Here is a 230,686-nt window from a genome sequence, read left to right on the forward strand (position 1 = left end):
AAAAAATTCATTATTCAACATCCTAAAGCTCAACAGCATATTTGCAATATCAACTTCATCCAAACTAGACAGCTCATCCCTACTTAAACTCTTAAATTTATATAAAAATTTAATTAAACTTACACCATCAATAACATGCGCCTCTTTCATTTTGACAATCTCATAATCAGATTTTATCGCCTTAAGTTCATTAACAATACTTTGTCCAAGCACCACATTTGACTCACCAATAGATTCCAATATTTGAACATTACTATCAACTGATACAAAAAATTTTCCTTCATGCTTGATTTCTTTTAAAAAGGAATAAAAATTGGCATAATCTTCAATCTCAAAACCCTCACTCTCGAGTTTCTCTTTAAGCTCAGCATCAAGTCTATCAACATTGATAAAAAGAACATTTTTATGCCCTTTACTCCTAGTGATAAACAAAAAAGCATAAAATAAAGCCGATGCTTCTATATCTAAGCCTCTCAAATTTAAAATCCAAGCTACCTCATCCAAAGAACTTACAATGTAAAAATCAATTGCCTTTTCCTCTAACTTTACATTAAGATTGCTAATCTTATCAGCTCTTTTATTGTTTTTCTGAGCTTCACTCAATTCAAATATTTGATTAGCTTCTAATCTAGGTCTATCTTGCCAAATTTCAGAGATTAAATCTTCATTTAAAATCTCAATATCCGTATTCCTACAAATTTTTACCAAGTCATTATAAAACTTTATACTAACATCTTCAGCATAAACTCCAAGTCTTAACCCCTTAAGACTTGCGTTTATGTAGCCAAAAATATCCGGATAATCCTTGACCCCAAGCTTCATTAACTTAAATCCAGTTCCCTCAAGTTCACTTTCTGCCTGCAAAAAATATCTACCGTCCGTAAAAAGCAGTGCCTCTGCTCCTGTCACAATTACTATTCCAGCACTTCCTGTAAATCCTGTCATAAACTTACGAGCATCAAACCTAGCATGAAAATATTCACTCATATGTGGATCATAACTTGCTATCAAATATGCATCAATCTCACTTTTAATCATCAGATTTCTCAAAGATAATATTTTGCTATTAACCTCCATACAAGTAAACTCCTTTAAACCAATAAAAACTAATTCTCATTTATTATAACAAATAATTCAATTTTAAAAAATTTCTTTATTTGCTATACTTTAAATCAAGAGTAAAATCAAAGGACAAAGTATGAGGAATATAAAGGCTATTGCTTCCGATCTTGATGGGACACTTTTGCTTTCAAAGAGCCAAATAGGAGCTTTTAGTGAACTTGTAATAAAAAAACTAACTAAGGAAAATAAAAAATTTATTATTGCAACGGGAAGAAGTAAAAATGAAATTATACCTCTTATAAAAAATTTAAACTCCCATGTTTCATTCTTTATAACATTAAATGGAGCAAGGGTCTACAATCATCGATGGAACTTGATACGCAGTTATGATCTATCTCCCGACATTGTCAACGAGATATTAAACCTTAGAGAAATCAAATATAAAAACATGCCTCATTTTTTACAGAAATCTGATGCTGATGATGACAGGCTTTATGTTGACAACATAACTAAAAATGCTATTAGCTATGTACTAAAAGAACGCGAATTATCAAAAACACATAAATACATAGAACATGAACTAAAAGACCCAAGTACAACATTCCATGAAGTCAATAACTTTAAAGAACTTAAAAATTTTGATAACATAGCAAAGATTATGCTGTATGATGAAGAAGCACGACTAATAAAATACGAAGCAATGATTCTAGAAAAATACAACAAGGAAATAAATGTTTACTTATCAACACCAAATTCACTTGAAATTGTTAACAACAGAGTTTCAAAGGGTAGTGCATTAAAGGATGTTCTTGAAAGGATTAAAATTGATTTAAGCGAAGTAATTGCATTCGGTGACGGATTTAATGACGTTGATATGCTAGAAAATGTAAAAAAGGGATTACTAATGGGAAACGCAAATTACAGATTAAAGGAAATGTTATCTCATTTAGAAGTAATTGGCACAAACGATACCGAAGCTGTTGCGCACTATATTAATGACAATATTCTAGAAGAGCCTGTATAGGAGATATTATGGAAAAAGATTTAATAAAATATGCAGAACTTATTATTTTGAAAGGAATTAATTTACAAAAAAGTCAATGCGTATTAATTACGGGCTCAATTGCAAATTATGAATTTTTAAGGATTCTTACAAAAAAAGCTTATGAGCATGGTGCTAAGTATGTAGAATTAAATATTGAAGACGCTGACATTTTAAAAGCTAGATTAGAATCATCAAAAGGAAATTCCTTGGAATTTATCCCAAACTTTCAGCATAAATTTTTTGAAGAAATGGTAAATGACAAATGGGCAAAGATACGCGTTGATGACACGGAAAATTTAGATATATTAAAAAATCTCGACAGTAAAAAATTATCAACATACTTTAAAACAATCAGGAAAGCATCAAAAAATGTTACAAGTGCAACAATGAATAACGAATTACCTTGGTGTATAATTTGTGCACCAGGGCCAAAATGGGCTGCTAAGGTTTTAAATAAACCTGAGGGTCAAGAAACATTAGAAGAATTTTTTGAAATTCAAAAGAAAATAATGCTACTTGATTCAAAAAATCCAATAGAAGCGTGGGAGCTCCATGGGAAAAAACTTCATCAAAGATGTGATATTTTAAATAAACTCAAACTAGAAAAGTTAGTTTTTAAAAATCAGAAAACAAATTTAGAAGTATATCTATTAGAAACTTCCATTTGGACAGGCGGGAGTGAAAAGGTAAAGGGAACAAACATTGAGTTTAATGCAAATATGCCTACAGAAGAAGTTTTTACAACCCCAGACTATAAAAAAACAAACGGTATCGTGTATGTTACTCGTCCAGTAATGGTACTTGGCAACTTAATAACTGGAATATGGATGAAATTCAGCGAAGGTAAAGTAATCGATTTTGGATGCGATGATGCACACTCAAAAACAATACTTAAGAGACATCTAGAAACGGACGCACAAGCAAAATATATAGGTGAGGTTGCATTAGTAGACTGCACCTCTCCAATATATCAAAGTGCTCTTATATTCTATAGCATACTATATGATGAGAATGCAAGTTGCCACATTGCACTAGGAGGTGCTTATTCATCTTGTTTAAGCAATGAAGAACAAATAAAAACTGAGATGGAAAAATTGGATTATGGATGTAACGTTTCTTTAATTCATACAGATTTTATGATTGGCAGTAACGACATAAACGTTATTGGAATCGACAAGACAAGAGTGGAGCATCCACTAATACAAAATGGAAAATTCGTAATATAGGGCGGGAGTAATTAAATAATGGTAAAAGAGTTATTTGCAAACGACCTTTTCTTATCTTGTTTCGTTTCAGGAATTGTTGCACAAATTATCAAATATGCTATTCAAGCAATGAAAACAAGAAAAATTAAATTAAATCCAACATATCTTCTAAAAAGCATCTTCTTTGAAACAGGCGGGATGCCAAGTAGTCACTCTTCAACAGTCACAGCTCTTGCAGCATCAATATTCATAACAGAGGGAATAAATACTAATTTTATTATTGCCCTTGCTTTCGCTTTAATCACAATAAGAGATTCATTTGGAGTTAGGTACATGGCAGGCGTTCAGGCAGAATATCTAAATGATTTATCCGAACAATTGAAAATGACAATTGAAATTGAACCTTTAAAAATAAAAGTAGTTAAGGGTCACAACAAAAAGGAAGTATTCACAGGAATACTTATTGGACTAATTTCTGCATGGGCAATATGCAATCGAATAATATAAATAACAGATTATAAAGGTAAAAATGAACCTACTAAAGTTTTTGCATATATTGCTAATACTATTTTTCACCTCCTGTAACATGGCAAAGTTTGGGGATTACAAACCGATATACTTCAAAAGCGAAGAAGATTTAAAGCATGCAAGTATTTATATAAATTCACTAGGATATAAAACAATATCCGAATATACAACGAAAATAAGTATATTAGACTTTCCAGATTTCAAAGAAATAACAATATATGAGGCAATGAAACTCAATGATTATGATCTCAGGAAAGACTTGTTTTTAAAAAAACTCCCTAATCTCTTCAATCTAGAGAACAAAAAAATACTCTACGTCGACTCACAATTTACTAATAATGATCTTATAAAACTAAAAAAAGATAAAAATATTGAAGCAGACATGCATTCCCTTCACTACAAAACTAAAATTAATTATTTTTCAATCATAATATTTATATCAATCATGATGCTTTTATTAATGTTAAACATGAAATATGTACCCTTTATGTTGACCTTTTTCACAGCCTCATGCACCATATTGATATTTAGCAATGCCATGCCATATTTTTATCCCTTAACAATACTTGCTTACCTACTATTCGCATTAATTGATAATTTTAACAAGAATTACAATAAGATATATTTGAAAGAAATCAGCTTTTTAACATTAATGAAGAAAATAAAATTTCCAATTTTCTTATTTTTATTTATAGTCTTGTACTTTATCGTGATAAGCAATTTTCTAATTACTAATCTTGAACCAATTTTTATCATTTTTGTATCCATATCAACTCTTTGTATTTTCTTAATATTTACTTGGATAAAAACTGAAAGCAACTTCAAAGATACATTTTTATTTTTAATTGAAATAAAAGAACAAAAAAGAGAGGTCAGAAATCTAAGATTAAAGATTATCATACATCTAATGCTATTTATAGCCTCATTAATGCCATTCTTTTACTCGCAACACATACTCAATTCTTATAAAAATTCTAATTATCTTTATAGTAAAAATTTGAACTATTTTGATTATCTAAACCCTGAAAATATTTACTTAACAGCGGGATACACTGAAGAGATTCCTAACATTGTAGGATATATGGCTCATATTCTTTACCAAAATGAACTTAAATATAAAATAACATCTAAATATGGTGAAGTGAAAAAAAATATAGAAGAAGATTACTTCAAAATAGAAAATAACAAAATAATCATCAATCCAAAAACTGTATACAAAGTAGATAAAGAATTTATATCTAGTAACCTTAATCAAGAATTCTCAAGACTATTCCTATACAATGGAAACCCAATCTTAATATATAAAGAGGTACATGCCAATATTACAACAATTCAAGACAATATTTCAACTTTATTCGCCCTTTCTTTGCCATTCTTCTTGTTGCTATTCCTATTTAAAGCAATAAGATTTACAATTCTTTTAAATATGAGTGAAAAAAGCTATAGAAAATATACTAAAGGGAATATTTAATGCCTAACTCAGAATCACAAGAAATAAAAATAGAAATAAAGAATCGATATAAAGTAAATATAGATGAAATTCAAATCCCTGAATACGTTCTAATTCCACTAGAAACGGAAAACTCGAAGTCTACAATATATGTCGTTGAAAATCAAAGAATCGAGGAAGGCCAAATACTATCAAAAAATACAAGCATAGAACTATACACATATTCCCCAATATCTGGAATAATAGAGAAAATATATATCGCTAACCTTCCAAATGGAACTCAATTAAAATCAGCATTAATAAGATTTCAAGGAAGAATTAAAAATGAAAAGGAACCGCCCGCTGAGGATGAGTCAAGAGAGAAAACACTAGAAAAATTAATTCGCCTAGGAATTCCTTGGTTTAATGAAAATTCACTATTTCAATATGTAAGTAAATGTAAAAAAATAGACAAGATGATTTTACTAATAAACGGAAAAGATCCCTTTACAAACATTTCAGAAACATTAATAAAAGAAAAATTAGATGAAATTACTTATGGACTTGAGATAATCAATAAAATTTTTAAATTCAAAGAAATACTAGTAGTTTTAAGCAATTATAACTTAAAAAAAGAACTTGAAAATTTAAATATTTTTAAAGATGAAAGATTCATAACTAAACTCATTCCTAATACTACACATCCATATGCAAATCATGAAATGATAATGCACTTTTTATACAATGAAGATAGCATGCTTGAGGACATAAACCCCAATAAAAACATACTTCTAACTAATGTCGAAGACCTTTACAATGTTCATAAGGTAATTAAAACAAGCATCCCATACAAAGAAAAGTTTATCGCTGTAAATGGCAATCAAAAAATGCAAAACAAAATAATAAAAGTCAAAATTGGAACATCGATCCGCCAAATCATAGATGAAGAGATCGATATAGCAAAATACGATATATTTCTAAATAACCCAGTAAATAAAATAAAAATAAATAACCTAAATATACCCATCACAAGAGATATATATAGCATTACGATTTTACGAAAAGAATCACTATGGAACAAGATAAAGCTCCTAAAAATCCCAAGTTTTTCACCACTATATATTGAAGAGATTATTTTTTCAAAAATTAAGGGTAAAATGCAACATAAGAATACAAAATTAAAATTCCTAGAATATAGTGAAACTGAAATTGAGGAAGAGATAAATAAGGTCCAAAAAGAAATAAAGGAAAAACTATTAAATATTACCCCAAAAAATGAGCCAATATACACTGAAAATAATCTAAAAGATATCTATCTAACTATTATATTAGCACTAACTCCTAGTTTAATATTTTCTTTCACAAACAGTACAAAATTTTTAATTGATGCCTTAATATTAACGCTAGTAAGCTTAGCGTTATATGCTATAATGATGCTAAAGACCAAGCATAAATGTCTATCCTTCTTAATATATTCTGCATTAGTTATTAATATAGTGCTACCTTTAAATCTCCCTATCATATTAAAAATAATTGCACTACTTTTTACATTCTTAGTACTTTTTTATTTCTCAAAGCTTTCCAAATTCCTTGTAAACCCTATATTAATTTCTTTTATGTTTTTATTGCTCAATTTTCCATTAAGCTTTAAACAAATATATCCAGAAGAACTTTTAAGACAAGAAGAGATAATTCCCACTTGGGCTAAAGTAACTAAAAGAAATCCAAATATTACAAGTTTAGAAAGCTTAACAGAATTTAAAAGGCATGAAAACAAACATATTGACATGATTGAAAAATTTATAAACGAAAAAATACTGTCTAATTTTAATATCATCATACCAAGATTCCACATTGAAAGCTTGTTGGGTCTACAAAACGAAAAATATTTGTCACCTATTCTGATTTATATTGGATTTTCATTTATTCTAGGAAAATTCATTATCAATACATTAATACCATTATCTTTTTATATAAGCCTGATGCTCATTAGCTATATGCTAAAAGTCATGAATATTTACAGTTATATAAGTTTTGATATGGTAAGTCTACTAATATCTCCAATTCCAATGCTCTTAGTATTAACAATGGGTACAGAATTGCAAATATCACCTCCCTTTAAATTTGAACAAATACTTTATGGCCTCATGTTATCTCTAGTTTATCTTATAACACTAGGTTATATTCCATTTGAAACATTGTCAGCTATCATAGCCATTTTTATATCACAGGTAAGTTCAACATTAATAAAAAGATATAGCTTAACATTTCAAATTAAAAAAATATTACACCATTTGAATATGAATAAATTAAAAGCAATAGAACATAAAAATGAAACTGGAGAAGAAATTATAAAATTATGACAAATAGCTTACTAATGTATGTATTAGTAAACAATCTGATACTCATACATTTTATCGGACTTGAAGACATAAAAATAAAAGATATTAAAGCATTAGCAAAAAAGTATTTAATAATCATAATAACTTCTCTATTAATTTATTCAAGTCTTTTTTATTTGTATAAAGCATTCTCTGAGAATAATTTATTATTTATAATACCAATCGTATATATAATAGTAATTTACATGCTAATAATGGTACTTAAATCCTTAAACAATATTTTAACTATCTATAATAAACAATCGAAATATTCAAACGATTTCCTGCTCTCCAATAGTAGTTTAGTTGCAATAACATTCTTTGCTCTCGATCAAAGCCATAGCTTTTTAGAAGGAATTGGAATACTCATTCTATCTTTATTAGCAGTATTAATATCTCTTATATTAATACTGCTAATAAAGAGAAATTTTGAAAAAGGATTAACATCTAAAATATTAGATAATGAATCAATGTATTTTTTTATAATGTTTATTTTATCTCTAATTCCAAATATAATTATCTTAATAAATAATAACGAGAGTTTATCATGAAAGAAAAAATAAATGAGCTTCTGGAACAAATTCAAAATGTTTGGAGGAGACTTTGACAGCGACAAGATCAAGGCACAACTTAAAGAATACGAAACACAAATAAATGATGGGAATTTTTGGGGCGATAATAAAAAAGCACAAGAAATTCTTAAAGAACAAAATGTTTTAAAAGCTAAAGTAGAACCTTGGGAAGACTTAATATACAAGCTTGAGGATTTAAGAGAACTCTCTGAGATCACAGAGAGTGAAGAAGATATGATATTAATAGAAAATGAAATTCATACACTCAGAGAAAAATACAAAAATCTCCTCACATTATCTTATTTTAAGGAAGAAATTGACATAAATAACGCATTCTTAACAATACACTCAGGTGCAGGTGGCACAGAAGCCTGTGATTGGGTTAGCATGCTATATAGAATGTACTTAAGATATGCTGAGAGGCGTGGATACAAAACAGAACTCATAGACTTACTTGAAGCCGAAGGAGGAATTAAATCTGTTACAGTCGAAATAAAAGGCGAATACTCCTATGGCCTTTTAAAAAGCGAAGTCGGAATACATCGCCTTGTAAGAATTTCTCCCTTTGACGCCGCAAAAAAAAGACACACATCTTTTGCATCCATTTTTGTTGATCCTGTAATTGACGAAAGAATTGACATAATAATTAAACCAGAAGACATCAGAGTTGACACATATAGGGCCTCTGGTGCAGGTGGCCAACATGTCAACAAAACATCGTCAGCCGTCAGAATCACCCACCTTGAAACAGGCATAGTAACTCAATCCCAAAGTGACAGAAGCCAACATAAAAATAAAGAGTTGGCAATGAAAGTATTAAAATCAAGGCTGTATGAACACTATAAAGCATTAGAGCAAAAGCGCTGTCAATCTAAGCAAGAAGAAAAAAAAGATATATCTTGGGGAAATCAGATAAGATCCTACGTATTTCAACCTTACAATTTAGTAAAAGATCATAGAACAAAATTTGAAAATCCCAATATTATCTCTGTTATGGATGGAAATATTGATAACTTTATAGAAGAATATCTAAAATGGAAAAGTTTAAGTTAGGTTCAATAATACTATTTTCAATAGTATCAATAAATCCATTATATCCTCAAAGTCACATTGAGTACGGTTTTTCTTATATTATTAACACAAAAGAAGCAAACGCAAATCTTAAAGAAGGAATTGAAAAAACACTAGACAAGATTTATGAGACAATAAGTGAACATATCATAAATAAAGATGACAAAGATTTCATCAAAAATATTTACATACATCAAGATATAATAAACAAAGAAAAAGAAATTAGCAATCTAAAAGAAGACACAGATAAAAAAAGACTTCAAAACACAATAAGCTCAAGAGAAGAAAATAACATAGAAATAAAAATTGATGACCTTAAAGGCGACATTGAAAATATTAAACTTAAACAAAAAGAACTTGAAGTGTATTTTACAAATTTAAAAAAGATAAAAGCTAAATTCAAAAAAATTAAAGAGAAAATAAATCTATCCAATGTAAACACAGAATTTTTAATAAGCGAAGGACTATTTTTTATCAACTATATTAATTTTAAAAGAGTAGAAAAATATTACCTAATTGAAATTAGCAATATCACTCCTCAAGGCATCAAGGTTAAACGAGAGGTTTTTAAACTATCATCATCCGCTGATGATATTGCATATAAAATAGCAGAGCTTAGTCTTAAGGAAATATTAGGGAGAGAATTTATCAAAATTGGAATAAATGTCTTAAATAATCTAGATGCCAAAATATATATAAACGAAAAATTTGTATCAAAAGGAATATATAATGATGATACCTTTGATATTTCCGAATTGACAAACAACGAAATTGAAATTAATATCGTAAGTAGAACTTTTAAACCTTACTCAGTAAAGCAAACTATAAAAAATGGAGACACCATTATTTTAAATGTTAGCTTACAAAAAGAATCCGCTAAAACAATACCAATTACAAGTAATGTAACATCCAAAGTATTCAGAAAAGGAATATTCATAGGTGAAACTCCAATCGATATTGAAGAACCTGAGAACATAGAATCTATTCTCTTACAAGCTGAAGGATACAAAAACATGTTCAAAATGATAAAAAATGAAGACACAGCAATTCATGTAGAAATGTTGCAAAAGAATAAAAGCCAACTTACTATCGTAAGGGATATATTCTATATAAACCTTGGAGTTTTCACATTAAGCCTAATAGGCACTATCTTTGCAGGCACTCTGTACAATGAATCATCAGAACTTTACAATATAGCTTCACAAAATCTTATTATCCAGAAAATAACGCCTCAAGATCTATACAATACAAAATCAGAACAAATGATTACAACATTCCTACTTGGCGCAGGGGTAACTCTTTCTGTTGGCAGTTTTATTCCATTAATAATTCATTTGGTACAATATATTCAAGAGGCAAGCAAAGGTGAATAAATGACTGTAAAATTATTTAATAAATATCAAGAAACAGGAGAATGAAACTTTTGGGCATTTTTGAAAAGATAAAAAATCTATTTAAGAACAAAGAACAGTTAGCAATATTTGAAAATCTAGAAGATATCCTCTTAGAGGCAGATATTAAAAATGACATCGTAATTGAGATAATAGAAAATATAAAAAAATTTAAAGTTAAAGGAGAAGAAGATACGCTTTTTAGGCTCAAAGAACTTTTGAAAAATTACATAAACCAACAAACCCTTAACTTAGAGAATCAAAAATTAAACATCTTATTAATCATTGGAGTAAACGGTGTTGGCAAGACTTCAAGTATTATAAAACTTGCAAATAAGCTTAAAAATCAAGGTCAAAATGTGTTAATAGCAGCTGCAGACACATTTAGGGCAGCGGCAATTGAACAAATTAAAATACAGAGCGAAAAAATTGGGATTAAAGTTATCTCTCAGAAACAAGGAAGCGATGCATCCGCAGTAATATTTGACAGCATTACAAGCGCAAAAGTTAAAGGTTATGATACCTTAATCATTGATACAGCAGGAAGACTTCAAAATAAAGAAAACCTAATCAAGGAACTCCAAAAGATGGATAATGTAATCAAAAAGCAAATAGTAGATATAAATGTCAACTACAAAAAAATACTAGTAATAGATTCTATCTCTGGGAAGAATATCAACAATCAAACAGAAATATTTAACCAAGCAATAGAGATTGATGGCATCATAGCCACAAAGTTTGACTCATCATCTAGAGCTGGTGGAATAATAAATATTTCAAAGCTATTTAAAAAGCCAATATACTTTTTTACATTTGGAGAAAAAGTAGAACATATCAAAGAATTTAATATCGATGACTACTTTAATAAATTACTATGACAAATAAGATATTAATATCACTTTTTATATTTATAACACCTATGGCATATGGACAAAACTATTTCATTTCTGATGTATTTTTCAACAAATATCAAGAAATATATGAAATCCCAAAAACAGGATTTTACATTGAATATGAAAAATTTTACGAGGTCGAAAAATTTAGTCTTTTTAAAGATTTGCAATTAATAAAATACAAAACAATAGAAACAATAGAAGATACAAAAAAAATAGCATATTATAATGAAAAAGATATCAAAACAAAAGAAGAAATTTATGACAACCTACATAATAAAATACAAGAGATAAAATACAGTACTAAGGGAATAATCCTTGAATCTGTAAATTACTTTTACACAAATAACGATTTAACTTACAAGGAAATACAAATTTTAGATAAAAAGCCAAAAAAGCTATACTACACGAAAGACACCGATGGAAAGCTTTTAAAAATAACGGGTTCAGACTTTCAAGTTTGGAATTATGGAGTCAATGGTGAACTTAAGTCAACATACTTTGACATAAAAAAATCTAAAACAAAGGTCATCACATACGATGAAAACAAGAGGCACCTAGAAAGTATTACACTAGCTAAAAATAAGATACAAGCTAAAGAAAAAAATGAATATTTAGATGATAAGGAAATAATAAATACCCTTGAAGAGGGCAATATAAAAACCATATCAAAATATCAAGGAACTAACTTAATTCGAAAAGAAATATATGAAAATAACGAACTAATAAAGACAAGTGATTTTGAATATAATGCATCTGGAATCGTTACAGTTGAAAATGTAACTACAAAAGAAAAGAAAAAAGAATTCAACACTAAAACAGAGTATGAATATAACTCTGACAATAAATTAATGCTAAAAAGATTCTATGAAAATGATTTAATCACATTAAAAACTGAGTATTTTAGCGATAGTGAATATGAACAAGAAATATATTATGATGGACAACCTATCTTTAAAGTAAGGTATAAAAATGACGAAATTATTGAAGAGATCAATAAAGATATCGCTAGAGACGACAATGAGATTAAATAAATTTTTATTAAAAAGATTAATTCTAGATGAGAAAAATAGCTCATCACTTTCAATAGTCATAATCTTAAGCATAGTACTTGGCCAAGTAATTATTATTATTACAATATCAATCATGAATGGCTTTCAAAATGACTTTTTTACAAGTATATCTACGCTAGAAAGTGGGAATTTAAAAATAGAAAGCACATTAAATAATCAAGAAGTTACTGCTTTAAGAAACATAAACGAGATAATTCAAATAAACAAAATATATGAAACGCAAGGAATTGGAATTGAAAGCTACTACTATCCAAGCATTCTAAACATCATTGCTCTTGACACAAAAGACATCATCGAAGATGTAAATTTCATTTCTCTCACGGGTCTTTCCAAATCTGACCTTGATCTTAATGATGATGAAATCATCATCGGTGATGTACTCTCATACAATTTAGGTCTATTTGAAGGAGATACCATAGGATTAATAGTAAGTGATGAAATACAAGAATTGCAAACATTGCAAAATGAAATAAAACACTTCAAAATAAGATCCATTTTTAAGGGTAACTATTCCAAAATAAATGAATCTACAGTATTCATGAACATTAACTACTTTTACAAAAAAAACATCATAAAAGATTCAGATATCAGTTATCAAATAAAAACACGAAACTTATATCCAAGCCAAGCATTAAAAACCGAAATAAAAAATATTAATCCAAACATTGAGTTTAAGACTTGGAACGAATATAATAGGGAACTCTACAAAGCACTAAAAATAGAGAGGAGTACAATGTTAATCATTTTAACAACTATATTTCTTGTTATTGCTGTTAATACATATTACCTACAAAAAAGAATACTAATAAACAAAAGCAAATCAATCTCAATAATCTTATTTCTAGGTCTTAAATCTCAAAAGATCAGACAAGTCTTCTTAATCCACTCAGCAATAATTTGTATCCTAGGAGGTATTATTGGATTAGTTGCAGGTATTCTAATATCCTTAAACATTAACGAAATCTTAAATTTAATTGATATTATAATGAATAGCGTAATAAATACTATTAATTACATATGCAAGCTAGAGCTACAAAATGTCAAAATAAAAATAGTAAAAACCATACTTACTCCTAAAATATTCTTAAGCGACTTACTATTTACACTATTTTTTGCTTGCTTTTTTACAATGTGGTCAAGCCTAAGGGTAACAAACAAGATTAAACATATTGATAAAATAAATGGAAAAATATAAATGAAAAATAATATACTCATTATCAAAGGAATTCACAAAACATACTCTAAAAATAAAACAAAAATAAAAGTAATAGAAAATCTGAATTTACATGTAAAAAGCGGCGACTTTATTTCAATTCAAGGAAAAAGTGGATGTGGCAAATCAACACTTTTTAACATCATATCAGGGATTGATAAAATGGACTCAGGTGAGATAATATCATGTGGAATATCTTTAAGAGATTCAAATGAGAAAACACTAAGTTTTTATAAAAATAAAAAAATAGGTCTTGTTTTTCAAAACCATAATTTAATTGATGAGTTTAGTGTATTTGAAAATATTATCTTACCTAAAATCATTGAAGGACAAGACAACTTAGAGACAATAAAGCAAAAAGCTCTAAATTTAATGAAAATATTAGAAATAGATATAAGAGCAGAACATTACCCTTCAGAGCTATCAGGTGGCGAAGCACAACGAGTAGCAATTGCAAGAGCTTTAATCAATGACCCAAATATAATTTTATGTGACGAGCCTACTGGCAATCTGGATACTACTACTGCAAAGACGGTAGAATCTCTACTAATAAATACAGCAAAAAAATTTGGAAAAACACTAATCTTAGTTAGTCATAATCCAGAATTCTCCAATAAAGCAGACATAAAATATGAACTTAAAGACAAGGCACTAAAGAGAATATAATGCATCCAAATATTAAGGAACTTGCTAAGATAGCATATATAATCTTTATAAATTCAAAAAATAAAAAGGCTCTAATTGGTTCTGGGATATCCTTAAGCTTAGTAATGATTCCTTTAATTATTGTTTACTACATGTCAAGCAACATTATGAATTCTACAATAGAGAAATATATTGAAAATGAAGGATTCTCTGTGCAAATTGAATATAATGAACCTCTAAAAGACTCCTATCTTAGATCAAAACTAGAACAATTTAAGACAGAATACAAACATGATGAACTAAGATATTTTTTCGAAAGAAGAACCTACGGAATAATTGGGAATAGCAAAAAACAAGGCGCATTAATAAGAGCGATAGAAAGCAAATTTATTGATGAGAACACGCATATAAAATTAATAGAGGGCAAGAAAAGTTTATCAAAAGACGAAATATTAATATCAAAACAAATCCAAAATAAACTTAATTTAAACATAAATGAATCTATCTATATAGTAGTACCTAATAGTAAGTATAAAAAAATACTACCCAGAGCAAAACAATTTAATATATCTGGAATCATTGAAACAGGTTTAAGGGAAGTTGATAAAAACTTAGTTCTCATCTCACTGCAAGATTCGAATATAATGTCGGAAGCGTTCTCTAAAAGCATAATTGGCCTTTCGATCACACTCAATACTAAAGAAAAAACTGACCTTTTAAAGAGAGAGATTGAAAAAGATTTTCAAGAATACAAAATAAAAACATTCTACGAGCTTTATTTGAATAAATATATGAACTTAGATACTAGCAAAAAACTTTTAATATTTATTATGGCATTTATTGTAATATTTGCAAGTATTAATATATCTTCATCCCTTTGTATGTTAATACTTGAAAATAAAAAGAAAATTGCAATACTGAAATCAATTGGAATGAACAATTTAAGCCTCAAAATAATATTTATATTAATAGCCTTTATTCTAAGCTCAGTATCTTGCATAATAGGAATACTAATTGGAAACTACATAATCATAAACATCTCACACTTAATTAATATAATAGATATTATTGTTAATACAATTTCTAAAACATTTGGCGCTGACAATACAGAACTTTTAAATTCTGATTATTATATCTCTGAACTTAATATTAAAATAAGCATGAAATTTAGCTTAATTATTCTAGTATCCTACACATTAATAAGTATCGCAACAACACTTATTCCTCTAAATATTACCTCGAAGCTTAAAGAAAAAGATATACTAAGATAGATGTTCAGCTTTCAATTATCCACAATATCATCTTGTAACCACATTTACAATCTTAATAGAAGATAATTCTTCCCTAATATTTGGATAAATCTCTTTTGGAAAAATAGTCTTTAATGAAAAACTTTGCCTAGAGTAAGGTTTAAGAAAAGAATTTGCCTCAGAAATTAACTTCCGTCTCAAAGACCTAATAACATTACCCTCCCCAGACATATAAGCAACCTCAACTTCCAAACTTTTAATATCATCCTTTAAGTTATTGTAAACTTCTATTAAAGAATTTGCCTCATAGATTCCAAAAAATTCATTAAAATAACTTCCAAGGTATTTAAAATTTAAAATTGAAGAACTTGTATCCAAATTAACACTAAAAGTATTATCAACTTCATTAAAAAATTCAATCAAACGTATATCAAGAACTATCTTCTTAGGATGTCCCTTAATCTCTTTAGAAAGATTGTATATAAAATCAATTGGGACATAAACTCCTTTACTCCATTTATTGGGAAAATCACTTGCCTTTTCAAAAACTTTATTAAACATAGGCTTACCTAAATCATCATAAACAGTCACACCATAAGAAACCCGCTTAATAGCTTCCTTATCTGAAATAACTCCTGCTTTTAATTGATAAGCATGTGCATCCTCAAAAACTAATACCTTAGCATCTTCAACTTCAACATGATACAAGGCAGAAGCAGAAATATCAAGATTAGCAGATTCAACTATCAAATCAGATGCCCTTGTAATTGATGGCAAACCCTGAACTATCGCCTCCTGAATAACTTTTTCTCCCCCACTAAGTTCTTCATAACCACCAAGAAAGGGCTGCACCGTTACATATGTAGCAAATGAAATAATACCTATTAATATAAGACTTAAAAATAATATTAATGATCTATGTTTTAATTTTCGACTCTCATAATAATCTCTTAAATTAATACCACTCATTATTCCAAATTCTCTAGCCTGCAAACTTAAATGCATTAATTTTTTATATATCTCTCTATCACTTGTTCTCTTTGCAAGCTTTTCATAAAGATTTAAAAATGAACCAAACATAGATTTATTATGAAGAACATATAAATACGAACCCTCAAGTTCTCTTAAGGAAGCTCTAATTTCTCCCAGTCTCTCTAATTTCTGTGCTCTATCATAAGACTTAGAAAAACGTATCTCAATATTTTCAATATCATTTTCAGAAACATCCGATCGTGCAATAATATTCTTTATATTTCTTTCTTTTAAAATCCTATTTTTATAGTTACTCAGCTTAGATAAATAAATCTTAACTCGTTCCTCAGAAGTTCTACTCATTATCCTCTAACTCATCAACTTTCTTCAAGAGCCAATAAGCAATATTTTTAGCAGTATCCTTTGTAATAGAAATCCCAACAAAAGAATTAATTAACATTATTTTTTCTTTAGAACCTTTAAGTTCTCCTGAAATCTCTTCCAGAACGCCTTCTTTAGTCTTAGTATAAACGATTTCTTCAGGAATCTCTGTGGTTTCAAAAACAAGATCACAGAAAATCTCTCCAGTATTAGTTACACTTCCATAAATATTATTAACAGGAACCAATTTATAATCTTCAGCTTTCTCAAATCTATAAATTATTTCTTTCATATAGACGAATTATAGCATAAACGTATCTTTAAAATATAAAAGCTGGAAGCCATGAAATTCCATAAAATATAGGATAAAATACAATATATATAAATACTAATGTTTAACACAAAAATAAAATGAAAAATAATGCTATAATCCTTAAAGAATTATCATACAAAAAGACAAGAATTTCACACAAAAATATAGGAAACGTAACAAAATGGATCTAAGTCTCATAAAAGATATAAATGAAAAAGCAAAAATTTTAAGAAAAGATTTCCCCATTTTAAATAAAATTATAAATAATAAAAAAATCATTTATTTTGACAATGCTTCAACTTCTCACAAACCCCAAAGTGTGATTTTCTCTGAAGTTGAATTTTACGAAAACTATAATGCAAATGTTCATAGAAGCGGTCATGAATTCGCAATGAAATCCAGCTTAAAAGTTGAGGAGACAAGAAAAATTGTAAAAAAATTTATTAACGCAGATTCTAGTAAAAATATAATATTTAATTCTGGAACAACAGATGGGATAAACACAATAGCAAACTCATTGCTATTTTCAAAAATTTTAAAAGAAAATGATGAAATAATCACAACAACACTTGAACACAATAGTAATGTACTCCCTTGGGTCAATGTTGCCAAATTTTTAAATCTTAAAATTAAACTTGCCAAATTTAACGAAATGGGTATTATTCAACCCTCACAAATAAAAAACTTAATTACGGATAGAACAAAAATTATTGCTATATGTGGGATAAATAATATATTAGGTACTGTGCAAGATTTAGAAGCAATTGGAAAAATTGCTAGAGAACACAAAATTATATTTTTCATAGACGCAGCTCAAATGGCACCGCATACAGATATAGATGTAAATAAAATAGGCTGCGATTTTTTAGTATTTTCAGGCCATAAAATGCTTGCTCCAACAGGAATTGGCATCCTATATATCTCTAATAAAATCATAGACAAACTTAACAGCTCCAAACTAGGCGGAAATACCGTAGAAGATATTTTCATAGAAAATGGAGAGATTAATTTCAAGACTCTTGAATCCCCAAATAAATTTGAATCGGGAACACCCAACATTGCAGGAATCATTGGCCTTGGCAACGCAATAAAATATATTAATAATGTCTCAATGGAATTTATTAAAGAACATGACAAAAATCTGATTGAATATTGTGTTGCAAGATTAAAAGAAATTGATGAAGTTGAATTCCTTCTAAATCAAGATATTAAACGAAAAGCAATAATATCCTTTACAGTAAAAGGTATCCATTCACACGATGTTGAGACATACCTTGATACAATGGGCATTGCAACTAGAGCTGGACAAGCTTGTGCTTACCTTGCATTCTCATCAGATAATATTAAAAAAACCCATCTCTTAAGAATAAGTTTTTATTTATACAATACAAGAGAGGAGATTGATACTTTTCTTTACTGCCTGAAAAAGACAATAAAAGACTTTTATTAATTCTTTTAAAACCCTTACTCGTCAAATATTAAAATGCAGAGTATACATCTCTACTCCTTAAATCAAGTTTATACAAACCGCAAATAAATTTTATATTGATTTAATCAAGTAAACTCCTTAAAATTGAAATATGTTCTCAGAGGAAATAAAAAAAGAACTAATAAGAATTAGCAAAATAAATAAATACAAGTTTAAAACAGATAAAAATCAAAATTTAGTATATAAATCTAAGTGTGGCGACCAAATAGTTTTTCAGATAAAGCTAATAAATGAAAAAATTAGATTAAGATACAATGCATCTGGATGCATAATTTTTTTTGCAAGTGCTTATAGCCTAACTAAAATATGTGATAATAAATCTAAAAAAGAAACGTTGGACATCCTCACAAAAGTAATTAATAAAGATTTTGAATGCTTAGAAGAAATTGACATAAGTCTTAAAAATTTTGAAAACTTCATTCATACAAATAGACAAGATTGTTTCATGTTACCATATAAAGCCCTCAATGAAAGCTTAAAAATAATTAAATAACTTTTAATTTAAGGAGAATTACGTGAAAATATACTCTCACTCATCAATAGGATACGAAGGTGAACTAATTGAAATTGAAATAGATATTAGAAAAGGAATACCAAGAATTGATATTGTTGGCCTTGCTGGAAGCGAAATCAAAGAGTCAAGGGAAAGAGTAAAAGCAGCTATTAAAAATTCAGAATTTACTTTTCCAAAAGACAGGATATTAATAAATCTTGCACCAGCTGGAATCAAAAAAATTGGAACCGCAATTGATCTTTCAATTGCTATAGGCATTATAGCCACAAAAGACCATAAAAATAATAATTTAGACATTTTAATACTAGGTGAATTACAATTAGACGGAAAAATAAGAGCAATTAAAGGAGTATTGGCTGCTATCTCACTTGCAAAAGAGAGGGGGATTAAATGTATAATAATACCTTTTGACAATCTAGAAGAAGCTCTTCTAATAAATAATTTAAACATTTGGGGTGTTGCGACCTTAAAAGAAGCTCTGGGGATAGTAGAACATCTCAATAATAATATATTTCCATCAAAAACCATAATTTCCCTGCCGACAGAAGATGCTGAAAAAAAATTTGAATATGATTTTAAAAACATAAAAGGACAACACAGAATCAAAAGAGCAATTGAAATTGCAGTTGCTGGAGGACACAATATTATGCTATTTGGTCCACCTGGTTCTGGAAAAACTCTTAGCCTCAAATGTATACAGTCAATTTTACCACCACTTACAAATAAAGAACTCATTGAAACAAATAGAATTTGGTCAGTAGCAGGTAAATTAATAGATACAAAAATAATAAGACAGCGACCATTCCGGCAACCTCATCATACCGCAAGTAAAGAGGGTATAATTGGTGGTGGATCTAATGCACTACCTGGCGAAGTATCACTTGCTCACAATGGGATTTTATTCTTAGATGAAGCGTTAGAGTTCCAAAAAGCAATTTTACAGTCATTACGCGAACCTATTGAAGATAAGACTATCTCAATCGTAAGAGCAAGTTCAAGATCATTCAAATATCCTGCAAATTTTCAGTTGATAATGGCTACAAACCCTTGCCCCTGTGGCAATCTTGGCAAAAAAGATACAGAATGTTTTTGCTCGCAACAAGAGGTTTCAAACTACTGGAAAAAACTTGGAGCCGCAATGCTTGATAGAATTGATATTAGAGTTCCAACCAAACCAGTAAATAATGAAAAACTATTTCAAGAAGAGAGTGAAAGTTCAAGTGAGATAAGAAAGAGAATACTAAAGGCACGGAACATCCAGCGCAAAAGATATGAAAATATTGAAAGCACTCACAAAAATTCCGATCTTAAGCCAGAACATATTGCAATATTCTGCGCATTAGATAAAATACTACAAGACGAACTAATTTATATATTAAATAAACTTAATATATCATCAAGAGCAACTCACTCAGTGTTAAAATTAGCAAGAACTATTTCTGATCTAAAAGAAGATCATGATATTTCAAGGGAATCATTACTAGAAGCCATTGAACACAGAAAAAATGGTGAAAGATTGATTGAAGAATAAAAAAAGCCCCATATTGGGGCAGAATTAAAGTTCTATTTTATCAATATAACTCTTAAGTTGATTAGCAGAAGCTTTAAATTTTTCCATCTCCCTATCACTTATTTTAAAATCAAGAACCTCTTTTACACCTTCTTTGCAAACTATAGAAGGTGCTCCAATGTAAATATCCTTAATCTCACCACTATATTGACCATTAATATATGAGGATATCGGTAAAATACGGTTTTGATCGCTAATTATTGCATTTACAATATTTTTAATGCCAAGCCCAATAGCATAATAAGTTGCACCCTTAAGTTTAATCACCTCATAAGCAGCATAAACAACACTCTTGTGTATCTCGTCAAGTTCCTCCTCTCGGATCTTCCCCTCAGCAATATATTCTGTTAAAGGCTTCATAGCTATTTTGGTTTCATCCCAAGTAACAAAAGAACTATCTCCATGTTCACCCATAACATAAGAGTGTACATTTTGAGTATTAACATCAAAACGCCCAGCCAAAAAGTATCTAAGTCTTGAAGTATCAAGTGTTGTCCCTGTTCCAATAACTCTATGAGTTGAAAAACCCGAATATTTCATAGTAACATAAGTCATAATGTCAACAGGATTACTTGCAATTACAAAAATACCACTAAAACCACTTGAAACAACATCTGTTACAATTTCTTTAAAGATTTTAGTATTCTTACCAACTAAGTCAAGCCTTGTTTCACCTGGCTTCTGATTAAGACCTGCAGTAATTACAACAATATCAGCATCAGCACAATCTTGATAAGTTCCAAAGTTTATTTTAATATTCTTTTCTAAAAACATTTGTCCATGATTTAAATCCATGACCTCACCCCTAGCCTTATCTTGAGCTACGTCAATAATTACAAGGTCATGAACAAGTGAGTTATCTATTGTTAAAGCATAAGCAAAGCTTGAGCCAACACCCCCAGCTCCAATAAGAACTACCTTATTACATTTAAGCATAAATTATCTCCATCTAAAATTGTTTAATATCAATAAAGCAATTTTATAACATTTTAAAACACTTTTCCAATATTTTTAATAAGAATTAAATATCTAATAACTCCCCTACAAATAAGTTAAAAGTAACTCAACACTAAAGTTACAAAAATCCAAATCAATCCAATTAATAAGTTAAATAATAAAACAACTGAGCAAATTTATTAAAAATCTTCCACCCTCACAAAACATTATCATAACTCAACTGTATAAGAGTTTTAACTTCTTCAAATTGTGATATATCTGCAAAAATAATTTCAATATTCCCATTCCCAAGCCTTCCAATATTACTTACATCACGAACAAAACCTTCTTTTAAATCTACCTTTTCTAAAGGAAGCTTAATAGTAATTATTATCACACCCTTTCTAGGTCTAAATTCAATATCCACAAAAACCTTGCCACCAGACACCTTAAATCCTGTGTAATATTTAGCTTCATACTTTTCTACACTACCCAAAGTAAGAATGAAATCTTCTAACACTTTATTTAAATTTTTCAATTCAACACTCGCTCGATCCAACATCTTTAAATTCTCTGTTAATAAAGAATTGTCGTCATCTCTCTTAAAAATTATATTCTGCATTATTTCTGTTTTAACTTCACTCTTATTTTTTTTATCCTTAACAACTGATTTGCCATTACCACCAATAGCAGGATAAGTTGTTATTTTTAATGTCATTAAATTATCTTCATAAAGATCATACTCTACAAGAAGAATTTCTGAAGAATCTCTTTTAGCCTGCAATTTAGCTTCTTCTGTAAAACTTTTGGCCACGCAAATAATCTTAGTGGAATTAAAATCTATATTATCCTTATTATTGTACTTTTCAGAATTTTTACCAAATTTATTCATAACTGCAATCAAAAAATCACTTTTTCTATCTTTTAATATCTCATCATACCTAGCAGCCTGCAAAACATGCATGGGGCTAGAGTCTTTCTTATACTCCAATATTACAGGAACAATAAAAGGACCATCAATAATTCCAATTGTATCTATTCTTTTATTTTCTATCTTAAATTCAGTATCTATAAATTTCACATTAAAAAAAGTTTCTAAATTACTCTCAAATATTTTTTGTATGTCTCTTTCAAGTCCTACATCTGTAGTTTCCAATTTCACTATTTTATTTGAAGAAAAAATTTTAAAAATTTCCATTATATATCCAATCCCTTAATATTTATAATATACAAAAATGTAAACACAACCCACAACTAAACATCGTTATAGCTTAATCTTACAAGCCTCTTAAGTTATTTACACTGAGAATTCTCTGCAAACGAAATCTCAATATTATCTGAAGGATAGTGGTACCCTATTTTCGAAATATCTCTAATTACGTAAGCTTAAAGCCAAAATAAATTCTTCCAATTTTTATATCTAATTTTAATTTCAAGATTTAGTTTTTCCAATCTTTCTAATTGTAAGTCAATTTATTAATGAATTATACACTTACTCAATCATCATCTGACTTAAGTACAGAAAGAAATGCACTCTGAGGAATCTCAACATTCCCAATCATCTTCATTCGCTTCTTCCCTTCCTTTTGCTTTTCTAAAAGCTTCCTCTTCCGAGTAATATCCCCGCCATAACACTTAGCAGTAACATCTTTTCTAACCGGTGAGATTGTCTCACGAGCAATAACGTTTGAACCAATTGCTCCTTGAATCGCTATTTTAAACTGCTGTCTTGCAATCTCGTCCTTTAATTTCTTACAAATACCTGTAGCCTTTGATCTCGCACTATCTCTGAAGACCAACTGAGACAGTGCGTCAACTCTGTCTCCATTAACTAAAATATCTAATTTAACTAAATCTGTTTCTTCATAACCTAATACTTCATAGTCAAAAGAAGCGTATCCACGACTTACAGATTTAATCTTATCGTAAAAATCAAAAAGTATTTCAGCAAGGGGCATCTTATAAATAATCTCAACACGCTTTGTATCAAGATAAACCAAATTTGCTTGTATGCCTCTTTTAAGTACGCAAACACTCATAATATTTCCCAAAAACTCAGTGGGAACAATAATATTAGCTCTAATATAAGGTTCAAGAGCAAATTCAATATTCTCATTTCCAGGAAATTGTTCGGGACTCTCAATGAAATAAGATTCCCCCTTTTTAGGAACAATCCTATAACGAACTGAAGGAGAAGTTAATATTACATTAAGCCCAAATTCACGCTCAATTCTTTCCTGAATTACTTCCAAATGCAAAAGTCCTAGAAACCCACATTTAAATCCATGTCCAAGGGCAGCTGAGGCGTCTTTTTCAAAAGTCAGTGATGCATCATTAAGTTTAAGTCTATCCATTGCCTTTAAAAGATCATCATACTGATTAGCATCAACCGGATAAACAGAAGAAAATACTACAGGTTTAACCTCCTTAAATCCCTCAAGAGGAACAATTGCTGCATTATCAAAAAGAGTTACAGTATCTCCAATCTTAATATCTGATATATCCTTAATTCCCGCAATAAAATAACCAACATCTCCAGCTTCTAGGATATCTCTTTTTTCAAGTAGTATTCTAAAAATCCCAATTTCTTCAACTAAATACTCCCTATCTGCATGCATCAATTTAATCTTATCGCCATTTTTGATTTGCCCTTCAAAAATCCTAAAATGCACAATCACACCACGATAAGAATCATAATGTGAATCAAAAATTAAAGCCCTTAATGGATTACTAGAACACCCCTTAGGAGACGGAACATACTTACAAATAGCCTCGAGAAGTTCATCAATTCCTATTCCATTTTTAGCAGATATCGGAACAGCAATATCTGAATTCAACCCCAAATCATGTTCTATTTGCTCTTTTACAAACTCAATATTAGCACTTGGTAAATCTATTTTATTAATGACAGGAATAATTTCAAGATTATGTTCAAATGCCATATAAAAGTTAGAAACAGTTTGAGCTTCTATTCCTTGACTTGCATCAATAAGTAAAAGTGCCCCCTCGCAAGATGAAATTGCTCTTGAGACTTCATAAGAGAAATCAACATGACCAGGTGTATCTACAAAATTAAGTTCATAGACATTACCATCATTACTCTTATAATCAATAGTAACTGCCTGGCTCTTAATTGTAATTCCCCTCTCCCTTTCAATATCCATACTATCAAGAATTTGACTTTTAAATTCACGATCTGAAATTATTTTAGCCTTTTGTATAAATCTGTCTGCCAAGGTTGATTTACCATGATCAATATGAGCAATAATGCAAAAATTTTTTTTATAAGAACTAATCCCTACCTCCCCAATCCAAATATAATATCTAAAAATATTATACTAATATATACTTTTATTAAGCAAAAGATTTTTGATTTGATTCTTTGATTTTGAAACATAAGGTGAAAATTTAGGCGCAAGATCAATAATTAACTTCCAAGTATCTACAGCTCTCAACCTATTTTGATGATTAGCATACATATAAGTAGCATAAGCAATATTATATACTACTTCCCAAAAATCTGTAGACTCAAAACTAGTTTTAATATCAGTATATTCATTTATTTTTTGAGTAAAAGACCTTAGATTTTTAAATTTATAAAGAGGTTCGTAATAACTAATATATTCATGCATTCTAGTTAAAATACCAACTGTAGCTATAAGCCCATGAGTAATAGCAAGTTCATAAGCACCAAGCTTTAAATATACCTTTGATAACAGTTGATGCGTATCAACCACATTATAGTTATTAAACCTGTAAAGATTAAAAGTAAAATCAATACCAGAAGTCCCTCTTACATTCTTTAAATAAGAATCTAGATAAAATGCAGTATCAAATTTACTATCCAAATTGCCCTCATGCTTCCGTATAACATAATGGTAATTATAATAATCATTATTATTCGAGAATCTATTCAAAATTTCATTCAAATAATCAATCATGTCAATATAATTACTTCCAAGCTCAGAAATTTTTGCCAAAGAAAATAGTATATTCTTCTCAAAAGATTGATCCAATAAATAATCCTTATCTTCTAAAGCCTTCTGAAGATTCAATTTTTCAAGATCAATATTTCCAGCTATACTATAAGCTACAGATAAATAATAATTAGCCTCAGGATATATTCCTTTCCTAAGTAAGGCTTCCTGCAAATAATTAATAGCACTAGTAAGATTAGATTTGATAAATCCTTCTTTAGAATAAATAAGTTGCCGCCCTTTTTCAAGCAAAATCCAATATGGCATATCTTTACCTACTGAGGAATTTAAATTTAATATAAAACTGAAAATCACAAAAGGCAAAAAAAGTTTTCTCATACTTATAAATATATTAAATTTCCTCATAAATTGCGAGAAAATTTAATATTTGACCACCTAAAGCCTAAACAAATTTAAATATCATCAAGAAAACCATTACAAAAAGAGCGACAGATTCTATTAGACCCAAAACCAAAAGATTTGTTGCAAATCCCTTCCCAGTCTCAGCAAAAGCATCGCAAGCTCCTGCAGCAGCTCTGCCTTGAGCAAATGCAGAAATAGAAATTGCAAGTCCACCACCAACCCCTGCACCAAGTAATAACCAAGGATTTGTCTGTGTCATTATCCCTGCTAAAGTATTCATCAATATATATCCATATATTATTTGTGTCAAAGGTGCTGAGACGAAAACAATCAATAAAAACGGAGCTGGCTTACCCTGCATATAACACCTCTTCCATGCCCCAATAGCAGCACTTCCCGCAGCTCCCATACCCAAAGCCGAACCTACTGCAGATATTGCCAAAGCTGAGTTCACTCCTATTAAACCTATATCCATAAATATCTCCTTATCTATTTATTTTTTATTTTTCTAAAGGGTCTATAAGAATATCCACTCCATTCCTGGCCCAAATGGTTTGAAAATTCAAGCATATTAAGTCTTACTCCATGAACAACAACAGACAATAAAGATAAAGTGATATTTAGAATATGTCCAAACAGTATTACAATGATGCCACTTATTATAAGACCAATATTAGATGATTTTAATAAAGATGCTGACATGCTATTAAAACTATCAGAAATTGCAAGACCTGCAAGTCCAACAGCAAAAAGCCTAATATAAGATATTATGTCTGCAAATCCTGCCACAGTAGTCAAAAATTGTTCTATTATTCCCCCAAAGCTCTTTAATATGCACATAAAAAAATTTGAACCATCTTGTTTCTCAAAAACAAATACAAGTATAATACCAATATATATCATATTTAAAATAATGCTATACATAGGGAATCTCACCTCACTAAGTATCAAATTGAGAACGAGATAATAAAGCCCAACAATTGTAATAAGCCAACCAAGTTGAGCAATTGCATGTATATGTGGTCTTTCCCTTACTTGCCTAATAAAATTCCATATATGAGCCACTGATATTTGCATAAGACCTATAGTAAAACATATAAACATAATATTTTGCATACTATTCTTCCCTGCCAAATATTCAAGTTTCAAAGACTTTAAAATAGGAAATAGACTAAAAATAAAAGGACTACTACCAAACCAAGTACCAGTCATCGAACCATATATTATTGCCGATGTACTCAGATAAAACATTAAGGCATGAATGGATGTTAAAGACTTCTTTCTTACAAGATTGCCTATACTCATAATAATTCCTACAACCAAAAATATAACCCCATAAGCCGCATCACCAACTATCATTCCAAAAAATACAAAGAAAAATAACATAAAAATAAAGCTAATATCTCTTTCTTTATACCCAGGTATTGTATCTAAGACATCAAAAATAGGTTTAGCAAGCTTAGCAAATCCCCTTCTTTCTACATAAGTTGGAACAACATCATCATCATCAGGATCTACAAATTGTACCGCAAATCTACCCTCAGTAGCTGCATTTTTCAAATCATTTTGCTTATCTCTCGGAATAAATCCCGTAATATACGCAAAGCCATCACCATCATCATTCATATCAGCCATAACTTGCTCAAATTCAACAATTTGATTATACTCATTTATTTCATCTCTTAAAATATCTTTATATTTACTTAAAAGTGATAACTGAGTTAATTTTTGCTCCAAAATTTCATCAACAACTCTTAACTTATGTTCAATAAAATCAAGATCAAATTCAAATTCATATTCCTCAGCTACCTCTATTTGCTGCTTAGAATCATTAATAGCTATAAAATAAGCTGTACCTTTAAAATCATTAATAAGGGCAACCTTAACCTCAGAAGATGCCAATAGCTTTTTATATTCACCAATTTGAGACTTAAAAAATTGTACATAAATATTACTTTCTTTTAACTTATTAACTAAATCAAGGGAAAAACACCCCCAAAAGATTATACCGCCTTTTTTATGTAACAATGATTGCTTCACGTCTCTTAAATCTTTAATCTCATCACCCAAACTAACTATACTCTTTGCAATATCCAGAAAATTTTCACTTGAAGATTTTAAAGTTTTTACCTCACAATCATCTCCAAGTAAGGATAAAGCCTGAGTTAAAATCCCTCTCACCTCAACAACCTTCTCTAAAGATTCTGAAACTCTATTGTGAAAATCAATATGAACAACTCCCAATTCTCTTAAAATTTCAAGTGCCTCTATCTTATATTTCAATAAAGTCAAAAACAAAACTTTCTTCATCTTTATAATCATAAAACTCCCATCCCTATTTGCCTTTAATCAAGCTAGCTTTAGCTATTTTGCCCCTTACAACAGCTGCTGTTTGCTGATCTCCAAGATATACATTAATCTTCTTTATGTTAGTTTTAGTGGTAGGTATCATAACTTTCTCAAATAAATTTACTCTCTGAGAAGTAGTAACAAGTTCCGCCTCCAACAACCTAACCTGCTCACTTAAAACCTCAAGTTCTGCATTTATCTTAATTATATTCTTAATAGTTTCTATTCCCCTATCTACCCAATATGGAGTTAATAAAAGATCATGTTTAATATCCTCATATTCGACAGAATCAAAAATAGGAATAGTAATACCCGCAATATTTGTAAAACCCCTTACTACTCTTTTAATTTGAATCCAATCCTTAAAGGAAAATTCTTCACCAAATAAAGAAATCCAAGAATTAATATTTGCCTTTATATTGTCTTGTTCAAGTTTTCGCTCTTTTTTTAAAGCCTCAACCTTCCTAATCTCCAAATGAAGTTGTTGCTTCTTAAGTTGCAATGTAGGCAAATACCTACTAAACATCTTAAGGCTATCTTTTTGTTTTTTAAGTTCATTCTTAGTTAACTTAATCTTAGCCATTCTTTAAGCCTCTTTTTTAGGCCAATATTTTTCTACAAGCTCAGTTTTAATTCCTGTTTCCTTAGGCTCAAAACAACTAGCGAGAATCGCCCAACCCAAATCCAAAGCCTCCTCTAAAGGTATATTAACAGACAAATCCATCAATTTGCCCTCAAACATACTACTGTACTTAAGAAGCTTTTCATCCCATTCTGTCATATTAAACCCCATAGCTTTCTTTTCTACAGATTCTTTTGAAGATGCATAAAGTCTAATCATTGAATCCATAATTGTCCTGTGATCATCTCTAGTCCTCCCATTAACCATCTGCTTAAGTCTTGAGAGAGAACCAAAAGGCTCAATTCTTCCACCCTTCAAATAGTATTGCCCCTCAGTGATATAACCCGTATTATCAGGTACAGGATGAGTAACATCATCACCAGGCATGGTAGTAACTGCAAGTACAGTGATTGATCCTGCTCCCTCAAAATCAATAGCTTTCTCGTATCTCGATGCAAGCTGAGAATATAAATCACCAGGATAACCTCTATTAGATGGAACTTGCTCCATCGTAATCGCAATTTCTTTCATAGCATCGGCAAAATTAGTCATATCAGTCAAAAGTACCAAAACTTTCTTCCCCTGAAGAGCAAATTTCTCGGCAACAGCAAGAGAAATATCAGGAACCGTTAAAGACTCAACAACAGAATCATTAGCTGTATGAACAAAAAAAATCGTCCTACTTAAAGCCCCACCCTTCTCAAGAGAGTCTTTAAAAGTCAGATAATCATCATTCTTAAGTCCCATTCCTCCAAGAATGATCAAATCAACTTCTGCCTGAAGAGCTATCCTCACAAGAAGATCATTGTAAGGTTCGCCAGATACAGAAAATATTGGCAATTTCTGTGATTCAACAAGAGTATTAAACACATCTATCATTGGTAATCCTGTTCGTATCATATTCCTCGGAATAATACGTTTTGCAGGATTAGCCGATGGACCACCAATTTCAATTAAATTATCTTCAAGGCGAGGCCCTCCATCCCTTGGATTCCCAGCTCCATCAAAAATTCTACCAAGCAAATTTTCAGAAAATGTAATCTGCATTGGATGACCTAAAAACTTAATTTGATCTGCAGTTGAAATGCCTCTTGTTCCGTTATACACCTGAAGAGAGACTTTGTCTCTATCCAACTTAATAACCTCTGCTAAAGAACTTGTATCCTTCGCTTTTACAATAGCAAGCTCTCCATATTTAACATCACTTGCCGTCACAGTTATTACATTCCCAACAATAGACTCTATCCTGCTATATACTCTCTTCATCTATGCACCCCTCTAAAACCCAACTTCTTAGAATTTATTAAATCACTTAAACTCAATTCTAGTTTATTAAACTTTTCTTCCTTAAAAGGAGTAAGATTCATATCTAAAATATTTTGCCGCAATCCATTAACAAAATCTCTTGTTTCCAATTTGTTGTCAAATTTAAAATCCAACTGTAAAATATTGTAAATTATATCAAACATATAATTTTGACGTTCAGGACTCACAGCTGCATCAACATTATCAAATGAATTTTGTTGCAAATAACATGAATCCAAAAGTTCAGCCTTCAAATAAACTAAAAAGTCATCATTACTGATTCCTTCTTCGCCAACAACCTTCATCATCTGATTTACCTCATTACCCTTAGCCAAAAATGATCTTGCATATTCTGTCTTTTCCGATTCAACAACACCTCTATATTTACTCCAAGACTCAAGAGGACTAACCGCGGGAAATTTTCTAGCATCTGACCTCTCTCTTGTAAGACCATGAAACGCACCCACAACCTTTAAAGTCGCCTGAGTTACCGGTTCTTCAAAATTACCCCCAGCAGGGCTTACAGAACCACCCACAGTTACAGATCCAACATTGCCGTCACCCAAAACAACAATACCTGCCCTCTCATAAAATGACGCAATCACAGATTCAAGATACGCAGGAAACGCCTCCTCACCCGGAATCTCCTCAAGGCGACCTGACATCTCTCTCATAGCCTGAGCCCATCTTGAAGTTGAATCTGCCAATAAAAGTACATCTAGGCCCATTTGTCTATAGTATTCACCAATAGTAATAGCTGTATAAACTGAAGCTTCACGAGCAGCAACTGGCATAGAAGATGTATTACAAATAATACATGTTCTCTCCATTAATGACCTACCAGTCCTAGGATCTGTAAGTTCAGGAAATTCCTTAAGAGTTTCTACTACCTCACCTGCCCTCTCACCACAAGCAGCAATAATTACAATATCAACATCGGCATTACGACTCGTAACTTGCTGAAGAACCGTTTTCCCAGCACCAAAAGGCCCAGGAATACAAAATGTTCCACCCTTCGCAACTGGAAAAAATGTATCTATTATCCTTGTTTGAGTTACCATAGGATCACTAGGAATAAGTCTCTCCTTATAATTGGTAATCGGAATTTTAACAGGCCAATGAAATGACATAGTAATAATGTGTCTATCTCCAGCATCATCTTCGATCACGGCGATTTTATCATCTATGGTATAATTGCCATCGCTAACAATCTCTGCAATCTTGTAAGAGTCTCTCCTATAAAATGGAACCATTATTTGATGATTGACAGTGCCCTCCACAACAAATCCAAGATAACCTCCCGCAATAACAATATCGCCAACTTTTGCAGTTGCTTTAAAATTCCATTTTTTTTTCTTATCAAGAGCTCGTAAGTACAAACCCCTCTCCAAAAAAAAACCACACCTCGCAGCAAGCTCCGGCAATGGATTTTGCAAACCATCATACACCTGAGTCAAAAGTCCAGGACCAAGTTCAACCGTTAAAAGCTTGTCTGTAAATTCAATAGCATCCCCAACAGCAATTCCCCTAGTCATTTCAAATACTTGAGCATCAACCTCCCCCTCTCTAACACGAATTATTTCAGCCTTTAAATTTTTCCCAGCAGTCTTAATAAAAACAACTTCATTCATGGAAACCGTACCAACCACCTCAATAGTAACCAAATTCCCAATTACCCCTATTACTTTTCCTTTTGATTCCATTAAAATTCCTCTTTTAAAATTTCTTATTCATTTCCATACTTAATTCTTGGCAAATACCATCAAAATTCCTCTCGCCTAATGTTTCTATAAACAGATTTCTTCTGGACACTAACAACAATTTCAAAAAATAAGTTACTAATTTTTCAAAGTCAAACTCATGTCCTACTTCAAGGTCTGTTAAAAACTGCCATTTTAACATATCAATTCCTAATTCCACCTCAAAAGGATTTTCCTTAAGGCAAATGGTTTTCAAAATACCCAAATAATAACTAGAAAAATATGAAGATTCCAAATATATATCTCTCGGAAAGCCTAACTTTTCAGCTCTAATATATGCTAGCGTACACTTTATCGTTTCTTCAAATTCAAGAAGATTTTTAATTATCACTGAATTTCCTCCAATAACTCTAGACTCTGACAAATCCTTCAAGAAAACAAAATCCTCTCTGCTTAAAGCAATTTCAACATTATCAAAAAATTTTGATATGTTCCATTCTCTTCCAATTTTCAAATCAAGATAAGGCAATGACGATATTACGTAGTAATATGGACTCAACATACACTATCTCTTTAAACCACCTTTACAACTTCTTTAAATCTTGGATTTAAATATTCAAAAAGGATATCAGCAATAGTCTCTGACGTAAAATCATAATACAAATTACTATCTCTCTGCTGAATTTTAAATCCCCTACTTATTCCTCTAAAAGGTTTGATCTCAACCTCACTACCAAGTCTATCTCCTATCCTTACTCTCAGAATAGATAATAAATCAGAAAAGTCAGATTCATTAAGCAATATATCTATTTTATCACTCTTACTCCAAGCATCTACAACCCTCATAATAAGCTCTGCCAAAAAATTATTATCATAAACTTTAGAAACAGAATCATTTAAAGCAGTTTCAAAAAGAAATTTAATATTCTTCTCAGTACCAATAATCAAATCCCTAACCGCTTGGCGAGACGCCTCAAGAGCATGTCTCTTATAATCACTAGCTTCCTTTTCAGCCTTTATTTTCAACTCCCTAGCATCACTTTCAGCCTTAAAAGCAATAGCCTCGGCCTCTCTCTTCGCATTAAGAATAATCTCACTAGCCAATCTTTCAGCTTCCTCAAGTCCGTCTTTCTTAATTTTACTTATCAAATCTTTAACTTCAAACCGCATGAGAACTCCTTAGACATACATAAAAATAATTCAAAATAATCAATAAACAAAATTTTAAACAAATTATACCAATAAATTTTTAACATTAAAATACTAATACTCAAAGTCAAGATATCTAAGATTACTTTAAATATCTTAAGTATAAACTAAAATTAAGTTATTAAAAATCTTGAAATAACTCTAACTTTATTAACTTCTACCTCTTTAAACTCAAAAAAATAATAAAGCCAAAAAATTAATTATTAAAAAAATCTCCGATAATTTTGTAAACATTGATATCATGCACTATAAAGACTTTTTTTGCTGGAAATTTTTCATCTAACTTTTCACCAAAAACTTTAATACCCCTTTCTACAACTCTTCTGCTAAATTCTATATCAACTACATCAAGAGTTATTATCTCAATAATGATTAAATATCCCCTACCAAATCTAGAACCATATCCAGGTGTAAAAGAAGTAGTAACACGAAAAAGCCCATCCAAAAGACCATTAGCTGCCCTACCTCTAGAAGGCCGGTTCGGATGAATCTCATAAGCACTACCAAATTCGTCCTCAAGAGCACTATCAACATCAAGACAAATACCAAACAATACATTCTCAAGTTCTTCAAACTTTGATATGTCCATTTAAATTTCTACTATTGTTTTTCCAGCTCCCCCACTACTTGGATGAGCAAAATAATACTTCTTAACAAATTTTAAACTTGTAAGAAATTCATGAACCCCAGTCATCAGAAGACCTTCCCCTTTGCCATGAATTATCTCAAATTTACTAACATTCCTCAATAACATATTATCTATTTTCTTACCTAAAAAGTCTATCGCCTCAGTCACTTTCATTCCCCTAATATCAACAGTGAGACTTAGTGAATCATCTTGACCGTCAAAAGAAAAACTAAAGTTTCTCTTTTGATCTCTCCTAGACTCCTTAATATTTAACACTTTCTCTAAATTAGAAGAAAAAACCGTAATATTAAAAGCACCTGTATTTACGACAAATCCCTTCTTAGTAATGCCCACTATTTCGCCTAACACATTTGAATTAGATACCCTAACTCTATCACCCACTTTAAGTTTAACCCTAGTGGCAATTTCTTGACTCAGCAATTCAATTTTAGTGGTCTTATCAACTATCTTCTCTGTAATGTTGGATATAAACTCTCTATTTTTATCTGTATAAACGTTTCCCTCTTTTATCTCTCTAACCAAATTTTCTAAAGTTTTCCTTGAGCCTGCCAAAAATTCCTTTTGCTCATTTATAAGTTTTTCTTCTATTTGTTTCTCTTTAAGGACAAGATTCTCCCGAATACTATCAATTTCAATCTCTTTAAGTTCAATAAGCTTACACTTATCTTTTAATTTCTTTTCAAGTAAATATATTTCTCTTTCCTTCTCTGAAAGTCTCTCCAATATTTCATTAATTTCAGTTTTATTAGATGCATAAATCTCTTGTGCTCTAAATATTATAGCCGGATCAACAGAAGACTTCTCTGCAACACTAAAAGCAAAACTATCGCCTGGAAGAGAAAATATTAAATTATAATTAGGCTCCATTTTCTCTAAATCCATCTGCATCGACGCATTAACAACGCACTCATGAGTGTATGCAAAATATTTCAATGCATTGTAATGAGTTGAAATGATTACACAAGCATTAACATCAATTAAATGCTCAAGAATAGCTATAGCTAGTGATTGTCCTTGTTCAATATCAGTACCCGAACAAAATTCGTCAAATATTAAAAGACTATCTTTTGTTGAATGCTCTAGAATATAAGAAATATTACTCATATGACTTGAAAAAGTTGAAAGTGAATTTGTAATTGATTGCTCATCGCCGATATCAATGAAAATATTATCAAAAATCTTAAAAGTACTAGACTCATTAGCTGGAATGGGAATCCCAAATTGAAACATCGTACTCAAGAGAGCAACAGTCTTCAAAGTTGCCGTCTTCCCCCCAGCATTAGGACCTGTAATAATTACAACTCGGTTTTCCAAAGCACAAAAACTTATCTCTTTAGCACAATGTATCAGAGGATGACGAGCATTTAAAATATTGAGTTTACTATCAATATTTGGAAATATCCCTTGAGTTTTTATTCCATAAATTGCCCTAGCTTTCAGAGAATCATAATATAAAAATTTATTATAAATACCTTTTAAGAGAATAATATGTTCACGAATCTTATCGGAAAGCTCTTGGAGAATTTTTAACACTATGCGCGTCTTTTCAAAACTCAGAAAGCTTAACCTATTGTTTTCAGTAACTATTTCATTTGGTTCAATATAAAATGTTTCACCCGATGATGAAATAGATATAATATTGCCCTTAATTTTATTTTTAAAGCTAGCTCTAAGTGCAATAGTGTATTTATCTGATTTATAATAAACAAGAGTAGATGTTAAATATTCTGAATTTAAACCTATCATCCCTTTGATCTGCTTTTCAATTTTCTTATCTAAACTTTTAATTTCAAAATCAATCTCATCATATTCCTTGACAACACCCCGTTTTATCTGAAATTCATCAATATCAATGTATTGACATAAAACCTCCAATAGATTCTTAAGACTTGGATCCAAGAATAATAAATCTTTTAAATCTGTAACGCCTCTAATTTTAAATTCATTTCTATCTAAAAAAGAATTTATCCTTGAAATTTCTTCTAGAAATAGAATAATATTTTTAAGTTCTTCAATAGAAACTCTTGAATTCTCTTTAAGAAGTAAAACAATAGAATCATTGATACTCTCTAGATAAGAATTTGGATATGTATCATAAACCTCAATAAGATTTCTAAGTAATTTAACAAAAAAACATATCCTATTAATTTCTTCCTCTGTTTTTAATATCCTTTGCGTCTTAAGAAGATTAATAGTATCTGGAATACTTACATAAGAAGTAATTGAGGATAATATTTGATAAAAATCAATTTTTTTTAAATATTTATCTTGCATAAATTTTATATCTCTTAAGCTCATCTAAAATTTTTATATAACTTTTATATCTAACTTCTAAAACTTTAAATCCAATTTGGCTCATTATAAAACAACCTGGCTCATTTACATGTAAACAAGAATTAAATCTACATAAACCATTTAAACTCTGAAACTCTCTAAAGCAATATTTAAGCTCTAAGTAGTCTAAGGTTTCAATCCCAAATTCTTTTATTCCAGGAGTATCGATAATTATTCCACCCTCTGAATGAAAAGCCACAGCATAAACCGTAGTATGTCTGCCTCGTGCATATTTATAAGATATTTCATTTATAGCCTGCGCTGCATTTAAATCAACCAAATTTATAAGTGAAGATTTTCCAACCCCAGATTGTCCAATAAAAGCAGTTCTTGAGTTTCTAATAATTGATTTTATTTCCTCAATTCCCTGAAGGGTGATAGCAGAAGTTTCAACAACCCTGTAGCCTAAATTCTCATAAACTTTACTAAAAGTTTCAACCCTAGCGCTTACGCCCTCATCAACCTTATTTATCACAATAATTGGAGTAATTCCTTGATCCTCAGCAACTACTAATATCCTATCAATAAATGAATTTTTTATCTCGGGAAGACTAGCAGAACTAACGATTAAAACATTATCAATATTTGAAACAATTGCTTGTCTAAGATCAGCTTTTTTATTATAGCGCCAAAGAATATTCTTGCGTTCCAATCTTTCCTTAATATATACCTTGAACTCATCATATATATCACCTAAAACAAAATCACCAGATACCAAAGGATTGTACTCCTTATCTTGAGTAGTTAAAACCTTACCCTTAATAATCCCCTCATAAATTAAATTAGTATTAACTTCGACAATAGCATAAATATTATTAATACCCCAGAGCACTTCAAATTTAAGGTCATTCAATCAATTATTCCTTTGAAATGAAGGCCATATTTTCTACAAAAATCTTTATAAAAGCATAAATTTTCACCTTTTGTTAAATAAAAGCAACGTGTAAATTCACTATCGCTACTACTTAAAGGCTTTAATGTCTTAGCAAACTCATTTGCTACAAGTGCACGATTTTCATAAACAGGAATCCCTAAAAAACTTTCAATCGTATCTTTAATATGCAAATAATGCGTACACCCTAAAAAAACCACATCTCGTTTACTAGCCTCAACCTCTAATTTTAAGTAACTCAAATATCTAAATGCATCTTCCCTAAATCTATCCCCGTATTCTACAAAATTTACAAGCTCTTTTGTGGACTTCAAGATTAAATTGTTATGATACTTTATTTCTTTTTGAACAAATTCACTATTAATAGTAGCATCTGTTGCAATTAAAATAACCTTTTTACGTGCAAGCTCTGCCACTAAACTAACTGAAGGTAAAGTATATATTGTAGGAAAACCAAAACTTAACTTACCATATATGCTAACGGAAGCTGTATTGCAAGCAAAAACTATGGAAGAAATATTATAAATCTCTTCCAATTTTAGAACCAGTTCTAAAATCTCTCCTACAAGAAACTCTGAACTCTTCTCACCATAAGGAAAATTTTTATTATCCGCAATATAGACATAGTTTCTATTAGGCACCTTTTTACTTATACACTCAAAATAAGAAAGCCCACCAACACCTGAATCAAGAATAACTACCACATCCTTTAAATTGCTCATAAAATTTGCTTAAATTTAAGTATAAATATTAATTTATTTTCTTTCAATAATAGTGAAACTACTATTACCGCATATGCTAAAACTACTCTATGTTAAGCTATAATTATTATAAATTATGGTTACAGAGGGAAATATGTATAAAACGATCAAAGAAATTCTCCAAAACCCTACGCTAGGGAGTGAAATAACAGTAAAGGGATGGATTAGAACAAAACGTAGTAATGGTAAAATTTCGTTTGTAGAAATTAATGACGGTTCAAATATAAAAGGAATTCAAGCAGTAATTAATGAGGAGGATCCTAACTTTCAAGAAATCGAACTTAAAAAGTTTACAACAGGCGCCAGCATATCTTTAACGGGAATCTTAATTTTAAGCCCCGCTAAAGGACAAACTCATGAAATCAAAACAACAAGTTTCAACATAATTGGAGAAGTGAATCAGGAAACATATCCTTTACAAAAGAAAAGGCACACCTTTGAATTCTTAAGAGAAATTCCTCATTTAAGAATACGTACCAACACATTTGGAGCTGTTTTCAGAGTGAGAAATCAAATTTCTTACAAAATTCATGAATATTTCCAAAAAAATGGTTTTATATATATTAATACCCCAATCATTACATCAAACGATGGGGAGGGAGCCGGTGAAATATTTCGTGTCTCCACTCTAGATCTGGACAGTATTTCAAGGGAAAAAAAAGTTAACTTTAAAGACGATTTTTTTGGTAAGGAAGCATTTCTTGCTGTTACCGGTCAACTACATGGTGAAGCCTATGCAATGGCTTTATCAAAAATATATACATTTGGACCAACATTTAGAGCAGAAAATTCTAACACCACACGCCATGCCTCAGAGTTTTGGATGGTTGAACCTGAAGTTGCATTCTTCACACTTGAAGATAATATCAAATTAGCGGAAAATTTCCTTAAATATATTCTAAGCAATGTCTTAAATGATTGTAGTCAAGACATGGAATTTTTTGAAAATTTCATTGAAAAGGGTGTAATCAAAAAAATTGAAGATGTAATAAACTCAAAATTTGAAGTTATTACCTATACTCAAGCTATTAAAATACTTGAAAATACGGACAAGTCATTTGAAATAAATCCTTGCTGGGGAATGGACTTACAAACAGAGCATGAAAGATACTTAACAGAAGAAGTTTTTCAAAAACCTACGATAGTTATTGACTATCCAAAGGAATTTAAAGCATTTTATATGAAAATGAATGAAGATAATAAAACTGTTAAAGGAATGGACATCCTAGTACCTCGCATCGGTGAAATCATTGGGGGTAGTGAAAGAGAAGACAATCTAGACAAATTGAATAAAAGAATAAAAGAGCTAAATTTAGATGTGAAAACTCTAAATTGGTACTTAGATTTAAGGAGATTTGGATCAACACCTCATGCTGGGTTTGGGCTTGGGCTTGAAAGATTAATACAGTATGTTACAGGGATGGCTAATATTAGGGATGTAATACCATTCCCAAGAACTCCTAGCAATCTTTACTTTTAAAGAGTCAGGAGAAAAAACTTGAAAATAAAAATTTTATGTACAATATTATTAATAATATCAACCGTAATGTTGTTCTCAGATGAATATACAAACAACACCTTCAAACTATCTTCAAATGTAGAAGAAGAGATCATAGGTACAAAATTAAAACATAAATATAAGAAAGATGCAACTAGTATTAACCAATCAAATGAAATAAGATATCCAGAAACACAAAAAGCTTACCATTATGACATTACAGATACAAAAGACAGTATCCTCGCAGCTAGAAAACACTCAACCTGCAAAAAGAAAATTATAGGAACGCCTACAAATAATCCCATAGAAATAAGGGAATCCGGCAAAGTACAATATCCTTATGACAAAGTCAACACGCAAACATCAAAGTCAGATAACAGTATATGGTATAACATCAAAGTCTATCCAAATCACAAAAAGGATAAATTTAAAAAAATAAAAACAATTAATGAAGTGAATGTACAAATAGAAAAAGATTTTGCCCTAATTGGCCCAGTTTTAGAAGACAATTTAGGAACAATAACAAAAATATTAGCAATAAAAGGATATAATTCATTAGAATATATAAAAATCAAACAAAATTAAAGTTTTTTTGATAAAAATTTCAAAATATCTCTCAATTCATCATCTATATTTTCAAAACTCAATTTATATTCATCTTCTGATACGCCTGTTAACTCATGATTATTGTAATGAATCCACATATTTGAATCTTGTCCTGAATGTTTATTAACATAATAATCGGGCTTATATTGCGTACAGCCTCGCTCCTTATAGTCATGAACAGCAATCTTAACATTTTGACTATCGATTCCGCTTTTTAAAACCTCTTCTTTCAAATAAATAATTGTACGCCCAGTATCAAAAACATCATCTATAAACAACACATTATCCCCCGCTCTTAAATATTTAGGATCATAAGTCCATCCATCTATCATTATCTTCTTTTGAAGATTAGAAATATCATAAGATCTTGCAACAACAGCAGCATAAAGAAGCGGTTTTTCTATCTTAACAAACTTAAAGAACTCACTAATAATATTACCAAGATAAGCTCCCCCCCTTAAACAAACATAAATGATATCAGGAATAAATCCTTCTTTATAAATCTTGTAAGCAAGCTTGAATCCATTTACCCTTATTACCTCATAAGAAATGAATTTTTTCATAAGTATAATACCCCCAAGTATATAAAACTAGCATTTACTAAAAATCATTTTTAGTCAATTACTATTGAAAGAGCATTATGCCTTTCAATACTCTAATTCTTAAATAAATATCTCTAATAAAGCCAACTGCTTCTAATATTATTATCAAAAGCATCTAAGCCCATCCATCTAAATTAATCTGATGAAACTTCAAATCAAAAATCAAGCTTAAAACTTTACAAATATATTCAATAGCATTATAGCACTTTTTCTAAATCCCTCAATATAAACATTTAAAAACTAAAAAAATACAACTCATTTAATCTCTTTCGCTAAATTGTATCAAACAATCTTTTAAAATAATTTAACTATACCCTAAATTGAGAAACTTAAAAAAGTTATAAATAACTTAACCAAAACACCAGATAGGCTTAAAGATGAGCTCTTTAAGCCTACTATATTAAAATAAAGTTTATTGTTAAAAAGACACTTTAAAAGTTTTACCACCCCTTAAAATGCCGTAAGTATTCTTTCCAAATTCAATAGCATCATAAAAATCTCTTAAATTTGTAACACTCTTTGAATTAACAGTAGTAATTATATCCCCTGTTGCAATCTTGGCATTCTTCCCTAAACTTTTTTCAACGCTATCAACAACAACCCCATTAATCCAATTTTTCAAAGAAAGGTAGGCCCTAACCTCATTGGTTAATGGATAAACAATAAACCCTGGCATCAATTTCCCGCCTGATACAATTTCCTTATCATCGGGTCTAACAGCAAGTTCAACTTCAATGTTCTTCTTCTCTTTTCCTCTTAAAATCTCAATCTCAATCTTCTCGCCCGCATAGAAATCATTAATATAACGAGTAACATCATGGACAATATTCATTGAAACCCCATTTACCTTACTAACTATATCACCTGCTTTAATTCCTGTCTTTAAAGCAGGTGATCCTGCATAGACATTTGCAATCAATGCTGATGAGACAGAATCATCCTCATATCCTAAGCTTTTAAGAACTTCAAGATCCTTATCTTTCGTAGGATAGAAAGATATTCCAAGCCAAGCTGATTCAATCTTTTTACCACTAATAAAAGCCTCTACAATACTCTTAGCGTTATTAATAGGAATAGCAAATCCAAGTCCAACATTACCCCCAGAAGGCGAAGATATCCAAGTATTTATCCCAATAACTTCCCCTCTAATATTTACAAGCGGACCCCCAGAATTACCACGATTAATAGCTGCATCTGTCTGGATAAATAAATTTCTTGCCTGCAAATTAGGATTTGCTGAACGATGAAGACCACTTATAATACCCGCTGTTACTGTAAAGCTAAAATGGTGAGGATTTCCAACAGCTATAACCCAATCCCCTATCTCAAGGATGTCACTATCTCCAAGTTCAGCTATTTTAATGTTCACATCATTAGCCTCAAAGCTAATGAGTGCAATATCTTTTTTATCATCCTTACCTACCAACTTTGCTTTATAAGTTTTATTACCATAAGTCCCAATTTCAAATTCAATAGCCTTATCTACAACATGACTATTTGTAAGAGCATAAAATAAATTTGACTTCTTAGAATCTTTCCCAATAACTATTCCAGAACCAACCCATTTAGCTTTTCTCTCAGTATTCAATCCTGGAATATCAAAAAAGAAAAAATGCAAAGGATCTCTCTCCTTAACTACTCCAGTAGCATAAACCTCCACAGTTGACGGTAAAATTTTCTTAGATGCCTTTCTAAAAGAATTTTGAAGAGATTGTAAATCATCACCTTTCTCTTGTGCAAAAACAATAGTATTCTTATCAGGCCTTAAATAGTGTATTCCAATAAAAAATCCAATAACCAAAGCTAACAAGCTAACAAAAAATACAGAAAAAAAACTTTTCTTCACCTTAAACACCTCCATAATATTCAACCAAACCTTTTAAATAAATACTTATCTAATATCTATTAAATCTCACTTAAAATTAAAGGAAGACCATCAACGACAGCAACAGTATGCTCAAAATGAGCAGAACAACTCAAATCAGATGAAAAAACAGTCCAACCATCACTCTTAATAGAAACTTTATGTCCCTTTAAGTTGACCATCGGTTCAATTGCTAAAACCATGCCTTCCTGAATCCGTATATTATTTAAAAAAGGAGCATAATAATTGGGAACATTTGGCTCCTCATGCAAAGCAAAACCAACGCCATGCCCTGTATAATCTCTAACTATCCCAAAGCCAAATGGTTTGATATAATTTTCTATAGCTCTTGAGATATCTAAAACTCGATTGCCAACCTTCATAGCAGAAATTCCCCTATAAAGAGATGCCTCTGTCACTTCTAATAATTTATTAATCTCAGGACTTACATTACCCACTCTAAAAGTCTTAGCCATATCACTATAAAACCCATCTAAAACAACCCCGCAATCTATACTAATAACATCACCATCTCTCAGCCTCCTTGCACTAGGAACCCCATGAATAACCTCCTCATTTACAGAAGCACAAATAGTACCCTTAAATCCATTATAGCCTTTAAAAGCAGCCTTGGCTCCATTTTTAACAATAAAATCGCTAGCAATAAGATCAAGCTCTTTAGTGCTAATCCCAGGGGCAACACTCTTTTCAACTTCTGTAAGTGTTTGAGCCAAAAGACTCGCAGATGCCTTAATTTTATTAATATCCTCTCTAGACTTTAACTGTAAATTAGCCAAAAATTCACTTCCTTTCTTTGAGTATGTCTATCATATTCATATAAAGCTTACCCTCATTGGTTTCGTAAAAAGAATTAGAAATCAAAATATCTTCCCGACCCTTTTCAAATTCACCTAAATAAAGATAATTAACCCCTCTTTTTAAATAAATTTTTGCTACATTTTCACACTCTTCTAAAGTAATTTGACTCTTATCAGAGAGATTAAAAGGCAAAAAAGAAACTGCTGAATTAAAATATTCTTCAGATTTTTTATAATCTTTTTGATAAAATTTTAAAACCCCAAGATTATAATAAACACCATACAAATACTTACTTGTTTGATTTTCAAAAATTACCTTTTCGGAAACAGTTAATTCCCTCTTAAGAAAATAATAATAAAATTTATAAAAATAATACCAATCATATCCCTTATCAACAGGATTGTAAATCTTGAAAAACAAATCTAAATCTCTTAGATCGGAATAAAGAAGTAAATTCCAACTCAAAAGCTGAGCAATATCAATGCTGTAATTTGACCTATAGAACAAGCGCCATAAAAAGGACTTCTTAGCTTCATACTCAAAATTAGAATAATTTAACACAAAGTAAAGCTTAAAAAATAAAGGATCGTCTTTATACTTTTTCGTAATCTCATTTGCATTAAAATAATCATTATCTTCGAAATAAGTATTAGCTAAATAATAACTCATCATTTTATTATCTTTAAATTTTTCATTAGCCTTATTTAAATAAGCAATAGCTCGCTTAAGATCTCGTTCCTTCTTAGCAATAAATGCCAGACCAAGATAAATTATCATACTGTAATCAGGAAAATTAGCATAAATTTTTAAATATTCCCTCTTAGCATTATGAATGTCGCCCTTTTTCAGATAGGCATCTGCTAACAAAAGCATTAAGCTTGGTTCATTATTATCATTAATAAGATTAAGGTTGGCAATGACAAAATCCAAATTATCAAGTCCATAAGAGATATAAGCAAGCTCCCTAGCAAAATTTTTATCTTCTTTTATTTTCAAAAGTATTCTCTTAGCGGAATCTAAATCCTTTTTTTCTATATATAAAAGCATTGCATTAACTAGAAATGCATTATTTTTAATACTCAAACCTATAGTCTCAAAGGTAAGAGCATCTCTTTCTCCATCTATCTTGATTAAAAAATCTTTAACACTACCCTTCAAGCCTTCATTTAAAGCTAAATTTTTAATAAAAGCCTCATGGTAGAGATGTTTATATTCCTCATGCCCTAAAAGATATTGCTTTGCAATATCATAAGCCTCTAAGACCGAACCTACTTTCAGCTTTGAATATACCTCAAGTGCTCTAAGTTTTAAATTTCCTGGCAAACTCTTAATTCCCAATTCCAAAATGTCTCTCATTAATAAATAATCTTTAAACTTATCAGAATAAAGTTTTGCCCTCTTAACAAGAGTAAGCCATTTAAATTCAGTATCAGCATAAGATGACGAAAATCTTATCACATTCTCAGCACTCTCCAAGTTATTTTCTAAAAGATAGTTATCAACTTCCACAATAAGTTCATTAAAATCTCTACCTCCCTTTAATATATATAAAAAATATGGATTTGTGTTAAAATAGAAAACACCTGATAGAAGTATTATTATAAATAATAAACCAAATACCAATAACTTCTTATTTATTTTCAAATGAACTCTCCATATCTTTTAACAAGGCATCAAGTATCCCATTAACAAACTTATAAGAATTCTTGCTGCCATATTTCTTGGCAATTAAAATAGCCTCGTCTATTATAGATCTCTTGGGAACTTCCAAATTTTGAAACTTAAGTGAGTACACACTCATCCTTAATATGGCAAGATCAACTTTATCCATACGATCTAGTTGCCAATTAAAAGAAATATTACTAATCAATTTATCAATAAATTCTAAATTTTCATAAGTACCATTAACTAGCATAGAATAAAATAATTTTAAGTCTTCCTCGAAATCAACCTTATGATCCTCAAGGCTCAAAATATCGTAAATATTATCCTTTGCTTTTTGATTAACATCAATGCTATAAATTTTTTGAAAAGCTAATACTCTAGCTTTATGTTCCAAGCTCATAGTTAATTAATAAATGTTCTCCCTTTATTTTAGACTAGAATCCAAAATTTGTACACTAGCAGACTTGTTGAGTTTCTCATAAATTTCTTGTTGCACCTTAGCAACAATTTTTTGCTGTTGGACATTAACTATATTATTCTTTATAGCATCCTTTACTGTCATATCAACATTAGGAGATACCTTGTCATTTAAACCCAAAAATTTCTGAGAATACATTTCAGTAATCTTGATTATATGGAAACCTTCTTTTGACGATATTGGTTGTGAAATATCTCCCTTATCAAGCATGAAGACTTCCTTAATAAAATCTGCCCCAAGAACATTCTGCGCATTCTGATCACCCCTTGCCAAAAAGCCAAGATCACCATTCTTAGCCTTAGACGCCTCGTCATCTGAGTATTTTCTTACAGCCTCTTCAAAGGTAATCTTTTTAGATTTTATCTGATTTGCAATATCTTTTGCCCTTGCAAGAACATCTGATCTCTTTTTATCCTTAGAAGAAAAGAAAACATGACTAACCCTTGCTATATCAGGGTTAACAAACTTAGTCTTATTAGCTTCGTAATACTCAACTACTTCCTTTTCGTCTGGTGCTTTTATTTCTGAAAATTTGGGCTGAGCAGTTTTTAAAATCAATTTTTGGGAAGACAGAGATCTCTTCATTGAAGCTAAAAGTTCATTCCAATTCGTACCCTGACTTTCTATCATTTGTTTAATTTGATCATCTGAGAGACTCACAAGTCCAAATTGAGTTCTAATAGTTTGCATAACCTCTTCGTCTCCAACTTTAATCCCCTGCTTTAACGCCTCTTGACCAAAAAGAATATCGGCTATTAAGACCTGCAAAACTTGTTTTCTCTCAGCATCACTTAAATCTCGACCTTGCGTCTTCTTTAGTGTATCTACCTTAGAATCAAATTCTGTCTTAGTAATAATTGCGTTACTGTGCAAATTAATAATTACAACAGGAGTATTCTGAGCAAAAGAGTTTATTCCTATAACACAAAACAACAGAAAACATAAAAATTTACCCATAAAAACCGCCCTTACATCAATAATCAAATTTAAATCATTTCATAAAATTTTAACAAAACATTAAATTTAAATCTAGTTTCAAAATAGAAATATAGCTTATCTATATAAAAAGCCAGCTATACCTTGCCCACCCCCGACACAAAGAGACACAATCCCATTACGTTTATCATGTACGCTCATAAGCCTTGCAAGGGTCAATAAAATTCTTGCTCCACTAACTGAAAAAGGATGCCCCAATGCAATAGCACCCCCATTAACATTAATAATGCTATCCTTAATATTATACTTTTTATATAAAGCTTTCAATACACTTAAAACCTGCGCTGAAAAAGCTTCATTTGTTTCAATGAAATCAATTTCACTTGGCTTTAAGTTAAATTTCTTTATAATCTCTTCAATAGCAATATAAGCTCCAAATCCCATATGAAGAGGATTAAGACCTACACTTTTAAAGCCACCAACATAAGCTAAAGGTTTGACCCCCATTTTTTTAACAAAATCTTCGCTTGCCAATATTAAAAAACAAGCCCCGTCATCCAGACTAGAAGAATTCCCCGCAGTAATAGTGCCCCCCTCTTTAAATACCGGCCTCAGGGATTTAAGCTTTTCCAAACTTAAGCTATCTCTTATTTCCTCATCACTAGATATAACACTTTTAAGCTTTGTCTTCTTATCAAAAACAGACAGGGGGTATATTTCATCATCAAAATATCCACTATCTCTTGCTAATTTAGCCTTCATATGCGAATCATATGCAAATTGATCTTGCATCTCTCGTGTAATATCGTATATCTCCGCCAAATTCTCTGCTGTAAGCCCCATAACAGTTCCACTTGGAGTATCAACTAATGCATCTCTATATATTGAATCTTCTATTTTAAAGTCTCCAAATTTCAAACCATCAAATCGAACATCCCTTGGTAAAAAATAAGGTGAATTACTTAAATCCTCTACACCCCCAGCTAAAATAATTTCACTATTGCCAAGGCTAATAGAGCTGGCAGCAATTTCTAATGATTTAAGTCCTGATCCACAAACTTTGTTTACAGTGAACGCAGGTATCATCTCACCTAAACTGGCGCTCAAAGCAATTTGTCTAGCAATATTTTGCCCAAGTCCTGCTGAAATAACATTTCCAATAATAACCTCGTCTATCCTATCAATATTATTTCTTCCAAGCAAAGCCTTAACAATATCTGAGGACACATCCACAATGCTCATTCCTCTCAATGAACCTCCAAACTTAGTAATAGGAGACCTAAGTCCATCAATAATCGCTACTTTCCTCATACAGAACACCCCAAATAAACAAAAATAATTTTTCAATTATATAATAACAGAAGTAAGCATTACTTAGAAGTAATTCTTGAAATAATTCTTATTTAAAAGTAAAATGGTATAATTAGGTGATTAATGAAATTTAATATAACACTAATCCTTATAATGCTTGCTACAAACTCTTATTCTTATAATTATGCAATCAAATATAAAAATGATGGAGTCGACAAATACCACTTTGAATCACTAAATGATGGTTTTGGATTTGCATTCAGTGATTTCTTTGACGATCTTAGAAGTGGTTCTTTAATATTTACCCATGAATCAAAATATAACTTCATAATAAATGCAGAAGCCCACATGTTAACTTTTAGAGGCTATCAGGGGACTGCCGAAAATTTAATAAAAAGAGTCGATCTTCTTGAAATTGGTTTTATGTATTATTTCCCATTCTTAATAAAATCAAATACAACATATTTTGGAGACATTGATATTGGACTTGGCATTAAAAACCTAATTTATGGAAACTGGGGTGGAACTCTAATGCAAAAAGTGGTACATCTTACTCTAAGGCAATTTCGACCAATTCCTGAAAATTATGAAAAATATAATTATATAGGGTTTTTAAGTTCAGCAATAAATTATTCATATATGAGATTCCTAAATTTTGAAAATTACCTAGACCTTTCTTACTTTGCGGATTATTTTTTCAAAACAAGCATTGGATTGGATTTTAGAAATGAAGCCATAGGTATTGAAACTAAACTCTTCTATCAAATTCAAAACAAAATAAATAATATAAAAACGTATGCTAAGGTACAAGAAGCGGAGAGTGGGTTTGGAATACAGTACAGAATTTATTCTAAAAATTTTTTTACCACTAATAATCTTAATATACACAATTTCTTAGATAGAGAAAATTTCTTAAGCGTAGGAGGTTTTGGTATAAGTCTCACTCAAGAATATGATAATATTACGGAAAATGACTTATACACACTAAACCAAAATTTTGCTATTGGATACGAATTCATGGTTCCATTTCAACTTAGAAATTTAATATACTACAAAGTAATGCCTGCGTTCAAATGTTACTTTGCTATCGCAACAAATTATGATATTAATGAAACTGAGATAAATAGTCTTACAAATAAATTCTCATCGGGCATCACATACGAATTATTTACGAAAGGTTTATTTACGCTATACATAGGCTCTGGAATATATTTATCTTACAATAAAGACAATAAAGATATTAAAGCTATCTACAGACCAATTAAAATAAAAGATACGCTTCAATTGGGATTTGAAATTGAACCTGGAATGCTAATAGAAGCATTTAAATACAATAAAGCAATTTACAACTTCAAAATATTTACAAAAATGAATTACTCTCCGATGGTCTATAACATAGACGCTAAAGCTCTAGAGAAACATACATACACCTTTAATTATTTTGGAATTGGAGTAGAAGTAACCACCTAAATATTAAAATATAAAACACAACAAAAGATCTCAAGAATAGCAATTCAATGGATATAAGATAAATTCTTAAAACCTAAGACAATTTACTTAAAACCCACAATCTAATTCCTAGTACTCGCTCTCATATTCTTTATTGACAAATCTAACAACATGCGGAAGAAATAATATATCCGCTTTCCCTGTTGGCCCATTTCTATGTTTTGCAATAATAACCTTAGTCTCTATTGCTCCGCCCTCTACCTTAGACTCACTCTTTAAATCTTTTTCTCTATGCAGCAAAATAACAATATCTGCATCCTGTTCCAATGCGCCAGATTCTCTCAAGCTAGCAAGACTGGGCTCTCGCCCCTCAGTATCCCTTGTAAGCTGAGACAATGCAATAATGGGAATTTTAAGCTCTCTTGCAAGCTCTTTAAGTGATTTACTAATTGAGGCTACCTGTTCATGCCTTGGAAGATTCTTAGTTTCAAAGGAAATAAGACTAATATAATCCACAAATAATATATCTATACCAGAGAACCTTTTAAGTCTTCTAGCTTGCGTTGCAAGTGTCAACAAACTAATATTAGCAGTATCCTCAATGTAAAGTTCAGCGTTACTAATGTCATTGACAGCGTCATTTAATGCTTTAATCTCATGTCCAGACAAAATACTATTTTGAACCTTAAAACTATCAATATTAGCCTGAGATGCTATGATCCTTTTAATTAAAGCATCTGCTGTCATTTCAAGAGAAAAAAATCCTACCTTCCTTCTCTTATCACTCCGCAATGCAATGCTAGATGCAATATTTAATGCAAATGCTGTCTTACCAATACTAGGACGAGCACCGACAATAATAAAATCACTATCTCTAAAGCCTCCAATAAGAGTGTCAACCTTTCTGAAACCACTTGAAATTCCCAAATTAGCTTCTCGTCTTTTCATGCTTCTCTCATATATCTCAGCATGTACTCTCTCAGCAACAACTTTTGCATGATAAAGATTTTTACTAGAATAATCTAACTCAATGGAAAGAACCTGTCTTTGAGCCTCTTCCACAAATTGTTCAACTTTTTTCGTAGAATCATTTGCTAAATCATTAAGTTCTCTAGAAATCTTAGAAACATCCCTTCGAATACGATGCTCCTTAACAATTCTTGCATAAACATTTATAGTCTTATCTGTTGGGAGATATCCTGATAAAAAATTTAGATAATCTTGCAATCCTGTTAAAGCTTTGAAATTACTCAAAAGTTGAGATTTAGGAGTCAAGGTAGATACTTCTTCAAAGACAGTTATGGGATCAATATTTTCCCTCTTTTCATAAAGAGAAATCATAGCTCTAAAAATCATCTGATGAGTCTTGTTATAAAAATCATCTGACTTTAGATATAGAGCAGCTTCTTCCAACTTTTCTGAATTATAAAATATACTTGAAATAACTGCTTTTTCTGCTCCATCATTAAAAAGAAGCGTGGAGGCAGTGCTTACTGAAGTAAAAGCCACAAGCTATACCTCTTATTAAACTTCCTTTTCAACTTTCTTAGACTTCTTAAGAGAATCTTTTTTCTCTTCCTTTTTTATCTCAACCTTAATAATAGAGTTAATTCCCTCATAAAGCTTAATAATTACATCATAAACTCCAAAAGTTTTCAAAGTACCATGATGTATATCTATTTTCCTTCTTTCAATTTTAAATCCAAGCTTTAGAAGCTCCTCAGAAACATTTAAGCTGTTAATACTATGGAACAACTTCCCACTATCACTAGATTGCATTACAAACTCCAGCTTAACAAGATCAAGTCTCTCTTTAAGTTCAAGCGCTATCTTTTTTTTTGTTTCTTGTCTCTTAAGTATGGATCTCCTCTTTTGATTAAAAATATCAATATTATGCTTATTTGAAAAAACAGCATAGCCTTTTGGTAATAAGTAATTCCTTGCAAAACCATCCTTTACATTAACAGTATCACCTTCCTTACCAAGATTAATAAAATCTTCTTTTAAAATTACTTTCATCATTTCTCCTTAGCTACTTTTTTACAAAAGGAAGCAGAGCCATATATCTAGCTTTCTTAATCTCTACAGCAAGACGCCTCTGATGTTTAGCAGAAGTACCTGTAATCCTCCTAGGCAATATTTTCCCTTGTTCCGTAATAAACTTTCTAAGGAAATCGAATTCTTTAAAATCTGGAACTCTGTCCATATCACAAAACTTGCATGACTTTTTCTTAAAAAATCTAAAATTAGGGTTTTTCTTAAAACCATCCTGATGACCATCAGCTCTTGAATCTCTCTGATGGGAATCTCTATCCTTATACATAAACTAATACTCCTAAAAAGGTATATCCTCATTAAAACTGTCATCAAAGCCAATATCCTTAAATGAATCTGGCTTTTTGTAACTTTCAAAGCTACCATTATTGGCGCCCTGAGTAGCAGATGCTGCACCAAACATTTGAAGCTCATCTACCAATACACTAATCTTACTCCTCTTATCTCCAGTGTTCCTATCTTGCCAACTCTCATACTTTAAAGAACCGCTCACCGCAACCTGTTTTCCCTTCTTAAGAAAAGTACTAAGACTCTCAGCTCTTTTTGAAAAAACAACACAATCAAAAAATTGAGCATGATCAACCCATTCATCATTTCTCTTCATTCTTCTATTATTAGCTAAACCAAATTTAAGAATAGCTATACCAGACTCAGTATAAGTAAGCTCAGAGTCTCTAGTAAGTCTGCCAGACAAAACTAATGAATTAATATCGGCCATCTAAATCTCCTCAATTATCTTTATTAATATCATTGTTAGCATTAGAGGTATTAGGTCCTAATACCTCTTTTTCACGAGCATCTCTATTATCTCTAAATTCTCTAAAATTTCTTTTCTTAACTTTCTTGGTATTAACCTTTTTGCTAACCTTAACTAAGATCATATATCTTAACAAATTTTTAATAAGCTTCAATTGAGACTCAAGTTCTCTTAAATTATCTCCATCCATCTTAAATTCTATTATCTCATATCTACCGCGCTCTTGCTTCTTAATAGGATATTCCAAAGCTCTCTCTCCAAGAGAATTCTCAACGATATCACTAGCATTAAAAGCCAAGAGGTGTTTTTTCACCTCTTCTAAAGTTGCCTTATACTCAAGCTCTTCACTCCTAAACAAAAAGCAAGACTCATACTTCTTTACCATTCTAACTCCTTCTGGTCTCAATCGTGCCATAAATCCTTAAAACTTCATGGCAAAGGTCACCTAGATAGTATATAAGAGTGATCAATTTTTTTCAATATTGAGTAAAATCTTTTCAAAGAGATTCCTCCAGGACAATTAAAAACTTCTATCTTACTGTCCTTAGAAATTACTCTACGATAGGGTATCATTAAAGGATATACCTTAAGTGTCATGCAATAACCCATATACCTAGAATAACGCGCATTAAATCCAGCATTAACTGCAAGTTCAGCATAAGTCAATCCATAATAATCACCTTCAAAAGGACTCTTAAAAACTTTCAACCAATTACAGTGTATCTTATTTTTTGGGATACATTTTTTCTTTAAAATCTATAATCTCAGTTCCTCATTTCAAATCCTTCAAAAATAGCTTTAAAATAAATAATAAAAACAACTTACCTAATACAAATCCATCACTTTGAATACCCTCACAATACAAACAACTTCTATTCATCAGCCTCATCTTTAGTAAGCTTATAAAGTTTTCCTGTCTTACCTTGCTTTTCAAGTTTATCATCTTCTCTCATTTCAATATAGGCTTTAATGCCTTGTTTCACGTTATCAGATACAACAACGACGCTAGCTCCGAAAAGTCTTTTAGGAGAATACGCTTCAATCGCTTGTTTTATATAATAAACATGGGTTCCATAAGCAATTCTAATTGTATTATCAATTGCAACAACGTTTAAAGCCCCTGTTTCTTTAAGCAAATCCTGTGATACAAGCTCAGGGCTAAAAACTACAAATTTTAGATCCGTCAATATAACATCAAACCTCTGGATATTATCAAGACCTCCAAGACCTTGAACTATCAAATGTGCTATCCCCATCCCCTCAACTTTTCCTTCACTACCCTCAAAAAATGGTTCATCAACACCAAAAATCTGAAAATCAAAATAATTATAAAGCCATTTAAAAGTAAAATAATACAAACCAAAAAATGCAAATCCTAAAGGTAATATATAAATCCAATTCGTTTTAGCATGTCCTTGCAATATCCCAAACATAAAAAAATCAAAAAATCCAGTAGAAAAAGTATTCCCAATTGAAATGCCAAGTATATTAGCAATCAATAATGCAAATCCTGTATAAATAGCATTAACAAAATAAAGCAAAGGTGCCGTGAAAATAAAAAGAAATTCTAAAGGCTCTGTGATCCCTGTCATAAAAGCTGTAAGCGCTCCTGAAAATAGAAGAGATGCAACTTTACTTTTATTATCATGAATAATTCCTCTATAAACTCCAAATGCTGCTCCAGGAAGCCCAAACATAATAGAAAGATAAAAACCACTATTAAACCTAGAAATACCTGCATAAAATTTAGTAAGTTGTGGATCAGACAACTGAGCATAGAATATATTCTGAATACCACGAACAGCCTGACCATTAATAACTTCTGTTCCTCCCAATGAAGTAAAATTAAAGGGAAATGAAAGAATAGAATGAAGCCCTAAAGGAATGAGTAATCTGTTTAACACTCCATAAAGAAAACTACCAAAATAGTCAAACTTAGAAATAAAAAACCCAAAAGAAGCAATGATTTCATCAAGATTTGGCCAAATTGAGCAAAATATTATCCCCAATAAAATACAAAAAGGCAAAGCTACTACGGGAACAAACCTAAACCCAGAAAAAAAGCTAAAAGGTAACGGTAACTTAATATCATAAAATCTATTATGTAAGCATCCAACTAAAAGACCTACTGCCAAAGCACCTACAATACCCGTATTCAAAGTTTGAATCCCAAGAACATTTATTTGACCCATAGAAGACATTAAACTGGGGTCAACAAGTTCTGAAAACATCTCAAGAAAATAATTCTCAGTAACATTAAAAGTCAAATATCCAATAAGCCCTGAAAGCGCAGCAGATCCCTTGTGAACTCTCGCAATTCCAACAGTAATCCCTATGGCAAAAAGTAATGGAATATTTAAGGTAATAATATTACCTGTAGTCTTCATAAGCCCTAAAATAGCCTTAAAGACATTATTATCAATATAAGCCGAATTAGAAGGATTTAACATTGCAGACCCAATTCCAAGCATTAAACAAGAAATTGGTAAAATAGAAAGTGGCAAACTTATCGCATTGGAAACTTTCTGCAACTTTGCAAATCTAAGAATTTTAAAAAAATTTATCATGCTATTCCTCTCCATTCAAAAATTTAAAACATTATCATTATATAGCTTTTTTTAAAAAAAGTTGGGTCTCAGAAAAAATATGAAGTAATATAAATTTATATCTATTAAACAAAATTATTGCTATATTCACTTAAATTATGTTTTTTTGAATTAATATATTTAAAATAGGAGCAAGTTCATGCCTGAAAAAGAAAACAAATATAAATCTTATAACTATGAAATACCCAAAAATGAATTGTTTAGTTCAATGTCTCATCTATTTGGCATTATTTTATCAATAATAGGCACTACTATCCTTGTCACTCTATCAATTATCTCAGATAATTATTTTTACGCAATGTTATTTCTTATTTATGGATGCTCAATGATATTACTATACACAATGAGCACTCTTTATCATATTTTTTTAAAAGGAACCAAAATAAAAAAAATTTTTAGAAAACTTGATCACATATCAATATTCATATTGATATCAGGAACCTATACTCCACCTTGTCTAATCCTTATACCAAGTCCTAATGGAAAAATAATTCTTTCAATAGTTTGGGGACTCGCTATTTTAGGAATTATCTTTAAATCAATATATGTCAACAGTCCTGGATGGTTTAATGGGTGCTTATTCATACTTATGGGATGGGTTATTATGTTTGGAATCAAATTTATTTACAACGCACTCCCCTTAAGAGGTTTTTTATACTTAGTCCTTGGAGGTATCCTTTACACAACAGGTGGAATAGTGTACGCAGCAAGCAAAAACTTAAGTCCAAAAGCAAACATGAGAATGCATGATATTTTTCATATTCTAATAATACTTGCCTCCTTTTCTCACTTTTGGTTTATGTTGAAATATGTACTCCCTACTAATTAATGTAAACATCAACTTTCTATTGCACAATTTGAAAATCAATCACCCCAAAATATTATTAAGATCGTTAAAAAGTCCTAAAATAAAAAGACCCAATACCAAAACAATGCCAAAGCTGTAAAAATAATAAATAAATTTTGGCTTAAATCTCCTACCACGCAAAATCTCAATCAGACTAATAAGAATTTGCCCTCCATCAAATACAGGAATTACAACAAAAAATAAATTCATACCAGCAACCAGTAAATTAAAAATAGCAACAGTATTAAGCCAATATGAAACTCCTAGTGAAGAAGATCCAGAAAGAATATTAACAAGTCCAACAGGCCCTACAATATTCTTAGAGTTATTTGTAAAATTAGTTAATAATGCAAAAATGGAATATAAGATATCACCTAGAACATCTAAGACTTTATTAAAAGAATTTTTAATAGCAATCCCTAAATTATCTGCTTTAATCACTCTTTCTAAACGAGGCAAGAAATAAACCCCTAAAGATTTATTCGCATCTTGAAATAACAACTTTGAAGTTAAAATTTCTCCATTCCTCTCAAATTTAATATCCACTACATCGACATCAAGATTTATAATTAAGCTGTTTAATTCTTTGCTATTATTTAAATCCACATCATTAATCCCTATTATTTTATCATTAGTTTTAAGCCCTGCGACTTCAGCTGGGGAATTTGACTCGACCTTAGAAATAACAAGATCTATCCAAGGCCTAATTTCTCCCAAAAGCTTTTCTAAACTTGTATGCTCTTTGAAGCTAACATTCTCACTACCTCTTGAAATTGTGAAAGTTATATCAACTTCTTTGACTGGAACAGCTTGCTTTAAATCGGAAAAATACCTGATATCACTAGTATTAACACGTGAAATAATATCCCCATCTCTAAAATTGCTTACACTATTCTTATTTGTAACATTTATTTTGCTAGGATAATCAAAAATAATAATGCCTACCATCTCTATTATTATAAAAAACATAAATCCCAAAATTAAATTAAAAAGAGGTCCTGCAAAGTATATCAATATTTTCTTAAAATTAGAAATACCAAAAAGAGAATCTTTATCTGCTTCAATCTGCCTACCCAATCTAAGTTCATTTCCTAAGTGTTCAGCTCCTTTAAGCTTGCAATAGCCTCCCAAAAATATAGGAGAAAATCTATACTCCGTGCCCTTTACTTTGAATTTAAAAATGCTGGGACCTATTCCAACAGAAAAAACTTCAACCTTAACCCTAAAAAGCTTTGCAAATAAAAAATGGCCTAGTTCATGAATAAATATTATAAGGCTAAAACCCAAAAGACTAAACAAAACAGACATAAATTCCTCCCAAAAATGCCTACGATAAGTATAAATAAAATATAGGACCTGTTAAAAGGAATGAATCAATCGAATCAAGAGCGCCGCCTCTTCCAGGGATAATATTGCCAGAGTCCTTAACTCCTGCACTACGCTTAAGTCCAGACTCAAATAAATCGCCAATAATAGTAAAAAATCCTATTAGTACACCAAAAATCACAGCTTCACCGTAGGTCAAATTTATTAGCCCTAAAAATACTACAATTACTGCAACAAGAACAGAAAACAATATTCCACTTAAAAATCCCATTATAGTCTTATTGGGGCTGATAATTGTGGGCCTATAACTATTTTTTCCAAAAAAATATCCACAAAGATAAGCAAAAGTATCATTACCACTAACCATAGCAAAAAGTATCAATAAAAGAATAGGAGCCTTTGGTAAAGTAGTAATAGCAACAATAAATGAAATTAAAATACCCGGATATATAAGTATAAAAATTATTGAAGTGGCCTGCAATAAAAAATTAACAATTTCATGTTCTTTAATGAAAACCAAATTGACAATCCAGTTACTAAAAACTAAAGCTATAACTAAATAAAATATCACATTTATACCCAAATCAAAAATATTGAAATGCACATACGTCAAGATTGGAGGAAATATTCCTACAAGAAAAGCTAAAACACTTGAAATAGCAGAGGATTTAACCTTAAGCAAATCATTAACTTCCTTAGCAGAAATTCCACTAAAAATAAAAAGTAAAATATTAATGAACAAATAACTTTTAAATTCCAAAAATATTAAAAACAGAATTAAAGGAACAAAAAACATAAATGTACCAAGTCGCGCAATAAATGTCAACTTTTTAGACCTAAAACCAAACAAATTTTCATCTCCCAAAATTTCTCTTCCTATTTCTAAAACATTCTAAATCTTCACCATAATTAGAAATAAAATACTCTGGCCACAAAATATTTGAAAAAACAAATTCACAATAAGCAATTCTCCATAAAAGAAAATTGCTTATTCGCATATCTCCACCAGTACGTATTAAAAGGTCGGGATCACAAAGCTCCGGATTGTCTAAAAATTTAGAAAACTTAATTTCATCTAAGGCCTCGAGATTTAAATCACTCCTCAGAATTCTATGGACAGCTCTAACTATTTCATTTCGACCACCATAATTAATTGCTAAATTCAAAATAATCCCGTCAAAATCTTTAGTAAAATCAATAGCGTCAATGATTGCTTTCCTTACCCCCCTATCCAAAGCCTCAATGTCCCCAGAAACTATTATTTTTATATTATTTGTACTGTAAAACTCAAATTCAGTGCTTAAATAATTGACAATTAAAAGCATTAAATCTTCTATCTCGTGCTTTGTCCTACTCCAATTTTCTGTAGAGAAAACATAAAATGACAAATACTTTATACCCAATTTTAAAGAATGCTTGATAATCTCCTTAGCTCTCTTTAAACCCTCTTTATGCCCTTCAAGAGAAGATAGACCTCTTTCCAAAGCCCATCTTCTATTTCCATCCATAATGATTCCAACATGCATTGGAAGAGATTCGCTATTCATAAACCTAAACTTCCATTATCTCTTTTGTTTTTAAATCTAAAATTCCATCTATTCTCTTAATATAAGAATTAGTAACCTTTTGAACATCCTCCAAAATCCGTCGTAAATCATCCTCCGTAATCTCAGAATCTTTCTCTCGCTTTTTTGCCCAAGTATTTAACTCCTGCCTCACATGCCTAGCTGCAACTCTATATTCCTCAGCTATCTTTTTTGCCTGCTTGACAATTTCTTTACGCCTCTCAACAGTAAGCGCAGGTACCTTAATCCTAAGCACTGCTCCATCACTTGAAGGGTTCATAGAAAGGTCAGAATTAAGTATAGCCTGTTCTATCTTAGCCAACAAACTTTTATCCCAAGGTTGAATAACAACCATCCTCGCCTCAGGAATACCAATATTAGCAACCCTACTTAAAGGAATTTTTTCTCCATAATAATCAACTAACACTTTATCAAAAATAGCACTACTGATTCTACCCGTTCTTAAAGATTTATATTCACTCTCAAGAGACAAAAGAACTTTATCCATCTTATCGTCCAATAAAGCCTTATATTCCTCCATTCAAGCCTCCTAAAAAATCAAAAAGGCAACAATGAATTATCACCCAACACCTAAATATTTAAAATCAACTATCTCGATCTTGCTTGAAATCGATTTTGAAATCTCCTCAATCTTTTCTCCAACAGTAAGCTTATCATCCTTGACAAAGCCCTGCTCTAAGAGAGAAATTTCTCCCAAATGCTTTTTAAGTTTCCCAGACACTATCCCCTTAATTATATCGGCAGGTTTCCCACTAGCTTCCATCTGTCTAATAAACACTTCTTCCTGATCTTTAACATAATTAGGACAAATACTATCAACATCTAAATAAAGCGGAGCAAAAGCTGCTACATGTAAAGCTAAATCCATTGCAAGACTATTCAAGTTCTCATTTTCTATTTTTGAAACATCATCTACCCTTAATTTAACAAAAACGCCTATTTTAGATTGCTCACCATGAAGATAATTTTTAACAAGCTCATTAGATGTAATACTCGTAAGGAAAATCTTCTTTACTTGAATATTTTCCTTGATCGTAGCTGCTAAATTCTTAATTTCATGTTCTTGCTCACTATCTAGAGAATCCTTACCACTCTCAACTAATTGCTGTATTAAAGAATTTCCAAGATTCACAAAATCATTATTCATGGCAACAAAATCTGTTTCACATGACATAAGCAAAAGACCCACTCTCTCTTTGCTTATATAAGAGAATACTCTTCCCTCCTTAGCATCCCTATCACTCCTTTTATCCGCTGATGCAATTCCCATCTCTCTAAGTTTCCTCTTAGCCAATTCAAAATCACCGCCAACAGTATCCAATGCTTTCTTACAATCACTAAATCCAGCCCCAGTTGCATCTCTGAGCTTTTTTACCTCTTGAGGACTAATACTCATATTATTCTCCTTTATCTTCCTCTAATTCTCTTGTATTATTCTTAACTCCAATTTCATCCATTAAGTCTTCTTCATTCAAATTTTCAACTATTTGAATCCCAACTTCCTTATCGCTCTCCAAGATAGCATCAGATATTATCTTGGTAAATAAAGCAACAGAACGAATTGCATCATCATTCCCAGGAATTGGACAATCAATTACATCTGGATTGCAATTTGTATCAACAACTGAAATAATAGGGATACCAAGTTTTCTAGCTTCATTGATAACTATTTGCTCTCTCTTAGGATCAATAATAAAAATTGCACCCGGCAGATCCTCCATATCCTTAATCCCAGTTAAATTCTTAGCTAATTTTAACTTTTCTCGATTAAGTTGAGAAACTTCCTTCTTACTAATCATATCAAAAGTCCCATCAACTTCCATTTTTTCTAATTTTTTTAGCTTTTGAACCGATTTCTTAATCGTATTAAAATTTGAAAGCATCCCGCCAAGCCATCTATTATTCACATAAGGCATATCACTTCTTTTAGCCTCCTGTTCGATGATCTCGCTTGCTTGCTTTTTAGTCCCAACAAACAAAACCTTTTTCCCACTCTTTATCACGCTTTGAACAAGTTCATAAGAATCCTTAATGCCTTGCAAAGTCTTTTGTAAATCCAAAATATGTATCTCATTTCTTTCTGAAAAGATAAATCTTTTCATCCTTGGATCAAGCCTTTTCACTTGATGCCCAAAATGAACTCCAGCTTCTAAAAGGCTCTTCATTGTAATAACTGCCAAAATGACCTCCTAAGTCCTTCTCTTTTACTCACTACTTACATAGCGGAAATTACTTTTTCTCTAATAAGAATATCATAAAATAACCCAATTGGTAAGCCTACTATATTTGAATAGCTGCCATTAATATATTCAATTAAAATCTCCGCAACGCCATTCTTAAGACTTATGCCACCAGATTTATCTCTCCAATGTCCAAGAGCAATATAATGATGAACAATATCTGGATTTAACTCCCTAAATTTAATAAGTGAAATCTCACAAGCTTTCACTTCTCTCTCTTTTATTGGAATAAATATACAAAAACTAGTTTCTACCTCAACAAGCTTATTACTATACCACCCTATTATTCTATTAAAAGCTTCTTTTTCGTCTCTTATTTTACCAACATAAACCAAGTCATCCCTTAACAGAGTATCAACAGTAATTAAGCATTTATCCTTGCCGTATTTTTCAATAGCACTAGCAAGCTTAAGATTAGCTATTTTTTCTGTAGCACTATCCTCGACTAATTTCATTATTGAATCCTCATCAATTTCAACACTAAGGGACAAAAAATTAATTTTCAAAGACTCTAAAAACTTGGCTCTAGAAGGAGAACTTGATACAAGCACAATCTCAAAATTTTCCTTATAAATCATTCTTACTTCTCTCGGAAAATCTTAATAAAAAGATCAAGACCACTGATCCAATAATAGGAAACAAATAAAATAAAAAATCTATGTATCTATTATAATAATCGAAGTAAAAAATAGGTATAAAAAATAAAAATAAAACACTCCCCAAGAAACTTACCAAATAAACCAGTAAAAATCCAAACTTCAATATACCAAAAACGACAACAAAAAAACTTATCACAAAGGAAATAACAATATTAGTTAAAATTAAATGGAAAAAAAATGTTAACATGATTTGCCTTCAACTAACTCTCCAAGCTAAAACTATCTACACTACCTATATCAAGAACAACACTATAAAGATCATCTTCAATAGCATTACCCACTGCCATAACAAAAATTACTAAATTATACTTAGGAGAAATATCTTTAGTAAAAAAATCTTTGTTAATATGCTTAAGATCAAGTGGCCGTTTCTCAATATCTGAAACTTTGGATTTTTTAAGAGCTTCATAAAATTCAATATATGAGTCATCTACAACATAAGATCTATATACAGTCTGAGCATCTACAAGGAGAGGTGCTGAAGAATCACTACCTTTCCTTATACTAAGCAAAACAGATCCAGGATTGCTCTTTCTTAAATTTTCAAAATTAAATTCAAAATATAAGGGAAACCTACCCTTAACCCAACTTGGATCTAATTTTAAAGTCGGCCTTCCTGAAAAACGATCATGATCTAAATTTATCTTGTAAAACCCTCTCTTGTTAAACTCAGTAACATTATTAAAAACCCCCTTTAAAGCATCAAAATCCTTTTGAACACTCTTTGTAAAACTATTAGAATGATAATTTGAACCTTCCGGATAAAATTTATAATATATATCAAACCCCCTCACCTTAAAAGCATTAGGTTTATTAAAATACCCAAAAGGTATTAGAAAAGCAAGAGTATCTCTAGAAGCTCTACTATCAACTTTAACAGGAGAATCAACGATTGCGATATTCTCAATTCCACAACCAAAAATTAATAAAAAAATGATCAAAAATATATTACTATAAACCTTTTTCATGCTGTAACAAAAATAAACAAAATCATTTAAGATACCAAAGTTTATTCTTGGCAAAATTAACATATAAGTTATTCTCATAAGAAAAATTAGAAACTTGCTCATATATCTCAATAGCCAAGCTTTTATCTCTATCCTCAATTAACAATGCCTTACTAAGCAATGCTCTTATTTTAATAAAGTCTAATTTGGTTTGATTGATAACATTATCATAAACCAGTAAAGCATCTTCCATTTGTCCCATCTTTTCATAAATCACAGCTTTATTAACGTAGGCAAGTTCCCTTTCAATCCGTCCTGACCTAATAACAATATTTAAATCATCAAGAGCTTCCTTATATAAACCTTTACTTTGAAAATAAGTAGATCTTGCTAGATAAAATCTTGCAAGATATTCATAAGACACATCAGCAATCTTATTTATAGATTCCTCTATTTTAATCGCTATTTTTCTTTTCTCTTCAAGATTCTTTTCTCTCAAATACATATTTAAATCGCTTTCAAGACCTTCTACTATTCCCCCCCCCGCCTTAACATAATCCACATCCATAGAATTATAAAAAATAACTATAATTCCAACGAAAACAATAATTGCGAGGATCCCCATAAAAAATTTATTCTTAAACATCAATATCCCTCTTTAGCAGACTCGCAAAGGGTTTATAAGACTCTTCATCATTTTCCCTAAATAAATAGGAAGAAACTTCCTCTCTTGATTCTTGACTCTTATATTCCCTATAAGAGAGTAAAACCAACTTATTCTTGAAATCAATACTCGTTATTATAACTTTAAGCTTATCTCCAACATTCAAATTTTCAAAAGTATCCAAACTGGACTCTTTAGTATCTCCAAGTTGAATTTTACTAATAAATCCCATTATTTTATTATAAACTCTTACCTGAACTCCCTTTGATTTCTTCTCAATAACTTCAACTTCAAGAGAATCACCTTTTTTATAACTCTTAGAAAAATCATCCCAAGGATTCTCCTCTAACTGTTTAATCCCCAATCTAATGTTCTGCCTCTTTGCATCAAATTCAATAACTTTTCCACTAATCGAGCTACCCAAGTTAAAGTAATCCTCGGAATCGATATCCTCAACCCAAGAAATATCAAATTTACTAATGTATGCATCTACTCCCTCTTCAATATTAACAAAAGCACCTGTCTTTGTAATATTCTTAACAACACCCTGAACAACCTTTCCAACAGAAAATCTCTCAGACAAAGTATCCCAAGGATTCCCATTAACTTGCTTAATCCCCAAAGATATTTTTTGACTTTCCCTGTCTATCTCTAAAATCTTAACTTCTATAATTTGTCCGATCTTAACTACTTCCTGAGCACTCTTTATTACTTTAACCCAAGAAAAATTACTTATATGAAGAAATCCTGATATCTCACTATCAAGTTCAACTACAGCGCCAAAGGGCAATATCTTAATAACTTTTCCCTTAACAATACTTCCAACCTCATACTTAGATTCAACAAAATCCCATGGATTTGCCTTTAAAGCCTTAAGAGATAACTCCATCTTTCCTGTAGTAGTATTTAGTCTGATGATTTGCAATCTCAACTTATCACCAACATTGATAAAGTTTTCAATATTTTCAACACGATTAAATGCAATATTCCTCTTATGTAATACTCCTAAAACAAAATCCCTAACCTTTATAATAGCACCATAATCTGTAAGTCTCTCGACAACTCCATCAACTATATCTCCCTCATTATAAGCACCAACAAGCTCTCTTCGCCTCAAAATCTCTCGATCTTTTTCTAAAGTTCGTCTATCAAAAATAAGTTTAAGTCCATCTGTTTTATTTGCCTCAATAACATAAAATTCAACAATTGAACCCCTTTTTAATTTTTCGTCTCTAGACTTAGAACTCAAATAAGATGGCATAAATCCAGTAATATTACCATTAATTTGAATCTTATATCCACTTGGAAGTTCAAACAAAACCTTACCCTTAAGTACTTTCCTACTCGCAATATACTCATCAACTTTGTCTTGAAAATTTAGAGAATCAAGCTTTTCAACACTAAGAATCAACCCCAATTCTCCCCCAATTCTTGCAACTATTGCATCAAGCCTATCTCCAACACTTGGAATGGTTTCAAATTCATCAATTTTAATAAAACCTTCAGATTTATAACCAATATCTACAAGTACATAATCCTTCATAATATTTACAACAATACCAGAAACATTACTCCCAAGTTCTACTTTCTCAAGAACCTTTAGATAATTTTCTTGTAAATCTTCCTGATTTTCCATTCACACCTCTCTATAACATTTTTTTCAAATTAAAAGTCTCTATGATAATACGGCATACATCTTCCAAGCATTTATAGCTTGTATCAATATAAAAAACATCTGCAGCTAATTTCAATTTACCATACTCTCTATTCTTATCAATTTCATCCCGCCTTCCTAGTGCTTGCTCTAACTCCTCCAAAATTATATCTCCATCTCTTTGCTTATATCGCCTTAAAGCACGCACTTTAACAGAAGCATCAAGATATACTTTAAATTCAGCTTCTGGAAAAACTACAGTAGTAATATCCCTACCCTCTATTATATAATTATCATTCCCTAATTTAACTATTTCTTTTAACTTTTTATTCACAATATGCCTAATGCCACCATAAGAAGAATAAAGAGAAACTTGGAGATCTATTTTTTCATTTAAAATATGAGTTACAATATTTTCACCATTAAGCAAAAAATGAACACCGTTAAATTTTATATCATTTTGAGAAATAAGTTCCAAAACTTTGCTCTCGCTAAGCAAATCATATTCATTTAGAGTAAACTTTTGAGCAATTAAAGTTATTACCCTATAAAGATACCCAGAACTAATAAACTTAAAATTCAATCTCATTCCCAGCTCTTCAGCAATAGTACTTTTTCCTGAAGCTGAAGGGCCATCAATTGCAATTATCATTTAGCACCTCTTAAAAGCTTCAACTTTAATTTATTAACCCTAGATAAAGGAACAACTCCAATATGCCCTTCTTTTAAATTATCCAATTTGATATTACCTATTCTAATTCTGTGAACCTTATTTAAAAAAATATTTCTACTTAAAAAGACTTTTCGAATCTCTCTGTTCTTACCCTCCGTTAAAACCAACCTAACAGAATTATTGCTAAGAATAGTATAAGATTTCAACTTAAAAATTTCTTTATCTATTTTGATTCCCCGTTTAAAATTAATAAGCAAATTTTCATCAATATCCCGCTTCGCCTCAACAATATATTCTTTTTCAACCTCACCCCTAGGATGAACAATACTATTTGCAAATTGCCCATCATTAGTAAAAAGCAACAAACCTGAACTTTTAAAATCAAGTCTACCAATTGAGAATAGACGTTCGCTAAATAAAGGTTGCACTAAAGATATTGCTAATTTTCTTCCACTTGGATCAAAATTAGCACACAAATAATTTTTAGGTTTATTAAGAGCTATATAAACCTTGTTTTTAAGCCCAGACTCTTTAAAAACAAATATATGTCTCTTATACTTGACACTATCCCCTAAAATTACCCTATCTCCGAGCTTTGCAACCTTACCGTTTATTTTTACAAGATTTTTTCTTATCAGCTCCTCACAAAATCTCCTAGAACCTATACCTTTGCCTGCCAAAAAAACATGAACTCTAAGCCCTCTGCTGTTCATATTTGTCAATATCCTTTCCTTTCTTTAAAATTAGTTTCCCATTTATATAAACCAAATCTACAATATTCGACATTTTATATTCAAGAGCAATCAAAAAGTAGCAAAATCTTTTAAAAAAATAATATTTGTCATCAGAATCCAATAAAATCTCAAAAATAAAACTATTCTCTTTCTTTAAAATTGAAATAATCTTTATTTTTTTATCTAAAATTCTAGAATCATATATACTCGGGATAATCTTCACCCTAAATTTATCATCAAGAATATCGTCACAATTTTTATCCTTCTTTACTACTCCAATTCTACTCTTAAATTCTTTCACTTTAAACCTACAATTCAAAGCATTATCTACACACTCTGAAAAGACGTTAATTCCTTCAAAAAAAGATTTCTTAGACCCAGATATTATCCCACCTTTTAAATTCCGCTTCACTTTAGACGATTTATACTTTTCACTGAAAGTTATTAATTTCCGAATTATCTCCTTTTCAGCCAGTCTTTTATTCTTTAATTTTACTGGATAAAGAATTTGAGTCTTTAAATAAAGCAAACTACTTATTAAAGAATAAAACTTAATTAATTCTTTAATATCTATTTCAATACCATCAGAGAATACCAAAAAATCTTCTATTATCTTGTTCAAATCAAAAGTCTTTAAAATCTCCCTTTCATTTCTTATATAATCAAAGAAATTTTCTATTCCCCCTTTAAAATCATTACAAGTAATCAAATAACTATCCAAACTTGTTATTTTATTCTTTATTTTGCTTAACATTAAGTTTGCCAACTTCAAGAGAATCCGTACTTAAACCTTCAAAAATTATCCCTCTAAGCTTACTTTCAAGATCATCAGTAAGATTCTGCTCTTTAATGAGATAATTAATAACACCCTCTCTACCCTGTCCCAATTTATCATCTCCCATAGAATACCAAGAACCTGTTTTCTGTATCAAATTATACTTAACTGAAGCATCCAATATACTAGCCTCACGAGAAATACCTTTCCCAAAATAAATCACAAGCTCTACTTTACGAAAAGGAGGGGCTACTTTATTCTTTACAACCTTAACTCTGACCTTATTACCAATAATATCATCAGCAGAACTTCCCGTTACCTGATCAATTTTCCTAACCTCAAGACGAAGAGAAGAATAAAATTTTAAAGCATTCCCTCCAGTAGTAGTCTCTGGACTGCCAAATATAACGCCTATTTTCATTCTTATCTGATTGATAAACATAATACAAGTATTAGACTTTGAGAGTATCCCTGTGATCTTCCTTAAAGCCTTACTCATTAATCTTGCCTGTAATCCAATCTGAAAATCTCCCATTTCTCCATCAATTTCCGCCTGTGGTGTTAAAGCTGCAACAGAATCGACAACAATCAAATCAACTCCACCACTTCTAATTAAATATTCAGCAATCTCAAGTGCTTGCTCACCTGTATCGGGCTGACTAAGCCAAAGTTCAGCAATATTTACACCCAAAGCCTTTGCATAAGCAGGATCAAGAGCATGTTCAGCATCAATAAAAGCTGCTATACCACCACATTTTTGAACCTCAGCAATCGCTTGAAGAGTTAAAGTAGTCTTACCAGAAGATTCAGGGCCAAAGATCTCTACTATTCTCCCCTTCGGATATCCCCCAACACCAAGTGCCTCATCAAGCAAAATAGAACCACTTGATATGCTTTCTATACCCTTACCCACAGGAAATTCGCCCATCTTAATAAGACTCCCCTTTCCAAAATCTTTCTCTATTTGAATCCTAGCAAGCTCAATGGCCTTCTCTTTATTTAATTTATCATCTACAGAAACCTCTATTTTACCTTTTAATTTCGACATCTTTCCTCTTCTAACTATTTTTGGTAGGGTTCTATTTTTTTAACACAATATCGGAAACGAGTATTGTTTATTACAAAATCAAGATGATCACCTTCTTTTGAGTCTAGCAAATTTTCTCCAAAAGGCGATTTATAAGAGATAACACCCTCATCAGGATTAGACTCCCAAGGTCCAAATATCAAATAAGACTCTTCCTTATCGGTATCTTCATTTAAAATAGTAACTTTTGTTCCAAACCCAACAACAGAACTTTGAAGCTCCTTAGTATCAATAACCTTTGCAACATCTATCTCTGACATAAGAGAATTTAATCTCTTTGTTAAAAACTGTTGCCTTTCCTTTGCAGAGTGATATTCTGCATTCTCCTTTAAATCACCAAGCTCACGAGCCTTACCAATTTCTTTAGAATTCTCTGGTATTTCCACATCCTTTAGGTGCTGTAGTTCCTTCTGCTTCCTATTAAAAGAACTCAAAATAGTCAAAAATCCTACTTCAACTTTGTCTCCTGATACTTGCATTTTCTCATCTTCAAATTCAATATTACTAAAGACAGTTCTTATTACAGTCTTAATGTCTAAAAGATCCTTAGGTGGAAAATCTTTTATATAAAAACAAGTCATATACACTCTCTTAGCAAGCTCCTCATCCATAACCTCACCTAAAACCATGCTAAGATATTGATCCTTAACTAAAAGATTGATTACCATCTTATAAATTCTCTTATTAGCAACAGAATTATTTTTATTGTTAATCTTAACAACACTCTCTGTTAAAATCTTGATTAAATTTACCAGCAACTCTGAATCGGAATAATTCAAACTAAGAGAATAAGAATTATGATGCTTTAAAATCCAAATATACGCATCTTTATAAATTTTGTAATTTTTTATAACATAGTTAAAAAGCTGTTCAGTTTCTTTGACATCTTCCTTGTAAAGAGAATCTATCAATTTCTTATTAACAGAATACGGAAAAAGTTGCTTATAATAGGAAACCCAATCAATCAGTTCTTCCTTAACTAAAGATATTAACTCTTTCTTAATTTCTGCATTCAAAATTGAATTAAAAAGATCTACTATACTCTTAGAATATTCCCTTAATAAAACCTCTAAGTTAATATCTTTTTCAATATTAACCTTCAAAGCAAGTTCACTTTCAGAATTCTTTAAAGATTTAAGTATCACATAAGAACTTATAACATGATGATCAACTTTCGTAAAATTATTAACATAAATTAAAAAATAATTAAGCATTTCCTCCTCAACATGCAATTCCTTAGCAACACCACTAACATTGCAATAGTTCATAAAAATTTCATATCTTTTGTAAAAATCCTTCTCTACTTTAAATTTATCATAAACCTTTTCATTAAAGTTAGAAGCCCTTTCATTATATATATAACAGTCAGCCTTTCCAGATGCCATTACAAAATGGGGATTATCTTTCAAAATTTGCTTAGCCTTTATGCTCCATGCATTCCACACGCTCTGAGTCATTAAACTTGGAACAAGTTCTTTTTTTATGCCCTTAAGATCAATTGATTTATAACTTTTAATAATCACTCTTAAGGCCCATTCAATATCTTTTTTAAGGTTCTCTATAAGCTCTTCCTTTGGCTTAATTGCCTTCAAAACTCGAATATCTTCTCTCTCAAGAGGCGCTAGAGCAGATATAGCCATATCAAAACTAATAAAATGTCCCCGCTTAGAAATAAAATCAACCAAAATGCCTTGATCGCTTACATCCTTAACTATTCCAACAGACCAAGTTTGATGATATACAAAATTTCCCTTAGCAAAAAATAAATATTTTTCAAAATCAGAATAAGCATCAACAAAATTTTTATCCAAATTTTCAATATCAGATTTCTCAAGATATTCCTCAATATTTTTAATGCCTTTATACTTCTCTCTTAAAAAGATAACTAAATTTTCCCTTGCTTTCTGATTTTTATTATCCAGCTTTAAAATGCCCTTTAAAATTTCTATTGTCCCATCAGTATTTTCACTTACAGAATAATGCTCATATAAATCCTCATAAAGAACTATGGCCTTTTTAAATCCAAGCTCCTTTTCAACCTTTTGAAGTATAAGAAGAAAAGAATCGAAATCATCAGATACATACCTGATCAGCTTAGACCACACCTCTCTAATACCCGACATCTGTTTTTTATCAATAAAACGGTAAATAGCTTTTCTAAAAAAATATATTGATTTTTGTAAATCAATATTCTCATAATGAGTTGCAAGCTGTCTCACAACTGTAGTATCGTCAACATCAGCCTCAACAATACGAACCCAAATATCTGGCAGTTTATCACTCTCGTTATTTTGAGTATATATCTTTGCGAGAGTATAAAGTGCATGCTTATTTTCAGAAGTTCTCAACATCTTGTGACATATATGTTCAACAAGTGACCACTTCAAATTTTGAGAAAACAAGTCAACAACCGTCAGCAAGCTCATATCATTAAGTGGTCTTCTACTATATATAAGCATACCTGAAATATAAAGACCAGCAATACTTTTCTTGATATCCTTTAAATGCTTACCACAAATATCTAAAGCCTCTTCTGTTAAATTTTCAGAAATTATGTTATCTATTAATTCATCCAATTCCCTTACCTTAGCAAGAGAATAGTTATTAACAACTATCCGTGTCCACTTATCTTCTTGCAAAATATTATCTAATTTTTCTATAGTAATATTAGACATTAAACTCTCCTAATACCAGTTTTATTCAAACCAACTTAATTCACATACTGCTGATATATTCCTATATCCACTTCTTTAATATAAGATAAAATTTCATCAATCCGCACCCGATCTTCCTTTATCCTCACATAATGATCAATAAGCCAAAAATACTTATTAATAAGCCTTGGCAATAATATACTCTCATTTATTGACCTATAAGACTTCTCTTTAAGCTCATTCCGTAGACTATAAACAGACTGCTTCAAATGCCCCAGCTCAATAGGTCTTAATTCTCGCTTTATGTTAAAAACACCATTTAGTGCCCCATAAACAGGTATCCATTCCTTAATAAGAGTATCGGAAATATTTCTATCGCCTCTAATAGCCTCTATTAACTTAAGTATCATCTCAGACTCCAGAGCCTCTACATCTATCCTCTGAGGATTAATAAAAAAAGCCTCTCTAAATAAGACTTTAGCTTCCTTAATCTCATCAATAAGAGCATAAGAATCAGCAAGTTCAGCTATTACATCTGAATTTTCTTTAACATCTCCTAATACCTGTAAAAAAACGCCTATAGCCCTCTCATAATCACCCATTCCCTTGTAAGACTTAGCAATCTTTATTAAAATGTCTAAATTTTCTGGCTGTAATTTATATATATTTTTATATATGCCTAAGCATAACTGAAATACAAAATATTTAATTGCATTACGACCCTGAATAAAATCGAAACTCATTTTTTTTAAATATCTTCTCGCAAAATTATTCCATTCTCTTACCAGAAATTCCGCTTTCTCATAGTCTTGGCCTATCCTATCAAGGCTTTCAACCTGACCATTCCAATATACAGAACTTTTCAAAGCCGTCAAAATCTCAACATTGTCAAAATCCAAGGAATGCGCCTCTTCTGACTTCATCAAAGCTGCCCTAAAGTCACCTTTTCTAAAGTTTGAATAAATATCCTTAATTAATTCTGAGATTTTTTCTGATGACACATTCCACCACTTTAAAAGTCTAATATATAAATATATATAAATTCCCAATGAGTTTATATAATTATAACATTAATAAATTTTTAGTCAAACGGGTCTTTTAAAGCAAAAAACAATATTCTATTTATTATTTTTTTAAGATAAAATCTATATATATCACATTAAAAATAAGATTATGAGGGTAACTTCAACTTTATGGAATATAATAAAATTATTAACAAATCTATCCGATATTACAACTCTCATAAATATTCAGAGGTAGTAAAACTATTAGAAAAAGAAATTTTCTTCTATAAGAATTACTACTTTTATCATTATATTTTAGGAATGGCTTATCTTAGAATGGGAAATTTAGGAAATGCCCAGACATATTTAAGGAAGGCTTATACTTTAAACCCAACAGATCCAGACGTAAAGCAATCAATTGCAATATTATTAGTAACTCAAGGCAAAGAAGATAAGGCTATACAAATATGGCTTAAAATGATAGAAGAAAATCAAGAGATAAAACGCTCAGAGCTATCTTTAGAAACTATTCGTAGAACTCCAATTCAGGGAGCACTATTTTCTAATAAAAATAAACTATATGACAAACTATTCCCAGAAATCAAAGCAAAAATAGGAAAAAGTCTATTCGACTCAATAAAAATATTAGTAGGATTTATGTCCCTAATATTAGCAATATTCTTAATTGTAAACTCCGAAGAATTAATTACATTACCTTTAAGCTCTAGCCCAAAAGCCAAAAAAGCCAAAAACAACATTGCTGCATATATTGATGACATCAAAATCAATGACAAAGAAAAGATTGAAAACGATGAAGGGCAATTTGTGTTTATACTAACTGAAACTGAAATCAAAAATTCATTTCAACAAATAAAAACTCACTTAAAGGCAGGTAAAGACAATTTTGCAACAATCGAAATAAATAAGATATTAAACTCAAATGCATCAGAATCAATTAAACTCAAAGCCAAGAACCTTGCAAGTTTTATCTCAAAACCAGATTTTATTACATTTAACGATTACTTGGATTTAAAAGAAATTCAAAAAACTCCTCTAATTTACTCAAATGTATATGTCAAATGGGAAGGCATTGTAAACAATATTGAGAAAAAAAATAACATAATTTATTTTGATTTTTATGTAGGATATAATAAAAGCGCCCTTGAAGGTATAATCACAACAAAAACAACTTTTGATATTGATATTGACTTTAAAGATTCTGTTGAAATACTTGGACAAATAGATTATACCAAAAATAATCTTGTGCTAAACGCAATCACAATCCGCAAAATAGAAAAGAGTTGATTTTTTGCTGACTATAAATATGCCTCTCAAGTCAAGTTTCAATACTTTTAGATTAAAAAGGTGTACATAAAAATTTATCATTCCCCTTAATAACTTTTATAGCCTCATTAAAAGATACTAGTAACTCTTCCTTTCTAGTTAAATCTCTAACCTTTATCTTATTTTTTCTATATTCCTCTTGACCAACAAAAACCAAGAACCTTATTTCCTTATTAAAAGCATATTCTATTTGATCCTTGATATTTTTGCCATCCTTATTTTTAGGATATACTTCACAAGCAATATTATTCAGCTTGGAATAATCATGTCTTCTAAACTTATCCGCAAGTTTATAATAATAATCTTGCAAACTACTGTCTATATTAACAATTAATACTCTAGAACTGGCCTTAACAACAAATAACTTGATATAGCTAAATTTTTCAAGCTCAATTACATCTCCAATCCTATTAATACCAAAAGAACCTCCAACTCCTGAAACCTTTCGCAAGGAACTCGAAAATGATGAAAGCAAATTATCATATCTTCCACCACTGCAAACGCTTCCCATATTAATACCCAACATTTCAGCTTCAAATACAATTCCAGTGTAATAATCAAGTCCTCGAACTATTTTAAGATTAAAATTAAAAGCATCTTGAATCCCTAATAAACTCAGATGCGCAAAAACATCTTCAATTCTCTTAATAGCATTATTTTGGCCCAGAATGCCTTTTAAAGCTTCTAACTTATCCCAAAAAGTGCCCTTTAAGCCTATAAACTCTAATATTAAATTGACATGCTCTTCGTTTAGCTCTACAAGTAAAGCCTCTCTTGCACTGTCAATTCCTATCTTGTCCAATTTATCTATATTTCTTAAAATAAAGACAGCCTTATCATTTAATTCCAACTTATCAATATAAGAATTCAATATCCCAATATGAGAGAACTGGATAACAAACCTTCTATTAATTCCTTCTATGAAATTTAAAAAAATCTCTTCAAGTCCAAAATAAACAACAGATAAAATTTCAGCATCACTCCGATAATTATCCTCACCAACTATATCAAAATCAAATTGCATAAATTCTCTATATCTGCCCTTCTGAGTTTTCTCACCTCTGAATACCTTTCCTATTTGAGACCGCTTGAAAGGAAATTTAAGCTTCGTTCTATTAGTGGCTACAAATCTTGCAAAAGGAACCGTCAAATCAAAACGCATAGAAACATCTCTCTCACCGTTATCTTTAAATCGATAAGTTTGCTTTTCTGCCTCATCACCACCCTTCCTTAAAAGAAACTCAGAATACTCAAGTACAGGGGTATCTATTAAATCAAAATTATACGAATTAAGAACACTATATATTTGTCTTATAATATGCGTACGAATTAACGCTTCCTTTGGCAAATAATCCTTAAACCCTCTTAAAGTCCTAACATTCACTATAGTTGAACCTCTTTCAAATTTAATTTTTCATAATATAATATTATAAATATGAGAAAAATTAATCAAACATTAATATTAAAATTTCTAACATTTAAAGGCTATTATGCAAGGAGCAACTAAAAATACTTAATGGCTAAACATTCTATTAGTAAATTAAGATTAAATATAGTCCTTATAATTTTTTTATTAATAGTACTGTTTACCATTAATAAATATTTTATGCTAATGTCTTCAAAAGATATATCATATTTCTCTCATAGCATAAATAACATCTCAAGAAGAGGCAATATTTATGATAGAAATGGCAAAGTGGTAGCTTTCTCTTCAAAATCATATTCAGTTGGAACAGATCCCACAAAGATAAGTAATATTGTAAACACATCAGAAACCCTTGGTGCAATACTTAAGATTGAGTCTCAAATACTTAAACAAAGATTGTCTTCAAAAAAAGGATTTATATATATTAAAAGAAAAGTAACAAGGGAAGAATCTGAGCTAATTAAAAGAATTCAATTAGAAGGAAGATTAAAAGACATTGCACTTTATCCAGACTATACAAGAATCTATCCATTCAGGGAACTGACCAGCAATATTACAGGATTCGTTGGAATTGACAACATTGGGCTTACGGGTATCGAGCTATCCCTAAATAGCACACTAAATGAAGATTTGACAAAGCAGCAATCTATCAACGAAAAATTAAGCACACATAACATATACTTAACAATAGACATAGACCTTCAAAGAAGTATAAATCAGATAGCCAAAAAATACTTCAACGAAAATAATCCCGAAAGCATGATTGCTATGGTAATGGATGCTAAGAATGGAGAAATTTTATCGATGCTTCAATTCCCACAATACGATGCCAATTACTATTCGGAATATCCTAAGGACACATGGAATAATTTTGCCACATCCCTCACCTATGAACCTGGAAGTATTAATAAAATTTTTACAGTTGCTATCATATTAGACAGTGGTCAGCTAAAATTAAATGAAAAATTTTTAGATAACGGCATATATCAAAAAAAGTTCAAGTCAGGAGAGATAGTCACAATTAAAACCTTAAATCCTCCTTATGGATATATCGATTCTAGTGGAATTTTAATTCACTCATCAAATGTAGGAATAGCTCACATTACAGAAAAAGTAAGTAATGAATATTTCTATAACAAACTTCTAGATTTTGGATTTGGGAAAAAAGTTGGATTTCCATTTCCTGGCGAGACAAAAGGCTTGCTAAATCATTATTCAAAATGGTCGGGACGAAGCAAAGCCACAATCGGATTTGGGCAAGAACTAGGCGTATCAGCTATCCAAATATTACAAGCTGCCAGCATACTAAGTAATAATGGAACTATGCTAAAACCCAAAATCATAAAAAAAATAAGTAATGAAACGGAAAATACAATTCAAGAATTTCAAAAAGAAGAAATTAGAAAAGTGATATCTAGTCATACAGCACAAGAAGTTTTAAAAATGATGAAAGAAGTTGTAAATAAAGGCGGAATACCAAGACTTAAGACAAAAAACTTAAACATTTCAGCAAAAAGTGGAACTTCACAAGTCATTGACAAAGCTACGGGAAAATATTCAGAAGAAGATTATACATCATCAATATTGGTAATATATCCTACAGAGCAGCCACAATACATTATATATATTGTGTACAGATATCCTAAAAAGATAATATATGGGACAAGAATTGCTGCACCAATGGCAAAAGAAATAATAGAGTTAATTGAATATCACAACAATAAAAACGAATTTAATAAAATTAAAATTCCCTCAAAAATTAGCATACCAAAACCCACAATAAAATATGAAAAAACCGAATACCTTCCAAACCTTATAGGAATCTCAAAAAGAGATTTAATGAGAATTTTAAAAACTTATACAAATATCAAAATAACCATAAAAGGAAACGGTTTCGTATACAAACAATCCAAATCCCCTAACACGAAATTAGAAGATATAAATGAGCTTGAAATAAATCTCAAATAACTTATTAAGAAAATAAGTTTTTTATTTCATTCCTATAAAAATTTAAAATATAGTTACGCTTAACATCCATCTTAATAGACATCTCCTTGCCCACTTCAAATGGCTTTTCTAAAAGAGTAAACTTCAATATCTGCTCAAAAGGCTTAAATCCATTGGTTTTATTAATAAGTTTTTTTATCTCATCATTAATGGCCTTAAGAACAATATTGTTTGCAATAATCTGATGTCTATTACTAGAATCAAGAATTTTTTGGCCTATACTTTCCAAATATTTATTTATTTCTTCAAAATTAGGAAGAATCAATGCTCCTAAAAACTTTTGATCTTGCCCAACAACAACAGCCTTTTCAATCAATAAAGACTCTTCAAGCTTAATTTCAATTGGAGCAGGCTCAATATTCTCCCCATTATTTAAAACAATAGTATCCTTTTCTCGGCCAATAATCTGAACAACATCATCCCTTGATAACTTAACAATATCGCCCGTATCCAAAAATCCATCAGAACCAATAACTTGTCTTGTGGTCTTCTCATCCTGGTAATATCCAATCATAACTTGAGGTCCTTTAATAAATAGAATTCCCTTTCCTGGTTTTTTAAGTTTGTTACCACTTTCATCTCTAATCTCAGCAATAGTTTCAGGCAATATTTTACCACAAGTTCCAAGTACCGTCCTTCCATACTCATTAGAAGCAACTCCAGGTGATGCTTCCGTTAGTCCATAAGCATTAGCAAGTTCAATTCCAATTGAGTTGAAAAAACGTACAACAGACAAAGACACACTGCCACCACCAGTAATCCCAACAACAAAATTATTACCCAAAACTTTTTTTATCTTATTAAAGATAACTAAATCACCCAAAATTTTAAAAGGGTATAAAATAACCAACCCTAAAATTCCTAAGATTTTTTTTACAGGAATCAACAAATTAACTCCATTGTCAGGATAGAAACCCAAAGTTATCCTATAACAGATATCATGCAGGCATGCTGCTTGAACAAAAAAGTTAAATAATACCCTTTCTAAGAATGGTTTCTTAGAAACTTCTTTAAAGATATTTTGCTTTATTGCAATCCAAAGTCTAGGAACAGCTGCAATATAATGAGGACTTACATTCTTAATATCATCAAGCATGCTTCTTGGAACAATGCTTGAAAACAAACAAGTTAGCCCCTTAAGGAAAATATTATAAGAAAATGCCCTCTGGAATGAATGCCAAATTGGTAAAATACACATAAATATTTGTCCCTCACTAGTATTAATCATCCGACTAAAACTAGATACCTGATAAAGAAAATTAGCGTGAGAAAGCATTACACCCTTAGGATTTCCCGTAGTGCCAGAAGTATATATGATTGTTGCCATATCATCGGGGTTAATGTTACCCAAAGCCTCAATAATATCCTCATCTCGCCTCGACTTCTCACCAATTAAAATGCACTCCTTATAGGTATAAATCTTAAAATCACCAAATCTCTCCCTATCCCCTGCCACCAAATCATCAATAACAATAATTGTAGGTTTTACCTTAAAATTAACCCTAGTAACCAAATCAAGAAGATTTAAATTCTCGACCACCAAGACATTAGGCAAAATAGAATTAATAATTACCTCAGCCTCAAAAAGAGTAACATCAGCCCCCTTAGGAACATCCACAGCACCTAAAGACAAGATTGCAAAATCTATGACACTCCATTCCATTCTATTCTCAGAACAAATAAATACTTTATCTTGGTATCCTAAATTCAGCTCTTTTAAGAATGATGCAAATTTAAAAACTAATGTTTTTAAATCTCTATAAGTAACACTAAGATACTTCCTATCACTCTTATATATTTGAGCGACTATATCACCGCGTTTATCAGCGATTGCGAAAAATGTTTTTACTATTGACATACAATCCTACTTAATACTTATAGTATTGACAACTTCATTATACCATACTTAACTTTTAGTTGCTTAAACTGTACTACAATCATTCTTATCAATAATTTTAGATAATTTAAAATATCAAAACATTAAAAATTAATATAAATCCGATTCTATCTCTCTGATAAACCTATACATTTGCCAAGAAATAAAATTGAAAATGTATTAACCACCTATAACAAAAAATTTAATTCCCTCTGTAGGGTATTCTTTCTCTAAAGTTTCTGCAGCTCTTTTTAGCCTCTCTACAATAATCAATTTATCAGTATAAACTATAATAATGAAATTTTCTTCAGGCCAAATTCCATTACCCTGCTTCTCTCCCTTGCTCCCTTTCCCATGAACATTATATATCTTAGAATAATATATTGGCTCGCCTAAATCCTTTTCTATTTTATTCATATATTCATGAAGATCAAGCTCTAAAGATATGTTAGAAATTATTTCTGCTCTATACATATAAACTCCTAATTAATCTTCATTCTCTTCAATAAAGAAATTATCATGATCATTATCATCTTTAACATTATTTTTATCGCTGTAAGTGTTATCTGCATTTTTTTGCGACAATTCCTTATTCTCGTAGTCCAAAATATTCTTATCAGTAGAATTTAATGATTTAAAAAGAATAAATTTTTTCCTAGAGGGCTTAGAAAAAACCTCAAAAATCATAGGAATAAAAAGCAAAGTAAGAAATGTGCTAGCAGTCATTCCACCAATAAACGTAAAAGCAATTGGCTTTACAAGCTCGCTACCACTAGAATCTGAGAATGCAAGAGGCACAAGACCTATTATTGACGTTAAGGCAGACATTAAAACTGGTCTAAATCTAGACCGACCACCCTCAACCACCGCCTCCCTAAGACCAACACCTCTCTTAAGCAATAAATTACTATAATCTACTAAAACAATGCCCGTATTAACAACAACCCCAACAAGCATAAGCATACCAACAGCCGTAAAAACAGAAATATTCTCTCTAGTTATCAAATAAATCAGTGCAACACCTATTGAAGTTAATGGAATTGTAAAAAGAATAATAAACGGCTTTAAAAGAGACTCAAATTGTGACGCCATTATTCCGAACACAAGCAAGATGGCCATAAAGATTATCAATGCAAATTGTCGCATATTCTTAGTAAATTCGCTGTACTCACCCTCAAAACTAACCGACACGCCATCCCTCTGGGGAACCTTATTAGTTACAAAATCCATTACCCTTGCTGTTATTAACCCTAGATTTTCACCTGGAGGAATGCCTGCTGTAAGATTAACCACCAAAGATTGATTTTCCCTTAAAATAGAGCTAACTCCTTTTGTTTTTCTAAGCTTAGCTATTGAAGAAAGAGGGATTTTAATACCAGATGCATTCGTAATAAATATTTTATCCAAATCTTTCAAATTAGCAACATCATCCCTACTCAGTCTAAGCACAATATCATAATTTAATCCATCTTCAATGTACTTTCCTGCCACAACTCCGTCAATATTAGCCTTAAGCTCTTTTGCAAGAGCGTTCATGTTAATTCCATAAGAGTAAGCCTTATCTCTATCTATATCTATATCAATTTGAAGCTCTTCTTCTCTTATATCAAGTCTAGGATTTACAAGCTCAGGAAATTCCTTCTTTAAAAGACTAACTAATAAACTTCCATATTCTCTTGCCGCCTCGAAGTTAGAAGCAATAACTTTAATACCAATAGGAGGACCACCAAGAGAACCTCCTCCTGAGGATGACCTAGAATTAAAGTTGGGATAAAGATCTTCAATCCGTTTAACAAATCTATAGTTAATACTTAATGGCTCTTCAAAAAGCTCTTTATTGCTCTCTTCCTTTAAAGGAAATGTAACCGTAAAAGACACTCTACTTGACTCTACGCTAGAAATGATACTCTTATAAAGCTTAAGTTCACTTTTGAGAATTTCAAGAAACTTATTCGCGTAAAAATTCGCATTTTCCAAGCTCATTTTATACGGAAGATCAACACCAAAAATAACTGAAGTATAATTAGAACTGGGCAAAAAAGATACATTTAACAAAGGAAATGAAGCTAAGCTTGCAATAAAACTAAAGAACACAATAAGCGAAAAAGTTATCTTGCGATTTAAAACATAATTTAACAACTTAACATAGAATACTTCTCCAATAGAATATGCGCCAGCAAAAAAATTATCAATTCGTTTAACAAATTCATTTTTGATAGGTTTTTGGAAAGTAGTATAAAGTCCAACATAATAGCTTGCAAGGACAGGAACTAAAAAAATTGCAACAAATAGAGAAGCTGTCAGAGATATAACAATAGTAAAAGCGAAATCTCTAACAAAATCGCCAATAATACCCAATTCAGACCTAAAAACAAGAACAGGTGCAAATACACAAATTGATGTTAAAGTTGAAGCAACAATTGGAAGCATCATTTCTTGCGTCCCAAGAATTGCAGCTGACATAAGCTTAGCACCCTTCTGCCTATATTTATATATATTATCTATTACAGCAATAGAACAATCGACAAGCATACCAACTCCCAAAGCAAGACCGGAAAGACTCATCATATTCAGCGAAACATCTGCAAAATACATTAAACAAAAGGTAAGAACAACAGCTAACGGTATTGAAATACCAACAATAATCGTAGCTCTAAAACTTCTTAAAAAGATAAGAATAATCAATAGCGCAAGAACTGCCCCATAATAAGCTGAATTTGTCACGGAAGAAATAGATTTTTTAATATATTCAGCAGTATCAAAACCAAGCTCTAAATATATATCTCTAGGTAGCGCACGCTTAATATCTTCAATCTCTACATTTAATGTGTCTGAAACAGCAATAGAATTCGCATCACTTTGCTTTTGTACGCCAATCAAAACAGAAGACTTACCATTATAATACTCATAACGCTCTAAATCTTTAAAAGTACTCTTAATATTTGCAATATCTTTAAGTCTTACCTGAACAAGAACATTATCATTTAAAGAATAATCGCCTGGCTTTCTATAAGCAACAACCACATTTTCCACATCCTTAATTGAAGTAAATTTTCCAGACACTTGTGCTAGATACTCTATCCCATTCTCTAATACATTACCAATTGACAACTCAAAATTCTGAGAAGAAATTACCGGCATTATTTCTGACAAAGTCAATCCATATGACTCCAACCTATTCTGAGAAATTTCAACCAAAACATACTTATCGCTACCACCAGATACTGATACAAGCCCAACTCCATTAAGCCTTTCTAGTTTGGGCTTAATGATGCTATCCGCATGCCTTCTAAGTTCTGAAACAGATCTATCTGAATAAATGACAAATGTTAATATCGGTATACTACTTGAATTAAATCTTGAAATTTTAGGTGACTCGACCTCTTTGGGTAAAAGATTCTTTGCAAACTCAAGCACATCTCTTATCTCATTTAAAGCCAAGTCTAAATTAGTTCCATGACGAAATTCAAGCGTAATAACGCTTGACCCTTTGGAAGAATTACTTCTTATCTTCTTTATGTTTTTCACCGAAGTAAAGCTACCCTCAAGTACGCTAGACACCCTTTCCTCAACTTCTTTTGGGGAAGCTCCCGGATAGCTCGTATAAACAGTTATTACTTTTTCTTCAATTGCAGGCAACAAATCTATCTTTAATCTCGAAAAAGTATAAACACTGATCATAGCCAATAACAAAAATAGTATTAGCATTGTTATTGGCTTATCAACAACCCTTTTTACCAACATACTTCTTCTCCAGGAAATTAAACATTGTCTTCAGCGACAATTCCATCTCGCGTGTCTACTAAATTTATATAAGCCCCGTCAGATAGAGCAGGCAGACCCTCAATTACAATTAAATCACCTTCATTAATCCCATCCCGAACAGATATAATATTATCCACCTCGAAATCTATCAAAAGAGGCACCATCTCAACTGTTTCTGTACTTTCATTCACCCTAAATGCAAAACTCTTACCATCTCGCTCAACAACAGCATTACTTGGAATTTTAACTACATTTTTTAAATGATTAGTAACAAGTTTAATCTTTACAAACATACCAACAATCATTTTTTTTGAATTATTACCCACAGGCTCAAGGTATATTTCGGCAGTACGACTCTTAAAATCTAACACAGGAGATACTTCTGAAACCTTTGCTCTAAATTTTTCATCGGGATAAGATTCGATCTCAATAATTGCATCATTACCAGCCTTGACATCTAAGATGTATTTTTCAGAAACATAAGTCCTAATCTGAGTCGTATCCATTTTACCTATCAAAGCAATACTTGCTTGAGGTCCAACTGTTTCCCCAACTTTATGGCCAACAGTTAAAATATTTCCAGAAATTGGTGCTCTTACTGGACTCTTTAAATAAAGGGCTCCTATCCTTGTTGGATCAAGTGTAGCAATTACTTGTCCTTTTGTTACATAAGTTCCAAGCTTCACGTTAAGAGATGTTATTTTTCCTGTAACATCGGGATATACATTTGCTTTAACTTTAGTATCTACATCACCATTTAAAGCAATATAATTACTTAAAATCCCTCTTCGAACTTTCATAACAATAACTGGAAATCTGTAGGGTTCGTCAACAGAATCATTTCCGTGCATATCTCCTTGAGCCTCGCTTCCAGTATTCTTACTACATGAAAAAGCAAACAGCAGACTTAAAAATAATACACAATACTTAACACCAAACCTCATATTAAGAATTAAATTCATATAACATCCTATCAATCTAACGCACTTATTAAATCTTTATATTCAAGTATTGCATTAGAATAATTTAGTTTATCTCTTATAAACTGTAAATCACTCTGTTTATAAGTAAATTCAATATCATTAAATTTTAAAAGATCTATTGCACCTGCATTAAAGGAATCAAAAGCTAGCTGATAATTTTTCCTAGCTAATTCCAAATTCATCTTAGAGGCATCCAAAATAGACTTATATTTCCTTACATCTTTACGTTTATGAATAATATTAGACTTAAATTCACGAATTTTATTTGCAACTTGATTTTTCACTATCTCTAATTGATAATCTTTATCCCATATATTTGTAAAGCTTTTTGAGAATGGTAAAATTTCAGTTAAATTATATTTTAATCCCAAAGAAGCAGAAAAACCATTCTTTAATAAGCCACTTGAATTACTACTAAAAGAAATAGATGGAGCATAAGATAGCGAGAACGAAAAACTTGGCAAAAAAGTATCTAGCCAAATAGCATCAAGAGACTTTTGAACAATCTTATAAGAATTATTTAATGTTTTAACATCTAGTTGTTCATTAATATCTATGACCTCATTAAATAATGAAAAGTCTAGTATCTCATCTGATAATTCCCCTATAGTCTCAAAATCTTGCAAGGCATCCAACCCTACCAATAATTTAAATCCTTCTTTTAACTTTTCAAAATTAATTACCTGCTCATCTAAAGCAGGCTGAGCTTTGGCATACTTAAGCTTAGCATCAAGATAGTCTATTTCTGACAAAAGTCCATTATCATAAGAAATCCGAGCTTGCTCAAATTTAAGTTTGCTATTTTTAAGCTGAATCTCAAAAACTTTTAAGGTACTCTTTAAGGCTATTAACTGATTATACATCTTAAGGACGCCTAATCTAATATTTTTAACAGCCTTTTCTCTGTCTATCTTAGCATTCTCATAATCAAGAACGGTAAGTTGAATTTTTTTTAAAACAGACGGAGATATAGTAAAGCCAGCAGAAACACCAAATCCCAGTCCCCAATAATCCCTCTCTTCTGCATTGGGTATAGAAGAGCTCGACCTTGAAAGATTTGCACTAGCGCCTAAATTTGGAACAAATACATTCCAAGAATTATCTTTATATAACTTTTTTATCTTTTCTTTATATTCGGCATTTTTAGAATCCAAATTATTTTCTAAAGCCATACGAACAGCATCTTCAGGAGATATTTTCATAGTTTCTGCATAAGAAGACACCAAAACAAAAATTAATGCTAACCTTTTAATATTGGCCTCCTCCAACAAATACAAAAAACTAAAACCAAATGTTGGCATGCATACTACAGTATCATATAGTAATACTATTATAATATAATTTCAAATATGAGTATACTAAAAAAATTCTTTCGAGCACCCAACTTGATAGCTATCTTATTAGTCAAAATATACCAAAAAACTTTTTCCAAAATCGTTGGGCTTAATTGTATATATAAACCTAGTTGTTCAAATTATGCATTAGAATGCCTAAAAAAGTATGACATTGTAACGGCTTTAATTATAATTATATTAAGATTAGTCAGATGCAATGCGTTATTTAAAGGGGGCTTCGATCCACTATCAAATGAAAAGCCAATATTAAACTCATTTAAGGAATTCAGCAAAAGGCTAATCAAATAAATCTTTATATTTGTCTGGAACCCAACTCTTAACAATCTCTCTGTGTCTATCAACAAATTCAACAGCATTTCTATATTCTTGTCCAGGCTCCTTATAATTTTTTTCTATTAAAGGTAATACTAAGCTGTCATTCCAATAAAAATTATCAAACAAATAATACGCATCAGGATCATCCTCTTTAAGTCCAAGTCTTACAAAGGAATGAATGCTCTCAGTTCCTCCCATTGCTAAATAAGGATCCTCTAAAAATTTAATATCATATTTGGCAAATGCCCAATGGGGATTCCATAAAGGGACTAAAATCCATTCATTCCTCTTAATAGCAGCCTCTAAACTTGCAAGCATTACACTCTCACTTGAAGGGACGAGCTCATATTCTTTATCTAATTCATAAAGCTTAAGAGTCTTTTCTACAGAAAGTTGAGTACCAGACCCAGGATCTATTCCAACCATTTTATTTTGAAACTCACCTCCTCTACCCTTAAGTTCACCAATACTAGAAATTGTAACATACTTTGGAACTACAAATCCTTGTAATGTCCCTTCATAATTAGCACCAAGATCAATGAATTTATCTTTAAGCTTTTCATAATAAAATTTATCGGCCGTCGGTATCCATGCCGATACCATACCATCCACCTGACCTGCTGCCAAATACTGATACATTATAGATGTTTTAACGGGAAATATCTCTACTTTATACCCTATTCTTTCAAAAACAACCCTAATAACATTAGTAGCAGCTGTCTCACCTATCCAATTAACGTAAGCAACCTTTATTGATTTTGAACTTGTAGAGTCATCATTTTTACCACAAGAGAAAAGAATGAAAATAAAAGTCATAAAAATAGCTATAAATAAATTCTTCATTAATCAATACCCCCAGCATTAATAAAAATTAATAATATTATTTATTGTATATTTCCAAAAATCTCTTAAATTTATTTTCTTTTTTTACTCCATAATGGTCAGTATTTAAATAGCTAAATTTAATAAAAATAGCCTGCATTATCCTATCTAAAATAATGGCTATTACCACAACAGCTAGCCCAGATATTAAACCTTCACCAAAATTCAATCTTTCAACAGAATATATCACAGTCCTACCAAGACCCGATGAACCAACCATTGCCGCAATAACTATCATAGATATTGCCATCATTATTGATTGATTAATCCCCTCTATTATGCTTTGAAGAGACAATGGTAGCTGAATTTGAAAAAGAATACGAATATTACTACTGCCAAAAGACTTTGCAGCCTCAATTACTTCTCCTGGAACTTGAACAATTCCCAATCTTGTATATCTAATAACTGGAGGCATTGCAAAAATAATTGTAGCAAAAATAGCTGAAGATGTGCCCATACCAAAAAAAGGTATGGCTGGTATTAAATAAATAAACGGAGGCATTGCTTGCATCAAATCAAGTACAGGTTTTAAAAATATATAAAATCTGGGATAATACCCACCTAAAATACCTACCGGAAGCCCAAGAATTACCGAAAAGAGTACAGACACAAAAATAATTGACACCGTATCCATTGAAGCTTCCCAAAGATTAAAATACAAAACAAAGCAAAATCCCAACATAATCAATAATGCTAATCTTTTCTTTAAAAACAAGAAACTTAAAACGCAAATGATAATAATAAAAAGAACAGGAGGAATAAAAAGAAATAAATCTTTTAGATTTTCATAAAATAAAATCACAATTTTTGTAAACCCTATGCCATTAGAATCTGAAAAATTGTCAACTAAAAAATTAAAAAATCTGTCTATATTAGAAACTATAATATCTCTATTCATATCGTACCTATTTTGACAGTAAGTCAGCAAGCTCATCCACATCGATATATCCAATAATGCTGTCCTGATCCCCTCTTACTATCAAATAATCCAACTTATTTAAATATTTAACAATACTCTTAATCTCATCATCTAGCCTTAAATTTAAAGAAGCAAGGTTACTATACTTCCTATTAAGATCTACATTGTACAAACTAAAGGCATCACCTTCTCTTTCAATAATAACATTATATCTATCAGAATCACCATTAAGACCAAAATTCATTTTAATAATATCTTTAATTTTTAAAATGTTTAGCACAGGAAGATTTTTAATAAAATTAGCTATAAAATCCGTGCTCGGATTTGCCAATATCTGCAATGGCTTGCCCACTTGAATAATTTCCCCATCTCTCATAAAAGCAATTCTATTGCCCAACTTAAAAGCCTCAATTAAATCATGAGTAATAAATACGACTGTCTTTTTTAATTTGGCTACCAATCTTAAAAGTTCATCCTGCATCTCCCCCCTAATCAAAGGATCAAGAGCTGAGAAAGCCTCATCCATCAAGAGTATATCGGGATTAACAACCAAAGCTCGTGCTATGCCTACTCTTTGTTTCATGCCACCTGAAAGCTCATTTATATACTTATACTTAGAATCTTCAAGACCCACAAGCTTTAAAACATCAATAGCTCTCTGTATCCTAATCTTTTTAGGAATATGCTTAACTTCAAGTCCATAAGTTACATTTCTTAAAACATTCATATGTGGAAAAAGTCCAAAATTTTGAAATACCATGGCAAATTTATCTTTTCTTAAAGCAGAGAGATCTTTTTGATTAATATCATTCATTTCAATATTATTCACCAAAATAGATCCAGCATCTATCCTGTATATACCATTCAAACACCTAACAAAAGTAGACTTACCACATCCTGACATACCCATAATAACTAAAATTTCATTTTCATAAACATCAAGAGTAATATTTGCATTTGCAATAAAAATAGAAGATTCCTTATAAATCTCAGATCTATTCTTACCATCTTCATAATTTTTTATTGCTTTAATTATTTGTTTTTTATTATTATTATAAGAAAATGTTTTATAAAGGTTCCTAATTTTAACGCTAGCCTTATCCAAAGCAACCTCCTAATGCAAACATTTTAAGTTTTATACACACTAATATTCATTATACTAAAATATTGGAATTTTCCTTGCTATAAAAAAATAAGGGTCTTCTAAAAGACCCTTATTTCCAAGATCAAATTTACCTAAGTAATGATAATACATACTGTGGCACTTGATTTGCTTGCGCAATCATTGCCATCGCAGATTGTGTCAAAATACTATTAGTTGTAGATGAAACCATTTCATCTGTCATTGCAGCATCTTTAATTTGAGCATAGGATGCTTTTAGGTTTTCAATAGAGTACTCTGTACTACTCTTAATAGACTCGAGCCTATTTTGGAAAGCTCCAAGGTTTGCTCTCTGATCACTTACCATTCTAATAGCATTCTCGATTTTCGCAAGTGACATATTAGCATCAACAGTAGTTGTAACATTAACTGGAGAATTAACCCCTCCCTGAGCTGGTGCTGCCGCAGCCGCTGGCGTTCCTTCCTGCTGAGCTCCCGCCTGTGCTGGTGCTGCCTGAGCCACCTGGTTACCCTCACCCGCAAAAAGATTAGCAACATTAGCAGCATAAATATTAACAGCAATCGCCTCATCCTGATTTGCACCCACATGTACTCTCAATGTCCATGAAGCTTGCGCACCAGTTAGTGATGATGGTGTATTAATTTTTGCAGGTTGCATTCCAAGTTCTTCAGCTGTACTTACATTTTGAGCAGAAGACTTGTTTGACAACATGTGCATTTGGTTGTATTGAGACTGATCAGCAATTCTGTTAATTTCATCTGTAAGTTGCTCAATTTCAATCTGAATAGAACCTCTGTCTGCATCTGAATAAGTACCATTACCAGATTGAACTGCAAGCTCTTTCATTCTTACCAAAACACCCTCTAATTCATTTAAATTTCCTTCAGTAGTTTGAACGAAATTTATAGCTTTCGAAGTATTTCTAGATCCCTGAGCTAATCCTCTAATCTGAGCATTAATCTTTCCAGCTACACCCATACCAGCAGCATCATCAGATGCACGATTAATTCTATACCCACTAGAAAGTTTCTCCTGAGTTTTGCTAAGATTAGCAGCATTAATGCTATTGTTTCTTGAAGCATTAATAGCTGATGTATTGTGATTTATGATCATAATTACATTCCTCCATGATTAATTCAATTTATGGTAAATCCCTTTACCTTTTAAAAAGGATATCACAAAAATAAGAAAAAAATAAATACAATGCTAATTTAAATTAAATTTGTTAAAATTGGTTATCCAAGTTACCTATTTCGTCTCTGCAAGTCAAAAGATTTAAGGACTTCCTCTTGTTCCTTCATCCGCTTTACAGTGAAATCTAAGGTATTAAGCTCGCCTTCAACCTTCTTCTCCCGATCTTCATATTTCTTTTTATAATCTTCAACCACATTTCTCTGATTGGGAATCTTAAGATCATAACTCCTTATTTTATTATAAATAAACCCTCCGGAACTCACCAAAGGAGATAAATAATCACCAAGTGCCTTAGCAAGTCCATCATCATACACTCGATCATCATTAAAATCAATTGCAAAAAGTTCCTTTACTGAATTAATATTACTCTGTATTATTTCATTAAATTTCTTCTCATCAAGCTTTAAATAACGAGAAAGCCCACCAGATGAAGATACGGAATTAGTAAACACCCCTATTTGACTAATTATTGACAAATTAGGATCATTGGTCATATAGGCGTTAAATATGATTGATTCTAACCTTGATTTAAGAGTCTTTAACGAAAATTCAGCTTTAAGGATCCCTAAATTCTTGTAAGCTTCTTCCCTTTGCTCATCACTTAAATACTCTAACTCCTCTAACACATCTGATTTCTGCCCCTTAGAATTATCTTCATTTGAACTTACAATATTAATCTCAGCAAGAACTTCATTATAAGCTACAAGGAAATCCAATAGAAGTTTTTTGATTCCATCATAATCAGGTTCAACTTGAGCAATGATAGTATTCTCTGATGTCTTCTTTAAATTTAGTGTAACATTGGGAATTAAATCATTAATAGTATTTGAATCACGCTCAACATCAACTTCATCAAATTTCAATTTTGCATTCTCTGCAAAGCTTTTTGCATTTATTGGCAAATAACCATCTCTATTCTTTGGATCAAAAATCTCAATATTACGAACAGTAATTACCCTGTTATTACCTTTATTTTCAATATTGATCTCTTTTAAATCCAAAAGTGCACCAATTTCAACCTCAACCTTCTCAAAATCACTTGCAACATTTACAGGAGGCAACTCTACAGAACCTGTATTGCTGTGAATCTTTACCATATTTATTTGAATATACTTCTTTTCCTGCAAAGGAGGCTTATGATCAGGGCCAAGATTAATTATGCTATCTTCACCCTCAACCTTAGCATCCTCAAAAGTAGCCTTACCAGGATTAAAAATAATTTTATTTAAAACACCTTCATTATCAGTATCATGATACTTAATATCAAATTTAAGTTTACTTCTACCACTAATTTCAATATTTTCTGGAATACTTATTGAAATCTCTGAGAGAGGCTCTAATATAACACTATTCTTAACAAGAGATATCTTATTGCTACCATTTTGTTGACTATTAATAATCTCTGCAAGATTAGGACTAAAATTTGTTGTAAGCTCACTTAAAATGCCTATTTGTTTAGCAAGATTTAAAGCCTCATCCTTCATAATAAGTTGATTAGTTTCCCCTTCCTTTAAAGCCTGCAAAATCAATCGGCTATTCCCAGAATTATCACTTTTGACAACCTTCGCAGATAAAAATCCCTTGCCTCTACTATTAATATCTTTTACAAGAGACTCAATATCTCCATTATTTTTAAACTTAATCTCTTTATTGCCAACTAAAAATGTATAGTTCCCCATAGGAATCTTGAGTTCCTTTTGCTGAAAATTCGCAGATAAAAAACCATCTGAACCTGCTAATTGATTAACATCAATTCTATAAGTTTCATTCTTAGAACCATAACGAGCAGACATAGATAGCACATCATCATCGCTAGATTTACCCGACATGTGATTGAAAGGACTATTAAGAGACGTAATTTGTCGTGCCAGTGAATTTAAAGTAGAAATTTTCCTGTTAAGCATTTGCCAAGCACTCTTTTCTTGCTCTAAATCCTCAAGTCTTTGCAAAGATGAATCTATTTTGGCTTTATCGCCTTTAAGCATCGATTCACGAATTTCTTTATTATTATATTTATTATCCAGCCCTGGAACAAAAAATCCAGAAGACATTAAAACTCCCTCTTAAGTAAAAAGTTTAACACAGAAAATATGCAAATATTACAAACAAATTCACAGCATATTCAAAATCGCAAATAAGTATCTTTTCAAAGAATAATTTAAAAAATAAGGATATTTAAAAACACCTCTATTTATAGTAAAATCTAAAATTATAAAAAAAGTATCTTCAATTTTATAGGAGAGGATAGGTATGAAAAATTTTTGTTTATTTAATGCAAAATCTGTTCTTACAGGGCATGATAAAATAGAAAATTCAGCTGTCCTTATCAAGAATGGCAAAATTTTTGATATTGTAACAGCCGATAGACTTGAAAAGATTGACCTAAAAGGCTACACAATGATTGATGTTAAGGGCAACTACATAACACCTGGTCTTTACGATAATCACATACATGGATTTTACGGCTATGGAACTGATCAATGTTCAACAGATTCAATACTTAAAATGTCACAGCATCTAGCAGAGTACGGAGTAGTAGGATTCCTACCGACACTTTATCCACGCCCAGTTGATGAAATGATCGCAACAATCAAAGCATGCTCAGACGCAATAGGCAAAGAAAAGGGTGCAAAAATATTAGGACTCCACCTTGAGGGTCCCTTCTTCTCTCCCAAGAAAAGAGGTGTTCATCCTATCTCTTACCTCCAAAAACCAAGTATCAAAATCATGAAGGAATTCATGGATGCCGCTGGCACTTTTACAGATACCTTTGGACGAAAAAGAACTAATATCGTAACAATGACAGTCGCACCTGAGCTTAAGGGAATGAGAGAACTTGCAATGTTTTGCATGGAAAATATTATAACGCTTCAAGCAGGACATACCAACGCAACATATGAAAATATGCTTGAGGGATTTCAAGTGGGAATACTTCACACAACTCATTTTTTCAATGCCATGTCAAAACTTGATCACAGAAATCCAGGTGCAACAGGGGCAGGCTTAATGCATGGAGATGTTTCTTGTGAAATTATTGCTGATGGATACCATATTCATCCAAAACTCTTTTTAATGCTTAGAAAACTTAAAGACATAAGTAAACTAATTCTTGTAACCGACGGTTTAACACCAACACTACAGACATCTGGAAAATTAATCGCCAATGGAGACGAAGTTTATCTTAAAGATGATGGGTTATTTCATACTGTGGCGGACGATACAATAGCAGGCTCATCTCTTACAATGATACAAGGCGTTAAAAACTTAGTAGAATTCGGATATAGCTTAAGTGATGCTATTCAAACAAGTTCATATAATCCAGTAAAAATAATTAATCGTGGGAAAAAGGGATTAATATGCCATGATTATGATGCAAACATAAACGTCCTTGACAAAGATTTAAATTTAAAATTAACTATGATAGAGTCAAAAATAATATTTAATAAACTTTGATTGTTGAGTTATCAATAATAAGGAGATCTAGATGAGACTAATCATTAGGCCTGAATATAAGGATATTTCAAAATGGATTGCCAATTATGTAGCGATGAGAATAAAAGAATTCTCACCAACAAGAAAAAAGCCCTTCATTTTAGGTTTGCCAACGGGAAGCTCGCCACTTGGTATGTATAAAAACTTAATTGAAATGAATAAACTTGGGAAAATTTCATTCGAAAATGTAGTCACATTTAATATGGACGAATATATAGGCTTAGACAAAAATCATCCCGAGAGTTATCATTCATTTATGTGGAATAACTTTTTCTCACATGTAGATATAAGAAATGAAAATGTGCATATCTTAAATGGCAATGCTTCTAATCTTGCAAAAGAATGTGAAGAATATGAGAATAAAATTAAATCTTATGGTGGCATTATGCTCTTTGTGGGAGGAATTGGGCCTGATGGCCATATTGCTTTCAATGAGCCCGGTTCATCTCTTCAATCAAGAACAAGAATTAAGACTTTAACTCAAGATACAATTATTGCAAATTCAAGGTTCTTTGAAAATGATATTAACAAAGTTCCCAAAAGTGCCTTAACCGTGGGAGTAGGAACCATTATGGACTCAAAAGAAGTAATGATCATAGTAAATGGATACAATAAAGCAAGGGCATTAAAACATGCTATTGAGAGCGGTGTCAACCACATGTGGACAATCAGTGCACTCCAATTGCATACAAGCGCAATTATCGTCTCAGATGAAGCTGCGACATATGAACTTAAAGTCGGCACAGTAAAGTATTTCAATGACATTGAAAAAGATAACTTTAATAATGATATATAGAATGCATTTATGTATTAAGGTTTAGTGCCTAAAACAAACTAGGCGTAAAGCAAAAAATATCGCAAGCCTAGTTTAAGAATCTCTTAAAGACAATATTATTCTATTATTTCATTATATACTCTTGAAACCTCTTCCCAATTGAGAACCTTAAAGAACGCATCAAGATAATCAACTCTTCTATTCTGGTATTTAAGATAATAAGCATGCTCCCAAACATCAATGCCTAAAATAGGCTTATAATCTCCCATTAAAGGGCTATCTTGATTTGGTGTTGATATTACTTGCAATTCTTTATTTGCATGAAGAACTAGCCAAGTCCAACCACTTCCAAAAATCTTCATGGCTGAATCTTTTAAAGCCATCTTAAGATTATCAAGATTCCCAAAGATAGCTTTAACCTCTTCTTCAAAATTTTTCAAAATATTATCTTTGTTCCCAGGCTTCAAGATTCTAAAATACAAAATATGATTAGAATACCCACCAGCATTGTTTCTTATTACCCCTTGGAATTCTTCAGGAAACCGATGAATATTTTTTAAAATGTTTTCAATATCTTTAAAGTAATTTATATTTGTCTTCTCAAGAGCAGAATTTAGATTCACCATATATGCATTATGATGCTTGGTATGGTGAATCTCCATAGTCCTAATATCAATATAAGGCTCTAAGGCATCATAAGTATAACCAAGTTCTGGCAACTTAAACATAAAACCTCCTTTAGTTTCTTCCATGACAATTTTTATATTTCTTCCCACTTCCACAATAACAAGGCTCATTTCTTCCAATCTTTGGAGTACTTCTAACTATTTGACCCCCCGATGAAGCATCTTCCTTCCCAGAAACGATACTTGAAAACTTTTTGTGAGTAGCGCTAATATTTTTAGACTTCTTATTTTTATAACCATTAGGATCAACATCAACTTTTATCTGTAAAGCTCGCCTCAAAGTGTCAACCTTAATATCTTTAACAAGCTCACTAAAAATTGCGAAACCTTCTTCTTTGTATTCAGTAATTGGATTTTTATTAGCATAAGATCTAAGATAAACTGACTCTCTTAAAGAATCAAGATTTGAAAGATGCTCTTGAAATTTAGAATCAATATTTCTTAAATATTCGTATCTTAAAAATTCATTCAAAAGTTCTGATCCAATCAGATCTTCCTTTGCAAATAAATTAGACTTTGCAATCTCCATTAACTTATCTTTGAAACCCAAAATACTCATGCCCTCAACAGAACCAATACTTTCCATCATAGAAGCAAAAATTAAATTTATTTCATTTATCACAGAACTCGTAACTACTTCACCTTTAACACTATCAAATAAAAAATCAAGATACTCCCTTAAAGACAAAAGAAGACGTTCCTTAATGTTATCATCCTCAAGAATTGAGTTTCTCTGAGCATAAATAAACTCTCTATGCTTTGTTATAACGTCATCATACTCTAAAAGATGCTTTCTAATTTCAAAATTTCTATCCTCCACACGCTTTTGAGCATTCACTAAAGATCTTGTCAATAAGGAATGTGCAATAGGTTCGCCTGAGTTCATCCCAAGCTTCCCCATTAACGCTCTTAAATTATCACCTGCAAAAAGACGCATTAAATCATCCTCAAGAGATACATAAAATCTTGATCTCCCCGGATCTCCCTGCCTTCCTCCTCGCCCTCTAAGCTGGTTATCTATCCTCCTTGACTCATGTCTCTCACTACCAATAACATAAAGTCCACCAAGGTCTTTAACTTCCTCATAATCTTTAAGATATTGTTCCCTTTCATCTTGCATAGCTCTTTGAAGCTCTTCAATACTTGCGCCTGTACCTACCTTTTTACGCGCTCGATGCTCAAGATTACCCCCAAGCTTAATGTCAGTACCCCGACCAGCCATGTTAGTTGCAATTGTAACAGCATGTTTCGCTCCTGCTTCAGCAATAATCAAAGCTTCACGAAAATGATTTTTTGCATTAAGAACTTCATGCTTAATGCCTTTCCTGCCAAACATATACGATAATATTTCAGATTTCTCAATAGAAACAGTCCCAACAAGAACAGGCTGCCCCCTCTTATAAGCCTCGTAAACCTCATCAGTAATTGCGTTAAACTTAAATTCCTCAGTGTAATAAATAACATCATCCTCATCTATTCTTGCTACCAATCTATTAGTAGGTACAACCACAACATCAAGGTTATATATTCTATGAAATTCCTTTGCCTCTGTGTCAGCCGTACCCGTCATGCCGGAAATCTTTTTAAACATTCGAAATAAATTCTGAAATGTAATTGTTGCCATAGTTTTATTTTCACTTGCAACCCTAACGCCTTCCTTAGCCTCAATAGCTTGATGCAATCCATCAGAGTACCTGCGTCCCGTCAAAATACGACCTGTAAACTCGTCAACAATCTCAACACCAGAACCCCCAACAATATATTCCCTGTCCTTTAAAAAAAGCAAATGAGCTTTCAATGCTTGGGTCATATAATGAACATAATTAAAATTAGAATCAACATACATAGACCCCGAAATGATACCTTTTGAAATTAAAATTTTCTCAAGATTATTTAAACCATTTGCCGTAAAAGATATTCTCTTACCCTTCTCATCAATCGTATAATCTCCATCAAGATCATCAATCTCTAAAGGATAATCCCCCGTTTTTGGATCTTTAGAGCATTCCTTTAGTAAAGAAACAAGAGAATTAACTTCCAGGTAAGCCTTAGTATCTCCCTCAGTAGAGCCCGAAATAATTAAAGGAGTCCTGGCTTCATCAATTAAAATAGAATCAATTTCATCAATAATACAATAATTAAAACTTCTCAAAGATTTTTGAGATGCATCAAAGCGCATATTATCTCTTAAATAATCAAATCCAAGCTCATTATTTGTAACATAAGTAATATCCTTACTGTATTCCAGCTTTCTCCTATCAGAATCCATGTTAGATAACACAACGCCAACACTCACTCCTAAAAGTTCAAAAACTGGCTTCATCCAATTTGAATCACGCTCTGCAAGATAATCATTAACAGTAACAATAATAACACCCTCACCTGTTAAGCTATTAAGATATGCAGCCTGCACAGAAGATAGAGTTTTACCTTCTCCAGTCTTCATCTCTATTATTTTTCCCTGATGAAGTACAAGCCCCGCAATAAGCTGTACATCATAAGGCCTCTCCTTAAGACGTCTTCTAGCAGCTTCTCTAGATAGTGCAAAAGCTCTCTCTAAAATATTTTCTAAAACCTTACCTTCCTTAAGTTCATTTTTAAACTTTTCTGTCTCCCTAACAAAATCTTCATCTGCTAAAGAGAGTGCCCAAGACTCAAGCTTATTAATATTTCTTAAAGCAGGAAGATAATTTTTCAAATCTCTCTTACTTTTCGAACCAATAGTTGTTTCAAATATTGCTCTTAACATATTAGATATCAATTCTCCTAAAATAATTGACTTTCAAGCATTTAAAATAATAACATCTAAAACATGAGAAAGTTTTATAAAATTTATATATTAAGTTTCTTTTTCGTAATTATATCATGTAATACTAAAACTTTAAACGAGCTAGGCGAGGAGCAGTTCAAAATACCATTTGGTACTTTACCTGGAGAAATAGCGCCACTTGAAAATAAATTCACCAACTCAAGCTTTGATATTAAAACGTACAACGGACTTGTATATATTGTAGAGACAAAAGCAAACAAACTCATGATTTTTAATTCCTATGGAAAATTAATTCAAACTTATCAAAATAGCATATTCAAGAGCAATCCTGATCTTAAGATTAAAAAAGTAGATTTTGAAAGCATTCAAGCAATCTACCCATCAAAAGACTTTATTGTGGTGTCAGACAAAATTGATAATAAAAAATCTAAATTTGATGAGAAGGAAAATATCGCATACTTTACAAGAATATTTATTTTAAATAAAGATTTATCTGTAGAGGTATTAGGACAGGATGGGCAAAATGGAACACCATTCCCTCAAATTTACGATATAAATATTGATGATGGAAATAACATAGCAATAATAACCATATATAATGAAGGATATATAATATACTCTTATGACAACAACCTATCGCCACTTTACAAGATTTATGTTACTAAACACATACTACAAATACCTGAGGAAGAGAGTAAAAAATATAATATATCAATAGATAAAGTATTCTTCGAAGTAAACAAAAAAATTATTTATGTGAAAACAACTCACTATGAAAACATTGGAGCTAATGAAGGCATTAACGACCTTGGAGTGAGAATTAAAAATCAATATCTCTACACAATGACCTTAAACAAAAATAAAGAATTTGAAATAAAAAATAAAATTACTCTACCCCAAAATTTATTAGATGACCAACAAGAAAGCTTTGTTAATATCATTGGAATTCAAAAAGACAACATAATAGCATCTACCAACATGAAAAATCTATCTAATACTTTAATATGGAAGCTGGACAATCAAGGAAATATAAAAGAACAACTGATCTTAATTGAACCACCAAACCTCACATTTCTTGCTGAAAGCTTATCTAAGGATGGAATCCTTAGTATACTTTATGGAGAAAAAAGTGGCGTCAGTGTCTATTGGTGGAATTTAAACACTTTGCTCAAGTTATAAACCATAACTTAAATGTGAATAGATCTATGAAAAGCAGAGATTGCAAAAGCAAAATACAAAACAAATATAAACAAAAGTTAAAAAAACACTTAACCATCGGGATAATTTTTGTCATAATGCTAATTGTTTTAAAAATTATCTTAATTCCTACATTAAAAAACACAGAAAAAAATTACAAACCTATTATTGCTATAGAACATAAAACAAAAGATGCAAATCTATATCTCAAAATCAATATTAAAAGCAACAATAAAAAGGAATTAGGAAAAGCTAGCTTAGAGGTATATTTAGATAATAAGCTTATTGAAAATAATATGATCTACATAGACAAGATTGACTATACGTTATATACTAATGTTGCATATAAAAATGAAAGTTTACTAACTATAATGCTAATAAATCATAAAGGTGAGAAAACATACTTTAGTAAAAAGTTAATTTTTGGAGGGTGAAAGATGTTGCAAGTATATTTTATATCCGTTTTACTTAATATATTAGGAGGCATAGTACTAGCATTTCCAATTTTAAGAGAAAGATTTAATTTCTTAAATGTCTTTGAAGAATTTGTAAATCTAATTAATGATAACAAAGATGTAAGAGGATTTTTCGGAACCGTATTTTTAGCAACCAGCATCTTGGAAATAATCACACCTTACAGTTTACCAATAATTGGGAATTTACTGCCTGCTATCAGCTTATTTTTTATCGGGTTTATCCTTTTCTCAAGTCAAAAAATTTCAACAAACCTTGAAAGCAACAAAGAATATGGAAGATTTAAATCTGTCCTTGAACGCAATAAAAAATTAATAGGAATCATTGCAATAATTATTGGGATCATTCATTTTTTTGCAGCAAAAATACCTTTGCTCTAAATTAAAGAATAAATACATCACATATGTAATCTCAATCTTTAAAATTCTAAAAATAAGCTAAAAAATGATAATATTATTTGAGTTAATCAAAAAGGAGAATGTCAATGTTGATCAATCTATACTATAATCTGTATCAAATATATTCAAAAACCCCTTGCCAGATTAATGCAGCCATTAAAGGAGATTAAATAATTATGCTAAAAAAAATAAATTTACAATTTTTCATATTTATTTTATTAATTTTTTTAATAACAGGATGTGCCTTTTTTAGAAAGCCTCAGGAAGTTGAACGAGATGGAAATATCGGAATAACATCAGGTAATAAAATTAAACTAAGATTCATTAGCGGCACTACTTATAAAGATAACCTACCTCACATAGGCAGCGCAAATATGACCTGGAAAAAGACAAAGGCAATGCCTATACTTGACGAAATGGGGCAAGCAATTCCTGAGCTTAAAGGAATGCTCGGCTATGCTTATGTAGTCTCTCCCATTAAAATGAATGGAGAATTAAGTGATAAGGTGTCATTTTTAATTCTTTTTGAGACAACAAAAAAAGGTGATTCAGAATATATAGTTGAAGATCTCAAATTAATAACAGCGGGCAAGGACTTAGATCTTAAAGACCCTAATTATTTACTTGCTGAATCATCAGCAGAAGAAGGATACAAAACATCTTACCCTTTTGGATTACTAATGAGTGATGAAGTTAGGCAAGCGTTTGACCTAACATACATAGATGAACAATGGCACTATATGTTATCTACACTATCTCTAAGACACAAGAAGACTCAAAGACTGAAAAATTACACAATATCTCTTAACTCTAAATTTGTTAATGATCTCTTAAAAGAAGTACTCAGATTATATCCAGATATTGAAGAATTATCTTTTGACTTATTTAGCAACTTAAAATAATGCACTTCATAGTGCATTATTTTACTATTCTTCACGCCTGCTAAGGCTAACGATAAAAGATAAGGAAACTAAATCTTTACTAGACTAAAGAAACAGAAAATACTTTACTTAATATCAATGCTTAATAAATAAGACTATATATTTATTAAATTCCCTCAAACATGTTATAATCGATAATTGTTTATCTTTGAAGATAAACAATTTTACTTATAAGGGTATACACACTTTAATGTTAAAAAATTCAATTTTACTCATTATCTTTTTAGGACTCATCCAATTTCTGTTTCCTAAAGACAAAATAAATGTATTTAGCAATCAAAAGTATATCGTAAGAGAAGATATAAAAGTGTCTGTAAAAAAACTGCAACAAAGCATTTTTTTTACAACAGCTGAAATTGCTATTAGTATACCTTATATGGAATTAACAAATCCTGATGGACAAAAAATAAAAGAACTTGAGGGAATAACCTATTCATTTGTCAATGCCTTTGTAACAATTGGGTCAGCAGCTATTATCTCATTTGATTTATCGGATAAAGTTTCAAAAAAATATGAAATAACTCAACTAGAATTTCTAAGTCCAGATAACGGACATTTTATATACTACTTAAATAGTATAGCAACTGGCAAACAAAATTCACAAAAAAAAGGTTGCAAAGATGCTTACTCTTTTGGAGTGCTGAGGACACCTACGCTTGCAAACACTGTTGCTGGGTACTATAAGGACTTAAATTGGTATTATATCATTGCAAGAATAACAATAAAAAATAAAAAGGATAATTTAGATAAAAAATATACAATCAGGATTAATCCTAAGATATACAATGATTTTCAAAAGGAATTAAGAATAGTTTACGAAGGTCAAAATTTTAAATATTTTCCAATACCAATACCGCAAAAAAGCTAGCATATGAATGAAACATTTCAGAATATAAAAGTCTTATTTCCTATTCACGATAATATATAATATAAAAAATGATTAAACACAAAGAAATCATAATAAACTTTAAAAATCTAGAGCATAATATAATTTCAATTAAGAATCTCATTCAAAATAGAGAATTAGTAGCCACACTAAAAGCTGATGCTTACGGACACGGACTAACTAAAACATTTAAATTTTTAAAAGAAAAAGGAATAAATTATTTTGGCCTTTTTTGGATAGATGACGCTTTAAAGCTTAAAAAAATTGATCAAAATGCAGAAATATTACTCTATATTAACACAAATAAAAGTGCAATAAAACATCTGATCAAGTTTAACATTACGCCCTTTGTCGCTGACTATGACTACTTATTACTAATAGAGAAAGAATGTGAGAACCAAAATAAGAAAACTAAAGTTCACTTAAAAGTTGATGTTGGAATGAACAGGTATGGTATTAAAATAAAAAATGCTCTAAGTCTAGCAATTCGAATTCAAAATTCAAAATTAGTAACATTAGAAGGGATTTGCACGCATTTACCTACAACAACAGATAAAAAAATTACCAAAGAGCAAACTGAAGAATTCCTATATTTAATAAATGAACTTAAGCAAAGAAATATAAATCCAAAATTTATCCACGTATCTAACTCAGAGCACACAGAACACTATGCAATAAGTGAACAATGCAACATGGTAAGACCCGGACTTATCTTATATGGATACCACTCAAATCCAAATGGATCACAAAACAATTTACACCTCAAGCCTGTATTAAGTTTCTATTCAAAAATTATATTTCTTAAAAATATAAAAAAAGGAGAAAAAATATCATACTCTGGACTCTTTATGGCAAAAGAAGACATACAAGTCGGTCTCGTACCTGTTGGATACTTTGACGGGATTCCACAAAATACATCCAACAATTTTTATTACCTAATAAGAAACAGAAAATGTGAACTCAGAGGAAAAGTATGCATGAACATAACAATCATAGAAATACCTAAAGACCTAAAGATAACCATAGGAGAAAAAGTAGAAATAATCTCTGAAAGATTAAGTCTAGATATACTTAGTAAGGAATCTGGGAGAAGCAACTACGAACTGCTCTGCTCCATTGGCAAGCATGCGAACAAAAAATATTTATATTAGATTACCTAAAGAATCAAACTTCTGAAAATCAACCAAATTCCCCTTGCTATCATAAATCCATTTATAAATTGAAATACCTCCAATATCGTCCCGTATCCTTAAATCCGGCCCGTGATTTGTTTTCTTAGAAATTTTTCCAAATTTATTGTACTCATATTTATACATGCTAACACCATAAATATCATCTTTCAATTGCCCTAAGTTTCCGAAGTTTTTTTGGGTAATAAGCCTATTTTGCTTATCATACTCATAAGCATACTCAAAAACAGCACTCATATCTGCAACCAAAATCCCACTCTTGGAATAATTTCTCTTCAAAGTAATGTTCCCATTAACATCATAAGCAAATCTATACCTAAAAACACCATAAATATCACCTATAGGATTATCAAAATCTCCATAATGTTCTTGAGATTCAAGAAGACCTTCCTCATTATAAGAATACTTATAAATCATCACTCCCTTTGAATCACTTATTAAATTAAAATTTTTATCAAAAAAAAGGTTTTCAACCAAATAAAATCTATCATCATACTTATAACTATAAACTGCAATACCCTTAAAATCGTCCATTATCTCATATTTTTCCTCATAAATAGCGGGAATATCACTATTATAATTTTTGTTTATTCTGTTACTGTAATTCATTATTCTTTTTTCATTGTTTTGTATATAAAAAATGGTCTTCTTCATAGCATAACCATTTTGGCTAACAGTTAAATTATTATTAGCATCATAATTATATTCTTTATGAAAATAGTCTTTTTCCTTTAAATTATACTCATACCTATACATTGCTACATTGTTCTCATCAGGAGTCAGGTTGTTTTGAAGATCATAATTGAAAATTTCAATAATCTTGCCACCAAAATCATAACGATATGTCTTTATTGCAACAGAAAAAGGATTTGAATACAAATAAGATACCTGGTCTAAATACTCTTCCTTTACAATATTATGTTTACTATCATAAGTTAGTCTAAACCCATATATTCCATTTTTAGCCTTCATATTATAGTTATTATCATCATAATACAAAACCGTTTTTATCCGTTCAGAATCGTCATAAGTAACTTTGGTATAATAAACATCATTGAAATCCTTAATTTGAAAACCAACCTCACTAAATCTATAAACATCAAAGGTATTATCATCTCTGTAGACAAAATGATAATAAGAAACTCCATACTTATCTCTTATAATCTCATTAGACTTATTATAATTAAAAATATTCTTTAATCTGCCACTTGGAAGGTATTCTATTTGTTCAACATAAACATCTTTTGCATTCTTAGTAGCAAAACCTCCACTTAAAAATAATCGCCTTTCTACATTCTTAGAATGCTCTACCTTTACCTGACTTGTAGCAAAAAAAGAGGGCATTAAAATACTAAGTTTGCCAACATAATCAACAACTACAAGCTTATTATCATTATTATAAGTGAACCTATACCCCCATTCTTCTTCAGCCTCTTCCTTATCTATCTCATATTTTCCTATTATTCTATAATTAATATCATAATCAGCGAATCTATAATAAACTTCCTTTGAGAAAAGAGTATAAGCCACAAAAAACATTACAAAAAACATAATCATTCCTTGATTATTTAACCTTATTTTGATAGATTTATTATACAATAAATTAATATAACGAGGACTTTAAGATGGCAAAAATTTCTAAAAATGCTCAAAGAGGTGGTTCTAAGGAATTATTAAGTAGATGGGGCGGAAAAATTATAATGAAATCTAAATTCGAAAATGGTAAAATAAAACATTACGCTGAGTGTCAAGCTTCAAAAACTATAGCAAGAAGACCTAAAGATTTATTTTAAAAAATTATTTTTTATTAAGTCTATTCTCAAATTTCGACCAAGCTTCATCTTGTTCGCTTTTAGTGTAGCTTTTACTTAGACCTTCTTGAGAGGTTCCTTTGTCTTTACCTTTTCTGAGATAAGAATTTCTAACTTTTTCCTTCATTTCTTCTCTTTGTTGTCGTCTTTTATTTAACTGTCTTTGCATTCTCTCATTTGGATCAAAAAGCCCAATACTACTTCTAGTCCTAACCTTAGAATCTAATCTAGACAAAGCTTCTTTATAACTATGATGCTTGCCTGTCAAAAATAAAATAACCCTTTTTAGTAAACCTATATCCCTATAGGCAGAATTTAAAATCTTAGACAAGTCAATTTGATACACCCTATAAAGAGGTAAAAACTCATTACTATTCTTAAAGTATTTTGCAGCTTCAGTTTTTATAATATCTTTAAGGTGAGTCTGAATATTTTGAGTTTTAGAGACTCTTCTATAATGAGAGACAATAAAATCAAGAAATACAACCTTATTTTTAAAACAATAATCATTTATATCATATTTAGAAATAAATTCACTCAAAGTTTTTTCAAGTCCTTCTTCTGTAAGAACAGTAGAAGGATTCTTACCGTTCTTAAGTATCCTAAATAACTCATTCCTTAATGCATCCTTAACATCAACCAAAATTTGATCAAATTCTTTTAAAAACATAGCATAAGCACATGGCTTATATAAATGAATACCATTCCTAATAGGAAATACCTTAGGTAAAACATCCCTAGTTTTAGATTCAAAAAAATATTCATTAGCAACTTTTAAAAAGTTTTCAGGGTTAGATAATTCCTCCGAATGCTCTTTAAGAATATTTTTAAATTCTTCTATATTAATAAATCCCGCTTTAAACTCCATTGTTTTTTCAATTGACTTTAAAGCCTCATCAATCTTAATGCTTTCTAGAGTCCTATGCTCTTCTAAGTTTTTCTCATTGAAAATATAAATATTTAATATTTCTAAAAAAGTAAAGTAATTTTTAGTAATATTAACACCCTTCTTATTTAAAATCTCATCCTTATTCTCTAAGATTCCTAAAAGAAGATTATAAACAACTCCAATGCCACTTATACTCTCGTCTAAAAGTTTATCATAATCACTAAGTTTCAAATTCTTAGCTCTAATAAAAATATCTTTAACTACCCCGTTAGAAGCAATGCTGAATAAAATTCGCTTAATAAATTCAATAAAATATAAGGCTTTGCCTGATGGAATTATTAAAGAATTTAATATAAATATTTTCTTAGATGTTTCATTCTCTTGAAAATACTTAAGATTAATGTCTGAATCAGAAAGCGTGATAAAATCCTTTCCAAAAGCCAATAAATTCGTATCTATATTCTTAACCGTAAGCAAAGTACTAAAAAGTTCTATTCCTACATAATGCTTTAAAAACAAATCCTCAATAGCATAATAATAAAAATCATAACTACTTTCATCTGTTATTACCATCTTATAAGGTGTAAATTCCCCATCTAATGTTAGATTATTAACAAGAATTCCTCTCTTAACTTCATAAAGCTTGCGAAATAGAAAATCAAGCTCTCCCTTAAGACCACGAACTCTACCAGAATAGTCCTCAATAAAATCAGCATAATCTATAACAACTTGCTTATGCTCTAAAATAATCCTTAAAATCATCTTCTGAATATCTGAGGAAATCCCTATCTGGGAAATTAAAATATCCACTTCCTTATCATTTAGATAGAAAATTTCAGGTAACTTTTTCATTTTATATTTTTAATCTCCTAACATGAACTATCAATAGCAACATATACTAACCATATTGCCAACCCTAAAAAGTTAAACAATGGTAAATAAAAATGAATTATATAACATATACAAAAATAAAAAAAAGATAGAAGGACCCCTGCTAAAAACTCCTCTAAATTTAACTATTAGCAACAATATTAAAGACACAGCAACCATTATACTAAAGTCAACAAAATAAATATCACTCATGAGAACTGGTCTTACAAAGCTACTGCTAGCTAAAATAAATCCAATATTAAATATATTGCTACCAATAATATTTCCAATAGCAATTTCTGCTTCTTTTTTAATCACGGAAAATGCAGACACAACAATTTCCGGTATGCTAGTCCCAAAAGCAACCAGCACAATTCCAATGACTTTCTCACTGACATTAAAAATATTGTGTGCAATGTAGACCGAACTATCTACTAATAATTTCGAACCTAGATATAGGAAATACATACTCAGCATTAACGTAAAAGCATTTAAAGATAAAAATCTCCAACCATAAGCATAACTTACACCCTCTAAGTCTTTCGCAACAGTATTATATTTCTTTTCTTCTCTGTAGAATAAAAATAGGTAAGATAAAAAGACAATGAAAATTATTAATGAACTCATTCTATAATAAGGCATCTTAAAAAAAGCTACAGAGTTGAAATCAAAAGAAAGCAACAATAAAAGGAACATCAACAAAAATAAAATTATAAACGAAAACTTAAGTCTCTTAAAATCAGTTTCAATCTTCAAAAACATACCTGTTAAAGGAAGGGCTAGCAGCATATTAATAATATTACTTCCAATGACATTAGAAACAATAATTTCATTTTTACCCTTAAAAGATGATATTAAACTTGTAAAAAGCTCTGGAGCACTTGTAGAGAATGATACTATAGTAACGCCAATTAAAAGATTAGGAACCCTAAAATAAGTAGCAATACTTACAGAACTTTTTAAAAGGTATTCCCCACCAAGATATAATAAAAATATGCCAAATCCTACGTACAAAAAATGAATATATTCCAAAAAAATCTCCTTCCCAAAATAACATTAATTATAATCTAAAAATTCGCTTAAATCGTGCTTAACCATATAATAACTATTGGATGCATTCCAAAGACTAAAACCACTTCCTAATGACTCTTTTATCCCTCTTAATTGATGAGACAAATATCCCGAATAAACCTCCATACTCACACCCCGTTCCTTACCAAGCAAAAAGGCTTGGACATATGGTCTAATTACAGCCTTATTGGAAGAGAACACAAAAGCTCTATTGCTCCCCTCCTTATAAATTTTATAAGCCCTAGTCGTATAATACAAATCATTCTTTAAAAAATCATCAGTATAATGAGAAGGATAAAACATGGGAGAGATAACATCAACATAGTCTGAAATCATATCTATATTTTGACCAATACTATTTGTAATAAACCACCCATTATTTCCGTAAATATCAATAGAAATAGGAATGGAAATATTTTCCCTAGCCATAATCAAAAAAGATTCAAGAGCATCAATTGATCGCATTCTATATTTACTAAATCTCGAAGTTATAAAGGATACGGGTCCATCTGTTGGAAATCTAATGTAATCAAACTGAATCTCATCAACTCCAAGAGACTGAATTTCCCTCGCAATAGATAAATTGTAATCCCATGTGTCTTGCAAGAAAAGATCCACCCAATGCTCCCTTCGCACATACTTAAAGGAATCATCATCACCAACCCTTAACATGTTTGCCCAAGGTTGATTAGTCTGCTTATTCCAAAGAGCATACTCAAAATTATTATAATAATATAGCTTTGAATCTTTAAATACAACAACTCGGGCAATAACATATATTCCAAGCTCTCTTGCCTTATTTAAAATATAAGGAATATCTATAACATTCTTTACAGCCTTTATCTTATTAGGAAAAGCGAGTTTGCTTGCATAAGTTAGAATACCACTGTCATCTTTAAAATCAATAATAACAGCATTCATACCTAATCTCTTTATAAACTCAAATCTCTCATCAATAGCTACCCTGCTTCTAAGAGTGTAAGCTGTTAAATAAATAGAACCTTTATTAGAGGCAAGATCCATTCTTCTTGATTTCTCAAAAGAATCCCCTTCATAAACAGAAAATTGACTATCAAAAATCCACTTGCCATCAATATAGGAATAAAAATGGTTATCATAAGTTCTAACCAAAAGTTCTTCCATTCCCGAACTAGATAGGTCAATAATGCGGACTATCTGCTTTTTAAAAGGAAAGTCTAGTTTTTTAACAACTCCTAAAGCAGCATTAATTAAAGTAATATCTCCATAAATTCCATGAGAACAATACAACTCACGATCATTGCTTCTGGAAAACTCTATTGCACTAATAATATCATAATAACCAGCACCCAAATATGTGTTAGAGATTAAAGAATTTAAGCTTTTAAAATCCAGCTTATCATTTATACTTAAATAGATTCCACTATTAGAAGTTCCAATAGCAATATACTTGTGCTCTCCTTGAGATAATGCACTTGAGGTTATATAGGCTTTTTTATTAAAGTTATCATTGCTAAGTAATTTTATGAAATTTTTAAAATAATTATTCGAAACATAAACAGCATCGCTAGTTGTTAAGAGTGAATTCGGTGAATAAAAATCCTCATAAACTGACGTTATCCTCCTAGGTATAGGTTCCGCAAACGGATATACCCACCTAGTCTCTAATCCCTCGGGTTCAACCTTAAATATTGAATTATTATGTTTCCTATACAAAGCACCTTTATGTACAAAAAATAAATCCCCATTCTTAAAATACCCAGCCCTGTCTAATGAATGCAAATAAATACACATAAAAAAATAAGAAAATAGAAAATAAATTGAACAAAAAAATATCCTATATATATCAAACTTCATACAAATAACATCCAACCTTTTGTTAAAACAAATATTATTTTAACAAATTATTCAAGTTGGCGTTAATTTCTTCCATAAAGTTTTGTAATATGACTGATCTGCTTGCTTAAATCAGCACTCAAATCACTACCAAGTAATCTAAAAGTCCAATTGTGAAAAATTGTATTAGGCGTATTCATCCTAAACTCAGATCCCAAATCAAGATAATCCTGCATTGGGATTATTACACTGTCCGCAACACTAGCCATTGCGCCCCTTATCATATCCCAAATAACAGAATCTTCATCTGTATTGAAATAATCAAAAATATACTTCTTATGATCATCATCAATAGAATTAATAAATCCTCGGGTAGTATTATTATCATGAGTCCCCGTATAAACAATGCAATTTTTTACATAATTATGAGGAAGATACGGATTATCCGAATTAAAATCAAATGCAAACTGCATAACTTTCATTCCTGGAAAATCAAAAAAATCTCTCAACTTAAATGTATCTCCAAGATCTCCTCCAAGGTCTTCCACCCAAATTTTCAAATTATTGATTTCACTTAAAAGATGCTTCAAAAATTCTTTCCCAGGACACCTTACCCATTTTCCCCTAATAGCCGTAGTCTCTCCTGCATCAACCTCCCAAGTCGATACAAATCCTTTAAAATGGTCAATCCTAATAATATCTACATATCCTTTCAAAAAATTAATACGATTAACCCACCATTTATAGCGATCTTTACTTAAAACTTTCCAATTGTAGGCTGAATTCCCCCAAAGCTGCCCTTCTTTTGAAAAACAATCAGGAGGCACACCCGTTACCTTATCTTTACTTGCATCAAACCTTAATTTAAAATACTTCTGATGAGCCCAAACATCGGCAGAATCATAAGACACAAAAATAGGAATATCACCTACTATCCTAATTCCAGCTCTATTAGCATAACGCTTCAAAGACTCAAACTGTGAAAAAAAGAAGTACTGCAAAACCTGTTGAATCTTTATATCAACCTCAAGTATCTCCCTAAGCGCAGTCAAAGCATTAATATCTCTTTTAAGAATTTCTCTGTTAAATAAAACGTTAAATGGTTCTGATGAAGTTTTAAGTTTAGAAAAATGTTCTTTAAAAACAATAAAGCTTGAAAAATCCAGAAGCCAATATGCAGCAGCTTTTCTAAACTTCTCAAATTTCTTCATCTCATCATCAGTTGCTCTATGCAAAAAATTCAAAGCAGCTTCTCTTAAAGTAACCTCCTTGACTTTTAACCTACTATAATCAACATGCCTATCTGATAAGTTTTCAAGCGTGCTTAAATCTATGTCAATGAATCTATGAAGAGCATCTAAATCAATATAATTAATATTACCGGCAAATGCAGAACAACTTGAATAAGGAGATCCTGCAAAATCAGTAGGAGAATAAGGCAATATCTGCCAATAAGTTTGCGATGAAGCAGCTAGAAAATCTACAAATTTATACGCCTCCTTTCCTAAATCTCCAATACCATATTTAGATGGCAAAGAACTAATATTTAATAAAATTCCACTTTTTCTCCTCATTTTTATACCTCAAAATAATTAATGTTTTTATTAAAATATTAAAACAATTACTTATATATTATTCATTATAACTAAAATGAAACAACAATAAAGCATTATTCAAAAGATTTAATGAAACGTTTTCAAAAAAATATCATCTCAATTGTGATATAATTAATTAGATGAAGAGTAAGATTGTTATCTTATTAATTTTAGTAAGAACTCTAATATTTTCATCTGAAGTATTCGAATTTAAATATACTAAAGGATCTAAGTTTAGAATAGAAACCACAGATAATCAAAAAATTTACCTAAATGGGGTATTTAATTCAAATATTAAAACTAATATTCAAGTTTCAAGCGAAGTTAAAGATGTAAAAGCAAACTTTGCAGATATCAAATCTTACTATCGGATATTAAAAAGAGATGATGAAAGTGATGTCTATTTACTTAAAGAAGAATTTGAGGGAAACTTCAGTATAAGCAAACAAGGTGAATATAGAATTAATAGAACTCAGAAAAGACCCTCCGTTAGAGGTGTTCCAAGATTCCCAACAAAACCCATAGCAATCAATGAAACTTGGACATATCCAGCAGAAGAATATATTCAAGCATCCACAGTCTCAAGCGAAATAAAAGACTTTATTGTAAGGTTTGATGTAAAGTATATATATAAGGGTAAAGAAAAAGTAGGTGACAAAGATTATGATATAATCCACTCAAATTATGAATCTAAATATAAAGTCAAAAACATATCTTTTTATCAAAAGGTTAAACAAATAATCTACTTTGATTCAAATGCAGGGAATACATACAAATACAAAGATAAGTATGAATTTGAAATGAAAAGCAATGAAAGTAACATTAAAATGATCGGTGATTCATTTGGAGAAATAGTCTCTATTGAATTGCCAAATGATAACTCAGTAGAGACTGAACTAAAAGAATATATTAGCAAAAAGCATATAGACTCTATTGATATAGCAAAGAATGAAAAAGGTGTTAATTTAAGTTTAGACATTGAATTCCACCCCGATTCGTTTCAAATAATGAAAAAAGAGTACAGTAAACTAAACCACATAGCTGATTTATTAGAAAAGTTTAAAGATAACAATATTCTAATAGAAGGGCACACGGCAAAATTTGGAACAGAACAAGAAATGCAAGAACTGTCTGAGAAAAGAGCTCATTCAATTGGAAACTATTTATTGAAAATGAAAGTAAAAAACAAAGATCAGATATTTTTCAAAGGATGGGGTGCTAAAAAGCCTAAGTATGCCATCTCATCTCCTTTAGCATCAAAAAATCGCAGAGTAGAAATCACAATTCTAAACAATTAAATTCCAAGCTATCTTCTACTCTTTTTCTCTTTTCTAGTTTGACAACTTATGCACAAAAATGCATAAGGTATAGCTTCAAGCCTTTCTTTCGCAATGTCTTTATCACAAGCCAAACACTTGCCATAAGTACTTTTCGAAATGCGATAAAGTGCCTGATTTATTAAGTGAAGCTTTTTTTGCTCTACAAAACTTAAAGCCTCGAGATTATTTCCATCCATATTATCAAATGCAATGTCAACTACATCTTTTAAGTGCATATCGTTACTAATGATCTCTCTCTTGCTAGCCTCAACAGATTTTATAGAATTCAATATCTCTTTTTTTGCTTCTAAAAGTAAATTTTTCATCTTATCAACAAAATCATGCCCAAAGTTATTTTTTTGCACAATATTACCTCCCTACAATAAATTACATTTTTTAAAAAACTTCGTGTAATTATATAAACAATCCCATATAATGTAAACCAGTGCATTATTTTTTAATAAAAATTAATTGCAATGATATCCCTAATTGTGTACAATTTATTTTGTTACATAAATAAATAACAAGGAGACATTTTGAATATTAAAGAAGAAGCAATTGAAACTGAAGGTATTGTCAAAGAATCTCTCCCTAATACAATGTTTAGGGTAGAGCTTAAAAATGGACATTTGGTTTTAGCCCATCTATCTGGAAAGATGAGAAAACACTTCATAAAAATAGTTCCTGGCGATAAAGTAAAGGTCGAACTATCACCTTATGATCTTACAAAAGGCAGAATAGTATACAGAGAAAAATAGCTTAATCAATCTAATAATTACTTTAATATTGAACCTATTCTATATTAAGTCATCTTTAACAGATACAATAAAGTTCTTATGAACCCACCCTTGTAGTCCATGACTTGTTTTAATAAGTATAAAGTCATCTTTTTTATCAATTACATAAACACTCACATTTCCCTTCAAAAATCTCCAGCTCCTTGAAAAGTTGTCAGGAACCTTGTAAAGAGAAACCAAATCACCCTTAATGATCCCAATTTCAGACTGCTGCTCAACATAAAAGTAATATGTTTGAAACAAAGTAAAACAAGCTACAGAACAAATTAAGAATAAAATTATTCTCTTTAAATTCTTAGCATAAAATTTACAAGACAGAGCTATTACTACAATATTTATTAAAATTAAGCTAATAATAAAAAAAACATTAGAAAACGCAAAACTATTATTTCGAATATTCTCATTAATTCCATTCTTAGCCTCAATAAAATTGATCACCCTGTAAAAAGTTTCATTATTTGGCGACGTGAAAAAGGCTTTATAAGCCGAATAGATCGCATCAAAATCTCTCTCCATTTTATTTAAAATTAAAGCTCTATTTAACCAAAGTCCTGAGTAACTTGGATTTTTTTTAATAATATTATCCACTTTGCTCAAAGCAACATTGTAATCTTTTGATTCATAACTCTCAATTAAATCATTTATATTTTCTCGTGAAAAAGATCCATCATTGATAGCATTAACGCTAACCCCAAGGGTTAACGTTAAAATAACCAACCCAAAACCTGAAGCAATAAAAAATTTTCTATATTTAATAAATATAGCTAAAGAAAACAAAAACCCTGGTATTAACATTAAGTAATACACAGGTACAAAAATTAAAAAGGTTTTATTTTTGTGATTTAAAATATCATAGTATGATAGCAAGCTAAAATCTGAAAATAAGTCTTCGGTAAAATTATCACTACTCTTAAATTCTCCATCATATTCATATTTCAGCCGTTCACCATCAAGTTTATAAACTTCTCCAACCTCAGGATCCAAATAAGTGAAATCACCAATATTTAAAAATAAATTACCTTTATTATCCGGCTTAATAGTATAAATCTCAGATATACTACCCTTATATCCATTTTGTGAGGGCTCAAAATTATAATTTTTTTTCTTATAAATAATCTTAGAATTATAAGTCTCAATTCCTGGAAAACGTACATGCGGAAGATTCCCTTGCCCTGTAATCTTTATTAAAATGGTAAAAGTATCCTGACTAATCAAAGTTGAATTAGGAAATTCATAATCAATCTTAAAAGTACCAACAGCTAAGGATTTAACCTTATCAGGTATAGGTTTAACTTTAAAAAAAATCTCAGGACTCATACGAGTCATATTTTCATCTATGTTAAAAGCAGTACTGGGGATAACTATATCCCTTGAACCTCTAAGAGGAGTTAATATAAAATTATAAAGAGGAATATCCAAAATTTCTTTACTATTAAAAGTTCTATACTTAATATTTTCAAATATGGGAGTTTTATCAATCATTGCATCTTTAATAGCATTAAAAGATCCGGCAATGGTATTTAAATTGCTATTCGCAAGCCAACTTAAACGTAAAACAAGCCCAACACTCTGATACTCATAAACCTCTTCTCTATCAAAATCCCAATACAACCCAACTGGCAAACCAAAGGACTGCATCTCATCCTCCCTTAAAACGCTCACCTCAAACTCTGAACTTAAATAAGCTTCATTACGATAAATCACCTTTAACGGTGGAATTTTAACAAATCCCAATTTGTCAAAACAATATTCAATCTTTACTTCTGTAAAAAATTTATTTCCATCAGATATCCTAGATATTGATGTAAGCTTAGCGTTATCATCTATATCTTTACTTAGCTCCAATGTCAATAATTTCTCATCAATATCTTGAGGCAGATATAACCTAATAACATGAACAACCTTATCTCCCTTAAGTACCTTAGTTGATATTAAATAATCATTGCCAGATAAAGAAAAAAGTTCAAAATTTATAAAAAAGAAACCTAAAAATATTACCAATCTTCTCTTGGAGACACAATTCTTTCCTCCGCTCTCGTTACCCATAAAACCCTCTCGAGATTCTCAATATATCTTAAAAAATTTTCATTATTCTCAATAAAATCTTTACTTCTATCGATATTTAAAGCATCTAAATTATTCGGAATGGTTCTTTTCTTAATTATTGCAAGTTCAAGATTATATTTAGCATTGTAGCTTGCAGGATTAATTCTTAAAGCTTCTTTAAATGCCATTTCAGCTTTTCGATAAAGTCCTTGATTGTAGTATATTATCCCCTCATTATAATTTACACTAAAATTTAGAAAAACATCCTTACCTCTTTTTGCATATGAAAACATCCTCAGAGAACTTTCATACTCCCCCAAGGAATAATATACAACTCCAAGATTATAATAACCCCATGCAGAAGCATTATTATCATCTACAAGATTGTAATAAATAGATATGGCGCTCTGATAGTTTCCTCTAATATACTCATAATTTCCAATGGCCATAAGAGTCATATATTTAGCATCAGAACATGAAATAAAAGAAAAAATAAAACTTATTAACAAACAAACTAAAAAGTTTCGTCCCATTTAGCGACCTTAACAAACACATACAGTACTACAAATAACAAAGAGATAACTAAAAAAATCTTATACCTCAGAATACCAACAAGCATGATATCATTTGAACTCATTTTCATTATATCATTTCTTATCTCATTGAGAAGATAATTTGCACCCTTTGAATATAAATTATAATAAGAACCCCCAAGTGAGGTTGAAAGAAGATGCAAATTATCCTCATTAAGCACAGACTTCACTACATTACCATCTTTATCTTTAACACTTAAATTATTATCAATCAAAGGAGATGGATTATTACCTCCAATTCCAACTACAAAGCTCTTAATATTTAAAGCATCCACCAACTTAAGAAACCTATAATAATTATTTTCGCCCCATTCATCTCCATCTGTTAAAATTATTAAAAAATTATAATAAGAATCATCTTTTATTCCCTCTATGGCATTAAATACCCCTTCACCTAAGAAACTGCCGGGAAAACTTATTAAACTAGGTTCAATATAATTTAACACTTTATGCAAACTAGCTTTGTCCTTAGAAAATGGCAATACTAGTACTGCCTTGCCTTTAAAAATAGTAAGCGAATGCTCCGCACTTTCAAAACTATTCAAAATCAAGCTAATAACATTCTTAGCACTCTCAAGTCTGTTAATCGATTTTCCGTCATCAAAGCTTAACATGCTACGAGAAATATCAAGAACAAAAGATATCCTTAAATTTGACCTCTCGTCCTCAGTAGCTTTTTGTCCCCAAGAAATATTTAAAATAGCAACAATCAAAAAACCTAAACTTAAGACAAAAAAGAATATCATAAGAATTTTTTTTATATAATAATTCTTAATATAAGCATTATTAGTATACATAAAACTTAAGGTCTTGAAAAATGGAAGAATTTTTTTAAAGTTATAAATATACACAACAAGAACTAAAAATAAAACTATAAATAAATAAAAAGCATAATAATTTCCGATATTCATAATACCTCTTTTAGAAAGATCTTAGAGAACATAAAATAAAGTACCAACAAACAAAATATCACAAATAGAAATTCATTATAAATATCATTATTATCAACAGAGATTTTAATTTTTCTCTCCACATTTTCTTTTTTTGAAAAATCCTGAATTGCAAACTTAAATGAAAAATCATCTCCTACAGAATAAAAAAGCCCTCCTGTCTTATTTGAAATCTCAAAAAGCATACGGGAATCATAGACCTCTCTTAAAACACCCTGATAAAATTCGCCAGATCTCAATTTAAATCCAACATTAAGCTCTTCACTACTACCAATCCCAATAGAGTAGATTTTAACATTTAACCCTTGAGCAAGATTTATTACCTGATCCTTATAAACTTCATCCGAATTCACTACTCCATCTGTTAAGACAATCACTGATTTTTTAGAAGCTTCAGAATATCTTAAATGAGAAAGGGCAACAGAAATTCCAAGTCCTAAAGCAGATCCATTTCCAAGATCCATAATGTAAATATCATCTAATTTTTTAGAAAAAAAATCTCTATCAACTGTAAGCGGTACTATTAACGAAGCTTCTTTTGCAAAGACTACTAAGCCAATATTATCATTTTCTCTCTGATAAGCGAAATATTTAATCAATTCTTTTGCAAATTCGAGTCTATTCTTTGAGGAAAACTCAATAGCACCCATACTAGGCGATATATCTAGCGCAATGACAATATCAGCACCAGCACTAAGATAAGTCATTTTCTTTTTCGAAATAGAAGGCCCTGCTAAGGTCAAGATCATACCTATTATTGCTAAATAAAAAAAAGTATAAGTTAAAAAATATAATAAATTCAGACCACAATCTCTTAATTTTAGAGATCCGAAATTTCCATAAAGAGATATTGGAAATTTAACTGTTCCACCTCTACCTTTAAAAAAATGATTAAAGTAAATTATTATTGGGACAATAATAATTAAAATTAAATATAAGGGCTCATTAAATGTTAACATTATTACCTCTATTAAATTCTTCAAAATTAAAAACTGCTCTCTTGAGATCTTCTAAAACAATCGATAAGTCTCCACCCGATAAATTGACTCCACTAAATTTATTAAAATCAGAGAGCCTAAACATATTAACAAAAGTCGAACGAACTTCATAAGGCACATTAAGATTTTGCAAAATTTCAGAAATCTCCGTAGTAGTAATTGCATTAAAATCAAAGCCTGTTTTTTTAGATAAATAAACCCTTAAAGACGAATTTAACATATTATAAAAAACAATCAGTTCTTCATCATTTTTAATATAATTAGATAAAATAAGAAACTGTTTTTGAAAAATTTTATAAGGTTTTCTCAAATTATGTCTCATTATCAAAAATCCTAAGCAATGCTTCAGCATCTTCAGGAATTTAATAAAAAAGTACGGAACTAATACGAGAGCGAAAATAAAAACAATAAGATAAGTGCTTGTCCCTGGAAGAAAAATAACCCCTTCTATATTCTGAAGCTTAAGTGAATCATCTGCTGAAATGAGCTTATTAGTATTTATCTTTATATCATCAAGAATTACTTTAAAAGATTTCCCATTCCTAATAATATCTCCAACATAAATGGATGGAAGAGTATTACTTCCAACATAAAATGAAACAAAATATATGATTACTTCCTGTCGCTCAAAACTATAAACAAGTGAATTCACCTCAACAAATTCAGTCTTAATTTCCTTAAACTCGACAGGAATAAATTTCTCATTCTCACTAAGAATTAACGAAAGTTTAAGCTCAACAGTATCTCCTACGTAATAACGAGTTGGAATAAATATTTCATTCTCTAGCTCATATGAAAATAATCTCAAAGACAAAAAAAATACAAAAAAAATTATTATATTCTTCAAGCTTTGTTCTCCTTTTTTAAAAGACTCTTTAGCTTTCTGAAAACATCATCTTGTGTACTAATCTCTATAAAATTAATACTTCTCTTTACGCACTCTTTTCTCCATTTTATTTTATCTAATGTCCAATAATTTTTATAATTATCCAATATCGTTTTACTAAATCCTGAAGCCAAAAAATTTTCACCTGTTTCAATGTCTTCATAAGTTAAAACCCCATATTGAGGAAGATTTTCATCAAAAAAATCTGTAAGCCTTACTGCAATAATATTATGACGTTTACTGAGAACAGTTAAAGACTTAAAATAATCACTAGCTTTAAAATCTGAAATAATGATAATTAAAGACCTTTTCTTATAATATTCAGCTGTATTTTTAAATATATAAGTTAAATTACTACCCCTCTTAAGCTTTCTATTTATTGTTTCATTTAAAATTAATCCTAAGTGTGCATGCCCTTTTCTAGAAGGAATAAACTTATCCGTTTCTCTTGAAAAAAAAGTGATACCTATCTTGTCATTATTGAAAAATGCCATATGCGCAAAAATAGAAACTAACAAATCCTGAATCTCTTTTTTATTAGTCACACTTCCCAAACTCATCGAAAGTGAATTATCAACGAGAAGATGAAGATTCATCCCCTTATCTTCCTTGAAAACCTTTGAAAATATGCTATCCGTCTTAGAACTAACATTCCAATCAATAAATCTAGCATCATCAGATTCCTCATAGGGTCTAAACTCATGGAATTCAAGCCCAAGACCCTTGAAAATCGAACGATATCCGCCAAAATTAAGCTCTAAGAGCATCTTTCTTGAAAAAAACTTTAAAGCTTTTATTTTAGTCTTAATACTAGTATTTGATTCACGATCATATTGCATATTAAAATTAAACCTCTAAGGAAGCGCCACAGCTGAAAGAAGTATTTTGATAATATCATCAGTATTCATCTCTTCAACTTCTGCCTCATAAGATGGAATAATTCTATGCCTTAGTACATTATAAGCTACAGCCTTAACATCTTCCGGAAGAACAAATAAGCGTCCCTCATAAAGAGCATTAACACGCGCACATTTAAGCAAACTAAGTGATGCCCTAGGCGATGCTCCAAATTCAATATATTTAGTAAATGGATATGTTTTTTTATCATTTTCACGAGAAGCTGCTATTAAAGTAACAATATAAAGCATTATCTTATCATCCACCTTCACCTTACCAACTATCCGCTTAAGATCTGATAAAGAATAAGAATTCATTACCTTTGCAACCTTAATATTCTCAAGACCGCCGTCAACTGAGAATATTTTCAAAAGTTTTATTTCATCTTGAATAGCAGGATAATTTACATTAACCTTCAACAAAAATCTATCAAGTTGAGCTTCTGGCAAATTATAAGTTCCTTCTTGTTCAATTGGATTTTGTGTCGCAAGAACAAAGAATGGCTCGGGGAGTTTATGTGTCTCATCGCCAAGTGTTACTTGGCGCTCACCCATTGCCTCAAGAAGTGCTGATTGAACCTTGGCAGGCGCTCTATTAATCTCGTCTGCTAAAATAATATTTGAAAATACCGGTCCCTTTCTGACCTTAAAAGTACCCGTTGTATTCTTATATACCATATTGCCTGTAAGATCTGAAGGTAAAAGATCTGGAGTAAATTGAACTCTCTTAAACCCAAGATCAAGGACATCTGAGACTGTCTGAATTGTCAATGTTTTAGCAAGCCCTGGAACACCTTCAAGCAAAACATGCCCTTCAGTTAAAATTCCCATTAAAATAGCATCAATCATTTCTCTTTGTCCAAGTATCCTACTTGCAACTTCTCTTCTAAATTTATTGATCAAACTTAATGCATTCTCCACTTCTGAATCTATCTGAAAGCTATTTTTCATATCACTCCTATAACAACTAAAAATTTATCATCAAAAAATAAAACATAAATGATAAAAGTAAAAATAAAATTACTATAATGATAAAAGTAAAAATAAAATTACTATCCGTAAAGAAGAAGAAAATTTCTCTCCTTACCACCACTCACTGCCGATGGTTTTATTTCTATTTTGCTAAACAAGATTTCAGTATGCTTAATTTCAAGCTTAACCTTACTAAGCCTTCCCTTATAGGCCATAATCAAGCCCCCGTTCTTTAAAATCAATCTTAAAATATTTGCATATTCTCTTATATCTCTGAAAGCCCTCATTGTAATGAATTCATACTTATTTTTCTCGTTGTTAACATCGTGCTCTAAAATTTCCACATTGTCTAATCTAAGTTCCAACTTCATCATCCTCAAAAAAGTAGCCTTTTTATTACTACGCTCAAGAAGAAAATATTTTCTAGAACTATCAAAAAGCGCTAAAACAATCCCTGGAAATCCTGCCCCACTGCCAACATCAAGTACCTGATGAGGGTTACTATCCATAATAATAGGAAGCCCAGACACAGAATCGAGCGCATGCAAAAGTATTGCATTAAAATTTTTATCATTATTTGATACTAAATTAAACCTAGTACCAAATAACAAAATTCGCTCTATATAAAACTTTAACTTATCGATGCTTTCTGAAGTAAAAGACATTCCTAAATTCTTTAAAGCAAGTTCAGAATAATTCATCATAAAGCCAAATCAAGTATTACCTTATTTTTAGGACTTGAAAAATATATCAGTAAAACTTGAATATCCGTATTTCTCACACCAGAAATTCTGCTTGCCTGAGCAAGATTCGCCGGCTGGATTTTAACAAACTTTTCCCTAGCCTCTCTTGATAGACCATCAATTTCATAATCAAAATTAAGAGGTAATTTAATAAGTTCAAGATTATTCATTTTCCTAATCAAATCTCTCTGCCTATTAATATATCCCTCATACTTAATATCCAATTCAACTTGCTCAAGAATTACCCTTGAAGCACTAAATTTAGAGTCTATATTAACAAGATCACCCAAATTAATATAGGGATCTTTCAAAATATGATAAAAATCCTTATTAATATGCTTCTTTAACTGTAAGGTGCTAGCTTCATTTTCCTTAAGATGTCTCTGTTTCAAAAGCTCCTTAACCTCTTCTATTTTCTGTTCCTTAAAAATATATTTAGAATATTTCTCCTCACAAACAAGTCCAACTTCATATCCCAATTTAATTAACCTCTTATCGCTAGTATCGTGTCGTAAATTAAGCCTATGTTCAGCTCTTGAAGTAAACATTCGGTAGGGCTCCTTAGTCCCCTTAGTAACAAGATCATCAATGAGTACCCCAATATAAGAACTCGTTCTTGTAAGAATCATTGGATCTTTGTTCTGAATCTTAAGTGCCGCATTAATTCCAGCCATCAACCCTTGAGCAGCAGCTTCCTCATATCCTGAAGAACCATTGGTTTGTCCTGCAATAAAGAGCCCACCAACCCGCTTAGTTTCAAGGCTTGCGTAAAGCTCAATAGGATTAATATAATCATATTCAACGGCATACCCAGGTCTTGTAATAATTGCATTCTCAAGCCCATCAATACTATGGATAAGCTGCCTCTGAACATCCTCGGGTAAAGACGAGCTTAACCCATTAAGGTACATTTCCTCAGTACTTAATCCTTCAGGCTCAATAAATATTTGATGCCTATCTTTATCTCTAAACTTAACTATCTTATCCTCAATTGAAGGACAATATCTTGGGCCACTCCCAACAATCTCACCAGAATAAAGAGGCGATAAATGCAGATTATCACTGATAATCTCATGAGTTTTCTTATTAGTATAAGTAACGTAACATGAGAGTTGAGATTTATCTATCCCATTATTTGAAAAAGAGAAAGGTATAATGTCGGAATCTCCGAATTGAACTTCTGTCTTAGAAAAGTTTATACTCTTTTTGTGAATTCTTGCAGGAGTACCTGTCTTAAGCCTACCCATTTCAAATCCAAGTTCAAGCAAAACATTCTCAAGTCCATAAGAAGCCGGCTCAGAAATTCTACCCATACAAGCTCTATACTCCCCAATAAATATTTTGCCTCTAAGGAAAGTCCCAGTTGTCAGAACTACAACACGAGAGGTAAATTTATTACCTCTCTCCGTAATAACTCCTTCAATTTTATTTCTCATAGAATTAAGCAAAAAGTCACTAACAGTATCTTGAAAAAGATCAAGGTTATTTTGTCTCTCCAATGTTTCTTTTGCCTTAAGCTGATATGCCAATTTATCAGCCTGAGCCCTAGGCGCCTGCACCGCAGGCCCTCGGCTCTTATTTAAAATTCTAAATTGGATCATACTAAAATCAATAATGCGCCCCATTTCTCCACCCAAAGCATCAATTTCGCGCACCATATTTCCCTTAGCAAGTCCGCCAATCGCTGGATTACAAGAAAGTTTCCCAATCGTATCTAAATTTTGAGTAATCAAGAGTGTTTTAAAATTTAATCTTGAGAGAGCAAGAGACGCTTCAATACCAGCATGTCCTCCTCCAATCACAATAGCATCGAAATCCATTTCTATTTCCCTAAACAAAAATTCTTAAACATATTATTAAGTACATCCTCGCTAGTAACCTCACCCGTTATTTCACCTAAAAGATTAATAATTTCATAAACATCAAATGCCAACATATCATAGCTTACATCTTGCTCTATTTTATCTAATAACTCAATAACTAAACTATAAGCTTTTTTTAAAAGTTCTGCCTGGCGACCCGATGAGATGATAACGTCATAAGAATTAATATCAATGTAACTAAAGCATGCCAATGACCTCATTTTATCATAAAGAGAATCTATTCCAACTAAATTCTTAGTACTAATCCTTACTAAATTTGATGAATTGATGACACCTGAACTTAAAAATTCCACTGTCTGGATATCTTGTTTTAAATCCACCTTATTTAGAACAAAAAGAACTTTTGCAGCACCAGCATAAGAATTAATAAAGTTTAAATCATCCTTTGTCAATTTTGAACTTAAGTCAATAACGTAAAGAACCAAAGCTGCTTCCTCAATTAAAGAATTACTTCTAACTATGCCCAACTTTTCAACAAAATCACTAGTCTCTCTAAGTCCTGCGGTATCAAACGCATTAAATAACACTCCATCAAACTCAAAGCTTGCTTGAATATAATCTCTCGTAGTACCAGCATAAGATGACACTATTGATCTATCTTCTTTGAGTAGTAAATTAAAAAGAGAAGATTTACCAACATTAACAGAACCGGCTAACACTAATGTAATTCCATGATCCATCTTTTTTGAAGTCTCATAAGAATCAATAAGTCTCTTAAGTTCGTCTTTACTTTTTGCAACAATCCCAAAAGGAACAACAACCTCATATTCATCAGTTTCATAATCAAGATGTACACTAAGTGCTGAGAGAAAATTTAAAATATCTTTTTTTATTAAATCTATTTTAGAAAACAAAGATCCTGAAAGTTTATTAACAGCAAGGGTATGAGCTTTATTCGTTTTAGCAAAAATAAGCTCGTTAATCGCCTCTGCCTTAGTAAGGTCAAGCTTTCCAGCTAGAAAAGAGCGAAGAGTAAATTCACCAGGATCAGCCATTCTAAAACCTACTTTTAAAAATAAATCAATAATTCTCCTAATACCAATAGGAGATCCATGAGCCATAACCTCTATTGAATCTTGACCTGTAAAACTCCTTGGCGCTCTATAAAGACAAACAACAACTTCATCTAATTTCCCACACGCATCTTTATCTACTATGTATCCATAATGGATTGTATTACCCAAAGCCTCAATAAGTCGCTCAGGGTTTGAAAATATCCTAGAAAATTTCTTAATCGAAGAGATACCACTACTACGAATTACACATAAAGCACTACTAAAAAAAGGCGTAGCAAGTGCAACTATGTCATCATCTCTTTGAACAAACTTGCTCATAAACTAAAAGAAATTATACCATAGCATAAATAGCAAAAAAAGTAAAACCTTAAGGATACACTCCTAGACGAATTTGTCATATTGCCTTAAAAGATTATATTTATTCTATCCTTCTGCAGATTTATACTTAAGTATAAATCTGCAATAATATATTTAAAGTTACCTATATCCTTTATCCTTAAATTTGTAAATATTGCAAATTTAACTTATAATTTCTTCTACAGGGATGAAAATCAAACTAGAAACTGAGTTGAAAAATACTCTACAAAAAGAAGTTATTTTAATAGAAGATATATATGATTTGTACTTAAATCTAAAAAAATATCTTGATGAGAAGAACGAAACGATGCTTAAAGCTACAGTCAATAAAACAAACAGTTACCTTTGCAAATTTAAAGATGTAGAGCAAAGAAGGGGTGAGCTTTGGCTAGAATTTATAGGTAATAAGAAATTTGAATCAACTTACATGGCGATAGAACAATTATGTGAAGTTTACAAAAAAGAGATATATAATTATTTTCATCGCTTAAGAATAGGGATGTTAAACATTAAAAGCTTAAATCATTTAATATCAAGCTATGTAGAAACATCACTTGATGTTCTAGATCTAATATTTAAAGATGTTCAGGAAAGTGTAGAAAATGTTACTTATAAAAATCCCTATGGGCCAAAAAACGGAAACTTAAATGAAGCATCCGTTTTAATAAATAAAAAACTTTAACGATTAAGGAGCTTGAAATGGATTCAACATTTTCAGGAATAGAAATTGGAAAGAGAAGTTTATTTGCACACAAAGACGCTATGAACACAACTGGGCATAATTTAACTAACGTGACAAAACCTGGATATTCAAGACAGAGAGTCGTAATGAAAACTGAAATGCCAATTTATGCTCCTCAATCAAATAGAGCAAGCAAGGCCGGCCAACTAGGTCAAGGCATAATGGTACAATCTATTGAACGAATAAGAGATGAACTACTCGATATAAGAATCGCGGAAGAATCGCATCGACTTGGCTATTGGACTTCAAAAGACAAATTTATTTCTATACTTGAGAACATTTATAATGAACCAGAAGAACAGTCCGTCAGAAAAAGGTTAAATGATTTTTGGGAAAGTTGGCAAGATTTATCAAGACAGCCTCAAGGACTGGCTGAAAGAAATATTGTATTGGAGCGTGGTAAATCTTTTGCAGAAGTGGTTAAAAATAGGTTCCATTCTCTTGAAAGAGTATACATAATGGCAAACGATGAGGTAAAAATTACCACTGAGGAACTCAATAACTACCTTAGAAATATTGGGGAACTTAATAAACAAATTGCAAAATCAATTGCCATGAAAGATCAACCAAATGATTTAATGGATGCAAGGGACTTAATAGTTGACAAACTAAGCAATTTGATTAGCATTTCCATAGAAAATAGACAAGATCCTAATGAATTTTTAATTCACGCAGAAGGAAAACACCTTATTCAAGGAAAAATTGCACATGAATTCATATTGGAAGCCACTAATGGACCTACAAGAACTAAATGGAATGTTTTATGGAGCAATGGGGAGCTGGCTAATATTAATACGGGAAAACTAGGTGCTCTTATTAACGCAAGGGACAACGAAATTAAAAACGAAATTAATGAACTGGATAACATAGCAATTAATATCACGGAGCTTATCAATGAAGTTCATGTGTCAGGCCACGGTCTCGATAAAAAAAAAGGAAGGATTTTCTTTGATCAAGAATACAAATTAACCGATGAGCGTGGGCGGTATGATAGTAATGGCGATGGTCAGTTTGATTCTGTTCATATATTTAAAATCAATAGCACAAATGAAGTTTTTCCAGAAGAAAAGCTAGGATTCGCAGGAATCTTAAGATTTGAAGCAATGAATAAAAATGAACTCATAGAAATACCCTATAATGCAACAAATACTGTTCAAGACGTAATAAACACAATAAACAGCTCTAATGCACAAGTCACTGCAAGAATTAACACGGAAGGGAAATTTGAACTTAAGGCAGTAAAAGAACAAGATAAAGAGAGTGCTATATTTAGGATTAAACACATTGAAGATTCTGGGCTATTTTTAACAACTTATACTGGAATTTTAAATACATCAGGTGCTGAAGGTGCTTATAACTATCAAGATATTAATACGACAGACCAACTAACAAATACATCTAGCTATTCAATCGCTCCTCTAAAAAATCCAGCAGCATGGCTTAAAGTAGCTGAGGACATTACGAAAGACCCATCAAAGATTGTAGCAGGACTTAGAAACCCTACAAATGACGCCCCTATTGGTGACAATGAAGCAGCGCTACGCATTGCATCTTTCATAAACTCACCGATTATGATTGGGAAGAACTCGACACTAAACGATTATTTTGCAAACACAGCCTCTAATATTGCAATAAAAGGACAAGTCGCAGAAGTTACAAAAAATAGTCAAACACAAATACTTAAAGGCTTAACTGATTTAAGATTATCAATTTCTGGTGTCAATAAAGATGAAGAGTTGGCAAACATGATAGAATTTCAACAAGCATTTATCGCCGCAAGCAAATTTATCACCGTTTCTGCAGAATTAATAGACACAGTAATCAATAAAATGGGAGTATAACATGATAAACAGAGTAAGTCATTCTTTAACATATGACAATTTAAAAATATCTTCAACAGAGCAGGAAGTAAAAATAACAAAACTCTTGGAAAATCTATATAAAGGTGGAAAAAGAATTTCAAACCTGCGAGATGACCCAACAGGCGTTACTCATGCAATACGACTAGATAGCGATATATTCAAGCTTAACGCCTATATTAAAAACATCGGTAGTGCCAAAGGGAAATTAAGATATACGGAAGGATATTTACAATCTCTTACAAATATTTTAACCCGCGCAAAAGAACTAGCTATCCAAGGCGCAAGCGGTACTTATGGAGCTGATGATAAAAAATTGATAGCAAAAGAAATAAATGCAATACTTGAAGATGTTATTGCAATAGCAAATGTAAGGGGTTCAGATGGATACAGCATATTCGCAGGAACTAAAATTGATGCTGAAGCTTTCAAAGTAACTAGAGAAAACAGAATCAATAGTATGACTCAAGACAGAGAAGAACCTCAAATAATAAGAATAGACTACAATGGAAACCAAGCAGAAAAAGAAACTGAAATATATAATGGAATTTATGTTCCAACTAACTTTCCTGGAAACGAAATATTTTTTTCACAAAACCACTATATAATCTCATCTCAGAATATTAATGGATTCATTGTAAAAGAAAACGCAAAAATTTACATTGATAATATTGAGATATCCTTAGTAGCAGGAGATACAGCTGCTGACATTATCGCTAAGATCAATGAATCATCTGCTCCTGTTGAAGCCAGTATTGATCGTCTTTTAAATTCAATATCTATAAAGACAACCACACCTCATCAAGTATGGATAACAGAAGAAAATTCAACCGTACTACAAGATCTTGGCATTATTACTAAAAATAATGACACCAAAGCCCCTCCTTACAATATCGCAATTAACACTGACGTTAGAAGTCGCTCAATTTTTGATACCTTAATTGAGCTAAGAGATAACCTAGAAGAAAACCGAGAAGAACTTGTTGGAACCAGAAACTTGGCAGAAATTGATGAAAGCCTCAATAAAATCCTTACAGCAGTGGCTGATCTTGGTGCTAAGGAGAATAGACTTGATTTAAGTTATGAAAGAATCAGCAAGGAAGTAATGGACATGAAAGACGATATGGTTAAATATACTGATCTTGATGTCACAAAAGCAATAACAGATCTTAACATGACAAGTCTAGCTTATCAGGTGTCTTTGGGAGTTTCTGCAAGGATAATGCAAACAACTTTATTAGATTTTCTAAAATAAAATGAAAAATGAAATTAGTATAAAATTTACTTTTCCTGAAGGAATACTAGGGTTTGAAGAGATTAAAGAATTTATAATTAAAGACTCTGAACACAGACCTTTTTCTATCATGCAATCAATAAACGAAGAGATAAGCTTTTTAGTAACATCTCCCTTTAACTTTCTAGCAGAATATTTACCCAACATACAAGAAAAAGATTGGTTAGATATTAAAACCGAAAACGAAGATGAAAAGGTTATATTGTGTATAATAAACATGCATGTGCAAAACTATAAAGATATAACAGCAAATTTAAAAGCTCCAATTATATTAAACAAAAAAAAACTAATTGGGAAACAAGCCATATCCACAAATGAAGAACATTATCTTAGATATAGAGTCTTTAAGGAATAAATATGCTAGTGCTATCAAGAAAAGTAAACGAAAGCATAAAAATAGATTCCAATATTGAAATTTCAATATTGGAAATAAAAAAAGACAGTGTTAAAATAGCTATAAAAGCTCCTGAAAACATTAAAATTCTTAGATCTGAGATCTATGACATAATTAGAGAAGAAAACAAAAACTCAATTCTACAAGACAAGAGCAATATAAAAAATAATATACATAAAATTAAAAATTTATTTGATTATTTCATTAAATAGGAATTAATCTCTGCATCACTCATTCTTAAATACAAAGGTCCAGATAAAATACTATCTCCCTGTTTACTTTCTAAATACTTAAGCTTACCAAGCTCTGTTAAAACTTTACCAAAAGAACCTATATCACTGACAATCTCAAACTTATTTTTAAGTTTTTCATAAATAAGTTCAATACCATTTCCAACAATAACCAACTTTGAATCAAGCTTATCCAAATACTCAAATAACTCTGACTCAGAAAAGCAAAAAACACTGCCACATAGTTTAGACTCTCTATAATATCCAAGGAAATATTTACCTGCTGTGAAGCTTAACGTAAGTATATCTGAACTTGCACAAACTAATCTTGCAAAAACATCAAAAGTAGGTATGCTTACAAAAGGAATAGAAAGTCCTAAAGAAAGTCCTTTAATAAAACTTAAACTAATTCTAAGTCCAGTAAAAGATCCAGGCCCAGAAGAATTAATCAGTAAATCAACTTGATTAAGATTAATACCATTCTCTAATACAAAGTCACTAAAGATTTTTGGAATGCTAAGGTTATAATTAATTTTATCTTTGTCTGTAACCAGAGAAAGCGCTTTACCATTAACTTCAAAATAAATCAACAAAGTCTTATATGAGTATTCAACTGCAAAAGTATTCATCGTTAACTTCTAAAATCCTACTAGTATCTTTTATTTTAAATTTTAGAAATACCAATCTATCCTTTGGCAAAACATCCAGAATAATATCTGGCCACTCAATGGCTATTATAGAAGACATATCTAAGAGTAACTCCATTCCACCAATCATTTCAAACTCATCTAAAATATTTAAACGATATAAATCAATATGATAAAATTTAAAATCTACAAACTCATAAACATTAATGATATTATAAGTTGGACTTGTAAAATAAGAAATCCCAAGACTTAAAGCCAAGCCTTTTAAGAAAGTCGTCTTTCCAGATCCCAGCTCACCACAAAGAACAAATATCTTACTAATAGGTAAGGGATTAAAAAAAGATTTAGAAAAATCTATCATTTTATCTTCTGTTTCAAAAGACAGTGTCAAGGAAGCTCACCGTTTATATCAAGCTCAATTATATGTCTCTTTATTGCAACCATTAAACTAAGAACAGGATAATCTAGAGAATCCAAGAAATCAATAGTGATATGTTTCTCATCTAAAGGAGTTACCTCTATTGTAAATTTCAGCCTCTTAATCTCGCTGGAGCCTTTATATTCATAAATAGCATCAGCAAAATATACATTCCTATAAAATATATGACTATCTTGCTTTTTAATATTATTAAGAGCAATAAATTTCATAATAATATTCCTTTAAATAAATCCCAAGAAGCCAACATAGAAATATTTTCATTCAGCGCTATTTTAAAAGATGGGATTTGCATCCTTAACTTTTGATTAGCCTTAAGCAATCATCCGTTAAAAAAATATTTAAATCCCCAAATTTAGTGAGATGTCGCAAAAAATAACTCTAATCTCTATAATTAAACTTCCCAGGAATTTTTTTAATTCTTTAGCTCATAAACAATTTTCTTAAAAGTTTCAATATCTTCAATTGCCAAATTAGATAAAATTTTTCTATTAATCTTAATATTAGCCTTTTTTAAACCCTCAATAAACCTTGAATAATTAATTCCCATACCCGTTAAAGAGGCAGAAATTCTTGTAATCCATAAACCTCTAAAATCTCTCTTTCGAGCCTTTCTATCTCTTGTAGCATACATCATGCCTTTGCGAAGAGTATCTTTAGCCTTCTTATAGTTGCTTTTTTTAGTACCCCAAAACCCTTTAGTTTTCTTTAAAATTCTCTTTCGCCTCGCAACATGAACTGCCCCATTCTTAACTCTAGCCATATAATCTCCTCAGTCAAAAAATCAAATACTTAAGCATAAGGCAATAAGGTTCTAATTCTCTTAACCTCAGAGCTTGAAAGCACACCTGATTTACCCAAGTCTCTTTTTCTCTTCGAAGACTTTTTTGTCAAGATATGTCTTAAATTCTGCTTCTTATACTTGACCTTACCTTTCGAAGTAAAAGAATATCTCTTATTTGCACTTTTGCATGTCTTCATCTTATTTGACATTCACATCTCCTCATCATTCACTTCCTAGACTTAGGTGCAACAACCAAAAACATTGTCTTACCTTCCATCTTAGCTGGAGATTCTAAAGTATAATTAGTATCCCCTACTCTTTCAAGAATACTCTCTAAAATTCCATATCCCAAATGCGTGTGCGCAAGTTCACGCCCCCTAAATCTAATCGTAACTTTCACCTTATTGCCTTCCTGGAGAAATCCTAAAATATTTCTAGACTTAAAATCAAGATCATGCACATCTATTTTTGGCTGCATCCTAACTTCTTTAAGTTTAATTATTTTTTGATTTCTCTTCTGCTCCTTCTGGCGTTTTTCCTGATGAAACTTATATTTCCCATAATCAATTATCTTGCAAACCGGAGGCAACACATTGGGAGAAACCTCAACCAAATCAAGCTCAACATCCCTAGCACGTCTAATAGCATCTTCAATCGGCAAAACAGATTGAGTCCCATCGTCAAAAACAACCCTAACCTCACGAGCCTTAATCCTATGATTAATTTTCAATTCCTTATCACTTGATCTTGATCTATCCCGATCTCTATTGGAATTCCTATTTATCATCTAAAAATATATACTCCTCAAACAATATTGCTTAATAATTAATTTTAATATACCTTTATTAAAAAGTAAATTAAAATACATATCTCTTTAAGTACAGCATCAAAAAGAATATTTCAAAACTTGGCATCAATCAAAACCCAATTGATTAATGCGCAATTAAAAAGTAAAATTTATTTATTATGAGTATATTTTTACTAATAAGTCTACCTTTAGTTTTAAAAATCTACATACTAACAAAACATCCTACGCTGAGAACAATTAACCAAAATTATATCTACTCAACAATAATATTATTTGCTATAACTATTTTTTCCTCACTATATCTAGCAGAAGAATTTATCTTATATAAAATCCTGGAAATAAACTATACAACAAAATTAAGTCTAGCAACTTCGATATTCATCAAAGACCAAGTATATTACTATATTTTTCCATTATTAATCTTTACATTCTTTTTTACATTCAATCCAAATTCAATTCTTAAAAAAAATCCGATATTTTTAATATATTTCGCATTCGGAGTATTATTTGCTAAAAATTTAGAACTAATTATTGCAAATAGCAAAGTCTTTGGTACCTACGAGTATATCAAAATACCACTTTTGCACATAACAGAATTGGTATGTACAGCAATCATATGTGAAAGAGGAATAAGCCTTTCTATAAAACAAAACATAAATGGGTATAAGATCATTTTTATTCCTATTTTGTTCTTAGAAATAATAATTACGCTTTTAAAAGTGCTAATTTTAATCAACATGCAAATCTATGCTGTAATCGTACTAATTATAATTCTGGGAACTATAATTTTAAGCAAGAGAACTATTGGAACTGCCAAATAATGCTCAAGACAAAAAAACCTTTTATTATCTTGAGCACCTTAATTTTATTGTTCAGTTGTCAAGAAAATAAAATTATAAATCAAAATTTTGACTACATAATAATTTTCTCAGATTCAACGGAATATTTTTTCGAAATGAAAGCTACCCCATTTATAGAAGATAAAATACTATTTATCAACGAAAAAGATATTGGAATGATTAAAGATCATCTAAATAATGCAAAAAAGATACTTTTAACATACAAATCAACTAATAAAATATTCAATGAAAAAAAAATAAGAGAAAAACTTTTTAATCTCTCTGACGTAAAATTCTCATTGAAAAAAGCTATTGATTTTATATTAATCGACCCTTCAGTACACTTAACAACCTCACTCATAATGGCAGATAGCTCATTGAATAAAGAAGACTTGGAACATTTGCAAAAACATGCAAATGAGATACATACAAGCATCACCATGATAGATAGTGAAAACATCCAGTACTTAAAAAATTTTATTACACCCAAAATAACAAGAGTCATTCTATTTTCAATGAAAAATAATCATACTTATTTAAAAAGATTCTCAGTCTCACCGTTTTTTAAAAAAATAGACTTCATATTGATTGGAAACATTAGAAAAGATTTAAAAGAAATTAATGCGAAATACGTAATAGGCATTAATGAATTAGACTTAATAGAAATAATAAAAAAAATTAATAAAAATTTTCACTATGAATTCAACATCTATAAAAGATAATACAAATCTGATACTCTAATACTATAAACAAAATTCAGTCTCATATTAAAAGGATTTTATATGATAAAAGGTTTAATAATACTTCTAACGCTTATTAATATTTTCGTATTTGCACAAAATGAAAATGACCAAAAAATTGACAATCAAGAGCAAAAAGAACATATTCTTTCCAACATGGAAGATCCATTTGATTTTCATCTAAGATTTTTTACTGAAAGAATTAATCCTTTATTTGTTAGATTTAACAATAACAACCCTGCAACTCAACACAATAAATTTGTATTAGCACTTAAATATATCACATCTAGAAGTGACAGTGAAATCAATCTAGAACCATCTAATCCTATGGTAATACCAGGCATTATTAAAAATATATCTTTATGGGTAGACGGAAGAGAAACTAATACAGAAATTTGCGCAATACTAAAAGATTCATCAAGAACTTTTCACTCCATTCCCTTTAGAACAGAAGATGGAAGCTCTAAGCTTAATTTTCTTGGATGGAAAAAACTTACAGTAACAATACCAAGAAGTTTTGTACAAAAAACACATAAATTTAAAAAGGAGACTAGAGACTCAGAATTAGTGAAAATAAAAATAATACCCGAGCATAGAATAAATCATGAACCACAATACGTATACTTATCTAAACTTACGGCAATGATTGGTGAACAAGAGGTATCATTCACTTATGATGATAATTGGTAAATTGAGTTTTTAAATAAATCTTTAAAGTTGTGATATAGTGTATCTGAAATACTTTCTGCATCACAACTTTTAATTTTTGCAATCTCAATACATATATACCCTAAAAAAAGAGGCGCATTTATTTTACCCCTTAAAGGAACTGGTGCCAAAAATGGACTGTCTGTCTCAATTAAAATATCCTCAATACTGAGTTTCTTTAAAACTTCTCTTAAAGGTTCTGCATTTTTAAAGGTTAAATTACCAGCAAAAGATACCTTAAATCCATAATCAATAAATTTCTTAGCATATTCATACGTACCAGAATAGCAATGAAGTATTCCTCTGCTCACAAAATTGGAAGATTTAATAATATCGTAAACATCCCCATAGGCCTCTCTTATATGCAAAATAACAGGTTTGTTATATCTGCTAGCCAAATCCAACTGAATATTTAAAGTTTCAATCTGTTCCTTTTTATTGTCTGCCTTAAAATAATCAAGTCCAATCTCACCAACAGCAACAACATCTTCATTTGCCAAGATCGTCTCAAGCAATTCAAAATCATCCTTAAAAGCCTCATTTAAGGGATGAATCCCAGCTGTGAGTGAAATATTAGAATAAGCATCTAAAAGTTGCTTCCTCTCATAAAAATCACTAGGATGCAACCCAACATCAAGAAAATAAGAAAATCCATTTCTCAAACATTCATTAATAACATAATGAACATCCACAGAATTCTTCTTAAGCTCATTAAAATGTACATGAGTATCTATTAACTTTTGTAAAAAAATAGATCTTTCAAAATCAAGCTTCATAAGTCCATTTTCTTTTTAAGTTCATTAATATAGTCAATAACAGTAACATTTTTCATCCCAAGTTGTAAGAATCTTGATAAGATATCCACAGCATCTTCAATTTGCCCCAAAGCCTCGTAACACTCAGCCGCATTTACATATAATATAGAGTTTTTAGGATTTGTTTTTATCAAACTTTTAATAGCCATTATTGCATCTTCATACTGTCCCTGTTCTTTTTGAAGTAACGCAAGCCCAAGTATAGCGAACATATCAAAATCAACATCAAGAGCTTTTTTATAATAAATTTGTGAATTCTCATAATCTTTCAAGTATCGATATGCATCACCTACTCTTGTTAGAACCAAGTTATTCGTTGGATCCGTTTCAATTATTGCAAGCCAATATCTCAAGGCTTCATGATAATCTTTATTGCCTCTATAACAATCAGCAAGCCCAAAAATAGCATAAAAATTATTTGGTGAGATCTCTAAGGCTTTCCTAAAAAAATAAATGCCCTTACTAAATTCCTTTAATTTCCTATAACAATTCCCAATGGAAGTTAAAACACGAACATCAATCTTAGCCTGATTTATTTCATACATTTTAAGCCAATACTTCAAAGCTTCTTTATACTCTTTAAAATCATAATATAAATGCCCAATACCAACAAGTGCATAATCATTCTCCGGCGCAAGTTCTATTACTCTTAAATATGCTTGCCTTGATTTTTGAAAATTCCTTAACTTCCTATAAGAAGCAGCAACCCTTGTCAAAACCGTAATATTTCCAGGATCATACTTTAAATACTCTTCCCATATATCCGTAGCCTTTTTATAATCATCTAAACTACGATAACAATCTCCTAACCCAAAGAGCGCATAATTATTAGTTGAATGCCTAGAAAGGCATCTTTGATAATAAACTATAGCTTTATCAAAATTTCGTCTTTTCCTTTCAATGTCACCAAGTCCAACAAGAGCATAATTATTATCATTATCCTTTTCTAAAATATCATTAAATAATGATTCAGCTTCAGAGAGTCTTTCCTCCTTTATTAACTGATATCCCCTTTTGGATTTCTCAGTAACATCAAGAAGTTCATTGTCAGAAATTTGTGAGATATCCCCAAAATCACTTAAAAATTTCTTCTCTAACATAAATACCCCTTTTTAAACTGGTTTATTAAAGACGTAATTTATTTACTTCATATACGCTATTTAAAAAGCATATAAACCACATTCAGACTTAATAATAACAAGATATTAATAAATCTTTAATATCCAATCTTAATAATACATATTATATAAAAAACTAAAAAAAATATACTTAATTTCGCACTCTCAAGCTTATTTATTTAAATTACATATAAAGCTTATCTATATAAAATTTATGGCCAATGATAACAAAAAATTTAAAATTAGGATAAAATATTATTACCTTACTAGGAGAAAAATCAGAATGTTTTTAAACAAACTAAGTCCAATTGAAAACAAAATTAAAATACTCGAAGAGAAACTGCAGGACACAAATTTAATTAAAAATCAAAAAGAATATTCAAAAGTAGTAAAAGAATATAATTATTTAGAAAAAATTAAAGAAAAAAAAGACGAATATGAAAACATACTAAATCAAATCGATGAGAATAAAAAAATCTTTTCTGAGGAAGAAAACTTAGAAATGAAAGAACTAATAAAACAAGAATTAACTAATTTAAATTCTAAAAAAGATGAGATTGAACATAAAATTAAGGTATCGCTTTTACCCCAAGATGAGAATGATAGCAAAAATATTATTATTGAAATTAGAGCCGGAACCGGAGGCGAAGAGGCTGCACTTTTTGCCAATAATCTTTATGAAATGTACACAAAGTATGCTGAGAAGAAAAAATGGAAAACAGAGCTTATCAACTTTAATGAAACGGAACTTGGAGGGTTTAAAGAAGTTAGCCTTGAGGTAAGAGGAAAAGATGTATTTAAAAAACTAAAATATGAAAGTGGAGTCCATAGAGTTCAAAGAGTTCCAATAACAGAATCTAATGGAAGGCTCCAAACCTCAGCCGCAACCGTTGCTGTACTTCCCGAAGTTGAAGATACTGATATTGCAATCAATGAAAAAGACTTAAGAATAGATGTTTACAGATCCTCTGGTGCGGGAGGACAGCATGTTAATACAACAGATTCTGCTGTTAGAATTACGCATTTGCCTACAGGAATTGTGGTACAATGCCAAAATGAAAGAAGTCAGCACAAAAATAAAGATCAAGCAATGAAAATCTTAAGAGCTAGGCTTTACGAATTTGAAGACATTAAAAAACAAGAACAACGCTCAAGTGACAGAAAGCAACAAGTAGGTTCAGGTGATAGATCTGAAAGAATTAGAACATATAATTTTCCACAAAATAGAGTAACTGACCATAGGGCAAATATTAGTCTTTACAAACTAGAAGAAATTATGCAGGGTGATCTTGATCCTCTACTTGACACACTAGCCTTAGAATTTCAAGAGAGAGCATTAAAAAATAATCCAATATAATCGCCTCCAATGACAATAGCCGAAACAATAAGGGACTCAAAGCAATACAACTTAAGCACTCTTGAGATCTTATTACTTCTTGAAAAAATCTTAAAGACTCGGAAAGAACTAATTCTTGCAAATACAGATAAAAATTTAACAAAAAAAGCAGAATATGAATTCTTGAATCAAATCAATCATATAAAATCAGGCATCCCCTTACATTATATACTTGAATTAAAAGAATTTATGGGGATTAAATTTTACATAAACAAACATGTACTAATTCCTAGAGCAGATACAGAATGTTTAGTAGAAGAAGCTTTAATTCAAATCAAAAAGAATAACTTAAATAAAATACTAGATTTATGCTGCGGAAGCGGCTGTATCGGTTTATCAATTGCACATTACCTACAGAAAAAAGTAATACTATCAGATATCTCTACTAAAGCTTTAAAAGTAGCATTAAAAAACACAAAAAGACTAAAATTAGAAAATTGTATAGAAATACTACATTCAGATCTGTTAAAATATATCAATAAAGAGTTTGATCTAATAATTACCAATCCTCCTTACTTAACTAAAAATGAACTGAAAAAGAAGGAAAAACTAGAAAGAGAACCTAGAATAGCTCTTTTAGGGTTCGGGAAAGATGGGCTTGAAATTCCAAAGAAAATAATAAAACAGGCAAAACACAAGCTCACCCAGAATGGACTCTTAATAATAGAATTAGCCCCTTGGCAAACAAAACTTCTAAAAAAGTTCGCAATCCAGGAAGGTTTTTCATATTTGAGAACTCTATATGATATTGAAAAAAGAGAGAGAGCATTAATGCTGAGGACAAATAATGATACAAGCCTATGAGATTGCATACCTAATCAAAATAAATGATCTTGAGAAGGTAAAAGCCATTTTCAGCAACATCATCAACAATACTTATAAAGATGAAATTCAAAAAAAATTAATATTTAAAGCTCTGGAAATCTCAGAACAACTACATTACGGTCAATATAGAGAAAGTGGCGAACCATATGTAATCCATCCAATATTGGTTGCATTACTCTTAGCAAAATTCCAACTAGATTTTAAGACAACAATAGCTGGCTTACTGCACGATGTACTTGAGGACACAAGCGTTGAAAAGACAGAAATAATTAAAGAATTTGATGAGGAGGTTTTAAGCCTAATTGATGGTGTAACAAAAATTCATGATCTACATAATAAAACAAGAACAATCAAAGAAGCAAATACTATTTCAAAAATGTTTTTTGCAATGACTCACGATATTAGAATAATACTCATCAAGCTTACTGACAAATTACACAACATGTCAACCCTTACCCACTTGCCTAAAAACAGGAGAGAGAGAATCGCAAAAGATTGTCTTGCCACTTATGTCCCAATTGCGGAGCGACTTGGTATTTCGTCCCTTAAAACATACCTTGAAGACTTATCATTTAAATATCTTTATCCAAAAGAATATAAAGAAATAAAAATTTTTCTAGCTGAGACAAAAATAGAAAGAGAAAAAAAATTATATAAGGGAAAATTGATAATAGAGAAGGAGCTTAAACAAATTGGGATTGACGCTAAGATCAGCGTAAGATCAAAACATTTCTACTCAATCTTTAGAAAAATGAAAACAAGAACTAATAAGCTCTCACAAATCTTTGATACCTTGGGGATAAGAATAATTTGCAAACAACAAAAAGAATGCTATGAAATACTAGAAATTGTACACAAGGTTTGGAAGCCAATACCTGGAAGACTAAAAGACTACATAGCAATCCCTAAAGAAAACAAATATCAATCTATACATACTACTGTAAGAATACCTGAAGATAACCAATTAATCGAGATACAAATTAGAACAGAAGAAATGGACAAAATTGCCAGATATGGTGTTGCTGCTCACTGGATCTATAAAGAACAAGTTGAATTAAGAGCTGATGATCTCTCATTTATTAATCGAATAAAAAAATGGCAACAAGAATCATTCAATAAAAATCAATATTCAATGAATGACATACACAAAGAACTCTTGAATACATTCATATATGTCTATACCCCAGAGGGTGAAATAATAGAGCTCCCATTTGGCTCAAATGCAATTGACTTCGCATATACAATACATACAGATATTGGCGATCAAGCACTTTATGCACAAATTAATGGAAAGATTAGTGCACTCACAAAACCTTTAAAAAACGAACAAATTGTTGAAATATTTACCTCAACAGAGGCAAAACCTGATGTAATTTGGCTACACAGCGTTAGGACAAAAAAAGCACGCTCAAGAATTCGATCTTGGCTTAATAAAAACGACGATACCATATTTGTAGATAATAATATAATTGCATATCTTATTGGAGAGCATAAAGAGCAAAAAAGAATCTTCCGCCTTTTTAAATCTTTAACAAAATCTCAAATAAAAAGAATCACAATAGCCTCTGACTGCAATCCATCAACAGGGGAAGCCATTGTTGGCATAATACAAAAAGATGAAATAGTAGTTCATAAAGATAATTGCCAAGATACACTTTACTACAGGAAAAGCCATTTTATTGAGGTAGAATGGGAAGCAACACCAACAAGGAAAATATATCATATTGTAATATTCTTAAAAAATCTAAAAAGTCTTTTTTATTACCTAGACAATCTTTTTACATACTTTGATGCAAGACTTATTAGTGAGAAAATAGAAGACTGCGGAAATGGACATGGAATAATCAATATAATTATCTCATCGAATGCAAAAAATGTATCAATGATACTCTCAGCCCTTAAAGAAAACCCTAACATACTCCAGATAATGCAAATAGAAGAAGACATTAAAAATTATGATCTTTAAGATATTGTTCCTAATCTTAGCCCATTCACTAATTGCACAACAAATAAGTAAAGAAAATGAGATAGAGCCATGTAATGAAGAAATAAGAGAACATATTGCAATAATTAACGAACTTACAAACGTTGCAGAAAAAACAACAAGAATAGGAACTATTTATGATTACATAAAAAAATATTTCCTAAAAAACAAGATACAATATATAGAACATTCACTCCAAGAAATTGGATTTATTGGATATTCACAAAAAACAATCTACTCAAGGGTAAAAGGCATGGGCAAAACTAGTTACAACATTATTGTCCCAATAGAGATACAATATGATTTAAAAAATAACCTTGCAATTGCAATTGTAATCACACTCCTCAATAACTTAAAAACACAAAAAATTGAAAATAGCTTAAACATTTATTTTATTGAGGATGATTCACACAAACAAATATCAACAATAAGCAGTAGACTACTTCTCAATAACAATGTTCTTGAAAAAAATACAAGCACAATTTATTTAATGTTGAATGCAGATAAAGAAAATAATCCAATAGAGTTCAAAAATCAATCAAACATAATAAACTCAAAAACAAACCTAAGCTTTTTAGAAATGCTCGTCAAAACATTCGAAAGTAATAAAGTAAATTTTAATGTTTCAAAAATAAACGACAAGAATATAAATGAAATATACAATCTGTATTTAGAAGAAGAAATTCCTATCCTAATCATGAACAACAACAAAGAGATTTCACTGCTTAAATATTTTAAGCATAATAATCTTTGCGACATTTACAAATCAATTGAAAACATAATAAAAACTGAAAGAAATCTCCAAAACGAAAATGACCTACACTATGTCATCATAAATACTCCATTTAAAAAGTGGATCATAAATGAAAGTACACTTCTCATACTAATATACGCTGTTTATAATTTAATTATACTAATGTTCATTAGAAGATTTACAAAAGCTAGTATAATAATTAGAAAAGTTCAAGATAATTACTATAAAATAATAAGATTATTTTTCATATTATTCTTAAGCACATACATTTCAGTTCTCGTTACAAATAAAATATTCACAGAATATGAAAACTTCATAGACTATAGCATCATAAATCCGATATATCTAGTAAATTTTTTTCTAATATTATTCAACTTTAATCTTCTATCTTATTTCACATATAACTTTAAAATGTATCTCAACTTTAGAGAGCTTAAATACTTGGCAATAGCAATTTCCGGTATTGAGCTTATTATGCTACTGTACATTAAAATAGAATTTATTTTAATGATAATATTAAAAACGATATTAATATTATTTATTCCTAATAAAAAAAGATTTATAAAAAAAATTATAATAATTCTTATTTGGACAATAAATTTCATACTAATAACATCAATACAAACAACCTCACTTATTTCAAAACCAATTGCATTAAGTTATTTTATATCAATCTCACTCTTCTCACCTATACTTGTTAATATGATAGAGCATTTAAAAAATAAAACTACAATAATGAAGCAAGAATTTAAAAAATCTGAAAAGATTGAATCTATAATTTTTTTCTTAATAATCGCTATTCTGATAATATCAAACAATATGAGCTCAATTTCAACAATGAAAATAACTCAAATCATAAGCTTTCCAGAAAAAACTAATAAAATTAGCATAGAATACCTAAAAGAAAACAGAAACGCAATTCAAATAGCAACAAAAGACTTCAATTTAAACTTAGACAAAAACGAAAAACAAATATCTAGAGAAATTAAAATACAGAAAGACTTAATAAACATATCTTTTCAAAAAATAAATGTGGCTGAGAGAACTATCTATGGGATCAAGATTTCCACTAAAAATACTGCAAAACAAATTAATTTATTCCTAAAAAACGCATCTGAATTTATAATATATCAAAGCAATGTACCCTATAAAATCGCATCTAATAACGCAATATTCACAGTAAATAACATTAAATCAAATACAATAAACATCGCTTTTACAGTTAAGTCTCAAGAGGACATTAGGTATGATGCATTTGTTTATTTTGATACTAATAAAAATTATGTGAAGATATATGACAAGGGAACCAAAAAAGAAGATAAAAATATAAAAATAGATTATTCATACTCAATAAAGTACTCAGGAACACTCCCAAAAGCTGAAAAATATGATCGAAATGAGTTCTTCAAACTTCAAGATGATAGAGAAATTGAAAATTTAAAAAATTTAGATTTAGTCTAGCCTCCCAACTGTTCAAAATCAATTCTTTTTTTTCTTTTTTCATAGCTTTGGAAAGCTAAAATTATTAACTTATCAACTAAAAATTCATAGTCAAGACCATCATGTTCGCACATCTTAGAAAACATAGAAATATCTGTAAATCCTGGAATCGTATTTATCTCATTGATATAAATTAAATCAGTATCTTTTTCAACAAAAAAATCAATTCTTGCCATTCCCCTAAGTTCTAAATACTTATAAGTCAAGAATGCATATTCTTTAATGTCTAGCAAATACTTTGTATCAAGTTGAGCAGGAATATTAAAAATAATAGAATTTCCAGGAATAGTAGAATACTTAGCATCATAATCATAAAATATAAAATCCTGTATAACAATCTCACCTGGCGTAAATATTTTAATCTGATCATTTCCAACAACAGAACATTCAATTTCTCTTACTTTAATGAACTTTTCTACAATAACCGTTAAATCATATTTAAAGGCTTCTTCAATACTCCTTTCAATCTGACTTTCGTTATGTACAATACTTATTCCAATTGAAGATCCCAATATAGCCGGCTTAACAATTAAAGGATACCCTAGGCTATCCTTTAATTGCCTTTTAACTCCATCTTTATCTAAAAGATACTCATATTTTCTAAATCCAATAAAGGGAACTACAGGCATATTGAAACTTTTAAGCAAAAGCTTGCAAAAATACTTATTACTAGAAATAGCGCTCCCTAAAATACCAGACCCAACACAAGGAATATCCATTATTTTTAAAAGACCTTGAATAGAACCATCTTCACCTGTTCTCCCATGAACAATTGGAAATACAACATCAATTTTAAGATCTCTATCATTTACAAATATTCCACCACCAGGAATTAAACTAATAATAGAAGAACTATCTCTCTTAATTAATTTAGGATCATCAGGAACAAAGTCTAGTAAATACCAAATTCCAGTATTCTTATCGATAAAACATGAAAACACTTTATATTTATCTAGCTTCATAAGAGCTAAATAAACCCCATAAGCAGATTTGCAAGAAATTTCATGTTCAAAGGAAACCCCACCAAATACTAACATAAGATTTTTCTTCATGAAATTAACTCCTATTTTTTAAGCTTAAAATAATATCTTCAAGGACAGCTTTTTCATCCCAAAAAATACTTCTATCTTTATATATTATTGAACTTTCATGCCCCTTTCCAAGAGTAACCACCAAATCATCAGAGTGTGCAATATTTATTGCTTTTTCAATCGCACTCTTCCTATCAGGAATGAAAAATAGATCTTCATTTAATGTTTTTCCTGAAATTCCTTCTGCAATGTCTTTAATTATTTGCATGCTATCCTCACCTCTTGGATCCTCATCACAAAGTATTATTATATCTGAATACCTATTCGCAATCTCTCCTTGCCATCTTCTCTTAGAAACATCTCTTTCTCCAGCAGACCCAAAAACAGCAATTAACCTATTCCTTGAAAGTCGCCTAAACATAGGAAAAAGCTTACGAAAAGACCCAGGTGTGTGAGCATAATCAATTATGATCGAAAAATTCTGACCAAAATTAATATCTTGCATTCGCCCGTAAAGACTTTCAATATCCACAAACTTATCAATAAGTTCTCTAATACCAATGCTCGTCATTTGACTAACAACAATTAAAGCCGCCATAACATTTTCAACATTAAAACTACCAGTCAAATTAACTTTAGCATAATATTTAATACCCCTATAATAAAATTCAAACTCAGTATGAGCCGTTTGTTCATTAATCTTACTTACAAAAAAATCGGCACTTTTATCCTTTAAACTATATGTATAAGCTCTATCAATAGCATGTAAAAAGACAGAAGAATTCTTGTCATCAATATTAATAACACCAAAACCATTATTAGCATCAGTTGAATAGAAGAGGTTAAGTTTAGCATCCAAGTAATTTTGAACCGTACCATGAAATTCAAGATGCTCATGACTAATATTAGTTAAAACAGCAACATAGTATCTAAGATCAATGAGTCTTGCTGTTCTAGCATCAAGACCATGAGATGTTGATTCAACAATAGCATACTGAACATTATTATCTACCATTTTACTAAGCAATAAGTGAATTTCTGTTGATTCTGGAGTTGACTGCCTGTACGGATTTTTAATTAGATTCCCGCTACCATCGTCAAAGAACACAGTAGAAATAAAGCCAACCTTAACACCACCCACAGATTTTAAAAGGGTATAGATATAGAAACAAACAGAACTCTTACCGTCAGTTCCTGTAACTCCAATAATCTTAATCTTTTCTGAAGGCTTATTATAAAAAATATTAGAAAAATTTGACATGAATCTTCTTATGTTACAAGCATCAACTTTAATATATGTCACATTAGGATCATAAAAATCAAGATTATCAGTATGAATAATCACATTGCTACCCTTCTGAATTGCTGACTTAATAAATCTTTGACCCTCAAAATGGAGTCCCGGAAGAGCAAAAAATACAAAACTAGATAAAATACATCGTGAATCATATGCAAGTCCCAATATTTCTACATCACAAGATCCTCTAATTTCCTTTACTATACTCTTATCTAACTTAAACAAAATATTACTAAGTTTTTTCCTATTCATATCTCTAAATTGTACAAAACTAACTTTTATTTTTGTAGAAATTATTATTTAATATTTATTTACTCTCTTTTTTAATTTAAAATCTAGTTTCTTAGAAATTATTATTAAATATTCTTTTCAGGCCGCAACTCTTGCTAAAAATGCTATATATAAGACTTACAAATATTGTTTACAATTCAATCATTTTTTAATAAACTAACTAATGTTTAGTTAATGTGGCGCTGTACCCAAGTGGCTAAGGGAGAAGTCTGCAAAACTTTGATTCGCCGGTTCGATTCCGGTCAGCGCCTTAACATTAAGTAAAGCTAATGCTATTTCTTTTAACAAAAGGGCATATGTTTTACAGATAAACTAAAAAATAACTATGTTAGAGTTAATAATAATAGCAATATTTATAATACTCTCAGCAATTTTTTCCGCATCAGAGACAGCTTATACTTCATTAAGCTTAATTCAACTTCAAGATATAAAGAAAAAAGGAAAACTTGGAGTAGTTGTATACCACTTATCCCAAAATCCATCAAAACTTGTCACAACCATTCTTATTGGAAACAATATCGCTAATATAGCAGCCAGTGCCCTTACAACAAAATTTGTTCTTGATAAATACGGAAACAATGCACTTGCTTTATCAACGGGAATCGTAACAATAGTAGTACTTATATTTGCTGAGATATTTCCTAAGCAAATAGCAATTCTAAATAATGAAAGCATAGCTTTATCAACTTCAATATTACTAAAGACATTGACAATCATATTTACACCCGTAATATATGTTATTAATGGAATAGTTAGAATTCTACTAAGTTTATCTAAAATAAAAACAAGTCAAAAAATGACCAAAGACAGCATAAGAAATATGTTATCTTTGGCTGAAAATTTAGGAATCTTAGAAAACGATGACAGAATATTCATGCAAAAAATGTTAAATATAGGCGAGGTTAGAGCATCTGAAGTTATGACTCACCGGACAGAAGTATTCTCACTCTCAAGCACATCAAAGCTAAAAGATAAAATTAAATTAATTAAAAAAGAAGGATACTCCAGAATTCCTGTATACAAGGGTCAAAACCGAGAACAAATAATAGGAATTTTAATAGCTAAAGACCTAATTGAAATAAACAGAAAAGAACTTGATAAAAGCATTATTAAATTTGTAAAACCCGCTGTTTTTGTACAGCAAAACAAAAGGATAAAAGATATACTAGACATTATGAGACAAAGGCAAAAAATAATGGCTATTGTTATTGACGAGTACGGAGGATTTTCAGGCATACTTACAATAGAAGATATAATAGAGAAAATCTTTGGCGCAATATTTGATGAATATGACTTAGAAGAAGAAAAGCAATTTATTATTAAAAAAGATGAAAATACGTATCTAATACTCGGAGAAACCACATTTGATGAGATTGAAGAAACAGTTGGAATAAAAATTCAACACGAAGATTACATAAATACAATTGGAGGATACATAATGGATTTACTTGATAAAATACCCAAAGGTGGTGAACAAGTTAACACAGAACATGGCGAATATTTAATAGAGGAAGTTCAGAATCACAAAATAAGAAAAATAACCTTTAAAAAGCTTGAAAAGGAGTAAAAATGAATAAACATATTCAGACTATGATTCTTTGCTTTTCAAAACCCAAGCTAAATACAAAGTGTCTTTTCAGAAAAATAACAATATTCGCCTCAATTAAACAAAAATTTAACAAGACTAATTCTTACTTTAATATTAAAAACCTCACTCTTGATTTTATACTAAAACCCAAGGAAGATAAATCTAGAATTCTTTTAGGCATAATAAAATGATAAAAAGGAAGGAAAAATGGTTAACATTTTAAAATTTTTCAATAAAACATATGAATATGCAATAATCCTAATTGTACTAGTAATAGTAACAATAATAATCATTTCAAATGTTTTTATAGTTGGTCCATCTGACGAGGCACTTGTTCTTCGTCTCGGCAAACTCAATAGAACACTTGAATCGGGAATACATATAAAAATTCCATTAATTGAAGAAAAATTCATTGTACCAGTGAAGATAGTACAAGAAGTTAAATTTGGGTTTAATACAAACAACGGCGGAAGAATTAATTCAGGTGAAGATGAGGGGACAATTATTACTGGAGATTTAAACGTAATTAATGTTGAGTGGCTAGTACAATACAAAATAAGTGACCCCTATTCTTTCATGTTCAAAGTACAAGATCCAGAAGAAACTATAAAGGATATTGCAAAATCATCAATGAACAGGTTAATTGGTGATAATACTATCTTTGAGATAATTAATGATAATAGAGTTGGTGTTACAGAAGGTGTCAAAACCTCTATGAATGAAATTATTCAAACATATAACTTAGGAATCGATATCGTGCAAGTACAGATCAGAAATGCCATGCCACCTAAGGGGAAAGTTTATGAGGCATTTGAAGATGTTAACATTGCAATCCAAGATAAAAATAAGTTTATCAATGAAGGAAAGAAAGAATTCAATCAGATAGTCCCAAAAATTAGGGGAGAAGCACTTAAAGTGATAGAAGAAGCTAAGGGATATAAAGAAAGCAGAATCAATAGTGCATTAGCTGAGACTGAAATTTTTAACGCAATTTTAAACGCATACATTAAAAACCCAGAAATTACAAGAGAAAGAATCTACAACGAGGCAATGAAGGAAATCCTTGAGAGTAAAGATAATATTGAAATAATTGATAAGAACTTAAAAAACTTCTTACCATTTAAGGAGGTAAAATAAATGAATCATATAATCAAATTTTTCTTATCTATTGCTAAGATCTTAGCCTTCACATTAATATTTGGATTAATATCAATATCTATAATGGAACCAATCTATATCCTAAAAGAAAATGAAATTTCAATCACCACAAGACTTGGAAAAATCGAAAGGACTGAAAACACAGCGGGTCTTAAATACAAAATTCCATTTATTGAACAAGCACAAATATTTCCCAAAATCATAATTAGATGGGATGGCGTACCTCAAAGAATTCCAACAGGCGGAGAAGAGAAGCAATTAATCTGGATAGACACTACTGCTAGATGGAAAATTGCAGACATCAATAAATTCTATACAGCAATCAAAACAATGGACAGAGCTTACATAAGAATTGATGCAGCTATTGAACCCGCTGTTAGAGGTGTCATTGCTAAGTACCCTTTGCTTGAAATGGTTAGAAGCTCAAATGACCCAATTCAACGTCTATCTGGCGGGATCTTGACACCACAAGAAGCTAAAAATAACACAACCTATCAGATTACAAAAGGTCGAAAAATCATTGAAACCGAAATAATTGAAGTTGCAAATAAAAACACAAAAGATATTGGAATTGAAATTGTCGATGTTCTTATTAGAAAAATTAGTTATGACCCAAGTTTAATTGATTCCGTACACAATAGAATGATTTCAGAAAGACAACAAATTGCAGAAGAACAAAGAAGTATAGGTATTGCTGAGAAAACAGAAATTCTTGGTAGCATTGAAAAAGAAAAGTTAAAGCTATTAAGTGAGGCAAAAGCTGACGCGGCTAAGATTAAAGCTGAAGGCGATAGTGAAGCCGCAAAAATTTATTCAAATGCTTATGGAAAGAATGTTGAATTTTACAGATTCTGGCAAGCACTAGAGAGTTACAAGACAGCACTTAAAGATAAACGGAAAATATTCTCAACAGATATGGATTTCTTCAGGTACCTTCATAACAGGAAATAAAAACAAAAAATGTAAGGGCACTTACTATAAAAATTAACAAAAACCTATTTAAAAAAATATTAAATACACAAACATTTAAAAAGAAACTCACTAAACAGGAGCAAACATAATGCATGTTTATAAAAATAAACGAATGATTAAATACTTAATGAGCATTTCACTTGCTATTCTAGTAATACTATCGATACTTCTCTTCTTTAATATAACGACAATAAACGCTCCACAAACTCTCAATAGTAGAGTCAAAAAATTATTCCTAACAAGGATAGCACACAAGAAAGGAAAAAGTGCAAATGATTACTCAATAGAAAGCTTTTACTCAATATTTAAAGACACTCAAGGCAATGAGATCGCCAAAGATGATAAGCTCTTTAGTGAAAAAGTTGCAAAAGTTGATGCATTAATTACTTACTATTATAAAGCTGACACTATAAACACTAATATGCACTCAGCCTTTGTAAGCTATGATGTAAAGAGAAATGAAATAAAATTTATCCACTCTGAATAACAATTCTAAAAATAAAATTATTTAAAGTTACTCAATATATACTTCAACACAGCATCATTATAATGATAATCTATTATCTCACAAGCCTTACTCTTAAGCTCATCGATACCATTTTGGGGCGTAACTTTATGAATTTCATTTTCGTTAAAAACAGAAATATCATTATCAGAATCTCCAAAATAAATAATATCTTTGTAAGAGATAGATAAATAATTGGCCAAAAATTTAATGCCATTGATTTTCTCAGCATGAATACTTTGAACTTCAATAACACTTATTTTGTCATCAAATTCTATTCGTGCATACTTAGAAATCTTAAGTTCAGGATAATTTTCCATACTCAAATAAATCTCGTCAATCTCTTCTCGGAAACCAATAATAGTAGCAGATAGCGCACTATATACAGAGATATCATTTAATTTATTTATTTTAATAATATTCGTATAGCATAAAGCTTGCTTCAACGTAATATACCAATGTTCTAAGAAATTATTAACACCATCATAAACAGTAAAAACCTCTCCATCATGTATTACTTTAAAAAATACAGAAAAGTTTCTTTCCTTAAAATAAGAATAAACACTTCCAAGATAATCCCACTCTATATCCTCCACATAAAGAGGCTCTTTCTGATCAATAGCTGCAACATAAGCACCATCATGACTAATTAAAGGAATTTTAAAATCAAATCCTCTTAATGGTGATCTCATAAGATAAAAATCTCTACCTGTTGCAACTGTAAAGTTAAAGTCTTCTCGTTTTAAGAGTTCTTTTAAATTATACTTAGAAAAATCTGACAAAGCTCCTTTTCTATCAAATAATGTACCATCCAAATCCGTAATAAAAATCTTATTCAAATCAATTTCCTCTATAAAACCTATACAAACTTAAGTATACAACTTTAAATACAAAAAATAGTAGCTAATATCTGTAAACATTATCATTGACAAAAAAAACTGTTTATGGAAAAATTATATTGCTACAAAGTAAAATAAGCCGCTGTAGCTCAGTTGGTAGAGCATAGGACTGAAAATCCTTGTGTCAGGAGTTCGATTCTCCTCGGCGGCATTTGATAAATATTTTGTTTATGTAGCGTACCCTAAATTTAAAGAGATTAAGAATGCACTTGAAGTCTCCACTGTTAAGAAGATATATAATTAAATGTTGCTGTAGTTCAGTTGGTAGATTATAGGACTGAAAATCCTTGTGTCAGGAGTTCGATTCTCTTCGGAAAGAATAATTAATATTTTATTTAACTTTAAGAGGGCTCAAAGTGATTCTCAAGGAAATAAAAAAGATAGAAGACTTAACCGAAAGGGATATTATTTTCTCCAATATTGGAAATTTGTCTAAGTTAAGTGTCAAAGTTAATGAAAAGATAATTAAAGCTTTAAATAAAGGAAATGTTTCATATATACCTGTCATAAATAATCATGAAAATATTCCACATGAAGAGCTAATAAATACAATTAATGAAGAACTTCTAAACAATGAAATAAATTCTTTAAAAGAAGATCTAGCAAAAGCCTTAAAAGATATATATCAACCATTTTCAGAAAAAGATAAAATATTTACAGTTACTGGAAGAAAAACATTAATCAATTTAAATACACTAATGGAAGAAGAGCCTGATACCATTTACTTTAAAGAAATAATTGAGGGTAGTTTTAAGATTTTACCCACACATAAAATAATATCTATTCAAAAGCTACTACTAGAAATATATAATTATTTCGATTTCCAAAAAATTAGAAATAAAGAAACTCTTTACGACACTAACACCATCCAAAAACTACATTTGCACTCACTGAGAAGAGATTATGAATTTCTTAGAGGAAAAGTAAAAACAGAAGGCGATTCCATATTGCTACATGCAATTGACACCGCAATCTACTTTTTAATAACGATTGCACATTTAAATAAAGAAAGAGCGACAAAAGATGCTCCTCGCTCAACATCTAAGTTTTTTATTGACAAAGGTCACTACACAGAATTCACAGAATTCTTCTATGATACTGACATTATCCTGCAAGCCGCACTTGGGGTACTACTGCACCCAATCGGGCTCATGCATATTACAATATTACAAGACATAAGAGACAAGATTAGTCTTAAAGGTAAAGATATAGAAGAAAAACATAAGATTAAAATAGAAAAATTAGAGAAAAGTATTAATGTTTCTAAAAATCTATTCAAAATGAGAGAAGATATTTCTGCTATTACCAAAATGATAATAAACGACCAAAAAAACTATCTTAATATAAAAAACCATTCAGATACAAAAGTGAAAAAATTTACTCATGAACTCATTAGAATATTTTGTATAATAGATACTTATGATGAAATGGTCAATCCGATCATAATAAAAGAACCTGTTAATGCCTTAGAGACTATCAAATTTTTAACCAAAAACAGTGGAAAATACTATTGGGATAAAGAAAATCCAAGTGAACACTTAAAAAACAAAAAATTTGATATAGAAATATTAAAACAATTCCTAAAAGTACTTGCACCATTTGACTATGGAGAAATACTAAATGCATACTCAAAAGATAGCAATGAACTGTTATTTAAAGCGGTCGTTTTCGAATACAAAATAGGTATTACTCCTATTTTATCCTTAATAAAAAGCAAAGATAAAACCTATAAGGTTGGAGACATACTAATAAACCTTGAATCCAAAGAAATCACTATCAAAGGATCCAATGGAGAAGTCAAGAGAAACCCATTAAAAAATATTGACAGATTTGAATTAAGGCGTCATATAGAAGAACTTAGAAGTTATGAATTTGAACTTTTTGCCTCTGCTAAAGATTAGTCTCTATTATACACACAGGACTTAACCTTGAAAAAATCCAGTCTTGAACCCCCATATCTTCTAAGATCATATTTAAAGAGTCTTGAAATATTTTCACTCAAATTTTCCTTAAAAGGACAATGAATAATAACTTTTACGCACTTTTTTAAATTTTCATTTTCTGAGACTAATTTAAGCAAATTTTCTTTAAAAGGATAATTAAAAGGTGGATCAAGATAAATAAAGTCATAACAAAGATCACTCTTTTTAAGAAAAAATTCAGCCTTTGTGAAAAAAATTTTATAAGATTCACTCACAAACTCAAAATTCCTAATCAAAGCATTTCTAGAAGCCTTATTGCAATCAACAAGATGCGCAAGATTAGCTCCCCTACTTAGAGCCTCAAGAGACATTATCCCTGTACCTGCGAACACATCAAGAAAACTTGAACCTACAATCTGATCAAAAAGAATAGAAAAAAATGCTTCTCTAACAACAGCCATCACAGGACGTACACTGCCAGTCCTAGTAAAAGCAACCCTTCGTCCCTTATACTTACCTGCACTTATATGCATAAGGCTCAATTTTAAATCATTTTAAAATAATATTAAATATTTAAAACACAAATTTTGATATAATTTTGTTTTAAGAGAGACAAAATATGAAAGGTATTATCTTAGCAGCTGGATATGGAACAAGATTCTTACCCATAACAAAAACCATTCCAAAGGAAATGCTACCAATTCTAAACAGACCATCAATTGATTATATTATTGAAGAATTTATTATCTCTGGAATAAAAGAAATACTAATAATAACCTCAAGAAGAAAGGAAGCTTTGGATAATTATTTTGACAGAGACGTTGAACTAGAGGCCATATTTACAAAAGAATGCCGACAAGATCTGCTAGAAAAAGTTAAGCTTAAAGATATTAATATCAGTTTTATAAGGCAAAATGAAATGCTGGGAACAGGTCATGCCTTACTTCACGCAAAGCCCTGGATAGGCGCTGAGAATACAATAGTTGCATATCCTGATGATTTACATATTGGAGATCCGCCATTAACAGTGCAATTAATAGAACTACATAAAAAAACTGGAAAAAATATATTATCCGTTCTTGAAAATCCTAAGAACATCAACAGATATGGCGTAATAGAACTAGATATAGACAATACTCATGTCAAAGACATTACAGAGAAACCAGAGATTGGAAAAGAACCAAGCAATAAAGCATCTATTGGCAGATTTTTATATACTTATGAATTTTTTAAATACTTAGAAGAGGGATTTAAATTACATAAGCAAGGAGAATACCACCATATTTACGCCTTAAAAAAACTGATGTCTGAACGCAAAGTATTATACAAAACAATAGAAGGCGAAAGACTTGACACAGGTGATATAGAAGGTTACCTAGAAGCAATAATAAAAATTGCAAAAAGAGATGAAAAATTATTACAAATAATCAAAGATTCAATTAGAGGTTAAATGAAAATAGTAACAAAACATCAAGAGTTTTACGATTCTCTGCTCATATTAAAAAGGTATATAAACAAAAATATAGAAGAAAAAATGTTAAGATATAATATCTCATCAAAGCTTTATAAACTAAGTGAAGAAGAAATTAAAACCCTTATAAAAATAAGTAAAGATTATGAGCTCCAAAAAAATCAAATAAAAATAACACTTGAAGAATATTATTATGAAGCAACTCAACACGAAAAAATTAAAAACTGGATACTAGAAATAATTAGAGAAAAAAATTTATTACAAGTAAAAAAAGAGACTAATTTCATTAGTAAAAGACTTGGAATAACATATAAAATAAAATCTACCAACTTTCTAAAATTAATTGATATACAAAACAATCTTAAATACACTAGAGATAAAAAAGAACTATATAAACAGCTAATATTAAATTTTTCTAGCAACTTAAAAATAGAAAATCTAGACCCAACAATAGATATATTATTAGCTGTAAGGAATAGAAATAAGGAAGAAATTAAAAACATACTAAAACATACCCAATCATTTCAAAGACTCTTCAAATCAAGTTTAACAAAAAAAGAAAGTAGAATAATTAAGATTAAAAAATTGCTTATTTTAATATACTGGCCAGTAGGGTGTCTATCTAGATCACTTTTTAATAAAATTCTAACCAAAAATTACAGATACATAATAGATGAAGTCCTCACCTTAAAGTATGATGAGATTCTAAGATACATCTGTACAATAAAAAATTTAAGCCTTAATGAAATTTTTTATAAAGGATCAAATAAAAACATTAATTTTAACTACTTTTTCAACGACTTTACAAAATACACCCCAAAATATTTTCAAAATACCCTAAAGGCTTATCTGTCTTCATTTATGAAAATTGCAACAAAAGAATATCTACAATGGTTTTTTAAAGATAAAGTACCAAATGAATGGGAAAATTTCATCTTTGCAATTGAATACATTGCAAAGCACATGCTACTAAACTTAAATGACAAAATAGAAGATATCATTATCTCAAAATTTAAAGCAGAAGAATTCTTTGCATCTTTTGAAAAAACGAATTTTAACCCATATGAAAGTTCGAACATATTTCAAAACAGATACATAAGAGGGGTATTCCTGCAAAATGTGCTTAATTATATAAAAGACAACACAGAAAAAATAGATACTTATGGATGGATTGCATTTTACATTTATGCAGATGCAGATGCTAAGGCCGAATTCTCAGAAGACATAAAAGAATTTTTTAAGAGCAAAAATTTTGAAATTCAAAACCAAATACTTGTATATTTTCTCTCCTTTTACCCAAAAATCGATAAACGACATTTTGAATTCATATCAGAGGTAATACTTTACCTTGATGAGAGTAAAATTACCATACCTAAAGAAATCATAAAAATGCAAAAAACAAGCTCAAACGACTTAAACTACTGTTGCTCATATATTTTCATTAAGTCATTAATTTTGAGAGCAAGAGTACTTAAAATCCTACACAACAATATCAAACCAGATCTAATGCTAAAACTAGAAGAATTTATAGATGTATCATTACTACCTGCCATATGCTATATTGCTTATTACTCTAATCCAGATAGATTAAAAGAAGATAAAGCAATATCCCCCAAGCAAAAAGAAGACATACTGAAATTCATTACATTTTTAACTAAAGATCAAAATAAATTTATTTCACAAACACTGTGAAATATAGCAATATTTACTCTAAAGTAATAAAATGTTAATAATAAAAGATATGAAAACAAATTTATTACTGTTTAAAAATTTAATAATCTTTACCTTATTTTTAGTTCTATTATTTAATTCAAATTTAATATATTCTCAAAGATTAATAAGAATTGGTCAAGAAGAGATAAAAATCAAAAACTATTCAAAGGCAATAAAAACCCTCAGTGAGGCTATTCAGAAATATCCAAAGGTACAAAACGGATATTACTTTTTAGCAATAGCTTATAGAGAAAATAACCAATTAACAGAATCAGAAGGTGCTCTGCTTGATGGAATTGCAATAGGAGGCGATATTGATTATAAGTTATATTTTGAACTTGGAAATATAATGTTTAAACGAGGTGAGGGGTATTATAATCTAGCAATCAAATATTATTCCAATTCAATTAAAAATATGCCCAATTACGACAAATCACTACTTAACAGAGCAAATTCTTACGTTGAACAGGGTAAAGTGAATTTTAAGGAAAAAGATTACAAGAGTGCTTGGGATTCATATACTATGGCAATCCATGATTATTCACAATTTATTACACTAAGATACGAGACTGATAAAAAAGATGATATTCTATATATGATTGATCTTTTACGAAATAAAAAGGCAGACCTTGAAGAGCTTGACAAAAGTCTTAAGACAAGAAGTAATCACATTCCTATAGAACAGAAAGGCAATGAAAAAACAAAAGATAACAAAGAGAAGAAAGACGATGAGGAGCATAAAGATCATCAAGATGAGAATAAAAACAACGAAGATCAAAAGGATAATAAAGAGCATGAAGATAAAAAAACAATGCTTAAAGAAGGGTTTGAAGATAATTTAAAAACAGATTCTTTAATTGAGCTAGAAAAAATTAATTGGCAAGAGGAGTTGAACATAGATGAATAAAGGAAGAAGCTTATCTATACTATTAATTTTAATATTTATACTTATTTCTTCATTTGTGGGTCTTGGTTACTTCATATATAAAGATCGATTAAACAAAAATAACCAAGAAATAATGTTAAACGAGGTAAAAAACAGTGTTATGGATAGAAACTATAAAAAAGCCTATTCAATAACAAAAATGCTAAAAGAAAATTATCCACAAAACGCAGATATTGCTATGCTTGAGTCTACTTTATCAGAACTTGCCAATAACAGTCCTTTTGAATCAAAAGATTTACAAAGAGACATTGCTAATCAAATATTAGATAAAATAAAAGGAAGAGAAAAATCAATACCTATTAACAATGAAAATTCTGAAATTGCTTTCAATAATAGATACATCAAAAACACTACAACAATAGAAAACTATGCTGATAGACAAAACGATTCTGGTATTGAAGACGCAGACATTCTAGAATTTAAGCAAAGTAAAGTACCTGAGAATCTAGGTTATAACAAAAATAAAATAGACAACAAACAAGAATCAAATTTAAATAACAATGAATCTATTAATAATCAAAAAAATTTATTTAACTTAAGAAAACTAAAAGATAACCTAACCAAAGAACTCAATAGTAGTGGAAACTCCCATGTAGACAATCAAAAAAAAGTGATAATGGAACACAAAAAAAATGAAGATAAACTCACAGAAAAGAATACAAATAATTCTAAGACAAAGGAAATCAAACAAATTGAAAGACCTAAAGAACAACCTACTACTTTAAAACTAAAACCGTCAGTCCAAATCAAACAAACAACTCCCAAAAATATTCCTTCTAAACCACAAGATCAAATCACTGGGAAAATAGAGAGACCTTATAGCTACTCTATAAAGAAAGAACTATATGAAATATTAGATAACATTAATACTGGGAATCCTTCTATTGGAAAAGCAAGACTTAATGAGATGATTAAAAAAGGATTAAGCGATAAATTCAATAAAGTAAATGCTTTGATTGACAGTTTAAAAAATCAAGAAGCCGCCCGACTCTTACTTAAACTAATAAAACAAAATGTTGAGTCTAAACTAGTTAGCATACAAAAAGCTCCTTTAAAAAAGGAGCTTTTTAAGCAAGATCAACCTAAGCAGGAAATCTCTCAGGTAAAAGATCATTCATTAGACAGTAAAATACAAACAAAGGATGTGTCCCAACCCGCTGTAAACCATTTTAGGCAAACTTCAACGGATTTAAAATCCCTTAAAATGCTAGCATTAGCTAATGAGGAAAAACAAGACTTACAAAAGGCTGAAGAAATTTATGAAGAAATTGCAAGCATGACAAAAACTGCAGAAGATTACTACAGAGTTGGAATAATTAAATTTAAACTTAAAAAACACGAAGAATCAATAAAAGCATTCAATGAGACAACATTACTTAATCCAAAGCACAAAAAGGCGTATACGAATAAAGGAACAGCTTTAATAATATTAAATAAACCCAAGGAAGCGGTTGAAGCGTTCCAAAAGGCAATTGCAATCGACCAAAATTATGATACTGCCTACTACAAAAAAGGAATAGCAGAGGAAAAAAATAATGATGATCAAAATGCTTTTTTAAGTTTTAAAAAAGCTCACGATATTACAAAAAATCCTCTCTACGCTCTAAAGACAGGAATTAGTGCAAACCATATTGGCGACTTTCAAAACGGTGAAAAATATTTAAATATGGCAAGCTCTCTGATAAAAGAAAAAATCGATATTATATTTTATAATCTATCAATATCAAAATTTGAGAACGATGACCTTACTGAAGCACTCAAGATCATCGACAAAGCTCTTAGTATAAATCCAGAAAAATCTGAATATCTATATTTAAAAGCATCCATTTGCCTGACTAAAGGAAACTACAATGATGCAATATTACTCTACAATACTGTAATCTTAAAAAATCCTGAAAATATTACAGCTCACATAAATTTAGCAAAAGCATATGAAAAGTTAGGAAACGAATTAAAAGCAATTGAAACCCTTGAAAAAATTAGCAATACAGATCATGTACTAGTATTAAACAATCTTGGAATACTTTATAAAACCCAAAAAAACTACCAAAAAGCAATAAATATTTTTCAAAAAGCAGAAAAAAACTTAAGCCTTGAAGCAAAATACAATCTTGCAACTACCTTTTTTGCTATCAAAGATAACAAAAGAGCAATGGAAAAATTCAAAGAATATATCAAACTAGATCCAAATAATCCAGAAGCTCTTCATGCACTAGGCATAATAGAGTATAATGAGAACGGCAATGATAAAGTACTTAAAGAATTGATCAAAAAATTTCCTAATTATGACAAAAATAAAACAATAATCAAGATAATAGGATCATGAATAAAATAAAATTTTTAGATAAAAGCTTAGTACAAAAAATAGCAGCAGGCGAAGCCATAGATAGGCCTTGTTCTATTTTAAGAGAATTACTTGACAACTCTATAGATTCTGGTGCAGATAAAATCGAAATTTTTCTTGAGGAAGGCGGCATTCGCAGAATATTAATAACGGATAATGGCAGTGGCATAAGCCAAGCAGACTTAAAGATATGCTATCTACCTCACACTACCTCAAAAATAAATGCAGAACAAGACCTTGAAAAAATAAAAACACTAGGATTTAGAGGTGAAGCTCTCTCAAGTATTGCCATTTGTTCGAACCTCGTAATAACCAGTTCAACTACAGGTGAAGAAAGCTATCAAATTGAAGTTGAAAATGGAATTGAAAAATATTTTAAAAAACAATCCCCAATAAATGGAACAATAGTAGATGTTACAAACCTATTTCACAACTTTCCAGCAAGAAAAAGATTCTTAAAAAAAGATTCCGTTGAAACAAAAATGTGTTTAAAAGTTTTTGAAGATAAAGCCGTTGCTCATCCTGAGATTGACTTCAAGCTAAGCATAAATAATGAACTGAGAAAAGTCTACTTCAAAGAAAGACTAATAGATAGAGTCCAAAGCGTGTATGGCGAGGTAATAGAAAACAACAAATTTGGGAAAATAGAGGCAGAATATGAACATGTCAAAATGAAAATATTTTTTGCCCCGCCCAATTTTTCAAGAAAAGACAGAAGAAACATAAAAATATTTGTCAACAAAAGACCTGTTGAAGAAAAAATCCTATCTGAGGCAATAATAGATGGCCATAGTAGAATATTAACCAATAGAAATTTTCCAATATGTTATCTGTTTCTAGAAATAGAACCTAAATACATTGATTTTAATATACATCCTCAAAAAAAAGAAGTAAGATTTTTTAACTTACCATTTCTACCAAAACAAATTTCAAACAACATTAATAGGTTCTTTGACAGAGAACAAAAAGATATTTTACAAGACTATCACAACATAATAATAAAAAGACAATTAACAAATGATATGCATCTATTACAACCCGAAATTGAATCACAAAACTCAGATTTTCAAGCTTACGAAATCACGCAAAATGAAGAATTAATCTTAGAAAAACCTCAAAGTAACCAAATAACAAACATAATAGAAGACAAGATAAAATTTGAAAGCCACAATTTAACTCAAAAAGATAAACCTTCATTTAAAACCTACATCCAAGATATTTTTCTCAAAACTTCCACAATGCTAAATGCAATCAACAAACCAAAAGAAGAAGAACCTAAATTTAGATATATAGGTCAAATATTTTCTGAATTTTTAATAGCAGAAAAGGATAACGAAGTTTATTTCATAGACCAACACGCACTGCATGAAAAAATCATATATAAGAGCCTTCAAACTACAAAAAAAACTATCCAAAACCTTTTAATACCAATTGAATTTGACGTAGATTGTGAAGATGCAAACAGAATACTAGAAAGCGAACTGGAAGAATATAAAAAAATAGATATTGTAGTTACAAAAATAAAAGAACAAAGTTACCAACTTGAATCAATTCCCAATATTTGTAATAAGTATGAAAATGTTATAATTAAATTTTTAAAAACAAGAAAGAGTAAAACAATTAATTCCCTAGAGGCTGATTTATACGCGAATCTCGCTTGCAGGCAGGCTATTAAGAGAAATGACATTATAAGCTCTGAATTCAGTAAATTTTTAATAAATGAACTTTTTAATCTAAACTTAAAATATTGTCCTCACGGAAGAAAAATTTACTATAAAATATCTAAATTTGATCTTGAAAAAAGTGTCGACAGAAAATAGAATAATCATAGAAGCTGTTTATGATAAAAGATCTTAAATCTAAAATTCAAAAATTAACCTTAGAGAAAGATAAAACCTTAGTTGAACTCGGGAAGATGCTTAAAAATAGCAATGTAATAGAACTTAAAAAATTGGCGTCTTACACCTCTTTAAAACTAATTGAAAAAGAACTATCTCAGCTTAAAGTAAACTTAACTAGATCAGAAGATAATGAAAATAAACTTAAAGAATTACACAAAAACCTTAAAGAATACACGATAAGTAAAAAAATTACTCTTAAAATATATAAATCCAAGCTTATAAGAATAGCTGAGGCAATCATAAACAACTACCCAAATAATCTGAAACCAATTCTAGAATACAAAATGAACTTTACTAAATCAATGCTTGAAAAGCATAAGTATAAAATTACGAAAACAATAGATAATGAAAAAATCGATTTCTTCAAAAAGTTGATCAAAAATATTAAGATCATGCTAAAGGCCATTATAAATAAAATATACATAGGTAAAGTAGCAAAAGAATTCGAGAAAAGAATATTAAAAGAATATTCATCCTCAGAAAATTTAGAAAAATTAGTCAATGAATTTGTAGAAAACACAGATCTAAATAAAGAACTTATTGAAGAATTTAGATTAATGAATGAAACTCATTCAAGCATCATAAAGATAAATAATGATATCAAAGAAACAAAAAATCAAAGCATAAAAGACAAAATTAATAACAAGCATAAGATAGAGAATGACATTAACCTTGTTCAAACAAATAAAGACGAGATTTTAAAAAGAATCGCCGAAGAATTTATTGAAATGTCAAAAACAGATAAGGGATTAAGCAAAATTGGCACAATTGGTTCATTGCTACAAACAATAGAAAATCTAAATCAACAAATATCAAAACTAAATGAAGATTTAATAAAAACAATCAAAATAGAAGAAATTGCAACAATTCAAGCCAAAATGCAACAACTCATAAAAAATAAAGAATCAATCGAGAATAAATTAAATGAATTAAATTCAAAAATAGGAATATTACAAAATGAGATTGACGAGCTTGACAATAAATAAAAAATAAATATAATGACTTAAAGTATGGGGAAATCCTAATTGAAATAGAAAATATTTAATCACTTTTTGGATTTCTGACTATCCTTTATGGGGCCCATAGCTCAGTTGGTTAGAGCACCCGACTCATAATCGGTAGGTCCCAGGTTCAAGTCCTGGTGGGCCCAAATTAATTTAATTTAAAGAACAGGTTGGAATTCTTTCCTATGTAATAAACTCCTATGTAAGTATCTAGGGTGTCTTCTAGTTGAACATCTAGCATGTCTTCAAGCTTCACTACCGAATCTGAAAAATTAATTTCATCTTTAGGAGTCTTAAGCAAATACACTTTATTACCACTAATCTCATTTAGCTTAATCATACCTCTAGAACCATACACACATTCATGAATCAAAGCCAATTCTTCCTTTGATAGATTCAAATTCATAACAATCTCTTTATTATATATTCTCATTCCAGAATCAAAAAGATGCACGTGTGCTACAAAATTTTCAAAAGTCTTATCAGCAATATTAAACATTAAATCCTTGCAATAAAGAATATCCTTGCCAAGAACAGAATCAATGAACGAAGATGTATATTTACCCTTAGCAACTTCAATAAATTCTTTACTATCTATGTTTTCAATAGCCAATTTAATTATATCTTTAGAATGCGTTACTCTAATAGCAAAATCAAAAGTCATAAAATAATCAAAACTATCCTTATAGAAGTAATAGTTAATAACATAATCAAGTTCCTTTATCTCAGGATAATTTATCTCACAAGAACACAGAACAATAAAGAATAATAATAAGTACTTCAGTCTTTAACTCTTTCGGCATATTCTTTTGTTTCAGAATTAATCAATATTTTATCTCCAACATTAATAAAAAGAGGTGCCTTTACTACAAAACCTGTATGAAGAGTAACATTTTTCATAGCATTAGTTACAGTATCTCCTTTTACAGCAACTTCAGCATCTACAACTTTAAATGCAATTTTTGGAGGTAATTTAATATCAATAACTTCATCACCCCACTTAATCAGAGGATAAACTTCTGCTTCTTGCACAAAGGGAATCTTATCCTCAAGATTTGAAATTTCCCTCAGGTTAACATTGAATTGCTCATAAGTTTCTAAATCCATAAAAATAAGATTATCACCCTCCCTATAGAGATATTGAGAGCTTACTTCTAAAACCTCAATTTCTTCTGCGGTATCCGCACCTTTCAAAGTTTCCTTAATAACAGACCTATTCTTAAGATTTTTAAGCTTCAATCTTACAATTGAACCCCCTCTGCCTGTTTTCGAAAATTCTCGTTCAAGAACAATATGTGGTATGCCTTTAAAAAGCAAAAAATGACCTTTTTCAATGTCTCCAGACTTAATTGTACCCATCTAATAACCTCATCAATTTCTAATGTGCATAATAATTTATATCAAAAAATCAAAATATTTACTATTCATTGACTTATCTAGAATTGATGATATTATAATAGGTATAAAAGGAGTTAATTTGATGAGAGCAATCAAGATAATATTTATTGTTTCATTAGTCTTTTTATTTAGCAATTGTACAATCAAAAGTAATGAAGATATTATTCCGATTGGCGGATCTACTACAGCCAGCTCTATTATGGATGAGTTAATTTTAAGATATCAAAAAATAAATGACAAAATTAAAGTAACTTATGATGCTCAAGGCAGTAGCGTTGGCATTAAAGGATTATTTGATGGTATTTACAAAATGGCAATCTCATCAAGAGATGCAACCGAGGAGGAACTCGCTAAGGGAGCAAAAATCACAGTAATCGCCCACGATGCTTTAATATTCATTACAAGTCCTGATGTTAGAATTACAAATATCACAGAACATGATTTGGCAAAGATACTTAATGGAAGTATCCAAAACTGGAAACAAATTGGTGGATCTGATGCCAGAATTAACTTCATAAACCGAGATTCATCATCCGGTTCCTATTCATCCGTTAAAGAACTCGTTCTTGAAAAAATACTAAAATCTCCTGAAGAAGCTCAATTTAGGCAGGATAGTATTGTGGTGAAATCTAATGGAGAAGTTATTGAGAAAGTAAGTCTTACACCAAATTCAATTGGCTATATTAGTTTTGGCTACGCAAGAGGGGCAATGGAAAAAGGTCTAGATACACTCTCAATAAACAGCATCTACCCTACAAAAGAAACAATCACACAGAATAAATATAATATAAAAAGAAGTCTGATAACAATTACAACCAGTATGTCCGAGAATAAAAATACACTTGACTTTATTGAATTTGTGCTAGGTCCAAATGGGCAAGATATTGTTGAAGAACAAGGATTCATAGGAATTACAAACACCACTAAACGTAACTAAAACGTGGTATTGACTAATAATGAAGTTAGGTAATAAACTTAGCAAGGTTAAAATTCTATAGAGGAATTCTTTGACAGAATGGAGTTAAATTTAAAAACAAAAAGAAATATTGTTAAATTAGTTTTCAATTGCTTCATTATTGCATCTGCAATAATTAGTGCTTTGTCAATATTATTATTAGTCTTCTTTATCGTGAGCAATGGAATAGCACCATTTTTACACAATAGAATTAAAATTTCTAATTTTTTATTTAGTATAAACTGGGATCCTACTAGTAACTTACAAAAATCTTATGGCATTTTATCTTTCATTATAAACTCAGTTTTAACAACATTTTTCTCTGTATTACTTGCATTACCAATCGGACTTGGATTTGCAATTTATTTGTTTGAAAAAGCTAAAGGAATTTATCAAAAAATACTACAAACTACAATAGAACTCTTAGCGGGAATTCCAAGCGTAGTATATGGATTTTTTGGAAGTACGTTTATAGCTACACTAATAAAGAATACTTTCAAGCGCGAAGATAACTTAGGATATAATCTAATAAGCTCCGTAATAGTGCTGAGCCTAATGATACTCCCAACAATAATTAGTGTCTCACACACATCGCTTAAAGCTGTCCCAAAATCATATAAACTAGCATCTGTTGCATTAGCTGCAACAGACTGGCAGACAATATATAAAGTAATGATTCCTTCCGCTGGAAGAGGAATCTTAGCAGGAGTAATATTGGCGATTGGAAGAGCTATTGGTGAAACAATAGCCGTTTTAATGGTTGGTGGTGGATCTCCTCTATTTATAAAAAATGTATTTTCACCTATTAGAACCCTAACAATAAACATCGCAATAGATATGGGGTATGCATCTGGCACCCACAGAGAAGCCTTATTCTCTACAGCTCTGGTATTGTTAGTATCAGTCATAATAACGACTTCGATTAAGCACTTTATTCTATCTTCATCTAGAAGGTTAAAAATAAAGTGAATACAGTTCAAATAAACAAACTGTTAAATAGTATCTCATTTTTCATAATAAAATTAATTGCTTATTCTTTAATAGCATTATTATCTTTTCTAATATCTTACATAATATATAATTCACTATTCTTTACTAGTAAAAAACAAACACTATTTTTAAATGAAACAAAACATTTTCTACCATTTGAATTTCAGGGGAAAAGAATAAAAATTGCCTTTATTATTAATAAGAGTATAAATATAGATGAACTTACTACTCAAGATATATACAATATCTACAACAATAAAATTTCACATTGGGGAAGCATATCAGATCAAGTGATTGATATAATCCCCGTTGCAAGTTTGAAATCAAATTTTTCTAGTAAAATTATACTCACAACTTTTATAAAGAATAATGAATTTAATAACAGATATATAAGAATTGAAAATTCAAATGAAGAGATAATAAACACTGTAAATAACACATCAGGCGCTATTGGCTACCTAACAAAAGAAGAACTTGCAAATTTAGATTTTAAAAAATATCCAGAGATTAAATCTCTAAAAATCAAATCAATGTCCATTTTAGTAGGCAAAAAAACACTGCAAAGAAGTGAAAATGAAATAATTAATACACTCAGTCTCAATAACATTGAACAGCTACTCATAGGCAAAAAAGATTGGAATGACTTAATATTTAAAAAAATTAAACCAAATATTATCAATTACTCAGATTACAACCTGAATGCAATAAAAGAAGTAGAAGACCAAGAGGGCACAATTGCAGTTGTGCCCTGGCATTCTTTCTATAAAAGTAATGCACCTTTTCTTAAATTATATTACATAAAAAAAAGCATGCCTTTAAACCTAAATTTCATATTATCTACCCCAAGAAATTCCGGTGCTTATGGAGGTATCTCTTACTTAATACTTAACACCTTCTATGTTATATTATTAACGGCAATAATCTCAATTTCAATAGGAATTGGAACAGGAATCATGCTTGCAGAATATACTTCAAACAAAATATTTTATAAAACAATATCTATGAGCGTTGACATTTTATCATCAATTCCTGCAATTATTTTTGGGCTCTTTGGGCTTATGCTTTTTGTTCCAATTTTTGGAATGGGCATACTTTCTGGAGCCATAACAAGTTCTTTGATGATACTGCCAATGATTATCAAAACAACTGAGGAAGCATTCAAATCAATTCCTAAATCATACAAATACGCTTCAGCTGCTCTGGGTGCAAATAAAACAGAAACTATAATTAAAATTTTATTGCCCTCTTCTATCCCAGGCATCTTAGTAGGAATCGTATTGGCGATAGGGCGTGCACTTGGTGAGACAGCTGTACTCCTTTTTACAATGGGAACAAATTTAGGCCTTGCAAGCACTCTAAATGAGCCTGCAAGAAGTTTAACTGTGCATTTATTATTATTATTTCAAGAAGGACATCTAGACAAAGGTTTTGGAACAGCATCTATACTTATAATAATGATACTTTTAATCAATTTAATATCAAAATTTCTAATCAATAAATTATATAGGATAAAATAAATGAGTCAAGATAAAGCAATCATTAAAACAGAAAACCTAAATTTGTTTTATACAGATTTTAAAGCATTAAATAACATCAATATATCTATCTTAAGAAATAGTATCACAGCCTTAATAGGTCCATCGGGTTGTGGAAAATCAACATTCCTTAGGACACTTAATAGAATGAATGATCTTGTGGAAGGCGTTAAAATAGAAGGAAAAGTAATATATGAAGGAAAGAGCATTTACTCAAATAATTTTGATGTTCTTGAGCTTAGAAGAAGAATTGGAATGGTTTTTCAAACCCCCAATCCCTTCTTAATGTCGGTTTATGACAACATAAGCTATGGTCCTAAAATTCATGGAATTAAAGACAAAAAAAAGCTCGATGAAGTAGTTGAGAAATCTCTAATAAAATCTGCACTCTGGAATGAAGTTAAAGATAAACTTAATAGAAATGCCTTAAGTCTTTCAGGAGGGCAACAACAAAGACTTTGCATTGCAAGAACGCTTGCAATTGAACCAAATGTAATATTAATGGACGAACCCACTTCCGCTCTTGACCCAATCTCAACAGGGAAAATCGAAGAGTTAATAATCAATTTAAAAGAAAGCTATACGATTATTATCGTAACTCATAATATGCAACAAGCTGGACGAATATCTGATAGAACTGCATTCTTCCTTAACGGATATATTGAAGAAGAAAGCCCAACAGATGAACTATTCTTCAATCCTAAAAATATTAAGACCGAAGAATATATCACTGGAAAATTTGGTTAATTAACCTAAAGAAACATCAAGGAACATCATTAAAGTAAATCCAATAACTCCAAATATGGTTGGAACCTTATTGTCCATATCTTTCCTCTTAGATTCAGGTATTAATTGCTCAATTGACACATAAATCATTGCTCCTGCAGAGAAAGATAACGCAAAGGGTAAAATTCTAGTAAAAGTATAAACTGCATAAGCTCCTAGAATTCCTCCAAAAATTTCTACCAAACCTGACATCTGCCCATAATTAAAACATTTCCATAAAGGAACATTCCCTCTTCTTAAAGGCAAAGAAATAGCCGCACCTTCTGGCATATTTTGAATACCAATTCCTAATGTAAGCACCATAGCTCCAACCAAAGTATGAATATCAGGAGAAGACGCTAGAGCGCCAAAAGCAACACCAACAGCAAGCCCTTCCGGAAAATTATGTAAAGTAACAGCCGTAAAGAGCAAGAAATCCTTTTTTCCATGCTTTGTTAAATCTTCATCAATAAATGTAAGCTTATCAAGATCTGGTACAAATACATCCACAATATATATAAAAAATGCCCCCAAAAGAAATCCAAAAACTGCTGGTACCCATGTAACATACCCAAGCTCTTCTGCGATCTGTATTGCTGGCTGAATAAGTGAAAAAAAACTAGCAGCAATCATAATCCCTGCTGAAAATCCAAGCATAGCATCCATTATCTTATTATTTACCCTTCTGAAAAAAAAGACTGCTGCCGCTCCAAAAGCTGTAGTAAGCCATGTAAAAGTAGAACCTAAAAATCCTAAAAAAACAGGGTGCATAGTCACTAAAGAATCCCCCAAATGTTGAAACATAAATTATCCTCCTAAATTTATTAATATCAATTAAAAATTACTATTCATTAATTATTAATCAGTTAAAATTGCTTTTATTCTTCTTATACCTGAAGAAGAAGCTTGTTCTTTCTGTATCTTAAAAGTACCCAACTCACTAGTATTCCTAACATGAGGACCACCACAAACTTCAATGGAAAAACCATCTATTTCATAAACACTTACAATATCATCATATCTTTCACCAAAGAGAGCCATAGCACCCTTAGCCATGGCTTCATCTAGGTTCATTATAGATTTCTCCACAGATAATTTACTTTTTATTTGAGAATTAACAATACTCTCAACTTTTCGTATCTCATCCTCTGTCATTTTACGAGGATGGCTAAAATCAAATCTTAACCTTTCCGCAGTAATATTGCTGCCTCTCTGCCTTACATGTTCACCCAATACTAATTGAAGTGCCTTATGAAGCAAATGAGTGGCTGTATGCAATTTAGTAGTTTCATACGTAGAATCAGCAAGTCCCCCCTTGAAAATTTTATCACCTCCCTTCTTAGAAATTTCTTGATGCTTTCTAAAGTGATCCTCAAAGCTTATTTTATCTACACTAAAACCATGCTCAGATGCCAATTCTTCTGTTATCTCATAAGGAAATCCATAAGTATCATAAAGCTTAAAAGAAATCTCACCAGGGATTACTTTTGATGATAGCTTTTGAATTAACCTAATAAATTCTTGTTCACCGTGACGCAAAGTTTTAAAAAATTTTTCTTCTTCTACATTTAATTCCGTCTTAATAAAATCCCTCTTTTCTGTTAATTCTTTATAAAAAGATTTATAAATCTCTTCAACAGAATCAACAAGGTCTGCTAAAAAATGAGATTCTATACCAAGTTTTTTTGCATACCTAATAGCTCGCCTAATTATTCTTCTTAAAACATAACCTTGTCCTATATTAGAAGGAAGAACTGCTAAATTATCAGCTAAAATAAAACAACTTGCCTTAATATGATCAGCAATTATTCGAATAGCTCTATCATCCGCTAAATCTTGTCCATAAATTTTACCAGCTATTTTTTCTATTTTATCAATTATTGGCTTAAATGCATCTGTATCATAAACTGAAGATTTTCCTTGCAAAAATGTAATTGTCCTCTCAATTCCCATTCCAGTATCCACGCATTTACGATTAAGTTCTTCATAATTCCCATACTCATCCTTTCTGTATTGCATGAAAACATTATTCCAAATCTCAAAATATTTACCACAAGAGCATGTAATGTCACATTCTACAGAACATTTCTCTCTTCCAATATCAACAAATATTTCAGTATCTGGTCCACAAGGCCCCACATTTCCAACAGGTCCCCAAAAATTATGCTCTCTTGACAGATAAAATATTCTATCACTAGGAATGCCAAGACTCTTCCATACACTAGCTGTCTCGTCATCCCGTGGAATACCCTCCTCACCTTCAAAAACACTAACATAAAGTCTATCTTTTGAAATATTCAAGTAACTAGGCGAAGTTAAAAACTCAAAACTATACTTTACAGAAAGCTCTTTAAAATAACCACCAAGAGACCAATTTCCAAGCATTTCAAAAAAAGTTAAATGCCTAAGATCGCCAACCTCATCAATATCACCTGTTCTTAAACATTTCTGAACATCAACTAATATATTTCCAGATGGATGTACTTCGCCAAGAAGATAAGGAACAAGAGGTTGCATTCCGGCTGTATTAAAAAGTACTGTAGAATCATTATCAGGAATTAAAGACTTACCCGAAATTTCACAATGCCCCTTACTCTTAAAAAATTCTATATACCGTTTGCGTAGCTCATCAAGTTTCACTAAATAAACTCCTCATTCTTTCTATATATTATCAATTCACCCTTCAAAGTTAGATCTTTAATATAACTAACAAAGGATGTAGTCATTGTCTTGATATCCTTTTTTCTTATTCTTTTCAAAAAGATCTCTTCTTCTAAAATAATCTCTTTACGTCTTCTTGAAACATTAGCAAGAATTTTATTTCTAATCTCATCACTCTTATCTTTAATCATAATTGCAATATTGTTATCTGTAAATTCTCTTAAAACATTATGCATGTCATTATCTGTAATTCTAAGTATCACGTCAATGTCAAATATTTTCTCTTTAATCTCACTGTCTTTCACAGGGTCAAAAGCTTTCATGTCAATCTTACTTAAAAGATTTTTCTCATCCTCAGAATCCATATAACTTAAAATATCAACAAGTATCTTAGAACCATCAAGTTTCTCAGTCTTAAGTTTACCCTGCATTTTAAACCTACTCTTAAGTCTTTCAGAGATAGTCTCAACCATACCCATATTTAACTGCTTTGGCCTAGCGAGTTCTTTAATAAATTGTTTTTTAGTAGTCTCTTCTAGCATAGAAAAAATATATCTTTTCTGCTCTTTGTTTAAATAACTAAATATTATCAGAAGCGTTTTCACATTTTCAGTTCTAATTAAAGCCCAAAGTTGCTCATGCTCAATACCAGATAAATAGTCAAAAGGCAAAAATGGATCAACTCCTGTAACCTTTTTATAAATCTCTTTTGCCTTTGATTTACTTAAAGACTTATTTAATAACTCATAAGTAAAATTATCATCAATCTTTAAACTTTTTTTCTCACTTCTTACCAACTCTTCAAACTCTTGAATAATTCGTTTTTTGTCATCAGGAGTAATATATTTAATTTTTGCAATTTCTCTAGTAATAGCTATTATATCAGTATCATCAAGCTCAGCCATAATTTTTGCCGATTTTTCAAGACCAAGAGCTAAAAAATATTTTGCTATTTTTGAGACCTTACTCTCTTTACGAATAAATCCTGGCTTCCCTATTACACTTCCAGAAGAACTTAATTCACTGGAAGACCCTCTTTTACCTCTCCTAATAAGATTGATCCAAGATTTAAGCATTGAGCCTTGTATCTCAGCATCAGAAAAATTATTATCTAAATTTATTCTCTCAACATTCTTAAATGCTTTAACCCCTAAATTTTTCGCACTTTGATATTTGGAAAGTCTAGGATCCTGCATAGACCCCCTCAATATTTGTAAGAACCAATAAACGCGAATGCTCCTCAAAAATCTTGACTGGACATTCCTTCAAAGATATTTTTGCATTTAAAAAATTTTCTAAAGCACCTTTTTTTTCATGACCCATAAATAACAACACAAAGGCCTTAGACAAAAGTAATGATTTAGGAGTTAAACTAATTCTCTTAACCGGAAGCTTTGGGGAATCATACTCATACTGATACCCCTCCATCTCAGAAAATAAAAGCTTTCTTGAAGGAAAAAGCGACGCAACATGCCCATCATCACCAACAGACAAAATGCTAAGGTCTAATCTTGTAAATCTAGAATTGAATTCAACATTATAATTATGAATAGCAGATGCTTCATCAAACTCATTGTAAATAAATGGATGTAAATTAGAACTACGAACTAAATTCTTTTCTACCATTTTCGAAAAAAATCCTTCACTTAAAAGCTTAAAATTACTATCATTGCTATCAAGATCAACACAACGCTCATCCACCAAAAAAAAATGAGATTTTTTAAGAGAATAATTATGTTCATCAAAGACATTTAGAAACGAAATAATATTACGACCACCACAAATCCCAATACTAGTAAAATCATCTTGATTGATATTGTTTGAAAAAAAATCAAAAAATCTTCCCTTTAAATCACTCTCTTTATTAGAATATAAAAATTCCATCATTCTTCCTTACAAATAAACTCAATTTAGGTAATAAGAAACTGTAGTAACTACCCTTAATATTTTCTTCGAATAAAGTTCATGACTTTCTGCACCTCTATCAACTGGCAGAAATTCAAAATACCCTTGATTTGCATTTTTAATTTTTCCCAAAACAGCACCTGAATTATTTGCAAACTCTAAAGCTGCCAATTTAGCATTTTTAATCGAATCTGCTAACATTTTGGGTTTAACCTCATTGATCTTATCAAAATAATAATATGGGCCACCATGGCTAGTCAAAAGTACTCCCTTATTGTAGAGTTTAATAATGTTTTTACTTACTTGTTCCATCTTATCAATATCTCTAGTATAAACATTTAAAGAAGCATATGCATTATATTTGTAAATAGACCCCTCATAATTTCCAATACTAAAATTCATAGACCCAATCTTTATATCATCCTCATTAAATCCATAACTAACAAAAAAATCTCTTACTGCCAAAAAACTTGCATTATTTAATTTATTAATCTCATCTACAGTATTTCCAACTGATTCATATTTCAAAGTCCAACTTGAAGAGTTTGAAATAACTTCCCTCTCACTTAAACCCTTAACAGTAATGTAATTTTCATTTTTAGTCCCGATGTTCCTTATGCCACCCGATATTATAAAGGCTGATCCTAAAAAAATTAATGATGACAAAAAAACCAATCCCCTACTTTCCAACATAAATTCTGTCTCCTACCTTTTTAGAAATATAAATTGTTAAATTAAACAATTTATTTTAACATATTATGTAATGTTAATAAACCGAAAAATATCAATAGCACCAATGGTAGACATTACTGATGAGCACTTTAGATATCTAATAAGATTATTATCAAAAAAAGTTACCCTATATACCCCTATGATTTCTGCCAAGTCAATTATCATGGGAAATTTAAGCAAGGTTGTAAAGCAAACATCTACGGATTCTCCAATTGCAATTCAAATAGCAACAAACTGTGAAAATGACGCCGCAAGATCCATAGAAATTCTTGAAAACAAATTTAATTTTGATGAATATAATCTTAATGTAGGTTGTCCTTCATCTCGAGTTCAAAATGCAAATTATGGCGCCTGCCTAATGCAAGCTCCAATGAAAATAGGGAAAATATTGCAAGCTATGCAAAAAAACACAAACAAACCTGTTTCAATCAAGCATAGAATAGGAATAAGAGATAATGAAAAAGAACATGGTAAGGAAAACTACGTAGAACTCAAACAATTTGTAGAAAAAATTGTAGCATTTGAGATAAAAAATTTTACTGTTCATGCACGAGTAGCAATACTTAATGGCTACTCACCTAAGCATAACAGAAATATTCCAAAACTTAGACATGAATTCGTATACAAATTGAAACAAGAGCATAAAAATCTATTTATTGAAACAAATGGAGGGATCGATAGTATTGAGAACATAAAGCACCATCTAATTTATGTAGATTCTGTAATGATTGGAAGGGCCGCAGCAGAAAATCCATACTTTATTGCGACAGCCTCAAGAGATTTCTTGGAAGAAAAAGAAAAAATTCCAACAAGAGAAGAAGTATTATTTAAAATGGCAGATTATATTAAAGAATACACTGAATACCTTTCAATTAATACAGTACTAAAGCACATAATGGGGATAGTATTTGCTAAGGAAGGTGCTTGTAAATTTCGACAAGCCTTAACAGCTCCTTTTTCTAAAAATTTTAAAAATCACGAAATACTCTTAAAGGCAATTGAAAGCTTAAAAGCAAACACTTTACAATCTAACTCTTAGGGGATATATAGTCAAAGCCTGTGTACTTAACCAAATTCTTAGGTATGCAAACTCCTCCTTGCTCATCCTGGAAATTCTCAAGTATAGCAATAATAGCTCTTGTTGTAGCTATAGCCGTTCCATTGACCATATGAGCAAATTTACTCTGACCATCCTCCTTATATCGAATTTTAAGACGCCTTGACTGATAATCTGTACAATTTGAAGTTGAAGTAACCTCTCCATATTCCCCCTTATCCCCTCTGCCCGGCATCCACGCCTCAATATCATACTTCCTGTAAGCTGGTGCACCAAGATCGAAAGAACAAACATTTAAAACTCTATAAGGAATCTCAAGTTCGCTAAAAATCTCCTCTTCTAATGCTAAAAACTCATTATGAATGACTTCAGATTCTTCACTCCTACAAAAACAAAACATTTCAACCTTACTAAATTGATGCACTCTATAAAGACCCTTAGAAAATTGCCCAGCTGCCCCGGCCTCTTTCCTAAAGCAATGAGAAACCCCTGCCATTCTTATTGGAGACTTAAGCTCGAGTATCGTATTATAATAATATCCACCAAGAGTAATCTCAGCTGTTCCAACAAGATACTTGTCTGTATCCTCAATTTTATAAATATTACTCTCATTGCCACGCGGATTAAATCCAATCCCATCAACTATAAATTCCCTTGCAACATCAGGTGTGATGAATACATCAAAGCCCTTAAGCTTAAGCTTAGCTAAAGCAAAGTTAATCAACGCAAACTCTAAAAAGACAGCCTCATTCTTAAGATAATAAAACTTATTACCGCTAACCTCACGTGCCCTCTCAAAATCGAAAAGATCTAATTTAATTCCAATCTCTAAATGATCCTTTGGCTTAAAATCAAACGTTGGAATAACACCTGAAACTTTCATTAAAATATTTCCATCTTCACTATCGCTAACAGGTGTATCAGGAGCCGAAATGTTTGGAACTTTCTTGTGTTCAATCAAAAGCTTACATGTTATATTCTCCAATTTCTCTTCTAAGACTGAAATTTTCAACTTCAACTCTTTGCCATTCTCTATTAAAGAACGCCTCAGACAATCATCAATTTTCCTCTTCATAGCATTAGCATTTTCATTCTTTGCTGCATTCAGTTCGCCAATCCTAGTAACAAGTTTTCTGCGCTCATCATCAAGGTCAATTAAAAGATCAATATCCAATTTTAAACCCCTGTCTTTAATATTTTTACGAACAAGATCTAAATTATCTCTTATAAACTTTAAATCAAGCATTGAATAACTCCCAAAATAGACTTTAACTAAAAACTAATTAAATCCAAACAAAATTATATAAAAACAAGTTATATTAGTTAGTATAAGAAGTATTATATAATATTTTAGAATACTCCTAAAATATCTTTAAAAGGAAAAATTGCTTTATGATAAAATCATCGACAATCCAAAAAGTTTTTATGTTAATATCTTTATCAGTGGTTTTTATAGGCTGTACAAAAAAAACGACAAAAATCAATTTTAATGACATTGATACAAGCTACAACGAAAAAGATGGGCTCATTATTGAATCAATCGTTGCTAAAGAAGAATCCGAATCCTTCACATACAAAATTAGAATACCTAAAATAGTAAATAGCAGAACAGAAAACAATAATCTTAAAGAATTCAATGACGAGATACGGGATTATGCAGATAGCATAGTCAACAATTTAAACGGTTTAGTTCAAAATCCCAAAAAAGATTTAAAAAAGGCAATCTTAAATATAGACTATGAAATATATCATGGATACAATATCTATACATTAATAATAACTGCAACTCAAGAAATAAACGACACATCTATCACAAACTATAGAAGTTATTATATTAGAGATAATGGAAATTACATCTACAACATAGAGGAAATAATTAAAGTAGAGGAAGCATTTCCTTATTTTACTCAAAGAATTAAAGAAAAAACACAACCAAACAAGTTGCTTTTTGATTTACAACAAGCAGTAATTTACTTTGAGAATAAAAGAGTTGTCATAAAATTTCCGCCTTATGTATTCAATTTAGATGACACAGAGTATACTGAAAATATATTTGAATTTAATGAAGAGGAAGTAAAAAAATACATAAAATAAAGGTAAAATAAATCGAGAATGAAGAGAAAAAAAATTTTCAGCTTAGTTTCAAAAACTTATCTAGAAGAGTACGATGCTCAAGGATGTTATTTTCAACATGAGAGTGGCCTAGAAATCTTCGAGATGAAAAGTAATTCATTTAAAGAAAATGCTTTTGGAATATCATTCAAAACAATTCCATTAAATAATACTGGAGTTGCTCATATCCTAGAGCACACAATTTTTTGTGGTTCAAACAAATATAAAATAAAAGATCCTTTTCTTTATTTAATGAAAGGAAGCCTTAGCACTTTCTTAAATGCAATGACATTCCCAGATAAGACTCTCTATCCGGCAGCATCTACAATACAGAAAGACTATTTTAACTTATTTAAAATATATGCCGATGCTGTTTTTAATCCATTACTCAAAAAAGAAGCTTTCATGCAGGAAGGTTATAATATAAATCCAAATAACTTCAAACCATCTGGCATTGTTTTAAATGAAATGAAAGGTAATTATTCTAGCAAAAATTCTTTAATCAATGAGATTGCTATCAGTTCTCTCTTTTATGAGGGAACATACCAATACGACTCTGGGGGCAATCCTATAAACATCATTGACCTTACATATGAAGAATTTATTGAATTTTACAACAAACATTATACACTTGAAAACTGCAAAATATTTTTATTTGGAAATATCGACACTGATAAAAATCTCAATTTTATTGAAAAATATATAATAAGACCATACAAAAAAGAAAAATTCTATATTAATTATAATATAGAAAAAGCTCAAAGATGGAATAAGGGAAAATTATTAACTTATTGTATTCCAAAAGAAACTGAAAATACACTTGGTGTATACGCAATAAATTGGTTATGTGCTGATATCGTAAACATTAAGGACAACATTGGACTTGAAATTTTGTCCGAAATTCTCCTAGACGATTCTTGTCAATTCACTATCAATATGCTAAAAAGCGAAATTGGCGATGGAATAGCTGACATTAGTGGCATCAACACAGACATAAAGGAATGTGTATTCTCATTTGGATTGCAAAATGTAATACCAGGAAAAGTGGAAGAATTTAAAAATATGGTTTTCAGGGAACTTAAAAGTCTTTTTAAAATGAAAATTCCAAAAGAACTAATACAAGGTATTCTCTTCGGCTATGAATTTGCATTAAAAGAAGAAAAAGGACAAGGGTTGCCTATTTCCTTGATGATTAAAAGTCTTAAAGGATGGCTACATGGATTGCATCCAGCCGAAACTTTACAAATTAATCATTATCTAGATGAGATTAAAATCAAATTAGAAAAAGGAGAACCTTACTTTGAAAATCTAATAAAAAAATATCTACTAAATAACAATCATTACACTCTAATCAACTTTATTCCATCAGATGCAACTCTTAAAGAAATGGAAGAGATAATAGAAAAGAAATTAATGGATAGAGAAATTGAAATTAAGAAAAATCCAGAAAAACTTACAGAGTTTGTGAAAGATTACAATCAATTTAAAGACTATCAAAAAAGGAATGACCTCAAATCCGACATTGCCAAACTTCCCATACTTAAAATAGAAGACTTGCCAAAAAAGGTAGAAAAAAGTTTAGAGCTTAATGAAATTCCTGAACTTAGAGCACACTCATTTGAGATTATAAAAAATAATAACATTTTCAATGTACATTTATTTTTTAAATTGAATTTTCTAGGAAAAGAAGATTTCATACATCTCTCTTTACTAAAAAGAACTATTCAAGATTTATCCACTAAGAATTATTCCTATGTAGACTTAAATAATAAAATCCAAAATACTTTGGGACAACTAAATATATATGAAAGTTATGAAGAAGATATTCATGGCAACATAATAAATTTATTTAATATCAGCTTCAAATCATTTAACCATAAAATTCAAGAATCATTTACACTAATCAAAGAAATTTTAATGAATATTAATTTTCATGATTACGATAGGCTTAAAGAGGTAGTCTTAAGTCTAAAAAATGATTTTAAAGCAATCTTAATTCCTAAAGGTCACACCTTTGCATTAACAAGATCAGAATCAAAACTAAGCCTAGGTAAATACCTAAGAGAACTCCAACTTGGAGTTACAGGAAGAGAATTCTGGCAGAAAGTCAAAACAGACACAGAATCTTTAAAAGAACTGGCTTTCAATTTAGAAAACTTGAAAAACAAAATTATATTTAAAGATAATTTTTCATCCCTAATCATAGGAAATACCAATGACGTAATTAAAAAATTAGAAGGTGAATTATTTATATTAAGAGAAAATTTAATCGAAAAGAATTATATAAATACCTTATCTGCGACACAACCATTAAATGAGTCACTAAAAGAAATAATTATTATTCCATCAAAAACATCTTTTAATTCTATGAGCTTCTTAAGTTATAAAATAACGGATGAAAATTATCCAAAAATAAATTTCTTAGCACATATATTAAAGAGTGGAATTTTCTGGGAAAAAATACGCGTTATGGGTGGAGCTTACGGAGCATTTGCATCCATCACAAATGGAATATTTTCTTTCTCGTCATATAGAGATCCGAATCTTGTAAAAACATATCAGGCTTTTGAGAAATCTTTAGAAGAATTATCCAAGAATGACAAAATCAAAAACGAAGAGCTCTACACATATTTAGTAGGAGTAATCGGACACAGTACTAATGTAAAAACTAAATCCACAGAAGCACTTGAAAGCTATAAGAGAAAAATGCTAAACATTAGTGACGAGCTAAGACAACAAATTAGGAATTCTTACTTTAAAATAACAATCAAAGATATTAGAGATATATCTGAACAGGTATTAAATCAAATCAAGAGCAAACATAGCATAACTTCTCTCGTCAATAACGAAACTTACCAAGATGAAAAAGAAAAACTAGAAGAACTCATTGGAAAAAAATACAAAGTAAAGAAAATATATTAAATCTATAAATCTCTAAACTTTTTTATATTTTTTGTTAAATTTGTCAATTCTACCTGCTGCATCAACAAATTTTTGCTGACCTGTATAAAAAGGATGTGACTTACTCGTAATCTCAACAGTAACTAATGGATATTCCTTATTATCACTATATTTAATGATCTCTTTTGAAGTTAGAGTAGATCGGGTTAAAAACATTGCACCATTAGACCCATCTTTAAATACTACTAAATTACTTTTAGGGTGTATATTTTTTTTCATAAAGCCTCTCTTAACCTGATTAAAGTTTAATTTAAATTTCAAACAAAGTCAATTTTTGATTAATCCCCATTACTCATGGTTTTCAGGAAAATCTCATTATTTTTACTCTTCTTCATCTTTTCAACCAAAGCCTCAACACCTTCATAGTCATCCACCCCGCTCAAAATCTTTCTAATAAGCAAAATCTTAGATCGCTCCTCTTCATTTAAGAGTAGCTCTTCTTTTCTTGTACCTGACTTCTTAATATTAATGGCAGGAAAAAGTCTTCTATCTGCCAAACTCCTGTCAAGAATTAACTCCATATTTCCAGTACTCTTAAATTCTTCAAAAATTACCTCATCCATCTTACTCCCAGTGTCAACTAAAGCCGTAGCTATAATAGTAAGACTCCCGCCCTCTTCAATATTTCTAGCAGATCCAAAAAACCTTTTTGGCTTATGCAAAGCATTAGAGTCCACTCCTCCAGAGAGTATCTTACCAGAAGTCGGCATAGTCTGATTATAAGCTCTTGCAAGTCTTGTAATAGAATCTAAAAGAATAACAACATCTTTTTTATTTTCAACAAGTCTTTTGGCCTTCTCAATAACCATCTCTGCAACCTGCACATGTCTGCTAGCTTGCTCATCAAAATTAGATGCAATAACCTCACCCTTAACGCCACGAATCATGTCAGTGACCTCTTCTGGTCTCTCATCAATGAGTAAAATCATTAAAATAATATCTGGATAATTAGTAGTTATTGCATTGGCTATTTTTTGAAGTAAAGTGGTCTTTCCAGCCTTTGGAGGTGACACTATTAAAGCTCTCTGTCCCTTCCCAATAGGAGAGAAAAGATTAATCAGCCTTGTAGAAATATTACAATTTTCATATTCAAGATTCAGCTTTGAAATAGGATACAAAGGCGTCAAGTTATCAAAAGGAATCCTATTTTGTGCAAATGTAGGATCTTGATCATTAATGCTCTTAATCTTAACCATTGCAAAAAATCTCTCACCATCTCGTGGGGATCTAATTTGCCCATATAAAATATCACCTGTCCTCAGATTAAACAGTCTAATCTGAGATGGTGACACATAAACATCATTCCCGCCTGAGAGATAAGAATTAGATGCTGTACGCAAAAATCCATACCCATCACTTAAAACATCAAGAACCCCAGTAAATAAAACGCTAATATTATACTCAGTTAATATTTTAACAAGTAAAAATATTAACTCTGTCTTTTTCATTGTTACTGCAATAGTATGATTAGTACCAAGACCTTCAACAACTTTTCTAACTTCAGTAATTGGTTTATCATAAAGGCTGTCAATAGCTATATAATCCTTACCGTCTAAAAAATTAATAATATTACCCTGTTCAAGCGTTTTAATGTTACTCTCTAAATCCGAACTAGATATATCATAATCAAAATCTGATGAAACACCATTAGTTGTTATTAATTTACCAGAATCAAAATTTTTAGATCCACTAGAAGCAGGCTCTTTTTTAGTCACAACTTTAACTATCTTTTTCTTACAATTATCCTCAATTTTTAACTCTTTAGAAGAATTAAAACGCTTCATTTCATCCTCTAAATCAAATTCCTCACATTTTTTATCCATAATCTCCCCTAGAAAATAAATTTTTTAAGAAGGGTATTTTTATAAAAAGTAATATTTTAATATCTAACCACTAACACTAAAACCAAATGTAACGCTAATTCATTGAAATGTATCTTTTATTTGTGAAACTGTAAAAGAAAATAAATCTATACTCTCATTAGATTTAATCATTTCACACTTACCATCAAAGACTATATTATCATTAATAAATATTTTTTTTGTCTTAACATCCCCATATATCTTACAACCACTATTTAAATAAACTTTATTGCTGGCATTAACATTTCCCTTCAAAACTCCCTCAATTATTAATGTATCACAAGTCACAACATCTGTAATAACTTTACTGTTTTTTCCTATAAAAAGTATTCCACTGGTTGAATATATCTCACCCTCAAAAGACGAATCAAGATACAAAGCACCTTCAAACTTTAGCTTTCCTCTGAAAATTAAGCTTGCGTCTAACTTGCAATCCCACTTATAAGCATCTCTAATATCAACAGGCATTAACTACCCTTAATATTCCATACTCGCTCTTTTAAATCCTTCCCCGGACGAAAATAAGCTACATAATGATCATCAACTTTCACATACTCACCTGTTTGCGGATTACGAGCATTCTGGCGACCTTTTCTTTTCCTGACTTCAAATGTACCAAAAGATCTAAACTCTATAACGTTATTAATACAAAGGCTATTCTTAAGCTCCTCAAAAAAAGCATCAACTACAAGTCTTATATATTTTTTCTCTAATTTTTCATTATTATTTTTAATATTCAAAGATATTTGGTCAACAATATCTGACTTGGTAATTTTGGGTCTTTTTGGAAAAGACATATACTAATTCCTTATTTTAATAATAAAATACTCAAACTTGATTTCTTACGCGCAGCTTTATTCCGATGAATTATTCTTTTCCTAGCAGCAGTATCTAATTTTTTTGAAACAAACTTGAAAAATTCCAAAGCTTCCTCTCTCCTCCCATCTCTTACCATACCAATACAACGCTTCTCGATCGTTCTCAACTCACTCTTAATACTTATATTTCTCAAATTCCTCTTTAAATTTTGCCTAGCTCTCTTTGATGCTGATGGATTATTCCCCAAACTAAACTCCTTAATACACCTAACATATTAATAACTAAATATATCAACTAATTTAAATATAGTCAATCATAAATTAGGTTAGTCTATTACAATATCTATCAACATAGGCAAAAGCTTTTTGCATTGAATAAGACATTCTGTGATCACTAATATATATCTTCTTTCCTTTTCCCTGGTGATTATAAACAAAAGATAAATAATCATCATCTATATCTACTTTGGAACTATTGACAAGCACATTGTCAAAAAATTTATAAAAGTATTCTCTCTTAGAAAATAATTTTCTCTCACAAATAGAATCTTCTCTAAACTCATAAAAAACAACCAAATTCTTCATACCCAGAACCTCACATATTAAAGCCTTAATATCAATCAACAAAATAAGCAGAAATATTATTATATTATCAAACGAGACATAATAAATAAATAAACTACTTAAAATTCGAAATAAAAGCATTGTTACATAACTTCCCGATACGTAATACCTTTTTGGAAACTCCTGAACCTTTACAATAAATAAATCAGCCCTGATGGCTTTAAGTTTCCTGAAAAACCCAACTAAATAGTCTTTCCTTAAAAAACAAACCTTTACTTTTTGCATATTATTTAAAGTCAAGATTAACATATTATCTAATAATCTCTTTTCAATCCACAAAATGTCATCAAAACTAAAATTAAGCTTGGAATAAAATTTTTTATAAAAAATCTTATTTCCTTTAAAATCAATTTCATAAAAATACTTTAAATAAGAAACTATCACAAAAACATTTATCAACATCAAAAAAAGTACAAAAATACCAAAAATATCTCTATATAGCAACATATAAAATATAGAAAAAATCATATTGAGGATAAAAATAAAAATTAATCTGACTGTATAAAAGAAAAATTCACCCATATTGATGATTATGACTTAAACATTAAATTTAAAGAAAATTATGTCACCGTCTTTTACCAAGTAGTCTTTTCCTTCAAGCCTAAGCCTCCCCTTCTCCTTTAAACCCTGCACACCTTGCAATTCAACTAAATCATCAAATGAATACACTTCAGCTTTAATAAAACCTCTCTGAAAATCACTGTGAATTATACCAGCAGCTTCAGGTGCTCTCATTCCATCCATAAAAGTCCAAGCTCGAACTTCCTGCACTCCTGCAGTAAAATAAGTCCTCAGACCCAAAGTATAATAAGTTTTTTGTATTAAATTACTAAGACCACTAGTCTTTATTCCAAGAGAGTCCAGCATCTCCATTCGATCATCACAATCCTCAATCTCTGCAAGTTCCGCCTCAAGCTTAGCACACAGAATTAAATAGTCATTACCTTCTCTTAAAGCAATATCCTTTACAATATCTGTATACTTATTACCACAAAGAGAATCCTCATCGACATTACAAACATATATAACCTTTTTAATAGTTAAAAGATTTAAAGACCTAATAAACTGATGTCCAAATTCATCAAACTCATATTCAATTGCCGGTTTAACATCCATCAAGTGCTTCTCAAGGCTTTTAAGCATTAAAACAATCATCCTTGAGTTCTCACTAACCTTCTTGTCAGCACTCTTCATATTTTTTTCATATTTTAAGATGTTTTTTTTCACAGTATCAAGATCTGCAAGACAAAGCTCTGTATTAATTGTGCTTATATCCCTCTCTGGGTTTACATCTCCATCAACATGAATAACTGCTCTATCTTTAAAACACCTAACAACATGCACAATAACAGATACTTCACGAATATTTGCCAAAAACTTATTACCAAGTCCTTCGCCTCTAGAAGCACCCTTAACAAGGCCCGCGATATCAACAAATTCCATTACGGCCGGTATAGTTTTTTTAGGAACAATTAAATTCGTAATTTTTGAAAGTCTCTCATCAGGTATTTCTACTACCCCTATATTTGGCTCAATAGTACAAAAAGGATAATTAGCAATTTCCGATTTTGATGCAGTCAAGGATGAAAACAAAGTAGATTTGCCCACGTTGGGCAACCCCACTATTCCCGCATTAAGTGCCATAAACAAAACTCCACAGGTAAAATATAGCCTAAAATCTAATTAACAAAATATGCAAATTCGCCTCTCCCTGTCTGCTGATTAAAATTTACCTCAACAGAAAGATTGAAGTACCCATTAGGATCCTGAGGACCTGGATAATCATATTCAAGTAAATAAGTCCCTGTCTTTTGTTCCATCATTAAGTCATAAACCTTAGACACTCCTTCATAAGATGAAAAAGGAATAACAGCACCACCAGTCTCATTTACTAAATACTGTAATTTAGGATCAACAGGATTATTTCCAAACAATATTAAATAAAATCTAATATCGTTGTTCTTGTAATAACTTAAAATAGTGTCTGTAGAATACCTGTCAAAAGCCGAACGACTTAAAGCTCCATTACTAAAATAAAGTACAGATCTTTTTGAACTTCTTGACATAAGCTCAGAACCAGCAAGCTTAAGACTAATATCAGTCTTAACATAAGTTGAATCATAATTTCCAAGAGAATTTGTCTTATTAATAGTGTCAACTATGCTCTCAATATTATCTATTAAAGGCACACTTGTTGCGTTAACAAAGCTAAATCTCTTATTATTGCTAGCCTTAACAAGAGTATTTACACTCATAATCTGCTCTGCTTCATAATTTTTCATAGCAAAAGATTTATCAAAAACAATTGCAATATCCATATCATTAGAAGTATTTACATCATAAACAACCTTAGGTTTAACTATGTAATATTCTTCATTGGCAATTGCAAAATTTTCACTCTTAAGACCTATGATCGGCAGACCACTCCTACTACTAACATTAAGTTCAACATAAATCTTAGGACCCCCAACTCTATTTACTCGTCTCACATCGACACTTAGACTGTCATAAATACTAATATCACTCTTATAAACTGAAATCTTAGCATTATCAAAATCTGAAACAATCATTTGATTATTGACATCAAGAATTGAAGACGAAATTTTTGAATCAATATTATCTGACTTTAAAAGCTTAACAAGCGTTTTACCTAAAACGCTGTACCTATAAACTCCATGCCTTGAAGATATAATAATACTATTGCCTGTAAAATCACTACTAAGACCCTCTATTTCTTCAATAGAAGTCTGGACAGAATATAAATGATTACCACTAGTATCAAACACCTCAATAGAATTCTTAAGAGTATCGGCAACATAAATATTTCCATTTAAATATGTAATACCTGTAGGTCCTAAGAGTCCCATATATCCAACTGTTTTAACGCCAAAATGTAAAATAAAATTACCCTCAACATCAAACTTACTTATTCGCTTATTTCCCCATTCACTAACATAAATATAATCTCTATCATCAACAGTCATATACTGAGGGGCAAGTAATTCGCCAGCTCCCGTTCCCTTTTTGCCAATTGAACCTCTTTTAATGCCTAGAGCCTTGTCATAAATGCCAATCCCATCGCTTGAATAAAGTGTCACATAAAGTAACCCCCCAAGCTCAATTACATCATAAGGCGATTTTAAATAATTAATTCCATCCTTCACTAAAACATTAATATTATTGTTAGCATCAAAATGCAATATCTCATTTCCCACAAAATTAACAGCGTAGTATCCACCATATTTATCGGCTTTCAAAGATGTAATCTGATACCCATCCGGTCTTCTATAAATAGAATTATCAAGAGAAGCCACTCGAATAAGTCTTTCAACATCCAGTTCATTACTTAAGAATATACCTCTTCTCTGTTCAATCGTAGAGATTAACTGTCTAAGATATGAAACCTTATAACCCTGAGATTCTAAATTTCGCCACTCCATCAAAGCTTCTTCAATATATCCTAACCTATAATAAACATTACCTATCCAAAAATGATAATCGAGATTGCTTGGGTCAAAACTTAAAACCTTCTTAAGGGATAATAAAGCATCATCATAGAACCCGTTATTGTAAGAATTAAGAGCCCATTTAAATTCTTCCTTAGCATCTTTATTTGTAACTATCCCCTGAGAACTTAAAATAAATGCACTCCCAAAAAGCAAAACAATTACATTAAAAATTAACATAATTTTTCTTATCTCTAAGCAAATACCATACACGCTTAGTACTATTACAAAAACCATATTATATATTATACTATGCAATGTTGCATATTAACACCTGAATTACTATGTAATATATTGCTATACAATAAAGAAGAGGAAAAATGAAAACAAGATATTTTTGGCTAGCTGCATTCTCTGGAATCCTTACAACTCTGGCAATTTCAAACGAAATAAACAACATAGGATATTCAACTGTTGGTTTGGTTGCATATATACCACTTTTTATTGCATTAATTAAGACAAAAGACAAAAACACTCTAATTGGTCTAACAGTCTTTTATTTTTTAATAGCTAACAGCTTACAAAATTTTTGGCTTGCATTCTTTCATTCATTCGGAATATTTACATTCCTCGGAGAAGTACTAGGATATGTCCCGTATTCTTTGGCTTTAGGATACTTACTCTATTATGCCTTAAAAGCTTTCAAAAATAAAATACTAACCTTAGCTATACTTTTTACATTTTATGACTACTCCAAGTCAATTGGCTTCCCAGCATATCCTTGGGGATTCTCAGCATTTATGGTTCATAATTTTAATGACCTCATACAAGTAGCTGACATTTTTGGAGTCTTTTTTGTATCCTTTGTTGTTTACTTTTTCAACGCAGGACTTGCAAATTTTTTCATAGAACAAAGCAAAATAAATACATTAAGTACATTATTATCTATATTATTAATAAGCTTCTCTTTTACTTACGGAATCGTTAAAAAAATAGAAATAAATCCAATCTTAAATAAAGAAATAGACACGCTAAATATTGCAGCAATTCAACTTAATATTGACCCTTGGTTGCCTGGAAATCATAAAGAAGGAATTAAAAGATCACTTAAACTTACAAAACAAGCTCTACAAGAAAATCCAAACACAGAGCTTGTACTCTGGAGTGAGGGGGTGTTAACCTTTCCATTTGATTCTTACATAAACCATATTTATCATAACTCAGAATTACTTAAATTATACGATGCGATACATGAGCTAATCGTTGAAAGCAAAGCTCACTTTGTTATCGGATCACCTTCCAATGCAGATGAAAAGCTAGGAATACATCACAATTCAGTTTATGCAATAAAACCTAATCTTCATATAGAAAATATATATTCTAAAATATTTTTAGTTCCATTTGCAGAAAAGGTACCATTTTACAACCATGAATTTATAAGAGAATTTTTCTTTAAAAACTTTGGGATTGTGGGACAAATTAACGGAAACAAACTTGAAATATTCAAACTAAAGAAATTCAATGCAGGTCTCCTAATATGCTATGATGACGCGTTTCCCGATCTTGCAAGGGCTTATAAAAAACAAGGTGCAAATCTACTGTTAAATTTCTCAAATGATTCTTGGTCAAAGACAAATTCATCAGAATGGCAACACTTTGTAGTAGCAAAATTTAGAAGCATAGAAAATGGCATTAAAACCATTAGAGCCACAAACTCTGGAATAACTACCGTAATAAATGAATATGGAGAGAATCCCCAAACCTTAGAAACATTTAAAGAAGAATATCTGATATCAAAAATAAAATTGTCTCCAATATTTACAACACTTTATGAATACATTGGAGACTTATTTATATACGCTCTAGCAATAGCAATCGTAATAATGGCATTAAGATTTTACTTTATTGAAGAGAGTATCCATTTATCACCTTGCTGTGCAAAACCTAAAGTCTGAACACCCCCACTCCAAAATGGAATACCTTTAGTAACATTATTTTTCTTAGTCTTAACTTGAACATTATAAGAAGCATCTTTACCCTTTACAATCTTTAAAGATCTTAGGTCATAAAAATCATCAACTGAAAGGTAATCTAAATCATCCTTATTAACACCTCCCGAAGCTCTCTTTAAACCTGCAATAAAGCTATCCCTAGATTCAACCTTTTCTGAAATTTTAACCTCATCGGCCATAATAGAATTAAGCAATCCAAGATTTTGTAAAACAAGCGCCCTTGCAAATTTATTAAATTGAAATTTAACTGCTTGTTCTTTATGCCTTTCTCTCTCCCTCTCGGCAATATACCTTATTTTAGGAGCATTTGTTATCTCATTGATCTCAATTATATCATGAGCTATCCCTGGAATATCATCAAGTCTAATATCCTCAAGCGCAAGGGATCTGGTCTCACCATCCTCCCCTAAGCTCATTTTAGAATCAATTTCTTCTATAGCCACCTTAAGATCAATTTCTTCTCTCAATCTCGGATAAATTTCTAAAGCCTTTTTTTGAAAATTTTTACCCTTAGCAACCTTGCCAACATCAATGTATCTCTGCCCAACCTCATGATAAAAAATAGCAAGTTCCTTTTGTTTATCATCAATTACAGAGCTACTTGCAAACAAATTTACAAAAGCCAAATAAAAATTTAAAAATACTACTAATTTCCTCATGCCAACCTCCAAAAAACCTTCCCAAAAAATAAACATAAGCATTAAGTCGTAAATTAATTATATTACAAGTTTATCCTTAATTAAAGATATGAGCTTACTTTTGTTATCATCATCGAAAATATTTATACGATCGTATTCAACTTTCACCTTAGGAGACAAATTATAATTATCATACCAACTTAGATACCTCTGATTTAACCCTTCAAGATACTCTCTAGGGATCCCTGTCTCAAAATTTCTATTTCTATTCTCAATTCGACGCTCAACCTCTTCAATACTACAATCAAGATAAATCATTAATATAGGTCTCTGAGAATGCTCCAACATATTATCAAGTAAATTAATATATATTCTATATTCATCCTCAGAAATATATCCACCATCATTTAAAAGAGTAGCAAAGACACGATCCCCATAAATAGATCTATCAAGTATGCCTCGTTTAGCTCTAAAAATGCTCTTTATAAGCTTAAATCTTTCATTTAGAAAATTAATCTGAACTGGAAAAGCCCACCTAGACTTATCTTTATAAAATTTATCTAATATAGACAACGTAAATTCATCGCTCAGCTCACTGTAAAAAGGAATATCAAGCTCCTTAGACAGAATATTTCCAAGAGTAGTTTTTCCTACCCCAATTAAACCCTCAATTATAATCACCAAATTTACCTCCAAAATTCATAAGCAATACTCATAATAGTTAAAAGCTAAAATTATTTAAACACCTAAAATATAAAATAGCAACCAACAAAAGCTCTTAAAAAAGAATCAAATATTATTGTATTTGGAATTTCTTTAAATCATTGACATTATTTACAATAAAAAATAATATGTCTAATATAAGATGCTCTATATATTGTGGTGCTAAGCTTGGGAGAATATTAATGAATATCAAAGCCGTAGTAACCGATTTAAATGGTACACTATTACTACCTAGTGGTACAATGGGGAGCTTTACAAAACAAGTCATTAATCAACTCATCAGGGAAGGAAAAAAGTTTTTCATTGCCACAGGGAGAAGCAAAAACGAAATAAAAGAATTAATCACAAGCTTCCATCTACACGAAACAAACTATATAACTCTTAATGGAGGAAGAGTTTACGACTATAATTGGCAAGAACTCATAAGTTATGATCTTGCACCTTTAATCGCAGAAGATATATTATCGGGCAAAAAATCTAGATACAAAGACTTTATTCATTGCATATATAAAATAGAAAATCAAGAAGACAAACTCTACGTAGATATGCACGATTTGCACAAAATTAACGCAGAAGACAATCTTATTGATAAATCAAATAGAAAATTCGAAAATATAGAAATATTTGCAGACTACAATAACATTGCTGCCATAATAATAGGTAATCGAGAAGATAAACTATTAGAATATGAAAATTCCCTGCTACAAAAACACAAATGTAATATCAACACTTTTCTCTCAAATCCCACAACTCTTGAAATAGTAGATATTGGAGCCTCAAAGGGAAAGGCACTAAAAGCAGCAACAAACCAATATAAAATAGAATTAAACGAAATTATTGCATTTGGGAATGGGTTTAATGACCTTGATATGTTAAGCACATCTGGAAAAGGTGTTATGACAGAGAATGCAAATGAAAGATTAAAAAAAGCACTTCCTAACATTGAAATCATTGCTCCGAGCTGGAATGAATCTGTTGCTCACTATATAAACAATAATATTTTATTAAATCCAATTAAGATTTCAGAAAGTTAATTTTAAGTTAGACTTTATATAAATCTAAGGAGGTTAAAATATGGTTTATACACGATTTAAAGAATTTACTTCAGAATTTTTAGGCACATTTATTCTTCTTGCACTTGGAACAGGTTCTGTAGCAATGGCAACCCTATTCCCATCAAGTCCAACTGTAGCAGGAGAAATAATAAAGGGAGGCTATACAAATATAGTATTTGGCTGGGGTTTAGCTGTAACATTTGGGGTTTACACAGCTGCAAGAATTAGTGGTGCCCACCTAAATCCTGCTATTAGCATTGGACTAGCTGCTACTGGAAAATTCCCGATGCCAAAACTTTTCCACTACATTGTAGCACAAATACTTGGAGCATTTACTGGTGCTTTAATGACACTAGTGGTATTCTACCCTAAATGGATAGAAATAGATCCTACACTTGAAGCTACTCAAGGAATTTTATCAACTTTCCCTGCCGTTCCTGGCTTCTTACCTGGATTTATTGATCAAATATTTGGAACATTCTTATTGATGTTTTTAGTTCTAGTTGTTGGGAAATTTGTAAAAGAAGGTGCTGACAATCCATTCTTTCCTTTCATCATTGGAGCAATAGTGTTAGCTATTGGAATAAGTTTTGGAGGAATGAATGGCTATGCTATTAATCCAGCAAGGGATTTTGGACCAAGATTAGTACTACTGATGGCAGGTTTTAAAAATCACGGTTTTGATGACCTTAACGTATTCATTATCCCTATATTAGGTCCAATAATTGGCGCCATTTTAGGTGCTATGGTCTACGGATTTACTTTAGAAGATAAAGAAAAATCCTAAGTATAATCTACATAACATTAGTTATACAAATAATATAAAGAAGGAGAAAATATTATGAAATACATCCTATCTATTGACCAAGGTACAACTAGCTCAAGAGCAATAGTATTTGACAAGAATGCAAACATAAAAGGACTCGCACAAAAAGAATTTACACAAATCTACCCAAAACCAAGTTGGGTTGAGCATGACCCCAACGAGATATGGGGATCCCAACTAGGAGTTATGGCAGAAGCTTTAGCAAACGCAAGGGCTTTTCCCAATGAAATTGCAGCAATTGGAATTACAAACCAAAGAGAAACCACAATTGTTTGGGACAGAAGCACGGGTCAACCAATTTATAATGCAATAGTCTGGCAAGACAGAAGGACGTCATCAATTTGCGATGAACTTAAAGCAGAAGGAAAAGATAAAATTATCTTACAAAAAACAGGTCTTGTATTAGATGCTTACTTTAGTGGTACAAAAATAAAATGGATACTAGACAATGTTGCAGGAGCAAGAGATCGAGCTGAAAAGGGGGAGTTGTGTTTTGGCACAGTAGATACCTGGATAATCTGGAACCTCACTAAAGGCAAACTACATATTACAGATTATTCTAATGCATCAAGAACTCTACTTTTAAATATTAAAACACTTAAATGGGATGAAGAGCTGCTTACAATTCTAGGCATACCAAAAGCAATTTTACCTGACCTTAAACAAAGCTCTGAAGTGTATGGCAAAACTGACCCCTCCATGTTTGGAAAAGAGATTATTATTTCAGGAATTGCAGGAGATCAATTTGCAGCGACATTCGGACAAGCATGCCTTAAAAAAGGAATGGCTAAGAACACCTACGGAACAGGGTGCTTTGCTACTGTTAACATCGGAAAAGAAGCTGTTATTAATGATAAAAACCTTTTAACTTCAATTGCATGGGGAAGAAAAAATTCAGTAACTTATGTTCTTGAAGGGAGCGTTTTCATTGGAGGGGCTGTAATTCAATGGTTAAGAGATGGTCTAGAACTATTCAGGAAAAGTTCTGATGCAGAAGCGCTTGCAGCGTCAGTAGATAACAATGGAGGGATTTATTTCGTGCCAGCATTTGTAGGACTTGGGGCACCTCATTGGGATTCTTACGCCAGAGGCACAATTGTTGGACTCACAAGAGGATCCACAAAAGCACACCTTACAAGAGCGGCTCTTGAAAGTATTGCACTGCAAAGTTTTGATGTATTAACCGCAATGAAAAACTCTATTGAAGATCTTGAAATACATGAAGTAAGAGTTGATGGAGGTGCTAGTCAAAATAACTTACTCATGCAATTTCAAGCTGATATTTTACAATGTAATGTTGTCAGACCAAAAATTACAGAAACAACTGCTCTTGGTGCTGCTTATTTGGCAGGGCTTGCTGTAGGGTATTGGGAAAGTGCTGAAGAGATCACAAATCTTTGGCAATCAGATAAAATCTTTGAGCCTTTGATGGAAAAAAGCAAAAGAGAAGATTTGCTCTATAATTGGGACAAGGCCATTAGTAGAGCAAAAGCCTGGATTAAATAACATTTAATTTAACTAGTCTGTCAATAATTTGTTCAGACTAGTAGGTTTAATTTCTATAGAAATATCAATAAACATAATGGAGATATAAAGTATGAAAAGGTTGTTTAATTTTCTCAGTCCAGCACCACACATAAAGAGAGTGGATAAAGAATCAGAGGATTCACTATACAAAAGATTAAGGCTGCAAGTATTTATTTCAATATTCATTGGATATGCCGGATTTTATTTAACGAGAAAGATTTTCTCATTTGCTATGCCAGAGCTTGAAAAAGAAGGTTTTGGAAAAGGTCAACTAGGCATAATTCTATCTGGCGTTTCAATTGCATATGGATTCTCTAAATTTATTATGGGCAATGTCTCAGACCGAAGCAATCCTAGATATTTCCTATCACTAGGATTGCTTTTAACAGCGGTGATTACCATTACATTTGGATTATTTCCATGGAACTTAATTGATACCACAACGGCCGTAGTATTAATGTTCATTTTAATGTTCTCAAACGGATGGGTACAGGGCATGGGATGGCCTGCATGTGGGCGGACTATGGTTCACTGGTGGTCAACAAAAGAGAGGGGGATAACGGTCGCAACCTGGAATGTAGCTCACAATACAGGAGCAGCCTTTTCAGGGATAATATCATCTTGGGCTTTACTCCACTTTAATGAATGGCAAGCTGTACTTTATGTTCCAGCAGGTCTGGTGGTAGGAATTGCAATATTCGTCATGCTTACCCTAAGAGATACACCTCAATCTGTAGGACTACCTCCAATTGAAGAGTACAAAAACGATTATCCTGAAGATTACACACAAAGTGCAGAAAAAGAGCTTAATGCAAAAGATATATTCATAAAATATGTTTTCAATAACAAGCTACTATGGTATATAGCCATTGCTAATGTCTTTGTATACTTTATCAGATACGGCATTCTGGACTGGGCACCCACATATCTCTCGCAAGTAAAGCATTTTTCCATCAAAGATTCCGGATGGGCCTATTCCCTTTATGAGTTCTCAGCCATTCCTGGAACAATACTTTGTGGATGGATATCTGACAAAGTTTTTAAAGGAAGAAGAACAGAGACTGGAATACTATTCATGGCTGCTACTCTTATTACGGTAATTATCTATTGGCAACTTCCAGAAAATACTCCAACGCTTACAACTCTTCTTTTAGCAATAATAGGATTCTTAATTTACGGTCCTGTTATGCTCATTGGCCTTCATGCTCTTGATCTTGCTCCAAAAAAGGCTGCAGGTACTGCCGCAGGATTTACAGGACTATTTGGATACATAGGAGGATCTGTTGCTGCTAGTGCCATTACAGGTTTTGTATTGCAATACTTTAATTGGGATACCTATTTTTATCTACTAATTAGTTCATGCATACTTGCAATAATATTTATAAGCCTAACATTTAGGCAAGAGAAGAGAATGAATGGTAATAGTAATAATAAAAGAACATAGTCATTATGTCGAATAAAAGGCTAGAGGTTAAAGAGTGCATAGTTTAGTACTAATAAAGAGGTTACAAAATGAAATTAATAAAACAATTATTAATGGTTGCAATGAATACACTTTTTGTTCTTTCCTGCGGGAATGAACAAATAAGCATAAATAAACCATCACCACTAGTTATAGCTCACAGAGGTGCTAGTGGATATTTACCAGAACATACTTTAGAAGCTAAAGCATATGCTCATGCTCTAGGGGCTCACTACTTAGAGCAAGATATCGTTTTGACAAAAGATAACGTTCCTATTATAATGCATGACCCAGAGATTGACACAACAACAAATGTTGCAGAGATATTTCCTGGAAGAGCTAGAGAAGATGGAAGATACTATTCTGTTGACTTTACGCTAGATGAACTCAAGTCCCTAAGACTCAGCGAAAGATTTGATCCCAAAACTGGCAAACCAATATATCCTAACCGTTTTCCCTTAAATGAATATAATTTCAAAATTCCAACCTTAGAAGAAGAAATACAATTCATACAAGGACTCAACAAAAGTACAGGTAAAAATGTTGGAATTTACCCTGAAATCAAAAAACCTTTCTGGCATAAGCAACAAGGCAAAGATATATCTAAAATTACAATAAAGATTCTAAACAAATATGGGTATAAGTCAAAAGAAGATAACATATACCTTCAAATATTCGACTTTGACGAACTAAAAAGAATAAGGGAAGAGCTTAGATATCAGGGAAAATTGATATTGCTTATTGGAGAAAATAATTGGAATGAAGCTCCAACAGACTATGAATACATCAAGTCAGAAGAAGGTATGGCAGAGGTTGCAAAATACTCTGATGGAATTGGGCCTTGGATACCTCAAATTATAGCTGATGGCAAAGTGACAGGTCTTGTAACCTTAGCACATAAACACAAGATGGAAATTCACCCTTATACATTTAGAATTGACGCATTGCCTTCATATGTAAAAGATGCAAATGAGTTGCTAAACCTACTATTCAATAAGGCAGAAATAGACGGAATATTTACGGATTTTCCTGATATAGTATTGAATTTTGTAAAAAAATAATACAATTATTAATAAGGAGAATGTTTAATTTTTATGAGTAAAAATGATAAAAAAGAATTGAAAGACCTTGATAATCAAGCCTTTGATTTAATAATAGTTGGTGGGGGAGCAACTGGTCTTGGTATTGGAATAGATTCCATTACTAGAGGATATAAAACTTTACTTATTGAAAAATTTGACTATGCAAAAGGAACATCCTCTAGATCAACCAAGTTAATACATGGAGGAGTAAGATATTTGGCTCAGTTTAATATCCCTTTGGTAAAAGAAGCACTCCATGAGAAAGCTTTGCTTGAACAAAACGCACCCCATTTAGTTCATGAGTGTGCCTTTGTTACTCCTATATACAACATTTTAAGTCTACCTTACTACTACCTCGGATTAAGCTGGTATCATAACCTTCTTGGATCGCATAAAAAGTCTAAGTATAAAACAAGGTTATTATCAAAATCTGAGACAATAAAGAAAATTCCAAATATTAAAACTGAGGGTCTTAAATGCTCTGTTGTATATTATGATGACTCTTTTGACGATGCTAGAATGGCAATAAGTATGCTTAGAACTTTTACTGAAAAAGGTGGTTTTGCTTTCAATTATGCAGAACTTGTAAGTTTCACCAAAGAGAATGGCAAAATATCAGGTGCTGTTATTAAAGACAGAATGACTGAAGAGGAAGCTATTATTAAGAGTAACTGCATAATCAATGCAACAGGAATTTTTGCAGATGCGATTAGAAAGTTAGATGATACTAATGCACCTAGTATTATCAGACCTTCTCAAGGAACACATTTAATAATTAAAAAAGATAAATTTAATACAGACTGCGCAATGCTTATCCCCAAGACAAGTGATAATCGAGTTTTGTTTGCTGTACCTTGGCATGATGGAATTGTTTGCGGAAGTACAGATGTCTCAATAGACAAAATTGAGGAAGAGCCTAAGAGTCTAGAAAGTGAAATTAAATTTATAATAGACAATATGAATAATTATCTAAATCATAAAATAAGCAGAAATGATGTCCAAAGTGTTTATACAGGTATCAGGCCACTAATCATCGATCCTCAAGGAGAGCAGAATACCTCAAAAATATCAAGAGACGAGAAAATATTTGTCTCAGATTCAAACCTTATTACAATTGCTGGTGGAAAATATACTACTTACAGAAAGATGGCTGAGAAAACCTTAAAAAAAGCAATAGAAAATAACTTAATATCTAATTCAACTTCTATTACAGAAAACTTAAAGTTGCACGGATACCTAGAAAAGGAAGAGGTACTTAGCATGCCTGAGCCTTTTAGAGTTTATGGAAGTGATTTCCAAACCTTAAGTAAGATGGAAGGCTTTAATAATAAGATCCATGCAGACTTACCATTAAATGAAGCTCAAATATCCTTCGCTATTGAATTCGAACAAGCAAAAACTGTAGAAGACATACTATCAAGAAGAACCCGATCACTGCTACTGAATGCAAAAGCTACAATTGAAGCTACACCAAGGATTGCTGAAATTATGATGCATAAACTTGGTAAATCTGAAGAATGGAAAAATGAACAAATAAAAAGCTTTACAGAGATAGCAAAAAAATATTTAGTTTAGTTAAAGGGGGGTATCAAATAATCCTCCTTATTTTCAAATATTTCATTCTCAAGTATCCATCAACCTATTATTCTATAGAATCAAACAGCTACTTTTAGCTACCCTTTTATACAAGATGTGTCAATTTTTCTACCAATCCTATTAATCTTACATAAAGGCAGCATAACAACTTTGAAATAATAACAGAATAACTAAAGAATAAAACATGCATAAACCTTGCATACTTAGAACACTCCTTCTTTAACTATATCCATATAAAAATAAAACCTTGTCAAGGTGTACACCATATTTCATAAAAATCAAATCATAGTATTTAAATGACATAAGACATCATAGTTCATAAATTAACGACCTAATCATCTAAAAAAGCATGTAGGTTTAACATAACGACAATACTTAACTTTAAGTACATATCTCGCCCTCATCTAAGCAAATTTACAAGCAACCCTTGAATTTCTTCAAGACTACTTAAAAGTTTAATCTGAGAACCTTGATTTTGCAAAACCGAATATGCAAGCTTATCAAGCTTTTCATTAATAATTTTAACAATACGATATTTTGGTCTCTTTAATTCTCCAACACTACCTCCCTTTTGCTCTTTTATAGAAATAGAAGATGGCAAAACAATAGACAAAAATTCTGCTATAGTTTTTTTATAAAAAATTACATTTTGACGAGAAGGCTCACTTAAGAGTCTTTCACCAATATCGTTGATCTCGTCTAACATATTCTTGATAAAATCAAGATTAAATTCCCCATTTTCAAGAAAGATAAAATGCTTGTCTTCTCTTATAAGCTCAGATTTAAATATCGAAGAGAAGACGCTTGGCCTGCCAATATCAACTTTTTTCCTACTCTTCTTATAATCTTTTGACTCAAGATTTAAAGCTCCTGCAATTAAATTATTAATCTTCATCTATCTTACTCATGCCACTAAACAAATAATTACCTTCCTCATCAGCTTTAGTACTCCTATCTGCTTCCTTTCCCTTCATTCCCTTATTCACTTCAATTAAAATATCCTCATCAACCTTATAAGAACCTGTATAAATAAATACATCTTTTTCAGCAAGTCCAAGACTTCCAGTACCAATATTCATATATCCATCAATAATAGCTCCCTCTTCAACCTCAATTGATCTGCATGAAATATTCCCGATAATACATCCTGACCCAAAAATCTTAATTTTGTTGCTAGCATGAATATTTCCAAGAACTATCCCAGAAACAACAACCTCATTAGCATTAATATTTGACTTAATCCGTCCTGTTTCACCAACTATGACCCTTTTAGTAGAATTAATAGCTCCAATAAAATCACCATCAATTCGAATAAAATTATTTGAATTTAACTCCCCTTTAAAAAAATCATCCTTTCCAATTATTGTCTTTATTTCATCAAAAAGAAAAGTTGAAGAAACTTTATTATTCTTTTTTAAACTCAAAAAATTTAACATCTATTTTGAAGCTCCCGTTGCTAAATTTAAATACATATCAGGATTTACAACTTGAGACCCTATTCGAACCTCATAGTGAAGATGAGGTCCTGTTGAATACCCCGTCTGACCAAGAAAGCCAATTATTTGCCCTTTCTTAACATAGGAACCCTTAGTAGCATTTAAACGAGACATATGCGCATAAAGAGTTGAGAGTCCATACTTATGTTTAATTTGAACAAAGTTACCATAACCTGTTGATTGATAACTAGCTCTAACAATCTCACCATCAGCAGCTGCCACAATAGCGGTGCCAATTCTTACCCCTGCAAGATCTATGCCCTTATGAATATACCACTGCCTAGTAAAAGGCTCAACAGCCGGTCCAAAATGCAAAGAAATAATACCATCACCTTTAACAATAGGCCAAAGCGAAGGAATATCATCTAGTAATTTATTTTGAGAATGAAGTAATTTAACTATGCTCTTAAGAGGAGGAATTGAACCCTCTATTGTATCTTTAACATTTTTAAGATCACTCAATTCTTTGATTGCATTAGCATCCAATACTTGCAAATCAAGAAAATCAGCAAGATCCCCATCTAACTTGTTCCGACTCATATCAATATTACTTTCCTTTATTTTTAAGGAAACTCTAAGCTCATCTAAAATTTTAGAAAAATTACCAGCAACAGAATTAATTTCTACAACTGTGTTCCTAAAATCCTCAATCTCAGATTCCGCAAGTGAATAATTCTTCTCAGTAGACTTAACAATCGATTTAAGAGTAACATAATTAACAGCAAGCAAAACAAATCCCACAAAAATAACAAGAAAAAATAAAAAAAATAGAAATAAAGTTAAGAAAGAAATTTTTATATTCCTAATATCTCCTTTAACATGAGGAATAATCATAAAGCTAATATTTTGTCTAAAAAAAGAATAAACATTATTCAGGAGATTAAAGAAAGAATTAAAACCTACATAAAACCCCTTAACCAATCCCTTAAAAAACAATATAATTTTAAATATTATTTTGTCTTTCATCATAAATTCCTCACCACTAATTTGTAAAGCTTCCAAAGCACTTAAAACCCATTTTCAAGCCTAGCAATTTTTATTAAACATCAATTATTGGATAAGCGATACTAAATATCACAATTACTTCCTAACCAATCATTATCTCATATTATTTTACAAATTAATCTCTACAAATACTTATAATGGTAGCACACACTAACCCAACTAAAAATATACAAACAAACACAAATGATTTACTATTATATACAATGAAAACATTATTTTTTGCAACTACTAATATAAACAAAATAAATGAAGTAAAAAAGATTTTAAATATACCTAACATTAAACTAGAAATTCCTAAAAATTTTGATGTACAAGAGACAGGTAAAACTTTTCAAGAAAATTCTTTACTAAAAGCAAAAGCTTTATTTGAAATTCTGGGTAGAAAACAACATGTTTTTAGTGAAGATTCTGGGTTATGCATTGAAGCCTTAAATCTGGAACCTGGAATTTATTCTAAAAGATATGACAAACATAAATTAGGAAAGAAACTTAGCACTAATGAAAAAAATCAACTCATTATAGATTTAATGAAGCATAAAAAAAATAGAACTGCTTATTTCGTATGTAGCGTTAGCTACATCTCTGTAGATGGAGCAATAACCAACTTTGAAGGTATGCTTCATGGTAGCATCGCTCTGGATTTTGATTACTACCAAAAGAATGGATTTGGATACGACCCAATCTTTTTAACTCATAACAATGAAAGACTAAGTGGGCTGAGTCTTTCAGAAAAAAACAAAATATCTCACAGAGGAATTGCATTTGCTAAATTTAAAGAATTTATAACGCAATCCTTAGCTTAAGGTCAAAATTTAGTAATCATATCACACATAAAGTTTGCGATTTATTGTAAATTTAAAAGCAAAGATTTAAAATAGTTATTATTAATTATTACAGGTGATGTCCATTAAAACTAAAGGAGAAAATTTAATGATAGACAGATGCAAAGTTAATGAAAATGATAAGTGGGATTTATCTTCTCTATTTACAAGTGCCGAAGAATATAAAAAAAAAATCAAAGAAATAAAATTAAAGCTTCAAGACTTCAAAAAATATGAAAATCTAGAATTTGATATTAACATATTTAAGCAGGCGTTAAATGAGTATTATGAAATTGAAGAAGAACTGGAGCGAACAACATATTATACTCATATCCAACTAGAAACAGATATAAGTGATAAAAACTCAAATGAGCTTCGTGCAATGAATGTTAACCTAGAAACAGAAGCATCCAATGCTATTTCATTTTTTATTCCCAAAATATTAAAAACAGATCTAAGACAAATAAAAGAGTGGCTTGAGGACATAGAACTTAAAGATAAAAAAATAGCCATTGAAAAAATACTCAGATCAAAAGAGCACATTTTAAGTGAAAGCGAAGAGAAAATACTTGCCAACTACACATCTCTTTATTCATCTTATAATGATATATTCTCTTCATTAACAAATGCCGACATGGTATTTGGTGAAATTGATGGCAAGCCTTTAACTAATTCCACCTACAGCTTATTCCTTCAGAATGAAAATCAAGAAATACGAAGAGAAGCTTTCATAAAATTTTACAAAGAATATAAAAAACATGAAAATACATTAGCCAGCATTTTAATTGCTGATATAAATAAAAATAAATTTTTGGCCAAAACAAGAAAATTTGAAGACACTATTTCAATGAATCTTTTTCAAAACAATATTGACAAGAAAGTTTATACAAATTTAATTGAAACAGTTAATGAAAACTTGTCCGTACTTCATGAATATTACGAATTTAGAAAAAACGCACTCAAACAAGATTATCTTAACCACTATGATGTTTATGTTCCTCTAACAAAAGACACTAAATTTAAAAATTCCTTCAAAGAATCTTGTGATATAATCTTAAACTCTCTTGAAATATTAGGAAGTGAGTATACCGAAGTGCTTAGAAAAGGATTTTTTGAAGAGCGTTGGGTTGACATATATGAGAATAAAGGAAAAAGATCAGGTGCTTTTAGTGCTGGCTCGTACAATGGCAAACCTTATATACTAATGAACTACAAAGATGAATCAATAAGAGAAATGTTCACCTTGGCTCATGAGGCCGGACATTCCATGCATTCTTACTTCAGCATCAAAAATAATCCATTTCCTCACTATCGATATTCTATTTTTGAAGCAGAAATAGCATCCACAGTAAATGAACAAATACTTGCAGACTACCTACTCAAGAGCGAAAAAGATATTGAAAAAATAAAATATATTAAACTAAGCCAAATCGATGACTTACTTGCAACATTCTTTAGACAAACAATGTTTGCTGAATTTGAATATATTATTCATGAAATGATTAATAAAGACGAACCAGTGGTAAAAGATACACTAAAAACAACTTACACACTCTTACTTAAAAAATATTTCGGCCCAAGTCTTAAGTTTGAAGAAAATAGCCCTCTTGAATGCCTTAGAATCCCTCATTTCTACTCACCATTCTATGTATATCAATATGCAACAGGAATTACAGCAGCTCTTTTGATATATGAAAATATAAAGAATAACAAAAAAGATGCAACTAAAAATTACATAGGATTTTTAAAGACAGGAGGTTCAAAATATCCCTTGGAATCTTTAAAAGTTGCCGAAGTTGATTTAACTTTAAAATCAACAATAAAAAATACAATTAATATATTTAAAGAACGTCTCGAGAATGTGAAGAAATTATTCTAATAAAGGAGCGAGTTTTTGAAAAACTTAAATCTTATTTTAGCTTGGACAGTACATATTTTAACGGCCTCTGGACTAATAGTTAGTCTTTATTCAATAATCTCCATAATAAATGGAGATTATTCCCTTTTATTAAATCTTACAATTATTGGGCTCTTTATTGATGGAATTGATGGAACACTAGCAAGAAAATTTAAGGTAAAAGACTTAATACCAACAATAGACGGTGCTTTACTGGACAATATTGTAGACTATATAAACTACACATTTATTCCCACAATATTTCTTTATTACGGCAACTTCATAAGAAATGAATACAAAATAATGATTTGTATTGGAATTTTATTTGCATCAGCATACCAATTTTCAAGAACAGATTCAAAAACTAGCGATGATTACTTTAGAGGATTTCCATCCTTATGGAATTTTCTAATAATTTTTAACATAATCTTTACTGTAAAAGAAATTACAAATCTTATTATCATACTAGCATGTATTGCTCTCAGTTTCGCACCTATTAAATTTATTTACCCAACAAAAACAAAAGAATTTAAGTATTTAACAATTTTTTTAACAATAATAACTTCTTTCACAATAATCCTTACAATCTTTGCAAGATTGCCAGAAGTCTATTTAGATGTATCAAAAATATTAATATTTTTTTACCTTACATACATAATCTTAGTTAGCATATACCTAAATTACACAACAGGGAAAAAATAACGGGTCAGTTGTGCATATAATACTAGAATTTATAGACTTAAATATAGCTTATGCCCCAATAGTATTTTTTGTACTACTTATCCTTGCGGGCTTGAATATTCCAATCTCTGAGGACGCAATAGTAATAATGGGCGGAGTACTTTCTAGCCGAAAAAATGAATACACAATCTTAATATTTCTAGGAATTTTTTGGGGAGCCTATCTTGGCGACATAGTTTCATTCTATATAGGAAGATTTTTAGTAGACAAATTATTGAAACAAAAAACAAAAGCAAACAAAATCATCGATAAAATGAATTACTATTATGGGCAATACGGAAGTTTAACTCTATTCTTTGGGAGATTTATTCCATTTGGAATAAGAAATGCAATATTTATGGCAGCAGGAATGGGTAACATGCGACCCATTCATTTTATCGTAGCTGACTTTTTTGCAGCTATGGTATCAATCACAATTTACTTTACATTAAGTTTTAAAATAGGCGGATCCTTTAAAGTGATATTATCTAAAATCAAAATAATACTATTATTAGCATTTATCATACTAGCAATAGTGTTATTAATTATTTATATTATAAGGGGAAAAAAAATACAAAAAGTTGACAAACATTTTGAATAAAAAATATAATATTTATACGCTGTGGTGGTGGAAGTGGTAGACACGCTAGCTTGAGGGGCTAGTGGGTGAAAGCTCGTGCTGGTTCAAGTCCAGTCCACAGCATATTTTAAGAAAAAATCCTACATAAAATTAAGGTTATCCAAAGATTCAAACATCAATTTACTTTTCAATAAAATAGCTATAGAATATTAAAATGGTGTAGGAGTCTTAACAATAATGCTTTTATTTACTGAGAGATTAGATGCTTGAATACAACTTTAAGAAAATAGAAAAAAAATGGCAGCATTATTGGGATCAAAATAAAACATATAGAGCTGAGGAAGATCTTAGTATTCCTAAGGAGAAAAGGGTTTACATTCTTGATATGTTTCCCTACCCTTCCGCTAATGGACTTCATGTCGGCCACCCGGAAGGTTACACTGCAACTGATATAGTATCAAGATACAAATTCTTAAATGGGTTTAATGTACTCCATCCAATAGGATTCGATAGTTTTGGACTACCCGCAGAGAATTATGCAATACAAACGGGAGAGCATCCCAAAAAAATAACAGAAGAAAACATTGCAAGATTTAGAAAACAAATTAAAGCATTAGGATTCGCATACGATTGGGATAGAGAAATTAGAACTCACGACGAGAGTTACTATAAATGGACACAATGGATCTTTTTAAAATTATATAAAAAAGGTTTGGCTTACACAAAAGAAATGCCTGTTTGGTACTGTCCTGATCTTGGAACAGTACTGTCAAATGAAGAAGTTCTTCAAACACCTCACGGTCCAAAATCCGAACGAGGCCTCCATAAGGTAGAGAGAAAACTATTAAGGCAATGGATATTAAAAATCACAGAATACGCAGATAGACTAATTGAGGATCTCGAAGAGCTCGACTGGCCTGAATCTGTTAAGGAAATGCAGAAAAATTGGATTGGAAAATCAACAGGAGTTGAGATCGAATTTGAAGTAAAGGAAAGTGAAGAGAAGATAAAAGTATTTACGACAAGACCAGACACACTCTTTGGAATAACATACTTAGTACTCGCACCAGAGAGTACTATAGTAGAAAGAATAACAAAAGATGAGCTTAAGGCTATTATATCAGAATACAGAAGTAGAGAATCCCTTAAAAGTGATCTTGAAAGAACTTCCCTTGAAAAAGATAAGACAGGGGTCTTCACGGGTGCATATGCTATAAACCCAATAACTCAAGAAGAAATTCCAATCTGGATAGGTAGCTATGTACTTGGAACTTACGGAACTGGCGCTGTGATGGGTGTCCCAGCACATGATGAAAGAGATTTTGGATTTGCAAAAAAATATAATCTAGAAATAAAACAAGTGGTCTCAAAAACAGGAAATAACAGCATATTGGAAAAACCAGTAATCGAAGACGGAATTTCAATTAACACACCTGAAGGATTTAATACCCTACAAACTGCCGAAGTAAAACGCAAAGTAATAGAATGGCTTACTGAAAACAAAAAGGGTCAAAAAAAGGTCAACTATAAACTGAGAGACTGGATTTTCTCAAGGCAGAGATATTGGGGTGAGCCCATTCCTATTATGCTTGATGACGACTTAAATGAAATACCATTGGAAGAAGACGAATTGCCTTTAAGACTTCCAGAAATAGAAAATTATAAGCCATCAGGCACAGGTGAATCTCCTTTGGCAAGATCTAAGGAATGGGTTAATGTTAAACATAATGGGAAAGCATATAAAAGAGAAACAAACACTATGCCTCAATGGGCAGGTTCCTGCTGGTATTATATGCGTTATCTTGATCCAACCAATGAAAAAGAATTTGCAAGCAAAGAAAAAATTAATTACTGGATGCCTGTTGACCTTTACATTGGTGGCGCTGAGCACTCCGTATTACACCTACTCTACGCAAGATTTTGGCACAAAGTACTCTATGATCTAGGATATGTTAATACAAAGGAACCTTTTAAGAAGCTCATAAATCAAGGTATGATAACGTCATTTGCATATCAAGACAATAATGGTATTTTAATTCCTAATGACGAGGTGGAAGAACGAGACAATAAATTTTTTTCCAAAAGCAATAAAAAGGAACTAAAACAAATAGTTGCGAAAATGTCAAAATCATTAAAAAATATAGTAAATCCAGATGATATTATTAAGGAATATGGCGCAGATTCAATGAGAATCTATGAAATGTTCATGGGTCCTTTAACTGATTCAAAACCTTGGAATACAAAAGGCCTCATTGGAATTTTCAGATTTTTAAACAAAATCTGGACTCTTAAGAGAAAGGAACTAACAAAAGAGGTAGCCCCAAAAGATATAGTATCTGAACTTCATAAAACAATAAAAAAAGTAACAGAAGATATAGAAAATCTAAATTTTAACACTGCAATATCATCGTTAATGATATTAATAAACGATCTTTTAAAACATGATAAAAACTACTTAGAAATTTTTAAGCCTCTTACTATTATCCTATCGCCATTTGCACCTCACTTAGGCGAAGAATTGTGGGAATACATGGGTGAAAGGCCTAGTATATTTAAAACTGCAAAGTGGCCTCAATATGATCCAAATCTCATTATTGACTATGAAAAAGAAATTGTGTTGCAAGTCAATGGTAAAATAAGAGATAAAATTATCTTAAATAAGGGAATAAATGAAGAAACTCTTAAAGAAATTGCACTAAAAAATAATAAAATCATGCAAAATCTAGAAAACAAAGAAATACTAAAGATAGTCACGGTTAAGGATAAACTTATAAATATAGTAACAAGATAAAGAGGCAGACAATGGATTTGGAAAATCTAAGTATTAGATACAGAGTCTTCATATTTTTAGTATTTGCATTAATAACAATTAATCTAGGATTTTTTTTAAAAAACATAGAATTTGATTCAAATATTCTAAAACTTATTCCAAAAACCAAAGAAACTGAAAGAATAATAAATATAGACGAAAGTAATTCACTCTTATCAACAATAGTAATATTTGAAGACAAAAAAAGCATCTTTACTAAAGAAACCTTTAGCAAAATTAATAAAGTAGCAAATGACATAGTTAGTATATTAAAGGTACCACCCAACTCTGTTACAAGTATATTCACTTATTTTCCACAGTTTAAAAAAGATACATACACAGACGAGGACGTGGTTGAGATAAGAAAAAAAGTAAATTCAACATCATTCGTAAGGAATTTATTTCTAAACAATGATGAAACTTTAATATATTTCATAATCGTCCCAACAGAAAGTGATAAAGTAGATTTTAGCCGAAGCTTAAAAAGTGAACTTGAGGAAATGGAAGCTGTAATTAAAAATTATGAAACTGATGATCTTAAACTTTACTTAACAGGGGATCTTGTAGTAAGGGAAAAAATACTCAACTACATGGTTGACGACTTCAAATTTCTAGGTCCCTTAGCGACTCTTGTTGTAATTTTATCGCTTTATGTCATTGTAGGCAATGTACTAGGAGCAATAATTCCTGTACTCATTGCAACATTTGCACTAATTTGGACTTTCGGCATCAAAGGTTTTGTAAAGTCTCCAATTACTGTTCCAGAAACTACGATGATTGTGTTACTTATCTCAATCGGATGTGCTGACGCCGTACATATAATCAATGGAATATTAAAGAGAATAAAAAAAGAACCTTTCTCTGAGAAGACTGTAATAGCTACAATAAAAACACTCAGAGTGCCAATACTTTTAACCTCTCTTACAACCGCTTTTGGTTTTCTGTCACTAATGGCCTCATCAATTCATGCATACAGAGCAATGGGCATTTTTATGGCAGTAGGAGTAATTATTGCAATGGTTATGTCCCTTTTAGTATTACCTGGAATACTAGTTCAAATCCCATTTAAGCATATAAGAAGCAAAGAAAATAAAAAATTTAAACATTGCCTACTTGACAGATGTGCACTAATCAATCAAACAATCACAGAATGGATGCTAAATCATAAGTATATCTCATCTATCATAACTCTAATTATTCTATCAATATCAATTGTAGGTCTCCTCAATATAGAAATTAACTTTGATGAGAAAGATTATTTTCAAGAGCATACAAGTGTAAAACAAACGTTAAATTTAATGCAAAGAGAGATAGGAGGAATGTCTATTGTCAAAATTGAAATTAAGGGAAAGCCTGATGAATTTAAAAACGCAAAAATCATGCAAAATTTGGATTTAATTACAGACAAGATCGACATATACACTGATAAAACACAAGCCATTTCCATAAACGGAATTATAAGATTTATGAACTTCAAATTCAAAAAAGAAAATCCAAAAGAATATAGACTTCCTGAAAATCAATCTATATTAAATAAACTAATACTCTTAATCAGCAGAAGCAATTCTATTAAAAAAATGACAACGATGTATGTCAATGATGATTGGTCTCAAATATCAATTATTGTAAGAATTGACAAAAATTCATCTGCAGAGATAAAAAATTTTGCCGACTATGCTAACAATTTACTTAAAGAACATATGCCAGGATATGAATATCATTTCTCAGGAGCATATGACAAAATACTCATATCTAAAACTATGGTGGTAGAACAAATTACGAATATTATTACAACACTTAGTGCAATAACAATATTGCTAATATTATTCTTTAAATCTATTAGAACTGGAATAATAATTGCAATCCCAGTGGCATGGTCAGTATTCTTAAATTTTGCCGTAATGAGACTTTTTGGCATAACACTAAACCCTGCAACAGCAACCATTGCATCCGTTAGTATGGGCGTAGGAGTGGACTACTCAATTCACTTTTTTAATGCATTCATATTAAATTATCAAAAAATTAAGGATTATAAAAAGGCTTTACTTAAATCAATTCCTATTGTATTTAATGGAATTCTTGCAAATTCAATATCAGTAGGCATAGGATTCTTAACATTATTATTCTCTACCTACAAAATAATCGCAACACTTGGTGCAATTATAGCCTTTACAATGATCACCACATCCCTTGCATCATTAACACTACTCCCATTGCTAATTTATCTATTTAAGCCCACAGTTAAAACACTAAAGTTACATAATAAAACTATAAAAGCATAGTAAGTTTAAGTAAAATGATTTCAAATCCTAAAATAATAATTTAATAACTTCGCTCATGTTATTTACAAGATGGAAATTAATTCCACTTTTGATATTAATAGGTATCTCATCAAGATCCACTTTATTTGATCTAGGAATAATAATATGCTCAACACCACTTCTCTTAGCAGCAATTATTTTCTCTTTAAGCCCTCCAATAGCCATTACATTCCCTGTTAATGATAGTTCTCCAGTCATAGCCAAATTAGGCCTTACTGTTTTATTAAGAGCAAGAGAAATAAAAGCACTAGCAATAGTAATCCCAGCCGATGGTCCATCCTTTGGAGTCGCACCCTCTGGAATATGTAAATGAATCATATATTTTTCAAAAAAAGTCTTGTTCAACTGAAGATTAGCTCTCATGCTATTCACATAAGTAAATGCAATGTTTGCGGATTCTTTCATAACATCTCCAAGTCTACCAGTCAACTTAATAGCAGAAGCCTTAGCCTCAGTTTTTACAGTCTCAATTATTAAGGTTGAACCACCATAATTAGTCCACGCAAGTCCCATAACCATACCTGGAGACATAGTCTTATTTAAGAATTCTTCTTTTCTAAATACAGGAACACCAATATATTCTTCCAAATTCTCTCTAGATATCTGGTACGATTGAATAGCTCCATTCTCAACAAGCTTTCTTGCAACTTTTCGAACAATCTTTTTTAAATACTTTTCAAAATTTCTAACTCCGTTATCTCTTGCGTATTCCCTGGCGATCTGAACAAGAGCTGATCCCTGAAATTTCAAAGAGTCTTTACTAACTCCATTTTCTCTTAAAACCTTCGGTATTAAATATTTCCTTGCTATCTCTATCTTATCATCATCAACATATCCCGAAAGCTCAATTACTTCCATCCTATTTAGCAAAGGTGTAGGTATTGTCTCAATAGAATTAGCTGTCAGAATAAAAAAAACATTAGAAACATCAAAAGGTAAATCAAGATAATGGTCTCTAAAATTAATGTTTTGCTCAGGATCCAAAACTTCAAGAAGCACTGAGAATGGATCACCATAATTTGATGCAGAAACCTTATCAATCTCATCTATTAAAAAAACAGGAGACTTTGTCTTCGTAATCCTTAGTCCTTGAATAATCTTTCCAGGTAATGCACCAACATAAGTTCTCCTATGCCCCTTAATCTCTGATTCATCCCTCATGCCACCTACAGAGAATCTAAAAAATTTTGTCCTAAGCACTTCCGCAATAGCCATTCCTATTGAAGTCTTACCCACTCCAGGAGGTCCAACTAAAAGCATAATAGCCCCCTTTTGAGATTTTCTTAATTTAAGGACAGAAACATATTCAATAATTCTATCTTTAACTTCCATCATGCCATAATGCGTTTTATCTAAGACCTTTTTCGCTTTCTGCAAATCAAACTTATCGAAATCAATTTTAAGTCCTCCCCAAGGAAGGCTAGTAATAAGTTCAAGATAATTCCTAACTACAATGTACTCCGATGAATTTGTCTCAAGAAATGAAAACTTTTCAAGTTCTCTTTCAACTGTTTCTAAAGCTTCCCCCTTTAATGCTAAAGAATGAATCTTGGTTTTAAGTTTTACAAATTCACTATTCTTGTCATCTGCCACGCCAAGCTCAGCCTTAATAGCTTTAAGCTGCTCCTTTAAAAAGAACTCTTTTTGCTGTTTTTCTAACTTTTCCTGAATACCTTTGGCAATTTTATTTTGAATCTCAATTAAATTTAGTTCTTCATAAATTAGCTCTAAAACTTTTTTAAGTCTTTCCTTCACGCCTAAAGTCTCAAGCACCTCCTGATGAGAATCCTTTGACGATGCAATCATTCCCGCAACAACATCACACAACCTACCCTTATCCTCAATATTTACCATGTTTAACTGAATTTCAGGCATCTTCCTATGTGAGAATATCTCTTTAGTCCTAATCAAAATGCTACTATAGATTGCCTTTGACTGAATATCATCCTTTTTAACCGGAATCTGCTTTAAATAATCAACTTCAATTATCGGAAAATCTTTATTAAGGACAACCTTAACAAACCTAACTCTGTCAATAGTTGAAACAAAAATATTATATCCACCATCAGGAAGATTAATCTTTTTTACTATCTTAGCTGTAATACCAACAGAATAAATGTCTTTTTTATAATTGATATGCACTCCATCATTCTTATCCCCGGTTTTTTCTAAAAATTTATCACGCAAAACAAATAAGGAGACAATACCATTTCCTTTAATAACATAATCAATAGCCTTAATATCAGTATCAGAAACGATAATAATTGGAATAAACATGCCTGGAAATATAGGATGTGATGGAACTGCAATCAAAGGCACTCTCACAGGCTTATCAAAATGAGGCAAAATTCCAGCAGAATTTTTTGAACGCTTTTTACCCTTCAAATTAGTATTTTCTACTTCTTCCATATAAGATTAAATCTCCTTAAAGCTTAATTATAACAAAAGAAAATTTTTATAAGAATTCATTTAATAACAAATTTTTATTATACAATAATGTATAATGCAGTTTAATAAAATCAATGCCATCATAACAAATTTGTATCACAAAAAGAATTATTACTTATTAAACTTATTCCATTCAAAAGGAATTACTAATACAATAGTCTACAGCTCTACTATAAAAAAATTTAAATCAAACATTAATAACTTAGTAAAGGCCAATTTTGAAATAGTAAAAGAAAATAATTTATGCAAAATATTAGAAGTCAATGACGAAGAATTTATTCTTAAAGATTTAATATATGAAAAACTACTAATCATCAATCTTTGGGCAAAGCTCATTAATTTAAGCTTTGATGATGGGGAATGTTTTCAGCTATTTACAGAAGCTACAGAGAGCCTCAACACTTCAAGCTTAAAAGAAGCAAACTTAATTGACTTGCAATATAAAATAAGATTTCTCATAATAAAGGGATTCCTCTACTTATCAAAGTCATGTTTTAAATGTAGTAATCAAATAGAAAATAATTATTATTATGATATTCACATGAATGGTTTTAATTGTATAAATTGTACTAACAATAAAAATCACTATATCAACACGGGAAGTTTTAAATATTTAGAATTTACAACTCAAAAGGGCATATGCTCAACTCTAAATGTAAATTTAAATAGCAAATCAAAAGCACTTATTGAATTTATGTTAAAAAATAAGATAAATACAGAATTTGAAAAAATATTACTCTAAATAAATCACACTGGAACAAGAAATGAAAATTTGGAAAAAAAAAGAACTTGATATAAAAAAAGAAGACATAATTAATATTGCAAAGAAATATAATATTAGCCTTCTTGAATCAACATTACTACTGAGACGAGACATTAAAGAAGAAGACTTTCTATTCTTTATTGAAAGTAGTGTAAATTTAATGCACAATCCATTCTTATTAAAGAACATAGACAGATTCATCTACAGAATCAATGAAGCTATTGAAGAGAATGAAAATGTATTAATATTTGGCGACAAAGACGCTGACGGAATCACTGCTACAATCATAATGTATGAAACCCTTAAAGATTTTGGAATTAATGTAACCTATAAGATACCCTCTAATGGAGAATTTTATGGCATTACAAAAGAGTTAATTGACAAAGCATTTGAAGATAAAATATCAGTAATAATTACTGTTGATTGTGGAATTTCTAATATTGAAGAAGCAAATTATGCAAGATCAAAAAACATAGAAGTAATCATTACAGATCACCATCTGCCAAACAAAGAACTTGACACAGAAAATATCATTATCAACCCCCATTTAAAAAATGATCTCTCTCCTTTCAAAGAAATAGCTGGATGCTATGTTAGCTTCAAAGCATGCCTTGCACTATACCTATCCACTACTAACCTTTATAACAAACAAATTGTGTTTTTGTTCTTAGAAAAAATAAGTAATAACATAATCCTTAATGCAATAGAAATAAACAATTATATTCTTAAAAAACATCTCATGCTAGAGAGTAATAAGGATTTACAAATCAATATCAATAAGTTAGAAGAATTTTCAGCCAGTAAATACATCGTTGTTTTTAATAAAGATGAACAAAATCAGCTTCTCAATGAATTCTTTAATCAATCAATAGATATTGAAACAATTGACATTAGCGAAGATTTTGTAAAAAAATATCCAAAATTTGCTAGAAAAACACTAAAAGAACTCATGCAAATTACCAAGTATTTTAAATATAAAGAAACTGACATCAAAGAAAAACTGTATTATGTATTCTATAATATTATATTTGAAGCAAATAAAGATTTATTAAAAAAATGTCTAAAAAGACTTAAATTTGTTGCAATAGGAACCATTTCTGATAATATGCCCATTATTAATGAAAATCGCATAGTTGTAAAAGAAGGGCTTAAAGAAATTGCACTAAGAGAAAGATTCGCCATTAATTACCTATTAAAAGATGCTAACATATTAACAAAGCCAATAATAAGTTCAACAGATATTGCTTTCAAGATTGCTCCAATATTAAATTCAACAGGAAGGCTTGAGAAAGCAGACATTACAATTAACTTTCTATTAACCGAAGATATAGGTAGCCTAGAAAATAAGTTTAAAGAAATTAAAAACATAAATATTTTAAGGAAACGCAAAGAAGATGTATCTTGGAACACACATAACGAGAATACCATTTTCAAAAATGATAAATTCATAGTATGTTACGACAAAGATACTCCAAAAGGTATTAGTTCTCGAATGGCAACAAGACTCTCTTCTTATTATCAGAAAGTTGCTGTTTTCTTAACAAAACAAGGAAATATAATTAAAGGTTCAATAAGATCAAACGATAAGGTAAACTCAAAAGAGTTAATCTCAATGATACCAAGTTATTTAATCATAAATTCTGGAGGACACAAAGCTGCCGCTGGATTTACACTCTATGAGAACGTACTAAATGAATTTATTAAAGAACTTGAGCAGGTTCTTGAAAAAGTAGAATACAGTGATTTGTCTGAGGCATCAATACTCATTGATGCTATTATACCTAAAGACTTTGAGAAGACAGAACTTTTAAAAATAATAGACTTGTTTGAACCCTACGGGCATGGATTTAGAGAATTTGTCCTAACAATGGAAGATGTGTACATTCAAGATCTCAGAACAATTGATAAAAATGGAGCTTCAAAACATATAAGTATGAAAATTAAAAGTAATACGGATTATTACAGAGCTATTTACTTTAACGGAACTCAAAATATTCAAGAACTAGGCATTAAAGATGGCTACAACATAGACATAATATTCACAATTGGGGAAGACTTTTATAATCAAAACGATAAAATTTTAAAGATTATAGATATTAAAAAGAGAGCAAACTAATGCTTAATATCAATATGAAAACCTTCCTCCTTATAAGCATATTAGGATTATCAAATATAAATTTAATAACTGCTGAGGTCGCGAAAGTTAGTTATAAAAAAGAAGCTTTTCAGGGAGACAGTATCTACTTTGCAAGCAACAAAAATTTCAAAAAACTATCCCTTTTAAGCACAACCAAAAACCCTATCTTAAGTTCTTCCCCTTTTCAATTTAAAGTAGGAAATAAAACATACTATATAGCCCTAATAGGAATTACACCAATGATCAGAGAAGGCAAAAGAGAAATTGAAATAGAATTTGAAAACACAAAATACATTAAAGAAATAGAGATAAAAAAATTTGAATTTAGAAAAACAACTATCAAACTAGATAAAAAAAAAGCTACTCTTGTGACGCGTCAAAAGTCAATTAGAGCAAAAGAACAAGCTCTCATATTGTGGAATATAATTGGAAACGTAGGAGACATAACAATATATCACTATGATACATTAGTTCATCCAATAAAAGATCAATATAGAATAACCAGTCCTTATGGTGACCAAAGAATTTATATGCAAGGCAATAAAAAAATATCAAACTACCAAATACATAATGGCAAAGACTACGCTCCTCTTAAAAAAGAAAAAACACCTATTTTCGCAGCTGGTCGAGGGAAAATAGTATTTGCACGAGATAGAGACATAACTGGAAAAACTGTAATCATTCAACATTTACCGGGAGTATTTACAATTTATTTACATCTCTCAAAATTTGGAGTTAAAGAGAACAAAATAGTCAATACAGGTGAATATATTGGTCATGTTGGGAACACAGGACTCTCAACAGGTCCCCATTTACACTTTGAAGTTAGGATTAATGGTGTTGCGTTAAACCCAGATTTTTTCTTAGAGCAAATGCTTATTGACAAAAATAAAATAATCAATAATATTAAAAGAATAGAGTAAAAAGGGGGTGATTTTTTGGCAACTGTCAATGTGGACAAAAATGAGGGTCTGGAAAAAGCATTGAAACGCTTTAAAAGAATGATAGAAAAAGAAGCAATCATTCGAGAATGGAAAAGAAGAGAATATTATGAGAAACCGTCCACCATTCGAGTAAAGAAAGAAAAAGCGTTTAGAAGAAAACAAGCGAAAAAAGTAAGAAAATTAAAACAAAAAATCGGAAGATAATTAATAAGGGATATTCATATGGAATATCCCTTATTAAATTCAAATAAAGACATCCCGTGGTTTTGAGCCATTTATAGCACCTACATATCCAAGTTCTTCCATAAGCTCGATAATCCTTGCAGCTCTATTATATCCTATCTTGAGGCGTCTTTGCAAATAAGATGCAGAAGCTTTTTTAGTAGAACGAACAATTTCAAGAGCCTCCTCAAACATGGGCTCATCTGAGGGATCTAAAACTACAATCTCTGACTCTCTAACATTATCAATAAATATTTCATCATCGATATAATTTGGAGCACCAAATTTCTTAACCTCCTCAACTAACCTGTAAACTTCCTTCTCATTCAAAAATCCACCTTGAATCCTTTGAGGAAATGGTGTAGTAGGACTTACATAAAGCATATCTCCTTTTCCTAAAAGTTTCTCAGCACCAGAAACCCCAAGAATTATCCTTGAATCCATAGCACTAGCAACCATAAAAGAAATTCTTGACGGAAAGTTAGCCTTTATTACTCCCGTAATAACATCAACAGACGGCCTTTGAGTAGCCAAAGCCAAGTGTATCCCAACGGCTCTAGCCATAGCTGCAAGTCTAGAAATCAAATTTTCTAAATCTTTTCTCGCAGAAAGTATAAGATCCGCAAATTCATCAATAATGATTACAAGATAAGGTAACGCTACTTCACTTAATCTATCTTCCAATATTTTCCTATTATAAGCATTAATATCTCTAACAAGAAAATTATCAAGAAGAACATATCTTCTCTCCATTTCATCCAAACACCAACGTAAAGCTTCCAAAGCTCTACTGACATCAGTAATAACCGGTGTTAATAAATGTGGGATATCATTAAAAAGCTTAAGCTCAACTATTTTAGGATCTATCATTATAAGTTTAACTTCATCTGGTGATTTTGAAAAAATAATTGATGTAATTAATGAATTAACACAAACCGACTTACCAGCTCCAGTGGCACCTGCTATTAAAAGATGAGGAGCAGTTACAAGATCAAAAACAATATTCCCTCCACTGATCTCTTTACCAAGCGCAAAAGGTACCGTAAAATTACCCTGAAATTCCTTACTATCTATTATCTCTGAAATTAAAATAAATTCTCGTCTTCTATTAGGAATCTCAATTCCTACAGCTTCTTTCCCAGGTATTGGTGCAATAATTCTAACCCTAACTGCTGCAAGCCTTAGCGCAATATTATCAGATATAGAAGTTATTCTTGAAAGCTTAATGCCCTTATCAGGACGAACAGCATACATTGTAACAACAGGACCTTTGATAACATCAATAAGCTTAGCATTAATATTAAACTCTCGAAAAGTTTCCTGCAAAATCATTGATTGTTTCTGAATCTCTTTTTCATACTCAATGTCTTCAATCTCACTTTTGGGTTTTCGTTGATCAAAAACAGAAATATCTATATAATATCCGCTACTAACTTTATCTACTAATATATCCTCATCCACAATCTTGGACATACTATCTATTATTCCTTTATGCCTTATGTCACTAGCCTTAATTTTACCGCTAGCTACCAATCTATTACTCTCAAATCCCACTGGTTTATACTTCAAATCGAACTGAGGATCTTGCAAAGATTGATTTTCCAATAACTGTTCTCTTATCAATATCTCATCTGATTTCTTTGACTGACTAAAAACAGTTTTATCTAAATCAATATTAGAAGGTTTATTAGAATTTCTTAAAAACGTGTTAAAAGACCATAAAGCCTGATACTCTTCACCATTAATAATATTCTCTCTTTTATCAGATAGCTTGTTAGCATCCATATCACTATCAAAGTCTTTATAAACCTTAATGTTTTTTTTAATCTTTAAAGGACTTAAAAATGGAAAATAGGCAAACATACTTTCAAATAAGGTTTTAAACTTAAATCTTAAAAACTGTAAAGTATCTAGGATAAAGCCAGTATTCTTAAAAAAGACATAATTTAAGTAAATCCAAATAATAAATTCCAAAATCAAAATAAGAAAAATAAAAAAATTGCCAAGTAATATTCCAAAATTACTCAAAAACCAATTAATAAAATTAGAACCTTCTAGCCTAGAATTGATTTTTAACCAAAACGTTAGAGTAAAAAACAAAATAACCGTATAATTCCAATTAAATATAAACCGTCTACTTAGCATATTGTTGCGATAAACATACCAATTTACAAGAGGATAAAGTATTAAATAAAATGATAAAAATGAAAAAGTATTTAGCAACATTTGACCTATTACATTAAAAATAAAAAATATAAATATATTTCCTATAGAAGTCAACGCTACAAAAATCGAAAATGATATAATAGCTAACATAAAAAAAAACAGAAATTGAAAATACTGATAAAAATTCTTCATACTCTACTAAAATAAAAAAAGAAACACATTATACTTGAAAGTATAAATAAATAAGCTGCAAAATAATAAAGCCTAGCTTGTTTAAGCATTCTGACAAGCAAATTTATTGAAAATAATCCCACAATAAAAGCAATAACTATTCCCAGAATTATTTCAAAAACATTAAAAAGCATATCTGAGGCAAATAATCCCTTATATTTTAACAAGAAACTTCCAAAAACAATAGGAATCAAAGCTAAGAACGAAATCTCTAATGATTCGTATCTGCTAAACCCAAGCAAAACTGAGGCAAAAATTGTAATCCCTGAACGAGAAATGCCAGGCATTGCACCAATTCCCTGCATAATTCCAATAAAAACTCCTGAAAATAAGATATTCGTTCTAAAATTAAGAATCAAAAGTCTAGATTCAAGCAGCAATAATAAAATACCTGTTGCAAAAAAATTAATTAAAGCAAACTCAAGAGTAAACATTCCCTCAAAGCTTCCTATAAAAATTCCAATAACAGCTGTGATAACGGTAATTATTAGTATAAGAAATATTAATTTTAGATTTCTTAAATCCATCTCCGTAGTTTTTCTTAAAAAAAATTTCACTAAAACTAGAAAAAGCTCTGATATTCGCTCTCTATAATAAATTATTACAACTAAAACAGTGGCTAAATGCAAGCAAATATCAAATACCATTGGAACTTCAAGATTCATAACTTTTTTTAAAAGCAATAAATGTCCCGAACTAGATACAGGCAAAAACTCAGAAATTCCTTGAACAAATCCTAAAATCACAATCTTTAAAATATTTTCCATTTAATTCTCAAATCCCAAATTACCCTTAGGAAATATACCCATAATATACTCTACTACAGAATCTATGCCCCTACCCTCATATAAAGCATCATAAAAAACAGAATAAACTAATATTTTTTTAACATAGTTCCTAGTTTGCCCAAAAGGAATCGCTTCAATGAAAAGCTCCCTAGGCAAATGTCCATAAGCCTTCTCCCATTTGCGAACATTCCCAATGCCACCATTATAAGATGCAAGAGCCTTATATACATCCCCTGTTGTTCCTATCCTCTTCTTTAAATAGTAAGTTCCGATGATCACATTGTCTTTAGGTTTCCTCAAATCATAGCTATGATATTTAATCTCTTTAGAAATATCAACTGCTGTTAAAGGCATAACTTGCATAAGTCCAATGGCACCAGGCTTAGATACAGCATCTCTTTTAAAACTACTCTCGGCCTTTATTAAAGAAAATACAAGGCTAGGCTCAAGGTCTCTCCTTTTTGCCCAATACTTAACCAAAGAACTATATAAATAAGGATAAATACGCCTATAATCATCTCTATTTAAAGCTGATTTATCTTGCCTTACAAGGTAGTTAATAGCAAGTGTAGATTCATAGTAATATTCATGTTTTACAAGTTCATCATAAAGTTTACGGTAAAATTCGGGTGCAAACCTATAGCCGTTCTTAAAATCATCAGCAACAAACGCACTAGCATAAGAATGTAAATTAAATTTCAAAAATCCCTCTAAAAACTTCTCATAATCAGACTTCTCATAATTAATATCTAAATCATTTTCAAAAACATCGTTTATGCTTTGATCCAAAAAATATTTGCTCATAAACGAAGAATAAGACGCCTTATTGTACTCAATAGCAGAACGCAAAAGTTCACCATACTCATCCCTTGACTTAGGGTTAATAAATTTATGAGATATAAGTCTTGAATTAATAAAGGCAAGTCTAGATAGAACGGTGTTATCAATAACACCGTTCCCATTACAATAAAGTTTGTATAAATTATCATAATCCCCAAGCTGCATAGCTTCTAAAATATATTTATCTAGCATCTTAATAAATGAAAGATTACCCCTATCCTTCTTAGTATAAAATCTAGCTATGCTTTGTGAAAAATAATTTCTTGCACTTTTAACAAATATCAAGTTACTAAAAATTTCATTAAGCATTTCTAGTCTATAAGTCTCATTTTCAAGAGCAGTATTTGCCAAATACTTAGATATGATAGAAAGACCCACTTCTTTTTTTAATCTCAAGTTAATAATCCCTAAATAATACTCCTTATAAATGCTATTCAACTCACTAAAAAAAGATAACGCTTTACCAATCTGGCCTGAACTCAAAAAAGACCTATAAACATCATTTAAAAATATAAAATTATTATAATATTCCTTAAAATCATCATCTAATATATTTATTGCACTCTTTAAATTCCCATTAGCCACTAAGACTTTAAACTTAACAAGATTTAAAAAGTTTGGATTTAAATAACTAATTCTATTCTCCAAGATAAAATAATCATGGGCTCTTATGTGCAGAGATCCTGCTGGCAAATCTTCAAATAGCTTTCTAAAATAAACCAAAGATTCATGAATATTAGACATATTAGAATAAAGAACTGCTTTAAATAACAAATTTTCATTCTCTTGATCTTCCAAGAAATTCAGTTTATCCAGTTTATTTAAGATCAAAAGTGCCTCATCACTCTTTTTTTGCCAATAAAGACTCTTAAAATACCCCAATACAACAAACTTATTATTCTCATACTTTTTGTAAAGTTTCCGTCCAATAAGTTCAGATTCAAAATATTCTCTTCTTAAATTATAATATTCAAGAAGCTTAACACCGGCAAATTGAGATATAGTATCATTACTGCTCTCTATTGCTTTAAACATATATTCCCTAAATTTTTCTTCATGTCCTATTTTTTTAAAAAGATAGGCAATATACACATAAGAATTTGAATCTATCCCAAAGTATTCATCAAAATTTTGTCCCAAATAATCAAAATTCCATAACCAATTCAGGTGATTTAAATCAAAATCACCTGAATTTTTCCTAATTAAATTTCCATTTAAAGACTCTTCTTCTAAGGTACAAGATAATAAACTGAGTAAGCATAAAAATCCAGAGACAAATTTCCTAAATAAAAAAGGAAGCTCCTTAAACATAGCTACTATCTTCACAATTTTTAATTTTCTCTTCCTTGTAAACATAATAATAAGAAATCTTAAAATTTCGAGGGTTTAACACTTTAGAAAAAACCAAAAATAATGAAAAGAATATCAAAAGAAATAAGGAAACAAGACTTAAATAAAGCATAGGGGTTTGCACAAGACTCCCTCCAGAATTTGAATCCAATCGATTTTTGTCAACACCTCTCGTAAAGTCCTCACTAAAATCCAAAGTATCACTATCAAATGAGCTGTCTTTTAAACCTTTATCAATATCTGCAATAATATCTTCAACACTCAAATCATCAGAATCTTTCAAAATAGGTACATTAACACCACTAAAATTACTATCCTCATTCTCAATGAATCTCACAACATTATTATCAGAATTAAAATTAGCATCCTTCCCATCAATTTGTTTACGCTCATTCACATTATTTTCAAAATAATCTCTCTTAAACTCAATATCCAAATTAAGATTAGAGTCAAAATCCAGAGTATCATCAACTAATTCCTTATGATCTGAATCCCAAGAATCAAATGACATATCTTGATCATCCTTGTTAATGATGCTATCTTCACTCACAGGATCTAATTCACTAGAATTAAGTAAATCATCGACATTATCTAAGCTAACATCCAGAGCATCTGCCTTATCTTGATTCAAAACACTGTCTAATTCCTTAACAGACACCTCTTCAAGATCCACATCACTAGTACCCAAAACAGGTTTGTCACTTAATTGCTCATTCTCTAAAGATTCACTAAATTCTCCCGAATCTACGCCAAAGTTAATCAAGCCTAAATCAAACTTAGCTTTATTCTCAATTCCATCACACTCACCATAAACATAAAGCATCATAGAATCTATTCTAAAATAAACATTCATACTAGAACTTTCTACCTTAAGATTATCTAAGAAAAAAGACCCAACAAAAAAAGGATACATAAAATCTTCATACTCACTAATATAAAGATCTAGTTTAACATTAGTTTCATCTAATTTACCTAATACCACCTTTTTTACAGAAATATCACCTAACTTTAAAAGTGGAAAATATTCATTACTAGAAAGTCTTATTGCTAAAAACCCTTTCAAGAATTCCAACCTCTTTGTTTTCTTACAAGAAACAAATTCATGTATAATAATTATAACTATAATATAATATAAGTAATATTTATATTCAACTTATAAGTGATTTTTTATTAAAAACAATAATATGTTGATTATAACGTATCATTTTTAATGATGTTACTAAATATGTTTTTTAGGGGGATTTTAGGTGTTGCCATTATTCATAACAATTTCCTCATTTACCGTATCTATTCTGGTATTTTTATTTTTCAAACTTGCAATAAAAGCCTCACAAATAAGAGAAAAAGGTATGCATGGCAAAAAAATAGACAGAACAAAAAAATTAATAGAAAAAGCTGCAAGTATATTAAAAACAAATCCAAATGAAATAAGTGCTCTTCAAATTTTAAACCAACATTATTATGCCAATAAAGATTCTGAAAACGGAATTAAATATGCCAAAAAATTGTGCCAACTTATAGAAGAAAATCCCATAAGCCAAGACATAGACTCTTTTAAGGCTTTCTTAAGTTACGGTTTTTATAATCTTGAGAGAGGCTTTAATCGAGAGGCATTAGAGTTCCTTAAAAAGGCATATGTACTGCAAAAGAATAACATGGATGTCACCTATTATCTTGGAATAGCCTTTCTGAAAAATGAATATTACAAAGAAGCCCTACATTATCTCACAAAAATATATAAATTTGATAAAAACAATAATGATGCTTTAAAATACATAGGAATAGCTCTCTTTTATATGGAGAATTACAACAAAGCTATTGGAATATTTAATAGCATAAAAAACTACATACAAGATGATGCAAATAGCTTGTTAATATATGCCAAATCTCTATCTCAGCTAAACCAATACTATCTTGCACTGGAGATCGCAAATAAGCTAAGACACAGAGATGGAATGATATACGAATCTCTTTTAATTGAATCTGAAATTCATTCAAAAAATAACAATCTGGAAAAATTAGAAGAAAATGTTAAAGAAATAATTAAAGTAAAACCTGATTTACCTAAGAAAATATTCGTAGAACTCTTTTATAAACTGGGTGAACTTTACATAGAACGTGCAAACTACCAAAAAGCAGTTGAAGCTTTTTCTCAAGTTGAAAGAACCGACCCAAACTACAAAAAAATTAGTGAAAAACTAGAATTTAGTAAAAGATTAAACGAAAATCTATCATTAAGAGTATACCTTAAAAGTCCAAAAGAAAAATTTGAAAAGCTAGCCAATGAAATTATCCTTAAACTGTATAAAAATAACTTTCAAGTCAGAGATTCAAAGATAAATGAAGTAACTTCACAATTTATAGACATCAATTTTCAACTTGCAAATAATCAATGGGAAGAAAATTTAATAGTGAGATTTGTAAGGACAGAGCAAGAATTGTTTGGAGAATTATTCTTAAAAGATCTTATTTCAAAAACTAAAGAGAACAAATTAAAAGGGCTATGTATTGCACCCGCCACATTTTCTTCAAAAGCCAAACAAATGGTTGAAGGCAGACTAATTGACCTCATAGAAGGAAAAAAATTAATACAAATACTCAAAAGAATTAATATATCAAAGTATAGCTAATTTATTTAAGGTATTTCATGGGATTTTCTGTTTTTCCATCTTTAAAAATAGTGAAATGTAAATGATTGCCCGTACTATATCCTGTACTTCCCATGCGCCCTATTACTTGTCCTCTTGAAACTTTTTGACCAACTTTAACCGCAAAAGAACTTAAATGGGCATAAAGGGTTTGAAAACCATGATTATGTGAGATAACAATATATTTACCATATCCTCCCGCATTAAACCCAGCTGTCACTACAATACCCTCTTTTGCTGCCAAAATGGGCGTATTAGCCACATTTGCAATATCAATTCCATTGTGAAAACTAATAACTCTTGTAAAAGGGTCGGGACGATACCCATATCCTGATGTAATAATCCCTTGAGTCGGGAAGAGAAAAGTTTCTCCCAAAGCATCTCTAAGCATCTCCTTAGGCATCCTGCCTCCTGGAATAAACAATTTTTGACCCAAAGCAAGAACTTCGTTATCAAGATTATTAGCATCAAGAATATCTACTTTGGAAATGTTATACTTATTTGCAATAGTTGAGAGAGAATCATTCCTCTCAACGGTATAAAGGATTCCCTTCATATTAGGGACACTAATAACTAAATTAGGCCTAATATTTCTAACATCTTTAATATTATTATAAGAGATTAAAGTTTCACTTGTTATACTATACTTAGACGCAATATGAGAAAGCGTCTCTCCTGGCTTAATTTTATGCTCAACTACATTTAAAATAAAAGGTTTCTTTAATGAATCATAATTATCTATATTTGATCCAAATATATAATTATTGATCTGACTTAAATCCTGATCACTATAGTACAAAAAAGTATCAATAAAATAATCTTTAGGAAATCTCAATCTATTTAGGAAAATATACGAACCATAATATGAAAAAATATCCAAGTAAAATACTAATATCAAAACAAATATTATTGCATTAAATCCAAAAATAACATTGTAATCTAGACTACTATTATAATCTTTAAGTCCAACATTCTTATAAGAATACTTATACTTATAATGATCAATGGTTATTGTTTTAAACTTAACTAAATTTAAAACTAATAATTTAATTACACAAAAAGGTTTTTTAAGAAAATTGATAAATCGAGAAAACTTAGTTCTTTTTTTTCTATGATGATTACGAACTTTACTAAAATCTTTTAATTCAAGATCACCTCCTTTAGTCTTACCATCAAATAAAAAATTTCTATTTCTTTTTGCTACATTCTGATCCTTTTTTGATATAATCATAATAAGGCTTATTATACAATAAGAAGCCTTATTATGATTAAAAAGTTGCTGAAATGATCAAAATTTACAAACATGATATAGCATCTGTTTTCCTAGCTTCGCTACTAATGCTAACAATTATCGATATATTTCTATCTTTTCACTTAGTAAAAGGTTCTTCAATGTTACCAATACTTTTAGAAAAAAATTGGATAATAAGCAATAACTTAGCTTATGGAATAAGACTAAACGGCAAAGAAAAATATATATTGCTATGGGTCACACCTAAAAAAAATGATATAATAATTATTAAAGACCCTATCACAAACAAGATATCTGTTAAAAAAATTTTTGCCATACCAGGAGAAAACTTTATAAAGTTACAAAAAAATATAATACGCGTAGCCAATTTAAACTTTAACATAGATGAAAAACATCTGCAAAAATTACAAAACACATCAATTCCAAATAATTATTACCTAGTAATAGGAGAAAATAGACAAGTCTCTCTCGATTCAAGAGACTATGGGTTCATAGACATTAATAATATAGTTGGCAAAATAATATATAGACTCTAATAAATCTCTATCTTATGATTAGAAAACTAATCTATCTCATCTAAAATAGATTCCTCAAATAATTCAATTTCATCCTCTGCTACTCCACTAGAGTCAATGCCTTCTAAAAATTTAACAACGCCATCTCTGTGCATTCTATTGTCAGAAGCACTTGTGATTCTTATTTCAATTGATCTAGAAGCATTAGTATCTAAATCAATTGCAGAAACACTTAAAATACCACTTTCATCCAAACTAAAAAGTATTTCTATCTTTGGAATACCTTTTAAAACTTTCTGTATACTACTAAAGAAAAGCCTACCTATAGAATAATTTAGGGAAGCCCTTTTATATTCGCCCTGAAGTACATGCACTTCAATCTCTTCTTGATAATCGTTAGTTGTTGTAACTATCTTCCTCTCGCAAACTGGTAGTGGAGTATTCCTCTCAATTAATACAAAAAACCCATCATTGCGAGTTTCAATACCAAGAGAATAAGGTGTTACATCTCTAAATTCAACAAGGGATCTATCGTTTGAAAGACTAAAAGCCTGAATTCCCGCTCCACTCGCAACGACTTCATCTTGATTTAGGGAATCTAGCACCTCAACCTTAGGAAAAGCCTCTTTTAACCTCTGCTTAACATAGGGAATCCTTGTCGAACCTCCTGAGAGTATTATTTTTGAGATCCTCTCAAGGTCAATCCCCGCATCAGTGATGCACTCGTTCGTAAGATTAATAGTCTTATCTATAAATTCCCTTATCATAAAATTAAAATCATCTCTTCTGAGAGTATAATTTAAATGTTTCCCATCAAGAAAAGGCAATACAATATTAACCTCATCCATAATAGACAAATTCTTTTTAGCTTCCTCAATCCTCTCTCTTATTTGCTCAAGAAGAACAATATCCTCTAAATCAATATCAATGTACTCTATTTTAAAATTGCTTAAAACATGCTTTTCTATGACATGATTAAAATCATTCCCGCCAAGTTTATTCTCACCCTTGATTGATAGCACAGTGTAAGTGTCATTTTGGTTTTCTAAAAGAGTAACATCAAAAGTTCCGCCACCAAGATCATACACCAAGAACAAACCATCTATTTGCTTTTCAAAAGCATAATATAAAGCTGCTGCTGTTGGCTCATTAAGTATTTCCCGACAATCTAATCCAGCAAGACTTGCAGCTTCTACCACTCCTCTTCTTTGCACTTCAGAGAAATAAGCAGGAACAGTTATAACAACATCACGCACCTCTGTTTCCAAAAATTTCTCAGCATTTTTTTTAATATTTAAAAGTAAATAAGAAGCAATATCCTCAGCTCTATATGACCTACTGCCTACCTTATAAGAAATTCCAGTACCTATATTAACTTTAAAGTTATAAAAAGTTTTATCTGGATTTACTAACATCTGATGTTTAGCAGCACTACCGATAATGACACCAGAATCTGTAAAAGACACAACAGAAGGTGTAATTCTCTCGCCTCTATCATTTAATATCACTCTAGAATTAGTGTCAAAATAAGTTGCTACAGTATTTGTAGTTCCAAGATCTATGCCTATCCACCTTTTCATCAGCTACCCTTATGAATTGAAATAATCAACTCAATCTCACCTAAATCTAATTTCAATTTCTTGGCAATAAGTTCCAAAGACATCCCTTGCTCATAAAGAGACACAACTTGCTGGCGGATATTATACCCTTCTTTTATTATATTTTTCTCAATAGTAGGTATCGTATAATCTAGACTATTTTTATAAACACTAACATCACCTTTCATTCCAAAATTATTATTCATTGAAACTGAATTAGCATTAAATCCTAATAGTCTCTGATCGAGTATTTCTATTCTCTCATCAACTTCCTTAATAATTCTATTTAAGCTTTCAATCTTTATTTCAATGATATTTATATTTCTATCCGTGGCTTGATTGATCTCAATAATAGTTTTATCTACCTCACTTCTAAATTTCCTAAGTATACTATTAGATTTTATTTTCAAACTAATATAAACATGAAAATATATAAAAACAAATATAATCAAAATAAAACAAAAAACCATTAACATAAGAATGCTCTAACTTAAACTATCTCTCAATATCAATATTTCTCCCAATTTTTGGATCATCAAAATTACCATCATATAAACCGCCTATATTTTTTTCACTAACTTTAACCTTTGAGCACGCAAAATACTTTACATCATCACCCTTTATTTCGTTAGTAGGATATATACTATTGACTTCAGAGTCAATATGATACCCCTTGCCTTGAGCTGAACTCAAATTTTTATCGTCCTGTATCTTTTTTTTCCTTAACTCTTCATTTGAAAGTTCACTAACCTTAAAAGCACTCTGTATAATTACCTTTGCAACCTCAGATGAACCATTAATATCCATAAAGCCCCTCTACAGTTTAGAATCTACTTAGACTTAAAAGGTATATAAGCCACTGTCTTAATAATATTGTCATCTTCTACAAAAGTGACATTATTATAATCCTTTGAAAGCTCATAATAAGCATCCTTAATATGCATTTTAACTCCAGCATAAGCCTTATACTCAACAAAAATCTTGCCATCAACTTTACTATATTCAAGAGCATCTTGCAAACTTTGTTGCTTATCTTTGACCATTTTTATTTCCAAAATTAGAATGTTCCTCTCATTAATAAACTCGTTACAGCTGTCTATTTTTAAAGACTTCTCAGCCTTGTCAGTAGTATGTGAAATACTCTTCTTTAAAACAGAAATATCTTTTGTTAAAACTTCCAACCGTTTCTCAATTTTTACAAGATACTCAGTAAATTTAGACAACAAATCTTTTATTTCAGGATCATATCCAACAGCAGCAACAGTCTCAGCATTACCTTCAGACCCAATAGAATAAGCCCGAATCTCCTCTCTTGCATGAATCTTAGAACCAACTATCTTAGACTTCTTTCCAAGACAAAGAACCTTGCTTTTGCAAGACACTGAAGAATTAACAATTCCTCTCACAACCTCAACATTACCTTCACATCTTATATTAATATTTTCTAAAAATTTAGACTTAATATCGCCCTTTGAATAAATCTCTGAATAACCCTTTCCATTAGCTCCACTTCGAAGCACAATGGATCCCTCCGTTCTTAAATTACATCTACCAACAAGGCCATTCACCTCTATCCCACTCTTAGCTATAATATTATACCCATCTAAAACATTCCCCTTAACAATTACCATACTATTATTTACTATATTCCCAGTTCCAGGCCCAACATCACCCTCAACAACATAAACATCATGAACAGAAATCACACCACTTACAACAGACATATATCCATCACACTTTGCAATAATTCTAGTCTTGTCTCTGAAAGTATTCTCTCCTAAAACAAATTCCAGATCTTTACCATCATCTGCTTCCAATATTTTCCCAAAAACAGTATATCCATTAACACCTTTTGAAAAGGGTATAATTTCCGCTAACGTATCTCCTTCATTAACATTTCTAAATCCAGAACCCAAAGTATCATGATCGCTGGAATGCTGCTTTTCAAAAATAAAATTAATATATGAATCCCTTCCCTTAACAGGCTTTACTCCTCTTGCCATTTCAACTGGCTCACCATAAAAAGGAAAATCTACAAACTCTTCTATTCTGTCCTGAAGAAATGCTCGATCTGATATACCATATTTTTTAAGCATATTATGAATATCTCTTTCCAGAATCTCAGAACCATTAGGCCCAGGGCCAGTAAATTCAATAGTGACGGACATTGAATCTTCTGATATCTGAACCATCATAGTCACACTTTCAGATGGATCAGCATCAAAAGCAGCTACTTGTTCATACTTGCCATTGGCATTCTCAACTACAGATTGAATAAAATCTTTATTTAAATCCTTAATGCCATTGCACAAATATAAACTATCCATTACATCTTGAGGATTAACAGCAATTCCATATCCCTTAGGACCAACAACCTTTAAAAACACACCCTTGGCAGCCTTTCTGACAAAAAACTTGCCATCTAATGATAAAACTTCATCGTCTCCTTCTTTTGAACTGAAAACATCAGAAATACCAAATTTTGCATAAGAATTACTATAAGCAATTATCCTCCATTTTCTCTTACCGTACCCCAATATCCCATTACTTCCTCTCTCCAGTACCTCATAATCTAAATCTTTATAAGGAATTGAAAGCTCTAAAGAAGCGTCATTTAAAGCTTCCTCTAAAGTATCTGCTTCCACCTCTATTAAATTAACATTATTCTCTCTTTCTAGATAATCCTTCATATCATTACAAAAATCGGAAAAATTGATACTACTAGGCATATTTTATTCCTTCTTATGAATTAAAGCTTTAATAGCTTCAGCAACAACCTTAGGATCATTCTCTGCAACATATGAAATTTGACTCGATCGCCTATCACTAGGCTTGCTATACTTAGCATCATCTATCTTATAGTTTTCAACCTCTTCCATAAGGGAAAAATCATCATTATTCCTAGCAAGAGGATTATTCCTAGAAGAAAATGTCATGGCATCTGATGTAGCAGTATCATTCTTATCCTTTACATAAGAATTCTTACTATCCTTATCACTCAAGCTAACATCTCTAAAAAGATCATACAAATACTTCTTATATACAAATTCAATCAAAAGTCCAATAAGGAAAAAAATTATAAACTGAAAAAATGCTCTAAACAATATTGTAATAAAAGATACCCGAGAGAGTATGCCAAGAATCACTGAAATAATAAATGCGAATATACTAAATAATAATACATATTTTATTTCCTTATGAATTAACATATTACCTATTCCATTCCAAAAAATTTAGATATAAATCCTATTACACCCCTGCGTCTTTTATTGTCCAAGGAAACTTCTTCAAGAGTAGCTACAATAGAATCAAGACAATAACTGGCCTTACTATTAGGATTTAATAAAATAAAAGGCCTTTGCTTAAAAACAGAATTTCTAATATTCTGATCTTCATAAACATACCCCAAATAATCAATGTTTAAATTCAAGAACTGGCTTGATATATCAATAACCTTCTTAGCAACTCCTCTTCCCTCACTTACACTAGCTACCCTATTAACAACAAGTCTTAAATTTTTTAAATTTTCCATCCGGTGAGATAAAACCTTAATTATACCATAAGCATCCGTTATAGAGGTAGGTTCCGGAGTTGTAACAATAACGACATCATCACTAGAAAACAAAAATGAAATAACCTGCCTTGAAATTCCAGCACTAGTGTCTATGATAACTATATCATATTCATAAACTTTTAATAATTCCTTGATAAACTGATTCATCTCAGCATCTGATAGATCCAAAAGCTCTGTTGTCCCAGAAGCACCAGCCAAAAGATCAATATTATATTCTGTCTTTGTTATTACTTCCTTAATGTCCCTCCCTTGCATAATCATGTGATAAATATTGTACTTTGGAATAACCCCAAGCAAAATATTTATGTTAGCCATCCCAATATCTGCATCAAAAACCAAAACTTTCTTACCAAGATTCGCATATTTAAGAGCAAGCCCTACAGCTATATTGCTCTTACCAACTCCACCCTTACCACTAGTAACAGCAATAAATCTAGTCCTATTGTTTTGAATTTTATCATCAATGACAAAATTAGCCTTATTATTCAATCTCATAATATCGCGCAAACTTTGAGCTTGATCTTTCATCATATATTATCCTTAATAATAAGATTTACTTTTGATTCTTCGGATGAATTCAATATCGTCACTTATTCTATATCCATTGATTTTCTTTATAAAGGTGAGCGGTTCCGCAACGCTAATATTATGAGGAACAACTTGTCCATCAGTAATATAGGAAACTTCCTTTCTCATTTCATGAATCAAACTTATTAAATTTCCAACACATGTTGTCTCATCTAGTTTTGTAAAAATCACAGTCTTATAATTAAAAGGAGAAAATTGATGAAATATTTCCTTAATATCTGCTGTCTTTGTAGTAGAACTTACAGCCAAGTGGAATTCAGCATCGCGACCACATGCATTCAATAGTTCCTTCATCTCAGCAAGTTTCATGAAATCCTTAGGGCTTTTACCAATCGTATCAATTAAAACAAGATCAAAATCCTTTGAATGCGTAATCTCTTCCTTTAAATCCTTAAAAGACTCAATTGCCTTAACAGGAATTCCCATAATATCTCCATAAGTTTGAATTTGCTTCTTAGCTCCTATGCGATAGTTATCAATGGTAATAATCTTAATATTTAAACTCTTAGTATCACTATTAATGCCATAAATTGCTGCAAGCTTTGCAATTGTAGTTGTCTTTCCAACTCCCGTAGGTCCAACTAAAATCAAAATTCTTTTCTTAAGATTATCAATAAGAGAGCCTGAGCATTTAATAGTCTTAGCAATATATACTATAACACTATCCCTAACTTGATCATAATCATCAAGACCTGACAAACTAAACTCTTTCTTAATAAAATCGTTAACGTCTCTAATATAATTTTCAGAAAAATCATTATCACGCAGAATGTCTTCTATTTTTAAAATTGTTGGATGATTAATTTCTTCCTTTTTATGCGCAAGTTCACTCTTAAGGGATTTAACTTCCTTAAGCACATCCTCAATTGAAGAGCTCTCTTCTTTCTTAATGCTCTGAAGAATTTTACGCTTCTCCTCTTCAACGTTTATTTGCTGTTGCCCAATGTCATATCTAACATAACCTGAAACCTCAATCCAATCTCTACTAAATAATCCAAATATTCCTCCATGGGCTATGGTCTTATAAGTCATGACTCTAGCATTCTTTCCATATTTTTTTTTAATAGTTTCTATGACCTCATTATAGGTTGGGCCTCTTTCTGTAAAATACTGAACCATAATATTACTCTTCAACCTCTACTGTTTTAAGCACATTAACTTTAACATTTTTTGGAACCTCTAACACAGATATAACAACAATATCTGAAAGCTCTCTACTAGTTAAAACCCTTATTACAGGTCGCGCAGATTCACTCGATAGTATAATGGGGTAATATCCTTGAGCTTGAATCTCACTGATAAGTCTAAAAAGCTCATAAACAAATTTAGTCTTCAAATTAGGTTCAAGAGAACTTATAAGATCATTATTAGACTCAAAGCGTGAATCAATTATTTTTTGCTCAAATTCTGGATTTATTGTTATTACATTAAGCTCTAAATTAGAATCTAGATACCCACTAACTATTTGCCTTCCAATTGCCTGCCTACATTTTTCAATTAAAAAGAATGTATCCTTAGTAATACTTGTAAAGTCTGCTATTGTTTCAAAAATTGTAACTAAATTACGAATTGACACTTGTTCTCTTAGTAAGCCTTGGAGCACTCTTTGAATCTCTCCAACTGAAAAATCTTTTAAAACTTCTTCAACAATTGCTCCATAGTCTCTTTTAAACACATCAAGAATATTTTGAACATCTTGACGAGTTAATACCTCACAAGCATGCCTCTTAATAAGTTCTGTCATGTGGGTAGCAATAATAGAAGGAGGATCAACCACAGTATACCCTAACTTTTCAGCCATTTCTCTTCCGTCATCATTTACCCAAAGAGATGGAAGTCCAAATGAAGGATCTTTTGTAAGATCCCCCTCAATTCCAGAATCAGAACCCACATTAATAACTAAAAACTTACCAAGCTTAATCTCCCCATGCCCAATCTCCACTCCCCTAAGTTTAAATGAATACTCATTCGGTTCAAGGCGCATATTATCCACTATTCTAATCTTAGGCACAACTATTCCAAATTCAAGCGCAACCTCACGGCGTATCTTTATAATACGATCAAGAAGTTCCGAAGTCTTTGAATCATCAACAATTGGAACAAGATTATACCCAATCTCTAAAGCCAATGGATCTAGAGGAACAACGGGGACAATTTCCTTATCAGCATAGCTTGATATTTTATCTTCTTCTGCCTTTTTACTCTCATAAAGTTCCCTAT

207 protein-coding genes, 5 tRNA genes and 2 pseudogenes (2 of these 214 running past the window's edge) are annotated in these 230,686 nt (G+C 30.7%); 89 read left to right on the forward strand and 125 right to left on the reverse strand.

Translation table 11 applies throughout. The features are described 5' to 3' along the window. A protein-coding gene (locus tag CR532_RS00345) for an aminopeptidase P family protein (protein WP_108728864.1) crosses the window boundary here: on the reverse strand, positions 1-1,077 show its 5' portion. Its footprint begins 699 nt before the window's first position; only the first 1,077 of its 1,776 coding nucleotides appear in the window; it begins with the start codon at positions 1,075-1,077; the stop codon falls past the left edge of the window. Positions 1,078-1,198: 121 nt separating this feature from the next. Here CR532_RS00345 and CR532_RS00350 point away from each other — a divergent pair, with 121 nt between their 5' ends. The 13 genes from CR532_RS00350 (at position 1,199) to CR532_RS00410 (ending at position 15,779) form a co-directional block, all read left to right on the forward strand. Continuing rightward, positions 1,199-2,086 carry an HAD family hydrolase gene (locus CR532_RS00350; RefSeq protein WP_108728865.1) on the forward strand — a complete coding sequence of 296 codons (888 nt, stop codon included), beginning with the start codon at positions 1,199-1,201 and terminating at the stop codon, positions 2,084-2,086. An 8-nt stretch (positions 2,087-2,094) separates the two neighbouring features. Next, positions 2,095-3,333: an aminopeptidase gene (locus tag CR532_RS00355; protein ID WP_108728866.1), complete on the forward strand. Its 1,239-nt coding sequence runs from the start codon at positions 2,095-2,097 to the stop codon at positions 3,331-3,333. An 18-nt stretch (positions 3,334-3,351) separates the two neighbouring features. Further along, positions 3,352-3,819, forward strand: a complete 468-nt coding sequence (locus tag CR532_RS00360; protein ID WP_108728867.1) for a divergent PAP2 family protein — start codon at positions 3,352-3,354, stop codon at positions 3,817-3,819. 22 nt (positions 3,820-3,841) lie between these two features. Beyond that, the gene (locus tag CR532_RS00365) at positions 3,842-5,311 is read left to right on the forward strand and encodes a hypothetical protein (RefSeq protein ID WP_108728868.1); all 1,470 of its coding nucleotides are present in this window, start codon (positions 3,842-3,844) and stop codon (positions 5,309-5,311) included. Then, entirely contained in the window at positions 5,311-7,632 is a 2,322-nt protein-coding gene (locus CR532_RS00370; protein ID WP_108728869.1) for an RnfABCDGE type electron transport complex subunit D, read from the forward strand. The genes CR532_RS00365 and CR532_RS00370 overlap by 1 nt, the downstream gene beginning before the upstream one ends. Continuing rightward, positions 7,629-8,201: a hypothetical protein gene (locus CR532_RS00375; RefSeq protein WP_108728870.1), complete on the forward strand. Its 573-nt coding sequence runs from the start codon at positions 7,629-7,631 to the stop codon at positions 8,199-8,201. Before CR532_RS00370 ends, CR532_RS00375 begins: the two co-directional genes overlap by 4 nt. Further along, positions 8,198-9,275, forward strand: a protein-coding gene (prfB, locus tag CR532_RS00380) for a peptide chain release factor 2 (RefSeq protein ID WP_234416405.1) whose coding sequence is annotated in 2 segments (ribosomal slippage) — positions 8,198-8,253 and positions 8,252-9,275 — 1,080 coding nt in all. Because the reading frame shifts where the segments join, the coding sequence is not laid out codon by codon here. The genes CR532_RS00375 and prfB overlap by 4 nt, the downstream gene beginning before the upstream one ends. Further along, positions 9,257-10,666, forward strand: coding sequence for a hypothetical protein (locus tag CR532_RS00385; protein ID WP_108728872.1), 1,410 nt, complete (start codon positions 9,257-9,259; stop codon positions 10,664-10,666). Before prfB ends, CR532_RS00385 begins: the two co-directional genes overlap by 19 nt. 50 nt (positions 10,667-10,716) lie before the next feature. Further along, entirely contained in the window at positions 10,717-11,562 is an 846-nt protein-coding gene (gene ftsY / locus CR532_RS00390) for a signal recognition particle-docking protein FtsY (RefSeq protein ID WP_108729598.1), read from the forward strand. Further along, entirely contained in the window at positions 11,559-12,611 is a 1,053-nt protein-coding gene (locus CR532_RS00395) for a hypothetical protein (RefSeq protein WP_108728873.1), read from the forward strand. The genes ftsY and CR532_RS00395 overlap by 4 nt, the downstream gene beginning before the upstream one ends. Then, positions 12,598-13,845 carry an ABC transporter permease gene (locus CR532_RS00400; RefSeq protein ID WP_108728874.1) on the forward strand — a complete coding sequence of 416 codons (1,248 nt, stop codon included), beginning with the start codon at positions 12,598-12,600 and terminating at the stop codon, positions 13,843-13,845. Before CR532_RS00395 ends, CR532_RS00400 begins: the two co-directional genes overlap by 14 nt. Then, the gene (locus tag CR532_RS00405) at positions 13,846-14,529 is read left to right on the forward strand and encodes an ABC transporter ATP-binding protein (RefSeq protein WP_108728875.1); all 684 of its coding nucleotides are present in this window, start codon (positions 13,846-13,848) and stop codon (positions 14,527-14,529) included. Further along, the gene (locus tag CR532_RS00410; protein ID WP_108728876.1) at positions 14,526-15,779 is read left to right on the forward strand and encodes an ABC transporter permease; all 1,254 of its coding nucleotides are present in this window, start codon (positions 14,526-14,528) and stop codon (positions 15,777-15,779) included. The genes CR532_RS00405 and CR532_RS00410 overlap by 4 nt, the downstream gene beginning before the upstream one ends. A 27-nt stretch (positions 15,780-15,806) precedes the next feature. Here the strand turns inward: CR532_RS00410 and CR532_RS00415 are convergent, their stop codons facing one another. Both CR532_RS00415 and CR532_RS00420 read right to left on the reverse strand, forming a co-directional pair. Then, on the reverse strand, positions 15,807-17,093 hold the full coding sequence (locus tag CR532_RS00415; RefSeq protein WP_108728877.1) for a hypothetical protein: 1,287 nt from the start codon (positions 17,091-17,093) through the stop codon (positions 15,807-15,809). Further along, complete coding sequence (locus CR532_RS00420) at positions 17,086-17,403, reverse strand: hypothetical protein (RefSeq protein WP_108728878.1); 318 nt, start codon at positions 17,401-17,403, stop codon at positions 17,086-17,088. Before CR532_RS00420 ends, CR532_RS00415 begins: the two co-directional genes overlap by 8 nt. 202 nt (positions 17,404-17,605) lie before the next feature. Here CR532_RS00420 and CR532_RS00425 point away from each other — a divergent pair, with 202 nt between their 5' ends. The 3 genes from CR532_RS00425 (at position 17,606) to CR532_RS00435 (ending at position 20,958) form a co-directional block, all read left to right on the forward strand. Then, positions 17,606-18,874 carry a cysteine desulfurase gene (locus CR532_RS00425; RefSeq protein ID WP_108728879.1) on the forward strand — a complete coding sequence of 423 codons (1,269 nt, stop codon included), beginning with the start codon at positions 17,606-17,608 and terminating at the stop codon, positions 18,872-18,874. Between the two features lie 130 nt (positions 18,875-19,004). Continuing rightward, positions 19,005-19,406: an iron-sulfur cluster assembly scaffold protein gene (locus tag CR532_RS00430; protein WP_108728880.1), complete on the forward strand. Its 402-nt coding sequence runs from the start codon at positions 19,005-19,007 to the stop codon at positions 19,404-19,406. Positions 19,407-19,428: 22 nt separating this feature from the next. Next, complete coding sequence (locus CR532_RS00435) at positions 19,429-20,958, forward strand: YifB family Mg chelatase-like AAA ATPase (RefSeq protein WP_108728881.1); 1,530 nt, start codon at positions 19,429-19,431, stop codon at positions 20,956-20,958. Between the two features lie 24 nt (positions 20,959-20,982). Here the strand turns inward: CR532_RS00435 and CR532_RS00440 are convergent, their stop codons facing one another. The 15 genes from CR532_RS00440 to murI form a co-directional block, all read right to left on the reverse strand. Next, positions 20,983-21,933, reverse strand: coding sequence for an L-lactate dehydrogenase (locus CR532_RS00440; RefSeq protein ID WP_108728882.1), 951 nt, complete (start codon positions 21,931-21,933; stop codon positions 20,983-20,985). Between the two features lie 217 nt (positions 21,934-22,150). Next, the gene (locus CR532_RS00445; protein ID WP_108728883.1) at positions 22,151-23,131 is read right to left on the reverse strand and encodes a hypothetical protein; all 981 of its coding nucleotides are present in this window, start codon (positions 23,129-23,131) and stop codon (positions 22,151-22,153) included. A 298-nt stretch (positions 23,132-23,429) separates the two neighbouring features. Further along, on the reverse strand, positions 23,430-25,250 hold the full coding sequence (gene lepA / locus CR532_RS00450) for a translation elongation factor 4 (RefSeq protein WP_199911316.1): 1,821 nt from the start codon (positions 25,248-25,250) through the stop codon (positions 23,430-23,432). Between the two features lie 21 nt (positions 25,251-25,271). Further along, positions 25,272-26,249, reverse strand: a complete 978-nt coding sequence (locus CR532_RS00455) for a hypothetical protein (RefSeq protein ID WP_108729599.1) — start codon at positions 26,247-26,249, stop codon at positions 25,272-25,274. Between the two features lie 64 nt (positions 26,250-26,313). Then, entirely contained in the window at positions 26,314-26,748 is a 435-nt protein-coding gene (locus CR532_RS00460) for an ATP synthase subunit C-like protein (RefSeq protein ID WP_108728885.1), read from the reverse strand. A 14-nt stretch (positions 26,749-26,762) separates the two neighbouring features. Beyond that, positions 26,763-28,595, reverse strand: coding sequence for a V-type ATP synthase subunit I (locus CR532_RS00465; RefSeq protein WP_108728886.1), 1,833 nt, complete (start codon positions 28,593-28,595; stop codon positions 26,763-26,765). A gap of 13 nt (positions 28,596-28,608) precedes the next feature. Beyond that, positions 28,609-29,205, reverse strand: a complete 597-nt coding sequence (locus CR532_RS00470) for a V-type ATP synthase subunit D (RefSeq protein WP_108728887.1) — start codon at positions 29,203-29,205, stop codon at positions 28,609-28,611. A 3-nt stretch (positions 29,206-29,208) separates the two neighbouring features. Continuing rightward, positions 29,209-30,510 carry a V-type ATP synthase subunit B gene (locus CR532_RS00475; RefSeq protein WP_108728888.1) on the reverse strand — a complete coding sequence of 434 codons (1,302 nt, stop codon included), beginning with the start codon at positions 30,508-30,510 and terminating at the stop codon, positions 29,209-29,211. Continuing rightward, the gene (locus tag CR532_RS00480) at positions 30,507-32,252 is read right to left on the reverse strand and encodes a V-type ATP synthase subunit A (protein ID WP_108728889.1); all 1,746 of its coding nucleotides are present in this window, start codon (positions 32,250-32,252) and stop codon (positions 30,507-30,509) included. The genes CR532_RS00475 and CR532_RS00480 overlap by 4 nt, the downstream gene beginning before the upstream one ends. Before the next feature lie 13 nt (positions 32,253-32,265). Next, entirely contained in the window at positions 32,266-32,811 is a 546-nt protein-coding gene (locus CR532_RS00485) for a DUF2764 family protein (RefSeq protein ID WP_108728890.1), read from the reverse strand. 11 nt (positions 32,812-32,822) lie between these two features. Next, positions 32,823-33,419, reverse strand: a complete 597-nt coding sequence (locus tag CR532_RS00490; protein ID WP_108728891.1) for a V-type ATP synthase subunit E — start codon at positions 33,417-33,419, stop codon at positions 32,823-32,825. 235 nt (positions 33,420-33,654) lie between these two features. After that, positions 33,655-34,047 carry a hypothetical protein gene (locus tag CR532_RS00495; protein WP_108728892.1) on the reverse strand — a complete coding sequence of 131 codons (393 nt, stop codon included), beginning with the start codon at positions 34,045-34,047 and terminating at the stop codon, positions 33,655-33,657. Then, a complete protein-coding gene (locus CR532_RS00500; protein WP_199911285.1) occupies positions 34,048-36,381 on the reverse strand; it encodes an endonuclease MutS2 in 2,334 nt (777 codons plus the stop codon). It lies immediately after the preceding gene. After that, positions 36,371-37,294, reverse strand: a complete 924-nt coding sequence (rsgA, locus tag CR532_RS00505; RefSeq protein WP_108728894.1) for a ribosome small subunit-dependent GTPase A — start codon at positions 37,292-37,294, stop codon at positions 36,371-36,373. The genes CR532_RS00500 and rsgA overlap by 11 nt, the downstream gene beginning before the upstream one ends. Next, positions 37,291-38,055, reverse strand: coding sequence for a glutamate racemase (gene murI, locus CR532_RS00510; RefSeq protein WP_108728895.1), 765 nt, complete (start codon positions 38,053-38,055; stop codon positions 37,291-37,293). The genes rsgA and murI overlap by 4 nt, the downstream gene beginning before the upstream one ends. Positions 38,056-38,188: 133 nt before the next feature. On the opposite strand from murI, the gene asnS reads away from it, so the two are divergent. Together asnS and CR532_RS00520 are read left to right on the forward strand one after the other, a co-directional pair. Continuing rightward, entirely contained in the window at positions 38,189-39,574 is a 1,386-nt protein-coding gene (asnS, locus tag CR532_RS00515; RefSeq protein ID WP_108728896.1) for an asparagine--tRNA ligase, read from the forward strand. A gap of 18 nt (positions 39,575-39,592) precedes the next feature. Then, positions 39,593-40,177, forward strand: coding sequence for a hypothetical protein (locus CR532_RS00520; protein ID WP_108728897.1), 585 nt, complete (start codon positions 39,593-39,595; stop codon positions 40,175-40,177). Here CR532_RS00520 and CR532_RS00525 read toward each other — a convergent pair. The 7 genes from CR532_RS00525 to CR532_RS00555 all read right to left on the reverse strand — a co-directional run bounded on the left by CR532_RS00525 (position 40,174) and on the right by CR532_RS00555 (position 47,873). Then, positions 40,174-40,761 carry a phosphoribosyltransferase gene (locus tag CR532_RS00525; protein ID WP_108728898.1) on the reverse strand — a complete coding sequence of 196 codons (588 nt, stop codon included), beginning with the start codon at positions 40,759-40,761 and terminating at the stop codon, positions 40,174-40,176. The genes CR532_RS00520 and CR532_RS00525 overlap by 4 nt on opposite strands. A gap of 457 nt (positions 40,762-41,218) precedes the next feature. Then, the gene (locus tag CR532_RS00530; protein ID WP_108728899.1) at positions 41,219-42,661 is read right to left on the reverse strand and encodes a trypsin-like peptidase domain-containing protein; all 1,443 of its coding nucleotides are present in this window, start codon (positions 42,659-42,661) and stop codon (positions 41,219-41,221) included. Positions 42,662-42,705: 44 nt separating this feature from the next. Beyond that, the gene (gene map / locus CR532_RS00535) at positions 42,706-43,461 is read right to left on the reverse strand and encodes a type I methionyl aminopeptidase (RefSeq protein ID WP_108728900.1); all 756 of its coding nucleotides are present in this window, start codon (positions 43,459-43,461) and stop codon (positions 42,706-42,708) included. Between the two features lie 4 nt (positions 43,462-43,465). Then, positions 43,466-45,127 carry a tetratricopeptide repeat protein gene (locus CR532_RS00540; protein WP_108728901.1) on the reverse strand — a complete coding sequence of 554 codons (1,662 nt, stop codon included), beginning with the start codon at positions 45,125-45,127 and terminating at the stop codon, positions 43,466-43,468. Next, the gene (gene nusB, locus CR532_RS00545) at positions 45,114-45,548 is read right to left on the reverse strand and encodes a transcription antitermination factor NusB (RefSeq protein WP_108728902.1); all 435 of its coding nucleotides are present in this window, start codon (positions 45,546-45,548) and stop codon (positions 45,114-45,116) included. Before nusB ends, CR532_RS00540 begins: the two co-directional genes overlap by 14 nt. Before the next feature lie 24 nt (positions 45,549-45,572). Continuing rightward, positions 45,573-46,583: a peptidylprolyl isomerase gene (locus tag CR532_RS00550; protein WP_108728903.1), complete on the reverse strand. Its 1,011-nt coding sequence runs from the start codon at positions 46,581-46,583 to the stop codon at positions 45,573-45,575. Between the two features lie 96 nt (positions 46,584-46,679). Continuing rightward, positions 46,680-47,873, reverse strand: coding sequence for an acetyl-CoA C-acyltransferase (locus CR532_RS00555; protein WP_108728904.1), 1,194 nt, complete (start codon positions 47,871-47,873; stop codon positions 46,680-46,682). A gap of 123 nt (positions 47,874-47,996) precedes the next feature. Here CR532_RS00555 and CR532_RS00560 point away from each other — a divergent pair, with 123 nt between their 5' ends. Next, positions 47,997-49,343, forward strand: coding sequence for a hypothetical protein (locus CR532_RS00560; RefSeq protein ID WP_108728905.1), 1,347 nt, complete (start codon positions 47,997-47,999; stop codon positions 49,341-49,343). Positions 49,344-49,451: 108 nt separating this feature from the next. Here the strand turns inward: CR532_RS00560 and dnaB are convergent, their stop codons facing one another. The 7 genes and pseudogenes from dnaB to CR532_RS00595 all read right to left on the reverse strand — a co-directional run bounded on the left by dnaB (position 49,452) and on the right by CR532_RS00595 (position 54,701). Then, positions 49,452-50,831 carry a replicative DNA helicase gene (gene dnaB / locus CR532_RS00565; RefSeq protein ID WP_108728906.1) on the reverse strand — a complete coding sequence of 460 codons (1,380 nt, stop codon included), beginning with the start codon at positions 50,829-50,831 and terminating at the stop codon, positions 49,452-49,454. Positions 50,832-50,846: 15 nt separating this feature from the next. Then, positions 50,847-51,341 carry a 50S ribosomal protein L9 gene (gene rplI / locus CR532_RS00570; RefSeq protein ID WP_108728907.1) on the reverse strand — a complete coding sequence of 165 codons (495 nt, stop codon included), beginning with the start codon at positions 51,339-51,341 and terminating at the stop codon, positions 50,847-50,849. 13 nt (positions 51,342-51,354) lie between these two features. Further along, positions 51,355-51,645, reverse strand: coding sequence for a 30S ribosomal protein S18 (gene rpsR, locus CR532_RS00575; protein WP_108728908.1), 291 nt, complete (start codon positions 51,643-51,645; stop codon positions 51,355-51,357). A gap of 12 nt (positions 51,646-51,657) precedes the next feature. Continuing rightward, positions 51,658-52,095: a single-stranded DNA-binding protein gene (ssb, locus tag CR532_RS00580; RefSeq protein ID WP_108728909.1), complete on the reverse strand. Its 438-nt coding sequence runs from the start codon at positions 52,093-52,095 to the stop codon at positions 51,658-51,660. Positions 52,096-52,174: 79 nt separating this feature from the next. Further along, positions 52,175-52,519: pseudogene (rpsF, locus tag CR532_RS00585) on the reverse strand (30S ribosomal protein S6); the annotation flags it as partial. Positions 52,520-52,575: 56 nt separating this feature from the next. Beyond that, positions 52,576-52,842 (reverse strand): MGMT family protein, encoded by a 267-nt coding sequence (locus CR532_RS00590; RefSeq protein WP_159076627.1) that lies wholly within the window; start codon positions 52,840-52,842, stop codon positions 52,576-52,578. Positions 52,843-53,006: 164 nt separating this feature from the next. After that, complete coding sequence (locus CR532_RS00595) at positions 53,007-54,701, reverse strand: PTS transporter subunit EIIC (protein ID WP_199911287.1); 1,695 nt, start codon at positions 54,699-54,701, stop codon at positions 53,007-53,009. Between the two features lie 178 nt (positions 54,702-54,879). Here CR532_RS00595 and trhA point away from each other — a divergent pair, with 178 nt between their 5' ends. Further along, positions 54,880-55,569, forward strand: a complete 690-nt coding sequence (gene trhA, locus CR532_RS00600) for a PAQR family membrane homeostasis protein TrhA (RefSeq protein ID WP_108728913.1) — start codon at positions 54,880-54,882, stop codon at positions 55,567-55,569. 39 nt (positions 55,570-55,608) lie between these two features. Here the strand turns inward: trhA and rseP are convergent, their stop codons facing one another. From rseP to CR532_RS00685, 17 genes are read right to left on the reverse strand one after another with little or no spacing between them, the layout of a single operon-like run. After that, positions 55,609-56,895: an RIP metalloprotease RseP gene (rseP, locus tag CR532_RS00605; RefSeq protein ID WP_108728914.1), complete on the reverse strand. Its 1,287-nt coding sequence runs from the start codon at positions 56,893-56,895 to the stop codon at positions 55,609-55,611. A 19-nt stretch (positions 56,896-56,914) separates the two neighbouring features. After that, a complete protein-coding gene (locus CR532_RS00610) occupies positions 56,915-57,763 on the reverse strand; it encodes a phosphatidate cytidylyltransferase (protein WP_259772299.1) in 849 nt (282 codons plus the stop codon). A gap of 4 nt (positions 57,764-57,767) precedes the next feature. After that, the gene (gene uppS, locus CR532_RS00615; protein WP_108728915.1) at positions 57,768-58,460 is read right to left on the reverse strand and encodes a polyprenyl diphosphate synthase; all 693 of its coding nucleotides are present in this window, start codon (positions 58,458-58,460) and stop codon (positions 57,768-57,770) included. Between the two features lie 4 nt (positions 58,461-58,464). Next, entirely contained in the window at positions 58,465-59,019 is a 555-nt protein-coding gene (gene frr, locus CR532_RS00620) for a ribosome recycling factor (RefSeq protein WP_108728916.1), read from the reverse strand. Positions 59,020-59,058: 39 nt separating this feature from the next. Then, on the reverse strand, positions 59,059-59,895 hold the full coding sequence (gene tsf, locus CR532_RS00625) for a translation elongation factor Ts (protein WP_108728917.1): 837 nt from the start codon (positions 59,893-59,895) through the stop codon (positions 59,059-59,061). A gap of 1 nt (position 59,896) precedes the next feature. After that, the gene (rpsB, locus tag CR532_RS00630; RefSeq protein ID WP_108728918.1) at positions 59,897-60,679 is read right to left on the reverse strand and encodes a 30S ribosomal protein S2; all 783 of its coding nucleotides are present in this window, start codon (positions 60,677-60,679) and stop codon (positions 59,897-59,899) included. 35 nt (positions 60,680-60,714) lie between these two features. Then, positions 60,715-61,317, reverse strand: a complete 603-nt coding sequence (locus CR532_RS00635) for a Maf family protein (protein WP_108728919.1) — start codon at positions 61,315-61,317, stop codon at positions 60,715-60,717. Further along, positions 61,307-61,585, reverse strand: a complete 279-nt coding sequence (locus CR532_RS05480) for a hypothetical protein (RefSeq protein WP_108728920.1) — start codon at positions 61,583-61,585, stop codon at positions 61,307-61,309. The genes CR532_RS00635 and CR532_RS05480 overlap by 11 nt, the downstream gene beginning before the upstream one ends. A gap of 13 nt (positions 61,586-61,598) precedes the next feature. Continuing rightward, positions 61,599-62,366, reverse strand: a complete 768-nt coding sequence (locus CR532_RS00645) for a hypothetical protein (protein WP_108729601.1) — start codon at positions 62,364-62,366, stop codon at positions 61,599-61,601. A 22-nt stretch (positions 62,367-62,388) separates the two neighbouring features. Continuing rightward, the gene (locus tag CR532_RS00650; RefSeq protein ID WP_199911288.1) at positions 62,389-62,991 is read right to left on the reverse strand and encodes a hypothetical protein; all 603 of its coding nucleotides are present in this window, start codon (positions 62,989-62,991) and stop codon (positions 62,389-62,391) included. Further along, positions 62,984-64,645, reverse strand: coding sequence for a 30S ribosomal protein S1 (locus CR532_RS00655; RefSeq protein WP_108728922.1), 1,662 nt, complete (start codon positions 64,643-64,645; stop codon positions 62,984-62,986). Before CR532_RS00655 ends, CR532_RS00650 begins: the two co-directional genes overlap by 8 nt. A gap of 10 nt (positions 64,646-64,655) precedes the next feature. Continuing rightward, positions 64,656-65,315, reverse strand: coding sequence for a (d)CMP kinase (gene cmk, locus CR532_RS00660; protein WP_108728923.1), 660 nt, complete (start codon positions 65,313-65,315; stop codon positions 64,656-64,658). Then, positions 65,312-66,049: a pseudouridine synthase gene (locus CR532_RS00665; RefSeq protein WP_375537731.1), complete on the reverse strand. Its 738-nt coding sequence runs from the start codon at positions 66,047-66,049 to the stop codon at positions 65,312-65,314. Before CR532_RS00665 ends, cmk begins: the two co-directional genes overlap by 4 nt. Further along, positions 66,030-66,824 (reverse strand): hypothetical protein, encoded by a 795-nt coding sequence (locus CR532_RS00670; protein WP_199911289.1) that lies wholly within the window; start codon positions 66,822-66,824, stop codon positions 66,030-66,032. Before CR532_RS00670 ends, CR532_RS00665 begins: the two co-directional genes overlap by 20 nt. Next, entirely contained in the window at positions 66,802-67,893 is a 1,092-nt protein-coding gene (gene recA / locus CR532_RS00675) for a recombinase RecA (protein WP_108728925.1), read from the reverse strand. The genes CR532_RS00670 and recA overlap by 23 nt, the downstream gene beginning before the upstream one ends. Before the next feature lie 14 nt (positions 67,894-67,907). Beyond that, the gene (gene greA / locus CR532_RS00680) at positions 67,908-70,607 is read right to left on the reverse strand and encodes a transcription elongation factor GreA (RefSeq protein ID WP_108728926.1); all 2,700 of its coding nucleotides are present in this window, start codon (positions 70,605-70,607) and stop codon (positions 67,908-67,910) included. 35 nt (positions 70,608-70,642) lie between these two features. Next, on the reverse strand, positions 70,643-71,587 hold the full coding sequence (locus CR532_RS00685) for a tetratricopeptide repeat protein (RefSeq protein ID WP_108728927.1): 945 nt from the start codon (positions 71,585-71,587) through the stop codon (positions 70,643-70,645). Between the two features lie 192 nt (positions 71,588-71,779). On the opposite strand from CR532_RS00685, the gene CR532_RS00690 reads away from it, so the two are divergent. After that, on the forward strand, positions 71,780-72,895 hold the full coding sequence (locus CR532_RS00690; protein ID WP_108728928.1) for a tetratricopeptide repeat protein: 1,116 nt from the start codon (positions 71,780-71,782) through the stop codon (positions 72,893-72,895). 52 nt (positions 72,896-72,947) lie between these two features. On the opposite strand, the gene hisS is transcribed toward CR532_RS00690, so the two are convergent. Then, on the reverse strand, positions 72,948-74,318 hold the full coding sequence (gene hisS / locus CR532_RS00695; protein ID WP_108728929.1) for a histidine--tRNA ligase: 1,371 nt from the start codon (positions 74,316-74,318) through the stop codon (positions 72,948-72,950). Positions 74,319-74,450: 132 nt separating this feature from the next. Here hisS and CR532_RS00700 point away from each other — a divergent pair, with 132 nt between their 5' ends. Next, the gene (locus CR532_RS00700) at positions 74,451-76,328 is read left to right on the forward strand and encodes a PASTA domain-containing penicillin-binding protein (protein WP_108728930.1); all 1,878 of its coding nucleotides are present in this window, start codon (positions 74,451-74,453) and stop codon (positions 76,326-76,328) included. Positions 76,329-76,332: 4 nt separating this feature from the next. Here CR532_RS00700 and CR532_RS00705 read toward each other — a convergent pair whose 3' ends face one another. From CR532_RS00705 to CR532_RS00725, 5 genes are all read right to left on the reverse strand, one after another. Then, the gene (locus CR532_RS00705) at positions 76,333-78,225 is read right to left on the reverse strand and encodes an AMP-binding protein (RefSeq protein ID WP_108728931.1); all 1,893 of its coding nucleotides are present in this window, start codon (positions 78,223-78,225) and stop codon (positions 76,333-76,335) included. Positions 78,226-78,423: 198 nt separating this feature from the next. Next, positions 78,424-78,717 (reverse strand): PG0541 family transporter-associated protein, encoded by a 294-nt coding sequence (locus tag CR532_RS00710; protein WP_108728932.1) that lies wholly within the window; start codon positions 78,715-78,717, stop codon positions 78,424-78,426. A 12-nt stretch (positions 78,718-78,729) separates the two neighbouring features. Beyond that, positions 78,730-81,987: an efflux RND transporter permease subunit gene (locus CR532_RS00715; protein WP_108728933.1), complete on the reverse strand. Its 3,258-nt coding sequence runs from the start codon at positions 81,985-81,987 to the stop codon at positions 78,730-78,732. 17 nt (positions 81,988-82,004) lie between these two features. Further along, complete coding sequence (locus CR532_RS00720) at positions 82,005-82,970, reverse strand: efflux RND transporter periplasmic adaptor subunit (protein WP_108728934.1); 966 nt, start codon at positions 82,968-82,970, stop codon at positions 82,005-82,007. An 11-nt stretch (positions 82,971-82,981) separates the two neighbouring features. After that, positions 82,982-84,292, reverse strand: coding sequence for a TolC family protein (locus CR532_RS00725; protein ID WP_108728935.1), 1,311 nt, complete (start codon positions 84,290-84,292; stop codon positions 82,982-82,984). A gap of 48 nt (positions 84,293-84,340) precedes the next feature. On the opposite strand from CR532_RS00725, the gene yidD reads away from it, so the two are divergent. Then, complete coding sequence (gene yidD / locus CR532_RS00730; protein ID WP_108728936.1) at positions 84,341-84,634, forward strand: membrane protein insertion efficiency factor YidD; 294 nt, start codon at positions 84,341-84,343, stop codon at positions 84,632-84,634. Here yidD and CR532_RS00735 read toward each other — a convergent pair. From CR532_RS00735 to fliD, 5 genes are all read right to left on the reverse strand, one after another. After that, positions 84,623-85,504 (reverse strand): glycine betaine ABC transporter substrate-binding protein, encoded by an 882-nt coding sequence (locus tag CR532_RS00735; RefSeq protein ID WP_108728937.1) that lies wholly within the window; start codon positions 85,502-85,504, stop codon positions 84,623-84,625. The two genes, yidD and CR532_RS00735, sit on opposite strands and share 12 nt — an antisense overlap. Positions 85,505-85,541: 37 nt before the next feature. Continuing rightward, positions 85,542-86,441, reverse strand: a complete 900-nt coding sequence (locus CR532_RS00740) for an ABC transporter permease (protein WP_108728938.1) — start codon at positions 86,439-86,441, stop codon at positions 85,542-85,544. 7 nt (positions 86,442-86,448) lie between these two features. Then, the gene (locus CR532_RS00745) at positions 86,449-87,567 is read right to left on the reverse strand and encodes an ATP-binding cassette domain-containing protein (protein ID WP_108728939.1); all 1,119 of its coding nucleotides are present in this window, start codon (positions 87,565-87,567) and stop codon (positions 86,449-86,451) included. 127 nt (positions 87,568-87,694) lie between these two features. Further along, positions 87,695-88,699, reverse strand: coding sequence for a flagellin N-terminal helical domain-containing protein (locus CR532_RS00750; RefSeq protein ID WP_108728940.1), 1,005 nt, complete (start codon positions 88,697-88,699; stop codon positions 87,695-87,697). A gap of 131 nt (positions 88,700-88,830) precedes the next feature. Continuing rightward, on the reverse strand, positions 88,831-90,831 hold the full coding sequence (fliD, locus tag CR532_RS00755) for a flagellar filament capping protein FliD (protein WP_108728941.1): 2,001 nt from the start codon (positions 90,829-90,831) through the stop codon (positions 88,831-88,833). A gap of 199 nt (positions 90,832-91,030) precedes the next feature. Here fliD and nagA point away from each other — a divergent pair, with 199 nt between their 5' ends. Then, positions 91,031-92,233, forward strand: a complete 1,203-nt coding sequence (gene nagA, locus CR532_RS00760; RefSeq protein WP_108728942.1) for an N-acetylglucosamine-6-phosphate deacetylase — start codon at positions 91,031-91,033, stop codon at positions 92,231-92,233. 31 nt (positions 92,234-92,264) lie between these two features. Beyond that, positions 92,265-93,068: a glucosamine-6-phosphate deaminase gene (nagB, locus tag CR532_RS00765; RefSeq protein ID WP_108728943.1), complete on the forward strand. Its 804-nt coding sequence runs from the start codon at positions 92,265-92,267 to the stop codon at positions 93,066-93,068. 95 nt (positions 93,069-93,163) lie between these two features. Here nagB and CR532_RS00770 read toward each other — a convergent pair whose 3' ends face one another. Together CR532_RS00770 and secA are read right to left on the reverse strand one after the other, a co-directional pair. Next, entirely contained in the window at positions 93,164-93,775 is a 612-nt protein-coding gene (locus CR532_RS00770; RefSeq protein ID WP_108729603.1) for a superoxide dismutase, read from the reverse strand. A 10-nt stretch (positions 93,776-93,785) separates the two neighbouring features. Further along, positions 93,786-96,482, reverse strand: a complete 2,697-nt coding sequence (gene secA / locus CR532_RS00775) for a preprotein translocase subunit SecA (protein WP_108728944.1) — start codon at positions 96,480-96,482, stop codon at positions 93,786-93,788. Between the two features lie 63 nt (positions 96,483-96,545). Here secA and CR532_RS00780 point away from each other — a divergent pair, with 63 nt between their 5' ends. From CR532_RS00780 to alr, 6 genes are all read left to right on the forward strand, one after another. Continuing rightward, positions 96,546-97,682: an LIC_12708 family protein gene (locus CR532_RS00780; RefSeq protein ID WP_108728945.1), complete on the forward strand. Its 1,137-nt coding sequence runs from the start codon at positions 96,546-96,548 to the stop codon at positions 97,680-97,682. A 26-nt stretch (positions 97,683-97,708) separates the two neighbouring features. Further along, on the forward strand, positions 97,709-98,134 hold the full coding sequence (locus tag CR532_RS00785; RefSeq protein WP_108728946.1) for a hypothetical protein: 426 nt from the start codon (positions 97,709-97,711) through the stop codon (positions 98,132-98,134). 3 nt (positions 98,135-98,137) lie between these two features. Next, positions 98,138-98,554, forward strand: a complete 417-nt coding sequence (locus tag CR532_RS00790; protein WP_108728947.1) for a hypothetical protein — start codon at positions 98,138-98,140, stop codon at positions 98,552-98,554. Positions 98,555-98,748: 194 nt separating this feature from the next. Continuing rightward, a complete protein-coding gene (locus CR532_RS00795) occupies positions 98,749-99,474 on the forward strand; it encodes a S2/P23 family protein (protein ID WP_108728948.1) in 726 nt (241 codons plus the stop codon). Positions 99,475-99,703: 229 nt separating this feature from the next. Continuing rightward, positions 99,704-100,381, forward strand: a complete 678-nt coding sequence (locus tag CR532_RS00800) for a BB0158 famile outer surface lipoprotein (protein WP_108728949.1) — start codon at positions 99,704-99,706, stop codon at positions 100,379-100,381. 68 nt (positions 100,382-100,449) lie between these two features. Further along, entirely contained in the window at positions 100,450-101,550 is a 1,101-nt protein-coding gene (gene alr / locus CR532_RS00805) for an alanine racemase (RefSeq protein WP_108728950.1), read from the forward strand. On the opposite strand, the gene CR532_RS00810 is transcribed toward alr, so the two are convergent. Further along, positions 101,542-103,140 carry a hypothetical protein gene (locus CR532_RS00810; protein ID WP_199911290.1) on the reverse strand — a complete coding sequence of 533 codons (1,599 nt, stop codon included), beginning with the start codon at positions 103,138-103,140 and terminating at the stop codon, positions 101,542-101,544. The genes alr and CR532_RS00810 overlap by 9 nt on opposite strands. 74 nt (positions 103,141-103,214) lie before the next feature. Here CR532_RS00810 and CR532_RS00815 point away from each other — a divergent pair, with 74 nt between their 5' ends. Then, positions 103,215-103,382 (forward strand): hypothetical protein, encoded by a 168-nt coding sequence (locus CR532_RS00815; protein WP_108728952.1) that lies wholly within the window; start codon positions 103,215-103,217, stop codon positions 103,380-103,382. Positions 103,383-103,386: 4 nt separating this feature from the next. Here the strand turns inward: CR532_RS00815 and CR532_RS00820 are convergent, their stop codons facing one another. The 4 genes from CR532_RS00820 to malQ form a co-directional block, all read right to left on the reverse strand. Continuing rightward, entirely contained in the window at positions 103,387-105,141 is a 1,755-nt protein-coding gene (locus CR532_RS00820; RefSeq protein WP_108728953.1) for a hypothetical protein, read from the reverse strand. A 72-nt stretch (positions 105,142-105,213) separates the two neighbouring features. After that, positions 105,214-106,191 carry a calcium/sodium antiporter gene (locus CR532_RS00825; RefSeq protein WP_108728954.1) on the reverse strand — a complete coding sequence of 326 codons (978 nt, stop codon included), beginning with the start codon at positions 106,189-106,191 and terminating at the stop codon, positions 105,214-105,216. 24 nt (positions 106,192-106,215) lie between these two features. After that, the gene (locus CR532_RS00830; RefSeq protein WP_375537736.1) at positions 106,216-108,072 is read right to left on the reverse strand and encodes a putative glycoside hydrolase; all 1,857 of its coding nucleotides are present in this window, start codon (positions 108,070-108,072) and stop codon (positions 106,216-106,218) included. Positions 108,073-108,128: 56 nt separating this feature from the next. Beyond that, positions 108,129-109,619 carry a 4-alpha-glucanotransferase gene (gene malQ / locus CR532_RS00835; protein WP_108728956.1) on the reverse strand — a complete coding sequence of 497 codons (1,491 nt, stop codon included), beginning with the start codon at positions 109,617-109,619 and terminating at the stop codon, positions 108,129-108,131. 161 nt (positions 109,620-109,780) lie between these two features. Between malQ and CR532_RS00840 the strand changes: the two genes are divergently transcribed. Continuing rightward, entirely contained in the window at positions 109,781-110,938 is a 1,158-nt protein-coding gene (locus tag CR532_RS00840) for an OmpA family protein (protein ID WP_108728957.1), read from the forward strand. An 8-nt stretch (positions 110,939-110,946) separates the two neighbouring features. Here the strand turns inward: CR532_RS00840 and CR532_RS00845 are convergent, their stop codons facing one another. After that, a complete protein-coding gene (locus tag CR532_RS00845) occupies positions 110,947-111,324 on the reverse strand; it encodes a TraR/DksA family transcriptional regulator (RefSeq protein WP_108728958.1) in 378 nt (125 codons plus the stop codon). Positions 111,325-111,495: 171 nt separating this feature from the next. Between CR532_RS00845 and infA the strand changes: the two genes are divergently transcribed. Further along, on the forward strand, positions 111,496-111,717 hold the full coding sequence (gene infA / locus CR532_RS00850; RefSeq protein WP_108728959.1) for a translation initiation factor IF-1: 222 nt from the start codon (positions 111,496-111,498) through the stop codon (positions 111,715-111,717). 39 nt (positions 111,718-111,756) lie between these two features. On the opposite strand, the gene CR532_RS00855 is transcribed toward infA, so the two are convergent. From CR532_RS00855 to mnmE, 10 genes are all read right to left on the reverse strand, one after another. Next, positions 111,757-113,757, reverse strand: a complete 2,001-nt coding sequence (locus tag CR532_RS00855; RefSeq protein ID WP_199911317.1) for an SH3 domain-containing protein — start codon at positions 113,755-113,757, stop codon at positions 111,757-111,759. Beyond that, positions 113,751-114,335 (reverse strand): tetratricopeptide repeat protein, encoded by a 585-nt coding sequence (locus CR532_RS00860; protein WP_108728961.1) that lies wholly within the window; start codon positions 114,333-114,335, stop codon positions 113,751-113,753. Before CR532_RS00860 ends, CR532_RS00855 begins: the two co-directional genes overlap by 7 nt. Beyond that, positions 114,317-115,306 carry a vWA domain-containing protein gene (locus CR532_RS00865; RefSeq protein ID WP_108728962.1) on the reverse strand — a complete coding sequence of 330 codons (990 nt, stop codon included), beginning with the start codon at positions 115,304-115,306 and terminating at the stop codon, positions 114,317-114,319. The genes CR532_RS00860 and CR532_RS00865 overlap by 19 nt, the downstream gene beginning before the upstream one ends. Beyond that, positions 115,303-116,304, reverse strand: coding sequence for a vWA domain-containing protein (locus CR532_RS00870; RefSeq protein WP_108729604.1), 1,002 nt, complete (start codon positions 116,302-116,304; stop codon positions 115,303-115,305). Before CR532_RS00870 ends, CR532_RS00865 begins: the two co-directional genes overlap by 4 nt. Beyond that, positions 116,291-117,190, reverse strand: a complete 900-nt coding sequence (locus CR532_RS00875) for a hypothetical protein (RefSeq protein WP_108728963.1) — start codon at positions 117,188-117,190, stop codon at positions 116,291-116,293. The genes CR532_RS00870 and CR532_RS00875 overlap by 14 nt, the downstream gene beginning before the upstream one ends. Beyond that, positions 117,187-118,068: a DUF58 domain-containing protein gene (locus CR532_RS00880; protein ID WP_108728964.1), complete on the reverse strand. Its 882-nt coding sequence runs from the start codon at positions 118,066-118,068 to the stop codon at positions 117,187-117,189. Before CR532_RS00880 ends, CR532_RS00875 begins: the two co-directional genes overlap by 4 nt. Before the next feature lie 15 nt (positions 118,069-118,083). After that, positions 118,084-119,076 (reverse strand): AAA family ATPase, encoded by a 993-nt coding sequence (locus tag CR532_RS00885; RefSeq protein ID WP_108728965.1) that lies wholly within the window; start codon positions 119,074-119,076, stop codon positions 118,084-118,086. Positions 119,077-119,177: 101 nt separating this feature from the next. Continuing rightward, on the reverse strand, positions 119,178-119,801 hold the full coding sequence (gene rsmG, locus CR532_RS00890) for a 16S rRNA (guanine(527)-N(7))-methyltransferase RsmG (protein WP_108728966.1): 624 nt from the start codon (positions 119,799-119,801) through the stop codon (positions 119,178-119,180). Continuing rightward, positions 119,798-121,660 carry a tRNA uridine-5-carboxymethylaminomethyl(34) synthesis enzyme MnmG gene (gene mnmG, locus CR532_RS00895; protein ID WP_108728967.1) on the reverse strand — a complete coding sequence of 621 codons (1,863 nt, stop codon included), beginning with the start codon at positions 121,658-121,660 and terminating at the stop codon, positions 119,798-119,800. The genes rsmG and mnmG overlap by 4 nt, the downstream gene beginning before the upstream one ends. A gap of 2 nt (positions 121,661-121,662) precedes the next feature. Next, a complete protein-coding gene (mnmE, locus tag CR532_RS00900; RefSeq protein ID WP_108728968.1) occupies positions 121,663-123,057 on the reverse strand; it encodes a tRNA uridine-5-carboxymethylaminomethyl(34) synthesis GTPase MnmE in 1,395 nt (464 codons plus the stop codon). Between the two features lie 226 nt (positions 123,058-123,283). On the opposite strand from mnmE, the gene CR532_RS00905 reads away from it, so the two are divergent. Genes CR532_RS00905 through csrA form a run of 5 tightly spaced genes read left to right on the forward strand, consistent with a single transcriptional unit; the run spans position 123,284 to position 127,597 of the window. Next, a complete protein-coding gene (locus CR532_RS00905; protein WP_108728969.1) occupies positions 123,284-123,778 on the forward strand; it encodes a flagellar protein FlbF in 495 nt (164 codons plus the stop codon). Between the two features lie 17 nt (positions 123,779-123,795). Then, positions 123,796-125,679 carry a flagellar hook-associated protein FlgK gene (flgK, locus tag CR532_RS00910; RefSeq protein WP_108728970.1) on the forward strand — a complete coding sequence of 628 codons (1,884 nt, stop codon included), beginning with the start codon at positions 123,796-123,798 and terminating at the stop codon, positions 125,677-125,679. A gap of 1 nt (position 125,680) precedes the next feature. Beyond that, entirely contained in the window at positions 125,681-126,952 is a 1,272-nt protein-coding gene (locus tag CR532_RS00915) for a flagellar hook-associated protein 3 (RefSeq protein WP_108728971.1), read from the forward strand. 1 nt (position 126,953) lies between these two features. Continuing rightward, positions 126,954-127,346 carry a flagellar assembly protein FliW gene (gene fliW / locus CR532_RS00920; RefSeq protein ID WP_108728972.1) on the forward strand — a complete coding sequence of 131 codons (393 nt, stop codon included), beginning with the start codon at positions 126,954-126,956 and terminating at the stop codon, positions 127,344-127,346. A gap of 2 nt (positions 127,347-127,348) precedes the next feature. Continuing rightward, on the forward strand, positions 127,349-127,597 hold the full coding sequence (csrA, locus tag CR532_RS00925) for a carbon storage regulator CsrA (protein WP_108728973.1): 249 nt from the start codon (positions 127,349-127,351) through the stop codon (positions 127,595-127,597). On the opposite strand, the gene tsaB is transcribed toward csrA, so the two are convergent. The 6 genes from tsaB to infC all read right to left on the reverse strand — a co-directional run bounded on the left by tsaB (position 127,582) and on the right by infC (position 130,269). Then, complete coding sequence (gene tsaB / locus CR532_RS00930) at positions 127,582-128,244, reverse strand: tRNA (adenosine(37)-N6)-threonylcarbamoyltransferase complex dimerization subunit type 1 TsaB (protein WP_108728974.1); 663 nt, start codon at positions 128,242-128,244, stop codon at positions 127,582-127,584. The two genes, csrA and tsaB, sit on opposite strands and share 16 nt — an antisense overlap. Continuing rightward, positions 128,225-128,653: a tRNA (adenosine(37)-N6)-threonylcarbamoyltransferase complex ATPase subunit type 1 TsaE gene (gene tsaE / locus CR532_RS00935; RefSeq protein ID WP_108728975.1), complete on the reverse strand. Its 429-nt coding sequence runs from the start codon at positions 128,651-128,653 to the stop codon at positions 128,225-128,227. The genes tsaB and tsaE overlap by 20 nt, the downstream gene beginning before the upstream one ends. Continuing rightward, positions 128,650-128,910 (reverse strand): hypothetical protein, encoded by a 261-nt coding sequence (locus CR532_RS00940; protein ID WP_108728976.1) that lies wholly within the window; start codon positions 128,908-128,910, stop codon positions 128,650-128,652. The genes tsaE and CR532_RS00940 overlap by 4 nt, the downstream gene beginning before the upstream one ends. Positions 128,911-129,113: 203 nt before the next feature. Then, positions 129,114-129,461: a 50S ribosomal protein L20 gene (gene rplT, locus CR532_RS00945; protein WP_108728977.1), complete on the reverse strand. Its 348-nt coding sequence runs from the start codon at positions 129,459-129,461 to the stop codon at positions 129,114-129,116. A 29-nt stretch (positions 129,462-129,490) separates the two neighbouring features. Next, positions 129,491-129,691: a 50S ribosomal protein L35 gene (gene rpmI, locus CR532_RS00950; RefSeq protein ID WP_108728978.1), complete on the reverse strand. Its 201-nt coding sequence runs from the start codon at positions 129,689-129,691 to the stop codon at positions 129,491-129,493. 17 nt (positions 129,692-129,708) lie between these two features. Beyond that, the gene (gene infC, locus CR532_RS00955; RefSeq protein WP_108728979.1) at positions 129,709-130,269 is read right to left on the reverse strand and encodes a translation initiation factor IF-3; all 561 of its coding nucleotides are present in this window, start codon (positions 130,267-130,269) and stop codon (positions 129,709-129,711) included. A gap of 179 nt (positions 130,270-130,448) precedes the next feature. Here infC and CR532_RS00960 point away from each other — a divergent pair, with 179 nt between their 5' ends. Genes CR532_RS00960 through CR532_RS00970 form a run of 3 tightly spaced genes read left to right on the forward strand, consistent with a single transcriptional unit; the run spans position 130,449 to position 132,559 of the window. After that, positions 130,449-131,111 (forward strand): hypothetical protein, encoded by a 663-nt coding sequence (locus CR532_RS00960; protein ID WP_108728980.1) that lies wholly within the window; start codon positions 130,449-130,451, stop codon positions 131,109-131,111. Beyond that, positions 131,111-131,851, forward strand: coding sequence for a hypothetical protein (locus CR532_RS00965; protein ID WP_108728981.1), 741 nt, complete (start codon positions 131,111-131,113; stop codon positions 131,849-131,851). The genes CR532_RS00960 and CR532_RS00965 overlap by 1 nt, the downstream gene beginning before the upstream one ends. A gap of 60 nt (positions 131,852-131,911) precedes the next feature. Next, positions 131,912-132,559: a flagellar filament outer layer protein FlaA gene (locus CR532_RS00970; RefSeq protein WP_108728982.1), complete on the forward strand. Its 648-nt coding sequence runs from the start codon at positions 131,912-131,914 to the stop codon at positions 132,557-132,559. Here the strand turns inward: CR532_RS00970 and CR532_RS00975 are convergent. Together CR532_RS00975 and CR532_RS00980 are read right to left on the reverse strand one after the other, a co-directional pair. Further along, positions 132,541-133,353, reverse strand: a complete 813-nt coding sequence (locus CR532_RS00975) for a TatD family hydrolase (protein ID WP_108728983.1) — start codon at positions 133,351-133,353, stop codon at positions 132,541-132,543. The two genes, CR532_RS00970 and CR532_RS00975, sit on opposite strands and share 19 nt — an antisense overlap. Then, entirely contained in the window at positions 133,350-134,492 is a 1,143-nt protein-coding gene (locus CR532_RS00980; protein ID WP_108728984.1) for a tetratricopeptide repeat protein, read from the reverse strand. The genes CR532_RS00975 and CR532_RS00980 overlap by 4 nt, the downstream gene beginning before the upstream one ends. A 301-nt stretch (positions 134,493-134,793) precedes the next feature. Between CR532_RS00980 and prfA the strand changes: the two genes are divergently transcribed. Genes prfA through CR532_RS01000 form a run of 4 tightly spaced genes read left to right on the forward strand, consistent with a single transcriptional unit; the run spans position 134,794 to position 140,930 of the window. After that, entirely contained in the window at positions 134,794-135,867 is a 1,074-nt protein-coding gene (prfA, locus tag CR532_RS00985; protein WP_108728985.1) for a peptide chain release factor 1, read from the forward strand. 9 nt (positions 135,868-135,876) lie between these two features. Continuing rightward, positions 135,877-136,710: a peptide chain release factor N(5)-glutamine methyltransferase gene (prmC, locus tag CR532_RS00990; protein ID WP_108728986.1), complete on the forward strand. Its 834-nt coding sequence runs from the start codon at positions 135,877-135,879 to the stop codon at positions 136,708-136,710. Next, a complete protein-coding gene (locus CR532_RS00995; protein WP_108728987.1) occupies positions 136,694-138,697 on the forward strand; it encodes a RelA/SpoT family protein in 2,004 nt (667 codons plus the stop codon). The genes prmC and CR532_RS00995 overlap by 17 nt, the downstream gene beginning before the upstream one ends. After that, the gene (locus CR532_RS01000; protein ID WP_108728988.1) at positions 138,687-140,930 is read left to right on the forward strand and encodes a ligand-binding sensor domain-containing protein; all 2,244 of its coding nucleotides are present in this window, start codon (positions 138,687-138,689) and stop codon (positions 140,928-140,930) included. The genes CR532_RS00995 and CR532_RS01000 overlap by 11 nt, the downstream gene beginning before the upstream one ends. Here CR532_RS01000 and CR532_RS01005 read toward each other — a convergent pair. Beyond that, a complete protein-coding gene (locus tag CR532_RS01005) occupies positions 140,927-142,021 on the reverse strand; it encodes a D-alanine--D-alanine ligase (RefSeq protein WP_108728989.1) in 1,095 nt (364 codons plus the stop codon). The two genes, CR532_RS01000 and CR532_RS01005, sit on opposite strands and share 4 nt — an antisense overlap. Before the next feature lie 4 nt (positions 142,022-142,025). After that, on the reverse strand, positions 142,026-143,549 hold the full coding sequence (locus CR532_RS01010) for a UDP-N-acetylmuramoyl-L-alanyl-D-glutamate--2,6-diaminopimelate ligase (RefSeq protein ID WP_108728990.1): 1,524 nt from the start codon (positions 143,547-143,549) through the stop codon (positions 142,026-142,028). Positions 143,550-143,766: 217 nt separating this feature from the next. On the opposite strand from CR532_RS01010, the gene CR532_RS01015 reads away from it, so the two are divergent. From CR532_RS01015 to CR532_RS01040, 6 genes are all read left to right on the forward strand, one after another. Further along, a tRNA-Cys gene (locus tag CR532_RS01015) sits at positions 143,767-143,839 on the forward strand. A 74-nt stretch (positions 143,840-143,913) separates the two neighbouring features. Further along, the gene (locus CR532_RS01020; protein ID WP_108728991.1) at positions 143,914-145,155 is read left to right on the forward strand and encodes a hemolysin family protein; all 1,242 of its coding nucleotides are present in this window, start codon (positions 143,914-143,916) and stop codon (positions 145,153-145,155) included. 2 nt (positions 145,156-145,157) lie between these two features. Then, positions 145,158-145,367: a hypothetical protein gene (locus CR532_RS01025; protein WP_108728992.1), complete on the forward strand. Its 210-nt coding sequence runs from the start codon at positions 145,158-145,160 to the stop codon at positions 145,365-145,367. Positions 145,368-145,383: 16 nt separating this feature from the next. Next, positions 145,384-146,313 carry an FtsH protease activity modulator HflK gene (gene hflK / locus CR532_RS01030; RefSeq protein ID WP_108728993.1) on the forward strand — a complete coding sequence of 310 codons (930 nt, stop codon included), beginning with the start codon at positions 145,384-145,386 and terminating at the stop codon, positions 146,311-146,313. After that, the gene (gene hflC / locus CR532_RS01035; protein WP_108728994.1) at positions 146,314-147,285 is read left to right on the forward strand and encodes a protease modulator HflC; all 972 of its coding nucleotides are present in this window, start codon (positions 146,314-146,316) and stop codon (positions 147,283-147,285) included. A gap of 109 nt (positions 147,286-147,394) precedes the next feature. Continuing rightward, positions 147,395-147,793 carry a hypothetical protein gene (locus CR532_RS01040; RefSeq protein ID WP_108728995.1) on the forward strand — a complete coding sequence of 133 codons (399 nt, stop codon included), beginning with the start codon at positions 147,395-147,397 and terminating at the stop codon, positions 147,791-147,793. Between the two features lie 17 nt (positions 147,794-147,810). Here the strand turns inward: CR532_RS01040 and CR532_RS01045 are convergent, their stop codons facing one another. Beyond that, positions 147,811-148,650 (reverse strand): HAD-IIB family hydrolase, encoded by an 840-nt coding sequence (locus CR532_RS01045; protein ID WP_159076628.1) that lies wholly within the window; start codon positions 148,648-148,650, stop codon positions 147,811-147,813. Positions 148,651-148,788: 138 nt separating this feature from the next. Here CR532_RS01045 and CR532_RS01050 point away from each other — a divergent pair. From CR532_RS01050 to CR532_RS01060, 3 genes are all read left to right on the forward strand, one after another. Then, positions 148,789-148,861, forward strand: a tRNA-Phe gene (locus CR532_RS01050). A 94-nt stretch (positions 148,862-148,955) separates the two neighbouring features. Next, positions 148,956-149,030 (forward strand) — tRNA-Phe (locus tag CR532_RS01055). A gap of 36 nt (positions 149,031-149,066) precedes the next feature. Then, positions 149,067-150,611: a hypothetical protein gene (locus CR532_RS01060; RefSeq protein ID WP_108728997.1), complete on the forward strand. Its 1,545-nt coding sequence runs from the start codon at positions 149,067-149,069 to the stop codon at positions 150,609-150,611. On the opposite strand, the gene rsmD is transcribed toward CR532_RS01060, so the two are convergent. Further along, positions 150,608-151,165 (reverse strand): 16S rRNA (guanine(966)-N(2))-methyltransferase RsmD, encoded by a 558-nt coding sequence (gene rsmD / locus CR532_RS01065; RefSeq protein WP_108728998.1) that lies wholly within the window; start codon positions 151,163-151,165, stop codon positions 150,608-150,610. The two genes, CR532_RS01060 and rsmD, sit on opposite strands and share 4 nt — an antisense overlap. Before the next feature lie 86 nt (positions 151,166-151,251). Here rsmD and CR532_RS01070 point away from each other — a divergent pair, with 86 nt between their 5' ends. The 7 genes from CR532_RS01070 to CR532_RS01100 all read left to right on the forward strand — a co-directional run bounded on the left by CR532_RS01070 (position 151,252) and on the right by CR532_RS01100 (position 160,157). Beyond that, a complete protein-coding gene (locus CR532_RS01070; RefSeq protein WP_108728999.1) occupies positions 151,252-152,082 on the forward strand; it encodes a sugar phosphate nucleotidyltransferase in 831 nt (276 codons plus the stop codon). After that, positions 152,083-153,795, forward strand: coding sequence for a BB_0208 family protein (locus CR532_RS01075; protein WP_108729000.1), 1,713 nt, complete (start codon positions 152,083-152,085; stop codon positions 153,793-153,795). It abuts the gene before it with no gap. 49 nt (positions 153,796-153,844) lie between these two features. Further along, positions 153,845-154,723 (forward strand): tetratricopeptide repeat protein, encoded by an 879-nt coding sequence (locus CR532_RS01080; RefSeq protein WP_108729605.1) that lies wholly within the window; start codon positions 153,845-153,847, stop codon positions 154,721-154,723. Further along, complete coding sequence (locus tag CR532_RS01085; RefSeq protein WP_108729001.1) at positions 154,716-157,088, forward strand: tetratricopeptide repeat protein; 2,373 nt, start codon at positions 154,716-154,718, stop codon at positions 157,086-157,088. Before CR532_RS01080 ends, CR532_RS01085 begins: the two co-directional genes overlap by 8 nt. Beyond that, on the forward strand, positions 157,085-158,926 hold the full coding sequence (gene mutL, locus CR532_RS01090) for a DNA mismatch repair endonuclease MutL (RefSeq protein ID WP_108729002.1): 1,842 nt from the start codon (positions 157,085-157,087) through the stop codon (positions 158,924-158,926). Before CR532_RS01085 ends, mutL begins: the two co-directional genes overlap by 4 nt. A gap of 20 nt (positions 158,927-158,946) precedes the next feature. After that, complete coding sequence (locus tag CR532_RS01095) at positions 158,947-159,993, forward strand: coiled-coil domain-containing protein (RefSeq protein WP_108729003.1); 1,047 nt, start codon at positions 158,947-158,949, stop codon at positions 159,991-159,993. Positions 159,994-160,083: 90 nt separating this feature from the next. Then, a tRNA-Ile gene (locus tag CR532_RS01100) sits at positions 160,084-160,157 on the forward strand. Positions 160,158-160,159: 2 nt separating this feature from the next. On the opposite strand, the gene CR532_RS01105 is transcribed toward CR532_RS01100, so the two are convergent. Together CR532_RS01105 and efp are read right to left on the reverse strand one after the other, a co-directional pair. Continuing rightward, positions 160,160-160,795 (reverse strand): hypothetical protein, encoded by a 636-nt coding sequence (locus CR532_RS01105; RefSeq protein ID WP_108729004.1) that lies wholly within the window; start codon positions 160,793-160,795, stop codon positions 160,160-160,162. After that, positions 160,792-161,370: an elongation factor P gene (gene efp / locus CR532_RS01110; RefSeq protein ID WP_108729005.1), complete on the reverse strand. Its 579-nt coding sequence runs from the start codon at positions 161,368-161,370 to the stop codon at positions 160,792-160,794. Before efp ends, CR532_RS01105 begins: the two co-directional genes overlap by 4 nt. Positions 161,371-161,488: 118 nt before the next feature. Between efp and CR532_RS01115 the strand changes: the two genes are divergently transcribed. From CR532_RS01115 to pstB, 4 genes are all read left to right on the forward strand, one after another. Further along, complete coding sequence (locus CR532_RS01115) at positions 161,489-162,346, forward strand: substrate-binding domain-containing protein (protein ID WP_199911291.1); 858 nt, start codon at positions 161,489-161,491, stop codon at positions 162,344-162,346. A gap of 78 nt (positions 162,347-162,424) precedes the next feature. Next, complete coding sequence (gene pstC / locus CR532_RS01120; RefSeq protein ID WP_108729007.1) at positions 162,425-163,333, forward strand: phosphate ABC transporter permease subunit PstC; 909 nt, start codon at positions 162,425-162,427, stop codon at positions 163,331-163,333. A gap of 104 nt (positions 163,334-163,437) precedes the next feature. Beyond that, positions 163,438-164,871 (forward strand): phosphate ABC transporter permease PstA, encoded by a 1,434-nt coding sequence (pstA, locus tag CR532_RS01125; RefSeq protein ID WP_234416433.1) that lies wholly within the window; start codon positions 163,438-163,440, stop codon positions 164,869-164,871. After that, a complete protein-coding gene (gene pstB, locus CR532_RS01130) occupies positions 164,872-165,636 on the forward strand; it encodes a phosphate ABC transporter ATP-binding protein PstB (protein ID WP_108729009.1) in 765 nt (254 codons plus the stop codon). Here the strand turns inward: pstB and CR532_RS01135 are convergent, their stop codons facing one another. The 5 genes from CR532_RS01135 to CR532_RS01155 are packed head-to-tail and all read right to left on the reverse strand — an operon-like array spanning position 165,637 to position 170,913. Beyond that, positions 165,637-166,458 carry a ZIP family metal transporter gene (locus CR532_RS01135; RefSeq protein ID WP_108729010.1) on the reverse strand — a complete coding sequence of 274 codons (822 nt, stop codon included), beginning with the start codon at positions 166,456-166,458 and terminating at the stop codon, positions 165,637-165,639. It lies immediately after the preceding gene. Positions 166,459-166,512: 54 nt separating this feature from the next. Next, positions 166,513-168,294 (reverse strand): alanine--tRNA ligase, encoded by a 1,782-nt coding sequence (locus tag CR532_RS01140; RefSeq protein ID WP_108729011.1) that lies wholly within the window; start codon positions 168,292-168,294, stop codon positions 166,513-166,515. Next, a complete protein-coding gene (locus tag CR532_RS01145) occupies positions 168,294-169,511 on the reverse strand; it encodes a flagellar motor switch protein FliG (RefSeq protein ID WP_199911292.1) in 1,218 nt (405 codons plus the stop codon). Before CR532_RS01145 ends, CR532_RS01140 begins: the two co-directional genes overlap by 1 nt. Beyond that, on the reverse strand, positions 169,498-170,199 hold the full coding sequence (locus tag CR532_RS01150) for a 6-phosphogluconolactonase (protein ID WP_199911318.1): 702 nt from the start codon (positions 170,197-170,199) through the stop codon (positions 169,498-169,500). Before CR532_RS01150 ends, CR532_RS01145 begins: the two co-directional genes overlap by 14 nt. Positions 170,200-170,220: 21 nt before the next feature. Beyond that, on the reverse strand, positions 170,221-170,913 hold the full coding sequence (locus CR532_RS01155; protein WP_108729014.1) for an SIMPL domain-containing protein: 693 nt from the start codon (positions 170,911-170,913) through the stop codon (positions 170,221-170,223). A 70-nt stretch (positions 170,914-170,983) separates the two neighbouring features. Between CR532_RS01155 and dusA the strand changes: the two genes are divergently transcribed. Next, positions 170,984-171,991, forward strand: coding sequence for a tRNA dihydrouridine(20/20a) synthase DusA (gene dusA, locus CR532_RS01160; protein WP_108729015.1), 1,008 nt, complete (start codon positions 170,984-170,986; stop codon positions 171,989-171,991). On the opposite strand, the gene serS is transcribed toward dusA, so the two are convergent. Then, positions 171,981-173,255 carry a serine--tRNA ligase gene (gene serS / locus CR532_RS01165; protein ID WP_108729016.1) on the reverse strand — a complete coding sequence of 425 codons (1,275 nt, stop codon included), beginning with the start codon at positions 173,253-173,255 and terminating at the stop codon, positions 171,981-171,983. The two genes, dusA and serS, sit on opposite strands and share 11 nt — an antisense overlap. Positions 173,256-173,401: 146 nt before the next feature. Between serS and CR532_RS01170 the strand changes: the two genes are divergently transcribed. After that, positions 173,402-174,103, forward strand: coding sequence for a hypothetical protein (locus CR532_RS01170; RefSeq protein WP_108729017.1), 702 nt, complete (start codon positions 173,402-173,404; stop codon positions 174,101-174,103). Between the two features lie 18 nt (positions 174,104-174,121). Then, positions 174,122-177,043 carry an insulinase family protein gene (locus CR532_RS01175; protein WP_108729018.1) on the forward strand — a complete coding sequence of 974 codons (2,922 nt, stop codon included), beginning with the start codon at positions 174,122-174,124 and terminating at the stop codon, positions 177,041-177,043. Between the two features lie 12 nt (positions 177,044-177,055). On the opposite strand, the gene CR532_RS01180 is transcribed toward CR532_RS01175, so the two are convergent. The 8 genes from CR532_RS01180 to CR532_RS01215 form a co-directional block, all read right to left on the reverse strand. Next, complete coding sequence (locus CR532_RS01180) at positions 177,056-177,301, reverse strand: type B 50S ribosomal protein L31 (RefSeq protein WP_108729019.1); 246 nt, start codon at positions 177,299-177,301, stop codon at positions 177,056-177,058. A gap of 59 nt (positions 177,302-177,360) precedes the next feature. Beyond that, positions 177,361-178,905, reverse strand: a complete 1,545-nt coding sequence (gene rho, locus CR532_RS01185; RefSeq protein WP_108729020.1) for a transcription termination factor Rho — start codon at positions 178,903-178,905, stop codon at positions 177,361-177,363. A gap of 99 nt (positions 178,906-179,004) precedes the next feature. Beyond that, positions 179,005-179,412 (reverse strand): bactofilin family protein, encoded by a 408-nt coding sequence (locus CR532_RS01190; RefSeq protein WP_108729021.1) that lies wholly within the window; start codon positions 179,410-179,412, stop codon positions 179,005-179,007. After that, positions 179,412-179,741, reverse strand: a complete 330-nt coding sequence (locus tag CR532_RS01195) for an HU family DNA-binding protein (RefSeq protein WP_108729022.1) — start codon at positions 179,739-179,741, stop codon at positions 179,412-179,414. Before CR532_RS01195 ends, CR532_RS01190 begins: the two co-directional genes overlap by 1 nt. A gap of 11 nt (positions 179,742-179,752) precedes the next feature. Beyond that, the gene (gene rpsT, locus CR532_RS01200; protein ID WP_108729023.1) at positions 179,753-180,010 is read right to left on the reverse strand and encodes a 30S ribosomal protein S20; all 258 of its coding nucleotides are present in this window, start codon (positions 180,008-180,010) and stop codon (positions 179,753-179,755) included. Between the two features lie 73 nt (positions 180,011-180,083). Then, on the reverse strand, positions 180,084-180,833 hold the full coding sequence (locus CR532_RS01205) for a hypothetical protein (protein WP_234416406.1): 750 nt from the start codon (positions 180,831-180,833) through the stop codon (positions 180,084-180,086). A gap of 90 nt (positions 180,834-180,923) precedes the next feature. Continuing rightward, on the reverse strand, positions 180,924-182,030 hold the full coding sequence (gene ychF / locus CR532_RS01210; protein ID WP_108729025.1) for a redox-regulated ATPase YchF: 1,107 nt from the start codon (positions 182,028-182,030) through the stop codon (positions 180,924-180,926). A gap of 35 nt (positions 182,031-182,065) precedes the next feature. Then, complete coding sequence (locus CR532_RS01215; protein WP_108729026.1) at positions 182,066-184,072, reverse strand: tetratricopeptide repeat protein; 2,007 nt, start codon at positions 184,070-184,072, stop codon at positions 182,066-182,068. A 140-nt stretch (positions 184,073-184,212) separates the two neighbouring features. Between CR532_RS01215 and lnt the strand changes: the two genes are divergently transcribed. Continuing rightward, positions 184,213-185,787: an apolipoprotein N-acyltransferase gene (gene lnt, locus CR532_RS01220; protein ID WP_108729027.1), complete on the forward strand. Its 1,575-nt coding sequence runs from the start codon at positions 184,213-184,215 to the stop codon at positions 185,785-185,787. Here lnt and CR532_RS01225 read toward each other — a convergent pair. Further along, positions 185,730-186,503 carry a hypothetical protein gene (locus CR532_RS01225; protein ID WP_108729606.1) on the reverse strand — a complete coding sequence of 258 codons (774 nt, stop codon included), beginning with the start codon at positions 186,501-186,503 and terminating at the stop codon, positions 185,730-185,732. The genes lnt and CR532_RS01225 overlap by 58 nt on opposite strands. Before the next feature lie 57 nt (positions 186,504-186,560). After that, positions 186,561-187,163 carry a deoxynucleoside kinase gene (locus tag CR532_RS01230; RefSeq protein WP_199911293.1) on the reverse strand — a complete coding sequence of 201 codons (603 nt, stop codon included), beginning with the start codon at positions 187,161-187,163 and terminating at the stop codon, positions 186,561-186,563. Between the two features lie 224 nt (positions 187,164-187,387). Between CR532_RS01230 and CR532_RS01235 the strand changes: the two genes are divergently transcribed. The 6 genes from CR532_RS01235 to CR532_RS01260 all read left to right on the forward strand — a co-directional run bounded on the left by CR532_RS01235 (position 187,388) and on the right by CR532_RS01260 (position 194,732). Next, complete coding sequence (locus tag CR532_RS01235; protein WP_159076629.1) at positions 187,388-188,239, forward strand: HAD-IIB family hydrolase; 852 nt, start codon at positions 187,388-187,390, stop codon at positions 188,237-188,239. A 40-nt stretch (positions 188,240-188,279) separates the two neighbouring features. After that, positions 188,280-189,047, forward strand: a complete 768-nt coding sequence (locus tag CR532_RS01240; protein ID WP_108729030.1) for an MIP/aquaporin family protein — start codon at positions 188,280-188,282, stop codon at positions 189,045-189,047. 54 nt (positions 189,048-189,101) lie between these two features. Then, on the forward strand, positions 189,102-190,592 hold the full coding sequence (glpK, locus tag CR532_RS01245) for a glycerol kinase GlpK (protein ID WP_108729031.1): 1,491 nt from the start codon (positions 189,102-189,104) through the stop codon (positions 190,590-190,592). Between the two features lie 91 nt (positions 190,593-190,683). Next, positions 190,684-192,057 (forward strand): glycerol-3-phosphate transporter, encoded by a 1,374-nt coding sequence (glpT, locus tag CR532_RS01250; RefSeq protein ID WP_108729032.1) that lies wholly within the window; start codon positions 190,684-190,686, stop codon positions 192,055-192,057. Positions 192,058-192,125: 68 nt separating this feature from the next. After that, the gene (gene glpQ / locus CR532_RS01255) at positions 192,126-193,136 is read left to right on the forward strand and encodes a glycerophosphodiester phosphodiesterase (RefSeq protein ID WP_108729033.1); all 1,011 of its coding nucleotides are present in this window, start codon (positions 192,126-192,128) and stop codon (positions 193,134-193,136) included. 33 nt (positions 193,137-193,169) lie between these two features. Then, positions 193,170-194,732 (forward strand): glycerol-3-phosphate dehydrogenase/oxidase, encoded by a 1,563-nt coding sequence (locus CR532_RS01260; protein WP_108729034.1) that lies wholly within the window; start codon positions 193,170-193,172, stop codon positions 194,730-194,732. Between the two features lie 421 nt (positions 194,733-195,153). Here the strand turns inward: CR532_RS01260 and CR532_RS01265 are convergent, their stop codons facing one another. Genes CR532_RS01265 through CR532_RS01275 form a run of 3 tightly spaced genes read right to left on the reverse strand, consistent with a single transcriptional unit; the run spans position 195,154 to position 197,215 of the window. Further along, the gene (locus tag CR532_RS01265) at positions 195,154-195,648 is read right to left on the reverse strand and encodes a YaaR family protein (RefSeq protein WP_108729035.1); all 495 of its coding nucleotides are present in this window, start codon (positions 195,646-195,648) and stop codon (positions 195,154-195,156) included. After that, positions 195,638-196,189, reverse strand: coding sequence for a bactofilin family protein (locus tag CR532_RS01270; protein WP_108729036.1), 552 nt, complete (start codon positions 196,187-196,189; stop codon positions 195,638-195,640). Before CR532_RS01270 ends, CR532_RS01265 begins: the two co-directional genes overlap by 11 nt. Next, complete coding sequence (locus tag CR532_RS01275; RefSeq protein WP_108729607.1) at positions 196,190-197,215, reverse strand: M23 family metallopeptidase; 1,026 nt, start codon at positions 197,213-197,215, stop codon at positions 196,190-196,192. A 242-nt stretch (positions 197,216-197,457) separates the two neighbouring features. On the opposite strand from CR532_RS01275, the gene rdgB reads away from it, so the two are divergent. From rdgB to CR532_RS01310, 7 genes are all read left to right on the forward strand, one after another. Beyond that, positions 197,458-198,057 (forward strand): RdgB/HAM1 family non-canonical purine NTP pyrophosphatase, encoded by a 600-nt coding sequence (rdgB, locus tag CR532_RS01280; protein WP_108729037.1) that lies wholly within the window; start codon positions 197,458-197,460, stop codon positions 198,055-198,057. A 127-nt stretch (positions 198,058-198,184) separates the two neighbouring features. Continuing rightward, positions 198,185-199,954: an oligoendopeptidase F gene (pepF, locus tag CR532_RS01285; RefSeq protein WP_108729038.1), complete on the forward strand. Its 1,770-nt coding sequence runs from the start codon at positions 198,185-198,187 to the stop codon at positions 199,952-199,954. A 15-nt stretch (positions 199,955-199,969) separates the two neighbouring features. Then, positions 199,970-200,674 carry a phosphatidylcholine synthase gene (gene pcsA, locus CR532_RS01290; protein ID WP_108729039.1) on the forward strand — a complete coding sequence of 235 codons (705 nt, stop codon included), beginning with the start codon at positions 199,970-199,972 and terminating at the stop codon, positions 200,672-200,674. 10 nt (positions 200,675-200,684) lie between these two features. Then, positions 200,685-201,293 carry a DedA family protein gene (locus tag CR532_RS01295; RefSeq protein WP_108729040.1) on the forward strand — a complete coding sequence of 203 codons (609 nt, stop codon included), beginning with the start codon at positions 200,685-200,687 and terminating at the stop codon, positions 201,291-201,293. Between the two features lie 18 nt (positions 201,294-201,311). Continuing rightward, positions 201,312-201,395: transfer RNA gene (locus tag CR532_RS01300), tRNA-Leu, on the forward strand. A 139-nt stretch (positions 201,396-201,534) separates the two neighbouring features. Then, the gene (gene leuS / locus CR532_RS01305; RefSeq protein WP_108729041.1) at positions 201,535-204,063 is read left to right on the forward strand and encodes a leucine--tRNA ligase; all 2,529 of its coding nucleotides are present in this window, start codon (positions 201,535-201,537) and stop codon (positions 204,061-204,063) included. 11 nt (positions 204,064-204,074) lie between these two features. Then, complete coding sequence (locus CR532_RS01310) at positions 204,075-206,363, forward strand: efflux RND transporter permease subunit (protein ID WP_108729042.1); 2,289 nt, start codon at positions 204,075-204,077, stop codon at positions 206,361-206,363. Between the two features lie 27 nt (positions 206,364-206,390). On the opposite strand, the gene lon is transcribed toward CR532_RS01310, so the two are convergent. After that, complete coding sequence (lon, locus tag CR532_RS01315) at positions 206,391-208,811, reverse strand: endopeptidase La (protein WP_108729043.1); 2,421 nt, start codon at positions 208,809-208,811, stop codon at positions 206,391-206,393. A 94-nt stretch (positions 208,812-208,905) separates the two neighbouring features. Here lon and CR532_RS01320 point away from each other — a divergent pair, with 94 nt between their 5' ends. Genes CR532_RS01320 through rpsU form a run of 4 tightly spaced genes read left to right on the forward strand, consistent with a single transcriptional unit; the run spans position 208,906 to position 212,898 of the window. Then, on the forward strand, positions 208,906-209,592 hold the full coding sequence (locus tag CR532_RS01320) for a hypothetical protein (RefSeq protein WP_108729044.1): 687 nt from the start codon (positions 208,906-208,908) through the stop codon (positions 209,590-209,592). Positions 209,593-209,614: 22 nt separating this feature from the next. Next, positions 209,615-211,729, forward strand: a complete 2,115-nt coding sequence (gene recJ / locus CR532_RS01325) for a single-stranded-DNA-specific exonuclease RecJ (RefSeq protein WP_108729045.1) — start codon at positions 209,615-209,617, stop codon at positions 211,727-211,729. A 14-nt stretch (positions 211,730-211,743) separates the two neighbouring features. Continuing rightward, complete coding sequence (locus CR532_RS01330) at positions 211,744-212,673, forward strand: M23 family metallopeptidase (protein WP_199911294.1); 930 nt, start codon at positions 211,744-211,746, stop codon at positions 212,671-212,673. Positions 212,674-212,688: 15 nt separating this feature from the next. Then, complete coding sequence (gene rpsU / locus CR532_RS01335) at positions 212,689-212,898, forward strand: 30S ribosomal protein S21 (RefSeq protein ID WP_108729047.1); 210 nt, start codon at positions 212,689-212,691, stop codon at positions 212,896-212,898. Positions 212,899-212,937: 39 nt separating this feature from the next. Here the strand turns inward: rpsU and CR532_RS01340 are convergent, their stop codons facing one another. Genes CR532_RS01340 through CR532_RS01355 form a run of 4 tightly spaced genes read right to left on the reverse strand, consistent with a single transcriptional unit; the run spans position 212,938 to position 219,354 of the window. Beyond that, positions 212,938-215,274 (reverse strand): DNA translocase FtsK, encoded by a 2,337-nt coding sequence (locus CR532_RS01340; RefSeq protein ID WP_108729048.1) that lies wholly within the window; start codon positions 215,272-215,274, stop codon positions 212,938-212,940. After that, a complete protein-coding gene (locus tag CR532_RS01345; RefSeq protein ID WP_108729049.1) occupies positions 215,271-216,080 on the reverse strand; it encodes an undecaprenyl-diphosphate phosphatase in 810 nt (269 codons plus the stop codon). Before CR532_RS01345 ends, CR532_RS01340 begins: the two co-directional genes overlap by 4 nt. Beyond that, entirely contained in the window at positions 216,081-218,252 is a 2,172-nt protein-coding gene (locus tag CR532_RS01350; RefSeq protein WP_234416434.1) for a flagellar assembly lytic transglycosylase, read from the reverse strand. Then, positions 218,245-219,354, reverse strand: a complete 1,110-nt coding sequence (locus CR532_RS01355; RefSeq protein ID WP_199911295.1) for a hypothetical protein — start codon at positions 219,352-219,354, stop codon at positions 218,245-218,247. Before CR532_RS01355 ends, CR532_RS01350 begins: the two co-directional genes overlap by 8 nt. Positions 219,355-219,538: 184 nt before the next feature. On the opposite strand from CR532_RS01355, the gene CR532_RS01360 reads away from it, so the two are divergent. After that, complete coding sequence (locus CR532_RS01360) at positions 219,539-220,921, forward strand: tetratricopeptide repeat protein (protein ID WP_108729052.1); 1,383 nt, start codon at positions 219,539-219,541, stop codon at positions 220,919-220,921. A 1-nt stretch (position 220,922) separates the two neighbouring features. Here the strand turns inward: CR532_RS01360 and CR532_RS01365 are convergent, their stop codons facing one another. Then, positions 220,923-222,170 carry a peptidoglycan DD-metalloendopeptidase family protein gene (locus CR532_RS01365; protein ID WP_108729053.1) on the reverse strand — a complete coding sequence of 416 codons (1,248 nt, stop codon included), beginning with the start codon at positions 222,168-222,170 and terminating at the stop codon, positions 220,923-220,925. Positions 222,171-222,223: 53 nt separating this feature from the next. On the opposite strand from CR532_RS01365, the gene lepB reads away from it, so the two are divergent. Next, positions 222,224-222,727 carry a signal peptidase I gene (lepB, locus tag CR532_RS01370; protein ID WP_108729054.1) on the forward strand — a complete coding sequence of 168 codons (504 nt, stop codon included), beginning with the start codon at positions 222,224-222,226 and terminating at the stop codon, positions 222,725-222,727. Positions 222,728-222,753: 26 nt separating this feature from the next. Here the strand turns inward: lepB and CR532_RS01375 are convergent, their stop codons facing one another. The 8 genes and pseudogenes from CR532_RS01375 to flhA all read right to left on the reverse strand — a co-directional run. After that, on the reverse strand, positions 222,754-224,286 hold the full coding sequence (locus tag CR532_RS01375) for an Hsp70 family protein (RefSeq protein ID WP_108729055.1): 1,533 nt from the start codon (positions 224,284-224,286) through the stop codon (positions 222,754-222,756). Further along, positions 224,228-224,780, reverse strand: a pseudogene (locus CR532_RS01380) (hypothetical protein). Before CR532_RS01380 ends, CR532_RS01375 begins: the two are co-directional and overlap by 59 nt. Positions 224,781-224,799: 19 nt before the next feature. Beyond that, positions 224,800-225,111 (reverse strand): hypothetical protein, encoded by a 312-nt coding sequence (locus CR532_RS01385; protein WP_108729057.1) that lies wholly within the window; start codon positions 225,109-225,111, stop codon positions 224,800-224,802. Between the two features lie 23 nt (positions 225,112-225,134). Further along, on the reverse strand, positions 225,135-227,033 hold the full coding sequence (locus tag CR532_RS01390; RefSeq protein WP_108729058.1) for a FapA family protein: 1,899 nt from the start codon (positions 227,031-227,033) through the stop codon (positions 225,135-225,137). A gap of 3 nt (positions 227,034-227,036) precedes the next feature. Continuing rightward, a complete protein-coding gene (locus CR532_RS01395) occupies positions 227,037-227,513 on the reverse strand; it encodes a hypothetical protein (protein ID WP_108729059.1) in 477 nt (158 codons plus the stop codon). A 5-nt stretch (positions 227,514-227,518) separates the two neighbouring features. After that, positions 227,519-228,406, reverse strand: coding sequence for a MinD/ParA family protein (locus CR532_RS01400; protein WP_108729060.1), 888 nt, complete (start codon positions 228,404-228,406; stop codon positions 227,519-227,521). 12 nt (positions 228,407-228,418) lie between these two features. Then, positions 228,419-229,585, reverse strand: coding sequence for a flagellar biosynthesis GTPase FlhF (gene flhF, locus CR532_RS01405; RefSeq protein WP_108729061.1), 1,167 nt, complete (start codon positions 229,583-229,585; stop codon positions 228,419-228,421). Between the two features lie 4 nt (positions 229,586-229,589). Then, positions 229,590-230,686: the 3' portion of a flagellar biosynthesis protein FlhA gene (gene flhA, locus CR532_RS01410; RefSeq protein WP_108729062.1), read on the reverse strand. The gene runs 997 nt beyond the window's last position; the window shows 1,097 of its 2,094 coding nt (coding positions 998-2,094); its start codon lies beyond the right edge, outside the window; it ends in the stop codon at positions 229,590-229,592.

It is taken from the genome of Candidatus Borreliella tachyglossi, from assembly GCF_003076595.1.
Taxonomy (GTDB): domain Bacteria; phylum Spirochaetota; class Spirochaetia; order Borreliales; family Borreliaceae; genus Borrelia; species Borrelia tachyglossi.

Excerpts from the sequence above, each read along its gene's own strand:
- CR532_RS00350 (WP_108728865.1), top strand. The coding sequence starts at position 1,199 with ATGAGGAATATAAAGGCTATTGCTTCCGATCTTGATGGGACACTTTTG.
- CR532_RS00355 (WP_108728866.1), top strand. The coding sequence starts at position 2,095 with ATGGAAAAAGATTTAATAAAATATGCAGAACTTATTATTTTGAAAGGA.
- CR532_RS00360 (WP_108728867.1), top strand. The coding sequence starts at position 3,352 with ATGGTAAAAGAGTTATTTGCAAACGACCTTTTCTTATCTTGTTTCGTT.
- CR532_RS00365 (WP_108728868.1), top strand. The coding sequence starts at position 3,842 with ATGAACCTACTAAAGTTTTTGCATATATTGCTAATACTATTTTTCACC.
- CR532_RS00370 (WP_108728869.1), top strand. The coding sequence starts at position 5,311 with ATGCCTAACTCAGAATCACAAGAAATAAAAATAGAAATAAAGAATCGA.
- CR532_RS00375 (WP_108728870.1), top strand. The coding sequence starts at position 7,629 with ATGACAAATAGCTTACTAATGTATGTATTAGTAAACAATCTGATACTC.
- CR532_RS00385 (WP_108728872.1), top strand. The coding sequence starts at position 9,257 with ATGGAAAAGTTTAAGTTAGGTTCAATAATACTATTTTCAATAGTATCA.
- CR532_RS00395 (WP_108728873.1), top strand. The coding sequence starts at position 11,559 with ATGACAAATAAGATATTAATATCACTTTTTATATTTATAACACCTATG.
- CR532_RS00400 (WP_108728874.1), top strand. The coding sequence starts at position 12,598 with ATGAGATTAAATAAATTTTTATTAAAAAGATTAATTCTAGATGAGAAA.
- CR532_RS00405 (WP_108728875.1), top strand. The coding sequence starts at position 13,846 with ATGAAAAATAATATACTCATTATCAAAGGAATTCACAAAACATACTCT.
- CR532_RS00415 (WP_108728877.1), bottom strand. The coding sequence starts at position 17,093 with ATGAGTAGAACTTCTGAGGAACGAGTTAAGATTTATTTATCTAAGCTG.
- CR532_RS00420 (WP_108728878.1), bottom strand. The coding sequence starts at position 17,403 with ATGAAAGAAATAATTTATAGATTTGAGAAAGCTGAAGATTATAAATTG.
- CR532_RS00425 (WP_108728879.1), top strand. The coding sequence starts at position 17,606 with ATGGATCTAAGTCTCATAAAAGATATAAATGAAAAAGCAAAAATTTTA.
- CR532_RS00430 (WP_108728880.1), top strand. The coding sequence starts at position 19,005 with ATGTTCTCAGAGGAAATAAAAAAAGAACTAATAAGAATTAGCAAAATA.
- CR532_RS00440 (WP_108728882.1), bottom strand. The coding sequence starts at position 21,933 with ATGCTTAAATGTAATAAGGTAGTTCTTATTGGAGCTGGGGGTGTTGGC.
- CR532_RS00445 (WP_108728883.1), bottom strand. The coding sequence starts at position 23,131 with ATGGAAATTTTTAAAATTTTTTCTTCAAATAAAATAGTGAAATTGGAA.
- CR532_RS00455 (WP_108729599.1), bottom strand. The coding sequence starts at position 26,249 with ATGAGAAAACTTTTTTTGCCTTTTGTGATTTTCAGTTTTATATTAAAT.
- CR532_RS00460 (WP_108728885.1), bottom strand. The coding sequence starts at position 26,748 with ATGGATATAGGTTTAATAGGAGTGAACTCAGCTTTGGCAATATCTGCA.
- CR532_RS00465 (WP_108728886.1), bottom strand. The coding sequence starts at position 28,595 with ATGATTATAAAGATGAAGAAAGTTTTGTTTTTGACTTTATTGAAATAT.
- CR532_RS00470 (WP_108728887.1), bottom strand. The coding sequence starts at position 29,205 with ATGGCTAAGATTAAGTTAACTAAGAATGAACTTAAAAAACAAAAAGAT.
- CR532_RS00475 (WP_108728888.1), bottom strand. The coding sequence starts at position 30,510 with ATGAAGAGAGTATATAGCAGGATAGAGTCTATTGTTGGGAATGTAATA.
- CR532_RS00480 (WP_108728889.1), bottom strand. The coding sequence starts at position 32,252 with ATGGAATCAAAAGGAAAAGTAATAGGGGTAATTGGGAATTTGGTTACT.
- CR532_RS00485 (WP_108728890.1), bottom strand. The coding sequence starts at position 32,811 with ATGTTGAGTCCATATTACTACGTAATATCGTCATTGCCTTATCTTGAT.
- CR532_RS00490 (WP_108728891.1), bottom strand. The coding sequence starts at position 33,419 with ATGCGGTTTGAAGTTAAAGATTTGATAAGTAAAATTAAGAAAGACGGA.
- CR532_RS00495 (WP_108728892.1), bottom strand. The coding sequence starts at position 34,047 with ATGGACATATCAAAGTTTGAAGAACTTGAGAATGTATTGTTTGGTATT.
- CR532_RS00500 (WP_199911285.1), bottom strand. The coding sequence starts at position 36,381 with ATGCAAGATAAATATTTAAAAAAAATTGATTTTTATCAAATATTATCC.
- murI (WP_108728895.1), bottom strand. The coding sequence starts at position 38,055 with ATGAGCAATTTAAAGGATGTGGTAGTTATTCTTGATTCAGGTGTTGGT.
- asnS (WP_108728896.1), top strand. The coding sequence starts at position 38,189 with ATGTATAAAACGATCAAAGAAATTCTCCAAAACCCTACGCTAGGGAGT.
- CR532_RS00525 (WP_108728898.1), bottom strand. The coding sequence starts at position 40,761 with ATGAAAAAATTCATTTCTTATGAGGTAATAAGGGTAAATGGATTCAAG.
- CR532_RS00530 (WP_108728899.1), bottom strand. The coding sequence starts at position 42,661 with ATGGAGGTGTTTAAGGTGAAGAAAAGTTTTTTTTCTGTATTTTTTGTT.
- nusB (WP_108728902.1), bottom strand. The coding sequence starts at position 45,548 with ATGAGCTTGGAACATAAAGCTAGAGTATTAGCTTTTCAAAAAATTTAT.
- CR532_RS00550 (WP_108728903.1), bottom strand. The coding sequence starts at position 46,583 with ATGGGTAAATTTTTATGTTTTCTGTTGTTTTGTGTTATAGGAATAAAC.
- CR532_RS00555 (WP_108728904.1), bottom strand. The coding sequence starts at position 47,873 with ATGAGGAAAGTAGCGATTATTGATGGACTTAGGTCTCCTATTACTAAG.
- CR532_RS00560 (WP_108728905.1), top strand. The coding sequence starts at position 47,997 with ATGAAATTTAATATAACACTAATCCTTATAATGCTTGCTACAAACTCT.
- rplI (WP_108728907.1), bottom strand. The coding sequence starts at position 51,341 with ATGAAAGTAATTTTAAAAGAAGATTTTATTAATCTTGGTAAGGAAGGT.
- rpsR (WP_108728908.1), bottom strand. The coding sequence starts at position 51,645 with ATGTATAAGGATAGAGATTCCCATCAGAGAGATTCAAGAGCTGATGGT.
- ssb (WP_108728909.1), bottom strand. The coding sequence starts at position 52,095 with ATGGCCGATATTAATTCATTAGTTTTGTCTGGCAGACTTACTAGAGAC.
- CR532_RS00595 (WP_199911287.1), bottom strand. The coding sequence starts at position 54,701 with ATGATAAATTTTTTTAAAATTCTTAGATTTGCAAAGTTGCAGAAAGTT.
- trhA (WP_108728913.1), top strand. The coding sequence starts at position 54,880 with ATGCCTGAAAAAGAAAACAAATATAAATCTTATAACTATGAAATACCC.
- rseP (WP_108728914.1), bottom strand. The coding sequence starts at position 56,895 with ATGTCTGTTTTGTTTAGTCTTTTGGGTTTTAGCCTTATAATATTTATT.
- uppS (WP_108728915.1), bottom strand. The coding sequence starts at position 58,460 with ATGAATAGCGAATCTCTTCCAATGCATGTTGGAATCATTATGGATGGA.
- frr (WP_108728916.1), bottom strand. The coding sequence starts at position 59,019 with ATGGAGGAATATAAGGCTTTATTGGACGATAAGATGGATAAAGTTCTT.
- tsf (WP_108728917.1), bottom strand. The coding sequence starts at position 59,895 with ATGAGTATTAGTCCTCAAGAGGTAAAAAAGCTCAGAGATGCAACTGGG.
- CR532_RS00635 (WP_108728919.1), bottom strand. The coding sequence starts at position 61,317 with ATGATTTATAAGGAAAATTTTGAGATTGTGCTTGTATCAAGTTCTCCT.
- CR532_RS05480 (WP_108728920.1), bottom strand. The coding sequence starts at position 61,585 with ATGTTAACATTTTTTTTCCATTTAATTTTAACTAATATTGTTATTTCC.
- CR532_RS00645 (WP_108729601.1), bottom strand. The coding sequence starts at position 62,366 with ATGAAAAAGGTTTATAGTAATATATTTTTGATCATTTTTTTATTAATT.
- CR532_RS00650 (WP_199911288.1), bottom strand. The coding sequence starts at position 62,991 with ATGTTTAAGAATAAATTTTTTATGGGGATCCTCGCAATTATTGTTTTC.
- CR532_RS00655 (WP_108728922.1), bottom strand. The coding sequence starts at position 64,645 with ATGGAAAATCAGGAAGATTTACAAGAAAATTATCTAAAGGTTCTTGAG.
- cmk (WP_108728923.1), bottom strand. The coding sequence starts at position 65,315 with ATGATAATTGCAATTGATGGCCCTTCAGCTTCAGGAAAAAGTACTATT.
- CR532_RS00665 (WP_375537731.1), bottom strand. The coding sequence starts at position 66,049 with ATGAACAGCAGAGGGCTTAGAGTTCATGTTTTTTTGGCAGGCAAAGGT.
- CR532_RS00670 (WP_199911289.1), bottom strand. The coding sequence starts at position 66,824 with ATGTTAAGCAAAATAAAGAATAAAATAACAAGTTTGGATAGTTATTTG.
- recA (WP_108728925.1), bottom strand. The coding sequence starts at position 67,893 with ATGTCGAAATTAAAAGGTAAAATAGAGGTTTCTGTAGATGATAAATTA.
- greA (WP_108728926.1), bottom strand. The coding sequence starts at position 70,607 with ATGTCTAATATTACTATAGAAAAATTAGATAATATTTTGCAAGAAGAT.
- CR532_RS00690 (WP_108728928.1), top strand. The coding sequence starts at position 71,780 with ATGGAATATAATAAAATTATTAACAAATCTATCCGATATTACAACTCT.
- CR532_RS00700 (WP_108728930.1), top strand. The coding sequence starts at position 74,451 with ATGGCTAAACATTCTATTAGTAAATTAAGATTAAATATAGTCCTTATA.
- CR532_RS00705 (WP_108728931.1), bottom strand. The coding sequence starts at position 78,225 with ATGTCAATAGTAAAAACATTTTTCGCAATCGCTGATAAACGCGGTGAT.
- CR532_RS00710 (WP_108728932.1), bottom strand. The coding sequence starts at position 78,717 with ATGTATAGAGCAGAAATAATTTCTAACATATCTTTAGAGCTTGATCTT.
- CR532_RS00715 (WP_108728933.1), bottom strand. The coding sequence starts at position 81,987 with ATGTTGGTAAAAAGGGTTGTTGATAAGCCAATAACAATGCTAATACTA.
- CR532_RS00720 (WP_108728934.1), bottom strand. The coding sequence starts at position 82,970 with ATGAATTTAATTCTTAATATGAGGTTTGGTGTTAAGTATTGTGTATTA.
- CR532_RS00725 (WP_108728935.1), bottom strand. The coding sequence starts at position 84,292 with ATGCCAACATTTGGTTTTAGTTTTTTGTATTTGTTGGAGGAGGCCAAT.
- yidD (WP_108728936.1), top strand. The coding sequence starts at position 84,341 with ATGAGTATACTAAAAAAATTCTTTCGAGCACCCAACTTGATAGCTATC.
- CR532_RS00735 (WP_108728937.1), bottom strand. The coding sequence starts at position 85,504 with ATGAAGAATTTATTTATAGCTATTTTTATGACTTTTATTTTCATTCTT.
- CR532_RS00740 (WP_108728938.1), bottom strand. The coding sequence starts at position 86,441 with ATGAATAGAGATATTATAGTTTCTAATATAGACAGATTTTTTAATTTT.
- CR532_RS00750 (WP_108728940.1), bottom strand. The coding sequence starts at position 88,699 with ATGATCATAAATCACAATACATCAGCTATTAATGCTTCAAGAAACAAT.
- fliD (WP_108728941.1), bottom strand. The coding sequence starts at position 90,831 with ATGTCTTCTGGATTTTTTGTTCCAGGGCTGGATAATAAATATAATAAT.
- nagA (WP_108728942.1), top strand. The coding sequence starts at position 91,031 with ATGAAAAATTTTTGTTTATTTAATGCAAAATCTGTTCTTACAGGGCAT.
- nagB (WP_108728943.1), top strand. The coding sequence starts at position 92,265 with ATGAGACTAATCATTAGGCCTGAATATAAGGATATTTCAAAATGGATT.
- CR532_RS00770 (WP_108729603.1), bottom strand. The coding sequence starts at position 93,775 with ATGTTTAAGTTGCCAGAACTTGGTTATACTTATGATGCCTTAGAGCCT.
- secA (WP_108728944.1), bottom strand. The coding sequence starts at position 96,482 with ATGTTAAGAGCAATATTTGAAACAACTATTGGTTCGAAAAGTAAGAGA.
- CR532_RS00780 (WP_108728945.1), top strand. The coding sequence starts at position 96,546 with ATGAGAAAGTTTTATAAAATTTATATATTAAGTTTCTTTTTCGTAATT.
- CR532_RS00785 (WP_108728946.1), top strand. The coding sequence starts at position 97,709 with ATGAAAAGCAGAGATTGCAAAAGCAAAATACAAAACAAATATAAACAA.
- CR532_RS00790 (WP_108728947.1), top strand. The coding sequence starts at position 98,138 with ATGTTGCAAGTATATTTTATATCCGTTTTACTTAATATATTAGGAGGC.
- CR532_RS00795 (WP_108728948.1), top strand. The coding sequence starts at position 98,749 with ATGCTAAAAAAAATAAATTTACAATTTTTCATATTTATTTTATTAATT.
- CR532_RS00800 (WP_108728949.1), top strand. The coding sequence starts at position 99,704 with ATGTTAAAAAATTCAATTTTACTCATTATCTTTTTAGGACTCATCCAA.
- alr (WP_108728950.1), top strand. The coding sequence starts at position 100,450 with ATGATTAAACACAAAGAAATCATAATAAACTTTAAAAATCTAGAGCAT.
- CR532_RS00810 (WP_199911290.1), bottom strand. The coding sequence starts at position 103,140 with ATGTTTTTTGTAATGTTTTTTGTGGCTTATACTCTTTTCTCAAAGGAA.
- CR532_RS00815 (WP_108728952.1), top strand. The coding sequence starts at position 103,215 with ATGGCAAAAATTTCTAAAAATGCTCAAAGAGGTGGTTCTAAGGAATTA.
- CR532_RS00820 (WP_108728953.1), bottom strand. The coding sequence starts at position 105,141 with ATGAAAAAGTTACCTGAAATTTTCTATCTAAATGATAAGGAAGTGGAT.
- malQ (WP_108728956.1), bottom strand. The coding sequence starts at position 109,619 with ATGAGGAGAAAAAGTGGAATTTTATTAAATATTAGTTCTTTGCCATCT.
- CR532_RS00840 (WP_108728957.1), top strand. The coding sequence starts at position 109,781 with ATGAAGAGTAAGATTGTTATCTTATTAATTTTAGTAAGAACTCTAATA.
- CR532_RS00860 (WP_108728961.1), bottom strand. The coding sequence starts at position 114,335 with ATGGGACGAAACTTTTTAGTTTGTTTGTTAATAAGTTTTATTTTTTCT.
- CR532_RS00865 (WP_108728962.1), bottom strand. The coding sequence starts at position 115,306 with ATGAATATCGGAAATTATTATGCTTTTTATTTATTTATAGTTTTATTT.
- CR532_RS00870 (WP_108729604.1), bottom strand. The coding sequence starts at position 116,304 with ATGTTAACATTTAATGAGCCCTTATATTTAATTTTAATTATTATTGTC.
- CR532_RS00880 (WP_108728964.1), bottom strand. The coding sequence starts at position 118,068 with ATGCAATATGATCGTGAATCAAATACTAGTATTAAGACTAAAATAAAA.
- CR532_RS00885 (WP_108728965.1), bottom strand. The coding sequence starts at position 119,076 with ATGAAAAATAGCTTTCAGATAGATTCAGAAGTGGAGAATGCATTAAGT.
- rsmG (WP_108728966.1), bottom strand. The coding sequence starts at position 119,801 with ATGATGAATTATTCTGAACTTGCTTTAAAGAATTTAGGAATGTCTTTT.
- mnmG (WP_108728967.1), bottom strand. The coding sequence starts at position 121,660 with ATGGATTTCGATGCTATTGTGATTGGAGGAGGACATGCTGGTATTGAA.
- mnmE (WP_108728968.1), bottom strand. The coding sequence starts at position 123,057 with ATGAGCAAGTTTGTTCAAAGAGATGATGACATAGTTGCACTTGCTACG.
- CR532_RS00905 (WP_108728969.1), top strand. The coding sequence starts at position 123,284 with ATGAAAATCAAACTAGAAACTGAGTTGAAAAATACTCTACAAAAAGAA.
- flgK (WP_108728970.1), top strand. The coding sequence starts at position 123,796 with ATGGATTCAACATTTTCAGGAATAGAAATTGGAAAGAGAAGTTTATTT.
- CR532_RS00915 (WP_108728971.1), top strand. The coding sequence starts at position 125,681 with ATGATAAACAGAGTAAGTCATTCTTTAACATATGACAATTTAAAAATA.
- fliW (WP_108728972.1), top strand. The coding sequence starts at position 126,954 with ATGAAAAATGAAATTAGTATAAAATTTACTTTTCCTGAAGGAATACTA.
- csrA (WP_108728973.1), top strand. The coding sequence starts at position 127,349 with ATGCTAGTGCTATCAAGAAAAGTAAACGAAAGCATAAAAATAGATTCC.
- tsaB (WP_108728974.1), bottom strand. The coding sequence starts at position 128,244 with ATGAATACTTTTGCAGTTGAATACTCATATAAGACTTTGTTGATTTAT.
- CR532_RS00940 (WP_108728976.1), bottom strand. The coding sequence starts at position 128,910 with ATGAAATTTATTGCTCTTAATAATATTAAAAAGCAAGATAGTCATATA.
- rplT (WP_108728977.1), bottom strand. The coding sequence starts at position 129,461 with ATGGCTAGAGTTAAGAATGGGGCAGTTCATGTTGCGAGGCGAAAGAGA.
- rpmI (WP_108728978.1), bottom strand. The coding sequence starts at position 129,691 with ATGTCAAATAAGATGAAGACATGCAAAAGTGCAAATAAGAGATATTCT.
- infC (WP_108728979.1), bottom strand. The coding sequence starts at position 130,269 with ATGATAAATAGGAATTCCAATAGAGATCGGGATAGATCAAGATCAAGT.
- CR532_RS00960 (WP_108728980.1), top strand. The coding sequence starts at position 130,449 with ATGAGTATATTTTTACTAATAAGTCTACCTTTAGTTTTAAAAATCTAC.
- CR532_RS00965 (WP_108728981.1), top strand. The coding sequence starts at position 131,111 with ATGCTCAAGACAAAAAAACCTTTTATTATCTTGAGCACCTTAATTTTA.
- CR532_RS00970 (WP_108728982.1), top strand. The coding sequence starts at position 131,912 with ATGATAAAAGGTTTAATAATACTTCTAACGCTTATTAATATTTTCGTA.
- CR532_RS00975 (WP_108728983.1), bottom strand. The coding sequence starts at position 133,353 with ATGAAGCTTGATTTTGAAAGATCTATTTTTTTACAAAAGTTAATAGAT.
- CR532_RS00980 (WP_108728984.1), bottom strand. The coding sequence starts at position 134,492 with ATGTTAGAGAAGAAATTTTTAAGTGATTTTGGGGATATCTCACAAATT.
- prfA (WP_108728985.1), top strand. The coding sequence starts at position 134,794 with ATGTTTTTAAACAAACTAAGTCCAATTGAAAACAAAATTAAAATACTC.
- prmC (WP_108728986.1), top strand. The coding sequence starts at position 135,877 with ATGACAATAGCCGAAACAATAAGGGACTCAAAGCAATACAACTTAAGC.
- CR532_RS00995 (WP_108728987.1), top strand. The coding sequence starts at position 136,694 with ATGATACAAGCCTATGAGATTGCATACCTAATCAAAATAAATGATCTT.
- CR532_RS01000 (WP_108728988.1), top strand. The coding sequence starts at position 138,687 with ATGATCTTTAAGATATTGTTCCTAATCTTAGCCCATTCACTAATTGCA.
- CR532_RS01005 (WP_108728989.1), bottom strand. The coding sequence starts at position 142,021 with ATGAAGAAAAATCTTATGTTAGTATTTGGTGGGGTTTCCTTTGAACAT.
- CR532_RS01010 (WP_108728990.1), bottom strand. The coding sequence starts at position 143,549 with ATGAATAGGAAAAAACTTAGTAATATTTTGTTTAAGTTAGATAAGAGT.
- CR532_RS01020 (WP_108728991.1), top strand. The coding sequence starts at position 143,914 with ATGTTAGAGTTAATAATAATAGCAATATTTATAATACTCTCAGCAATT.
- CR532_RS01025 (WP_108728992.1), top strand. The coding sequence starts at position 145,158 with ATGAATAAACATATTCAGACTATGATTCTTTGCTTTTCAAAACCCAAG.
- hflK (WP_108728993.1), top strand. The coding sequence starts at position 145,384 with ATGGTTAACATTTTAAAATTTTTCAATAAAACATATGAATATGCAATA.
- hflC (WP_108728994.1), top strand. The coding sequence starts at position 146,314 with ATGAATCATATAATCAAATTTTTCTTATCTATTGCTAAGATCTTAGCC.
- CR532_RS01040 (WP_108728995.1), top strand. The coding sequence starts at position 147,395 with ATGCATGTTTATAAAAATAAACGAATGATTAAATACTTAATGAGCATT.
- rsmD (WP_108728998.1), bottom strand. The coding sequence starts at position 151,165 with ATGCATATAAGTGCAGGTAAGTATAAGGGACGAAGGGTTGCTTTTACT.
- CR532_RS01070 (WP_108728999.1), top strand. The coding sequence starts at position 151,252 with ATGAAAGGTATTATCTTAGCAGCTGGATATGGAACAAGATTCTTACCC.
- CR532_RS01075 (WP_108729000.1), top strand. The coding sequence starts at position 152,083 with ATGAAAATAGTAACAAAACATCAAGAGTTTTACGATTCTCTGCTCATA.
- CR532_RS01080 (WP_108729605.1), top strand. The coding sequence starts at position 153,845 with ATGAAAACAAATTTATTACTGTTTAAAAATTTAATAATCTTTACCTTA.
- CR532_RS01085 (WP_108729001.1), top strand. The coding sequence starts at position 154,716 with ATGAATAAAGGAAGAAGCTTATCTATACTATTAATTTTAATATTTATA.
- mutL (WP_108729002.1), top strand. The coding sequence starts at position 157,085 with ATGAATAAAATAAAATTTTTAGATAAAAGCTTAGTACAAAAAATAGCA.
- CR532_RS01095 (WP_108729003.1), top strand. The coding sequence starts at position 158,947 with ATGATAAAAGATCTTAAATCTAAAATTCAAAAATTAACCTTAGAGAAA.
- efp (WP_108729005.1), bottom strand. The coding sequence starts at position 161,370 with ATGGGTACAATTAAGTCTGGAGACATTGAAAAAGGTCATTTTTTGCTT.
- pstC (WP_108729007.1), top strand. The coding sequence starts at position 162,425 with ATGGAGTTAAATTTAAAAACAAAAAGAAATATTGTTAAATTAGTTTTC.
- pstB (WP_108729009.1), top strand. The coding sequence starts at position 164,872 with ATGAGTCAAGATAAAGCAATCATTAAAACAGAAAACCTAAATTTGTTT.
- CR532_RS01135 (WP_108729010.1), bottom strand. The coding sequence starts at position 166,458 with ATGTTTCAACATTTGGGGGATTCTTTAGTGACTATGCACCCTGTTTTT.
- CR532_RS01145 (WP_199911292.1), bottom strand. The coding sequence starts at position 169,511 with ATGCAGGATCCTAGACTTTCCAAATATCAAAGTGCGAAAAATTTAGGG.
- CR532_RS01150 (WP_199911318.1), bottom strand. The coding sequence starts at position 170,199 with ATGGAATTTTTATATTCTAATAAAGAGAGTGATTTAAAGGGAAGATTT.
- CR532_RS01155 (WP_108729014.1), bottom strand. The coding sequence starts at position 170,913 with ATGTTGGAAAGTAGGGGATTGGTTTTTTTGTCATCATTAATTTTTTTA.
- dusA (WP_108729015.1), top strand. The coding sequence starts at position 170,984 with ATGTTAATAAACCGAAAAATATCAATAGCACCAATGGTAGACATTACT.
- serS (WP_108729016.1), bottom strand. The coding sequence starts at position 173,255 with ATGCTTGATTTAAAGTTTATAAGAGATAATTTAGATCTTGTTCGTAAA.
- CR532_RS01170 (WP_108729017.1), top strand. The coding sequence starts at position 173,402 with ATGATAAAATCATCGACAATCCAAAAAGTTTTTATGTTAATATCTTTA.
- CR532_RS01175 (WP_108729018.1), top strand. The coding sequence starts at position 174,122 with ATGAAGAGAAAAAAAATTTTCAGCTTAGTTTCAAAAACTTATCTAGAA.
- CR532_RS01180 (WP_108729019.1), bottom strand. The coding sequence starts at position 177,301 with ATGAAAAAAAATATACACCCTAAAAGTAATTTAGTAGTATTTAAAGAT.
- rho (WP_108729020.1), bottom strand. The coding sequence starts at position 178,905 with ATGGATAAAAAATGTGAGGAATTTGATTTAGAGGATGAAATGAAGCGT.
- CR532_RS01190 (WP_108729021.1), bottom strand. The coding sequence starts at position 179,412 with ATGCCTGTTGATATTAGAGATGCTTATAAGTGGGATTGCAAGTTAGAC.
- CR532_RS01195 (WP_108729022.1), bottom strand. The coding sequence starts at position 179,741 with ATGTCTTTTCCAAAAAGACCCAAAATTACCAAGTCAGATATTGTTGAC.
- CR532_RS01205 (WP_234416406.1), bottom strand. The coding sequence starts at position 180,833 with ATGTTGCTATATAGAGATATTTTTGGTATTTTTGTACTTTTTTTGATG.
- ychF (WP_108729025.1), bottom strand. The coding sequence starts at position 182,030 with ATGGCACTTAATGCGGGAATAGTGGGGTTGCCCAACGTGGGCAAATCT.
- CR532_RS01215 (WP_108729026.1), bottom strand. The coding sequence starts at position 184,072 with ATGTTAATTTTTAATGTAATTGTTTTGCTTTTTGGGAGTGCATTTATT.
- lnt (WP_108729027.1), top strand. The coding sequence starts at position 184,213 with ATGAAAACAAGATATTTTTGGCTAGCTGCATTCTCTGGAATCCTTACA.
- CR532_RS01225 (WP_108729606.1), bottom strand. The coding sequence starts at position 186,503 with ATGAGGAAATTAGTAGTATTTTTAAATTTTTATTTGGCTTTTGTAAAT.
- CR532_RS01235 (WP_159076629.1), top strand. The coding sequence starts at position 187,388 with ATGAATATCAAAGCCGTAGTAACCGATTTAAATGGTACACTATTACTA.
- CR532_RS01240 (WP_108729030.1), top strand. The coding sequence starts at position 188,280 with ATGGTTTATACACGATTTAAAGAATTTACTTCAGAATTTTTAGGCACA.
- glpK (WP_108729031.1), top strand. The coding sequence starts at position 189,102 with ATGAAATACATCCTATCTATTGACCAAGGTACAACTAGCTCAAGAGCA.
- glpT (WP_108729032.1), top strand. The coding sequence starts at position 190,684 with ATGAAAAGGTTGTTTAATTTTCTCAGTCCAGCACCACACATAAAGAGA.
- glpQ (WP_108729033.1), top strand. The coding sequence starts at position 192,126 with ATGAAATTAATAAAACAATTATTAATGGTTGCAATGAATACACTTTTT.
- CR532_RS01260 (WP_108729034.1), top strand. The coding sequence starts at position 193,170 with ATGAGTAAAAATGATAAAAAAGAATTGAAAGACCTTGATAATCAAGCC.
- CR532_RS01265 (WP_108729035.1), bottom strand. The coding sequence starts at position 195,648 with ATGAAGATTAATAATTTAATTGCAGGAGCTTTAAATCTTGAGTCAAAA.
- CR532_RS01270 (WP_108729036.1), bottom strand. The coding sequence starts at position 196,189 with ATGTTAAATTTTTTGAGTTTAAAAAAGAATAATAAAGTTTCTTCAACT.
- CR532_RS01275 (WP_108729607.1), bottom strand. The coding sequence starts at position 197,215 with ATGAAAGACAAAATAATATTTAAAATTATATTGTTTTTTAAGGGATTG.
- rdgB (WP_108729037.1), top strand. The coding sequence starts at position 197,458 with ATGAAAACATTATTTTTTGCAACTACTAATATAAACAAAATAAATGAA.
- pepF (WP_108729038.1), top strand. The coding sequence starts at position 198,185 with ATGATAGACAGATGCAAAGTTAATGAAAATGATAAGTGGGATTTATCT.
- leuS (WP_108729041.1), top strand. The coding sequence starts at position 201,535 with ATGCTTGAATACAACTTTAAGAAAATAGAAAAAAAATGGCAGCATTAT.
- CR532_RS01310 (WP_108729042.1), top strand. The coding sequence starts at position 204,075 with ATGGATTTGGAAAATCTAAGTATTAGATACAGAGTCTTCATATTTTTA.
- lon (WP_108729043.1), bottom strand. The coding sequence starts at position 208,811 with ATGGAAGAAGTAGAAAATACTAATTTGAAGGGTAAAAAGCGTTCAAAA.
- CR532_RS01320 (WP_108729044.1), top strand. The coding sequence starts at position 208,906 with ATGCAGTTTAATAAAATCAATGCCATCATAACAAATTTGTATCACAAA.
- recJ (WP_108729045.1), top strand. The coding sequence starts at position 209,615 with ATGAAAATTTGGAAAAAAAAAGAACTTGATATAAAAAAAGAAGACATA.
- CR532_RS01330 (WP_199911294.1), top strand. The coding sequence starts at position 211,744 with ATGAAAACCTTCCTCCTTATAAGCATATTAGGATTATCAAATATAAAT.
- CR532_RS01340 (WP_108729048.1), bottom strand. The coding sequence starts at position 215,274 with ATGAAGAATTTTTATCAGTATTTTCAATTTCTGTTTTTTTTTATGTTA.
- CR532_RS01345 (WP_108729049.1), bottom strand. The coding sequence starts at position 216,080 with ATGGAAAATATTTTAAAGATTGTGATTTTAGGATTTGTTCAAGGAATT.
- CR532_RS01350 (WP_234416434.1), bottom strand. The coding sequence starts at position 218,252 with ATGTTTAAGGAGCTTCCTTTTTTATTTAGGAAATTTGTCTCTGGATTT.
- CR532_RS01365 (WP_108729053.1), bottom strand. The coding sequence starts at position 222,170 with ATGATTATATCAAAAAAGGATCAGAATGTAGCAAAAAGAAATAGAAAT.
- lepB (WP_108729054.1), top strand. The coding sequence starts at position 222,224 with ATGATCAAAATTTACAAACATGATATAGCATCTGTTTTCCTAGCTTCG.
- CR532_RS01375 (WP_108729055.1), bottom strand. The coding sequence starts at position 224,286 with ATGAAAAGGTGGATAGGCATAGATCTTGGAACTACAAATACTGTAGCA.
- CR532_RS01385 (WP_108729057.1), bottom strand. The coding sequence starts at position 225,111 with ATGGATATTAATGGTTCATCTGAGGTTGCAAAGGTAATTATACAGAGT.
- CR532_RS01390 (WP_108729058.1), bottom strand. The coding sequence starts at position 227,033 with ATGCCTAGTAGTATCAATTTTTCCGATTTTTGTAATGATATGAAGGAT.
- CR532_RS01395 (WP_108729059.1), bottom strand. The coding sequence starts at position 227,513 with ATGTTAATTCATAAGGAAATAAAATATGTATTATTATTTAGTATATTC.
- CR532_RS01400 (WP_108729060.1), bottom strand. The coding sequence starts at position 228,406 with ATGAAAGATCAAGCTCAAAGTTTGCGCGATATTATGAGATTGAATAAT.
- flhF (WP_108729061.1), bottom strand. The coding sequence starts at position 229,585 with ATGGTTCAGTATTTTACAGAAAGAGGCCCAACCTATAATGAGGTCATA.